The 189,249-nt window shown below is 69.9% G+C and carries 168 protein-coding genes, 2 rRNA genes, 4 pseudogenes and 1 riboswitch (1 of these 175 only partly in view); of the genes and pseudogenes, 80 read left to right on the top strand and 94 right to left on the bottom strand.

Features of this window, described 5'->3' with window-relative positions:
• A pseudogene (locus ACYVAK_RS14255) lies at positions 1 to 74 on the bottom strand (DUF1153 domain-containing protein); the annotation flags it as partial.
• A gap of 56 nt (positions 75 to 130) precedes the next feature.
• Here ACYVAK_RS14255 and ACYVAK_RS14250 point away from each other — a divergent pair.
• Positions 131 to 547, top strand: coding sequence for a phosphotransferase (locus ACYVAK_RS14250; protein ID WP_461062114.1), 417 nt, complete (start codon positions 131 to 133; stop codon positions 545 to 547).
• A 280-nt stretch (positions 548 to 827) separates the two neighbouring features.
• On the opposite strand, the gene ACYVAK_RS14245 is transcribed toward ACYVAK_RS14250, so the two are convergent.
• Positions 828 to 1,784 carry a hypothetical protein gene (locus tag ACYVAK_RS14245; RefSeq protein ID WP_461062112.1) on the bottom strand — a complete coding sequence of 319 codons (957 nt, stop codon included), beginning with the start codon at positions 1,782 to 1,784 and terminating at the stop codon, positions 828 to 830.
• 1,092 nt (positions 1,785 to 2,876) lie between these two features.
• On the opposite strand from ACYVAK_RS14245, the gene ACYVAK_RS14240 reads away from it, so the two are divergent.
• The gene (locus tag ACYVAK_RS14240) at positions 2,877 to 3,830 is read left to right on the top strand and encodes an IS30 family transposase (RefSeq protein WP_461062104.1); all 954 of its coding nucleotides are present in this window, start codon (positions 2,877 to 2,879) and stop codon (positions 3,828 to 3,830) included.
• A 24-nt stretch (positions 3,831 to 3,854) separates the two neighbouring features.
• Here the strand turns inward: ACYVAK_RS14240 and ACYVAK_RS14235 are convergent, their stop codons facing one another.
• The 3 genes from ACYVAK_RS14235 to ACYVAK_RS14225 form a co-directional block, all read right to left on the bottom strand.
• Positions 3,855 to 4,070, bottom strand: coding sequence for a hypothetical protein (locus tag ACYVAK_RS14235; protein WP_461062110.1), 216 nt, complete (start codon positions 4,068 to 4,070; stop codon positions 3,855 to 3,857).
• Between the two features lie 83 nt (positions 4,071 to 4,153).
• Positions 4,154 to 4,558 carry a FosX/FosE/FosI family fosfomycin resistance hydrolase gene (fosX, locus tag ACYVAK_RS14230; RefSeq protein ID WP_461062108.1) on the bottom strand — a complete coding sequence of 135 codons (405 nt, stop codon included), beginning with the start codon at positions 4,556 to 4,558 and terminating at the stop codon, positions 4,154 to 4,156.
• 78 nt (positions 4,559 to 4,636) lie between these two features.
• Positions 4,637 to 4,984 carry a hypothetical protein gene (locus ACYVAK_RS14225; protein WP_461062106.1) on the bottom strand — a complete coding sequence of 116 codons (348 nt, stop codon included), beginning with the start codon at positions 4,982 to 4,984 and terminating at the stop codon, positions 4,637 to 4,639.
• 561 nt (positions 4,985 to 5,545) lie between these two features.
• On the opposite strand from ACYVAK_RS14225, the gene ACYVAK_RS14220 reads away from it, so the two are divergent.
• Positions 5,546 to 6,499, top strand: coding sequence for an IS30 family transposase (locus ACYVAK_RS14220; RefSeq protein ID WP_461062104.1), 954 nt, complete (start codon positions 5,546 to 5,548; stop codon positions 6,497 to 6,499).
• Between the two features lie 24 nt (positions 6,500 to 6,523).
• Here ACYVAK_RS14220 and ACYVAK_RS14215 read toward each other — a convergent pair whose 3' ends face one another.
• Complete coding sequence (locus ACYVAK_RS14215; RefSeq protein ID WP_461062102.1) at positions 6,524 to 7,228, bottom strand: ankyrin repeat domain-containing protein; 705 nt, start codon at positions 7,226 to 7,228, stop codon at positions 6,524 to 6,526.
• A gap of 222 nt (positions 7,229 to 7,450) precedes the next feature.
• Here ACYVAK_RS14215 and ACYVAK_RS14210 point away from each other — a divergent pair, with 222 nt between their 5' ends.
• The 4 genes from ACYVAK_RS14210 to hemE all read left to right on the top strand — a co-directional run bounded on the left by ACYVAK_RS14210 (position 7,451) and on the right by hemE (position 10,798).
• Entirely contained in the window at positions 7,451 to 8,473 is a 1,023-nt protein-coding gene (locus ACYVAK_RS14210; RefSeq protein WP_461062100.1) for an integron integrase, read from the top strand.
• A gap of 177 nt (positions 8,474 to 8,650) precedes the next feature.
• Entirely contained in the window at positions 8,651 to 9,355 is a 705-nt protein-coding gene (locus tag ACYVAK_RS14205; protein ID WP_461062098.1) for a substrate-binding periplasmic protein, read from the top strand.
• 56 nt (positions 9,356 to 9,411) lie between these two features.
• Positions 9,412 to 9,666, top strand: a complete 255-nt coding sequence (locus tag ACYVAK_RS14200) for a WGR domain-containing protein (protein WP_297867457.1) — start codon at positions 9,412 to 9,414, stop codon at positions 9,664 to 9,666.
• A 70-nt stretch (positions 9,667 to 9,736) separates the two neighbouring features.
• Positions 9,737 to 10,798 (top strand): uroporphyrinogen decarboxylase, encoded by a 1,062-nt coding sequence (gene hemE / locus ACYVAK_RS14195; RefSeq protein WP_461062160.1) that lies wholly within the window; start codon positions 9,737 to 9,739, stop codon positions 10,796 to 10,798.
• A gap of 16 nt (positions 10,799 to 10,814) precedes the next feature.
• On the opposite strand, the gene ACYVAK_RS14190 is transcribed toward hemE, so the two are convergent.
• Complete coding sequence (locus ACYVAK_RS14190; RefSeq protein ID WP_461062096.1) at positions 10,815 to 14,441, bottom strand: hybrid sensor histidine kinase/response regulator; 3,627 nt, start codon at positions 14,439 to 14,441, stop codon at positions 10,815 to 10,817.
• Between the two features lie 110 nt (positions 14,442 to 14,551).
• Between ACYVAK_RS14190 and ACYVAK_RS14185 the strand changes: the two genes are divergently transcribed.
• From ACYVAK_RS14185 to ACYVAK_RS14175, 3 genes are all read left to right on the top strand, one after another.
• Entirely contained in the window at positions 14,552 to 15,220 is a 669-nt protein-coding gene (locus ACYVAK_RS14185) for a YceI family protein (protein ID WP_461062094.1), read from the top strand.
• Entirely contained in the window at positions 15,198 to 15,755 is a 558-nt protein-coding gene (locus tag ACYVAK_RS14180; protein WP_461062092.1) for a cytochrome b, read from the top strand. Before ACYVAK_RS14185 ends, ACYVAK_RS14180 begins: the two co-directional genes overlap by 23 nt.
• Before the next feature lie 68 nt (positions 15,756 to 15,823).
• Entirely contained in the window at positions 15,824 to 16,384 is a 561-nt protein-coding gene (locus ACYVAK_RS14175; RefSeq protein ID WP_461062090.1) for a YceI family protein, read from the top strand.
• Position 16,385: 1 nt separating this feature from the next.
• Here ACYVAK_RS14175 and ACYVAK_RS14170 read toward each other — a convergent pair whose 3' ends face one another.
• Positions 16,386 to 16,613, bottom strand: coding sequence for a glutaredoxin family protein (locus ACYVAK_RS14170; RefSeq protein WP_461062088.1), 228 nt, complete (start codon positions 16,611 to 16,613; stop codon positions 16,386 to 16,388).
• A 48-nt stretch (positions 16,614 to 16,661) separates the two neighbouring features.
• Between ACYVAK_RS14170 and ACYVAK_RS14165 the strand changes: the two genes are divergently transcribed.
• A complete protein-coding gene (locus ACYVAK_RS14165; protein ID WP_461062086.1) occupies positions 16,662 to 18,044 on the top strand; it encodes an L-serine ammonia-lyase in 1,383 nt (460 codons plus the stop codon).
• Positions 18,045 to 18,138: 94 nt separating this feature from the next.
• Positions 18,139 to 19,506 carry an alkaline phosphatase gene (locus tag ACYVAK_RS14160; RefSeq protein ID WP_461062084.1) on the top strand — a complete coding sequence of 456 codons (1,368 nt, stop codon included), beginning with the start codon at positions 18,139 to 18,141 and terminating at the stop codon, positions 19,504 to 19,506.
• A 124-nt stretch (positions 19,507 to 19,630) separates the two neighbouring features.
• Here the strand turns inward: ACYVAK_RS14160 and ACYVAK_RS14155 are convergent, their stop codons facing one another.
• A complete protein-coding gene (locus ACYVAK_RS14155; protein ID WP_461062082.1) occupies positions 19,631 to 21,913 on the bottom strand; it encodes a TonB-dependent receptor plug domain-containing protein in 2,283 nt (760 codons plus the stop codon).
• 158 nt (positions 21,914 to 22,071) lie between these two features.
• Between ACYVAK_RS14155 and ACYVAK_RS14150 the strand changes: the two genes are divergently transcribed.
• The 5 genes from ACYVAK_RS14150 to ACYVAK_RS14130 all read left to right on the top strand — a co-directional run bounded on the left by ACYVAK_RS14150 (position 22,072) and on the right by ACYVAK_RS14130 (position 28,968).
• Positions 22,072 to 24,315 carry a putative bifunctional diguanylate cyclase/phosphodiesterase gene (locus ACYVAK_RS14150; RefSeq protein ID WP_461062080.1) on the top strand — a complete coding sequence of 748 codons (2,244 nt, stop codon included), beginning with the start codon at positions 22,072 to 22,074 and terminating at the stop codon, positions 24,313 to 24,315.
• A gap of 57 nt (positions 24,316 to 24,372) precedes the next feature.
• On the top strand, positions 24,373 to 25,500 hold the full coding sequence (locus ACYVAK_RS14145) for a phytase (RefSeq protein ID WP_461062078.1): 1,128 nt from the start codon (positions 24,373 to 24,375) through the stop codon (positions 25,498 to 25,500).
• Positions 25,500 to 26,294 (top strand): M23 family metallopeptidase, encoded by a 795-nt coding sequence (locus ACYVAK_RS14140; protein WP_461062076.1) that lies wholly within the window; start codon positions 25,500 to 25,502, stop codon positions 26,292 to 26,294. Before ACYVAK_RS14145 ends, ACYVAK_RS14140 begins: the two co-directional genes overlap by 1 nt.
• 99 nt (positions 26,295 to 26,393) lie before the next feature.
• The gene (locus ACYVAK_RS14135; protein WP_461062074.1) at positions 26,394 to 27,995 is read left to right on the top strand and encodes a peptide chain release factor 3; all 1,602 of its coding nucleotides are present in this window, start codon (positions 26,394 to 26,396) and stop codon (positions 27,993 to 27,995) included.
• 7 nt (positions 27,996 to 28,002) lie between these two features.
• On the top strand, positions 28,003 to 28,968 hold the full coding sequence (locus ACYVAK_RS14130; protein ID WP_461062072.1) for an alpha/beta fold hydrolase: 966 nt from the start codon (positions 28,003 to 28,005) through the stop codon (positions 28,966 to 28,968).
• A gap of 18 nt (positions 28,969 to 28,986) precedes the next feature.
• On the opposite strand, the gene ACYVAK_RS14125 is transcribed toward ACYVAK_RS14130, so the two are convergent.
• From ACYVAK_RS14125 to ACYVAK_RS14110, 4 genes are all read right to left on the bottom strand, one after another.
• Complete coding sequence (locus ACYVAK_RS14125; RefSeq protein WP_461062070.1) at positions 28,987 to 29,313, bottom strand: hypothetical protein; 327 nt, start codon at positions 29,311 to 29,313, stop codon at positions 28,987 to 28,989.
• 64 nt (positions 29,314 to 29,377) lie between these two features.
• Positions 29,378 to 30,388, bottom strand: coding sequence for an isoaspartyl peptidase/L-asparaginase family protein (locus ACYVAK_RS14120; RefSeq protein ID WP_461062068.1), 1,011 nt, complete (start codon positions 30,386 to 30,388; stop codon positions 29,378 to 29,380).
• 50 nt (positions 30,389 to 30,438) lie between these two features.
• Positions 30,439 to 31,746 (bottom strand): sensor histidine kinase, encoded by a 1,308-nt coding sequence (locus ACYVAK_RS14115; RefSeq protein WP_461062066.1) that lies wholly within the window; start codon positions 31,744 to 31,746, stop codon positions 30,439 to 30,441.
• Positions 31,747 to 31,769: 23 nt separating this feature from the next.
• Complete coding sequence (locus ACYVAK_RS14110; RefSeq protein WP_461062064.1) at positions 31,770 to 32,483, bottom strand: response regulator transcription factor; 714 nt, start codon at positions 32,481 to 32,483, stop codon at positions 31,770 to 31,772.
• A gap of 142 nt (positions 32,484 to 32,625) precedes the next feature.
• Here ACYVAK_RS14110 and ACYVAK_RS14105 point away from each other — a divergent pair, with 142 nt between their 5' ends.
• On the top strand, positions 32,626 to 32,964 hold the full coding sequence (locus ACYVAK_RS14105) for a DMT family protein (protein WP_461062062.1): 339 nt from the start codon (positions 32,626 to 32,628) through the stop codon (positions 32,962 to 32,964).
• Positions 32,965 to 32,973: 9 nt separating this feature from the next.
• Here the strand turns inward: ACYVAK_RS14105 and ACYVAK_RS14100 are convergent, their stop codons facing one another.
• Together ACYVAK_RS14100 and ACYVAK_RS14095 are read right to left on the bottom strand one after the other, a co-directional pair.
• Positions 32,974 to 34,335 carry an MATE family efflux transporter gene (locus ACYVAK_RS14100; RefSeq protein WP_461062060.1) on the bottom strand — a complete coding sequence of 454 codons (1,362 nt, stop codon included), beginning with the start codon at positions 34,333 to 34,335 and terminating at the stop codon, positions 32,974 to 32,976.
• Positions 34,332 to 35,030, bottom strand: a complete 699-nt coding sequence (locus tag ACYVAK_RS14095; protein ID WP_461062058.1) for an SDR family NAD(P)-dependent oxidoreductase — start codon at positions 35,028 to 35,030, stop codon at positions 34,332 to 34,334. The genes ACYVAK_RS14100 and ACYVAK_RS14095 overlap by 4 nt, the downstream gene beginning before the upstream one ends.
• A 59-nt stretch (positions 35,031 to 35,089) precedes the next feature.
• On the opposite strand from ACYVAK_RS14095, the gene ACYVAK_RS14090 reads away from it, so the two are divergent.
• Positions 35,090 to 35,671 carry a TetR/AcrR family transcriptional regulator gene (locus tag ACYVAK_RS14090; RefSeq protein ID WP_461062056.1) on the top strand — a complete coding sequence of 194 codons (582 nt, stop codon included), beginning with the start codon at positions 35,090 to 35,092 and terminating at the stop codon, positions 35,669 to 35,671.
• Between the two features lie 7 nt (positions 35,672 to 35,678).
• Here ACYVAK_RS14090 and ACYVAK_RS14085 read toward each other — a convergent pair whose 3' ends face one another.
• From ACYVAK_RS14085 to nudE, 4 genes are all read right to left on the bottom strand, one after another.
• Entirely contained in the window at positions 35,679 to 35,996 is a 318-nt protein-coding gene (locus ACYVAK_RS14085) for an Mpo1-like protein (protein ID WP_461062054.1), read from the bottom strand.
• 148 nt (positions 35,997 to 36,144) lie between these two features.
• Positions 36,145 to 36,981: a nucleoside triphosphate pyrophosphohydrolase gene (mazG, locus tag ACYVAK_RS14080; protein ID WP_461062052.1), complete on the bottom strand. Its 837-nt coding sequence runs from the start codon at positions 36,979 to 36,981 to the stop codon at positions 36,145 to 36,147.
• Positions 36,974 to 37,822 (bottom strand): 3'(2'),5'-bisphosphate nucleotidase CysQ, encoded by an 849-nt coding sequence (cysQ, locus tag ACYVAK_RS14075; protein WP_461062050.1) that lies wholly within the window; start codon positions 37,820 to 37,822, stop codon positions 36,974 to 36,976. The genes mazG and cysQ overlap by 8 nt, the downstream gene beginning before the upstream one ends.
• A complete protein-coding gene (gene nudE / locus ACYVAK_RS14070; RefSeq protein ID WP_461062048.1) occupies positions 37,819 to 38,376 on the bottom strand; it encodes an ADP compounds hydrolase NudE in 558 nt (185 codons plus the stop codon). The genes cysQ and nudE overlap by 4 nt, the downstream gene beginning before the upstream one ends.
• A gap of 51 nt (positions 38,377 to 38,427) precedes the next feature.
• On the opposite strand from nudE, the gene ACYVAK_RS14065 reads away from it, so the two are divergent.
• Both ACYVAK_RS14065 and ACYVAK_RS14060 read left to right on the top strand, forming a co-directional pair.
• Positions 38,428 to 39,837, top strand: coding sequence for an adenosylmethionine--8-amino-7-oxononanoate transaminase (locus ACYVAK_RS14065; protein ID WP_461062046.1), 1,410 nt, complete (start codon positions 38,428 to 38,430; stop codon positions 39,835 to 39,837).
• Positions 39,828 to 40,565, top strand: a complete 738-nt coding sequence (locus tag ACYVAK_RS14060) for a 16S rRNA (uracil(1498)-N(3))-methyltransferase (RefSeq protein ID WP_461062044.1) — start codon at positions 39,828 to 39,830, stop codon at positions 40,563 to 40,565. The genes ACYVAK_RS14065 and ACYVAK_RS14060 overlap by 10 nt, the downstream gene beginning before the upstream one ends.
• 36 nt (positions 40,566 to 40,601) lie before the next feature.
• Here the strand turns inward: ACYVAK_RS14060 and ACYVAK_RS14055 are convergent, their stop codons facing one another.
• Entirely contained in the window at positions 40,602 to 41,741 is a 1,140-nt protein-coding gene (locus tag ACYVAK_RS14055) for a 5-(carboxyamino)imidazole ribonucleotide synthase (RefSeq protein ID WP_461062042.1), read from the bottom strand.
• The gene (gene purE, locus ACYVAK_RS14050; protein ID WP_461062040.1) at positions 41,738 to 42,253 is read right to left on the bottom strand and encodes a 5-(carboxyamino)imidazole ribonucleotide mutase; all 516 of its coding nucleotides are present in this window, start codon (positions 42,251 to 42,253) and stop codon (positions 41,738 to 41,740) included. The genes ACYVAK_RS14055 and purE overlap by 4 nt, the downstream gene beginning before the upstream one ends.
• Before the next feature lie 66 nt (positions 42,254 to 42,319).
• Between purE and ACYVAK_RS14045 the strand changes: the two genes are divergently transcribed.
• Positions 42,320 to 42,589 carry a Trm112 family protein gene (locus tag ACYVAK_RS14045; protein WP_461062038.1) on the top strand — a complete coding sequence of 90 codons (270 nt, stop codon included), beginning with the start codon at positions 42,320 to 42,322 and terminating at the stop codon, positions 42,587 to 42,589.
• A complete protein-coding gene (nadC, locus tag ACYVAK_RS14040; RefSeq protein ID WP_461062036.1) occupies positions 42,589 to 43,452 on the top strand; it encodes a carboxylating nicotinate-nucleotide diphosphorylase in 864 nt (287 codons plus the stop codon). Before ACYVAK_RS14045 ends, nadC begins: the two co-directional genes overlap by 1 nt.
• On the opposite strand, the gene ACYVAK_RS14035 is transcribed toward nadC, so the two are convergent.
• Positions 43,424 to 44,197: an FHA domain-containing protein gene (locus tag ACYVAK_RS14035; protein WP_461062034.1), complete on the bottom strand. Its 774-nt coding sequence runs from the start codon at positions 44,195 to 44,197 to the stop codon at positions 43,424 to 43,426. The genes nadC and ACYVAK_RS14035 overlap by 29 nt on opposite strands.
• A 187-nt stretch (positions 44,198 to 44,384) precedes the next feature.
• Here ACYVAK_RS14035 and ACYVAK_RS14030 point away from each other — a divergent pair, with 187 nt between their 5' ends.
• On the top strand, positions 44,385 to 44,723 hold the full coding sequence (locus ACYVAK_RS14030; protein WP_461062032.1) for a DUF3301 domain-containing protein: 339 nt from the start codon (positions 44,385 to 44,387) through the stop codon (positions 44,721 to 44,723).
• A gap of 24 nt (positions 44,724 to 44,747) precedes the next feature.
• Here the strand turns inward: ACYVAK_RS14030 and ACYVAK_RS14025 are convergent, their stop codons facing one another.
• From ACYVAK_RS14025 to ACYVAK_RS14000, 6 genes are all read right to left on the bottom strand, one after another.
• Positions 44,748 to 45,149, bottom strand: a complete 402-nt coding sequence (locus ACYVAK_RS14025) for a ClpXP protease specificity-enhancing factor (RefSeq protein ID WP_461062030.1) — start codon at positions 45,147 to 45,149, stop codon at positions 44,748 to 44,750.
• Between the two features lie 23 nt (positions 45,150 to 45,172).
• Positions 45,173 to 45,811, bottom strand: a complete 639-nt coding sequence (locus ACYVAK_RS14020) for a glutathione S-transferase N-terminal domain-containing protein (RefSeq protein ID WP_461062028.1) — start codon at positions 45,809 to 45,811, stop codon at positions 45,173 to 45,175.
• A 164-nt stretch (positions 45,812 to 45,975) separates the two neighbouring features.
• The gene (locus ACYVAK_RS14015) at positions 45,976 to 46,698 is read right to left on the bottom strand and encodes a cytochrome c1 (protein WP_461062026.1); all 723 of its coding nucleotides are present in this window, start codon (positions 46,696 to 46,698) and stop codon (positions 45,976 to 45,978) included.
• Positions 46,691 to 47,938 (bottom strand): cytochrome b, encoded by a 1,248-nt coding sequence (locus ACYVAK_RS14010; RefSeq protein ID WP_461062024.1) that lies wholly within the window; start codon positions 47,936 to 47,938, stop codon positions 46,691 to 46,693. The genes ACYVAK_RS14015 and ACYVAK_RS14010 overlap by 8 nt, the downstream gene beginning before the upstream one ends.
• Complete coding sequence (petA, locus tag ACYVAK_RS14005; protein ID WP_461062022.1) at positions 47,938 to 48,549, bottom strand: ubiquinol-cytochrome c reductase iron-sulfur subunit; 612 nt, start codon at positions 48,547 to 48,549, stop codon at positions 47,938 to 47,940. Before petA ends, ACYVAK_RS14010 begins: the two co-directional genes overlap by 1 nt.
• Positions 48,550 to 48,658: 109 nt before the next feature.
• On the bottom strand, positions 48,659 to 49,639 hold the full coding sequence (locus tag ACYVAK_RS14000; RefSeq protein WP_461062020.1) for a lytic transglycosylase domain-containing protein: 981 nt from the start codon (positions 49,637 to 49,639) through the stop codon (positions 48,659 to 48,661).
• Here ACYVAK_RS14000 and miaB point away from each other — a divergent pair.
• From miaB to corA, 7 genes are all read left to right on the top strand, one after another.
• Positions 49,609 to 51,069, top strand: coding sequence for a tRNA (N6-isopentenyl adenosine(37)-C2)-methylthiotransferase MiaB (gene miaB / locus ACYVAK_RS13995; protein ID WP_461062018.1), 1,461 nt, complete (start codon positions 49,609 to 49,611; stop codon positions 51,067 to 51,069). The genes ACYVAK_RS14000 and miaB overlap by 31 nt on opposite strands.
• Entirely contained in the window at positions 51,069 to 52,052 is a 984-nt protein-coding gene (locus tag ACYVAK_RS13990; RefSeq protein ID WP_461062016.1) for a PhoH family protein, read from the top strand. The genes miaB and ACYVAK_RS13990 overlap by 1 nt, the downstream gene beginning before the upstream one ends.
• Positions 52,049 to 52,720: an HAD family hydrolase gene (locus ACYVAK_RS13985; RefSeq protein WP_461062014.1), complete on the top strand. Its 672-nt coding sequence runs from the start codon at positions 52,049 to 52,051 to the stop codon at positions 52,718 to 52,720. Before ACYVAK_RS13990 ends, ACYVAK_RS13985 begins: the two co-directional genes overlap by 4 nt.
• Positions 52,721 to 52,734: 14 nt before the next feature.
• Positions 52,735 to 53,196 carry an rRNA maturation RNase YbeY gene (gene ybeY / locus ACYVAK_RS13980; RefSeq protein ID WP_461062012.1) on the top strand — a complete coding sequence of 154 codons (462 nt, stop codon included), beginning with the start codon at positions 52,735 to 52,737 and terminating at the stop codon, positions 53,194 to 53,196.
• Between the two features lie 100 nt (positions 53,197 to 53,296).
• Entirely contained in the window at positions 53,297 to 54,151 is an 855-nt protein-coding gene (locus tag ACYVAK_RS13975; RefSeq protein WP_461062010.1) for an HlyC/CorC family transporter, read from the top strand.
• Positions 54,135 to 55,379, top strand: coding sequence for a lipoprotein N-acyltransferase Lnb domain-containing protein (locus tag ACYVAK_RS13970; protein WP_461062008.1), 1,245 nt, complete (start codon positions 54,135 to 54,137; stop codon positions 55,377 to 55,379). Before ACYVAK_RS13975 ends, ACYVAK_RS13970 begins: the two co-directional genes overlap by 17 nt.
• A gap of 7 nt (positions 55,380 to 55,386) precedes the next feature.
• A complete protein-coding gene (gene corA, locus ACYVAK_RS13965) occupies positions 55,387 to 56,400 on the top strand; it encodes a magnesium/cobalt transporter CorA (RefSeq protein ID WP_461062006.1) in 1,014 nt (337 codons plus the stop codon).
• Positions 56,401 to 56,431: 31 nt separating this feature from the next.
• Here corA and sufT read toward each other — a convergent pair whose 3' ends face one another.
• Complete coding sequence (gene sufT / locus ACYVAK_RS13960; RefSeq protein WP_461062004.1) at positions 56,432 to 56,983, bottom strand: putative Fe-S cluster assembly protein SufT; 552 nt, start codon at positions 56,981 to 56,983, stop codon at positions 56,432 to 56,434.
• 133 nt (positions 56,984 to 57,116) lie between these two features.
• Between sufT and ACYVAK_RS13955 the strand changes: the two genes are divergently transcribed.
• Positions 57,117 to 57,548: a hypothetical protein gene (locus ACYVAK_RS13955; protein ID WP_461062002.1), complete on the top strand. Its 432-nt coding sequence runs from the start codon at positions 57,117 to 57,119 to the stop codon at positions 57,546 to 57,548.
• Here ACYVAK_RS13955 and ACYVAK_RS13950 read toward each other — a convergent pair.
• The 3 genes from ACYVAK_RS13950 to ACYVAK_RS13940 are packed head-to-tail and all read right to left on the bottom strand — an operon-like array spanning position 57,545 to position 59,684.
• Complete coding sequence (locus tag ACYVAK_RS13950; protein WP_461062000.1) at positions 57,545 to 57,943, bottom strand: STAS/SEC14 domain-containing protein; 399 nt, start codon at positions 57,941 to 57,943, stop codon at positions 57,545 to 57,547. The genes ACYVAK_RS13955 and ACYVAK_RS13950 overlap by 4 nt on opposite strands.
• The gene (locus tag ACYVAK_RS13945) at positions 57,943 to 59,397 is read right to left on the bottom strand and encodes an NAD(P)(+) transhydrogenase (Re/Si-specific) subunit beta (RefSeq protein ID WP_461061998.1); all 1,455 of its coding nucleotides are present in this window, start codon (positions 59,395 to 59,397) and stop codon (positions 57,943 to 57,945) included. The genes ACYVAK_RS13950 and ACYVAK_RS13945 overlap by 1 nt, the downstream gene beginning before the upstream one ends.
• The gene (locus ACYVAK_RS13940) at positions 59,397 to 59,684 is read right to left on the bottom strand and encodes an NAD(P) transhydrogenase subunit alpha part 2 (protein WP_297867085.1); all 288 of its coding nucleotides are present in this window, start codon (positions 59,682 to 59,684) and stop codon (positions 59,397 to 59,399) included. The genes ACYVAK_RS13945 and ACYVAK_RS13940 overlap by 1 nt, the downstream gene beginning before the upstream one ends.
• A 147-nt stretch (positions 59,685 to 59,831) precedes the next feature.
• Here ACYVAK_RS13940 and ACYVAK_RS13935 point away from each other — a divergent pair, with 147 nt between their 5' ends.
• From ACYVAK_RS13935 to ACYVAK_RS13920, 4 genes are read left to right on the top strand one after another with little or no spacing between them, the layout of a single operon-like run.
• Positions 59,832 to 60,173 (top strand): hypothetical protein, encoded by a 342-nt coding sequence (locus tag ACYVAK_RS13935; protein WP_461061996.1) that lies wholly within the window; start codon positions 59,832 to 59,834, stop codon positions 60,171 to 60,173.
• Positions 60,174 to 60,215: 42 nt separating this feature from the next.
• Entirely contained in the window at positions 60,216 to 60,788 is a 573-nt protein-coding gene (locus ACYVAK_RS13930) for an RNA polymerase sigma factor (protein ID WP_461061994.1), read from the top strand.
• Complete coding sequence (locus tag ACYVAK_RS13925) at positions 60,785 to 61,198, top strand: hypothetical protein (protein WP_461061992.1); 414 nt, start codon at positions 60,785 to 60,787, stop codon at positions 61,196 to 61,198. The genes ACYVAK_RS13930 and ACYVAK_RS13925 overlap by 4 nt, the downstream gene beginning before the upstream one ends.
• Positions 61,195 to 61,638, top strand: a complete 444-nt coding sequence (locus tag ACYVAK_RS13920; RefSeq protein ID WP_461061990.1) for a DUF3106 domain-containing protein — start codon at positions 61,195 to 61,197, stop codon at positions 61,636 to 61,638. The genes ACYVAK_RS13925 and ACYVAK_RS13920 overlap by 4 nt, the downstream gene beginning before the upstream one ends.
• 19 nt (positions 61,639 to 61,657) lie before the next feature.
• Here the strand turns inward: ACYVAK_RS13920 and ACYVAK_RS13915 are convergent, their stop codons facing one another.
• Both ACYVAK_RS13915 and ACYVAK_RS13910 read right to left on the bottom strand, forming a co-directional pair.
• Entirely contained in the window at positions 61,658 to 62,755 is a 1,098-nt protein-coding gene (locus tag ACYVAK_RS13915) for an NAD(P) transhydrogenase subunit alpha (protein WP_461061988.1), read from the bottom strand.
• 59 nt (positions 62,756 to 62,814) lie between these two features.
• The gene (locus ACYVAK_RS13910) at positions 62,815 to 65,043 is read right to left on the bottom strand and encodes a DUF1631 family protein (protein ID WP_461061986.1); all 2,229 of its coding nucleotides are present in this window, start codon (positions 65,041 to 65,043) and stop codon (positions 62,815 to 62,817) included.
• A gap of 124 nt (positions 65,044 to 65,167) precedes the next feature.
• Here ACYVAK_RS13910 and ACYVAK_RS13905 point away from each other — a divergent pair, with 124 nt between their 5' ends.
• Genes ACYVAK_RS13905 through ACYVAK_RS13895 form a run of 3 tightly spaced genes read left to right on the top strand, consistent with a single transcriptional unit; the run spans position 65,168 to position 67,195 of the window.
• The gene (locus ACYVAK_RS13905; protein WP_461061984.1) at positions 65,168 to 65,734 is read left to right on the top strand and encodes a nitroreductase family protein; all 567 of its coding nucleotides are present in this window, start codon (positions 65,168 to 65,170) and stop codon (positions 65,732 to 65,734) included.
• The gene (locus ACYVAK_RS13900) at positions 65,722 to 66,630 is read left to right on the top strand and encodes a 5'-3' exonuclease (RefSeq protein ID WP_461061982.1); all 909 of its coding nucleotides are present in this window, start codon (positions 65,722 to 65,724) and stop codon (positions 66,628 to 66,630) included. Before ACYVAK_RS13905 ends, ACYVAK_RS13900 begins: the two co-directional genes overlap by 13 nt.
• Positions 66,631 to 66,640: 10 nt before the next feature.
• Positions 66,641 to 67,195 (top strand): NUDIX hydrolase, encoded by a 555-nt coding sequence (locus tag ACYVAK_RS13895; RefSeq protein WP_461061980.1) that lies wholly within the window; start codon positions 66,641 to 66,643, stop codon positions 67,193 to 67,195.
• 18 nt (positions 67,196 to 67,213) lie between these two features.
• On the opposite strand, the gene pip is transcribed toward ACYVAK_RS13895, so the two are convergent.
• A complete protein-coding gene (gene pip / locus ACYVAK_RS13890) occupies positions 67,214 to 68,155 on the bottom strand; it encodes a prolyl aminopeptidase (protein WP_461061978.1) in 942 nt (313 codons plus the stop codon).
• A gap of 92 nt (positions 68,156 to 68,247) precedes the next feature.
• Here pip and ACYVAK_RS13885 point away from each other — a divergent pair, with 92 nt between their 5' ends.
• From ACYVAK_RS13885 to dxs, 3 genes are all read left to right on the top strand, one after another.
• Positions 68,248 to 68,904: an HNH endonuclease gene (locus tag ACYVAK_RS13885; RefSeq protein WP_461061976.1), complete on the top strand. Its 657-nt coding sequence runs from the start codon at positions 68,248 to 68,250 to the stop codon at positions 68,902 to 68,904.
• A gap of 127 nt (positions 68,905 to 69,031) precedes the next feature.
• A complete protein-coding gene (locus ACYVAK_RS13880; RefSeq protein ID WP_461061974.1) occupies positions 69,032 to 69,907 on the top strand; it encodes a hypothetical protein in 876 nt (291 codons plus the stop codon).
• 137 nt (positions 69,908 to 70,044) lie between these two features.
• Entirely contained in the window at positions 70,045 to 71,946 is a 1,902-nt protein-coding gene (dxs, locus tag ACYVAK_RS13875; protein WP_461061972.1) for a 1-deoxy-D-xylulose-5-phosphate synthase, read from the top strand.
• A 19-nt stretch (positions 71,947 to 71,965) separates the two neighbouring features.
• On the opposite strand, the gene ACYVAK_RS13870 is transcribed toward dxs, so the two are convergent.
• On the bottom strand, positions 71,966 to 73,189 hold the full coding sequence (locus tag ACYVAK_RS13870) for a cation:proton antiporter (RefSeq protein WP_461061970.1): 1,224 nt from the start codon (positions 73,187 to 73,189) through the stop codon (positions 71,966 to 71,968).
• Between the two features lie 169 nt (positions 73,190 to 73,358).
• Between ACYVAK_RS13870 and ACYVAK_RS13865 the strand changes: the two genes are divergently transcribed.
• The 5 genes from ACYVAK_RS13865 to chrA all read left to right on the top strand — a co-directional run bounded on the left by ACYVAK_RS13865 (position 73,359) and on the right by chrA (position 79,256).
• On the top strand, positions 73,359 to 74,606 hold the full coding sequence (locus tag ACYVAK_RS13865) for an efflux RND transporter periplasmic adaptor subunit (RefSeq protein WP_461061968.1): 1,248 nt from the start codon (positions 73,359 to 73,361) through the stop codon (positions 74,604 to 74,606).
• Positions 74,607 to 74,635: 29 nt separating this feature from the next.
• Entirely contained in the window at positions 74,636 to 75,322 is a 687-nt protein-coding gene (locus tag ACYVAK_RS13860; protein WP_461062158.1) for an ABC transporter ATP-binding protein, read from the top strand.
• Positions 75,323 to 75,335: 13 nt separating this feature from the next.
• The gene (locus ACYVAK_RS13855) at positions 75,336 to 76,598 is read left to right on the top strand and encodes an ABC transporter permease (RefSeq protein ID WP_461061966.1); all 1,263 of its coding nucleotides are present in this window, start codon (positions 75,336 to 75,338) and stop codon (positions 76,596 to 76,598) included.
• On the top strand, positions 76,595 to 77,773 hold the full coding sequence (locus tag ACYVAK_RS13850) for an ABC transporter permease (protein ID WP_461061964.1): 1,179 nt from the start codon (positions 76,595 to 76,597) through the stop codon (positions 77,771 to 77,773). Before ACYVAK_RS13855 ends, ACYVAK_RS13850 begins: the two co-directional genes overlap by 4 nt.
• Before the next feature lie 268 nt (positions 77,774 to 78,041).
• The gene (gene chrA, locus ACYVAK_RS13845) at positions 78,042 to 79,256 is read left to right on the top strand and encodes a chromate efflux transporter (protein ID WP_461061962.1); all 1,215 of its coding nucleotides are present in this window, start codon (positions 78,042 to 78,044) and stop codon (positions 79,254 to 79,256) included.
• A 132-nt stretch (positions 79,257 to 79,388) separates the two neighbouring features.
• On the opposite strand, the gene yedA is transcribed toward chrA, so the two are convergent.
• From yedA to ACYVAK_RS13820, 5 genes are all read right to left on the bottom strand, one after another.
• Complete coding sequence (gene yedA / locus ACYVAK_RS13840) at positions 79,389 to 80,270, bottom strand: drug/metabolite exporter YedA (RefSeq protein WP_461061959.1); 882 nt, start codon at positions 80,268 to 80,270, stop codon at positions 79,389 to 79,391.
• Positions 80,271 to 80,289: 19 nt separating this feature from the next.
• A complete protein-coding gene (locus ACYVAK_RS13835) occupies positions 80,290 to 82,473 on the bottom strand; it encodes a carboxy terminal-processing peptidase (protein ID WP_461061957.1) in 2,184 nt (727 codons plus the stop codon).
• Positions 82,474 to 82,542: 69 nt separating this feature from the next.
• The gene (gene lipA / locus ACYVAK_RS13830) at positions 82,543 to 83,538 is read right to left on the bottom strand and encodes a lipoyl synthase (protein ID WP_461061955.1); all 996 of its coding nucleotides are present in this window, start codon (positions 83,536 to 83,538) and stop codon (positions 82,543 to 82,545) included.
• A 16-nt stretch (positions 83,539 to 83,554) separates the two neighbouring features.
• Positions 83,555 to 84,232 carry a lipoyl(octanoyl) transferase LipB gene (lipB, locus tag ACYVAK_RS13825; protein ID WP_461061953.1) on the bottom strand — a complete coding sequence of 226 codons (678 nt, stop codon included), beginning with the start codon at positions 84,230 to 84,232 and terminating at the stop codon, positions 83,555 to 83,557.
• A complete protein-coding gene (locus ACYVAK_RS13820) occupies positions 84,220 to 84,492 on the bottom strand; it encodes a YbeD family protein (protein WP_461061951.1) in 273 nt (90 codons plus the stop codon). Before ACYVAK_RS13820 ends, lipB begins: the two co-directional genes overlap by 13 nt.
• A gap of 470 nt (positions 84,493 to 84,962) precedes the next feature.
• On the opposite strand from ACYVAK_RS13820, the pseudogene ACYVAK_RS13815 reads away from it, so the two are divergent.
• Positions 84,963 to 86,048, top strand: a pseudogene (locus ACYVAK_RS13815) (methyl-accepting chemotaxis protein); the annotation flags it as partial.
• A gap of 28 nt (positions 86,049 to 86,076) precedes the next feature.
• Here the strand turns inward: ACYVAK_RS13815 and ACYVAK_RS13810 are convergent.
• From ACYVAK_RS13810 to ACYVAK_RS13775, 8 genes are all read right to left on the bottom strand, one after another.
• Entirely contained in the window at positions 86,077 to 87,324 is a 1,248-nt protein-coding gene (locus tag ACYVAK_RS13810) for a D-alanyl-D-alanine carboxypeptidase family protein (protein WP_461061949.1), read from the bottom strand.
• A gap of 113 nt (positions 87,325 to 87,437) precedes the next feature.
• Positions 87,438 to 88,484 carry a septal ring lytic transglycosylase RlpA family protein gene (locus tag ACYVAK_RS13805; protein WP_461061947.1) on the bottom strand — a complete coding sequence of 349 codons (1,047 nt, stop codon included), beginning with the start codon at positions 88,482 to 88,484 and terminating at the stop codon, positions 87,438 to 87,440.
• A complete protein-coding gene (gene mltB, locus ACYVAK_RS13800) occupies positions 88,484 to 89,485 on the bottom strand; it encodes a lytic murein transglycosylase B (protein WP_461061945.1) in 1,002 nt (333 codons plus the stop codon). The genes ACYVAK_RS13805 and mltB overlap by 1 nt, the downstream gene beginning before the upstream one ends.
• Positions 89,486 to 89,655: 170 nt before the next feature.
• On the bottom strand, positions 89,656 to 90,762 hold the full coding sequence (gene rodA, locus ACYVAK_RS13795) for a rod shape-determining protein RodA (protein WP_461061943.1): 1,107 nt from the start codon (positions 90,760 to 90,762) through the stop codon (positions 89,656 to 89,658).
• Positions 90,759 to 92,708: a penicillin-binding protein 2 gene (mrdA, locus tag ACYVAK_RS13790; protein WP_461061941.1), complete on the bottom strand. Its 1,950-nt coding sequence runs from the start codon at positions 92,706 to 92,708 to the stop codon at positions 90,759 to 90,761. The genes rodA and mrdA overlap by 4 nt, the downstream gene beginning before the upstream one ends.
• The gene (gene mreD / locus ACYVAK_RS13785) at positions 92,705 to 93,199 is read right to left on the bottom strand and encodes a rod shape-determining protein MreD (RefSeq protein WP_461061939.1); all 495 of its coding nucleotides are present in this window, start codon (positions 93,197 to 93,199) and stop codon (positions 92,705 to 92,707) included. Before mreD ends, mrdA begins: the two co-directional genes overlap by 4 nt.
• Positions 93,196 to 94,179: a rod shape-determining protein MreC gene (gene mreC, locus ACYVAK_RS13780; protein ID WP_461061937.1), complete on the bottom strand. Its 984-nt coding sequence runs from the start codon at positions 94,177 to 94,179 to the stop codon at positions 93,196 to 93,198. Before mreC ends, mreD begins: the two co-directional genes overlap by 4 nt.
• Positions 94,180 to 94,210: 31 nt before the next feature.
• Positions 94,211 to 95,257, bottom strand: a complete 1,047-nt coding sequence (locus ACYVAK_RS13775; RefSeq protein ID WP_461061935.1) for a rod shape-determining protein — start codon at positions 95,255 to 95,257, stop codon at positions 94,211 to 94,213.
• A 175-nt stretch (positions 95,258 to 95,432) separates the two neighbouring features.
• Here ACYVAK_RS13775 and ACYVAK_RS13770 point away from each other — a divergent pair, with 175 nt between their 5' ends.
• Together ACYVAK_RS13770 and ACYVAK_RS13765 are read left to right on the top strand one after the other, a co-directional pair.
• A complete protein-coding gene (locus ACYVAK_RS13770; RefSeq protein ID WP_461061933.1) occupies positions 95,433 to 96,368 on the top strand; it encodes a carbohydrate kinase family protein in 936 nt (311 codons plus the stop codon).
• A 267-nt stretch (positions 96,369 to 96,635) separates the two neighbouring features.
• Positions 96,636 to 99,542, top strand: coding sequence for a TonB-dependent receptor plug domain-containing protein (locus tag ACYVAK_RS13765; RefSeq protein WP_461061931.1), 2,907 nt, complete (start codon positions 96,636 to 96,638; stop codon positions 99,540 to 99,542).
• A gap of 63 nt (positions 99,543 to 99,605) precedes the next feature.
• Here ACYVAK_RS13765 and ACYVAK_RS13760 read toward each other — a convergent pair whose 3' ends face one another.
• The gene (locus tag ACYVAK_RS13760) at positions 99,606 to 101,477 is read right to left on the bottom strand and encodes a tetratricopeptide repeat-containing sulfotransferase family protein (RefSeq protein WP_461061929.1); all 1,872 of its coding nucleotides are present in this window, start codon (positions 101,475 to 101,477) and stop codon (positions 99,606 to 99,608) included.
• A gap of 57 nt (positions 101,478 to 101,534) precedes the next feature.
• Between ACYVAK_RS13760 and ACYVAK_RS13755 the strand changes: the two genes are divergently transcribed.
• Together ACYVAK_RS13755 and ACYVAK_RS13750 are read left to right on the top strand one after the other, a co-directional pair.
• Positions 101,535 to 102,116: a 2OG-Fe(II) oxygenase family protein gene (locus tag ACYVAK_RS13755; RefSeq protein WP_461061927.1), complete on the top strand. Its 582-nt coding sequence runs from the start codon at positions 101,535 to 101,537 to the stop codon at positions 102,114 to 102,116.
• 14 nt (positions 102,117 to 102,130) lie between these two features.
• Positions 102,131 to 104,041, top strand: a complete 1,911-nt coding sequence (locus ACYVAK_RS13750; protein ID WP_461061925.1) for an aspartyl/asparaginyl beta-hydroxylase domain-containing protein — start codon at positions 102,131 to 102,133, stop codon at positions 104,039 to 104,041.
• A 17-nt stretch (positions 104,042 to 104,058) separates the two neighbouring features.
• On the opposite strand, the gene ACYVAK_RS13745 is transcribed toward ACYVAK_RS13750, so the two are convergent.
• From ACYVAK_RS13745 to ACYVAK_RS13710, 8 genes are all read right to left on the bottom strand, one after another.
• Positions 104,059 to 104,799, bottom strand: coding sequence for a pseudouridine synthase (locus tag ACYVAK_RS13745; RefSeq protein WP_461062156.1), 741 nt, complete (start codon positions 104,797 to 104,799; stop codon positions 104,059 to 104,061).
• An 11-nt stretch (positions 104,800 to 104,810) separates the two neighbouring features.
• On the bottom strand, positions 104,811 to 105,860 hold the full coding sequence (locus ACYVAK_RS13740; RefSeq protein WP_461061922.1) for a class I SAM-dependent methyltransferase: 1,050 nt from the start codon (positions 105,858 to 105,860) through the stop codon (positions 104,811 to 104,813).
• Between the two features lie 20 nt (positions 105,861 to 105,880).
• Positions 105,881 to 107,029, bottom strand: coding sequence for a GGDEF domain-containing protein (locus tag ACYVAK_RS13735; protein WP_461061920.1), 1,149 nt, complete (start codon positions 107,027 to 107,029; stop codon positions 105,881 to 105,883).
• 24 nt (positions 107,030 to 107,053) lie between these two features.
• Positions 107,054 to 109,738: a pyruvate dehydrogenase (acetyl-transferring), homodimeric type gene (aceE, locus tag ACYVAK_RS13730; RefSeq protein ID WP_461061918.1), complete on the bottom strand. Its 2,685-nt coding sequence runs from the start codon at positions 109,736 to 109,738 to the stop codon at positions 107,054 to 107,056.
• Between the two features lie 95 nt (positions 109,739 to 109,833).
• Entirely contained in the window at positions 109,834 to 110,256 is a 423-nt protein-coding gene (locus tag ACYVAK_RS13725; protein WP_461061916.1) for a universal stress protein, read from the bottom strand.
• Positions 110,257 to 110,397: 141 nt separating this feature from the next.
• Positions 110,398 to 111,372, bottom strand: a complete 975-nt coding sequence (locus ACYVAK_RS13720; protein ID WP_461061914.1) for a glycosyltransferase — start codon at positions 111,370 to 111,372, stop codon at positions 110,398 to 110,400.
• A 46-nt stretch (positions 111,373 to 111,418) separates the two neighbouring features.
• Positions 111,419 to 113,698, bottom strand: a complete 2,280-nt coding sequence (locus tag ACYVAK_RS13715) for an NADP-dependent malic enzyme (protein WP_461061912.1) — start codon at positions 113,696 to 113,698, stop codon at positions 111,419 to 111,421.
• A 255-nt stretch (positions 113,699 to 113,953) separates the two neighbouring features.
• Positions 113,954 to 115,261 (bottom strand): flavohemoglobin expression-modulating QEGLA motif protein, encoded by a 1,308-nt coding sequence (locus ACYVAK_RS13710; protein WP_461061910.1) that lies wholly within the window; start codon positions 115,259 to 115,261, stop codon positions 113,954 to 113,956.
• Positions 115,262 to 115,349: 88 nt separating this feature from the next.
• Between ACYVAK_RS13710 and ACYVAK_RS13705 the strand changes: the two genes are divergently transcribed.
• The 3 genes from ACYVAK_RS13705 to ACYVAK_RS13695 all read left to right on the top strand — a co-directional run bounded on the left by ACYVAK_RS13705 (position 115,350) and on the right by ACYVAK_RS13695 (position 120,859).
• Complete coding sequence (locus ACYVAK_RS13705; protein ID WP_461061908.1) at positions 115,350 to 117,677, top strand: SpoIIE family protein phosphatase; 2,328 nt, start codon at positions 115,350 to 115,352, stop codon at positions 117,675 to 117,677.
• A complete protein-coding gene (locus tag ACYVAK_RS13700; protein WP_461061906.1) occupies positions 117,674 to 118,060 on the top strand; it encodes an STAS domain-containing protein in 387 nt (128 codons plus the stop codon). The genes ACYVAK_RS13705 and ACYVAK_RS13700 overlap by 4 nt, the downstream gene beginning before the upstream one ends.
• Positions 118,061 to 118,252: 192 nt before the next feature.
• Positions 118,253 to 120,859 (top strand): TonB-dependent receptor plug domain-containing protein, encoded by a 2,607-nt coding sequence (locus ACYVAK_RS13695; protein ID WP_461061904.1) that lies wholly within the window; start codon positions 118,253 to 118,255, stop codon positions 120,857 to 120,859.
• A gap of 13 nt (positions 120,860 to 120,872) precedes the next feature.
• Here ACYVAK_RS13695 and ACYVAK_RS13690 read toward each other — a convergent pair whose 3' ends face one another.
• Positions 120,873 to 122,474 carry an FAD-binding domain-containing protein gene (locus ACYVAK_RS13690; protein WP_461061903.1) on the bottom strand — a complete coding sequence of 534 codons (1,602 nt, stop codon included), beginning with the start codon at positions 122,472 to 122,474 and terminating at the stop codon, positions 120,873 to 120,875.
• Positions 122,475 to 122,590: 116 nt separating this feature from the next.
• On the opposite strand from ACYVAK_RS13690, the gene ACYVAK_RS13685 reads away from it, so the two are divergent.
• The 7 genes from ACYVAK_RS13685 to ACYVAK_RS13655 all read left to right on the top strand — a co-directional run bounded on the left by ACYVAK_RS13685 (position 122,591) and on the right by ACYVAK_RS13655 (position 132,868).
• Positions 122,591 to 123,241: a YceH family protein gene (locus ACYVAK_RS13685; protein WP_461061901.1), complete on the top strand. Its 651-nt coding sequence runs from the start codon at positions 122,591 to 122,593 to the stop codon at positions 123,239 to 123,241.
• Positions 123,242 to 123,245: 4 nt separating this feature from the next.
• Positions 123,246 to 123,491 (top strand): DUF1289 domain-containing protein, encoded by a 246-nt coding sequence (locus ACYVAK_RS13680; RefSeq protein WP_461061899.1) that lies wholly within the window; start codon positions 123,246 to 123,248, stop codon positions 123,489 to 123,491.
• A gap of 79 nt (positions 123,492 to 123,570) precedes the next feature.
• On the top strand, positions 123,571 to 126,870 hold the full coding sequence (locus tag ACYVAK_RS13675; protein WP_461061897.1) for an amidohydrolase family protein: 3,300 nt from the start codon (positions 123,571 to 123,573) through the stop codon (positions 126,868 to 126,870).
• A gap of 48 nt (positions 126,871 to 126,918) precedes the next feature.
• A complete protein-coding gene (locus tag ACYVAK_RS13670; RefSeq protein ID WP_461061895.1) occupies positions 126,919 to 127,737 on the top strand; it encodes a substrate-binding periplasmic protein in 819 nt (272 codons plus the stop codon).
• Entirely contained in the window at positions 127,734 to 128,567 is an 834-nt protein-coding gene (locus ACYVAK_RS13665) for a substrate-binding periplasmic protein (protein WP_461061893.1), read from the top strand. The genes ACYVAK_RS13670 and ACYVAK_RS13665 overlap by 4 nt, the downstream gene beginning before the upstream one ends.
• 98 nt (positions 128,568 to 128,665) lie before the next feature.
• Positions 128,666 to 131,083 carry a Tex family protein gene (locus ACYVAK_RS13660; protein WP_461061891.1) on the top strand — a complete coding sequence of 806 codons (2,418 nt, stop codon included), beginning with the start codon at positions 128,666 to 128,668 and terminating at the stop codon, positions 131,081 to 131,083.
• A gap of 69 nt (positions 131,084 to 131,152) precedes the next feature.
• Positions 131,153 to 132,868, top strand: coding sequence for a diguanylate cyclase (locus ACYVAK_RS13655; RefSeq protein ID WP_461061889.1), 1,716 nt, complete (start codon positions 131,153 to 131,155; stop codon positions 132,866 to 132,868).
• Between the two features lie 42 nt (positions 132,869 to 132,910).
• On the opposite strand, the gene ACYVAK_RS13650 is transcribed toward ACYVAK_RS13655, so the two are convergent.
• Positions 132,911 to 134,233 (bottom strand): sialidase family protein, encoded by a 1,323-nt coding sequence (locus tag ACYVAK_RS13650; RefSeq protein ID WP_461061887.1) that lies wholly within the window; start codon positions 134,231 to 134,233, stop codon positions 132,911 to 132,913.
• Positions 134,215 to 136,338, bottom strand: coding sequence for a TonB-dependent receptor (locus tag ACYVAK_RS13645; RefSeq protein ID WP_461061885.1), 2,124 nt, complete (start codon positions 136,336 to 136,338; stop codon positions 134,215 to 134,217). Before ACYVAK_RS13645 ends, ACYVAK_RS13650 begins: the two co-directional genes overlap by 19 nt.
• A 174-nt stretch (positions 136,339 to 136,512) precedes the next feature.
• Here ACYVAK_RS13645 and ACYVAK_RS13640 point away from each other — a divergent pair, with 174 nt between their 5' ends.
• Positions 136,513 to 136,647 carry a hypothetical protein gene (locus ACYVAK_RS13640; protein ID WP_461061883.1) on the top strand — a complete coding sequence of 45 codons (135 nt, stop codon included), beginning with the start codon at positions 136,513 to 136,515 and terminating at the stop codon, positions 136,645 to 136,647.
• 27 nt (positions 136,648 to 136,674) lie between these two features.
• Here ACYVAK_RS13640 and ACYVAK_RS13635 read toward each other — a convergent pair whose 3' ends face one another.
• From ACYVAK_RS13635 to ACYVAK_RS13585, 11 genes are all read right to left on the bottom strand, one after another.
• Positions 136,675 to 137,682: a ribonucleotide-diphosphate reductase subunit beta gene (locus ACYVAK_RS13635; RefSeq protein WP_461061881.1), complete on the bottom strand. Its 1,008-nt coding sequence runs from the start codon at positions 137,680 to 137,682 to the stop codon at positions 136,675 to 136,677.
• 8 nt (positions 137,683 to 137,690) lie between these two features.
• Positions 137,691 to 140,108, bottom strand: coding sequence for a ribonucleoside-diphosphate reductase subunit alpha (locus tag ACYVAK_RS13630; protein ID WP_461061879.1), 2,418 nt, complete (start codon positions 140,106 to 140,108; stop codon positions 137,691 to 137,693).
• Between the two features lie 71 nt (positions 140,109 to 140,179).
• A riboswitch (cobalamin riboswitch) is annotated at positions 140,180 to 140,388 on the bottom strand.
• Positions 140,389 to 140,444: 56 nt separating this feature from the next.
• A complete protein-coding gene (locus ACYVAK_RS13625; protein ID WP_461061877.1) occupies positions 140,445 to 141,482 on the bottom strand; it encodes a PepSY-associated TM helix domain-containing protein in 1,038 nt (345 codons plus the stop codon).
• A 37-nt stretch (positions 141,483 to 141,519) separates the two neighbouring features.
• Positions 141,520 to 143,868: a TonB-dependent receptor gene (locus ACYVAK_RS13620; protein WP_461061875.1), complete on the bottom strand. Its 2,349-nt coding sequence runs from the start codon at positions 143,866 to 143,868 to the stop codon at positions 141,520 to 141,522.
• Positions 143,869 to 144,116: 248 nt separating this feature from the next.
• The gene (locus tag ACYVAK_RS13615) at positions 144,117 to 144,257 is read right to left on the bottom strand and encodes a hypothetical protein (protein WP_461061873.1); all 141 of its coding nucleotides are present in this window, start codon (positions 144,255 to 144,257) and stop codon (positions 144,117 to 144,119) included.
• Positions 144,258 to 144,360: 103 nt separating this feature from the next.
• Complete coding sequence (locus tag ACYVAK_RS13610; RefSeq protein ID WP_461061871.1) at positions 144,361 to 144,882, bottom strand: hypothetical protein; 522 nt, start codon at positions 144,880 to 144,882, stop codon at positions 144,361 to 144,363.
• Between the two features lie 46 nt (positions 144,883 to 144,928).
• On the bottom strand, positions 144,929 to 145,777 hold the full coding sequence (locus ACYVAK_RS13605; protein ID WP_461061869.1) for a class I SAM-dependent methyltransferase: 849 nt from the start codon (positions 145,775 to 145,777) through the stop codon (positions 144,929 to 144,931).
• 74 nt (positions 145,778 to 145,851) lie between these two features.
• On the bottom strand, positions 145,852 to 146,847 hold the full coding sequence (locus tag ACYVAK_RS13600; RefSeq protein ID WP_461061867.1) for an alpha/beta fold hydrolase: 996 nt from the start codon (positions 146,845 to 146,847) through the stop codon (positions 145,852 to 145,854).
• Positions 146,848 to 146,896: 49 nt separating this feature from the next.
• Entirely contained in the window at positions 146,897 to 147,727 is an 831-nt protein-coding gene (locus ACYVAK_RS13595; protein ID WP_461061865.1) for a ZIP family metal transporter, read from the bottom strand.
• Entirely contained in the window at positions 147,724 to 148,341 is a 618-nt protein-coding gene (locus ACYVAK_RS13590) for a DUF1826 domain-containing protein (RefSeq protein WP_461061863.1), read from the bottom strand. The genes ACYVAK_RS13595 and ACYVAK_RS13590 overlap by 4 nt, the downstream gene beginning before the upstream one ends.
• The gene (locus tag ACYVAK_RS13585) at positions 148,331 to 148,537 is read right to left on the bottom strand and encodes a hypothetical protein (RefSeq protein ID WP_461061861.1); all 207 of its coding nucleotides are present in this window, start codon (positions 148,535 to 148,537) and stop codon (positions 148,331 to 148,333) included. Before ACYVAK_RS13585 ends, ACYVAK_RS13590 begins: the two co-directional genes overlap by 11 nt.
• A 79-nt stretch (positions 148,538 to 148,616) precedes the next feature.
• Between ACYVAK_RS13585 and ACYVAK_RS13580 the strand changes: the two genes are divergently transcribed.
• The 5 genes and pseudogenes from ACYVAK_RS13580 (at position 148,617) to ACYVAK_RS13560 (ending at position 155,492) form a co-directional block, all read left to right on the top strand.
• Entirely contained in the window at positions 148,617 to 149,891 is a 1,275-nt protein-coding gene (locus tag ACYVAK_RS13580; RefSeq protein WP_461061859.1) for a GTP-binding protein, read from the top strand.
• A 69-nt stretch (positions 149,892 to 149,960) separates the two neighbouring features.
• A complete protein-coding gene (locus tag ACYVAK_RS13575; protein WP_461061857.1) occupies positions 149,961 to 151,967 on the top strand; it encodes a TonB-dependent receptor in 2,007 nt (668 codons plus the stop codon).
• 95 nt (positions 151,968 to 152,062) lie between these two features.
• Positions 152,063 to 152,719 (top strand): annotated as a pseudogene (locus tag ACYVAK_RS13570) (ATP-binding cassette domain-containing protein); the annotation flags it as partial.
• A complete protein-coding gene (locus tag ACYVAK_RS13565; RefSeq protein WP_461061855.1) occupies positions 152,716 to 154,140 on the top strand; it encodes an ABC transporter permease in 1,425 nt (474 codons plus the stop codon). The pseudogene ACYVAK_RS13570 and the gene ACYVAK_RS13565, both read left to right, overlap by 4 nt.
• Positions 154,137 to 155,492, top strand: a complete 1,356-nt coding sequence (locus tag ACYVAK_RS13560; RefSeq protein ID WP_461061853.1) for a DUF3526 domain-containing protein — start codon at positions 154,137 to 154,139, stop codon at positions 155,490 to 155,492. Before ACYVAK_RS13565 ends, ACYVAK_RS13560 begins: the two co-directional genes overlap by 4 nt.
• On the opposite strand, the gene ACYVAK_RS13555 is transcribed toward ACYVAK_RS13560, so the two are convergent.
• Genes ACYVAK_RS13555 through ACYVAK_RS13530 form a run of 6 tightly spaced genes read right to left on the bottom strand, consistent with a single transcriptional unit; the run spans position 155,400 to position 159,837 of the window.
• Positions 155,400 to 155,828 carry a hypothetical protein gene (locus ACYVAK_RS13555; RefSeq protein ID WP_461061851.1) on the bottom strand — a complete coding sequence of 143 codons (429 nt, stop codon included), beginning with the start codon at positions 155,826 to 155,828 and terminating at the stop codon, positions 155,400 to 155,402. The two genes, ACYVAK_RS13560 and ACYVAK_RS13555, sit on opposite strands and share 93 nt — an antisense overlap.
• Before the next feature lie 12 nt (positions 155,829 to 155,840).
• Positions 155,841 to 156,647 (bottom strand): substrate-binding periplasmic protein, encoded by an 807-nt coding sequence (locus ACYVAK_RS13550; protein ID WP_461061849.1) that lies wholly within the window; start codon positions 156,645 to 156,647, stop codon positions 155,841 to 155,843.
• A 4-nt stretch (positions 156,648 to 156,651) separates the two neighbouring features.
• Entirely contained in the window at positions 156,652 to 157,206 is a 555-nt protein-coding gene (locus ACYVAK_RS13545; RefSeq protein WP_461061847.1) for a DUF3299 domain-containing protein, read from the bottom strand.
• Positions 157,207 to 157,223: 17 nt separating this feature from the next.
• Positions 157,224 to 158,486, bottom strand: coding sequence for an ABC transporter permease (locus tag ACYVAK_RS13540; protein WP_461061845.1), 1,263 nt, complete (start codon positions 158,484 to 158,486; stop codon positions 157,224 to 157,226).
• Positions 158,483 to 159,199, bottom strand: a complete 717-nt coding sequence (locus ACYVAK_RS13535) for an ABC transporter ATP-binding protein (RefSeq protein WP_461061843.1) — start codon at positions 159,197 to 159,199, stop codon at positions 158,483 to 158,485. The genes ACYVAK_RS13540 and ACYVAK_RS13535 overlap by 4 nt, the downstream gene beginning before the upstream one ends.
• Positions 159,196 to 159,837, bottom strand: coding sequence for a ZrgA family zinc uptake protein (locus tag ACYVAK_RS13530; RefSeq protein ID WP_461061841.1), 642 nt, complete (start codon positions 159,835 to 159,837; stop codon positions 159,196 to 159,198). Before ACYVAK_RS13530 ends, ACYVAK_RS13535 begins: the two co-directional genes overlap by 4 nt.
• 31 nt (positions 159,838 to 159,868) lie before the next feature.
• Between ACYVAK_RS13530 and ACYVAK_RS13525 the strand changes: the two genes are divergently transcribed.
• Positions 159,869 to 160,732, top strand: a complete 864-nt coding sequence (locus tag ACYVAK_RS13525) for a DMT family transporter (RefSeq protein WP_461061839.1) — start codon at positions 159,869 to 159,871, stop codon at positions 160,730 to 160,732.
• A 3-nt stretch (positions 160,733 to 160,735) separates the two neighbouring features.
• Here the strand turns inward: ACYVAK_RS13525 and ACYVAK_RS13520 are convergent, their stop codons facing one another.
• Positions 160,736 to 162,358: a GGDEF domain-containing protein gene (locus ACYVAK_RS13520; RefSeq protein WP_461061837.1), complete on the bottom strand. Its 1,623-nt coding sequence runs from the start codon at positions 162,356 to 162,358 to the stop codon at positions 160,736 to 160,738.
• A gap of 19 nt (positions 162,359 to 162,377) precedes the next feature.
• Positions 162,378 to 165,131, bottom strand: coding sequence for a phosphoenolpyruvate carboxylase (gene ppc, locus ACYVAK_RS13515; protein ID WP_461061835.1), 2,754 nt, complete (start codon positions 165,129 to 165,131; stop codon positions 162,378 to 162,380).
• 201 nt (positions 165,132 to 165,332) lie between these two features.
• On the opposite strand from ppc, the gene ACYVAK_RS13510 reads away from it, so the two are divergent.
• Entirely contained in the window at positions 165,333 to 167,462 is a 2,130-nt protein-coding gene (locus ACYVAK_RS13510; protein ID WP_461062154.1) for a M3 family metallopeptidase, read from the top strand.
• A 66-nt stretch (positions 167,463 to 167,528) separates the two neighbouring features.
• Here the strand turns inward: ACYVAK_RS13510 and ACYVAK_RS13505 are convergent, their stop codons facing one another.
• From ACYVAK_RS13505 to yihA, 4 genes are all read right to left on the bottom strand, one after another.
• A complete protein-coding gene (locus ACYVAK_RS13505) occupies positions 167,529 to 167,873 on the bottom strand; it encodes a hypothetical protein (RefSeq protein ID WP_461061833.1) in 345 nt (114 codons plus the stop codon).
• Positions 167,874 to 167,968: 95 nt separating this feature from the next.
• Entirely contained in the window at positions 167,969 to 168,646 is a 678-nt protein-coding gene (locus ACYVAK_RS13500; RefSeq protein WP_461061831.1) for a UPF0149 family protein, read from the bottom strand.
• Positions 168,647 to 168,711: 65 nt separating this feature from the next.
• Positions 168,712 to 170,076, bottom strand: coding sequence for a glutamate--cysteine ligase (locus ACYVAK_RS13495; RefSeq protein ID WP_461061829.1), 1,365 nt, complete (start codon positions 170,074 to 170,076; stop codon positions 168,712 to 168,714).
• 66 nt (positions 170,077 to 170,142) lie between these two features.
• Positions 170,143 to 170,745, bottom strand: a complete 603-nt coding sequence (gene yihA, locus ACYVAK_RS13490; protein ID WP_461061827.1) for a ribosome biogenesis GTP-binding protein YihA/YsxC — start codon at positions 170,743 to 170,745, stop codon at positions 170,143 to 170,145.
• A 201-nt stretch (positions 170,746 to 170,946) separates the two neighbouring features.
• Here yihA and ACYVAK_RS13485 point away from each other — a divergent pair, with 201 nt between their 5' ends.
• From ACYVAK_RS13485 to ACYVAK_RS13475, 3 genes are all read left to right on the top strand, one after another.
• The gene (locus tag ACYVAK_RS13485) at positions 170,947 to 171,774 is read left to right on the top strand and encodes a c-type cytochrome (RefSeq protein WP_461061825.1); all 828 of its coding nucleotides are present in this window, start codon (positions 170,947 to 170,949) and stop codon (positions 171,772 to 171,774) included.
• A gap of 92 nt (positions 171,775 to 171,866) precedes the next feature.
• Positions 171,867 to 172,559 carry a thiol:disulfide interchange protein DsbA/DsbL gene (locus ACYVAK_RS13480; RefSeq protein ID WP_461061823.1) on the top strand — a complete coding sequence of 231 codons (693 nt, stop codon included), beginning with the start codon at positions 171,867 to 171,869 and terminating at the stop codon, positions 172,557 to 172,559.
• 16 nt (positions 172,560 to 172,575) lie between these two features.
• Positions 172,576 to 173,310 (top strand): endonuclease/exonuclease/phosphatase family protein, encoded by a 735-nt coding sequence (locus ACYVAK_RS13475; protein ID WP_461062152.1) that lies wholly within the window; start codon positions 172,576 to 172,578, stop codon positions 173,308 to 173,310.
• Positions 173,311 to 173,322: 12 nt separating this feature from the next.
• Here ACYVAK_RS13475 and ACYVAK_RS13470 read toward each other — a convergent pair whose 3' ends face one another.
• Positions 173,323 to 174,162 (bottom strand): sulfite exporter TauE/SafE family protein, encoded by an 840-nt coding sequence (locus tag ACYVAK_RS13470; protein WP_461061821.1) that lies wholly within the window; start codon positions 174,160 to 174,162, stop codon positions 173,323 to 173,325.
• A 29-nt stretch (positions 174,163 to 174,191) separates the two neighbouring features.
• Between ACYVAK_RS13470 and ACYVAK_RS13465 the strand changes: the two genes are divergently transcribed.
• The 3 genes from ACYVAK_RS13465 to ACYVAK_RS13455 are packed head-to-tail and all read left to right on the top strand — an operon-like array spanning position 174,192 to position 178,381.
• Positions 174,192 to 176,171, top strand: coding sequence for a lytic transglycosylase domain-containing protein (locus tag ACYVAK_RS13465; protein WP_461061819.1), 1,980 nt, complete (start codon positions 174,192 to 174,194; stop codon positions 176,169 to 176,171).
• A 10-nt stretch (positions 176,172 to 176,181) separates the two neighbouring features.
• Positions 176,182 to 177,117 (top strand): complex I NDUFA9 subunit family protein, encoded by a 936-nt coding sequence (locus ACYVAK_RS13460; RefSeq protein ID WP_461061817.1) that lies wholly within the window; start codon positions 176,182 to 176,184, stop codon positions 177,115 to 177,117.
• Positions 177,089 to 178,381, top strand: a complete 1,293-nt coding sequence (locus tag ACYVAK_RS13455) for a multifunctional CCA addition/repair protein (protein ID WP_461061816.1) — start codon at positions 177,089 to 177,091, stop codon at positions 178,379 to 178,381. The genes ACYVAK_RS13460 and ACYVAK_RS13455 overlap by 29 nt, the downstream gene beginning before the upstream one ends.
• Here the strand turns inward: ACYVAK_RS13455 and ACYVAK_RS13450 are convergent.
• The 7 genes from ACYVAK_RS13450 to tsaD form a co-directional block, all read right to left on the bottom strand.
• Complete coding sequence (locus tag ACYVAK_RS13450; protein WP_461061814.1) at positions 178,341 to 178,733, bottom strand: VanZ family protein; 393 nt, start codon at positions 178,731 to 178,733, stop codon at positions 178,341 to 178,343. The two genes, ACYVAK_RS13455 and ACYVAK_RS13450, sit on opposite strands and share 41 nt — an antisense overlap.
• Positions 178,734 to 178,744: 11 nt before the next feature.
• Entirely contained in the window at positions 178,745 to 179,929 is a 1,185-nt protein-coding gene (locus tag ACYVAK_RS13445; RefSeq protein ID WP_461061812.1) for a class I SAM-dependent methyltransferase, read from the bottom strand.
• A gap of 74 nt (positions 179,930 to 180,003) precedes the next feature.
• Positions 180,004 to 180,495: a 6-pyruvoyl trahydropterin synthase family protein gene (locus tag ACYVAK_RS13440; protein WP_461061810.1), complete on the bottom strand. Its 492-nt coding sequence runs from the start codon at positions 180,493 to 180,495 to the stop codon at positions 180,004 to 180,006.
• Positions 180,492 to 181,178, bottom strand: coding sequence for an SDR family oxidoreductase (locus ACYVAK_RS13435; protein ID WP_461061808.1), 687 nt, complete (start codon positions 181,176 to 181,178; stop codon positions 180,492 to 180,494). The genes ACYVAK_RS13440 and ACYVAK_RS13435 overlap by 4 nt, the downstream gene beginning before the upstream one ends.
• 17 nt (positions 181,179 to 181,195) lie before the next feature.
• The gene (locus ACYVAK_RS13430; RefSeq protein ID WP_461061806.1) at positions 181,196 to 181,942 is read right to left on the bottom strand and encodes a hypothetical protein; all 747 of its coding nucleotides are present in this window, start codon (positions 181,940 to 181,942) and stop codon (positions 181,196 to 181,198) included.
• The gene (gene folB / locus ACYVAK_RS13425) at positions 181,935 to 182,294 is read right to left on the bottom strand and encodes a dihydroneopterin aldolase (RefSeq protein ID WP_461061804.1); all 360 of its coding nucleotides are present in this window, start codon (positions 182,292 to 182,294) and stop codon (positions 181,935 to 181,937) included. Before folB ends, ACYVAK_RS13430 begins: the two co-directional genes overlap by 8 nt.
• Before the next feature lie 22 nt (positions 182,295 to 182,316).
• Positions 182,317 to 183,381, bottom strand: coding sequence for a tRNA (adenosine(37)-N6)-threonylcarbamoyltransferase complex transferase subunit TsaD (gene tsaD / locus ACYVAK_RS13420; protein ID WP_461061802.1), 1,065 nt, complete (start codon positions 183,379 to 183,381; stop codon positions 182,317 to 182,319).
• A gap of 158 nt (positions 183,382 to 183,539) precedes the next feature.
• On the opposite strand from tsaD, the gene rpsU reads away from it, so the two are divergent.
• From rpsU to ACYVAK_RS13400, 4 genes and pseudogenes are all read left to right on the top strand, one after another.
• Positions 183,540 to 183,755, top strand: coding sequence for a 30S ribosomal protein S21 (rpsU, locus tag ACYVAK_RS13415; protein WP_294066543.1), 216 nt, complete (start codon positions 183,540 to 183,542; stop codon positions 183,753 to 183,755).
• A gap of 76 nt (positions 183,756 to 183,831) precedes the next feature.
• Positions 183,832 to 184,281, top strand: a complete 450-nt coding sequence (locus ACYVAK_RS13410; RefSeq protein ID WP_461061800.1) for a GatB/YqeY domain-containing protein — start codon at positions 183,832 to 183,834, stop codon at positions 184,279 to 184,281.
• 89 nt (positions 184,282 to 184,370) lie between these two features.
• Positions 184,371 to 185,645: pseudogene (dnaG, locus tag ACYVAK_RS13405) on the top strand (DNA primase); the annotation flags it as partial.
• Between the two features lie 63 nt (positions 185,646 to 185,708).
• On the top strand, positions 185,709 to 186,305 hold the full coding sequence (locus ACYVAK_RS13400; protein WP_461062150.1) for a hypothetical protein: 597 nt from the start codon (positions 185,709 to 185,711) through the stop codon (positions 186,303 to 186,305).
• Positions 186,306 to 186,469: 164 nt separating this feature from the next.
• Here ACYVAK_RS13400 and rrf read toward each other — a convergent pair.
• Both rrf and ACYVAK_RS13390 read right to left on the bottom strand, forming a co-directional pair.
• Positions 186,470 to 186,582: ribosomal RNA gene (gene rrf, locus ACYVAK_RS13395) — 5S ribosomal RNA — on the bottom strand.
• Positions 186,583 to 186,704: 122 nt separating this feature from the next.
• A 23S ribosomal RNA gene (locus ACYVAK_RS13390) occupies positions 186,705 to 189,249 on the bottom strand; it runs 306 nt beyond the window's last position.

The following is a 189,249-nucleotide window of genomic DNA, read 5'->3' as shown; positions in this document are numbered from 1 at the left end:
ATGATCTCCAGCACCAAGGCCGACTTCCGCCGGGCCGTCCAACGCTTGATCTCTTCGTCCATCACGACACTCATCGGTCTCTCCTCAGGAAAGTAACACCTGAGCACGAATTCGCTGGGTCGTTACACTCGTGCACGGCGATTTCCGCATCGACAACCTGATGTGGGCGAAGGACGCGCCGCGCGTGCGCGCGGTGATGGACTGGGAGCTCGCCACGCTGGGCCACCCGCTGGCCGACCTCGGCTATTTCTGCATGGCCCTGCGCCTGCCGCGCAATCCCGCCCTGCCCGGCCTTGCCGGCATGGATCGCGGCGCGCTCGGCATTCCCTCCGAGCGCGAGCTGCTGGCGCGCTACGCGGAGAAATCGGCGCGCACGATCCCCGAGGACTGGGGCTTCGTGCTGGCCTTCAGCTTCTTCCGCCTCGCTGCCATTGCGCAGGGCGTCGCCAAGCGCGCCGAGCAGGGCAACGCCAGCAGCGAACAGGCGCAGCAGGCCGGGCAGATGGTCGAAATGCTCGCCGTCTCAGGGATGAAGGCGCTGGGCTGAGGCTCAGTCGCCGCACCTGCTTAAGGGGGTGGGTCACCTCAGCGGTCGGTCGCGAGATGGTTGGCAGCGCAGGCGGGATGGAACCGAACTCGCGGCCCAAAGGGCCTAACGCTGGAGCTAAGCGGCCACATCAATCGCGAAGCGATTGATTGGTCCGCTTGAGCGAGTAGTTAGGCGAATTTGCCGGACTACGTCCCGTCAAGCAAGGCTCAGCACGCAAGGTCCGGACATGATGCTTCGGCCCATTAAGCGGCAGCGCCCATCGCGCGAAGCACTTGCCCTATGTGCAATGGAAATCCTTCGGATACAACTCCGTATCGATGTCCGTGGGCATACCCGACCACGCGGCCAAGCGGCACAGCGCGGTGCCCCACAGGTCAATACTGCTCACCTGACCGATCTTCCCGTAACCCCAGAGATCAAGAACATCGTTCTTCTTGCTCCGGCCACGCTTCCGGAAGTCTGCTTCGCACACGGCCAACTGGCCTTTGAAGCCCGCGACATCACCATTGGCGATCAAGGGTGCCAACGGGTAGTAGACGCGAAAATCGTTCGCCATGTGCTTTTCGCTGAGGCCATCGAAATCAGACCACAGCACCCGATCGCGCTCGCCGCGCAGCAGGCGCAACCAATGCAACACCATGATGCGCCACGCTACGCCGTCCTTCGGCGGCTGACGGATCAGGAAGACACTCTCATCCCGCGCGAGCTCGGCGAGTGCCATCGCGTGTGTGCGATCACCCGAGAGCAGCAGAACGCAAAGCGGAAAGGCCAAGGAATGATAGGGGTCGATCGGGAGCGGCAGCGGGTCCCGCGGCGCAGGATCATCGGGCCCTCGATGGATCGAAGCCACGCAGTCCGGCTTGGCCAACTCAAACATCCGCAGCAACAGCGGCCAACAACGCTCTTGCCAATAACGGAGATGCCCGAGTGCAGCGGCATGATCACCATGCAAGCGAAAAATTGCTTGAGCCACGTGGAGGCAATTGCGAGCCACACTTCCCGTTTCGAGGTCGTAATCGGCCCAGTACCCACGAGTCTCCCACAGACGAATCAACTCCGGCAGGGGCGGCCTAAGCTGCAAATCATAAAGAATTTCCAGCCTGCCATTAGTCATTCGAAGCGCTTCGTTCTGAAGCTCAACAGAATTCTCGACTTTGCTCATTGCTAACGCATCACCATAAAGACCTTCGCAGACGCACATCCTGAGGCAATACGGTTCGCTGGACTCAATCACGACCAAACTATAGCCCGCAACAGGTCCCTTCCAGCCTGCGAGGCCGCATCTCTTTCTACGCCTAACGCGTGAGCTAAGCGGCAGCTCCAATCGCGTAGCGATTGGACTGTCCGCTTGAGCGAATAGTTAGGCGGAATGTGCCGGAGCGAGGCGCCTCAGGCAACCCGGATGGCGGTTCTTGGTGCCCGCGCCTGCCTGGATCTGACACCGGGTACTTTGCGGCCCGTCGGACTTGCGACGCGGAGCAACACAGCGCGGGCGGGCCGGATGTCTCGCTGCGAGAAGTCTCGGCTTGCTGAGACCGGACTCGCCTCAGACCACCTTAGAAGCAACCGCCTAACGCGTGAGCTAAGCGGCCACATCAATCGCGAAGCGATTGATTGGTCCGCTTGAGCGAGTAGTTAGGCGCAATTTGCCCGGAGCGCGGACTTGAAGCAACCCGGAAGGTGGAGGCTCTTGGTTGGCGCCCGCGCCCGCCCGGAACTGCTCCCGACTACTCAGCGATGGTTCCTGAGTGCGACGTGCTGCTGACCGGCGCGGGCGAGCGGGAAGTCTGGCTGCGAGTTGTCTCGCACTTGCCGAAACAAACCTCGCCTCAGACCACGTTAGAACCAAGCGCCTAACGCGTGAGCTAAGCGGCAGCTCCAATCGCGTAGCGATTGGACTGTCCGCTTGAGCGAATAGTTAGGCCAGAACGCTACAGCCTGACCTACGGAGCGACAACCCCTGCCTCGGTCTTGCCGAGATCAACCTCGCCGGATGCCAGGCTGATGCATGCGAGAAGGCTCGTGCCTGCGCCCTCGAGAGACCCGACCGAGGAACAGCGCGGCGCTTGGCGGCTGCCAGAGCGCCGCTTGCCTCAGCGGTCGGTCGCGTGATGCTTGGCAGCGCAGGCGGGATGGAACCCAGCCTGCGGCCCAACGGGCCTAACGCTGGAGCTAAGCGGCCACATCAATCGCGAAGCGATTGATTGGTCCGCTTGAGCGAATTGTTAGCCACCGCGGATTCACATACTAAGTGCAACACCCGGAGCCCGAAGGGGGTGAGCGGTGATACTGACCGCGACCTCATCCGGCAAGAGGGGTTGCAACCATGACGTATCACCAGCTCACCCAAGACGAACGATACCTGATCGCCCGCGGCGTGGCCGCAGGCCACAGCCAGCGCGAGCTCGCCCGGCTACTCGGCCGTGCCGCCAGCACCATCTCCCGAGAGATCCGCCGCAACGCCACCACCCACGACAACCGCTACCGGGCCGAGAAGGCCCACAGCTATGCGGTGGCACGACGACGACGATGCCGGCGAGGGCCACGCTTTGCCGAAGCCATCCATCGCCTCGTCGAAGCGGCACTGAGACGGCGCTGGAGCCCCGACCAGATCGTTGGCTTCTACCGCGCCCAGGGCCTGACCATGCCCAGCATCGAAACCATCTACCGGCGTCTTCGCGAGGACAAACGCCGCCGAGGCCCGCTACATCGATTCACCCGCATCCTCGCCAAGATGGGACGCAAGCGATACCGCTCCAGACCCGCGCGGGGCGTGCTTCTCGGCAAGCCCCACATCACCGAACGGCCAGTCGAAGCCGAAGCCCGTGAAGCCATCGGGCACTGGGAAGGCGACACAGTGATGGGCCACACCACCAAGCACTGCCTCCTCACTCTGGTCGAACGCAGCACTGGATACGCCGTGATCAAGGCCTTGCCCGCTCGAACCATGACCGACACCCGTAGAGCGGTACAGCGAGCCGTGACCAGCCAACGCAACGCCTTCAAGAGCATCACCTTCGACAACGGCACCGAGTTCCATGACTACGAACGGCTTCAGGACGCGACCGGAGTGCGCTGCTACTTCGCCACGCCTTACCACTCGTGGGAGCGCGGCTCCAACGAAAACCTCAACGGGCTGATCCGGCAGTACCTGCCCAAGCGCATGTGCCTCAAGGACATCACTCAGAAAGACTGCGATCGCATCGCCAAGGCGCTCAACACCAGACCAAGAAAGCGCTATGGCTACAAAACACCCGAACAGATGTTGTTCGGTCCGTAGGGGTGTTGCACTTGCTAGTTGAATCTAAGCGCTCACGCCAGCCGCCAAATGCCACGCCAAGCCGCCAAGACCCACAACCAAGCCGGCGCTGTAGAGCAACGCACCAACAGGCTTGAGGGACTCGGCGGCACGCCATGGGGGTGTCTGTGTCCAGAACGAGATTCCAGGTTTTCGAAACAACAGCCAACTGATCGAGAAAACCGCCACACCGAAGAAAACCAGGTAGGTGGACAAATGCACGGAACTCTCCATGAGCGCCTAACGCTGGAGCTAAGCGGCCACATCAATCGCGAAGCGATTGATTGGTCCGCTTGAGCGAAATGTTAGCGCTCACCGGCGTACCTAGTGAGGCGCTCCTGAAGTGTGCCGGAATGCAGCTCAAAGAGGTGGTTGTCAAAGTCGTAGACATACAAAGACTCCCCCTCACCCGGCACGCGAGAACGCGACGGAAGAACCTCGGCCCCGATGCGTTCAAGTCTCTCGCGATACTGCGAGAGGTCCTCTTGTTGAACGCGGAAGGCCACGTGCTGGTAGCTGCGCTCAGCCGGAGGCATCCCCTCCATGGCCGCGACCCAGACACCGCCAAGTACAAAGAACTTCTCCCGCGAGAGAGAGAAGTTCTTGCCGTTGCTGTCATAAACCTCGACAGCACCCAGACCGTCACACATGAACCTTGCCATGCGATCTAGGTCTCTAACGAGGAATGTCAGGTGACTGATACCGTCCATGAGCGCTAACGCTGGAGCTAAGCGGCAGCATCAATCGCGTAGCGATTGATCTGTCCGCTTGAGCGAATAGTTAGGAGGCTATTGGCCACCACACGGCACCGCACGAATAGCGGCGAGCTTGATGCCGCGCAGGTAGGCCACATTGCTTCCGACCGTCGAGTCGGTGACGGTGCCACTCACCGTCGCGACTGTGCAAGTCTTGTTTAGGTTGTTCTCGATAACGGCACGGCTGATACCAGCGTCCTCAGCCAGAACCAGCATCGCTTCTGGACAAGCCGGGTCGGTCAGCCAACGACCATGGGTCGTAAGGGTGACTCGTGCCTCGACCGTCGCAGTACCAGAAAAGCCTGAGCCAACAAAGCGGCAGATTCTCTCAGGCGATGAACTGCCCACTAACGCCGTGGTCGCGAGAACTGCGAGAAGCACACCGCCTCCTAACGCGTGAGCTAAGCGGCAGCATCAATCGCGTAGCGATTGATCTGTCCGCTTGAGCGAGTAGTTAGGCCGTACCGACGCATGGAGCACCCGGCCCAGACCAGACGATCGTACGAAACTCGCCAGCGATCAAGCCGCGCTCTCGAAGCTGCTCCAATACCGCAGCCGGATGCCAGCCAGGGCCAGCTGCAAGAAATGGGATCGAGAGGTCGCGAACGCGCGAGAGAAGTGCTACAAGCTCGCTCTCGCTGCTATACGCGACGAAGCATGAATCCTCTGAACCATCAGTCCGCATGACGCAAAGAGCGCCGCGTTGCTCGGAAGTAAGCGACTCAAACGTCACACGCTCGGGAAAGATGGCGGATACGAAGGGCTGCATAAGTGGCCTAACGCTGGAGCTAAGCGGCCACATCAATCGCGAAGCGATTGATTGGTCCGCTTGAGCGAGTTGTTAGGGCCCGCGGATTCACATACTAAGTGCAACACCCGGAGCCCGAAGGGGGTGAGCGGTGATACTGACCGCGACCTCATCCGGCAAGAGGGGTTGCAACCATGACGTATCACCAGCTCACCCAAGACGAACGATACCTGATCGCCCGCGGCGTGGCCGCAGGCCACAGCCAGCGCGAGCTCGCCCGGCTACTCGGCCGTGCCGCCAGCACCATCTCCCGAGAGATCCGCCGCAACGCCACCACCCACGACAACCGCTACCGGGCCGAGAAGGCCCACAGCTATGCGGTGGCACGACGACGACGATGCCGGCGAGGGCCACGCTTTGCCGAAGCCATCCATCGCCTCGTCGAAGCGGCACTGAGACGGCGCTGGAGCCCCGACCAGATCGTTGGCTTCTACCGCGCCCAGGGCCTGACCATGCCCAGCATCGAAACCATCTACCGGCGTCTTCGCGAGGACAAACGCCGCCGAGGCCCGCTACATCGATTCACCCGCATCCTCGCCAAGATGGGACGCAAGCGATACCGCTCCAGACCCGCGCGGGGCGTGCTTCTCGGCAAGCCCCACATCACCGAACGGCCAGTCGAAGCCGAAGCCCGTGAAGCCATCGGGCACTGGGAAGGCGACACAGTGATGGGCCACACCACCAAGCACTGCCTCCTCACTCTGGTCGAACGCAGCACTGGATACGCCGTGATCAAGGCCTTGCCCGCTCGAACCATGACCGACACCCGTAGAGCGGTACAGCGAGCCGTGACCAGCCAACGCAACGCCTTCAAGAGCATCACCTTCGACAACGGCACCGAGTTCCATGACTACGAACGGCTTCAGGACGCGACCGGAGTGCGCTGCTACTTCGCCACGCCTTACCACTCGTGGGAGCGCGGCTCCAACGAAAACCTCAACGGGCTGATCCGGCAGTACCTGCCCAAGCGCATGTGCCTCAAGGACATCACTCAGAAAGACTGCGATCGCATCGCCAAGGCGCTCAACACCAGACCAAGAAAGCGCTATGGCTACAAAACACCCGAACAGATGTTGTTCGGTCCGTAGGGGTGTTGCACTTGCTAGTTGAATCTAAGGCGCATTCTTGCCGAAGTAATCTCGGAACTCAGCAGCGGCTGTCGTTGCAATTGACAGAATTTGTTGAGTCTTCTCATCAAACTCACGCTGGCGATCCGAACTCCTCTTGCGTGCAGCAATGTGAGTTAACGCTGCCCGCTGCGCCTCCGCTAGTACCGAGTTGAGCGAGTCGGGATTCCCCCTGCAGTTCCAAGCAGCGACCACCCCTGCTTTTCTCGGCGTCCCCCAAAGGAAGGCACTACCGATCGCATCGAGGTCCATCTTCACCTTCTTCTTGCTCTTGTAGGGATAAGCGATTTTGCTGTCGATACCTGCCTTTAAGAGCAACAGGACAATCTCAGTCTGATCTGCCTTCTGCCAATGGCTAACAGCCCAAAAGAGAGGATTCGTTGCGGAGCGAGACACATCTAACTTGGCGCCTCGACTAAGCAGGAAAGAAACAATTTGCTCATGCCCGAGCGCTGCCCAGCAAATTGGAGCTGCACCGGCTTGGTTGTCCCCAAGGTTGATGTCACAGCCGGCGTCAACCAGCGTTCTTACAGAAGTAAGGCTGCCAGTAAAGGCTGCATACCTTAGCCAGGTTGAGCCGCCAATCCAGGCGAATGCATTGAGCTGATCTGGATTCTCCCTGAGTAGGCGGCGAATAGAATCCGCATCCTCGCGTTTGATTGCATCAGCAATCTGCACTCGCACGTCCATGCAATTGCCTCCTTATCGTGATGCGCCGGGCGCTGGGGCGGTGCCGGCGCCCTAACTACTTGTGTACCCCAATGGGGGGTGTAGCAGAAGCCTGAAGGGCCGCTGCAGTTCGGTCAACGGCCGAAATCCTACGCTGCATCAACACGATATCCGATGGTTGAGGGTGTGCTGTCCCGCCACCCTTGTGCCCACAGCGACGGAATGCGCGGTGGGAATACCGGGATGAAAAAATCGGGCGACGGGACGGGAGTGCTAAAGGACCCTCGGGAAGTGGCGCTTAGTGCGGCGACGCCGAGGGAGGTAATCGACGCGGTTCGCCTCATGTTGCGGACGAAGCACTACAGCATTCGGACCGAGCATGCGTATCTGGGGTGGATCCGCCGGTACATGGCGGAGAACGGGCGGAGGCACCCTAAAGAATTGGACGGGCGGGCGATGGGGGCGTTCCTCACCCGCCTGGCGGTGGAGGGCCACGTCTCGGCTAGCACGCAGTCGCAGGCGCTCTCGGCCTTGCTCTTCCTGTACCGCGAACTTCTCGGGGTATCGCCGGAATGGCTCGACGACGTGGTGCGCGCCAAACGCAGCCTCCACGTGCCGGTGGTGCTCTCGCGCGGGGAAGTGGTGCGCCTGCTCTCGCGGATGCAGGGCCGCGAGTGGCTGATGGCCTCGCTGCTCTATGGCTCGGGCCTTCGCCTGATGGAGGTCATCCGTTTGCGGTTGAAGGATGTCGACTTCGAGCGCTGGGAGATCACGGTGCGCTCGGGCAAGGGCAACAAGGATCGCCACACGATGCTGCCGTCGAAGTTGGCCGAGCCGTTGCGCCGGCAGATGGAGGATGCCCGCGTCGAGCATGCGCGGGATCTCGAGGCCGGCTTCGGTTCGGTGTGGTTGCCGAACGCCCTGGCGCGCAAGTACCCGAACGCGGGCGAGGACTGGGTGTGGCAGTACGTGTTCCCGGCGTCGCGGCGTTCGAAGGACCCGCTGACCGGGATCGAGCGCCGCCACCACCTGGACGAGAAGGTGCTGCAGGCGGCGGTGAAGCGCGCCCGCGTCGAGGCCGGCATCCCGAAGCCGGTGACCTGCCACACGCTGCGGCACAGTTTCGCCACCCACCTGCTGGAGTCCGGCGCCGACATCCGCACGGTGCAGGAGCTGCTCGGCCATCGCGACGTGAAGACCACCCAGATCTACACGCACGTGCTGAACCGGGGCGCCGGCGCCATGCTGAGCCCGCTGGATCGCTGATTTTCCCGATGCCCCTGCAGCCGCGATGACGGGAGACTGCGAAGGCTCACCAACGTCGAGGACGACGGCCGCGGCATGCCCTCCCCTGCCTGCTCCTGCCCACCCCGCCCGCACCGGCCGGAGGCCGTGCCTTCGTCGGGCGGTGTTTGGCGGTCCGTCGGCCTGGTCCTGGCCCTGATGCCGGGCCTGGCCGCTGGCGCGGCCCCGTCCTCGCCGCCCAACGCGGTCGTCCGCGTGGCTGGCGGACAAGACTCCGCGACGCAGGCCGTCGCGACGTCGATCCTGATCGAGGCGTATGCGCGGGCCGGGCTGGTCCTCCGGGTCGACCGCCTGCCCGCCCCGCGCGCTGCGCAGCGCTTGGAGGCTGGGCTGCTGGACGGCGAAGTCGCAAGGGTGCCGGCCTACTTCGACCAGCACCCCGACCTGGTGCCGGTCGGGCCGCCACTGATGCAGGTGCCCCAAGTGGCCTTCGTGCGCTCAGGCAGCGGCATCCGCGTGAACACGCTCGACGACCTCCGGGGACTGCGGGTGGGCGTGGTGCGCGGGCTGCTGCAATCCGAACGCTTGGTGGCGGGCCTCGACCGCGTCACACGGGTGACGAGTGGCCACCAGCTCTACCAGATGCTCGCCGCCGGGCGACTCGACGTGGTGGTGGATGCGCCGATGAACCAGGCCATGCACGTCGGGGAATGGCGCCTCACCGGCATCGTGGCGCAAGCGACGCTGTCGGACGCGCCGGTGTACCACGGCCTGCATCGGCGGAGGGCGGCCATCGCGCCACGGGTGGCGGCAGCGCTCGAGGCCATGCGGGCATCGGGGGAACTGGCGGCATGGACGAGCCGGCCGGCCGTCGTACCGGAGGTCCGGCTGGCCAAGCGCTGAGCGGATGGCGGATCGGCCGGCCGGCGACGGCGCGCCTCCCTTACAATGCGCGCCCTATGCGCCTCTACCTGCAACAGCGCCCGACCGCCGGCGAAGCCCCGAAGTACGTCCAGCTCACGCTCGAGCAGGACCTGTTCGGCGGCTGGTTCCTTGTCCGCGAGAGCGGCACCACCGGCGCCCGACCGACCGTGAAGCGCGAGCAGTACCTTGCCCGGGATACCGCCCTCGCCGCCTTCGAATCCGCCCGCGACGCCCAGCTGAAGCGCGGCTTCCAGGTGATGTTCGCGCAGGGCGCGGACGCGCCCCGTTGACCCCGCGGCGCCCGCGCGCCGCCCTGCCGCCCGGAGGGCGACCGTGACCACCCCGCTGAAGAACGACCCGCTGCAGAACGACACCTTCCTGCGCGCGCTGCGCCGCGAGCCGGTGCCGCACACGCCCGTCTGGCTGATGCGCCAGGCCGGCCGCTACCTGCCGGAATACCGCGCCACCCGCGCGAAAGCCGGCAGCTTCCTCGCCATGGCGAAGAACCCGGAGCTGGCCTGCGAGGTGACCCTGCAGCCGCTGGAGCGCTTCCCGCTCGACGCGGCCATCCTGTTCTCCGACATCCTCACCGTGCCGGACGCGATGGGCCTCGGCCTGTACTTCGCCGACGGCGAGGGCCCGAAGTTCGAGCGCACCGTGCGCTCGATGGCCGATGTGGAGGCGCTGGGCACGCCGGACATGGAAACCGAGCTGCGCTACGTGATGGACGCCGTGCGCGTCATCCGCCGCGAGCTGCGCGGCCGCGTGCCGCTGATCGGCTTCTCCGGCAGCCCGTGGACGCTCGCCTGCTACATGGTGGAAGGCGGCGGGTCCGACAACTTCGCGCGCATCAAGGCGATGGCCTTGAACGAGCCGGCGACGCTGCACGCGCTGCTGCGCAAGGTGACCGACGCCGTCATCGCCTACCTCGACGCGCAGCGTCTCGCCGGCGCGCAGGCGATGCAGGTGTTCGACACCTGGGGCGGCGTGATGGCGCCGCACCTGTACCGCGAGTTCTCCCTGCCGTATCTCGTTGAAATCGCACAGAGGCTGCCGCGCGGTGAAGGCGCGAACCACGCGCCGCTGATCCTGTTCGGCAAGGGCAATGGGCCCTACCTCGAGGAGCTGGCGACCTCGGGCGCGGAAGCGCTGGGCGTGGACTGGACCGTGTCGCTCGGCGACGCGCGCCGCCGCACCGGCGGCAAGGTCGCGCTGCAGGGCAACCTCGACCCGGTGACGCTGTACGCCACGCCGGAAGGCATCGCCCGCGAAGCGGCGCGCGCCCTCGACGATTACGCCGCCGCAAACGGCGGCTCGCGCGACGGCCACGTGTTCAACCTCGGCCACGGCATGTCGCCCGACATGTCGCCGGAGCACGTCGCGGCCCTCGTGGCCGCGGTGCATTCGCACTCGCGGCGCTGATCGCGGCAGGCCCGGCTCAGCCGGCGTCGTCGACGCCGCGTTCGCCGCGCGGGCGGGCGCGCCGGTCGCCTTCGACCGACGCGGCGGCCCGGCGGGTGGCCGTGCCGATGCCCGCCAGCGCCTCGGCCAGCATCGCGCCGGTCACCGGCTTGCGCAGGTAGCCCTCCATGCCCGAGGCGCGGGCGCGTCGCTCGGAAACGGCGTCGGCCCGCGCGGTGACGGCGATCAGCGGTAGCGTCCAGCCGTTCTGGCGGATCAACGTCGCCAACTCGAAGCCGTCGACGGCCGGGAGGTCGAGGTCGAGCAGGCCGACATCGATGCGCTCCGTCTTCAGCAGCGTGAGGGCGTTCAGCGCCTGGGTGGCGTGGTGGACGCGGTGGCCCTGCGCGCCGAGCAGCCCGAGCATCACTTCGGCCACCACCGGATCGTCCTCGACCAGCAGCAGGTCGAGGCCGGGGCGCAGGGCCATGGTCTCGCCGGCGGCCGGCCGGACCGCGGCCTCGACCGGCACAAGCGCGGTCTCGGCGACCAGCGGCAGGCGCACGCTGAAGCAGCTGCCCTCGCCCTTCGCGCTGCGCAGCGTGAGCTCGCCGCCCATCGCGCGGGCGAGCTCGCGGCTGATGGCAAGGCCGAGGCCGGTGCCGCCGAAGCGCCGCTGGGTGTGCTCGCCTTCGGCCTGTTCGAAGCGCTGGAACAAGCGGCGCTGCTGCGCCTCGTCGAGGCCGATGCCGGTGTCTTCGACGTCGAACTGGACGCCGCCGCCCGGCAGCGGCCGCAGGGTCAGCGTGACGCGGCCGCGCTCGGTGAACTTGATGGCGTTGCCGCCGAGGTTGAGCAGGATCTGCCGCAGCCGGGCTTCGTCGCCGCGCACGCGCGGCGGCAGGCCCGGCGCAAGCTGCACGGTGAGCTCGAGGCCCTTGGCCTGCGCGTTCGGGCGCAGCAGCTGGCCCACGTCGGTGGCCAGCGAGGCGAGGTCGAAGGCCTCGTCCTGCAGCAGCAGGCGGCCGGCCTCGATGCGGGCGAGGTCGAGCGTGTCGTTGACGAGGCGAAGAAGGTGCTGGCCAGCGCGCATCACTGTTTCAGCCCGCTGGCGCTGCGGTTCCGGCAGCGGGTCCTTCAGCATCAGCTCGGTCATGCCCAGCACGCCGGTGAGCGGCGTGCGCAGTTCGTGCCCGAGGTCGGCAAGGAACGCGGTCTTCGCTTCCGAAGCCTGCTGCTCGAGCCGCCGCGCCTCCCGCAGGCCGCGCGCGGCGGCCTGGGCCTGCACGCGACGCCGGTACAGCGCCGCCGCCGCGCCCACGATAGCGAGGCTCGCCAAGGCGTAAAGCGCCCACGCCCACCACGTGCGCCACCAGGGCGGCATCACCTCGAAGGTGACCGTCATCGGAGCCGACCAGCGACCGTCCGCACCGGCGGCGACGACATCGAGCGTGTAACGCCCGGGCGATTGACGCGGCAGCAGGCGTTCACCGCTGGCGCCGACGTCGACCCAGTCCGGATCGTAGCCGTTGAGGCGGAACCGGTAGCGGTGCGCGGCGGGGTCGGCGAACGACATCAGCCGCGCCACGACGCGGAGGTCGCGATCGTCCGGCTGCAGCGTCACGACGGCGCCGGGCTGGGCCGCGGCGACGGCGTCGAGCTCGAACAGGTCCTCGGCACGCCGCACGCTGATCGACTCCAGGACCATCGGCGCCACCCGGGCGTCCGGCTCCACCTTCATCGGGTCGAAGAGAACGGCACCGCCGACCGTGCCGGCGATGATCACGCCGTCGGCGAGCACGCGCGGCGGACGGAGGCCGAACTCGCTCTCGCCAAGCCCGTCGCCGGGACCGAAGCGGCGGATGCCGCGGGTTTCGGGATCGAAGCGCAACAGGCCGCGCACGGTGAACAGCCACAGCCGGCCGGCCGCATCGCGGGCGAGGCCGCCGGCCTCGGCGCTCGGCAAGCCGTCATTGCCTGAGTCGACTTGGTCGACCTTCACCCAGTCGCCCGCCTCGCGACGCCAGCGCTGCAGCAGGCCGGGTCGATACACCCACACATCCCTCGCGTCGACGAACGCGAGGCCCTGCACGGGCCCGCCCTCGGCATCGAGCTGCAGCGCAAAGCGCGTGCCGTCCCAACGCAGCAGGCCTTGGGCGTTGGCCACCCACAAGGCGCCGTCAGGACCGAGCGTGACCGCCTCGATGTCGAAGGTCTCAAGCCCGTGACCGCTGTCCGGGGCGACGGTGAGCGTGACGTGGCCGTCCGCGTCGCGGCGCTGCAGCCCGCCGCCGTAGCCGGCGACCCACAACCCGCCGTCGGGCAGCGGCACGAGGAAATCGATCGCGCCGCGCGGAGGGGCGTCCGGGTCGCCCGGCCCCCAGCGTCGCCAAGTGCCATCGGCACCGCGCCGCGACAGGCGTCCGCTGGCCGCCCCCACCCACAGCGCGCCGCCGGCGGTGCGGGCCAGCGAATACAGCCGCACGTTGCCGAGTTCCCCCGACGCGATGGCATTGCGTTCGATGCGTTGGCGCGAGGGGTCGAGGCGATCGAGGCGCCCCTCCTCGCCGCCGATCAGCACGCTGCCGTCGGGGCCCTCGGCGAATCCACCGGCCTGGCGCATCGACAGCCGAAGGCTCGGATCACTCTGGCGGGTCAGCGTGGCGAAGCTGCGCCAATTGCCCGACAGCCAGACCAGGCCGAACTCCGCATCGCCGAACCAAAGCCCGCCCTGGCGATCGACGAGCATCTGCTGGTAATCGCCTTCGGCCGCCTCGGGGGCGAGGAAGCGCCGCAAACCCGCGCCGCTCTCGTAGAACAGGCCGCGCACCGTGTAGACCCATCGTCCGCCACGGCCATCGCGCTGCACACCGTGAACGCGGGTGCCCGCCAGTTCGGCGTCCCACGGCGATGGCGCGATGCGCCCCTCCGGGCCACGTCGCCACAACCGGCTGCGGGCGCCGATCCACAGCGTGCCATCGGGCTCCACCGAAAGGCTGGTGACGGCATCGCCGTCAAGGCCGCGCACCGACACCGGCTCGGCGCGTCCATCCACCCACTGCGCAAGGCCCGTGGCCGTACCGATGAACAGGCGGCCGTCGGCGGTGGTCGCGAGGCTCACCACGAGGGCATCCGCCTCGCCACTGCCGGCCCGAACCGGGCCGTGCGCATGCACGCGCCCCTGCGGGTCGCGCTGGAACAGCCCATCCCCGAAGGTGCCGAACCACAGCGAGCCGTCGGGGGTCTCGGCGATCGCCCAGACATCGGCGGCGGCCAGGCCGGACGCCTGCTCCGGCGGCAAGGGCCGCACGTCGCGGCGCAGGGTGTCGATCACGCCGACGCCGCTTTTGCCGAAGCTGAGCCACACCCGGTCGTCGCGATCGATGTGGAGCGCGTTGACGAGGTTGTCGGGCATGCCGCCGACAATGCCGGGGTTGTGCCGCCACACCCGCATCGACAGCCCGTCGAAGCGAGCCACGCCGTCGTCGGTCGCGATCCACAGGTAGCCGGCACGGTCCTGCGCGAGCGCGTTGATCCGGCTGGAAGGCAGGCCCTGCTCGACGCCGATGCGGCGGAACTGCGGGGTTTCCGGGATACGCGCCATGGCCGCAAGCGCGACCAAGGACCCGACGAGTCCCACGAACAGTCCCAGCGTGCGGCGCATCGATCGCTTCCCTTCCGAATCGCCGTGACGGCGGTGGCGGGCCATGCTCGCAACGCAGCATTGCGCCCGCAAGGGACGCCACGGCCGGAGGGATGCCTAGAATGCCGGCGATGACCATGCCCCCAGCCCCCACCGCAACGCGGTCCATCGCCACTTGGCTGCTGGCGCTCGGGCTGCTCGTGGGTTCGGCCGCCGCCGCGGCACCGCCCGAATGGCGACTCGATCCGACCCATTCGCGGGTCGTCTTCGACGTCGACCACGCGGGGTTTTCCTACAGCTTGGCCACCCTCTCGGCGCCGACCGGGCGACTGCGCTACGACCCGGAAGACTGGGAGAGCGCGGAGGCGACGATCGAACTGGCGGTGGACCGCCTCGACTTCGGCGACGCCGACTGGAACCGCACGATGCTGGGGCGGCGCTGGTTCCACGCCGAGGACTTCCCGACCATCACCTTCCGATCCACCCGAGTGGAGCCGATCGATGCGCGACATGCGCGCGTGCACGGCGAGCTGACCGTCCGCGGCACGACGGCGCCCGTCGTTCTGGACGTGCACCGCAACGGCCTGCGCCGGCACCCGCTGACGCTGCGCCGCACCGTCGGCTTCTCGGCCACCGCCGAACTCGACCGCCGCGCCTTCGGGCTCGACGGCTCGCCTTCCCTCATCGGCTCGACGGTGCGCGTGCGCATCGAAGTCGAAGCCGTGCGCACGCGTCCGGCCCCTGCCGACGCGCCCACCGAACCGCCGGAGAACGACGATGCCGATCCGCAACACGACTGAGCGCTGGGGCCACCTGAGCATCGCCCTGCACTGGATCACCGTGGCCCTGATCCTCTCGCTGGTGACCGTGGGCTTCGTGATGGAAGACCTGCCGAACACGCCGTTCAAGCGCGACGTCTACCTGCTGCACAAGAGCTTCGGCCTGACGGTGCTGGCGCTGACCGCGCTACGGCTGGGTTGGCGCTTGGTGCAGCCGACGCCGGCCCTGCCGGAGGGCATGCCCGCCTGGCAGCGCTGGGCCGCGCACGGCGGGCATCTCGGCCTGTACGGCCTGATGATCGCCATCCCGGCCAGCGGCTGGGCCTACAACTGGGCCTCGAACTTCGCCACGCCCTACTTCGGCTGGACGCTGATGGAACGCGCCGGCGCCGTGGACCGCGAGCTGAAGGCCATCGCCGGCGTGGTGCACGAATGGGGCGTGTACGCGCTGCTGGCCCTGCTGGTGGCGCACGCCGGCGCGGCCTTCTACCACCACTACCAGTTGAAAGACGCGGTGCTGCGGCGCATGGCGCCGTGGCTGAAGCCGGCCGCCTGATCACGCCGGCCTCGCGCGTCGCTTCCCACCCTGCGTCTGCCCCTCCCCATCCCGTGACGATCCCCGCCATGCGCTTCCTCCTCGCCCTGACGCTCGCCCTCGCCGCGCCGCTCGCCCTCGCCACCTCGCCGCCCGGGCCGGTGCGCTACAGCCATGCCGCCGGATCCAGCCTCGGCTTCAGTTCGAGCTACGACGGCGAAGCCTTCGACGGCCGCTTCGGCCAATTCACGACCGACATCGCCTTCGACCCGGCCAACGGGTCCGGCCGCTTCGACGTCGTGATCCAACTCGCGTCGGCGGGCACGGAGAACGACGAGCGTGACGAGACCCTGCTCGGCGCCGACTTCTTCAACGCCACGGCCATGCCGCAGGCGCGTTACCAGGCCACGGCGTTCCGCAAGCTCGCGGACGGCCGCTTCGTGGCCGACGGCACGCTGACCCTGCGCGGCATCAGCCAACCGGTGCCGCTGACCTTCCGCTGGACGCCCGGCGCGACGCCGACGCTCGAAGGCACGGCCACGGTGAAGCGCTTGGCGTTCGGGGTGGGTACGGGCGATTGGGACGACACCGAGGTGATGCCGGATGCCGTAACGGTGACGACGAAACTGGTGCTGCGGCCGAAGGGCTGACTCAGGCGCCGAGGAAGCGCTCGACGGCCACGACGTCAAAGGGCCACGCGAGCTCGGCGCCACCGTCCTCATCGCGCAGCACCGGCACGCGCGCGCCGTAGCGCGCTTCGAGGGCGGCGTCGCCATCGATCCACACGCTCTCGAAGTCGGGCGCGCCGGCCTGGGCGAGCACGTCCAATGCGGCATCGCACAAATGGCAGTCGTCGCGCTGGTACAGGGCGAGTTTCATGGCCGTTAGACTAGGCGCCCCTCCTGAACCGTCGCCGTCCACGCGCCCATGGCCGTCAGCCTCTTCGACATCTTCAAAATCGGCATCGGGCCGTCCTCCTCGCACACCGTGGGGCCGATGCGCGCCGCGGCGCGCTTCCTCGAACGCTGGCTGCAAGCGCCGGGCCAACTCGGCGAGGTCGCCCGCGTCCGTGCGGAACTGTACGGCTCGCTGGCCCTGACCGGCCGCGGCCACGGCACCGACAAGGCCGTGCTGATGGGCTTCGAGGGCCACTGGCCCGACCGCATCGACCCGGACGTGATCCCCGGCAGCCTCGAGCGCATCCGTGGCAGCAAGCGCATCCGCCTGATGGGCACGCACGAGATCGCCTTCGACGAGAAGCGCGACCTGGTGTTCAACAAGCGCGAGAAGCTGCCGTACCACACCAACGGCATGCGCTTCACCGCCTTCGACGCCGAGGGCACGGTGATCGCCACCCGCGACTACTACTCGGTGGGCGGTGGCTTCGTCGTCAACACCGATGAGGCGGCGGAAGACCGCATCGTCGCCGACACCACCGAGCTGCCGCATCCGTTCCACTCCGGCGACGAGCTGCTGGCGCGCTGCAAGGAGAGCGGGCTCTCGATCGCGCAGCTGATGTTCGAGAACGAAAAAGTGTGGCGCCCCGAGGCCGAGATCCGCGAGGGCCTCGACCGGATCTGGGAGGCCATGCGCGCCTGCGTCGCCCGCGGCATCCGCGAGGAGGGCGTGCTGCCCGGCGGGCTGAAGGTGGGCCGCCGCGCCCCGACGATGGCGCAGGAGCTGCAGAGCCGACCGGAGGCCGCGCTGCGGGACCCGCTGACCATCCTCGACTGGGTGAACCTGTACGCACTCGCGGTGAACGAGGAGAACGCCGCCGGTGGCCGCGTGGTGACGGCGCCGACCAATGGCGCGGCCGGCATCATCCCGGCGGTGGGCCATTACTACGAGCGCTTCTGCCCGCAGGCGAGCCGGCAGGGCATCCACGACTACCTGCTCACCGCCGCCGCCGTCGGCATCCTGTACAAGGAAAACGCGTCGATCAGCGGCGCGGAAGTGGGCTGCCAGGGCGAGGTGGGCGTGGCCTGCTCGATGGCCGCCGCCGGCCTCACGGCGGCACTGGGCGGCACGCCGGCGCAAGTGGAGAACGCCGCCGAGATCGGGATGGAACACAACCTCGGCCTCACCTGCGACCCGATCGGCGGCCTGGTGCAGATCCCCTGCATCGAGCGAAACGCGATGGGCGCGGTGAAGGCGATCAACGCCCAGCGCATGGCCGCGCGCGGCGACGGCAGCCACAAGGTCTCGCTCGACAAGGTCATCAAGACCATGCGCGACACTGGCCGCGACATGCAGGACAAGTACAAGGAAACCAGCCGCGGCGGGCTGGCGGTGAACGTCATCGAGTGCTGAGGCGGGCTTTCGCGAGGGAACGGCGGGCCGACTGACCCGCAACGGTCATGGAACCGACATATCGTCGGTCGTTTCCTCACCGGAGTCCGCCCCGATGGCTTCCCGCCAGATCCGCCCTGCCTTTCCCCGCCGTCTCGTCCTCGGCGCGGCCCTCGCGACCGTCCTCGCCGGCTGCCAGCCCGCCGCCGAGCCCGCGCCCGTCGTCACGCCGGATCCGGCACTCGACGCCGCCGCCGCTGCCCCGCGCAGCGCGATCTTCCTGCACCCGGACGGCATGGGTGCGAACACCTGGATGGCGACCCGCCTGATGCATGTCGGCCCCGACGGCCGCCTCGCCTGGGACCAGCTGCCGAAGGTGGCGATCTACGTGGGCCCGACCCGCGATGCGGTGAACCAGAGCTCGAACGCCGGTGGCACCACGCACGCTTACGGCGTGCGCGCCACGCTCGACAGCTACGGCGCCATCGACGGCACGACGCCCATCGCCGCCTCGGGCAAGGCGCAGAGCCTCATGGTGGAAGCCAAGGCCGCGGGCAAGAAAATCGCGATCCTCAATTCCTCGTCGCTGACCGAGCCGGGCACCGGCACGTTCCTCGCCTCGGTGGCCAACCGCGACGACGAGGCCGAGATCGCCAGCCAGATCCTCGCCGCCGGCCCCGACATCGCGCTCGGGGGCGGCGAAATGTTCTTTCTGCCGAAGGGCGTGCAGGGCGTGCACGGCGAAGGCGTCCGCGACGACGGCCGCAACCTCGTCGAGGAGGCCAGGGCCGCCGGCTACGCCGTGGTGTTCACCCGGGACGAGCTGATGGCGCTGCCGCCCGACGCGACGAAAGTGCTCGGGCTGTTCGCCGCCGAGGAGACCTTCAACGAAGCCGACGAAGCCGGGCTGGCCGCCGCGGGCCTGCCGCCCTTCCAGCCGCAGGCGCCGCGCTTCGACGAGATGCTGGCCTTCATCCTGCCGCGCGTGAAGGACCATCCGCAGGGCTACTTCATCGTCGGCAACGAGGAAGCCACCGACAACCTCTCGGGCGAGAACAACGTGCCGGCCACGCTCGAAGCGGCCATGGGCGCGGACCGCGCCATCGCGCTGGCGCTGGCGGAGGCGAAGGCCAACCCGGCGCTCACCGTGGTCGTCGCGTCGGACTCCGACAACGGCGGCATGAACGCCACCAGCGACGATCTGGACGACCCGGAAGACCTGCCGCGCCCGCTGCCCTCCCGCACGCCCAGCGGCTCGCTGCTCGACAGCGACAACGGCCAGCCCTTCCTGACGCCGGCCGACGCCAACGGCAACCGCATCCCGTTCTACATCACCTGGGCCAGCGATTCGGACAGCGCCGGCGGCACGGTGGCGCGCGGCATCGGGCCGGGGGCGGCGAAGATCGAAGGCACCATCGACGCCACCCGGGTCTACACGGCGCTCTACCTCGGGCTGTTCGACACCGACCTCGACGTGAAGTAAGGCCTCGAGCGATCCGCCGTACCTCACGGGGCGGATCGATAAAGCGAAAGGGCCGCAGCGATGCGGCCCTTTCCCGTTGGCGACTGAACCGGCCGGGACGGCAGGCCGCCCCGGCCTTCGCGGATCAGAACTGGTAGCGCACGATCAACTGCACCGCGCGGCCGCCCGTTTCGGTTTCCAGCTCGTACTCGTCGTAGTCGCGGTCGATCTGCGATTCGATCGTCGTGAACTTGTCGAACACCTCGTCCTTGCTCTGGTCGAGCAGGTTGATGCCCGTCAGGCGCACCGCCCAGGCCTTGCCGAAACGCTTCTCGATGAAGGCCTCGAGGTCGCCGTCGTAGCTCGTGATGACTTCCTCGCCGACGATGCGGCTCGGGGCATCACCCTGCTTGCGGAAGGTCACGCCGAACGAGGCCTCCAGCGACGGCAGCTCCTGGATGAAGCCGACGTTGTAGACGTAGTTGGACTGGTTGTTGAAGCGGCGCGTGCCGAAAAGGTCTGAAATCTCGCTGTCCAGCCAGCTGTAGTTGAGGAACACGCCGGTGTTGTCGAGTCCGATCGCCGAGAGCGGCGTCGACAGATCGAACTCCGCGCCCCAGACCTGGCCGTCGCCGGTGTTGCGCGGCTGCAGCACGAAGGTACCCTCGCCCTCGCTGCCCTCGTCGCCGGTGTTGGCCAGTTCGACGAGGTCGGTGATGTCGCGGTAGAACAGGTTCACGCCGACGATGCCGCGCTCGCCGAGGCGGCGCTCGAAGCCGACGTCGAGTCCCCAGGCCGACTCGGGGTCGAGCCGCGGGTTGCCGAGCACGTCGTTGTCGCCTGCCTCGGCCTCCAGCAGGGCCGGCGAGATCGCATTGAAATCCGGGCGGCGCACGGTGCGGGCGATCGAGGCGGTGACGCGGTTGGCGTCGTCGAGGTTCCAGCGCAGGTGGGCCGAAGGCAGCAGGAAGCCGTAGTCGGTGTCGGTGCGGGCGTCGACGGCGGCCACCGTGCGGTCGTTGACCTCGGTGTCGGTCTGCTCATAGCGCAGGCCGGCTTCCCACTCGAGCGTGTCGGCGGCGCCGCTGAGCTTCACGAAGGGCTCGAGGCGCGTTTCCTCGATGGTGCTCAGACCGCCCGGCGCCGGCGCGAACGGCTGCGTCGGACCCGGGATGGGCGGGCTCACGCCCGGCGCATTCGGGATGGTGACGCGGTAGCGGGTCGCGTTGAGGATCCGGGTCTCGCGCTCCTTCAGCGTTGCTTGCACGCCGAATTTCAGCGTGCCGAAACCCGCCTCGCGCTCGTGAACCACCTCGCCGGTGGTGTCGGTGTCCTCGATCAGCAGGTCGGTGAGGTCACGCGTGAAGCGGTCGGCCTCCGGGAACGGGTTGCTGTCGCGCAGGTATTCGGTTTCGTTCTCGAACTCGAACTGGTCGTCGGCGATGCCGGCGCGATCGACGCGGATCTCGGTCTCGCCGCCCGCCATGGCCCACTTCAGGCCGGCGCCGAGCGTGTAGTTGTCGGTCTGGATGTCGAGGTCGTTCTCGTTGACCGTGAGCAGGTTGGCGGTGTTCTCGATGCCGCCGCGGTACTCGATGGAGTCCTCGACCTGCAGGCGGTCGGTGCGCACGAACATGCCCGAGAGGTGCAGCTCGCCGGTCTCGCCCACCCCAACGCGGTAGTCGGCGTTGAAGGCGTAGTCCTTGCCCGAGCGTACGTCGGTCTGCACCTCGGTGTTGTCGAGTGTGCCGCCCGGCGCGTCGAATCGCTGGCTGAATTTGTCCTTCGGGTTGCGGCGGCCCTGCACGTTGGCGCCGACCAGCAGGTTGCCGCCCAGCGCCTCGCCGCCCCAGAACGCGCCGACGGTCGGTTCGAACTCATCGTCGTTGAACCGCGTCGCGCCCGCGCGCACGTAGCCGCCGTCGATCGAGTAGCCGTCGCGCAGCACGATGTTCAGCGCGCCGGCGACGGCGTCGCCGCTGCGGTCGGCCGAGGCGGAACGCACGATCTCGATGCGCTCGACGATCTCGGCCGGGATGCGGTCGACGAAGAAGGCGCGGTCGAGGCCGGCGCCGGGCACGCGCTTGCCGTTGATCAGGATCTGCGTGTAGCCCGAATCGAGGCCGCGCAGGCGCACGCCGTCGTACTCCAGCACGTCGGAGACGAAGGTGACCGACGGCACGCGCTTCAGCATGTCGCCGACCGTCAGCGGCTCGAAGCGCTGGAAGTAGGCGAGGTCGTAGCTGAGGACCGGAGCGGTGGCGTCGGTGCGGTCGCGGTAGATGATCTCGCCGACCACCTCGATGCGGTCGAGCTGCGCGGGCGCCGGGGCGGCCGCGGCGACGGCGGCCTGCGAGAGCGCGACCGGGGCCGCGAAGGCGGAGGCAAGGGCGATGGCGATGGCCGTCGTCAGGGGTTGGCGGGTCATGGAGCGTCCTGCGTTGGAAAAACGTTATTCCGAGGCCGCGCCGTTGCAGCCCGATGACGATCCGGCGACAGCAGGAAGACACCCGTATTGACGACATGGGGGCACGCATCCGGCGTAATGCCGACTTAGGATGGGAGGACGTCGTCCATGACCGCCCCATGACCGCCACGCTCCGCCCCTGGATGCTCGTGCTCGGCTTCATCGCCCTCTACTGGGCCGGCGGCGTGTTGGGCAACACCCTGGTCGTGGGCGAGGACTCCGTGGTCCTGCTCTGGGCCCCCGGCGTCCTGGCCTTCGTGTTCCTGCTCCACCAAGGGCGTCGCTGGTGGCCCGTCGTCGCCGTCGCCGACGTGGTGTTCTCGCTGACCGGCACGGCGGTGCCGCCGGTCTTCATCGTGTTCACGGTGGTCGCCAACACCGCGGGGGCACTGGCGGCCGTGACCGTGGCCCGGCACCTCGGCCTGCGCCCCGGCATGGGCCTGAACCTCACACGCCTGTGGCAGATCGCTCTGTCCGGCGCCACGCTGGGGGTCGCCAGCGCCGCGCCCGGCGTCGCGGGGTTGGTCGCCGCCGGGTTCACGACCTTGGACCACACGCCCGGTGCATTCGCGAAATGGGCCGTCGCCAACCTGTTCAGCGTGATGGTGCTGGGCCCGTCGCTGTCGTTGCTCTGGCCGGGCGGCGAGGCGGCGCGGGAGAACGACGCACCGTCGCACCGCCTGCGCATCGAACACCTTGCTTGGAGCATCGCGCTCGCCATCGCCCTCGGACTCGTGGCCACCACCGATGCGCACCGGACATTGAACGCGCCCGCCATCCTGGCCCTGCCAACCCTGGTGATGCTCTGGGGCGCCTTGCGGGTCTCGCCCCGCTTCGTCGCGCTCGGCACCCTGGTCAGCGGCATCGGCCTGGCGATGATCGCGACGACGACGGGCGGGGCGCTGGAGCGCCCCGTCACGGTGCTGGACGCGCTATTGCTGCTGGCCCTGCTCATCACCCTGACGCTCGCGCCGCTGATCCTGATGGCGGCCATGGGCGAAGCGCGCCGGATCGGCCGGGAGGCGCTCGAGCACGCGCGGACCGACGAGCTCACGGGGCTCGCGAACCGGCAAGGCCTGGCGCACCGGGTCCCGGAAACGCTGGCGCACCGGCCGGACGGCTCGCCACTGCTCCTGGCCCTCGTGGACATCGACAACTTCAAGCTGGTGAACGATGCCGGCGGCACGGCGGCGGGCGACGCCTTCCTGCGCGGCATCGCCGGCCTCCTGCGGGCGCTTCTGCCCACCGGCAGCCTGATCGGGCGGCTCGCCGGCGACCAGTTCGTCGTCCTGCTGGACGACCGTGCCCCCGACGACATTGCCGTGAAGCTTGAGCACGTGCTGGCCGCAGTGCGCGACTACCGCCAGGCCAGCGGCAACAACCTCGTGTCGGCATCGGCCAGCATCGGTGCGATCCGGTTCCGATGCGGGCAGGCGGACTACGCCGAGCTGCTGCGGCTGGCCGACGCGGCCTGCGCCACGGCGAAGGATCAGGGCGGCAACCGGCTGCGGCTCACGGCTTTCGATGCCGCCGCGGCGGCGGTGGCGCAGCACACGGCAGCCCTGCGCTGGGCCGTCAGGCTGGATACCGCGCTGCACGAGGGGCACTTCCGGCTCTACTGCCAGAGCATCGCCGGCCTGCAGGGCATCGATCATGGCGGCAGGCACCTCGAGATCCTGCTGCGCATGGTCGACCCGGACACCGGCGAGGTGATGCCGCCCGGGCCCGTGGTGGCCGCTGCCGAGAAGTTCCACATGGGTCCCCGGCTGGATCGCCATGTGATGGACCTTGCCCTCGGCTGGTTCGAGCGGAACCCGCAGGCGCTGGCGCAAGTCGACACCTGCGCCATCAACCTGTGCGCCGCCTCGGTGAACGACCCGGGCTTCCCCGACTTCCTGCGTGAGCGTTTCGCGTGCAGCAGCGTGCCGCCGGGCAAGGTGTGCCTCGAAATCACCGAGACCTCGGCGGTGCGCGACCTCGACGATGCGCAGCAGTTCATCGCTGCCGCACGGGGATTGGGGTTGCGGCTGGCGCTCGACGACTTCGGCGCCGGCTTCTGTTCGTTCGCGTACCTGCGCCGGCTGGACGTCGACTTCTTCAAGATCGACGGCGGCTTCATCCGCGACCTCGAGTCGTCCGCGCTGTCGCTGGCGATCGTCCGTTCCATCGCCGAAATCGCGCGCAGCATCGACAAGCGGACCATCGCGGAGTTCGTCGAGGACGACGCCATCCGCGAGCGCCTGGCCCAGCTGGGCGTCGATTTCGGCCAGGGCTACGCCATCGACCGGCCGCAACCCATCGAGCAGTTTTTCCTTCGCCCCGCCGCCCTGCGACGCCACGCGTTCCGCCTCGCCGCGCAGTGATGCAGTGCGGAATCGCGGTCCTGCCGTCTATGCTTCGCGCTCGTCACGGAGTCCGCCATGCCCCTGCCTTCGCCCCTCCGCCCGGCCCTCGCGCTGGGACTCGCCGCCCTGCTGCTCCCCGGCTGCGCCCTGTGGCGGGACGCGAAGGAGCCGGACGAGCGCGCCAGCGACGAGCCCCGCCTCGCCGGTGCCGGCATCGAGCACGCCGTGGTGGCCGAGGCCTTCATCACCCCCGCCAACCCTCCGGACGAGGTCGATTCGCCCACCGCGTGGCTGACGCCCGAGGGCGGCCGCTGGTTGATCAGCACCGGCAAGGAAACCCATCAACTGCTCGTGCATGACGGCGAAACCGGAGCGCTGCTGCGGCGCGTCGGGGAAAAAGGCCCGGCGCCCGGCCAGTTCAACCGTCCGAACGGCGTGTTCGCGTGGGGGGATCGCCTGTTCGTGGTCGAACGCGACAACCGGCGCGTGCAGGTGCTCTCGCTGCCGGGCTTCACCCCGCTCGCCACCTTCGGCGAGGCCGAGCTGCGTTCCCCCTATGGCCTGTGGCTGCATGAGCCCGAGGGTGGCCGGATCGAGCTGTGGGTCACCGACAGCTTCATGGAGGGGGAGGATTTCGACCTCGTGCCGCCGCTCGAGGCGCTTGCCGCGCGCATCAAGCGCTACAGCGTGCTGATCGAGGACGAGGCCGTTTCGGCGCGTTTCGACGGCGCTTCCGGCGACACCTCCGAGGCGGGCGCGCTCCGCGTCGTGGAATCCATCGCCGGCGACGTGCCCAACGGCCGCCTGCTGGTCGCCGAAGAGGACGTGGCCACGGGCACCGGCTACCGCGTCTACGGCCTGGACGGCCGCTATGGGGGGCGCGATGTCGGCGTCGGCACGTTCGGTGCGCAGGCCGAAGGCATCGCTTTGTGGGCCTGCCCGGACGGCAGCGGGTACTGGATCGCCGCCGACCAGTTCCGTGACACCACGCTGTTCCATGTCCATGACCGCCAGACCCTCGAAGCCCGCGGCCGCTTCGCCGGGCGCGACACCGGCATGACCGACGGCGTGTGGCTGTCGCAGGCGGCCAGTGCGCGCTTCCCGGCCGGCGTGTTCTACGCCTCGAACCGCGATGAATCGCTGAGTGCCTTCGATTGGCGCGCCATCGCCTCGGCCCTCGGCCTGCGCGAACGCTGCGACTGATGCGCGGTCGGACATCGCTGCTCGCCCTGCTGCTGGGCATGCAGGCGGCCCCGGCATTGCCGGCCGCCGCGCCGGCAGACCGCATGGCCTTGGCCGAACTCTCCGTTGAACGACGTCCCGACGGCAGCCGGCAAGCGCTCGTGCGCAACCGCCTCGCCGGGCCCATCCACGTGCGCGTGCATGACGTCGCAGCCCCGCGCGAGATCATCGAGGCCACGCTCGGCCCCGGGGAGACCCGTGCGCTGGGCCGCTTTGATGGCGAAGCCCCCCCCGATCTGCGCCTTTCGGCCCAACCGGGCGCGCCGCAGCTGCTGCCGCCGATCCAACGCGGGGCGTATGCGTTCCCGCTGCCCGCGGGCGTCCGCTGGCAGCTCACGCAGGGCTTTGGCGGGCGGCAAAGCCACCGCGATGGCGCCAATTTCCATGCCCTGGATTTCGCCGCGACCGAGGGCACGCCGGTGCTCGCGGCGCGCGCGGGCACCGTGATGCAGGTGGTCGACACCTTCACCGAGGGCGGCATGGACGACGCCCTGAAGGAGCGCATGAACCTCGTGCGCGTGCTGCACGCCGATGGCGCGATGGGGCTTTACGCCCACATCGCGACGGGCAGCGCCCGGGTTCAATCCGGCGAGGCCGTGCAGCCGGGCCAGGTCCTTGCCGCGGTCGGCAGCGTGGGCTGGAGCAGTGCGCCGCACCTGCACTTCAGCGTGCAGGTGAACGACGGGCGCGAACTGCTCTCCGTGCCGTTCCGGATGGCCGGGCCGGACGGACGCCTGCTGCCCACGGGCGAGTGAACCCGGCCTCGGGCCCGCACCGGGGGCCCCGGGCACGACGCGTATAATCGGCGGCCTCCCCGCTTCCCGAGCCGCCGGCCTGATCCCGGCGCGGCCCGCATGTCCCAGCAGAGCACCGAAACCCGGCGTCGCCGGACCTTCGCCATCATTTCCCACCCCGACGCCGGCAAGACCACGCTGACGGAGAAGCTGCTGCTGTTCGGCGGCGCGATCCAGATGGCCGGCTCGGTGAAGGGCCGCAAGGCCGCGCGCCACGCGACCTCCGACTGGATGGCGCTCGAGAAGGAGCGCGGCATCTCGGTCACGTCGTCGGTGATGCAGTTCCCCTACGAGGGGAAGATCGTCAACCTGCTCGACACGCCGGGCCACGCCGACTTCGGCGAGGACACTTACCGCGTACTCACCGCGGTCGACTCGGCCCTGATGGTCATCGACTGCGCCAAGGGCGTCGAGGAACGGACGATCAAGCTGATGGAGGTGTGCCGCATGCGCGACACGCCGATCATGAGCTTCATCAACAAGCTCGACCGCGAGGGCAAGGAGCCCATCGAGCTGCTGGATGAAGTGGAGACCGTGCTCGGGATCCAGTGCGCGCCGATCACCTGGCCGATCGGCATGGGCCAGCGCCTGAAGGGCGTGGTGCACCTCGTCGACAACGAAGTGCATCTGTTCGAACCGGGCAAGAACTTCACCCGCCAGGATTCCACCATCCTGAAGCTCGACGATCCGGAGCTGGAGCGTCGGCTCGGCGCGCCGGCGTTGGCCGAGCTGCGCGACGAGCTCGAGCTCGTGCAGGGCGCCTCGAACCCCTTCGACAAGCAGGCCTACCTCGACGGCAAGCAGACGCCGGTGTTCTTCGGCTCGGCGGTCAACAACTTCGGCGTTCAGCTGCTGCTCGACTTCTTCGTCGAGCACGCGCCCTCCCCGAAGACGCGCGCCACCACCACCCGCGCCGTCGAGCCGGAGGAGGAGAAGCTCACCGGCTTCGTCTTCAAGATCCAGGCCAACATGGACCCGCAGCACCGCGACCGCGTGGCCTTCATGCGCATCTGCTCGGGCCACTTCACCGCCGGCATGAAGGTGTTCCATCCGCGCACGGGCAAGGAGCTCAAGCTGGCCAACGCGCTGACCTTCATGGCCTCGGACCGCGAGATCGCCGCCGAGGCCTGGCCGGGCGACGTCATCGGCATCCACAACCACGGCACCATCTCGATCGGCGACAGCTTCAGCGAGGGCGAAGCGATCAGCTTCACCGGCATCCCCAACTTCGCGCCCGAGCTGTTCCGCCGCGCCCGCCTGCGCGATCCGCTGAAGCTCAAGCAGCTGCAGAAGGGCCTGGCCCAGCTTTCGGAGGAGGGCGCCACGCAGTTCTTCCGCCCGCTGATGAGCAACGACCTGATCCTTGGCGCGGTGGGCATGCTGCAGTTCGACGTGGTGGCCTACCGCCTGAAGGACGAGTACGGCGTCGACGCCAGCTTCGAGCCGGTGCAGGTGCAGACGGCCCGCTGGGTCTACGCACCGGACGACAAGACGCTGGAGGCCTTCCGCGAGAAGAACGCCATGAACCTCGGCGTCGACGCGGCCGGCCACCTCGTCTACCTCGCCCCGTCGCGGGTGAACCTGCAGCTGGCGCAGGAGCGCGCGAAGGACGTGCGCTTCGAGGCCACGCGCGAGCACGCCGCCTCGGTGGCGGTGGACTGAGCGGCACGTGTCGGACCCCGCGACCCGCCCGCGCCCCGCGCCGGCCTTCTTCGAACTGCGCGACTGGCGCGAGGGCGGCGAGTGCGTCTCCACGCCGCTCGGCCGCCTGTTCGTGCGCCGGCAGGTGGAGCCGCGCCTGCCGGTGCTGCTGCTGATCCACGGCTTCCCGTCGGCGAGCTGGGACTGGGCGCCGCTCTGGGAGCCGCTGTCCCAGCACTTCTCGCTGCTCGCGATCGACCTGCTGGGCTTCGGGGATTCCGCCAAGCCGCACGGCCACCGCTACACCATCGCCGAGCAGGCCGAACTGTGCGAGTGGTTGCTGCGCCGCGAGGGGGCCTGGGACTACCACGTGCTCGCGCACGACTACGGCGATACCGTGGCGCAGGAATTGCTGGCCCGGCAGCTCGACAAGCGCAAACCGCGGCCGGCGATGCGTTCGGTGGTCTTCCTCAACGGCGGCCTCTTCCCCGAGATGCACCGTCCGCGGCCGATGCAGCGCCTGCTCGCCCTGCCCGGCCTCGGCCCGCTGATCGCACGCGCCAGCAGCAAGGCGCGCTTCGCCGCCAACCTGAAGGCGATCTTCGGGAAGCAGACGCCGCCGGACCCGCGCATTGTCGACGGGCTGTGGACCCTGCTGCGCCATGACGACGGCCACCTGGCCCTGCCGCGCCTGCTGCGCTACATGAGCGAACGCAAGAGGCAGCGCGCGCGCTGGGTGGGGGCGATGGAGCGCGTGGCCATGCCGATGGCGCTCATCAACGGCAGCGCCGACCCGGTTTCCGGCGCGCACGCCGCGGCGCGATGGCGCGAACTGCTGGGCGACGACGACCTGCACGAACTGCCGGGCATCGGTCACTACCCGCAGCTCGAGGCCCCGGACGCGGTGCTGCACGCAGCGCTGGTGTTCTGGACGCGGCACCGGCTTCTGGGGCCGGTGGATCCGCGCCCGAGCGTGTCGATCACGACGCGCTGAGGGCGCGTCGCGCGGCGCTCAGTCCGCGCCGGCGATGTCCACGTAGCCGCGCTCGATCGCGCGCTCCAACGCACTGAACGCCGCCTTGGCCTCCTCGAAGGCCTCGCGCCGCGCGCGCAGCGCGGTGTATTCGACGGCATCGTTGCCCTGCGCCGCCGAAAGGGCCGCCTTCAGGTAGTCGGCGCGGAGCTCCGCGACGCGCGTGGCGAAGGCGACGAAACTGGCCTTGTCCAAGCGCGGGATGTGGGCCTGGATGATCTCGCGGTTGGCATCGCTGATCGCGTGCTCCACGTCCTGCAGGAACTTCTGCTGCTTGCGGATGCGGGTGCTTTCCTCGTCGAACATGGCGGTCCTCCGGTCGGCCGTAGGGCAAGCGTAGCGCCGGCCGAGCCCCGGCGCGTGCCTTGGGTCACGGTTCGCGGAACACCGCGGTGCCGCGCGAGCCGTCGGGCTTCACCCAGCCGCGGTACATGCCGCTGGTGTTGAAGGGCATGACGATGGTGCCGCGGGCGTCGAGCCCGATGGCGCCGCCGTCGCCGCCCAAGGCCGGGATGACGCGGTTGATCACGTCCTCGGCCGCGGCTTCGATGGGGTCGCCGCGCAGGGCCACCCGCGCACAAATGTCGTGTGCGGCGACGGTGCGCAGGTAGAACTCGCCCCAGCCGGTGGCGCTGATGCCGCACTGGTCGTTGGCGTACGTGCCGGCGCCGATCACCGGCGCGTCACCGATGCGCCCCCAGCGCTTGTTGGTCATACCGCCCGTGGACGTGGCCACGGCGATGTGGCCGTTCGCGTCCAGGGCCACGGCTCCCACGGTGCCGACGTAGGCACCGGGCGGCTGGGGCAGGTGCTCCCCCGCGGCCTGGCGCTGCTCACGCTCCTTCGCGGCCTCGAGCTGCTGGCGACGGCGCTCGGTGTCGAACCAGCGGTTCTCCACCCGCTCGAGCTCGGGGCGCGTGTCGGCGAAGGCCTCCGCGCCGTCCGCGGCAAGGAACACGTGCGGCGAATGCGTCATGACCGCGCGCGCCAGCAGCACCGGATGGCGGACCGTGCGCACGCCCGCGACCGCGCCCGCGCGACGGGTGTGGCCTTCCATGATCGCGGCGTCGAGCTCGTGCGTGCCGTCGGCCGTGAACACCGCGCCCTTGCCGGCGTTGAACCAGGGCGAGTCCTCCAGCACCTGCACGGCGGCGGTCACCGCGTCGAGCGCGGTGCCGCCGCGCTTCAGCACGGCATCGCCCGCATCCAACGCCCGATCGAGGTCGGCGCGCAGCGCGGTCTCGTCGGCCTCGGACAGCTGGTCGCGGGTGATCACCCCCGCACCGCCATGGATCACCAGCGCCGTGGGCGCCGAAGGCGTCGCGGCGAACGTGCCGGCGGCGACGGCCATCGACAGGAACAGGGCGGACCAACGGCGCATCGGGCACTCCGGCGAAGTTCGGAGTGCCGACTGTAGGGCGTCCGCGCCGATCAATCGAGCCGGGGCGCCTCGGCTTGCGGGAAACTCACCGTCGCCACCGTGCCCTTCGCCGATTCGCTGGCGAGATGCACCGGCCAGCCGAAGCGACTGGACAGGCGCTGCACGATCGACAGGCCGATGCCCTGCCCGCCGACGCGCGCGGTATCGGCGCGCCAGAACGGCTCGAACACGCGCTCCAGCTGCTCGGCCGACATGCCGATGCCGGTGTCCTCGATGCGGATCTCGCCGAAGCGCACGCGGATGCGCACATGGCCGCTGTCGGTGTAATAGCAGGCGTTGCGCACGAGGTTGCTGATCAGCACGCTCACCACGCGGCGCGGCGCGACCAGCTTGAAATCGGCCTCGAGGTCGAGCTCTAGCGTGACCGGCTTGTTGGCCACCAGCGGGCGCGCCTTTTCCAGTTCGTCCTCGACGATCTCGGAGGCCAGCAGGGGCTCCGGCGGCAAGCCGGTGTCGCCGTCGCGGGCGAGGATCAGGAAGGCTTCGATCAGCGTCTCCATGTCGCGCACCGCGCCCTGGATGCGGTTCAGGGCCTTCTGCTGCCGCGGCGAGCAGATCGGGTCGGTCTGCATCATCTCGCTGGCCATGCGGATTACGGCCAGCGGCGTGCGCAGCTCGTGCGACGCGTCGCGGGTGAAGTTGCGCTCGCGATGGACCAGCTCCTCGATGCGCATGCCGAAGTCGTGCAGCGAGGACGCCAGCACCAGGCTTTCGCCCTCGACGTCCACCGGCAGGTTCTCGGGCTTGAGCGCACTCACCTCCGGGTGCTTCGGGTCCCAGCGCTGCACCTGCGAGGCCAGCCAGATCACCGGCGACACCGCGCGCTTCGAGGCCCGGTAGGTCGTCCATGCGATCACGTAGACGACGATCAGCACCAGCGCGAGCGGCACCACCCCGAACCAGAACGCCAGTGCGTCCACTTGCTCCTGCTTGAAGAGCAGGTACAGGGTGCGCCCCTCATGCTGTTCGACCAGCACCAGGGCACCACCCTGCGAGCGCGGCAGGCTGTGGTAGCCCTCTGGCAGCGCATGGAGAGCGTCCGGGAGATCGGCCCTCGATCCGCCGGCATCGACGACGAAGCCGGTCATGTTGAACGTGTCCGGCACCGCCGCGGCCGGATTGGCCTCGCTGCGCTTCCAGAAGTGCGAGGCCTCCTCGGTGAGAGCACGCTGGATCAGCAGGTGCTTGAGCACCGCCGAGGCGCCGTACACGCCGAGGACCGCCGCGAAGCTGATCGCGGCGGCCTGCAGGATGAAGGCGATCCAGATTTTTCGGCGGAGGCCGGTGGTGTCGGTCATGCGCAATCCGTGCCCGCTGCCGCTCAGGCGGCGGGTGCGGTGTCGAGGTCGGCGATACGGTAGCCGGCCGTCTGCACCGTGTGCAGCAGCTGCTTGTCGAACGGCCGGTCGATGGCCTTGCGCAGGTTGTAGAGGTGGCTGCGCAGCGTGTCGGAATCCGGCAGGCCGTCGCCCCAGATCTCGCGCTCGATGTCGCGGCGGGTCACCACGCGGGGCGACTCGCGCATCAGGATGGTGAGCAGGCGCAGGCCGATCGGCGAGAGCTGGATCTCCTTGCCGCCGCGGGTCACGCGCAGCGAAGCGGTGTCGAGCACGAGGTCGGCCACCTTCAGCACTTCGGCGCTCACCTGACGGCGGTCGCGACGGATCAGGGCGCGCAGGCGCGCCTCGAGCTCCTGGATGGCGAAAGGCTTGACGAGGTAGTCGTCGGCGCCGGCGTCGAGGCCGATCACCTTGTCCTGCAGCGTGTCGCGCGCGGTGAGCATCAGCACCGGGGTGCTCTTCTTCGCCTCGTTGCGCAGCTTGCGGCACAGCTCGATGCCGTCCATGCGGGGCAGCATAAGGTCGAGGACGATGACGTCGTAGCTGTTGTCGACGGCAAGGCGGAAGCCGTCATGGCCGTCGCCGGCGTAGTCGACGCCGAAGCCTCGGGCTTCGAGGTACTCGCCCATCATCTCGGAGAGGTTGCGGTTGTCCTCGACGACGAGGATCAGTCCGGCGGGGTCGTCACGGCGCATGGCGGGCTCCTTCAGGGATGTGAAGATTGCGTATTCAGCTTTGTGAATTCACGCCGCCATTGGGCACCCGTGCGGGTGAGACGGGTGTGAACGGGACGAGGGCGGCACACTGGCCGCCCCGTCTGCCCGCCCGGATCCCCCGATGTGGACCCACCTCGCCCCCGTCCTGCTGCTGCTGGCCTCGAACGTGTTCATGACGATCGCCTGGTACGGGCATCTGAAGTTCAAGACCACCCCACTAATGACGGTGATCCTCGTCAGCTGGGGCATCGCCTTCGTCGAGTACTGCCTGCAGGTGCCGGCCAACCGGATGGGCCACCAGGTCTACTCGGCCGCGCAGCTGAAGGGGATCCAGGAAATCCTGACCCTCTCCGTGTTCGCCGCCTTCTCGATCAGCTACCTCGGCGAGGCGATCAAGTGGAACCACATCGCCGCCTTCGTGCTGATCGTCGTAGCGGCCTTCCTGCTGTTCCTCGAGTGAGGACGCGGATCAGCCAGCCACGGTGTCGCCGGGCGCCGGCGGCGACCCGGCACGGCTGAGCCGGATGAATCGCCACGCAAGCGCGACGGCGGCGAGCGCCAAGCCCACGCCGAAACCCGCCCAGACGCCAGGCGCGCCAAGCTCGAACCCGAAGCCGAAGAGCGCCGACAGTGGCAGTGCGATCAACCAGTAGGCCACCAGCGACACGCGGGTCGGGAAATCGTTGTCGAGCATCCCGCGCAGCGCCCCGAGGCTCACCGACTGCACGCCGTCCATCAGCTGGGTGAAGCCGAACACGAAGAAGATCGCCGCCGCCGCGGCGATGACGGCCGGGTCGTCGACGAACAAGCCGCCGATCCACGCGCCGGCGAACAGGAACAGCAGGGCGAAGCCGCCCATCCAGCCGGTCACCACCAGCAGGCCGGCCTGCCCGATCGCGGCGACGCGCGGCCACTCGCCGGCACCGATCACCTGCGCGATGCGGATGGTGACGGCACCCGCCACGCCGAGCGGCAGCATGTACAGCGTGCTGCCCACCGACAGCGCGATCTGGTTGCCGGCCAGCGCGACCGCGCCGAAGAGGCCGATCAGCACGCCGGCCACGGCCACCGCGGCCCCTTCGAGGAACAGCTGCACCGTCATCGGACGGCCCTCGTTCCACTGCCGCGCGAGCTCCGCGCGCTCGAACCGCCGCGCCCCCCACCACGCGCGCAGCGACGGCAGATGGCGCACCACGACCCACCCCACCATCGCACCGATCGCCTGTGCCGAGAGGCTGGCGATGCCCGCGCCGGTCAGGCCGAGTCGCGGAAAACCCCAATGACCGTAGATCAGCAACCAGTTGAAGACCACGTTGAGCAGGGCCGGAAAGACCGTGACCGCCACGCTCAGCCACGGCCGTCCTGCCGCGTCGAGCAGGTTCTTCACCACCATCGCGTGGGTGAAGGCGAGCATGGAGGCACTGAGGCACAGCCAGTACGGGCCAATCACGGCCAGCACCTCGTCCGGCTGCCCCGCATACGGCAGCACGAACAGGCCCGCGGCCATCAGCAGCGCGCCCGCCCCGCCGCCAACGGTGGCCAACAGGGCGCCGTGACGGGCGATGTGGCCGATGCCCTCGAGCTCGCCGCTGCCGAAGCAGCGGCCGGCGAACAGGCCGACCGGCCCGGCGAATCCGTAGAGCCCGGCGTAGAAGATGATCGCCACCGACGTGGTCAGCGAGACCGCGGCCAGCGGCGTGGCGCCCAGCGGCCCCAGCATCGCGGTGTCGACCAGGGTCACGCCGGTCGAAGCGACCAAGCCGGCCACCAGCGGCGCGGCGAGCGCCGCGAGCGGCCCGATCTCGGCGAGGGCCCGGCGCACGGCGCTCATGCGCGGGCCGCCGGCTGCTGCTGCGCTAGCACGAGGCGCGCGGGCACCGTGTCGCGCGAGAGGGCCAGCACGTAGTCGATGGTGCGGCAGACATCGGCGAGCGGGATCGCGCGCTGCGCGCCGAAGCGTCCGTCCGCGATGTCCGCTTCCACCTCGTCCGTGGAGACGTTGGCCGGATCGATCACCGTGACGCCGATACCGAAGCGCGCGAGGGACGCCTCCATCGCCCGCGCGGCGCCGTGGAGGCCGGCCTTCGACGCGGCGTTGGCGACCTCCGGGTAGGCCCCGGGCGGGTCGAGCCAGGCGCCGAGCAGCACCACGCGCGGCGACGGCGCGCCCGACAGGGCCGGGGCGAGGGCTTGTGCGAGGAGGATCGGCGCCACGAGGTTGATGCCGATCACCGCGCGAGTCTCGGCACGCGGGGAGGCCATGAAGTCGTAGTCGGCGGTGAAGGCCCCCTGCTCCCAGCTGCCGCCGAGGTACAGCAGGGCGTCGAGCGGCGCGCCACCGACCGCACGGACGACCGCCTCGATGCCCGCATCCTCCAGCAGGTCGGCCGGCACCCACTCGCCCGCCACCGCCGGCCCCCGCGAGACGGCCAGCACCCGGTGGCCCTGCCCTTGGAGGTGGGCCGCCACCGCCGCACCGATGCCCCGGCTGCCGCCCACCACCACGATCGTTTTCGTTCGCTCCACGACGACGCTCTCCGACTAACATACACATCGTATGCAATTACATGCATGGTGTATGTGAAATGAGCCGGAACGCCGACCGCATCGCCCGGACCACCCGGGCCCTGCTCGACTCCGCCCGCCGCAGCTTCGCCACGCAGGGTTACGCGGCGACCTCGATGGAGGCGCTGTGCGCCGAAGTCGGCCTGACCCGCGGGGCGCTGTACCACCACTTCGGCGGCAAGGAAGGGCTGCTGGAGGCCGTGGTCCGGGAAATCGACGCCGAGACGAACGCCCGTCTCGATGCGGCCTATGAGGCGGGGCCGGGCGGCTGGGCCGGCTTCCGCGACTGCTGCCAGGCCTACCTCGACCTCGCCCTGGAGCCGGAGTACCAGCGGGTGATGCTGCGCGACGCGCCGGCCGTGCTCGGGCAGCGCCATCGCGACATCGATGCCGCGGGCTCGCTGCAGCCGATCATCGATGGCCTGGCCGAGCGGATGGACGAAGGCGCCCTGCGCCGCACCGACCCCGAGGCCCTGGCGCGGATGCTCAACGGCGGCATGATCGACGCCGCGCTGTGGATCGCGGCGCACGACGACCCGCCGCTGGCGCGCGAGAAGGCGCGCGAGGTGCTCGACCGGCTGCTGGACGGCCTGCAGGCCTGAGCCGCGCTCAGAACGGGATCTTCCCCGTGACCACGTCCTTGAACATCACCCAGTCGCCCATCAGCGAATAGACCGGATGCTTGAACGTGGCCGGCTTGTTGTGCTCGAAGAAGAAGTGCCCTACCCACGCGAAGCCGTAGCCGCAGACGGGCACGGCGAACAACCACCACGGCGAGAGCACCCGCGCCAGCACGAGGCCGACCAGCACGAGCACACCGGTCGAGCCGATCACGTGCAGGCGCCGCGAGGTGCGGTTGCTGTGCTCGCCGAGGTAGAACGGATAGAACTCGCGGAAGCTGGCGAAACCGGTCGTGGGCGTGGTCATGTCGGATCGAGGCGTGGGGCGGAGCGCGGCGCCGCCTGGGGCGGAAAGATGCCGAGGCTAAGGGTGGCGCGTCGAGACGGCATGAATCAGCGCACGGCGTCGCCGTTCGGCCATGGTGCGCGGCAGCAGGGGCCGTCGCGGTCCGCGCTCACCCGCCGCGCTCGATGCGCTTCGCCTCGTTCCACAGGGCGCTCTGCTCGTCCAGCGACAGCGCACTGAACTCGCCGCCCTGCGCACGCGCCAGCGCTTCCATCTGGCGGAAGCGGCGCTCGTACTTGGCATTCGCGCGGCGCAGCGCCGTACCCGGATCGACCTTGGCCTTGCGGGCGAGGTTCATCGCCACGAACAGCAGGTCGCCGATCTCGTCCTCCAGGGCATCCTGGCGTTCGGGCGAGGCCGGCATGGCCAGCGCCTCGCGGACTTCCTCGAGCTCTTCCTCGAGCTTGGCGATCACCGGCGTGGCGTCCGGCCAGTCGTAGCCGACGTTGGCGCCGCGCTTCTGCAATTTGAGCGCGCGCTGCCATTCCGGCAGGGCCCTGGGCACGTCGTCAAGCGCCGAGGGCGGCGCGTCGGAATCGCGGCGTTTCGCTGCGCGCTCCGCCGCTTTCATTTTTTCCCAGGCCGCGGTCTGCGCATCGGCATCCTCGACGGAGGCGTCGCCGAACACGTGCGGATGGCGACGGATCATCTTGTCGTTGATGGCGGCGACGACATCGGCGAACGCGAAAGCCCCCTGCTCGTTCGCCATCTGCGCATGGAAGACCACCTGCAGCAGGAGGTCGCCGAGTTCGTCCTTCAAGTCGCCGAGGTCGCCGCGGTCGATGGCTTCCGCCACCTCGTAGGCTTCCTCGATCGTGTACGTGGCGATGCTGGCGAAATCCTGCTTCACGTCCCACGGGCAGCCGCGCTCGGGGTCGCGCAGCCGCGCCATCACCGCCAGCAGGGTCTCGATGCGCTCGCGCGGCTGGGCGGTCGGGTCACTCAAGCCAGGTCCTCCACGGCAGGCCGGCGTCGGCCATCGCGATGAAATCGCCGTTCAGCAGAATGTCGCGCTGGTTGTAGCGCAGCGCCCGGCCGTCGAGGTCGCGCACGGCACCCCCAACCGCCTCCACCAGGCACTGGCCGGCGGCGGTGTCCCATTCGGACGTCGGGCCGAAGCGCGGGTACAGGTCGAGCCGGCCTTCGGCCAGCAGGCCGAACTTCAGCGCCGAGCCCATCGGCACGCGTTCCGCCTCCGGCAGCCGCTCCAGCAGCGCCGCGGTGCGCGGGTCGAGGTGCGAGCGGCTGGCGGCGACGCGGAGGCCCACGCCGGAGGTCGTCTCTGGCGACGGCAGGCGCGTGGCCAGCGCGATGTCAGGGCCGCCCACCTCGCGACGCCAGGCGCCGTGGCCCGCCAGCGCCGACCACGTCACGCCGGTGACCGGGGCATGCACGAGGCCGAGCACCGGCACGCCGTGCTCGACGAGGGCGATGCAGACGCAGAACTCGCCGTTCCTCTTGACGAACTCGCGCGTGCCGTCGAGCGGATCGACCAGCCACAGCCGCGGCCAAGCGCGGCGCTCGGCCACCGGGATCGTCGCGGACTCCTCCGACAGCACCGGGATGTCCGGCGTCAGCGTTTCGAGGCCGGCGACCAGCAGGCGATGCGAGGCGAGGTCCGCCTCGGTCAGTGGCGAGCGATCGTCCTTGGCTTCGACGACGAACTCGCGCGCGTAGACGGCCATGATCGCGCGGCCCGCGGCTTCGGCCAGCGCGATGGCGGGCTCACGCAACGGGGCGTAGCGCACCGCGACGTCCGCGGCTTCCGCCCCGGCCACCGGACTCACGGCGTGGGCCTGCCGTGCGCCAGCCACTCGCGCACGAGGAACAGTGCGGCGATCGAACGCCCTTCCGAGAACTCCTCGCGCAACATCAGCTCGTGCAGGCGGTCGAGGCGCCAGGGCACCACCTCCAGCGGCTCCGGCTCGTCGCCCTCGAGCTTGTCGGGGAACAGGCCTTCGGCGACCACCAGCTGGATCTCGTGGCTCATGTAGGTCGGCGCGAGCGTGATCGACTTCAGGTGGGTGAGCCGCTCCGCGCCGAAACCGATCTCCTCGCGCATCTCGCGGGCGGCGGCCTCGAGGCCGCTCTCACCGGCGTCGATCTTGCCCTTCGGCAGCCCGAGCTCGTAGCGATGCGTGCCGGCGCCGTACTCACGGATCAACAGCACCGTCTCGGGGTCCGGCAGCGCGGCGATCATCACGGCACCATGGCCCTTCGATTTCAGGCGGTCGAAGCGCCGGCGCTCGCCGTTGCTGAACTCGAGGTCGACCTTCTCCAGCCGGTAGGCACCGACATCGACCTCCTCGCGCCCGTGGATGGTCGGCAGGGGGCGGCTCATGGCCGGCCTCGCGCATGGACAGACCGGCGGCGGCTCACCATCATTCGCGGCATGACGCAGAACATTTCCATCGCGCCGATGCTAGCAGAGGGCGATGTCGAGGCCTTCCTCACCCGCGACCTCGCCGTCGTCTGGCACCCCTGCACGCAGATGCGCGAGCACCGCGGCGAGCTGCCCCTGCTGCCGATCCGCCGCGGCCGCGGGGCCTGGCTGGAGGGCCTGGACGGGCGGCGTTACCTCGACGGCATTTCGAGCTGGTGGACCAACCTGTTCGGCCACGCGCACCCGCACATCGCCGCCGCCATCGGCGCGCAGGCGGCCGAACTGGAGCACGTGATCTACGCCGGCTTCGCCCACGAGCCCGGCCTGCGGCTGGCCGAACGGCTGGTGGCCCTGGCCCCACGAAGCGCGACGCATGCGCCCCTGTCCCGCGTGTTCTACGGCGAGAACGGCAGCGCGGCGATCGAGATCGCGCTGAAGATGAGCTTCCACGCCCACCAGAACCGCGGTGACGGCGCCCGCACGCGCTTCGTCGCGCTGCAGAACGGCTACCACGGCGAGACGCTGGGGGCGCTGGCGATGAGCGACATCCCGCTCTACCGCCGCATCTACGCGCCCCTGCTGCTGGAGCCGGTGTTCGCCCCCTCGCCCGACGCGTATCTCGCCGAACCGGGCGAATCGGCCGAGGCCTGCGCGCGCCGCGCGGCGGCGGCCCTTGGCGCCCTGTTCGAGCGCGATGGCGCGACCATCAGCGCGCTGGTGCTGGAACCGCTGGTGCAGTGCGCGGGCGGCATGCGCATGCACCACCCGGCCTACCTCGCCGAAGCGCGGCGGCTGTGCGACGCCCACGGCATCCACCTGATCGCCGACGAGATCGCCGTGGGCTTCGGCCGCACCGGCACGCTGTTCGCCTGCGAGCAGGCCGGCGTCACGCCGGATTTCCTCTGCCTGTCGAAGGGCCTGTCGGGCGGCGCGCTGCCGCTCTCGGCGGTGCTCACGAACGAGGCCGTGTACGAGGCCTTCTGGAGCGAAGACCGCACCCGCGCCTTCCTGCATTCGCACAGCTTCGCCGGCAACCCGGTGGCCTGTGCCGCGGCGAACGCCACGCTCGACCTGTTCGAGACCACCGATGCCATCGCCGCCAACCGAGGCACCGCCGCGACGCTCGCCGCCACCGCCGCGCGCTTCGCCGACCATCCGAACGTCGGCGACCTGCGCCAGACCGGCATGATCCTCGCCTTCGAACTGGTCGAGGACCGCGCCACGCGACGCGAGCACGCCGACCACCCGCGGAAGCGCACGCTGGCCGCCTACCGTGCCGGGCTCGAGGCCGGCGCCGTGCTGCGCCCGCTGGGCAACGTGCTGTACTGGATGCCGCCCTACGGCATCGACGAGGAGGCCATCGCCGTGCTCGACCGCGCCACCGCCGCGGCCATCGAGGCTTTCGTCCGATGCGCGTGATCCGCTGCCATGTCGAGGCCCCGCTTTCGGCCGGCGCGGTGATCCGCCTGCCCGAGGAGAAGAGCCTGCACCTGCTGCGCGTGCTGCGCCTGCGCGAGGGCGATGCCGTCACCCTGTTCAACGGCGACGGCCACGACTACGCCGCACGCATCACCGGCACCGAGAAGAAGGCCGTCGAAGTCACCGTCGATTCGGCGGAGACGCGCGGCAACGAGTCGCCGCTGGCCATCACCCTGCTCCAGGGCGTGGCGCGCGGCGACAAGATGGACCTGATCCTGCAGAAGGCCACCGAACTCGGCGTTCAGGCCATCCAGCCGGTGATGACCGAGCGCACCGAGGTGAAGCTCGACGCCGATCGCGCCGAGCGCCGCATCGCGCACTGGCGCGGCGTGGTCGCCGCGGCCTGCGAGCAGAGCGGCCGCGCGCGCGTGCCGTCCGTCGCCGAGCCGCGCGCACTGCACGAGGCCTTGGCCGAGCTGCCGGCCGACGCCCGCAGGCTCATCCTCGACCCGCACCAGGGCCGCGCGCTGAAAGCGCTCGACGTCGATACCACCCGGCCGGTGGTGCTGGTGATCGGCCCGGAAGGCGGCCTCGGCGAACGCGACCATCGGCTGCTGGTGAAGGCCGGCTTCGAGGGCGTGCAGCTCGGGCCGCGCGTGCTGCGCACCGAGACGGCCGGGCTGGCCGTGCTGGCGGCCCTGCAAGCGTTGTACGGCGACTGGGCTTGAGCCCGACGGGCTCAGCCGGGCGATGGGGCCTGAGGCTCAGCCCAGGCGCGCGATCACGCCGCTGAATTCCCCGCGACGCGACAACGCAACGACCGCGGTGTCCAGCTCGCTCCGAAGGGTCGCGCGATCATCGGCCCGCAGCGTCGCATGGCCGACCTTGCGGCCCTCGCGCGAGGTCTTGCCGTAGTCGTGCCAGTGGCCCGCAGCGCTGCGCAGCACCGGCGCGGCCTCCGGCATGGCGCCGACCCAGTTCAACATCACGCTGTGGCCCACGGCGGCCGTGCTGCCCAAGGGCAGCCCGAGCACGGCGCGCAAGTGGTTCTCGAACTGCGAGGTCTCCGCGCCTTCGATGGTCCAGTGTCCGGAGTTGTGCACGCGGGGCGCCATCTCGTTGGCCAGCAGCTGCCCGTCACGCACGAAGAGCTCCAGCGCAAACACGCCGACGTAGTCGAGCGCCTCGGCCACCCGCTGGGCATACGCCACGGCCTGCGGCTCGAGCGCGGCGCCGTCGGCACAGGGCGCCATCGAGGCCGAGAGGATCCCGTCGCGGTGCCAGTTCTCGGTCAGCGGCCAGGCGCGGAATTCGCCGTCGCGGCCGCGCACGGCCACCACCGACACCTCGCGCTCGAAAGGCACGAAGGCTTCGAGGATCAGGCCCACCTTCGGCGCCTGGGCGCCGAGGGCGGCCCAGGCCGCGTCGAGGTCCACCGGCGTCTTCAGGCGGAACTGGCCCTTGCCGTCGTAGCCGAGCCGACGCGTCTTCAGGATGCAGGGCAGACCGATGCGGGCCACGGCCTCGTCCAGTCCCGCGCGCGTGTCGACGGCGGCGAAGGCCGGTGTGCCGATGCCGAGCTCGTTGAACAGGGTCTTCTCGGCGAGGCGGTCCTGGGCGATGCGCAGGGCGCGCGGCGCCGGGAACACCGGGATGCGCGCCGCCAACCACTCGGCGCTTTCGGCCGGCACGTTCTCGAAATCGAAGGTCGCGACGTCGACACGCGAGGCGAACTCGGCCAGCGCCGTCTCGTCGCGCCAGTCGCCGACCACCATCGGCACGAACTGGCCGGCGCAGGCGTCGGCGCTGGTGTCCATCGCGAGGAAGCGCAGGCCCAGCGGCGCGCCGGCCAGCGCCATCATGCGCGCCAGCTGCCCGCCGCCGAGGATGCCGACGGTGGTCATGCGCGCGGGTCCGGCTTGGCCAGCACGGCGTCCGTCTGCTCGCGGCGGAAGCGCTCCAACGCGGAGGCGACATCGGCGTGGTCATGCGCGAGCATCGCGGCGGCGAACAGCGCGGCGTTGGCCGCCCCGGCCTGGCCGATGGCGAACGTGGCGACCGGAACGCCCGCCGGCATCTGCACGATCGACAGCAGCGAATCGAGGCCGTTCAGCGCCTTGCTCTGCACAGGCACGCCCAGCACGGGCACCGCGGTCTTGGCGGCCAGCATGCCCGGCAGGTGGGCGGCGCCGCCCGCGCCGGCGATGATCGCGCGCAGGCCACGCGCCGCGGCCGTCTCGGCGTACTGGAACAGCAGGTCCGGCGTGCGATGCGCGCTGACCACGCGCACCTCGTGCGGCACGCCTATGCGCGTCAGGCGATCGGCGGCGTGCTGCATCGTGTCCCAGTCGGACGTCGAGCCCATCACGATGCCCACCTTCACGGCGGTTTCCCCCAGACCTGCACCCGTCGCCATGGCGAGCCTCTCCGGCAAAACCGTATTCTAGACGGATCTTCCGTCAGGCCCAGCGCCCCGCCGCCCATGGACCGCAAGCTCCTCGATCTCCTGGTCTGCCCGGCCACCCACCAGCCGCTGCACCGCCTCGATGCCGCCCAGCGCGACGCCCTCAACGCCGCCATCGGCCGCGGCGAGCTGCGTCGCGGGGACGGCCGCACCGAGACCCGCCCCCTCGCCGACGCGCTGGCCAGCCGCGACGGCAAGCAGGTCTACCGCATCGACGACGGCATCCCGGTGCTGCTGGTCGAAGAGTCGTTGCAGGCCGCCGGTCTCGACGGGCTCGCGGCGCGCTGATGGCGCGCGATCTCGCACCGCCCCCGCCCGAGGCCGTCGAGGCCGCGGTGCGGGCCGCCCTCGCCGAAGACCTCGGCGACGGCGACGCAACGGCGGCACTCCTCGATGACGCACCGGCGGTCGCGCACGTGGTCTGCAAGGAATCCGCCGTGATTGCCGGGGGGCCTTGGTTCGAGGCCTGCTTCCGCGCCCTCGATCCCGCCATCCGCATCCGCTGGCACGTCAGCGAAGGGCAGCGCGTCGAACCCGGCACGGTGCTGTGCACCCTGGAGGGCCGCTCTCGCGCCCTCGTCAGCGCGGAGCGCAGCGCGTTGAACTTCCTGCAGACGCTCTCGGGCACAGCCACCACCACGGCGTCCTACGCGGCGGCGCTCTCCGGCACGCAGACGCGCGTGCTCGACACCCGCAAGACCTTGCCCGGCCTTCGGCTCGCGCAGAAGTACGCGGTGCGCGCCGGCGGCGGCGTGAACCACCGCATCGGGTTGTTCGATGCGGTGATGCTGAAGGAAAACCACATTGCGGCGGCAGGTTCCATCGCGGCGGCCGCGGCACGGGCGCGCGCCCTGCACCCGTCATTGCCGCTGATCATCGAGGTCGAATCGCTGGACGAGCTCGACCAGGCGCTGGCCACCGGCTGCACCCGCATCCTGATCGATGATTTCGACGACGCGATGATGCGCGAGGCCGTGCGCCGCGCCGCAGGCCGCATCCCGCTGGAGGTCTCCGGCAGCGTCTCGCTCGAGCGGCTGCCGGCCATCGCCGCAACCGGCGTCGACTACGTGTCGGTCGGGGCGCTCACGAAGCACGTGCGCGCCGTCGATCTGTCGCTGAGGCTCAGCGCGCCAGCATCAGCCAGGCGATAAGCGCGAAGGACGCGACGATCACCCCTACGGCGATCGCCTTCGTGAGGCCCGAGTTGCCCGCGGATGCCGCCGGTTCCGCCGACACCGCCCCCTTTTGCTGGACCTGCTGGATCTCCAGTCCCGGAGCCACGAGGATCAGCCGCACCTGGTCGAGTCGCAGTTCGTCGCCCGGGCTCAAGTGGCCCACCTGGACCCGCTTGTTGTTGATGAACGTCCCGTTCGACGAGCCCAGGTCCTCGACCTCCAAGCCCGACGGGCCCGGTTTCACCATGGCGTGGCGCCGGGAGATCTCCTCCACCGGAATCGCGATGTCGCACTCCGCCGAGCGGCCGATGGTCATCGGCCCGGTCACGCCGAACATTTTTCCGAAGGTGTTTCCGGAAACACCGCGCAACACGAACTTCGGCGCAGCCGCGCGAACGCGCGTCGCGCCGCTGTCGCCGTCGGCGGCCATGGCCTGCGCCGCGGCGACGACCGACGGCGGCAACGGCGAACTTCCGGCCACCGTCTTGGGCGACTCGTTGGCGACGAACTTCGCGACGACGCCGCCGAAACCGATCTGGTCGCCCGTACGCAGGGCCATCAGGGCTTTCACCGGTTTGCCGTTGACGAATACGGGGCCGGCACCTTCCGGCAGCTGGAGGTTGGCGCCCGTGCTGGTGATATGGACCTCGAGGTGTCGCGGCTCGATGCCCGGCGCGTTGATCACCACGACGCCATCGGGATCGCTGCCGATGCGGTTCACGCCCGATGCCAGCAGGGCCGTTGCGTGCTCACCGTTTGGAAAAACCAGCTTCATCCTTTTCCCCCGTGCTTGGCGGTGACCGTGAAGGCACGGTCGCGGCCGACAGTGTGCGCGAGGGGCGAGGGCTTCGTCATCCTCCCCGGGGCGCGCCCTTGCGTCGCCGCCTGACGGCCGCCACATTGCGAGGATGGATATCCTCAGCGTCAGCGTCCTCCTCATCACCGCCGGCTTGGCTTGGAACTGGTGGTCCGACCGCCGGGCCGCCGACGTGGCCACCCGCGTGGCCCAAAGGGCCTGCGAGCAGGCCGGCGTGATCTGGCTGGACCAGAACGTCCAGCGCGTGCGCAAGCGCCTCGCGCGAAACGACGACGGGCGCCTCGGCTGGCAGCGGGACTTCGACTTCGAGTTCTCGTCCAGCGGCCAGGAGCGCCAACTGGGCCGCGTCAGCCTGCTTGGCGAGCGCGTGGTGGGTCTGATCGGCCCGGAACGGGCCCCGCTGGTCTACGTCGGGCCGGGCGGGGTGTAGGCGTCTGCCGCGACCGCGCTCCGGTTACTTGATGATCCGCAGGTGGCCGCCGCGCTTGGGCGGCTCGGGCGCCGGGCTGGGATCATCGGCCGCATCCTGCGGTGGCGCCACCTCGCCCTCATCGGGAGGCAAGCCCATGCCCTGGCCGGTTTCCTGGGCATAGACGGCGAGCACCGCCGACACCGGAACGACCACGGTATGGCTGACGCCGCCGAAGCGCGCCATGAAGCTGACCTCGCGGTTGCCCAGTTGCAGGTGCGCCACGGCGCGCGCCGCGACATTCAGCACGACCCTCCCGTCCTTCACCGCCGACGGCGGCACCTGCAGGCCCTCATGCTGCGCGTCGACGAGCAGGTAGGGCGTCATGCCGTTGTCGACGATCCACGCATGCATCGCCCGCAGCAAATAGGGACGATTCGAGGTCATTAGGGCCGGCGTTCCGCCTTCGCTCATGCGGGGATCTCTCGCAGGGCCTTCTCTTCCGGCGTCAGGCTGCGGATGAAGCCGGGATTCCGGAAGATGCGCTGGCCGTAGTCATCGATCGGCTTGGCTTCCTTAGGAAGCACGATGCCGAGCGACGGCAGGCGCCAGATGATCGGCGCCATCGCGCAGTCCGCAAGGCTCATTTCCGGATTCAGGAAGAACTTCGACGCCTTGAACAGCGGCAGGGCCGCGAGCACGAGGTCGCGCAGCTGCTTGCGCGCGTTGTCGGCTTGGGCCTTGCTGCCGGCCTGCTGGGCGGCCTGGACGTGCGGCACCCATTCGTGCTCGAGGCGCAGCATGGCGAGGCGGAGCCTTGCGCGCGAGAGCGGATCGATCGGCATCAGGGGCGGATGCGGATAGCGCTCGTCGAGGTACTCCGTCACCACCGACGCCGAATACAGCACCAGCTCGCGCTCCACGAGCGTCGGCACGGAGTGGTAGGGATTCAGGTCGATCAGATCCTCCGGCGGGTTCGCCGGATCGACCGGGACCAGGTCGTAATTGACCCCCTTCGCGGCCAGCACCAGGCGGACGCGGTGGCAGAGGACGCAATCCCTTGCGGAGAACAGGGTCAAGGTGTTGCGCAAACGCGGGCTTGCAGCCATCGGCACTTCCCTTCGACGCGGCCCTCGACCCTTCGCCGACGGCCCAACAATCCCTAACGTGCCGTAAATGGGCCGCGAACCGCAAGGGCCATAGCCCCCTTGAACGGCGAAGGCCGCCCGGGGGCGGCCTTCGCGGCGCAGAACAGACCTCGCGGACCGCAGGATCAGTGCACGTCCTTCCAGTACTCCTGCTTGAGCAGGTAGGCCAGGAAGGTGAACAACGAGAGGAACAGGATGACCCAAACGCCCAGGCTCTCGCGCTGGAGGCGCGCTGGCTCGCCGACGTAGGTCAGGAACGCCGAGATGTCGAGGATGGCGCGGTCGTACTCGGCAGCGGAAAGGCGTCCGCGCTCGTGCTCCTGGATCACGAAGCCGTCCTCGGTCTTGCGCTGCATGCCCTGCAGTTCCCAGAGGACATTGGGCATGCTGGCGCCCGAGAGGACGGTATTGTTCCAGCCCATGGGACGGGTTTCGTCCACGTAGAAGGACTTCAGGAAGGTGTAGATCCAGTCCTCCTGGCCGATCTTGCCGCGGGCCGTGGTGGACAGGTCCGGCGGGGCCTTGCCGAACCACGCCTGACCGTCGCCCTTCGCCATGCCGGTCTTCATCACGTCGCCGATCTTGGCATCGCCCTTGATCAGGAACTGCTCGACCTGCTCGGGAGTGAGCTCGAGGTCCTCCGCCAAACGCGAGTAGCGCATGTACTGCAGCGAGTGGCAGGCGGCGCAGTAGTTCATGAACAAGCCGGCGCCGCGCTGCAACGAAGCCTTGTCCTGAAGGTCGATCTGCGCGTTGTCGAGGCTCACCTTGCCGGCGCCCGACGCGAGGGCCGGGGCCAGCAGCAACGCCGCCGCGGCGAGGAAGGCGGAAATGCGCGTCTTAAGCATGCGAGGTCACCCGCTCCGGAACCGGCTTGGTTTTGTCGAGGGAGGTCCAGATCGGCATCGTGATGAAGAAGCCGAAGTAGAAGATCGTGCAGATGCGCGCCACCAGCGTCTGCAGCTCGGAGCCCGACTGCAGGCCCAGCCAGCCCAGCACCACAAAGCAGATGCAGAACAGCGTGATCATCGTCTTGCTGACCCAGCCGCGGTAGCGGATGGAGCGGACGTTGCTGCGATCCAACCACGGCAGCAGGAAGAAGATCAGTGTCGCTGCACCCATCACGATGACGCCAAGCAGCTTGCCGGGGACGGCGCGCAGCATCGCGTAGTAGGGGGTGAAGTACCACACCGGCTTGATGTGCTCGGGGGTGACCAGCGGGTTGGCCTCGTTGAAGTTGTCGAACTCCAGGAAGAGGTCGCCGAAGGTCGGGGCGAAGAAGATGATGAAGCTGGCGATGATCAGGAACACACCGGCGCCCACGAGGTCCTTCACCGTGTAGTACGGGTGGAAGGGGATGCCGTCGAGCGGCTTGCCGGTGGCCTTGTCCTTCACCTTCTTGATGTCGACGCCGTCCGGGTTGTTGGAGCCGACCTCGTGCAGGGCGCCGAGGTGCAGCACGACCAGCAGCAGGATGACCAGCGGCAGGGCGATGACGTGAAGGGCGAAGAAGCGGTTCAGCGTCGAATCGGAGACGAGGAAATCGCCGCGGATGAACTCGGTGAGGTCACCGCCGATCACCGGGATCGCCGAGAACAGGTTGATGATCACCTGCGCGCCCCAGTAGGACATCTGGCCCCACGGCAGCACGTAACCCAGGAAGGCTTCGGCCATCAGCGTGAGGAAGATCAGCATGCCGAGCACCCAGACCAGCTCGCGCGGCTTCTGGTACGACCCGTAGATCAGGGCCCGGAACATGTGCAGGTAGACGACGACGAAGAACAGCGAGGCGCCGGTGCTGTGCATGTAGCGGATCAGCCAGCCCCACTCGACGTCGCGCATGATGTACTCGACCGACGCGAAGGCTTCCGTCGCGCTGGGCTTGTAGTGCATCGTCAGGAAGATGCCGGTGACGATCTGGTTGACCAGCACCAGCAGCGCCAGCGAACCGAAGAAGTACCAGAAATTGAAGTTCTTCGGAGCGTAGTACTCCGACATGTGCTTCTTGTAGAAGGGGATCAGGCCGGGCGTGCGCTGGTTGAACCAGTCCACGGCGCCGCTGACGGCATTCTCGATCTTGGCGTTCATCAGGCTGCCTCCTCCGGAGCGACGCCGACCACGATACGGTTGGCATCGGTCTTCGCGAAGTGATAGGGCGGCACCTCGAGGTTCGACGGCGCGGGAACGCCGGAGAACACGCGGCCGGCCAGGTCGAAGCGCGAGTTGTGGCAGGGGCAGTAGAAGCCGCCCTTCCATTCGCTGTCGAAAGCCTGGGGCTGCAGCTCGGGCACGAACAGCGGCGAGCAGCCGAGGTGGGTGCAGATGCCGACCAGCACGCCGATCTCGGGCTTGATGGCCCGCGTCTCGTTTTTCGCGAAGGCCGGGGTCTGGTCGGCATTGTCCGACTTCGGATCGGCCAGACGGTCATCCAGCGTGGGCAGGGCGCTCAGCTGCTCGCCGTTGCGCTTGAAGATCCAGACCGGCTTGCCTCGCCATTGGACCGTCATGCGGGCACCCGGCTCCAGATCGAGCTTGCTGATGTCCACCTCGACCGGCGCGCCGGCACCCTGCGCGCGGGCGCTGGGCTTCCAGGTGCTGAGGAAGGCGTAGCCGCCGGCGGCTGCGCCTGCGGCACCGACCACGGCGGTGGTCGCGGTCAGGAACCGACGACGCCCGTTGTTGACCCCTTCGTTGGCCATTCGGCTCTCCGAACTTCGCTGTACGTGAGGATGCGCAGGGCCAGAGCGGCCCGTCGCAGCAGGGCGGAAGTGTAGCCGAACGCCCGTTTGCCTAACAACGCCAGAACGTCTACGGGGCGCCCGCGGACGACATCGAAAGGGCGACCGACCCGCCGGCGCCAAGCGCCTCGCGGTAGCGCGCGTGAAGGGTGGCCACGCGGCCGACGTAGCGCTGGGTTTCGTCGAAGGGCGGCACCCCGCCGTAGCGGTCCACGTTGCCTTCACCCGCGTTGTAACCAGCGGCGGCGAGGGTGATGTTGTCGTCAAAACGGTCGAGCAACCAGGCAAGGTACTGCACGCCCCCCGCGATGTTTTGCGCCGGGTCGAACGGATCGGCCACGTTGAAGCGGTCGGCCGTTGCCGGGATGAGCTGCATCAGGCCTTGCGCACCCTTGTGGGAGACCGCGTTGGGATTGAAAGCCGACTCCGCATGGACGATGGCCCTCACCAGGGCTTCATCGACACCGAAGCGCGCCGCGGCGGCACGAATCTCGGCCGCATAGGCCGCGGTGTTCAGCCGGACGTTGGAGAAATCGACGCCCGGCAGCGATCCGCAGGCGTAACAGGTCTCGACATAGGTGAAAAGGGTGCGCACGGCGGCGCCGGCGTTCCGGGGACGGACGTTGGTGTAATGCGTCACCCCGTCCTTCGTATACGTGTAGACGGCGCCCCGGGTGACCCGCGCCCCACGGGCCGCAGGCGCCGGTGCCGCACCCGGGCCTGTCTGGAACGCCACGCGGCGGGTGGACGCCGCTGGCGCCGGGACGGAAGGTGCGTCCTCCACGGCGGCGGCGGGCGAAGCGGCGGCCGCAGGCGCCGAGCGCCCGGTGATCGCCGGGCGCGGGTCCGGCCGGTAGCTGGCTGCCACGGTGCAGGCCATTCCCGACTGGCGACGACTGCCGTAATGGGAGATGCCATCCGGACCAACGCAGCGGTAGAGCGTTCCGGCCCACGCCGCCGGAGCCCCGCCCGGGCCGAGGACCAGCGCAAGAGCGAGCCATCCGGCGAGGGCGGCGGGAAATGACGGTACGGGGGCGCGACGGCGACGCATGCGCGCAGTGTCCCCCTGCCCCGCCCGGCTGCCAAGCCCCGGGCGTACAATCCGCGCCCCATCCACCGGAACGGAGTAAGCACCGTATGCCCGGCAAGCTCTTCATCAAGACCCACGGCTGCCAGATGAACGAGTACGACTCGACCAAGATGGTCGACGTGCTCGCCGCCGAACACGGCCTCGAACTGACCGAGAACGAGGCGGAAGCCGACGTCATCCTGGTCAACACCTGCTCGATCCGCGAGAAGGCGCAGGAAAAGGTGTTCTCCCAGCTCGGCCGCTGGAGGGAGCTGAAGAAGGCCAACCCGAACCTCGTGATCGGCGTCGGTGGCTGCGTGGCCTCGCAGGAAGGCGAGGCCATCATCAAGCGCGCGCCCTTCGTCGACGTGGTGTTCGGCCCGCAGACCCTGCACCGCCTGCCGGAGCTCATCGACGCCAAGCGCGAGACCGGCAAGCCGCAGGTGGACATCTCGTTCCCGGAGATCGAGAAGTTCGACAAGCTGCCCGAACCGCGCGCCGACGGCCCGACCGCCTTCGTCTCGATCATGGAAGGCTGCAGCAAGTACTGCGCCTTCTGCGTGGTGCCCTATACCCGCGGCGAGGAAGTGAGCCGGCCCTTCGAGGACGTGCTGGTGGAAGTGGCCCAGCTCGCCGACCAGGGCGTGCGCGAGGTCACCCTGCTCGGCCAGAACGTCAACGCCTACCGCGGCGCGACCGAGGACGGCGGCACCGCCGACCTCGCCGACCTGATCCGCGCCATCGCGGAGTTCGAGGGCATCGGCCGCATCCGCTTCACCACCTCGCACCCGATGGAGTTCACCGATTCGCTGGTGGAGGCCTACCGCGACGTTCGCAAGCTGGCGTCCTTCCTGCACCTGCCGGTGCAGGCCGGATCGGACCGCATCCTCACGGCGATGAAGCGCAACCACACCGTGCTGGAGTTCAAGGCCAAGATCCGCAAGCTGCGCGAGGCGCGGCCGGACATCTGCATCAGTTCGGACTTCATCGTCGGCTTCCCCGGCGAGACCGATCGCGACTTCGAGCAGACGATGAAGCTGATCGAGGACATCGGCTTCGACCAGAGCTTCTCGTTCATCTACAGCAAGCGCCCGGGCACGCCGGCGGCCAACCTGCCGGACGACACGAGCCCGGAAGTGAAGAGCGCGCGCCTCACCCGCCTGCAGGAAACGATCACCGCGAACGCGCGGCGCATCTCGCAGGCCATGGTGGGCACCGTGCAGACCGTGCTGGTGGAAGGCCCGTCGAAGAAGAACCCGAATGAAGTCACGGGCCGCACCGAGAACATGCGCTTCGTGAACTTCGCCGGCCCGCAGCGCCTGGTCGGCCAGTTCGTCGAGGTCGAGATCACCGAAGCGCTGAGCAACTCGCTGCGCGGCCGCATCGTCACGCGCGAGACGGTGGCCGCCTGATGGCCGACGCTGCCGCGCCGCGCGACTTCACGCTGGAACCGGCGGACGGCGAGCGGCTGGCCAACCTCGCCGGCCCGCTCGACGCCCACCTGCGGCAGATCGAACTGCGCTTGGGCGTGCAGATTGCCAACCGCGGGGGCGTGTTCCGCGTGACGGGGCCGGAGAAAGCCACCACCGTCGCCGAGCGCCTGCTGCGCCAGCTCTGGGCGGATACCGAGACCGACGTGCTGACGCCGGAGGCCATCCACCTGCGCCTTGGCGCAGACGACGAGACGGCGCAAGAGCGTGACCTCGGCTTCGCCCCGCAGGACGTGGCCATCAAGGTCAAGCGCGGCACCATCCGCGGCCGCGGCGCCAACCAGGCGGCCTACCTGCACGCCATCGCCACGCACGACATCAACTTCGGCATCGGCCCCGCCGGCACCGGCAAGACCTACCTCGCCGTGGCCAGCGCGGTCGAGGCGCTCAACGAAGCCCGCATCCAGCGCATCCTGCTGGTGCGCCCGGCGGTGGAGGCCGGCGAGAAGCTCGGCTTCCTGCCCGGCGACCTTTCGCAGAAGGTGGACCCCTACCTGCGACCGCTGTACGACGCGCTCTACGAGATGCTCGGCGTCGAGAAGGTGGCCAAGCTGATGGAACGCAACGTCATCGAGGTGGCACCGCTGGCCTACATGCGCGGCCGCACGCTCAACGATGCGTTCGTGATCCTCGACGAGGCGCAGAACACCACGGTCGAGCAGATGAAGATGTTCCTGACCCGCATCGGCTTCGGCACGACCGCAGTGGTCACGGGCGACCTCTCGCAGATCGACCTGCCCAAGCACCAGAAGAGCGGCCTGCGCGACGCGGTCGAGGTGCTGAAGGGCGTCGACGGCATCAGCTTCAGTGTCTTCGAGGCCAAGGACGTGGTGCGCCACCCGCTGGTGGCCAAGATCGTCCGCGCCTACGACCGCCGCGACGCCGAGGACAGCGGCCCGCGATGAGCAGCGGCCGTGGCGACGTGATCGTGTACGACTTCGACGGCACCCTCGTCGAAGGCGACATCGGTGCGGCCTTCATCCGGCACCTGCTGCAGGGCTGGCGGCGAGCGCTGCTGCTGCCTTTCGCGCCGCTCGGGTTCGCCCTGATGCGCTTCGAGGCGACGCGCCGCGCCGGGGTCTCGATCTTCCTGTTCTTCGGCGCCCTGGGGCGCCGCATCGACCTCCTCGAGGCCATGGCCGAGCGCTTCGCCGAAACGCAGCCGATGCGCCCGCGCGAACGCGAACTCGCGTGGGTGCGCGCGGACGTCCGCGACGGGCATCGGGTGGTCGTGGCGACGGGCGCGTTCGAGCCGCTGGCGCGGGTCGCGCTGCGGCGACTGGGCGTGTATCCCGGCGTCACCCTGGTCGCCTCGCGACTGCGGCCGCGCTGGGGCAGCGCCGGCGTGGCGCGCCACTGCACGGGCGAAGCCAAACTGCGAGCCCTCGCCGAGGAGGGCTTTCCGCCCCCCTACGTGCGCGCCGTCTCCGATGCCGCGATCGACCTGCCCCTGCTGCTCGCCGCCCGCGAGGCCGTCCTGGTGAACGCCTCCGACCGCAGCCGCCGCCTCGCCCGGCAGGCGATCGGATCGCGCCTGGTCGATGCCGACCTGCCCGCGTTGCCCCTGTCCTGACGCCCGAGACTGCCATGCCCGCCACCACCGTCCACGTCAGCTATGGCCTCCCGCGCAGGGGCCTGCCCGCCGCCGCCAGCGTCCGCCGCTGGGTCGAGGCCGCGCTGGCCGGCCAGCGCCGGGCCATCGAGCTGGCGGTGCGCTATGTCGATTCCGACGAGGGCCGCGCGCTGAACCGCGACTACCGCGGCAAGGACTACGCCACCAACGTGCTGAGCTTTCCGGTCGAATTGCCGCCGGGCGTGCGCTCGCCGCTGCTGGGCGACCTCGTGATATGCGCCCCGGTCGTCGCGCTGGAGGCCCTCGGCCAGGACAAGCCGCTCGCCCACCACCACGCCCATCTCGTGGTGCACGGCGTGCTGCACCTGCTCGGCATGGACCACGAATGCTCCGAGGCCGAGGCCGAGGCCATGGAAGCCCGCGAACGCACCATCCTCCGCCGCCTCGGCATTCCCGACCCCTACGCCGAGCGCTGAGGACGACGCCGAGGTTGCAGGACCCTGCACCGGGCCCATCACGACCATCGGCTACACTCGGCCGTCCGTGCCCCCCGTCGGGGGCAGATACTGAAAACGAATGTCCGAGGACGACTCTAGTCCCCTGCCCGAGAAGCGCTCCTGGCTCGAACGCCTGTCGCACGCCTTCTCGGGTGAACCCGAAACCCGTGAGGACCTGCTGGAGATCCTCCGCGACGCCCGCAGCAACCGGCTGATCGAGGGCGACACGCTGAGCATGCTGGAAGGCGCGCTCAGCGTTTCGACGATGACCGTGGCGGACGTGATGGTGCCCCGCGCCCAGATGGTCTCGCTCCCCGCCGAGGGAAAGCTGCTCGACCTGATGAAGCACGTCGTCGAGAGCGGCCACTCCCGCTTCCCGGTGCACGGCGAGGACCGCGACGAGATCCTCGGGATCCTGCTCGCCAAGGACCTGCTGCGCGGCATCGTCGCCGACAACGCCGTGCAGGACGTGCGCGAGCTGCTGCGCCCCGCCCTGCTGATCCCGGACAGCAAGCGCCTGAACGTGCTGCTGCGCGAGTTCCGCGCCTCGCGCAACCACATGGCCATCGTGGTGGATGAACATGGCGGCGTGGCCGGCCTGATCACCATCGAGGACGTGCTCGAGGAGATCGTCGGCGAGATCGACGACGAGCACGACGATGCGGCCGACGCCTCCACCAGCATCGCCGCCGAGTCCGACGGCCAGTTCGTGGTCGAGGCGCTGACGCCGATCGACGAGTTCAACGAGCGCTTCGGCGCCGAGTTCCCGGACGACGAGTTCGACACCATCGGCGGCCTGGTCGTCGCTGGCATCGGCCACCTGCCGGAGCCGGGCGAGGCCTTCGAAAGCGGCCGCTTCCACTTCACCGTGGTGGATGCCGACCAGCGCCGCGTGCACAGCCTGCGCGTGAGGCTCCATGACGCCGGCCGCTGAGGCCGGCGACCCGGCCCCGGCGCGCGCCGGGCGCTGGGTGGCGCATGGCCTCGTGAGGTGGGCCCTCGTCGTGGTGCTGGCCCTGTTCGCCGGGGCCGCCCTCGGCGCACCGCGTGTCGGCGTGCTGACCATGGCGCCCGGCGAGGTGTTCTTCGAGCGCTTCGGCCACAACGCCATCGTCATCGACCGGCAGGACGGCCGCGAACCCACCAGCTACAACTTCGGCTACTTCGACCCGGGCGAGCCGGATTTCCTCGCCCGCTTCGTCGCCGGGACCATGCGCTACCGCCTTGTCGCCCTGCCGCTCGAAGCCGACCTCGCGCAATATCGCGCGAGCGGCCGGGGCGTCTCGGTGCAGTGGCTTGACCTGGACGCCGCCGAGGCCGCGGCGTTGGCGGCGATGCTCGAGGTGAACGCGCGCGCCGAGAACGCCGTCTACGACTACCGCTACTTCACCGACAACTGCTCGACGCGCGTGCGCGATGCGCTGGATGCGGCGCTCGGCGGCTTGCTGAAACGCACGCTCACCGCCAGCTCCGAAGGCAACACGCACCGCAGCGAAGCCGTCCGCCTGGCGTCGCCCGCGGCGTGGATGGGCACCGGCTTCCACCTTGGCCTCGCGGCGAAGGCCGACCGTCCACTGTCGCGCTGGGACGAAGCCTTCATCCCGATGCGCCTCGCCGACAGCCTGCGCACGCTGAAGCGCGCCGACGGCCGCGCGATCGTCGCTTCGGAGGCCGAACTGCTGCCTCACCGGCTGGCGCCCGAGCCGGCGGAGATGCCGCGCCTCGGCTTCGAAGCAACGCTCGCGGGAGCCGCCCTTGCCTTCGCCCTGCTGTGGCTGGGCCGCCGCGCGCCGCGCGCCGTGGCCGCGCTGGCAGGCGGTTTCTGGCTGGTCGCCGGTCTGGCCGGCACGACGATGCTCTTCCTGTGGTTCGGCAGCGGCCACGATTTCGCCTGGGGCAACGAGAACCTGTTCCTGCTCCCGCCACTGGCCCTGGCCCTGCTGCCGGGCGCCTTCAGGGCGATGCGTGGCCGGCCGCCGGGCCGGCTGTTCGGCGTGGTGATCGTGCTGGTGCTGGCGCTGGCCGCCGCCGGCGCTTTCCTCAAGCTGATGCCCTTCATGAAGCAAGCCAACGTCGAGTGGGTGGTGCTCCTGCTTCCGCTGCACTGGGCGCTGGCCCGGCATTTCCGCCGGCTTGCCGCCACGACAACCCCGGATCGATGATGCGGGCATGAGCCCGGTCATCCCGACGCACCCCGCCGCACGTACCGACATGGTGCGCGCCTGCATCCATTACCGCGACGGCAGGAAGGTTGCGGAACTCGCGCTCGATGCCATCTCGGACGTGCTGGGCGTGGACGACGGCAGCTTCGTCTGGGTCGGTCTCTACGAACCCGACGCCGACCTGCTGCACAAGCTGCAGGCGGAGTTCGGGCTGCACCCTCTCGCCGTCGAGGACGCCCTGAAGGCGCACCAGCGCCCGAAGATCGAGCCCTACGGCGATGCCCTGTTCATCGTGATGCACACGGCGCAGTCGGCGGCCAACTGTGCCATCGGCGTCGGCGAGACCCACGTGTTCTTCGGGCCCCGCTACCTGATCACCGTGCGCCACGGCGCGTCCCTGCCCTATGCCGCGGCGCGCGAGCGCGCCGAGCAGAACCCGGAGCTGTTCCGCCTCGGTCCGGGCTACGGGCTGTACGCGGTGCTCGACTACGCGGTCGACAACTACTTCCCGATCGTCGAGCAGTACCGCCGGGAGCTGGAGACGATCGAAGCCGACATCTTCGACAAGCAGTTCAATCGCGACACGATCCGCCGGCTCTACGACCTCAAGCGCGATCTCACCACGCTGCGCCTTGCGGTGTCGCCGCTGAACGACGTGCTGGCCCAGCTCACGCGCTTCTACCCGCACCTCGTCCGCGACGAGCTGCAGGTGTACTTCCGCGACGTGCAGGACCACGTGGCCCGCGTGGCCGAGGCCACCGACACCATGCGCGAGATGCTCACCGCGGCGATGTCGGTGAACCTGTCGCTGGTCGCGGCCGAACAGGGGGAGGTGGTGAAGCGCCTCGCCGGCTGGGCCGCCCTGCTGGCCGTACCCACGCTGGTCGCGAGCTGGTACGGCATGAACTTCGATTTCATGCCGGAGACGAAGGCGCGCTTCGGTTACCCGATCCTCGTCGGCGGCCTCGTCGTGACGGTGCTGGCGCTCTATCGCGTGCTGAAGAAATCGCGCTGGCTGTAGGCGGCGGTCGGCGCCCGTTGGCGCCTGCGCGTCACAGCATCCCGGTTTCGAGCTTGGCGGCTTCCGACATCATCGACTGGTTCCACGGCGGGTCGAACACCAGCTCGACGTCGGCCTCGGCCACCGTGGGGATGCGCTCGACCTTGCTGCGCACGTCGTCGACGAGGATGTCGCCCATGCCGCAGGCCGGCGCCGTCAGGGTCATGCGCACGTCGACCTTGCGAGCACCATCGTCGCGACGGCCGAGCTCCACCGTATAGACAAGACCGAGTTCGACGATGTTGACCGGGATCTCCGGGTCGAAGCAGGTGCGCAGCTGCTCCCACACCAGCTTCTCCACCTCGTCGTCGCCGGCGTCCTCGGAGAGCGCGAGGGCTTCGGGGGCCTCCTTGCCGATCGCGTCGGCATCCTCGCCCGCGATGCGGAACAGGTTGCCTTCGACGAAGACGGTGAACGAGCCGCCGAGCGCCTGCGTGATGTAGCCGACGCTGCCCGCCGGCAGGGTGACGCGCTCGCCCTGCGGCACCAGCACGGCGGCGCAGTCGCGGGAGAAGCTGACGGGTTCGCTGGAGCGGCTGTACATCGGCGGGAATCAGGACCAAATCGGGGCTGATTCTACCGGGCCGGCGGGAATCGGCGCGAGGGCGTCGCGAAGACACGGCGCCGTCGCCTCCCTGCGGCTACCCTGCGCGGCTCCGATCCGCTGGCCCATCCGCTTGAACACCGCCGTCCACCGTTCGCCCCGACGCCCCGCGACACGCCATGCCTGGGCAGGCCTCGTCCTCGCACTGGCCCTGCCGCTCGTGGTGGCGCTATGGGGCGCGGTGGCGCTCTGGCTGGGCGCCCCCGCTGCGTGGATGGCGGTGATCGTGGCGGCAGACGCCAGCCTGTTGCTGTCCCTGCTGCGCACCCCGCCGGGTGCCGCGCGCACGGCGTGGGCGCTCGGATTCCTCGTGCTGACCGCGGCGGCGAGCCTGTGGATGATGGCCGCCGGCGTGATCGGGCCCTCGTTCGGCCTGCTGCCCTGGGAATCAGCCCTGCGCCTGGGGCCCGTGCTTTTCGGGGTGATCGCCGGCCCTTGGGCCACCCCCGCCAACGTCGCGTGGCTGGCTGCTGCGGTCGCCTTGACACTGTGGTGGAACCGCTAGGCCCCGACCCCCAGCCAAGCGAGGGCATCGTCCTCGTCGTCGAAGTAAGCCATGTCGAACCCGACGCCGACGGCACCGTGGGCGAGGAAATCGTGGTCACTCGAGGCCTGCGGCACGGTCAGCACGGCGATACGCATGGGCAGGTCCGTCAGCCCGGCGGCCTGCGCCTCGCGCACGATCTCGCGGTAGACCAGCAGGCTGTCGAGGCCCGCGGCCATCCATCCCCCCATGCGGCGCTCATCGACCAGCAAACGCCCCGCCCCGAGGCGGTGGGCCTCGGCGAGGATCGCAAGGCAATGTGCCTTGAGCTGCGGCGGATCGGGGGCGCCGGTGCGCTCGACGCGCAACACCGGCACTTCGGCGACGATGCGGAACTCGAGCGTGCCGTGACGCATCAGTGCCCGCCGCCGTCCAACTCCTTCATGCCGGCGATGAGCTTGGCGATCGCCCCGCTGGCGTCACCGTAGAGCATGCGCGCGTTGTCGGCGTAGAACAGCGCGTTCTCGATGCCGGCGAAGCCGGTGCCCTTGCCGCGCTTGACCACGATGACGTTGCGCGAATGCGACACGTCGAGGATCGGCATGCCGTAGATCGGCGAGGCGGGGTCGGTCTTGGCGACCGGGTTCACCACGTCGTTGGCGCCGATCACCAGCGCCACGTCGGTGATCGGGAACTCGGGGTTGATGTCGTCCATGTCGGCGATGATGTCGTAGGGCACGCCGGCCTCGGCGAGCAACACGTTCATGTGGCCCGGCATGCGGCCCGCGACCGGGTGGATGGCGAACTTCACCTGCACGCCGCGCTTCTGCAGCGCCTGCGTCAGTTCCCACACCTTGTGCTGGGCCTGGGCGACGGCCATGCCGTAGCCCGGCACGATCACCACGCGTTCGGCGTAGGCCATCATCGCCGCGACGTCGCTGGCCTCGATGGGCTTCTGCGAACCGCTGATCGCCTGCGCTTCGCCGGTGGCGCCGAAGCTGCCGAACAGCACGCTGCCGAGCGAACGGTTCATCGCCTTCGCCATCAGCTGAGTGAGCAGCATGCCGGCTGCGCCGACCACCATGCCGGCGATCATCAGCGCCTCGTTCTGCAGCACGTAGCCCTCGAAGGCCACGGCGAGACCGGTGAGCGCGTTGTACAGCGAGATCACCACCGGCATGTCGGCGCCGCCGATCGGCAGCGTCATCGCCACGCCCACGATCAGCGCCAGCGCGAAGAAGATCGCGATGACGAGGATCGCCGGCGACGGCTGCAGCACCAGCAGCACGCCGCTCAGCACCGCACCGGCCGTCAGCGCCGCATTGACGAGTTTCTGCGCCGGGAAGGTGTAACGCTTGTCCATGCGGCCGTCGAGCTTGGCCCAGGCGATCACCGAGCCGGAGAACGAGATCGCACCGATCAGCGCACCGACGACGGCGAGCACCGTCATCGTCGGGCTCATGCACGCGTGGTCGGCCATCGCCGTGGCGTCGCAGCTGCCGGTGTGGCTCGAGGCACTCACCAGCGCCGCGGCGCCGATGGCCGCCGCCGAGCCGCCGCCCATGCCGTTGAAGATCGCGACCATCTGCGGCATGTCGGTGAGCGGCACGCGCTTGCCCCAGACCCAGAACACCGCGCTCAGCACCAGGGCCAGCACCATCAGGCCGAGGTTGATCGGGTCGATGCCGTGCGAGCCCCAGGTGGTGGGCGCGACGAAGGTGACCAGCGTCGCCAGCACCATGCCGACGCCGGCCCACTGGATGCCGCGCCGCGCCGTCACCGGCGAGGACATGCGCTTCAGGCCGACGATGAACAGCACCGCGGCGATGAAGTAGCTGGCCTTGGCCAGCAGGTCGAGGAGGTTGTCCATCACGCGCCTCCCTTGCTCGACTTGAACATCTCGAGCATGCGCTCGGTCACCACGTAACCGCCGACCGCGTTGCCGGCGCCCAGCAGCACGGCGAGGAAGCCGATCACCCGCTCGGTGGTGGTGTCGGCGTGGGCCAGCGCGACCATCGCGCCGACGACGACGATGCCGTGGACGAAGTTCGATCCCGACATCAGCGGCGTGTGCAGGATCACCGGCACCCGCGAGATGATTTCGTGGCCGCAGAACGCGGCCAGCATGACGATGTACAGCGCGACGAACCCGTCCATCCGTTTCCCCATGTGGCGAGCCCGATGGGCCCTTGTCCCCGGCCCCATCTTAACCACGGGATGAACGTCGCCCGCGACCCGTCAACGCGCGCGGTGGGCATGGCGTTATGGCGGGCACGGCAACCGCCGTAATCCCGGAGCCCCGCCATGCGCCACCCTGCCCTCTCCCGCCGCAGCGCCTCGCTCGCCCTCGCTGCCGCCGTGCTCTTCGGTGCCTCAGCCGCCTCCGCCCACGCGACCGGCCCCATCGCCGACCGCTGGACGGCCCGCGGCGACGGCATCGATGCCCGCCTCGATGCCCGTGGCGAGCGGATCGACCGACGCCTCGACCACCGCGCCGACGTCGCGGCTTCGAACGGCCATCGTCTTCGTGCGGAACGTCTGGACGCGCGCGGCGACCGCATCGAGAACCGGCTCGACCACCGCGGCGACCGGCTCGAGCGGCGTGCCGATCGGATCGGCCAACGCCGCCAGGACCGTGGCGGCTGATCCCCGGGTCAACCGAATCCGGACCGCTGCGTTATCGTCCCGATGGATGGCCACGGACCCGCACGCCCCTTGAGCCCGAACGCGGCCCCGCCGGAAATGGCGCTCGACGGCTTCCTCGCCAGCGTCGAGCGGCGCGCCTTCCGGATGGCCGAGCTCGCGCTCGGGCACCGGGAGGACGCGCTCGATGCCGTGCAGGACGCGATGATCGCTTTCCTCGGCTACCGCGACCGCCCGCAGTCCGAGTGGCCGGCGCTGTTTTTCAGCGTGCTGCGCAGCCGGATCACCGACCGGCACCGCCGCAACACCGTGCGACGCCGGGTGCTCGCCGTGTTCGGCGTGCGCGACGAGGAGGACGCCGAGGACCCGATGGACCGATTGGCGGACAGTGCCCCCGGGCCCGCCGAGGCCGACGAGCGCCAGAGGGCTTGGAAGGCTCTGGGTGTCGCCTTGCGAGCCTTGCCCCGGCGCCAGCGCGAGGCCTTCCTGCTGCGCGAGCTGCAGGGCCTGTCCGGCGCCGAAACGGCCGCCGCGATGGGCTGTACCGAAGGCTCGGTGAAAACCCACCTGTTCCGCGCGCAGGCCGCGCTGCGGACCCAACTGGACGATTGGCGATGACCGCCCCGAAGAACGACCCCATCCGACGCGCCCGCAACCTGTTCGAGGCGCGGGTCGAGGCGCTGGACGGCCCCACGGCAACGGCGCTGCGCGCCCGACGACGCGAGGCACTGGCGGGCGATGCATCGCGCCGCCGGGATGCCCCCGGGTGGTTGCCGGCCAGCGGCATCGCCACGGCGACGCTGGCCGTGGTGCTGTGGTTGCCGCGCCCCGAGGGACCGGCACCCGCCCCCCCCGCGCCGGCGGCTTCGGAAGCCGAAGCGGCCCGCTTCGCCGATGCCGCCCTGATGGAACTCGAGGACGATGCCGAGTTCTACGCCTGGCTGGCGACCGTGCCCGATGACGCGGCCCGTCCCGAAGACGCCACGTCCCTGCCCGACACCCTGCCGAACGAAGGATTCACGCCATGACCCGGACCCTCGCCCTGACCGTCCTTCTCCTGGCCACGGGCTCCGTGGCCATGGCCTCGCCGGAAGCGCCCGCCGCACGCCCATGGGAATCGCTCTCCGACGCCGACCGGGCGGCGCTGATCGAGCCGATGCGAGAGCGCTGGGAACGCGCGACGCCCGAGCAACAGCAGCGCTACCTCGACCGTGCCCGCTTCTGGGCCAGCCTCAGCCCCGAGCAGAAGCGCCTTGCACGGGCCGGTGCCGAACGCTGGCGGCAGAGCGACGCCGACCAGCGCGGCCGGCTTCGCGAGGTCTGGCAGCGGTTCCAGTCGCTGCCGCCGGCGGAGCGCGACGCCGCACGTCGCACCTGGGAGTCACTGAGCCCGCCGCAGCGTCGCGCCTGGCTGGACGCCGGCGGCCCCGGCGTCGTACCGCCCCCCACCGGCGATCCGCCGCGCTAACGGCGCGCCATCGCACCGATCAGGCCGTCGCCGCGGCCTCGGCGCGCACCCAGCAGCTCTTCTCGATCAGCTCGTCGTTCCAGTCGAGCGCGATCGCGCCGTCCTTCAGGAACAGGCTGACGAAGTTCAACAGGTTGCGGGCGTACATCTCGCTGGCGTGGACGGCGCCGCTGCTGGGGAGGTTCAGCGGGCCGGCGATGGTCACGCCGCCGTGCTGCACGTTCTCGCCCGGGGTCGTCAGCTCGCAGTTGCCGCCGGTCTCGGCGGCCAGGTCGACCACCACACTGCCGGGCTTCATGCCGGCCACCATGCCCGCGGTGATGATCTTCGGAGCGGCGCGGCCCGGCACGGCGGCCGTGCAGACCACGACATCGATGGACCTGAGGTGGTCGGCGAGTCGCTGCTGCTGCAGCGCGCGCTCCTCGGCGCTCAGCTCGCGCGCGTAGCCACCGCTGCCGGCCGCGGACACGCCGAGATCGAGGAACTTGCCGCCCAGCGACTCGATCTGCTCGCGCGTCTCGGGGCGGACGTCGAAGCCTTCCACCTGGGCACCGAGCCGGCGCGCCGTGGCGATGGCCTGCAGGCCGGCCACGCCGGCGCCAACGACCAGCACCTTCGACGGACGGATCGTGCCGGCCGCGGTGCTGAGCATCGGGAAGAAGCGCGGCGCGAGCTGGGCGCCGAGCAGCACGGCCTTGTACCCGGCCATGCCGGCCTGCGAGCTCAGCACGTCCATGGCCTGCGCGCGCGTGGTGCGCGGCAACTTCTCCATGGCGAAGGCGGTGGCGCCGCGCGAGGCCAAGGCGGCCTCGCGGTCGCCGGGGGCATGTGCCGCGAGCATGCCGACAACGACGGCGCCCGGCTTGAGCTTCGCGAGGGTCGCGGCATCGGGCGACTGCACGCAGAGCAGCAGGTCGGCATCGGCCAAGGCCGCTTCGCCATCCGCGCCCCCGGCCGCGTCGTACGCGGCGTCGGGGAAACCTGCATGGGCCCCGGCACCGCGCGCGACGCGCACATCGGCGCCCAGCGACGCGAGCTTCTTGGCCGTTTCGGGGGTGATCGCGACGCGGCGTTCGCCGGCGGCGGCTTCCTTCAGGCAGACCACGGTGACCGGCATCGACGCGTCCTCGGATGGGGAAGCCCGATGCTAGCCCACGGTTCCCGCGCTGTCCTGCCTCAGGCGATGTCCTGCTTCAAGCGACCGACCATCCGCTGCAGGGCATCCTCGAAGGCGCCGCCCTGGGTATCGCGGAGCTGCAGCTTGCCGAGCTTCTTCAATGCCCCAAGCTCCTCGATCGAGGCGACCAGCATGCGGACGCCGCGACGGTTGACGAACATCAGCCGGTTCGAGATCGGAGAGATCCACGCGAGTTTGGCCGGCGCCAGCTTCTCGTCCTCGCCCGCCAAGCTGATCCAATCCCCGACCTTGAGATCGCGGAGCTGGGCAAGATCGTCCGGGTCGATCTCCGGCACGGCATCGGTGCCGCCCACGATCTTCAGGCGCGGCTGGGCGGGCACCGGCGGCGGCTCGGGCGCGACGCGAAGCACGGCCGCGGCCTGCTGTGCGGCCACGGCATCACCACGGCGCTGGGCCTCGACGCCGTCGGCGATGGCCTTGATGACGCCGTCCGCCGCCTCGCCCTGCACGCCGGAGCTGCCCAGGACGACGACCAGATCGGCGCTCAAGCCCTGCATCGCCGTGGGAATGCTCACGCCCGCCGCCTTGCCCCCCGGCAGCAAGTCGAGCAGCTTGTCCGCCAGCGACAGGGCGGCCGACCACGCGACGGATTCGGTGCCCTCGCGGAGCGCGACCAGGGACAGATGGTGCGACCAGCTGCGCGCGAGGAATTCGCGCAGGGCGGCCGGCACCTTCCTGCCGTCGACGCGGTTCGCTACTTCACCACCGGCCTGTATGCGGGCGTGCTCCAGGCGCTCCTGCCCGCGCTGCGCCTCGGCGGCGCGCTTCTCGGCGAGCTCGACGCGCTTCTGGTGCTGTTCGAGGAAGCCGCGCAGTTCGGACTCGAGGGTCTCGAAGATGGCGACGTCTTCGTTGAAGTCGCCGACGAGGGTGTCGACCACCTGTTCGGCCTTGCCGAGCATCTCGCGCTCGTGCGCGCTCTGGCCGCCGTTGCCCTCGCAGGCCTCGGTGACCGCGTTGAGCAGCCGGCGCGCCGGGTGGGTGCGATACATGAACATCTGGCGGTCCAGCAAAGCCACCTTGACGTAGGGCACGACGAGGCGGCTCACTAGGTTGCGCGCGCGCTGCTCGAAATCGTGCTCATCGAAGAGGACGTCGAACAGCATGCCGACGAGGTCGACCGCGTCCTCCTCATCCGGACTGATGCGCACCTGGTCCGGCGACAGACCGATGCGGCGGGCACTTTCCAGCAAGTCGCGCTTCAGCAGGACCGACAGCGAGGCTTCGTGGCGCTCCATCGTCTCCAGTACGGAGGGCGGCACCTCGGTTTGCATCAGCGACAACACCGAAAGCATCTCGGTGGTCTGAAGCGCGCGGCGCTCGGGCAAACCGTAGCCCGCAGGGCCGGCGGGCGCCGCGCCGGCATGCTGCGGGCGGAGCGCACGGAGCATCTCGCGCAACAGCGCGAAGACATTGGCGTCGTCCGGCGACGCCGGAGCGCCATGGCCGGGGCTCGGCGCGTGGCCGCCGACATCGTGCTCGGCGGAGGCCGGGGAAGCGCCCGCTCCCGCCGGCGACGGAGCGGCGCCGGGACGCGGCGGCGACGCGGCAGGACGCACCGGCGACCCGGGGCCAATGCCCTGGCGGGGCACGAGCCCGGCGGCGACGAAACGCTGCATCAACGGCTCGAGGATGTCGTTGAAGCGGGCCAACAGCTCGCGCTCGTAGTACTTGTAAAGCACCACCTGCAGCATGTTGGGCAGCTCGATGTCCCTGACCGCGCGGTGCAACGCGTGGCCGAAGTTCAGCGGGCTGAGCGGGTTCTGGCGGGGCGCAAGCGACTCGACGCCCATGATCCTGGCGAGCGCCCGGGCCAGCGCGTCCAGCGACGGGCCATGGGCGCGCTGCAAGGCCTCGACGATAAGGTCGGAGGCCAGCTGCTGCTCGAGCTCCTGCTCATCGACCAGGCTGAGGCGCAGGCCATCGACGCCGGCCTGCTTCGGCTCGATGAGCTCGTCGAACAACGCCTCGTACTGGCGCGCGAACTGCCGTTCGATCGTGGCCCGCGTGCTTCGAAGGGTGTTCATGGCCTCGAGGCGCGGCGAGCGCGCGAACGGGTCGGCCCCCTCGCCTTCCTTCTGGGCGAGATCGAACATCCAATCGTCCGCCTTGCCGAGCACGGCCACCACGAGCGACGACAGCTGCTCCACCACCGAACGGCGGGTGTAGCGCAGCAGTTCATCGTACGTGGGCGGTCGGGAACTCACGGGGTTCATGAACAGGCGTGGGACGGGGGTCGATTGACGAGCATAGTGGGCGCGTTGACACATGCAAACCGTGACGGGTCTGGCAGTTGGCTGCGACCGGACAGCGCGCCGTTACAATCCGCCCATGAATCTTCTCTCCGTCTTGATGCAGCGCCGTTCGGTGCCCAGTCGCCAACTCGATGCCCCTGGCCCCGATGCCGACCAGCTCCACGCGATGCTGGAGGCGGCCATGAGGGTCCCCGACCACGGCAAGCTGGCGCCCTGGCGGTTCCTGGCCATTCGCGGCGATGCACGCCATGCGCTCGGCGAGCGCCTCGCCGCCCGCGCCAAGGCGCTCGACCCCGACGCCCCCCGGGCCGCCGTCGACAAGGACCGCGAGCGCTTCAGCTTCGCGCCCCTCATCGTCGCCGTCATCGCCACGCCGGTGGAGGGCCACAAGGTGCCGGTCGTGGAGCAACTGATGTCCGGCGGCGCCGTCTGCTTCGCGCTGCTGCAGGCCGCACAAGGCCTCGGCTTCGGCGCCCAGTGGCTCACCGGCTGGGCCGCCTATGACCGCGAGATCCTCCAGGGGCTTGGGCTGGCGCCGCACGAACAGTTGCTCGGCTTCATCCACATCGGGACCGCGAAAGGCGAGGCCCCGGAACGCCTGCGCCCGACGCTGGAGGCGAAACTGGCGGAATGGACGCCGTGACGGCGAACGCGGTCCATCTCGTCGATTCGAGCCTCTACGTCTTCCGAGCCTGGCACGGCACGCCCATCGAGGCGAACGACGAGGACGGCTGGCCGGTCAACGCCGTGCACGGCTTCGCGCGTTTCCTCTGCGAGCTGATCGAGCGCACTCGCGCGGAGCGCCTGGCCCTCGCCTTCGACGAAGCGCTGGATTCCTGCTTCCGGAACGCGATCTACCCGGCCTACAAGGCGCACCGCGACCCGGCGCCCGAGGAGCTGAAGCGCCAGTTCGGGCACTGCAAGGCGCTCGGCGAGGCGATGGGCCTGCCGGTGCTCGCACACGTCGAATACGAAGCCGACGACCTGATCGGCAGCGCGGCCGCACAGGCGCGACGCGACGGACACGCCGTGGTGATCGTGTCGGCCGACAAGGACATGGCCCAGTTGCTCGATGAAGGCGACTGGCAGTGGGATTTCGCCCGCAACGAGCGCTGGGACTGCGCCGGCGTGAAGCCGCGCTACGGCATCCACGCCCACCAGGTGGCGGACTACCTCGGCCTCACCGGCGACGCCAGCGACAACATCCCGGGCGTGCCGGGCATCGGCCCGAAGACCGCGGCCACCCTGCTGGGCGTGTACGGTTCGATGGACACGCTGCTGGCCAAGCTCGACGAGGTGCCGCTGCTCAAGCTGCGCGGTGCCGCCCAGCACGCGGCGCGACTCCGCGAACACCGCGAGTCGGCGCTACTGTCGCGCCAACTCGCCACCATCGTCCGCGATGCCCCGCTGCCCGGCGATTTCGACGCCGCGCGCCGCCGCCCGCCGGACAACGACGCGATCGACCGATTGTGCGAGCGCCTGCGCATCGGCCCGATGACCCGGCGTCGCCTGCAGGACGCCGCCAGGATGCCGACTTGAAGGGAACGCGATGAACCCGAAGCACGAAGGCGAGGCGCAAGTCGCCTGGGAAGGCCGCTGGCTGCGCATCCGCACGCGCGGCAGTTGGGAGTACGTCGAGCGCACGCACGCCGAGGGCAAGGCGGTGATCATCGTCGCCGTCACCCCGGAGCGGAAGCTGCTGTTCGTGGAGCAGTTCCGCGTGCCGCTGCAGCAGCGCACCATCGAGATGCCCGCCGGCCTCGTCGGCGACAACCTCGGCGAGGACACGCTGGAATCCGCCGCGGCCCGCGAGCTGCTGGAGGAAACCGGCTGGCAGGCCAGCCACGTCGAAGTGTTGATGGAAGGCCCGACCAGCTCCGGCATGAGCACCGAAATCATCGCCTTCTGCCGCGCCACCGGGCTCACCCGCGTGCACGCCGGCGGCGGCGACGAGACCGAGGACATCACCGTGCACGAGGTGCCGGTCGACGAAGCGGCGCGATGGCTCACCGCGAAGATGGCCGAGGGCTACGCCATGGACCCGAAGCTGTGGGCCGGGCTGTGGTTCGTCGAACGCGACCCGGACGGCAGCTGCGCCGGCTGATCCGGCGCGGACCACGCTTCAGCGATACGCGTTCGTCGCATCCACCAGCAGGCTGGCGATCTCCGGCTCGAAGGCCGAATGCCCCGAGGTCGGCGCGATGTGCAGCTGTGCCTCCGGCCACGCCGCCTTGAGGTCCCACGCGTTCTGCACCGGGCAGACCACGTCGTAGCGGCCGTGCACGATGGTGCCGGGAATGTGGCGGATGCGATGGGCATCGCGCAGCAGCTGGTCGTCGTGCTCGAAGAAGCCACCGTTGACGAAGTAGTGCGCCTCGATGCGGGCGAAGGCCAGCGCGAAGGCCTCCTCCTCGTGGCCGGACATGAAGTCCGGGTCCTGGCGCAGGAAGCTCGTCGCGGCCTCCCAGACACTCCAGCGGCGGGCGGCGGCGAGGCGCACCGCCGGGTCTTCGTGCGTCAGGCGACGGTGGTAGGCCGAGATGAGGTCGCCGCGCTCGACCGCCGGGATGCCGTCGAGATACTGCTGCCAGGCATCGGGGAACAGGCGCGAGGCGCCCTCCTGGTAGAACCACTCGAGCTCCCAGCGGCGCAGCATGAAGATGCCGCGGAGCACGAGTTCGGTGACGCGGTCGGGGTGCGCCTGCGCATAGGCCAGCGCGAGGGTCGAGCCCCAGCTGCCGCCGAACACCTGCCAGCGCTCGATGCCGAGGTGGGTTCGGAGCTTCTCGATGTCCGCGACCAGCGCCTGCGTGGTGTTGTCGACCAGGTCGGCATGCGGCGTGGACCGGCCTGCGCCGCGCTGGTCGAACAGCACGATGCGGTAGTGATCGGGATCGTGGAAGCGGCGCATCTTCGGGCCGCAGCCGGCCCCTGGGCCGCCGTGCAGCAGCACGACCGGCTTGCCGTTCGGGTTGCCACACTGTTCGAAATACAGCCGGTGGCGGCGATCGACCTGCAGCGTGCCGGTGTCGAACGGTTCGATGTCGGGGTACAGGGCGGCCATGCGTCACTCCAATCCGGTTGAGCAAGGATACGAGCCCAGGCCCCGGCCGCGCGCGCTTGAACTGTCACGCTAGGCAGGTATGCTCGGGGCGAATGGAGCCCGCCACGCCGCATCAGGCTGTTGCGCTGGCCAGGGTCGAGAGCACCCCGGCAGGGGGGACTGCCCCCCAGCGTTTCCCGGCCGGCCCCGCCCCGCGCCTCCTCGGCCTCGATGCCCACGGCCGCATCCTGAACTGGATGACCTGGCAGGACGCCGCGTGCCTCTACGCCCGCGGCGCGGTGGCGTGGACGCTCGGCGAGCCCTGCCTGAAGGTGCGCGGCGGCGTGAACCGCTGGACCGGGCGGCAGAGCGTGCTCGACATCGCCCCGATCATCGCCGCCAAGGGCCATGCCAGCGCCCGCGTGCCCGAACCCACCCCGGCACTGACGAACGCCGCGCTGTTCGCGCGCGACCAGTGGATCTGCCTGTACTGCGGCGGGGACGGTCGCAAGCTGGCGCTGACGCGCGACCACGTCGTCCCGAGCTCGAAAGGCGGCAAGGACGTCTGGGAGAACGTCGTGGCCGCCTGCATCCACTGCAATTCGAAGAAGGGCGGGCGCACGCCGCAGCAAGCGGGCATGCCGCTGCTGGCCGTCCCGTTCCGGCCAAGCTGGGTGGAGCACCTGATCCTTTCGAACCGGCACATCCTGGCCGACCAGATGGCCTTCCTGACGGCACATCTCCCGAAGCGGGCACGGCCACAGGGCTGAGGGAAGGCCGCGGGCGGCAAGCCTCGTGACGCGGTGCACAGCCTGACATCCGGACACCACGGGCTGTTTGACCCGCAAGTGGGGCATTCCGATACTCGGGCGTCCCCGCATCGACGCCCCGTCCACCATGCCCCGACTGAGTTTTTCAGGCTTCGATCGCGCCGACGAGGCAAGGGCCCGCGAGGTGTTCGAGGGGCTGCGCCTCGCGGACTGGACGCTGACGGACGAAGCCACGGCGGACGCCGTCCTCATCGATCTCGATTCGATGTACGGGCAGATGGCATGGATGAAGGGGCTCGATGGCAGCAAGGTGTCCATCGGCCTTACCCGCGCCGCACGCGCCGACACCACCTACCGGATCGACGCACCGCTGGGCGGGGATGCCCTGCGCGACGTGCTGGTCGCCATCGGCGGGGGCGCCGCGATCGCGCAGGCCAGCCCCGCGCCGCTGCCGGCCCGCATCCTGCCGTCCAGCCCCTCCCAAACCACCCGCGACGTCGCCGCCGTCGCCATTCCCCCATCCGAGAGCCGACTGGCGGCACGGATCGCCCGCGCCACCGGGCCATTCGCTGTGCGATTCGGCGGGCTCCCGCGCGTGGTCGTCGATCCGGCCTCCCAGCAGTTCGCCCCTGGAAAATCCCTGAAGGCCCTGATCGACTACGGCCAGGCCGAGCTTCCGGCCGATGCGATCGAACCGCTCGACGCCGCGGGGGAGGCCCTGCGCGACGCGGGCGATCCCCAGCCACTGTCGCGCCTGCTCTGGCTGCTGGCCTTGGGCGGCGGGGCAGGCCAGCTGCAGGACCACGCCCCCGGGACCCGCTTCCAACTCGGGAAATGGCCGCAGGTGGAGCGGGAGTTCCCGAAGCACTTCCGCATCGCCACGGTGATGCTGAAAGCCCCCGCCACGATCGCCGAGATCGCCGCTGCTGCCGGCGCGAGCGAGGCCGAGGTCGCGGACTACGTGAATGCCGCCCTCGCCGTGGGCCACGCCACCGTCCCCTGACCTGACCCCGCGGGAGGCCGCGCTCGCCGGACCGCCCCCACGTCGCCATGACGGGGCTGAACCCCGCCACCGCTTCGGCTTGCCCCCTTCCCCCCGCGGGCGGACAATTCGCGACCGAATTGTTGCCGACGCCCGCGATGGACCCCCAGCGCTACCCGCGCCTCTCCCGCATCACCCTGCCCGCCGACCTGCGCCAGTTCCCGGAGTCGGAACTGCCTGCCGTCGCCGACGAGCTGCGGGCCTATCTCATTGAATCGGTCGGCCAGAGCGGCGGCCACTTCGGCGCCGGCCTCGGGGTCATCGAGCTCACCGTGGCCCTGCATTGGCTCTACGACACGCCCAACGACCGCCTGGTCTGGGACGTCGGCCACCAGACCTACCCGCACAAGATCCTCACCGGCCGCGGCGATCGCATCACCACGGTGAAGAAGAAGGGCGGCGTCGCGCCCTTCCCGAAGCGCAGCGAGAGCGACTACGACACCTTCGGTGTCGGCCACAGCAGCACCAGCATCTCGGCGGCGCTCGGCATGGCCACCGCCCTGCATCGCGCCGGTGATGCGCGCAAGGTCGTCGCGGTGATCGGCGACGGCGCGATGACGGCCGGCATGGCCTACGAGGCCCTGAACCACGCCGGCGGCATGGACCCGGAACCCGACGTCCTCGTCATCCTCAATGACAACCGGATGTCGATCTCCGAGAACGTCGGTGGGTTGACGAAGATGTTGGCGAAGCTGATGTCGTCGAACACGCTGAACGCGGTGCGCGAGGGCGGCAAGAAGATCCTCGGCGACAAGCGCAAGAGCCCGGCGGCGCGCTTCATGAAACGCTGGGAGGAGCACGCCAAGGGCATGTTCGTGCCCTCGACGCTGTTCGAGGAAATGGGCTTCCACTACACCGGCCCGATCGACGGCCACGACCTGCCGGCGATGCTGCAGGCGATGAAGCTGCTGAAGGGCAAGAAAGGCCCTCAGCTGCTCCACGTCATCACCACCAAGGGCAAGGGCTACGGGCTCGCGGAGGGCGACCAGATCGGCTATCACGCCGTCTCCCCCTTCGACCCGGACCTCGGCGTCGTGAGCAAGGGCGGCGCGAAGAAGCCGACCTACACCGACGTCTTCAGCGACTGGCTCTGCGACGCCGCGGCCGCCGAGCCGAAGCTGCTCGGCATCACCCCGGCGATGCGCGAGGGCTCGGGCCTGGTGCGTTTCAGCAAGGAATTCCCCGAGCGCTATTTCGACGTCGCGATCGCCGAGCAGCATGCGGTGACGCTCGCCGCCGGCATGGCCTGCGAGGGCGCGAAGCCGGTGGTCGCGATCTACTCCACCTTCCTGCAGCGCGGCTACGACCAGCTGGTGCACGACGTCGCCACGCAGAAGCTCGACGTGCTGTTCGCCATCGACCGCGGCGGCGTCGTCGGCCCGGACGGCGCCACGCACGCCGGCAACCTCGACCTCTCCTTCCTGCGCTGCGTGCCGCACATGGTGGTGATGGCCCCGGCCGACGAGGCCGAATGCCGCGCCATGCTCACGACCGGCCTGCGCCACGAGGGCCCGGCCGCGGTGCGCTACCCCCGCGGCACCGGCCCCGGCGTGGCCGTGCCCACCACCCTCGACGTGCTGCCGATCGGCAAGGCCGAGGTGCGCCGCCGCGGCAAGGGCGTCGCCCTGCTCGCCTTCGGCGCGCTGCTGCCGGCCGCTGAGCAGGTGGGCGCCGAGCTCGGCCTCACGGTGGTGAACATGCGCTTCGTGAAGCCGCTCGATCGCGAGCTGCTGCTCGAGCTCGCCGCCACGCACGACGGATTTGTCACTCTCGAGGACAACGTGGTGATGGGCGGCGCCGGCTCGGCGGTGCTGGAGCTGTTCGCGCAGGAGGGCGTGATGAAGCCCACCCTGCTGCTCGGCCTGCCCGACCGCTTCCAGGACCATGCCGCGCGCGAGGAGCTGCTGGCCGAGGCCGGCCTCGACGCCGCCTCCGTCCGGACCGCCGTACTCACGCGCTGGCCGTCTTTGGCCACGCCGGAGCTGAAAGCGGCGGGTTGAGCCCCGCGAGTCCGCAGGCTCAGTGGCCGGCGGCCTTCATCGCGTCAGGAATGCCCGAGGCACCGTAGCGCCGGCGCACCATCGGAATGGTGAGCATCGTGCTGGCCACCGCCATGAGCAGCAGCGCGGTGAAGGCGTCGGCGGAGATGACGCCTTTGTCGAGCAGGATGGTCGCGAAGATGATCTCGATCAGCGCCTTGGTCTGCAGCAGCCAGCCGATCAGGTAGGCCTCGCCGGGCTTCCATCCAAGGATACGCCCCGCGAGCGTGATGCCGATCCGCTTGCCGAGCACCGAGGCCACCAGCAGCACGGCCGCAGCGATGAACACGGCGCTGCCGCCCGCGTCCCACTCGGTGCGCAGGCCGGTGCTGAGGAAGAACACCGGCATCATGAAGACCAGCACGGTGTTGCGGACGAGGTCGAAGCGTTCCTCGGCGAACCAGTGGCGGTCGATGATGACGCCCGCGAGGAAGGCACCGACCATGAAGTGCAGGCCCGCGGCATCGGAGCCCAGCGCGCAGGCCAACAGCCACATCAGGCCCAGCGCCCAACGGTCGAACTCGCCGACGCGCGCGAGACCGCGGCGGACGAAGGGCGCGAGTACGGCGAAAGCCGCGAGAAAACCGACCTGGTGCAGCAGGCGGTCGCCATCGACGAGGATCAGCGCGAGCACGATCCAGATCGCGATGTCGTCGAGACTGGCGTAACGCAGCACCCGCTGGCCGAGCGGCGTGCGCAGGATGCCGAGCTTCTCCATGAAGAGCATGAGGATGGGCAGCGCGGTGACGGCCGCGCCCATGCCGAGCGCGGCGACGAACTGCAGCTCGTTGGCGTTCGGCCCGATCAGGCCGGGCATCCACTGCAACAGCGCCCAAGCCGCGGCGGCACCGACCAGCAGGGGCATGGCGAGTGCGAACCCGGCGGTGACCGTCGTCTCGCGGCGACCGGCCCAGGCCGAACGCAAATCGAGCTCGATGCCCGCCAGCCACAGGAAGATGATCACCGCCCACCAGGCGAGGCCGTTGAGGTTGGCCACCACCGTGGGCTGGAACAGCTGCTGGTGGACCTCGGGGAAGACGGTGCCGGCCACGCCTGGCCCAAGCAGGATGCCGGCGACGATCTGCACCACCACGAGGGGGGCGATGTCCTCGGTCCGCGCCAGCCGCCACACGAGCCACGGCAGGGCGAAGATGCCGAGCATCACGATCAGGTAGGCGGTCTTGGGGTGGATCAGCTCGGCCATGGGGCGATGCGTGGTCTCGGGGAGGCGCCATCCTAGGGCATGGCCATGGCCCCGGGCGGGGGTGGCGCGCCAGCGACTGACTTTCGTCAGTGACGCCGCCCTCGCGGCCTTGGCACAGTGCCTTCATGCCCGGCGCCGCATGCTGCGCGCGCTTTGACCTGGAGCCCCCATGAGCCGTCCGGAAGACCACCTGCGCGACCTGCGCATCGACCGCCGCCCCGGCGCCGCGCGCCCGGCGTCCCGCCGCAAATGGTTCGTCCTCGGCGGGGTCGCCGCCGTCGTCGCCGTTGGCGGCGTGCTGATGTCCGGCCGCCCCACGCCGGTCGACACCAGCGTCGCGCGCGGCGCGGCCGAGGCTGGCCCGCCCACCCTGCTCGACGCCTCGGGCTTCGTCACCGCCCGGCGCATCGCCACGGTGTCGTCGAAGGTCACCGGCCGCGTCGCCGAAGTGCTGATCGAGGAAGGCATGAAGGTCGAGGAAGGGCAGCTGCTGGCCCGCCTCGACCCCACCGACGCCGCGGCGCAGCTTGAACTCGCGGGCGCCCAGCTGGCCTCCAGCGAGTCGCAGCTCGCCGAAGCCCGCACCCAGCTCGCGCTGGCCGAGACCACGCTGAAGCGCCAGCAGGAGCTGATCGGCCGCCAGCTGGTCGCGCAGTCGGCGTTCGACCAGGCCAAGGCCGACCGCGATGCCCGCGCCGCGCGCCTGGCCAGCCTCGAGAAGGCCGTCGAGGTCGCCCGCGACCAGCGCGCGCTGACCGCCATCGGCGTCGACAACACCGAGATCCGCGCGCCCTTCGCCGGCGTGATCGTGGCCAAGGCCGCGCAGCCGGGCGAGATGATTTCGCCGGTGTCGGCGGGCGGCGGCTTCACCCGCACCGGCATCGGCACGCTGGTGGACATGGACTCGCTGGAAGTGAACGTCGACGTCAACGAGGCCTTCATCGGCCGCGTGCAGCCCGCCATGCCCGTCAACGCCGTGCTCAACGCCTACCCGGACTGGACCATCCCGGGCAGCGTCATCGCCATCGTACCCACCGCCGACCGCACCAAGGCCACGGTGAAGGTGCGCATCGCGCTCGACAGCAAGGACCCGCGCATCGTCCCCGACATGGGCGTGCGCGTGAGCTTCCTGGCCCCCGTCGATGCCGACGCGCCGAAGCCCACCGGCGCCTTCGTGCCGGAAGCCGCCATCGTGCAGCCCGCGCCGGCCGCCGAGGGCGAGGAGCCCGCGCGCCCCGCCGTGTTCGTCGTCGAAGACGGCATCGCCCAGCGCGTCGAGGTCACGCTGGGCGAGGAAGCCAATGCCGAACGCCACGTCACCGCCGGCCTGAGTGGCGGCGAAACGGTGATCGTCGCGCCGCCGAAGGGTCTCGCCGACGGTGCGCGCGTGGTGGTCAACGCCGCCGCCGGCCGCTGAGCGACCGCCCCGCCATGAGCACGCCATCGATGTTCCCGCTGGTCGAGATCCGCGACCTCACCAAGACCTACGTGCGCGGCAAACAGCGCGTCGAGGTGCTGCACGGCATCCAGCTCGACATCCCCGAGGGCGATTTCGTTGCGCTGATGGGGCCGTCGGGTTCGGGCAAGACCACCCTGCTGAACCTCATCGGCGGCATTGATTCACCGACCTCGGGCGTGCTGAAGGTGGGCGGCCAGCGCATCGACGACTACGGCGCCGACGAACTCGCGAAGTGGCGCGCCGAAACGGTGGGCTTCATCTTCCAGAGCTACAACCTGATGCCGGTGCTCAGCGCCCAGAAGAACGTCGAGCTGCCCCTGCTGCTCACCGACATGGGCGCCGCCGAGCGCGCCAAGCGCGCGCGCATCGCGCTGGACCTCGTGGGCATCGGCGAACGCGCCGGCCACAAGCCCAACGAACTTTCCGGCGGCCAGCAGCAGCGGGTGGCCATCGCCCGCGCCTTGGTCAGCGACCCCACCCTGCTGATCTGCGACGAGCCCACCGGCGACCTCGACCGGAAAACCGCCGACGAAGTGCTGCGCCTGCTGCAGCGCCTGAATTCGGAGTTCGGCAAGACCATCATCATGGTCACGCACGACCCGAAGGCCGCCGAGTACGCCAAGCGCACGGTGCACCTCGACAAGGGCGCCCTGGTGCAGGAGGCCGCGCACTGAGCGCGGACGACCCATGCTGAAGTACGTCGGCCTCGTGCTCTCGGGCCTCACCCGCAAGAAGCTGCGCACCACGCTGACCTTCCTGTCGCTGCTGGCGGCCTTCACCCTGCTCGGGCTGCTGCAGGCGGTGAACTCGCTGTTCTCCGGGGCCGCCGACTTCCTGGGTGCCAACCGGCTGATCACGCAGGCCAGCACCAGCTTCACCCAGCCGCTGCCGATGCGCCTGATGCCGCAGATCGAGTCGGTGCCGGGCGTGCGCGCGGTCTCGCACTCGCAGTTCTTCGGTGGCCAGTACGGCGACGCGCGCAGCTTCTTCCCGCAGTTCGCGGTGAACCCGCGGCGCCTGCGCGAGACCTACCCCGAGTGGGTGATGGAAGAGGACGCGTGGCGGAACTTCACCTCGACGCAGGACGGCGCGATCGCCGGACGCCTGCTCGCGGAACAGAACGGCTGGAAGGTGGGCGACATCATCCCGCTCAACAGCTTCATCTGGACCAGGGCCGACGGCTCGCGGCTCTGGGAGTGGCGCCTCGTCGGCATCTTCGACGGCAAGGACGAGGAGTGGCAGAAGCGCGCCAGCCTGATGTACCTGAACTACGGCCAGTTCGACGAGGGCCGCAACCCGGGCGCGCGCGGCCTCGCCGGCGTCTTCATCGTGCAGGTCGACGACCCGGCCGACAGCGAACGCATCGCCAGCACCATCGACGCCAAGTTCGCGAACTCGTCCGAGGAAACCAAGACGCAGAGCGAGCAGGAGTTCCAGCTCGGCTTCATCCGCCAGCTGGGCGACATCGGCCTGATCGTCAACCTGATCACCGGCGCGGTGTTCTTCTCCATCCTGTTCCTTACCGGCGTGGCCATGTCGCAGGCGGTGCGCGAGCGCATCCCGGAACTCGCGGTGCTGAAGTGCCTCGGTTTCACCGACCGGAAGGTGATGTGGCTGGTGCTGGCCGAGAGCTTCGCGCTCTGCCTGCTCGGCGCCTTGGCGGGCATGGTCACCGCCAGCCTCGTGATGAAGGGCCTGCCACCGGAGTTCCCGATCGCCGCCGATGGCTTCGTCTGGGCCGTGGCCGGCGCCAGCGTGCTGGTACTCACCGTGCTTGTCGGCCTGCCGCCCGCGCTGACGGCGCAACGCCTGAAGATCGTCGATGCCCTCGCCGGCCGCGCCGGTGATTCCCCGCTCGAACTCGCGCTGCGCAAGGCCATCGAATGGCCGGCCCTGGCTTGGCGCTGGGTGATGGGCCGGCCGCTGCGTCCGGCGGAGAACGACGCATGAGCACGTGGACGCAGGTACGCGAGATCACCCTGATGAACCTGCGCTCGATCCCCGAGCGCCTTGGGCCGTCGCTGGTGATCGTGGTCGGCATCGCCGGCGTGGTCGGCGTGCTCGTGGCCCTGCTCTCGATGTCGTCCGGCCTCAACGAAACGCTGGGCAGCGGCGGCCGCACCGACCAGGTGGTGATCACCCGCGGCGGCAGCAACGGCGAGCTGGCGAGCTTCCTCGCCATCGGCTCGGCCACGCTGATCAAGCAGGACCCCGGGATCGCCCGCGCCGACGACGGCACGCCGCTGGCCAGCGGCGAGCTGATCGTCATCACCGAGGTGCCCCGCCCCGGCCAGCGCACCGGCGCCAACGTCACCCTGCGCGGCGTCGAGCCGGTGGGGCTCTCGCTGCGCGACGGCTTCCGCATCACCCGTGGCCGGCTGTTCCGTCCCGGCGTGCAGGAGCTCGTGGTCGGCGCCGGGGCCGCGGCGCAGTTCACCGGCCTCGAGGTCGGGCGCACGCTGCGCTTCCGTGGGTCGACCTGGACCGTGGTGGGCCACTTCGAAAGCGGCGGCCAATACGACAGCGAACTGTGGAGCGACATCGGCACCGTGCAGAGCGCCTGGCGGCGCAGCGGCGTGTCGTCGATCCTCGCCCAGCTCAAGACGCCGACGGCGCTGCCCGCGATGGCCGCGCGCCTCAAGGAGGACCCGCAGCTCGACGTCGAAGCCAAGACGCAGCTCGACTTCTACCAGGGCCAGAGCGGCCAGCTCACGGCGACGATCGGCATCCTCGCCGGCATCGTCGCCCTGATCATGGCTTTCGGCGCCACGTTCGGCGCGCTCAACACGATGTACTCCGCCGTCTCCGCCCGCACCCGCGAGATCGGCACGCTCCGCGCACTCGGCTTCGGCGCCTCGCCGGTGGTCGCCTCGGTAATGGCGGAAGCCCTGCTGCTCAGCACCTCCGGCGGTGCGCTGGGCGCGCTGTTCGCCTACCTTGCGTTCAACGGCTACGCCGTGAGCACGCTCGGCGGCGGGTTCACGCAGGTGGCGTTCCAGTTCGCCGTGACCCCGCAGCTCGTCGCGATCGGGCTGGGGCTGGCGGTGGGCATCGGCTTCATCGGCGGGCTCGCCCCGGCGATCCGTGCGGCGCGCATCCCGGTGACGTCGGCGCTGCGGGAGTAAGCGTGGTTTGCTGCAGGCGCTGGGCACCGAAGTCGCTTGGAATCCGATCCGGATCGCATGGCATTGCGAACGGCGTTTCGGCCACAGAGGCCGTGCCCGCTTCCGACCCATGGCCAACATCGTCCGGCAGAGGCCTGTGACTCCGTCCAGCAGAGCTCGAATCGCCTCATGTCGGAACCGGCAAAAGCCTTATCGCCAGAAGCACCATGGAGATTCGCCTGCCCTACGATGGAGCAGGGACTGAGTCAGCCGCCCGCACGGAGGCCGCATGAGTGAAGGTCCATCAACGCAGGTTTGGAGCACGGGTCCTGCCAGTGAGGTCTTCCGCGTTTTCCTCCGCCTTGGACTGACATCGTTCGGGGGGCCCGTCGCTCACCTCGCCTACTTCAAGGAGGAGTTCGTCGCACGTCGCCGTTGGCTCGACGAAGCGCAATTCGCCCAGCTGCTTGCGATTTGCCAGTTCCTCCCCGGCCCTGCGAGCAGCCAGATGGGGTTTGCCATCGGCTTGTTCCGGAGCGGATGGACAGGGGCGCTGTTGGCCTTTGTCGGCTTCACCTTGCCCCCGGCGGTATTGATGGTGGGATTCGCCCTCTCGGAGACGCATCTCGACGGCGACATGGGACGCTCCGCCATTCATGGGCTCAAGCTCGTGGCCGTCGTCGTGGTGGCCCATGCCCTGTTCGGCATGGCGAGGCAGTGCGTCCCCGACCTTCGCCGAGCGGTGATTGCCTTGGGCGCTTTCGCGCTGATTACGCTGTCCGGCCAGGCCTGGGGACAGCTGGTGGCGATTGTGGCGGGAGCGGTGCTTAGCCTGTGGCTGTGTCGGCGAGTCGATACGCCCGCGACCACCGTCTTTCCTGTCCGCTACGGACGACGTGGCGGATTTGTCTTTCTGGCGCTGTTCGTCATCGGCCTCGCCTCGGCTTTGGCCATGCCCGATGGCGGCGCCCCCACGATGATCCAAGTCGCGGGAGCGTTCTATCGGGCGGGCGCCCTCGTTTTCGGCGGCGGGCACGTGGTGCTGCCGTTGCTGGAGCAGGCCGTTGTCGATACCGGTTGGGTAGCGCAGGATCGCTTCGTGACCGCCTACGGTGTGGCCCAATCGGTACCCGGCCCGATGTTTTCGCTCGCCGCCTTCCTGGGGGCAGACATCCCGATGGGCCTACCCTTTGCGGCCGGGGCTGTTGTAGCCGTGATGGGCGTCTTCATGCCGGGCTTTCTTCTGCTGCTAGCCGTTTTCCCGATCTGGACGAGCCTGATGCGCCACCCGTCCGCGCCCCGAACCATGGCCGGCATCAACGCAGCCGTCGTCGGGCTGCTGTTCGCCGCTTTCCTCGATCCGATCTTGGTCCAAGGCATGGCGACTCCGATGGACGGTGTCATTGCTGCCGTAGGCTTGGCGATGATGATTTCGCTACGTCTGTCGGCTATTTGGATCGTCATCGGGTGCGTCGGAGCGTCCATGGGCACTTCGCTGCTTTGACGCGGTACGGCGCGGTCCTACCGGCGGCGACGGGAGGCGCGGACTGGCCGCGAACTCTCGCAGCGCGCTCGCAACGCGCCAGCCTCGTTGCGCTCTTGAGGCGCAAGCCCGAAGCGCAGCTCCGGCATGCGCCTACCCCCGCTTCGGCGCCCGCGTCACCAGCACGACGCTCGCCAGGATGACCGCCATGGCGATCCACGTATCCGCGTCGAAGCGCTCGTACAGCACGACGGTGCCCAGCAGCACGGCGATGGCCGGGTTCACGTAGGCATAGGACGTGGCCAGCGCCGGACGCACGTGGTGCAGCAACCACACGTAGGCGGTGAAGCCCACGATCGAGCCGAACAGCGCGAGGTAGACGAGGGCCAGCGTCGACTCCAGTGGCGGCGCGCCGGCGAATCGCTCGCCCAGCAGGAGGGAGGCGATGGCCATCCACACGCCGCCGCAGAGCATCTGGCCCGCGGCGCTCATGAAGGGCGACGGCAGGTCCTGGTCGCGGCTCCACACCGAGCCCCATGCCCAGGACAGGGGCGCCACGATGAGACAGGCCATGCCGAGCCATGACCCGCGCAGCTCGCTGCCGAGGTTCAACAGCGCGACGCCGCCAAGGCCCACGACGATCCCCGTCCACTCCAGTGCGCCGAGCTTGCGGCCGCGCAGGGTGGAGAACACGGCGACGAACAGCGGCATCGAGGCCACGGCGATCGCGGCGAGGCCGCTGCTCACTTCCGTCTGCGCGAGGTTCACCAGCCCGTTGGCGAAGAGCACCATGAAGACGCCCATGGCCGCGAGGTTGCGCCACTGCGCGCGGGTGGGCGGGACCACGCCGCGCCAGCGCAATACGGCATAGAACAGCGCCCCGGCGGCGAGCATGCGGATCGCGCCCATCGCAAAGGGCGGGTAGCCCTGCACCCCGATGGCGATGGCGAGGTAGGTCGAACCCCAGACGAGATACACCGCCGCGAGCGCGGCGGCGACGGCAAGGCGAGGAGGCGAGGCGGCGCTCAACGGCACCGCGGTCCGACGGGAACGCTCACTCCGCCCAACGGGTGGCTTGGCCCGACGCCGGCAGGACGCGGGCGGTCAGGCGTTCGTCGGCGGCGAGCAGGTCCAGCGCGTCGGCCAGCACGTGGGCCGACTCGCGCAGCAGCGGGTCGATGTGGTTTTCCGCCGCCTCCTCGTCGGCCACCTGTTCGGCCACGTCGCGCTCGTCGGCCTGCAGGCCGTCGTCGGCGCGGCTCGGCAGGCTGTCGTCGAGGCCCAGGCGCTTGCGCTCCGCGGCGCGGGCCAAACGCTTGGCCTCGGCCGCCTCGCGCTCGGCGCGGCGGGTGGCCTCGTTCAACGAGATCGTGCCCTCCTCGCGCTCCCTGCGGAACTCGGCCACGTCCTCGCGCCACCAGCCGAACTCGACGTCCTTGGCGACGCGGGCCTCGTGGCGCTGCGCCAAAGGCAGCAGCATCGGTGCGAAATTGCCATAGGTGCGGTGCGTGGCGGGCTGGATTCGACTGGCCGGCAGCGCGTTGTCATAGCTGCTCTCGCCGAACTCGCTGGCATCCAGCGTGACGGGGAAGGCGAGGTCGGGCACGACGCCGTTGAACTGCGTGGTGCCGCCATTGATGCGGAAGAATTGGGCGACGGTGAGCTTCAGCTGGCCGAAGCGCGGCTGGCGGGCACTCTGGAAACGGTCGAGGTCGATGAGGTTCTGCACCGTCCCCTTGCCGAAGGTCGTCTCGCCGATGACCAGGCCGCGGCCGTAATCCTGGATGGCGGCGGCGAAGATCTCGGAGGCCGAGGCGGAGCTGCGGTCGACCAGCACGGCGAGCGGGCCATCCCAGGCCACGCCGGCGACGTCATCGCTCTCGATGCTGACGCGCCCCCCCGCCTCGCGCACTTGCACGACGGGGCCGGTGTCGACGAACAGGCCGGTGAGCTCGACGGCCTCCGTGAGCGACCCTCCACCGTTCCCGCGCAGGTCGACGACCACGCCGTCGACCTTCTCGGCCTTCAGCTCGGCGAGCAGCTTGGCGACGTCCGTGGTGGCGGAGCGCGCGTCGGCGTCGCCGCGGCGCTTGGCCTCGAAATCGGCATAGAACGTCGGCAGGCGGATGACCCCGATGCGCTTGCCGTCCGCCTCGATCATCTGGCGGCGCGCGGCCTGCTCTTCCAGCTTCACGCGGTCGCGGACGATCTCGACGATGCGGTGCGCGCCGTCGATGCCGTTGGCGGCCGGGATGGTGTCGAGACGCACCGTGGTGCCCTTGGCGCCGCGAACGAGCTGCACGACGTCATCGATGCGCCAGCCCATCACGTCGACCATCGGACCGTTGCCCTGCGCCACCGCGACGATGCGGTCACCCACGGCGAGCTGGCCGGTCTTCGCGGCCGGACCGCCCGGCACCAGCGTGCGCACCACCACGTAATCGTCCTGCGACTGCAGCACCGCGCCGATGCCCTCGAGCGAAAGGCGCATCGACATGTTGAAGTTCTCGGCGCTGCGCGGGCTCATGTAGCCCGTGTGCGGGTCGATCGACTCCGTGTAGGCGTTCATGAAGGTCTCGAACGCGTCCTCGGGCTTCAGCTGGTTCACCCGCGTCGCCATCTGCGCGTAGCGCTTGTCCAAGGTGCGGCGGATCTCGTCCGGTGCGCGTCCCGCCAGTTTCAGGCGCAGCCAATCGTTCTTGACGTACTTCTCCCACAGCGAATCGAGCTCGGCGCTGCTGGCGGCCCAAGGCGCGTCCTCGCGCTCGTAGCGCCAGACCTCGTCGGTGCTGAAGTCGAACTCGCCCTGCAGGCGCGCGCGCGCGAAGGCCACGCGCTCGGAGACGCGCAGCATGTAGCGGGTGTAGAGGTCGAAGGCCGGCTGCAGGCTCTGGCCCTTGATGGCGTCATCGAAGCGCCGCTCGTTCTTCTGGAAGGCGTCGATATCGGTCTGGGTGAAGAACAGCTTCTGCCCGTCGAGGCTGTCGAGGTAGCGGTTGAAGATGGCGCTGCTGAGCGCGTCGTCGAGCGGCTTGGGCGCATAGGCGTAGCGGCTGTCGGACAGCACGCCGTACACCATGCGTGCGGCGCCCTGCTGGTCGACGGTCGGACGGAAGGCCGGGGTCGCCGGGGCGGCAGGGGCCGCGGCGCTGCCGGAAGCGGCCGGCGGCGACAGCGCGGCGCCGGCGAGGGCCAGCGGCAGCGCAAGGGCGAGGATGAGGGGCAGCGGCTTCAGCATGGGATGTGGTCCGTCCGTTCGATGCAGCATGCCGCGATGGGGCGGCCGGTCAATGTGCCGGACGTCGCGTCAGGCGATGACGCCCGCCTCGGCCGCCGAACGGTCGGCGTGGTAGGACGAGCGCACCATCGGCCCGGAGGCGACGTGGCTGAAGCCCAGACCGTAGCCGAAGGCCTCGAGTTCCTTGAACTCATCGGGCGTCCAGTAGCGCATCACCGGATGGTGGTGCGGCGTGGGCTGCAGGTACTGCCCGATCGTGATCATGTCGACGTCGTGGTCGCGCAAATGGCGCAGGCATTCCTTCACCTGCTCCATGCTCTCGCCGAGGCCGAGCATGATGCCGCTCTTGGTCGGCACGGACGGGTGCTGGGCCTTGAAGCGCTGCAGCAGCTGAAGCGACCAGTCGTAGTCGGCGCCCGGGCGCACGTTCGCGTACAGCGGGCGCACCGTCTCGAGGTTGTGGTTGAAGACGTCCGGCGGGGCCGTGGCGAGGATCTCGAGCGCGCGGTCCATGCGGCCCTTGCCGCGGAAATCCGGCGTGAGGATCTCGATCTTCAGCTCGGGCGACAGCGCGCGTGCCTCGCGGATGCAGTCGGCGAAATGCTGGGCGCCGCCATCGCGCAGGTCATCGCGGTCCACCGAGGTGATCACCACGTACTTCAGGCGCATGTCGGCGATCGTCTGAGCCAGCTTCCGCGGCTCCGAAGCGTCCGGCGGCTTCGGGCGGCCGTGGGCGACGTCGCAGAAGCTGCAGCGCCGCGTGCAGACCTCGCCGAGGATCATGAAGGTCGCGGTGCCGTGGCTGAAGCACTCGTGGATGTTCGGGCAGCTCGCCTCTTCGCAGACCGTCACCAGCGCGTTCTCGCGAAGCTTCGACTTCAGCTGCTGCACGGCGTTGCCGGCGGGGATGCGCACGCGGATCCAGCTCGGCTTGCGCAGCTTCGGCGCATCCTCGAACTGGACCGGGCTCTTGCCGATCTTGTCGCCGCCGAGCTGCTTCTTGCCCGCCTCGAGCGCGTCGGGCGTCAGCACGGTGAGCGGGATGGTCTTGGTCGGCGTGGACATGGTTCGGGTCGCGTCGTCAGGGCTGGGCGGGCGCCGCGCCGAGGTCCGGCGGGTCGTCGCGCCACTCGGCGGCAAGGCCGAGCTGTCGGCAGAGGTGGGGCACCAGCACGTCGGCCACAAGGCGCAGCTCACCGGGGCCACCGCAGTCTAGCAGCGTGGTCACGGGCTGCCCGGCGTAACCGCAGGGATTGATGCGCTGGAAGGGCTCGAGGTCCATCGCGATGTTGAAGGCGAGGCCGTGGAAGCTGCATCCACGCCGCACGCGCAAGCCGAGCGCCGCGATCTTGGCGCCGTCGGCCGTGTAGACGCCCGGCGCGCCCTCCTTGCGGAAGGCGCCGATGCCGTAGGCGGCACAGGTGTCGATGATCGCCTGCTCGATGCGGTCGACCAGGGCCTTCACGCCGATGCCGAGCCGGCGCAGGTCGACCAGCGGATAGGCCACCAACTGGCCGGGGCCGTGGTAGGTCACCTGCCCGCCGCGGTCCACGGGGATGACCGGGATGTCACCGGCGGCAAGCACGTGCTCGGGCTTGCCCGCCTGCCCGAGCGTGAAGACCGGCTCGTGCTCGACCAGCCAGAGTTCGTCGACCGTGTCGGCACCGCGCCCGTCGGTGAGCGCCTGCATGGCGCGCCACACCGGCGCGTAGGCCTGCCGGCCCAGCCTGCGGACGTATACCGGCCTCAGAGCGTCCACTTCACCGCCGGGTGGGCCCGCAGGGCGCGGTGGGCGGCGTCGTAGTCGTCGCGCGAGCGGGCCATGAAGCTGACGGCGACCGACACATAGGCGCCCTTGGACGAGGCGCGCGTGCGCAGGCTGTCCGGCTCGACGGCAAGGCCGAGGTCACGGAGGGTCGCCGGCACGAGCTCGGGAAGGCCGGCGTCGGCCGCCCCCATGGCGGTGATCTCGAACACGCCGGGGAACTGGAAACCGCGGGATTCAGGGGTGTCGTTCATGGCGTCGATTATCGTCCCCCGCGGTGTGCGGCGGGAAGCCGAGCAGGCCGCACGGGGGCATGGCAGCATCGCGTGGACTCGCCACCGCCCGAGGATCACCAATGGACCCGAGCTCCCCGACCGACGCCGCGACATCGCCCGACGCGGTCGCACTCGCACAGGTGGCTGCCCGGCTGGCCGGCTGTCGGCTCGTCGTCCCCGACCTCGGCGAGGGCCTCGATCCCGGCACCGCCGGGCGCTTGGCGGCCGGCTTCGGCAACCTCGGGGAAGCGATCCGGCAAGCCTCGGCCATGGCCTTGGGCATCGCCGACCTGCTGCCGAGGATCGCCGCCGACAGCGATGCCCTGTCCGAACAGTCGCGCCAGCAGGCCGAGGCCGTGGATGCGGTGCTGGCCGGCACACATGCCCTTCGGGGCGCGTTGAATGCCGCGACCGATGCCTTGCACGGCGCCCGCCGCAACGCCGAGGAGGCCGACCGCGGGGCCGCCGAGGGCCATGCCCAGTCCGAGCAGCTGGCCGAGGCGATGCGCGAAGCACAGGGGCGCGCGAAGCGCATCCACCGGGTGATCGAGGTGATCGACCTCGTCGCTTTCCAGACCCACATCCTCTCGATCAACGCGGCCGTCGAAGCGGCGCACGCCGGCGAGCGCGGCAAGGGATTCGCGGTGGTGGCAGCGGAGGTGCGCACCCTGGCCGACCGCGCGGCGCAGGCGGCCAAGGAGGCGCGCGCCATGGTCGCGGAGGCCGAGCGGGCGCTGGCCACCGGCGGGCAGCGGGCGCAGGAGACGGGCGATCGGCTGAAGGCGCTCGGTGCGCTGGTGGCACGGGCGGGCGCCGGCATGGCCGAGGTCGCCAGCCGTGTCGACGCCCAGGACGCCGCACTCGCGGCGATGGAGGGCACGCTGGCCGACGTCGCGTCGATCAGTCGTGACAACGTCGGGCACGCGGAGCACGTCGCCCAGCTGGCGGCGGACGCGCGCGGCCGCACCGACATGCTTTCCGACTGCGTGCGCCTGTTCGAACTCCCGGCCGACCCGCTTTCCCATCCTCGGCATGCGCGGGTGCAGGCGCTCACCGCCGCGGCGGCCGCCGAGGTCGGCGCGGCCCTCGCCAGGGCCTTGAGCGAGGGCAGGCTGACCCGCGAAGCCCTGTTCTCGACGGCGTACGTCCCCATCCCCGACACCGACCCGACGAAGTTCAGCACGCCGTTCGATGCGGTCTGCGACGCCCTGCTGCCCGACATCCAGGAACCTGTGGCCGCGGCGGAGCCATGGATCGTCTTCGCGATCAGCGCCAATCGCGACGGCTACGTGCCCACGCACAACCTGCGCTTCAGCCAACCGCTCACCGGCGATCGCGCGCGGGATCTCGCCGGCAACCGCACCAAGCGCCTGTTCGGCGACCGCGTCGGCCGCACCGTCGGCCAGCACGAGGACCCTTGGAAGCTGCAGGTCTACCGCCGCGACACCGGCGAGATCGTGTTCGACATGAGCGTCCCGATCCTCGTCGACGGCTCGCACTGGGGCGGCTTCCGGATCGGCTACGCCCTCGGCTGAGGCCCGACCCGCCGCGACCGGACGCCGATCACTCGGCGTTCCACCACATCAGGAACTCGTCGTACATGCGGCCGAAGAAGCCGGCTTCGGCGACAGGCTTCAGCGCCACCAGCGGCGCCGAAGCCACTTCCTTGCCGTCGAGCATGACGCGCACCGTGCCGATGGCCTGGCCCTGGGCGAGCGGCGCGACGATCTGCTTCGGCACGTCGATCTGCGGCTTGAGGTCGCCGTAGCGGCCGCGCGGCAGCGTGACCAGCACCGGCTGCGTCACGCCGAGTTCGACCGTCCCTTGCTCGCCCTTGAACAGCGGCTGGGTGGCCAGCGGGGCGCTGCCGCCAAACAGCGCGTGCGTCTCGTAGAAGCGGAAGCCCCAGTTGAGCAGGGCGAGGTTGTCGCCTTCGCGGATGCGGAACGCATCGGTGCGCGAGTCGGTCTGGATGCCCATCACGACCGAAATCAGGCGCATGTCGCCGCGCTTGGCCGAGGCCGCGAGGTTGTAGCCGGCGTTGCGGGTGTGGCCGGTCTTGATGCCATCGACGCTCGGGTCCTTCCACAGCAGGCCGTTGCGGTTGTGCTGGGTGATGCCGTTCCAGGTGAATTCCTTCAGCGAATGCAGCGCATAGGCCTCGGGGAAGTCGCGGATCATCGCGCGGGCCAGCAGGGCCATGTCGCGCGCCGTCACCACCTGCCCCTCCGCGTCGAGGCCATGGGCGTTGACGAAGCGGCTGTTGGTCATGCCGATCTTCGCGGCGTAGCTGTTCATCAGGTCGGCGAAGGCCTCCTGCGTGCCGGCCACGTGCTCCGCCATCGCGATCGAGGCGTCGTTGCCGCTTTGCACGACCATGCCGGTCAGCACGGCATCGAGCGGCGCACGGGTGTTCACGTCGAAGCCGGAGTAGCTGCCCGCCGTGCCCGCGCCCCCCTCGCGCCAGGCGCGCTCGGAGATCAGCACCTGGTCGTCCTTCCTGATGCGACCCGCGGCCAATTCCGAGGCGACGACGTAGGCCGTCATCACCTTGGTCATCGATGCGGGCGCGCGCGGGGTGTCGATGTTCTGGCCGGCCAGCACCTGCCCGCTGGTGGCATCCATCAGGATCCAGGCCGCGCCCTGCGAGGCCGGCGCCGGCGGGATCGCCACCGGGACGGCGGCCGGGGCCGGCAGGCTCGGCCGCGGCACGGCGACCGGCTGTGGCACGGGTTGCGGCGTGGGCGTCTGGGCGACGGCGAACGTGGCGGCGACGATCAGGGGAAGCGCGATCAGGGACGGGCGACGCATGGGACGACGGGACTCCGGGGTGCGGGGAGCGCGGTGGCCGCGCTTGGAAAAGGAGGAAGGTTAAGGCGCGGCGGCTGAATCGCAGGCCGGGGTGCGGCGCAGGAGCAGCCGTTTCAGGGCTCCGCGCTGAAGAGCCGCGGGGTCGCCAGGCCGCTGTCGAGGATGCGGGCGGCCAGCGCCTGCGCCGCCTCCACGGCCTGGGCCGGGAATCGCACGCGCCAGACGCTGCGCTCACCGACGATGGCGTGGTCCAGTTCGGCGCCATCGACGCCCGCTTCCGCGAGGCGTTCAACGAGGCGCTCGGCATTCATGCGATCGCCGAAGCTGCCCACCTGCACGACCTGCGGCCCCGTGCCCGCCGGAGCGGGCGCGGCCGGACGCTCCGCGGCCGGGGGCACCGGCCCCCGCCAGCGGTTCGCGGGCACGGGCGCCGTGGGACGCGACGGCGCGGCGGACGCCGGCGGGACGGCATCGGCCAGCAGGGTGTCGTCGGGCCCCATCAACGCGCGCACCTCGACGCGGGCGGTGCCAGCCTGCTTCATGTCGAGGCGGGTCGCCGCAGCGTAGGACAGATCGATGATGCGGCCGGCGTGGAACGGCCCTCGATCGTTCACCCGAACCACGACGCTGCGGCCGTTGTCGAGGTTGGTGACGCGCACGTAGGTCGGCAGCGGCAGCGTCTTGTGCGCGGCCGTGAAGGCGCACATGTCGTACCGCTCGCGGCTGGAGGTGTGGCGCCCGTGGAACTTGTAGCCGTACCAGCTGGCGATGCCGCGCTCCTCGTAGCCTTCCGCCGAGTCCATCACCCGGTAGGTGCGGCCCAGCACGCTGTAGGTCTCTCGGTTGCCATAGCGCGATTTCGGCTCGCGGCGCGGGACCGGCTCGGGGATGTTCGACACGTCGATGGCCACGGGCGGCGGGCGGTCGGCCACGCCGGGCGCGTAGAGGCCACCCGCGGTGTAGAGGGACTCGTCGTGCTCGCGCATCGGCACGCAGTTCGGCGCCGGCGGAAGGGCGTCGACGCTGGCCGCGCCGCCATCGGGCAGCGGTCGCACGCGGCTGCCCGCCTCCCCGGCGAAAGGATCGGGCCTCGGCTTCGGCGCGCTGCCGCAGGCCGCGAGCAGCAGCGAGGCCATGACGAGCGCAGCGACGCGCGGCATCACGGCGCGACGTCGCCCGTGATGATCTCGTCGGCGAGCTGGTGCACCGCCAAGGCGTACATCGGCGAGCGGTTGTAGCGGGTGATCACGTAGAAGTTGCGGAATCCGAGCCAGTGCTCGGTGCCCTCCGCCCCTTCCAGCGTCACCAGCGTGGCCGGCGCGTCATGGCCCGCAGCCTCGGCCGGGCGGAAGCCCTTCTCGCCCAGTTCGGCGAGGTCGTAGCGCGGCTCGAGGTCGGGCGGCACGAACGCCGCCCCCTCGTTGGCCTTGGCACGCGCGACGACGGGGCGGCCCTTCTCCCACCCGTGCGCGACGAAATAGTTGGCGATCGACGCGAATACGTCGGGCAGCGAGCCGAACAGGTCGCGCTTGCCGTCGCCATCGCCGTCCTTCGCGTACGCGCGGTAGCTGGACGGCATGAACTGGCCCCAGCCCATCGCGCCGGCGTAGCTGCCCTTCTGCGCCGGGATGTCGATGCCCTCCTCGCGGGCCAGCAGCAGCGACTGCGCCAGCTCGTCGCGGAAGAACGCACCGCGCATGGCCTCGCGCTCCGGGTTGCCGAGCTTCGGGTAGTGGAAGCCCAGCGTGTACAGCGCGTCCAGCACGTCGAAGCTGCCGGTGATGCGGCCGTAGGCGGTCTCGACGCCGATGATGGCGACGATGTACTGCTTCGGCACGCCGGTCTCGTCCTCGACCTTCTGTAGCGCCTCGCGGTGCTCGGCGAGGAAACGGCGGCCACCGGCGACGCGGGCGTCGGTGATGAAGATCGGGCGGTAGTCCTTCCACGGCTTCACGCGCTCCGCGGGCCGCGACATCGCATTGACGATGCTCTGCTGGTAAGTGGCCTTGGCCAGCCAGCCTTCGATCTCGGCCTCGGAAAGCCCGTACTTGGCGGTGGCTTCGGCGATGAAGGCGGCCTTGGCCGCGGGGTCGGTTTCGGCGGCCGAGGCCGGGAGGACGAGGGCCGCGAAAAGCGCGGCGGACAGCGGGGCGAAACGCATCGGGATCAGGCCGGGGCATCCGCGCGACGACGGTCGCGCTGTGCCGCGGAATTTACCATGCAGCCCCATGGGGAATGTGCGAGGAAAGCCCGCGACACCTCGGCCATCTCGCGAGTTGCTTGCACGCCCATGCCTCGCAGGGCGGCAGGCGCTCGCCGAGCACTCCCGCCTCACCCACCCCAAGTCCGCCGATGCGCACCGGCCGCCATCACCATCCCGAACCCCGCGAGCAGCGATACCGCCGACGTGCCGCCATAGCTCAGCAACGGCATCGGCACGCCGACCACGGGCAGGAAGCCCGCCACCATGCCGGCGTTCACGATCACGTAGACCGAGAAGGTCAGCGCCAAGGCCCCGGCGAGGAGGCGCCCATAGGTGTCGCGCGCCTGCGAGGCCAGCCACAACGAGCGGGCGACAACGAAGAGATACAGCGCCAGCAGGAGCAGCACGCCGAACCAGCCGAACTCCTCGGCGTACACCGAGAACACGAAATCGGTCGTGTGTTCGGGCAGGAAATCGAGGTGGGCCTGGGTGCCCTGCCCCCAGCCTTTGCCCGTTGCACCGCCGGAGCCGATGGCGATCTTCGACTGGATGATGTTCCAGCCCTCGCCGAGCGGGTCCGATTCGGGGTCGAGGAACGTGAAGACGCGGGCTTTCTGGTAGGGCATCAGGAACTGCCAGCCCACCGGCATCGCGGCCAAGCCCAAGGCCGCGAACAGCCCGATGCGCCACCAGGCGATGCCGGCAAGGAACACGGCGAACACCCCGGAGGCGCCGACCAGCAGGCCGGTGCCGAAGTCGGGCTGGAGAACGGTGAGACCCACCGGCAGGCCGATGATGGCGGCGGTGATGCCCAGCGTGCGCCACTGCGGGGGCAGGACCGCCTGGTGCAGGAACCAGGCCACCATCATCGGCACGCTGAGCTTGAGCAGCTCGCCAGGCTGCAGGTAGAACACCTTCAGGTCGATCCACAGGTTCGCGCTGCGGCCGGTGCCGACGACGAACACCAGGCCCAGCAGCACGAGGCTCGCGAGGTAGGCCAGCGGCGTCCATTGCCGCAGCGTGGACGGCGCGACACGCGACAGGGCCACCAGGGCGCCGAGACCAACGGCGAAACGCGCGGCCTGCTTCAACACCGCGTCGAGGTCGCCGCCGGCGCTGGCCTGAACGACGAGGCTGATGGCCATGATGGCGCACAACCCGAGCAGCAGCGGCAGATCCAACTTGTCGAGCCAACGCCAGGCGAAAGCACTGGTGGCGCGCAGGAGCAGGTTCATCCGCGAGGCTCCGTGGTGGGCACCGGGATCACGACCGGCCCGTCGGGCGCCGATGCGGGCGCCGAGGTGGGAGCCTCGGCCCGGACGGCCGGCGGTGGCCCCATCCATGCATCGAAGATGCGCCGGGCGACCGGCGCCGCCGCGGTGGAACCGGACCCGCCATGTTCGACGACGAGGGCCAGCGCGATGGTCGGTGCGTCGGCGGGCGCGTAGCCGACGAACAGGGCCTGGTGGCGCAGGTGGTAGGGCAGCTTCGCCGGATCGAGGCGCTCGGTGCCTTGTCGGCTCACGCGCTGCGCCGTGCCGGTCTTTCCGGCCATCAGGTAGTGCGCCCCGGCCGCCGCGCGCGCCGCCGTCCCGGTCGGGCCGTGCATCGTGGCGACGAGCCCCTCGCGCACGGCGGCGAGATGGGCCGGATCATCCACCACCGGCAGGGCCGGCGGCTGCGGTTCGGGCCTGCGGGGCGCACCGAAACCGGCCTGCGTGGCGCGGACGAGGTGGGGGCGCCGAAGCTGGCCGTCCCCGGCCAGCACGGCCGTGCCTTGGGCGAGCTGCAGCGGCGTGGTCACCCAGTAGCCCTGCCCGATGCCGGCGATCACCGTTTCGCCGGGAAACCACGCCTGCCGGAAGCGCCGCTGCTTCCAGGCACGACTCGGCAGCACGCCCGCGACTTCGCCGGTGAGGTCGATGCCGGTGGGCTTGCCGAAGCCCATGCGGTCGAAATCGGCGCTGATGCGGTCGATGCCCAGCTTCATCGCGAGGTCGAAATAGTAGGTGTTCACCGACTGCGCCAGCGACTCGCGCAGGTTCACCGCGCCATGGCCGCCGGGGCGCCAATCACGGTACTCGCGCGCCTGGCCCGGCAACCGGTAGGCACCGGTGGAGAACACGGTGGTCTCGGGGGTGATCAGGCCTTCTTCCAGTCCCGCCAGCGCCATGAAGGGCTTCAGCGTCGAGCCGGGCGGGAAGCCGCCCAGCACGTTGCGGTTGAACAGCGGCCGGGCCACGTCCTCGTTGAGCCGCCGGTAGTCGTTGAAGGAGATGCCGCCGACGAACAGGTTGGGGTCGTAGCTCGGCAGGCTGACCATGGCGAGGATCTCGCCGGTCGTCGGGTCGATCGCCACGGCAGCGCCGTGCTGGCCCTGGAAGGCCTCGACCATGGCCTTCTGCAGGGCGATGTCGATGCTCAGGTGCAGGTCGGCGCCAGGCTTGGCGTCATGCCGTCGCAGAACGCGCAACGGACGGTTCTCGACGTTGGTCTCGACCTCCTGGTAGCCGACGTCGCCGCGCAGCCGGCTCTCGTAGAAGCGCTCGAGGCCGGTCTTGCCGATGTGCGGCAGCGCCGCGAAGCGCGACTCCCCGCGCGCTTCCATCGCATCGATGTCGTCCTGGTCGATGCGCCCGACGTAGCCGACGATATGCGCCGTGAGCTCGCCAAACGGATAGCGCCGCGTCAGGTAGGGCACGACCTCGACGCCGGGGAAACGGTGGCGGTCGACCGCGAGCCGCGCGATCTCCTCCTCCGACAGGCGGAGCTTCAACGCGATCGGCTTGAAGCGCCGCGACCCCTTGCGGGCGTTATCGAAACGGCGCAGCTCGTCGTCCGACAAGGCCACGCGCTCGCGCAGCGCCGCCAGCAGCTGCGGCATGTCCTCGACCCGCTCCGGGACGATGTCGAGCCGGTACGCCGGGGCGTTGTCGGCCAGCAGCACGCCGTTGCGGTCATAGACGAGGCCGCGCGCCGGCACGATCGGATCGAGCCGGATGCGGTTCTCCTCCGAGCGCGTGGCGTACTCCTCGTGCTTCTGGATCTGCAGATGGCCGTAGCCCAGCGCCAGGGCGCCCAAGGCCGCGGCGACGCCGAGCGCCGCCAACAAGGCGCGGCGGCGGAACTGCTCACCTTCGGCCGCGGCGTTGCGGACCGGCCGGGCGCGCCACCGCCTCATCGGCTGCCGGCCCGCTCGCGGTGCCGCAGGCGCAGCGCATCCAGCAGCAGGAAGCCCCAAGGCCACACCACCAGCGCGACCAGCGGCGCCAGCGCAGCCCCCCAGCCCGGCAGGCCCGCGCCAGCGATCAGGCGGATCGACGTCATCAGGGCAAGGTCGTTCAACAGCAGCAGGCCCACGGCCGCCGACTGCTGCCACAGCGGGAAGAACCGCAGTTGCGCACGGAAACGCTGGACGAGGAACACCAGCACCGCCATGCGCAACGCCTGCTCGCCGAGCAGCGTTCCGGCGACCACGTCGGCCAGCAGGCCAACGCTCCAGGCCAGCGCCATGCCGCCGCGGCCCGGCGACTCCAGCGCCCAATACACCAGGACCAGCGCCATCAGGTTCGGACGCAGGCCGTCGAACGGTGCGGGCAGCGGCAGCACGAGGAACAGCAGGGCGAAAGCGAGGCTGCCGAGACGCAACCAGACGGGCGCGTCGCGATTCATGCGCGCGGCTCCGGAGCCCTTGCCAGCGCCGGGCCCGCCGGTGGCGTCGCCAGGGTCACGGGCGCCTTGGCCGGTGCGTCTGGCGCGCCGGGCTCGGGGTCGCGATAACCGGGGGGGATGGGCGGCCCGACCTCGATGTCGATCTCGCCGCGCATCACCAGCAGCACTTCAAGGCCGCGGTCGAGCTGGGCCGCCGGTGCCACGTCAGCCACCAGGAACAGCCGGGTGTCGTCCGGACCGACCGCACGCACCGTACCGACGGCGAAACCGGCAGGGAATCGGCCACCGATACCCGAGGTGACGAGGAGGTCGCCCTCGCGGATATCGGCGGACTGCGGGATGTTGGGTACGCGGAGGGTGTCGCTCTGGCCCGTCCCAACGGCAACGAGCCGCAGGCCGGTGCGGACGACCTGCACCGGGACCGAATGGCTGGCATCCGTGAGCAGCAGGGCCGTGGCCCCGTGCTCGGAGACCTGCACGACCTGCCCCAGCATGCCGCCGGCATCGATCACCGCTTGCCCGACCTCGACCCCTTCGGCGCTGCCGCGGTCGAGCCGCACGCGCTGGCGCCACGGGTCGAGATCGACGTCGATGATGCCGGCCATCTGCACGGCCAGCCGGAAATCGCCCTTGCCTCCGAGCAGGGCCCGAAGGCGCTGGTTCTCGCGCGCCACCGCCTGCAAGCGGGCGAGCTGGGCGTCGCGAAGCTGCAATTCACGGCGGAGGGTGATGGTCTCGTCGGCCAGCACCTGCTGGCGGCTCAGCGCGGTGTCGGCCCAGCGCCACAGCGCGGCCGGTAAGGCGGCAAGGCGCCAGACCGGCTCGGCCGCGGTGGACAGGACGGCGCGAACCTTCGGCGACAGGTCGCCGCGATGGTCGGCGACCATCAGCGCGGCGGAAAGCGTGATGCAGGCCAGCAGCGGCAGCGTGCCGGCGGCCGTCTCCGAGAGCTTCGGCGCTGGCGATCCGGCGTGGATCACGGGTGACGGGCGGTCGTCGGCGTACCGGGGTTCACTCCGGCGAGAAGAACTCGTTGCCGGTCATGTCGACCAGCTCGAGCGCACGGCCGCCACCGCGGGCGACGCAGGTCAGCGGATCGTCGGCCACATGCACCGAGAGGCCGGTCTCTTCGGAGAGCAGTTTGTCGAGGTCCTTCAGCAGGGCGCCGCCGCCGGTCAGCACGATGCCGCGCTCGGCCACGTCGGCGCAAAGCTCCGGCGGGGTCTGCTCCAGCGCCTGCTTCACCGCGGTGACGATGCCGGACAGCGGCTCGTGCAGCGCTTCGAGCACCTCGGCCGAGGTGATGGTGATGTTGCGCGGCACGCCCTCGGCGAGGTTGCGGCCCGAGACTTCCATCGACCGGGCCTCCTTCTGCGGGTAGGCGCAGCCGATCTCGAGCTTGATGCGCTCGGCCGTGGCTTCGCCGATGAGGGTGCCGTGGTTGCGGCGCACGTAGTTGATGATGCCCTCGTCGAACCGATCGCCGCCGATGCGCACCGACTGGGCGTAGACGATGCCGTTGAGCGAGATCACCGCCACCTCGGTCGTGCCGCCGCCGACGTCGATCACCATCGAACCCGCGGCCTCGCCCACCGGGATGCCGGCGCCAATCGCGGCGGCCATGGGCTCTTCGATCAGGAACACGTCGCGGGCGCCGGCCTCGAGCGCCGACTCCTTGATGGCGCGGCGCTCGACCTGGGTCGAGCCGCAGGGCACGCAGATCAGCACGCGCGGGCTGGGGCGCAGCAGGCGGCTGGTGTGCACCTTCTTGATGAAATGCTTGAGCATCTCCTCGGTGTAGGTGAAGTCGGCGATCACGCCGTCCTTCATCGGCCGGATGGTCATGATGTTGCCCGGCGTGCGGCCGAGCATGCGCTTCGCCTCGGCCCCGACCGCGGCGACCGACTTCGCGGAACCGACCCCGCGGTCCTGGCGGACGGCGACGACCGACGGCTCGTTGAGAACGATGCCCTGTCCGCGGACGTAGATCAGGGTGTTGGCCGTGCCGAGGTCGATCGACAGGTCGTTGGAGAACAGACCGCGGAGCTTCTTGAACATCGGGGATCGGGCCGGAAATTCGCTGGAAACAAGCGGCCAAGGGTAGCAACCGCCCGCCCCGGCCCACAAGGAAAAAGCCCGTTAATGCGGGTATCCTTCGCGACCCGCCCGGACGCCCCGGGCCCCGCGCCCCGCCCACCGGCCGGGGACCGACCGTTCCCGAGGACCGACCCCGATGAGTGCTGCCCTGATCTGCGGCTCGCTGGCCTACGACACCATCATGGTGTTCCAGGACCAGTTCAAGAACCACATCCTCCCGGACAAGGTGCACATCCTCAACGTGTCCTTCCTTGTGCCGCGGATGCGCCGCGAGTTCGGCGGCTGCGCCGGCAACATCGCCTACAACCTGCACCTGCTGGGCGGCAAGCCGCTGCCGATGGCCACGGTGGGCGCCGACTTCGGCCCCTACCGCCAGCATTTCGGCGAGCTCGGCATCCCCCTGACCCACGTCAAGGAGATCGCCGACCTCTACACGGCGCAGGCCTTCATCACCACCGACCTCGACGACAACCAGATCACCGCCTTCCACCCGGGCGCGATGATGCGGTCCTACGAGAACCACGTCCGGGACGTCCCCGGCGTCGGCTTCGGCATCGTCGGCCCGGACGGCTACGAGGCCATGCTGCAGAACTGCACCGAGTTCGCCGAGTGCGGCATCCCCTTCATCTTCGACCCGGGCCAGGCCATGCCGCTGTACAACGGCGACGAGCTGCGCCGGATGATCGACCAGGCCACCTACGTGACGGTCAACGACTACGAGTCGAGCCTGCTGCAGGAGCGCACCGGGTGGTCGGCCCAGGACATCGCCAAGAAGGTGAAGGCCTACTTCATCACCCGCGGCCCGAAGGGCTCCGAGGTGCACACCCCGGACGGCATGATCCACATCCCCTCGGCCACCGCCATGCGGGTGGTCGACCCCACCGGCTGCGGCGACGCCTACCGTGCGGGCCTGATCTTCGGCTTCATGAACGGGCTGGACCTGGCCACCACCGGCCGCATCGCCAGCCTGATGGGCGCTCTGAAGATCGAGCACCTGGGCCCGCAGAACCAGCGTTTCGATTACGCCGAGTTCGCCGAACAGTTCCGCCAGCAGTTCGGCTACGCGCTCTGACGGGCCGCGCGGACGGCCGGCACGCCCGCGCGTGCCCCCCCCGCGGCCCCGGGACTCCCCACGCCCCCCCCTTTCGAAATCAAAGGCTTGCAGGCCTGCGGCCATGCGCGCAGCGGCTCTCGCGCCAAGGCACTGGACTTGAAGTGAAGGAAGTATTAAACGTTGTCGCTGGTCACACGGCCTGCACAGCGTCTGACCGGGCGTCGACGCGGCAGCGTCTCGTCAGCCAGCCTTTCTTCATGATCGACCAGCAAGGACTACAACCCCATGACGCAACGTAACCCGCTCGCCGCGAGCGTCCAGCGCGCGTTGGTGCTCGGCATCGCCGGCACCGCCGCCATCGGCGCCCCGACCTTCGCGCAGACCGCCCCCGCCGGCGAAGAAGCCCAGACCCTCGACGCGATCGTCGTCACCGGCAGCCGCATCCGCCGCGTCGACACCGAAACCGCGACCCCGGTCTTCACGATCGACGCCGCCGCCATCGACCGCACCGGCGCGGCGACGATCGGCGACTTCCTCCAGGACATCCCCGCCATCTCGGGCGCGGCCACCAACCCGTCCGTGAACAACGGCGGCGGCACCGGCGCGGCCACCGTCTCGCTGCGCGGCCTGGGTGACGAGCGCACGCTGACGCTGCTCAACGGCCGCCGGATGGTCTACAACGACATCAACTCGATCCCGATGGCCGCCATCGCGCGCGTCGAGGTCATGAAGGGCGGCGCCGCGGCCATCTACGGCACCGACGCCATCGGCGGCGTCGTCAACTTCATCCTGAAGCGTGACTTCGACGGCGGCGAGCTGTCGGTCGGCTACGGCCAGTCCAGCGAGGGCGACGCCGAGCGCACCACCGGCAACGTGACCTACGGCTGGTCGGGGGAGCGCGGCAACGTGCTCCTCAACCTCAACTACAACGACCAGCGCGAAGTGCTGGCCGCCGACCGCGAGTACTCGCGCAACGCGCTCACCCTCTACTCGGGCACGGTCACCGTCGGCGGCTCGAGCCGTTCGGACGTGGGTCGTTACGTCGTTCCGCGCGCCAACGCCGCCGCCAACGGCATCAACTGCCCGGGCACCGGCGCCACCGTCGCCCTCGCGCGCTCGGCCGGCCGTCCCGGCACCCAGTGGTCGGACTTCCGCTGCTTCAACAACGCCACCGACCTGTTCAACTACCAGGCCGTGGGCAACCTGCAGCTGACGCCGCAGGAGCGCGCGGGCGCCTTCTTCTCGGGCCGCTTCAACATCAATGACAACGTCACGGCCTATGCCGAGATGTACAACCAGAGCACCCGCGCCTACGGCCAGATCGCCCCGCTGCCGTTCGACGCCCGCCCGGGCCAGGACGAAGTCACGATCTCGCCGGACAGCGTGTTCTGGCCGTTCGCCGGCCTGACCACCGGCCTCGTGAACAACGACCTGCGCCTGCGCCTGTCGGCCATCGGCAACCGCCGCTTCTCCTTCAACACGGACGTGACGCAGATCTCGACCGGCTTCGAAGGCGCGATCGGCGACAGCTCGTGGTCGTACGACGTCGGCATGACCTACGGCAAGCTCGAGCAGAGCGGCCTGTCGACCGGCTACCTGTTCACCCCGGCACTGGCCAGCGCCCTCGGCCCGTCCTTCCGCGACGCCAGCGGTGCGCTGCGCTGCGGCACCCCGGCGGCCCCGATCGCCAACTGCACCCCGGTCAACTTCTTCGGCGACCTGTCCTCGGCCGCCGACCAGGCCGCGCTGGCGCGCATCTCCTCGCCGTCGATCAACACGACCGACGCGACGCTGAAGAACTTCTACGCCAACACCTCGGGCGACCTGTTCGAACTCCCGGCCGGCATGGTCGGCGGCGCGTTCGGCGTCGAGTACCGCGAGGAATCCTCGGCGTTCGAGCCGAGCTTCCTGGCGGTCGTCGACCCCACCAACTACACCTGTCTGATCTCGTCGGAGGCCTGCACCACGCGCGCCGTCGGCGAGTTCGACGTGACGGAAATCTACGGCGAAGTGCTCTTCCCGCTGCTCGCCGATGCCCCGCTGGCCCAGAGCCTGAACGCCATCGCCGGCGCCCGCTGGTCGGATTACTCGACCTTCGGCAGCACGACCAACTGGAAGGTCGGCCTGGAGTGGCGTCCGATGGACGGCCTGCTCGTCCGCGGCACCGTCGACAAGGTGTTCCGCGCCCCGACGATCAACGACCTGTTCCAGGGTGATTCGGCCTCGTCTGACAGCTTCTCCGACCCCTGCAACCGCTGGCGCGGCGCGCCGGTCGGCAGCCCGCAGCGCCTCGCCTGCGCGAACGTCCCGACCGACGGCACGTTCAACCAGACCGACACGCAGCTCTCGGCGATCAAGGGCGGCAACGCGGCCCTGCAGCCGGAAGAAGGCAAGGTGTTCACCTACGGCGTGATCTACGACCCGAGCTGGCTGGAGGGTGCGTCGGTCTCGGTCGACCTGTGGCGCGTCTACCTGAACGACACGATCGGCACGGTCGGTACGCAGACGATCCTCAACAACTGCTTCAACAACGGGCAGTTCTGCAACCTGTTCTCGCGCAACGCGTCGGGTGAGATCCTCCGCCTGTTCGACCGCAACGCCAACGTCGGCCGCACCGACACGAAGGGCGTGGACTTCGGCCTGAAGTACCGCCTCGAGGACACCGCGTTCGGCAGCTTCCAGGTCTCGCTCGACACGACCTACACCGCGCAGTTCGACGTCAAGACGATCGTGCTCGGCCAGGTGGTCGCCCAGCAGTACCTCGCCGGCACCTTCCTGTCCTCGGCCAACGGCGGCCTCGGCAACTACAGCCGCGTCCGTTCGCTGGGCTCGCTGGGCTGGTCGATGGGCGACTGGGACGCGCAGTGGACCTCGCGCTACGTGAGCGGCTTCAGCGTCGGCGCGGTGTTCCCGAACACCCGCACCAACGTCTGCGCCGACCTTGGTCTCGCCATCGTCGCCGGCGGCACGCCGGGCTGCCAGTTCGACCGCGGTTCGCAGACCTACCACAACCTGCAGGTCGGCTATAACCTCGAGTCGTGGAACACGAAGTTCCAGATCGGCGTCGACAACGTGTTCGACAAGCAGCCGCCGATCATCTACCAGAACAACTCGCTCAACGGTAATACCGACGAGCGCACGTTCGACACCGTGGGCCGCTACTACTGGGCGACGGCGACCGTGAAGTTCTGATCGACGATCAGCCGGAGTGAATGAAAACCGCGCGGGGCGACCCGCGCGGTTTTTCTTTGCGCGTCAGTCGAGCGAATAGCCGAAGCGTTCCGCCCAGGGGGCGAGCAGGTCGAGCGTCTCGGCGTCGAACCAGGGCCGCCACGCCTGCCAGCGACCGACCGCACGGCGGTTCACCGGCTGCACGACCTGGGTGTAGCTCGGGGTGCTGATGACGCCGCGCGACTTGGCCCGCTCGGTGAAACCGAGCAGTTCGTCGCGCCAGTCGAGGCCGAGGAAGCCGAACAGCCGGCGGCCTTCCGCCGCCACGTCGGCCACGAGGTCCTCGTAGCGCAGCACGTGCGTCGGCACGCCGATCGCGTCGCGGAAGTCGAAATACGTGCGGAACACCCGGTCGTACATGCGCGCCGTGGTCTTCAGCGTCTCGAAGGTCACCGCGAAGGCCGGCGCGCGGAAGTTCTGCATCCAGCACGAGACGACGACGTCGCAGGGGTGGCGGAGCGCCAAAACGGCCCGCGCGTCGGGGAAGAGCGCTGCCACCAGCGGCAGGCGCACCAGGTACAGGGGGTTCTTGTCGACCGGACGCCGGCCGCCGAGGTCGGGCCGCTGGCGCTGCACGTCGGCGAAGTACCGCGCGCGGAAGTCGCGGCGGCGCTCGGCCGGCAGGTCGACGAGGGCGCCGGGGTAACCCCCGGGCAACGCGTTCATGCGCGTCACGAGGCGCTGCAGGAAGGGCTGCTCGTCGAAGGAGGCGAGACCGGGGTGCGCGTCCAGCAACTGCTCGAGGAGCGTCGTCCCCGAGCGTGGAAAACCGACGACGAACAGCGGATCCCGGTGGCCGTCGTCGGCTCCCTCGCGGACGCCGGTCTGGAACGGCGGCACCGGACGATCCAACGCGGCGAGGAGGCCGTCCTCGCGCATCAGGTTCGGATGCGCCGCGTTGACGTGGGCGAGGCGCTCCGCATGCCCCTGCGAAAAAGCCGAGAAGGCCGCCGCGTGGTCGCGCATCTCCGCGCAGGCCTTGCCGAGTTCGAAGCGGAGGTTGGTGCGCAGGGCGGGATCGCGCGGCGGATCGGCGAGTACGGCTTCGAACAGCGCGCGCGCGGCCTCCGGGCGGCCGCGTCGTGCCGCCAGCCGCGCGTCGAGCTGCGCCAACGCGCTGGCCACCGCCGGCGCCGCGCCCGCGCGCGCCGCGTCCACCCTCGCGCGCACCGCGTCCGCCTCATCCAGCCGGTTGTGGCGCTCATGGCAGGTCGAAAGCCCGATCAGTGCGCCAGGATGCCCCGGGTCCTCCCCCAGCAGGGCTTCGAAGGCGCGCTGCGCATCGGCGTAGTTCGCAAGGTTGAGCTGGATTTCCGCGGCCTCGACGCGGAGGTCGAACGGCAGGGCCGGCGACCGCAAGGCCGCAAGGGTCGCCGCCGCCTGGTCGGTCTCATCCATCGCGAACAGAACGCGGGCGCGGAAAAGCAGGAATTCGGGATCGAGCGCCTCGAGCGCCAGCGCCCGCTCGATGCAGGTCAAGGCCGGCAGCGGCCGGCCGTTCGCCAGCTCCGCGCGCGCCAAGGCGTAGAAGAGCGCGGAACCGCGGTCGCCGCGCTGGAAAGCCTGCTGCAGCGGCGGCAGCGCCTCGGCCTCTCGGCCGAGTTCGCACAGCGCGTTGCCGAGGTTCGTCCAATGCTCGGGGACCTCGGGCTGGCGCGCCACGAGGACCTCGAACAGCGGCAGGGCCTCCGCGGCACGGCGCTGGCCGGCGAGCGACAGGGCGAGCACCACCACGGCATCGACGGGCGCCGCCATCGGGTCGCGCGTGCCCGCGAGGGCGAGGACCTGGCGGGCCTCGGCTTCGGCGGCGGCGGCATTCCCCTGCCCGAGCGCGGCGAAGGCGGCCCGGAGCGCCGCCTGCACATCACCCGTCTCGTTGGTCCGGCCTGTGGCCATCCGGGCTCCTTGTCTATGATTCGCCTGCGGCGGCGCGCCGCATCGTAAAGGATTCCCGTGACACCGGCTCCCGATCCGCGCGACCGCCTGTCGCGCTTCGTGCAGGTCTTCGACGACGCCCTGCCCCTGCCCGTCTGCCAGCAGCTGGTGCAGGGTTTCGAGGCCCTCGGCGAGCAGCAGGTGGCGAATGGCCGCCACCGTCGCGATTGGCTGGCGGGCAGCGCGTGGACCGAGCTCGACATCGGACCGCTGGCGGACGCGGCCTTCCGCGAGTCCCTGCTCTCGGGCATCCACCATTTCCTCGCGCGCTACAACGCCGCGATCGACCTGACGCTTCCCGTGCCGGCCACGACCAAGACCAGCGAGTGGATCCTGAAGCGCTACCGGAACGACGGCGACGAGCGCTTCCAGCCGCATTTCGATTCGGTGGGGCCGGTCTCGAACCGGTACCTCGTGTTCCTCTGGTACTTGAACGACGTGGCCTCGGGTGGCGAAACCGCCTTCGTCGATCTCGACCTCGCCGTGACGCCGAAAGCCGGACGCCTGCTGGTCTTCCCGCCGTACTGGATGTTCCAGCACGAAGGCCGGCCGCCGATCAGCGGCGACAAGTACATTCTTTCCACCTACCTGTTGTTCTGAAGGCCGCCATCGCGATGAGCCACTCCACCCTCGCCGCGTTGGCGCGTGCCGTCTACGAGCTGTCCGGCGACCTGCGCGCGCTCGGCCCCGAGGCAGACGCCGCGCTTGGCGGCGAAGGCGCCGCCGACGCCCGCGTGCGCGAGCTCCTCGCTCGCGTGCATGACCTGCGCGGGCAACTCACGGCGACGCGGTCGTCCTGGCTCGGCGCACAGCGCGATCGCCTCGGCCTCGATCCCGGGGCGCGCGGCCTCAAGCTGCACATCGGCTGCGGAGCCCATGCGCTGCCCGGCTGGGTGAACCTCGACGTGCATCCGGCGCCGCTGTGCTGGAACGTGCACTGGGGCCTCCCATTCGCCGACGGAGCGGCCAGCCATGTGTTCGTCTCGCACCTGTTCGAGCACCTGTTCTTCCCGCACGACGCGATGGCCTTCCTCGGCGAACTGAAGCGCGTGCTCGCGCCGGGCGGCCGAGTGCGCCTGGTCGTGCCCGACGTGGCCCAGCTGATCGACGCCTACCAGCGTGGCGACCGGGAGTTCTTCGCGAAACGTGCCGCGCATTGGGCGAACGCCCGCGGCGACGGCCCGCTTCTCGCGCAGTTCCTCAACTACGCCGGCGCAGGCCCGGATCCGGGCTACCTCTTCGAAGCGCACAAATTCGGCTACGACTTCGAGACCCTCGCCCACCTGCTTCGTGAAGCCGGCTTCGATGGCGTGGTGCGCAGCGGGTACATGGCCAGCGCCGATCCCGAACTCCGGCTCGACGACCAGAGCGCCGTGGCCGGCGCCACGCACGGCGATGGCCACTACTCGCTGTTCGTCGAGGCCGTCGCGCCACCGGTCGTCGGCACGCCGCTGCCGACGGCGGCGCACGAGGCGCGCCGGCGCGGCGTGGTGCTGATGGCAGAGCGCCGCATGGAGGAGGCCGAGGCCGCATTCCGCGAGGCCATCCGCCTCGACGCGGGCATGCCTGCGGCGCACCTGAAGCTCGGCCGGCTGCTCGAATCGACCGGCCGGGCCGGCGAATCCGTCGGCGCCTACTTCCGGGCACTCACGATCGCGCAGGGCCGCGGCCTCTGGCTGGACGAGGCGAGCACGCCACCCGGTCTCCGCGCCGACGTGCTGCATGCGATGGCCGTGGTGCGGGAACGGCGGGTGCCCGTGCTGATGGGCCTGATCGAACCACTCGAAGCCCGCTTCGGGCGCGAGGCGATGGCGCGTGTGCGTGCGGGCCTCGCCCACCACCTCGGCGCCGAGTCGCACCCGCCGCGGGACGCGCGGCAGGCACCGCGCTTCCTCCATGTCCCCGGGTTGCCGGCCACGCCATGGCTCGACACCGCGCTTTTCCCATGGCTGCCCGCCCTCGAGGCCGCCTTCCCGGCGATGCGCGAGGAGGCCTTGGCGGTGCTGCGGGCCCGCGATGGCGTGCGGCCGTTCCTGCAGGCGCCGGAGGGCGTCTCGCTGGACCCCTACCTCGGTGGCGACGGTGCCCGTTGGGACGCCTTCTTCTTCTATCGGGACGGCGAACGCCACGCCGACGCCGCTCGCCAGGCCCCGTCGACGGCCGCGGCGCTCGAGACCCTGCCGCTGGTGCGTATCCGCGAGCATGCCCCCGAGATCTGTTTCTCGATCCTCGCGCCCGGCACCCACATCAAGCCGCACCACGGCGTCACCAACACGCGAGTGGTGGTGCACCTACCCCTGGTGGTGCCGGAAGGATGCACGCTGACGGTGGGCGGCGACGAACGCCACTGGCGCGAAGGCGAAGCCTGGGCCTTCGACGACACCTTCCTGCACGAGGCGCGCAACGACAGCGGGCAGACGCGCGTGATCCTGCTGATGGATGCGTGGAACCCGCACCTGAGCGAGGCGGAGCGCATCGCCGTGACCACCATCGTCGAGGGCATCGGCGACTTCAACCGGGGCTGAGCGTCCCCGTCCAACGCTCAAGCGCCCAGCAGGGCGCGCTCCGCCGGAGACACCATCCGCCACTCGCCAGCACGGAGGCCCAAGGCGTCGAGGCGCAGCCCGCCGATCGCCTCGCGCCGGAGGCTGACGACGGCATTGCCGGTGGCGGCGAACATCCGCCGCACCTGGTGGTAGCGGCCTTCGTGCAGGGTGAGCCGCGCCTCGCGCGGGCCCAGCACCTCGAACTCCGCCGGGAGCAGCGGCTTGTGCTCACCCTCCAGCAGCAACGTGCCCGCCGCGAACAGCACGGCTTCGTTGCCGCGCAGATCTTCCGCCAACGTCGCGCGGTACACCTTCGGCTGGTGGTGCTTCGGGCTGGTGAGGCGATGCAGCAACTGGCCGTCGTCGGTGAAGAGCAACAGGCCCGAGGTGTCCTTGTCGAGCCGGCCGACCGGCGAGACGATCGGGTCGCGCGCCTTCCAGCGCGGCGGGAGCAGGTCATAGACGAGTCGGCCGGGATCCTTCGTCGAGCAGGTGACGCCGACCGGCTTGTGAAGCACGGCCAGCAGGCCCGGGGGCGCATCGAGTGCCCCGCCGTCGAAGCGGATCGCCGCATGCGGCAGTCGATGGCCGCCGCGCGCGGGCGCGCCCTCGCCCACCTCGTCGTCCACGTAAAGCGCTTCGCCTCCCGCATCGGTGATGCGGCCTTCGGCGACCAGTGCCTCGACTTCGCGCCGCGTACCGTATCCGAGCGCCTGCAGGTACTGGCGTAGCTTCACCGCTTTGCCGCTCATGGTCGGGGCTCCCACGCTCGGTAGACCTTGAACCCCGCCTGCTCCGCGAGAAGTTCGCCACGCCCGAAGACCTCGCGCAGGGCCTCCTCGTAGGGGAGGTGGCGATTGGCGACCATCAGGAACTGGCCGTCGCGCTTCAACCCGCGCGCCGCGGCGGCGATGAACGCGCGGCCGAGCGCCGGCACCCCGCGGCTGCCGACATGGAACGGGGGATTGCTGAGCACCGCATCGAATCGACCGGGCACGCCGCCGGCCACGTCCTGCCAGTGGAAGCGCACCGGTACCCGGGCACCGGCGAGGTTGCGACGAGCAAGGTCCAGCGCGCGATGCTCTGCTTCGAACAGGTCGACCGACTGCACCGCCGCGCTGCGTTCCACCACGGCCATCGACAGCAGCCCGGTCCCCGCACCGAGATCAGCGACGGCGCCGCGAAGCGTTGCCGGCAAGTGCTCGATGAGCAGGCGCGAACCGGCGTCGAGCCGCCCTTCGTTGAACACGCCGGGACGCTGCCAAAGGCCGGAAGCCGCGTCCCGGCGGGGCGCGTCGGCTTCGATCCAGCGCGCAACCAGGCGCTGCGTCGCTTCCGGCAGTACCGGTGGCCGTGGCGCCGTCCAGAACGCCCGGCCATGCGCCTTGCTTCGGTGCCCCGCCAAGGGCTGAAGCGCGGCAAGGTCCTTCTCCGCACTGCGCGCACCTTCGTCGTTCAGTGCCACCCCCGCCACGAGACCACCGACAACCACGTCCCGCAGCGCGCGGGCAAGCAGGGCACGCCCCAGCTCGCGGGAGCGTGGCAGCAGCACGATGACGGCCTCGGGCGCAGCCGCCTCGAGCGGCGCGAGGCCATCGGCGACGACGATGCCCTCGGCACGCAACGCATCGTGCCAAGGCTTGAACCCCTGCTCACCCGACCAGACAAGGCCCGGCGGCGCGCCCAAGGCCATGCCGGGCAAGGCGTGGAGGACGTGGACCGTGGCGGCGGACGACAGGTGGGCGACGAGGTCCGGAAGCGCCGCGCGCAGCACGGCTTGGGGTGAAGGTTGGGCCATGGCGCCAGTGTATCGGCCGCTCAAGCAAGGACGACGCGATTCTTCCCCGACGCCTTTGCTTCGTAGAGCGCCTCGTCGGCGCGACGGTACATCGCGAGGAACTCGACCGGTCCACGGGCGGCGACGAGGCCGATGCTGGCCGTCAGGCCGCCGGTCGCGGATGCGATCCCCGCCAGCTCGGAGGCGACGGCAAGGCGGAGACGCTCCGCGAAACGCTGCGCCCCCTCGGCGTCCGTGAGTGGCATCAACACGACGAATTCTTCGCCGCCGAAACGCGCCACCACGTCCTCGGCACGCGACTCCGACAGCAGGCGTGCACCCACTCGCGCGATCGCATGGTCACCGAGCGCATGGCCGCCGTGCTCGTTGAGGCGTCGGAAGTCATCGAGATCGATCACTGCGAGGGCGACCGGCGCGTCGCGCCGGCCCGAGAGCGCCAACAGGGGGTCGGCGAGTTCGTGGAAGCCGCGGCGATTCAGCAGGCCGCTCAGCGGATCGCGCGATGCGAGGCTGTGCAGATCGCGCCTGACGCGCTCGGTCGCCAGCAGGATGAAGGCGACGGTGATGCAGGTCAGGGCCAGCATCGCGGACACGAGCAGCACGGGAACGACGAAGCCCCCGACGAGGAAGCGCGCGGCATCGGCGCCCTCGAGGAATACCGTCGCGACGCGCCAGCTCTGGACGAGGGCCAGCATCGCGAGGCCCACGGCCATCAGCAGCGGACCGAGGCCTGCCAGGCGGCGATGGGCCCGCAGCAGGGCATGCAGGGCGACGACCAGGCAGGCGACATGCAGCGACGCCAGCAGCGCCACGCGCAGCTCGGCCCATCCGCCGAGGACGGTCGCGCCGGCCGCGACGGCGTAGGTGGCGAGGCCCGCCGCCGCGAACGTCCGGGCACTGCCGGGGAACCCGAAGAAGCGACGCACCGCGATGGGCGTCAGGACCATCGACGGCACCCAGAAGGCGTTCTGCACCAGGATGGCGGCGGACGACGCCGAGAAGCCCGCGGCCAGAAGCCCCGCGGCCACCGCGACGCAGGCCAGCGAGATCGCCCAGGCGCCAAGGCCGCGGGCCTTGTCGGCAAGGCCGATGCGAAGCGAGAGCGCCACGACGGCGAGCAGGCCCTGGACCAGGGCCAGCACGACCAGCAGGGTCGGTTGGTCGAGCATGCGGCGTCCCCCTCGCCGTGGCGGTCAGACCCCGATCGGGTTGGCCTTCTCGGGGTCGATGTTGAAGACCTTGATCGCGCGGGCCACGTCCTTGGCGTTCATCTTGCCTTCGGCCGCGAGCGCGGCGACAGCGGCGTGCGCGATGTAGTAGCGGTCGACCTCGAAGTGACGACGCAGGTTGGCGCGGGTGTCCGAACGGCCGAAGCCGTCGGTGCCGAGCACGGTGTACTTCATCGGCACGAAGGCGCGGATCTGGTCGGCGAACTGGCGCACGTAGTCGGTGGCGGCGATGGCCGGGCCCTGGCGGCCTTCCAGCAGCTCGGTGACGTAGGCCTTGCGCGGCGCCTTCGCTTCCGGGTGCAGGCGGTTCCAGCGCTCGGCGTCGAAGCCGTCGCGGCGCAGCTCGGTGAAGCTCGGGCAGCTCCAGATGTCGGAGGACACGCCGAATTCCTTGTCGAGCAGCTCGGCCGCGGCGATGGCTTCACGCAGGATCGTGCCCGAGCCCATCAGCTGCACGCGCAGCTCGCCCTTCTTCGGCTTGCCGGCGTCCTTGAGCAGGTACATGCCCTTGATGACTCCCTCCGCGGCGCCTTCCGGCATGTCCGGGTGGGTGTAGTTCTCGTTCATCAGGGTCAGGTAGTAATACTCGTCCACCTGCTCCGTCATCATCCGCTGCATGCCGTGCTGCAGCACCACCGCGACCTCGTAGGCGAAGGTCGGGTCGTAGGGTCGGCAGTTCGGGATGTTGCCGGCCAGCAGCTGCGAATGGCCGTCCTCGTGCTGCAGGCCCTCGCCGTTGAGCGTGGTGCGGCCGGCCGTGGCGCCGAGCAGGAAGCCGCGGGCGCGCATGTCGGCGGCCTGCCAGGCCGAATCGCCGATGCGCTGGAAGCCGAACATCGAATAGAAGATGTAGAACGGCAGCATCGGCACGTCGTTGGTGCTGTAGCTGGTGGCGGCGGCCATCCAGCTGGCGAAGCTGCCCGCCTCGTTGATGCCTTCCTGCAGCACCTGGCCGGCGTTGTCCTCGCGGTAGAACATCAGCTGGTCGGCGTCGACCGGCTTGTACTTCTGCCCGTGCGGCGAGTAGATGCCGATCTGGCGGAACAGCCCTTCCATGCCGAAGGTGCGCGCCTCGTCGCAGATGATCGGCACGGTGCGCGGGCCGATCGCCTTGTCGCGCAGGATCACGTTCAGCGCCTGCACGAAGGCCATCGTCGTGCTGATCTCGCGGTCGCCGCTGCTCTTCAGCAGGCGGTCGAACACGGCGAGTTCCGGCGCCGGCAGCGACTCGCTGGCCTTGACGCGGCGCTGCGGCAGCGAGCCGCCCAGCGCCTCGCGGCGCGCCTTCAGGTACTGCACTTCCGGCGCGTCGGGGCCCGGATGGTAGAACGGCACCGAGGGCAACTGCTCGTCGCTCACCGGGATGTTGAAGCGGTCGCGGAAGGCCTTCACCGCCGCGTCGTCCAGCTTTTTCTGCTGGTGGGTGATGTTGATCGACTCACCGGCCTTGCCCATGCCGTAGCCCTTCACCGTCTTGGCGAGGATCACCGTGGGCTGGCCCTTGTGGGCGGTGGCGGCGGCATAGGCCGCGTAGACCTTGTGCGGGTCGTGGCCGCCGCGGTTGAGGCGCCAGATGTCCTCGTCGGACAGCGAGGCGACCATCTGCCTGGTCTCTTCGTACTTGCCGAAGAAATGCTCGCGCGTGTACGCGCCGCCGAAGGCCTTGCAGTTCTGGTACTCGCCGTCGACGGTTTCCATCATCAGCTTCTTGAGCGTGCCATTGGTGTCCTTGGCGAGGAGCGGGTCCCAGTAGCTGCCCCAGACCACCTTCAACGCGTTCCAGCCGGCGCCGCGGAAGACGCCTTCGAGCTCCTGGATGATCTTGCCGTTGCCGCGCACCGGGCCGTCGAGGCGCTGCAGGTTGCAGTTGATGACGAACACGAGGTTGTCGAGTCCCTCGCGGCCGGCCAGCGAGATCGCGCCCAGGCTCTCGGGCTCGTCGCACTCGCCGTCGCCCATGAAGCACCACACCTTGCGGTCGGAGACCGGCATCAGGCCGCGGGCCTCGAGGTACTTCCAGAAGCGCGCCTGGTAGATCGCGGCGATGGGGCCGAGGCCCATCGACACGGTGGGCGTCTGCCAGAAGTCCGGCATCAGCCACGGGTGCGGGTAGCTCGAGATGCCCTTGCCATCGACTTCCATGCGGAAGTGGTCGAGCTGCTCCTCGGTGAGCCGGCCTTCGAGGAAGGCGCGGGCGTAGACGCCCGGCGAGCTGTGGCCCTGGATGAACAGCAGGTCGCCCGGATGCTGGTCGTTCGGCGCGCGCCAGAAGTGGTTGAAGCCCACGTCGTAGAGCGTGGCCGCGGAAGCGAAGCTCGCGATGTGGCCGCCGAGCTCGCCCGGCTTGCGGTTGGCGCGGACCACCATGGCCAGCGCGTTCCAGCGGATCAGCGAGCGCAGCTTCCACTCCATCTGCGCATCGCCCGGCATCTTGGCCTCGAGATGCGCCGGGATGGTGTTGATGTATTCGGTGGTCGGCGCGAAGGGCAGGTGCGCGCCCGCGCGGCGCGTCAGCTCCACCATCCGCTCGAGGAGGTGGTGCGCGCGCTCGGGGCCGTCGGCATCGATCACCGCCTTGATCGACTCCAGCCACTCCTGGGTCTCGGTGGGGTCGATGTCGTTCGCCAACACATCCTGCAGCCAGTTCATGCCTTCCCGCTCCGCGTCGAAACTAGAGCTCGGAGTCTAACAGCCGTCGATGGAGGCCCAGCGCCGCTGCATACGAATACGCCGGCGTATGCGGCTCAGCGGACCACCAGGACGGGGGTCCGGCATGCGGCGAGGACCTTGGAAACGGTCGATCCGAGCAGGAGGCCCGACAGGGCGCCGTGGCCATGGGAGCCCATCACGACGAGATCATGCCCCCCCGCTTCGGCCTCTTCCGCCACGAGGCTGCCGGGATGACCGACCTTCAGCACCTCGCGGGCGCTGCGTCCCGCCGCCGCCAAACGCTCCCGCGCCGCGCGCAAGGCCTCCTCGTGGTCGTGCGCATGCTGGGCCGCCACGATTTCCGCGCCGACCGCCATCGCCGCTCGCGGCGGCAGGGGCGGGGACACGTGGATCAGCGTGAGCACGGCGTGACCGAACATCGCGGGCCGGGCCAGCACATGGTCGAGGGCTTTGGCCCCGAAGGCACTGCCATCAACGGCGATCAGGACATTCAACATGGGGAAGCGTCTCCTCGGACCGGATGAGTCGGCATCATCCTGCCAGCCTCCGGCCCGGCCCGATTTGGCGCGGGTCAATCCGGCCTCCGCCCTCCCGCGCGCCCCGCCCCCCCCCCCCCGCCTCCGCCTCTGCAAACCGGCTCAGAGCCGAAGGAAACGCCGTGGCACCGCCATCTTGAGCAAGCGCTCGAAGGACTTGCGACGCAGGCCCGGATGGCGGAACCCGGCGACGATATGCGGCCACCAGTCACGCTTCCGAGCGAGCAGCATGGCCCGGCGCGCCTCCGACTCGATCCGGTACATCGCCGCGAGGCGCCGCCCCATCTCCCGCCGCTGCGCCGGCACCGCGGCGACGTCGGCGCAGCGCGCCTGGTCTTCGGCGATCTCCGCATACATGCGCAAAGTGCGCTCGTAGCGCTGGCGCTTGGCGTCGGCGCCGCCGCCGTGTGCGAACACCCAACCATGCAGGTTGCCGGCGTGGATCCGGTAGTCGAGCCAGGGCTCGTCGAGGCAATGCACCTCGCCGTACAAGGCGCCGCGCAGGGTGATCATGTTGTCTTCGACCATGCCGTGCAGCGGCGGCAGGTCGTCGAGCAGGAAACGCCGCATCGCCATGGAGGCGCCGAGCAGGCAGACGAAACTGCCGCGCTCGAGCAGCCACCGCTGGTCGGCACGCCGGAAGCCTGGGTCGCGGGCGCGGCGGGCGATCACCGTCCCTTGGGCATCGATCTCGTCGACCGTCGTACCGACGAGGGCGACATCGGGATGGGTCTCGAAGAAGGCCAGGGCGCGGGCGACGCGGTCCGGATGGGAACGGTCGTCGCCCGCCTGGAAGATCAGGATGTCCCCGGCGGCTTCGGCCGCGACGACGTTGATGTGCGCACACAGGCCGAGGTTGTGCGCGTTCCGACGGACCACGAGGCGGTGCGGCCCGCGGTAGTCGCGGGCGAAGGCCTCCGCGATGGCGAAGCCCTGGTCCGGGGCCGGCGAGGCATCGTCGGAGACGATGATCTCGCAGGGCACGGACTGCGCCACGGCGCTCTCGAGCGACTCGCGGATCGTCGAGCCCATCCGGTAGGCCAGCAGCAGGATCGTCGCCCGCGGTGACGTGCCCACGCCCGTCGCCGACGGTTCCCTGCCCAAGACCATGCCCCGGGGGCGATCAGACCGCGCGTTCCGCGCGGATCAGCGCGTCCACCGCCGCAACGGCCGTCATATTGACGATGCGACGGATCGTGGCCGAGGGCGTCAGCACGTGGGCCGACTTCGAGAGTCCCATCAGGATCGGCCCGAGGCCGACGCCGTCGGTCATCGCACGGGTCAGGTTGTAGGCGGCGTTGGCGGCGTCGATATTCCCGAACACCAGCAGGTTGGCCCGCCCCTTCAGGCGCGACTCCGGGAACACCCGCTCGCGCAGCTCCTCGTTCAACGCGAGGTCGGCGTGCATCTCGCCTTCGACCTCCAGCTTGGGCGCACGCTCGTGCAGGATCGCCAGCGCGTCGCGCAGCTTCTGCGCGCTCGGCGCCTCGGAACTGCCGAAGTTCGAGTGCCCGACGAGCGCCACCTTCGGCGTCACGCCGAACAGGCGCAGGCGGAAGGCCGCCTGCTGGACGCAGTCGGCGATCTGCTCGGCGCTCGGATCGACCTGCACATGGGTGTCGGCGAAGAAGAACACCCCCTTGTCGTTGAGTACGGCCGATAGGGCCGACAGCCCCTTGCTGCCATCATCGAGGCCGAGGACCTCGCGCACGTAGCGCAGCTTGCGTGCGTAGCGACCGACCATGCCGCAAAGCATGGCGTCGGCCTCGCCACGGCGGACCATGAGCGCGGCGATCACGGTGTCGCGGCCACGGACGATGGCCTTGGCCGCCGAGGGCGTGACGCCCTTCCGCTGCATGATCTGGTGGTAGAGCTGCCAGTACTCGTTGAAGCGCGGATCGTCGTCGATGTTGGTGATCTGCACGTCGACGCCCGGGCGGATGCGCAGGCCAAGGCGCTGGATGCGCCGCTCGATCACCGCCGGACGACCGACGAGGATCGGGTGCGCGAGGCCCTCGTCCACCACCGTCTGTACGGCGCGCAGCACGTTCTCCTCTTCGCCCTCGGCATAGACGACGCGCTGGCGGTTGACGCGGGCGCGGTCGAACACCGGCTTCATCATCAGGCCAGTGCGGAACACCCACTGGCTCAGGCGGTCGCGGTACTGGGCGATGTCGACCGGGCGCGTCGCCACGCCGGAGCGCATCGCCGCCTCGGCCACGGCCGGGGCGAGCGAGACCAGCAGGCGGGGATCGAAGGGCCGCGGGATCAGCGACTCAGCGCCGAACTGCACCGGCTCGCCGCCGTAGGCGCTGCCGAGGTCGGTGGCTTCGCGGCGCGCGAGCTCGGCGATCGCGATCACGCAGGCCCGCTTCATCTCCTCGTTGATCGTCGTGGCGCCGACGTCGAGCGCGCCGCGGAAGATGTAGGGGAAGCAGAGCGCGTTGTTGACCTGGTTCGGGTAGTCGCTGCGGCCGGTGGCGATGATCGCATCGGGGCGCACCGCCTTGGCGTCGGCCGGGTGGATCTCGGGGTTCGGATTGGCCAGCGCGAAGATGATCGGGCGCGGCGCCATCGTCGCGACCATCTCGGGCTTGAGCACGCCGCCCGCCGACAGGCCGAGGAAGACGTCGGCGCCGTTGACGATCTCGGCGAGGCTGCGGAACGGTGTCTCGCGGGCGTAGCGCACCGTGCCTTCGTTGAGGTCGGTGCGGCCGGTGTGCAGCACGCCGTCCTTGTCGACGACGAGGATGTTCTCGCGCTTCATCCCCAACGCCACGAGCATGTCGAGGCAGGCGATGCCGGCCGCGCCCGCGCCGCTGACGGCCAGCCGCACTTCGTCGATCGGCTTTCCGACGACGTGCAGGGCGTTGGTGATCGCCGCGCCGACGATGATCGCCGTGCCGTGCTGGTCGTCGTGGAAGACCGGGATGTTCATCCGCTCCCTGAGCTTGCGCTCGACGATGAAGCACTCCGGCGCCTTGATGTCCTCGAGGTTGATGCCGCCGAAGGTGGGCTCCAGCGAGGCGATGATGTCGACCAGCTTGTCCGGATCCTTCTCCGCCACCTCGAGGTCGAAGACGTCGATGCCTGCGAACTTCTGGAACAGCACGCCCTTCCCTTCCATCACCGGCTTGCCGGCCAGCGGGCCGATGTCGCCGAGGCCGAGCACGGCGGTGCCGTTCGAGATGACCGCCACGAGGTTGCCGCGCGCGGTGTAGTCGCTGGCGCTGGCCGGGTCGGCCACGATCGCCTCGCAGGCCGCCGCGACGCCGGGCGAATAGGCCAACGAGAGATCGCGCTGGGTGACCAGCGCCTTGGTCGGCATGACCTTGATCTTCCCGGCGGGCGCCTGGCGGTGGTAATCGAGGGCGGCCTGTTTGAACGCGTCGTGCTCGGACATCAGTGGGGTCTTTCGAAGGCAGGCCGGCATTCTATCCATGCCGTCATGAAGGAAGCGGACGGGGGCGTATGGGGGTGGTCGACCGGGGCGACCTCGCGCGACCCCGCACGCCTGCGACGCGTAATCGCGGGGCCAGCGTCAGCGAGCCAGGGATGGCGAGCGCGCGGCTCGGGGCAGGACAGCCCCGAGTCCGCGAGGAGCGGCACCGCGGTCATGCGAGGCAGGCGCGACCGGCAGCGGCGCGATCAACGCGCCTTAGCGCCCTGCGTCCCGCGGCTCCGACGCCGCCACACCGAACAGCCGCGGCACGGCATCGAGGTTCTCGATGTCGACCTTGTCGAGCCGGATGGTGTTGGCGAACAAGGAAAAGGCGAGGATTCCCGCGAGGCCGTTCGCGCGCTTCGCCCAGGGCGGCAGGTAGTGCGCGGGGGCGATGGCGCCGCTCTCGAACGCCGGGGCGAGGTCGAAGACGTCTTCGAGGGTCATCTTGCCGGCGAACAAACGGTGGGTCAGCGCCAGCTTCTTCTGCCGCAGGCACCAGCGGAAGAAAGTGTGTACGCGCACCAGGCCGGCGAGGTAGACCCCATCCTTGGTGAAGGCCGCACCGCCGGTGACCGGCACACCGCGGAACACCCGGGCCGCCGAGGCGAAGCTTTCCGTCTCGCGCTGGCCGGCGTCGAGGAAGAAGCGGAACACGTCGATGAAGTCCGCGCCGCGCAGCGCCATGTCGATCGCGAGGATGCGCAGGCTGATGCGCTTCATGCGCTCGATGTCGATGTGGCCGGTGATCAGTTCCGCGAAAGTGGCCAGGCCTTCCTGGGTGGCGATGATCCGCGGCGAAGTGCGCGACAGGGAGGCGAAATGCGGCTGCTCGCGGCCGTTCAGCGCCGTCAAGGTGTGCACGAAGGCCTCGTGCTCGCGGAGCTGGTGGATGTCGTACTCGCTGAAGGCCGCCCCGGCGCGCAGGCGGATGCGCGTGGGGCCGGCAGCGGCCTTGGCGATGAGGTCGGCGTCCAGTTCGACGCTGACCTTGCCAGGGCCGAAGAAGCCGTCCATGTCCTGCTGCAGTCGTTCGCGGACGACCGGCGCCTCGACGGCGTCGTCGTCGGTGTCGACGGCGCGCAGCTCGGCATCGAGCTCGTCGGCGATGCGGATGAAGTGCATCGCCGCGTCGAGGCCGGACACGCCCCCCCCGGGCAGCACGTCGCCGGGGCGGCCGAACAGGCGGATGGCATGGTCCGTGACGGCCGCGGTGCCCACCGATTCGAGCAGCAGCGCGGCGGTGTGCCAGCTGTCGGCGGTGCGACGCAGGTAAAGCCCCAGCGGCTCGTGGGGATCGCAGGCCTGGGCGATGGCGCGCAGTTCGGCCCGGACGTCCGCATGGTCCTCGGGCACGAAGTCGGGCTCGGGCAGGCGCTGCACGCCGCGCCGCCAGCGGTCGAGGAACTCGCGCTGGACGCGCTGCTTCCAGCTCACCGCCTGCAGCAGGCGCAGGCGCCGCGTCGCCCGCACCATCCGGGCGTCCAGTTCGGCCAGGCTCTGCAGCGCGGCGCCGTCGGGCATCGGCAGCCCTCCTCGGAAGTGCGACGGTCAGCATACCCCCGGCATCCGCCCCGTTGACCGCCACGCCCGCGCGCCGCAGCCTTGGGCCATGGCCGCCACTGCCCTCGCCCCGACCACCCGTCCGCCCTGGCGCCACAGTCTGAGGACGCGCATCGCCCTGTGGTTCGGGTTTCTGGCCGCGGCCGTCGCCGCCGTTGGCGGCGTCGCCGTCCATTCCGTGGCCGAGCGACGCGCGCTCGAGGACGCCGAAGCCACGGCGTTGCGGGAGCTGCGGCGTGCCTCCGCCGAGTTGCAGGCGCTGCTGCAGGCCGTCGAAGTCAGCGCCGCCACGCTGGCACGCAGCGAGGCGGCCGCCGGCGGCGACGCCGCGCGGCTCCGCACCCTGCTCGACGCGACGGTCCTGAGCGAGCCGAACGCGGCAGGCGGCCTCGTGGCCCTCGCCCCGGGATTCGCGCCTGCGGGCGACACCGCCTGGGCGCGCTACGTCGGCAAGCGGGGCCGCGGCCTCGCGGAGGCCGACCTCGTGGGGCGTGGCCTGGACGTGGCGGCGCAGCCCTGGTTCCGCGACACCGTGTCCGCGGGCAAGGCGCGCTGGTCGGCCCCCTACTTCAATGAAACCGCGGGCGGACGGTGGATGATCACGCTGAACCAGCCCCTGCCCGCGAGCCCGGCGGGCGTGGCGCGCGGCATGGCCAGCCTCGACGTGCCGATCGACCGCTTCAACCAGGCGCTGGCACCGTTCCGCAACGATCCTCGCTTCCGCGCCGCATTGCACAAGGGCACGCTCTGGATCGGCGACTCGGAATGGCTCTCGGTCGGCACGCCGCCGCCCGCTTCCGCCGTGCTCGACGACCAGCGCGCGAGCCTGGAGGGCGGGCCTCCGGGCACCGGCTTGCGCGCACTCGGCCCGGGACTTCGCGGCATCCATGAGCCCCTCGGCGACGGTTGGGGCGTCATGGTGCTGCTTGATGACAACGCGGTGCTTGCTCCGCTGAGGGCGACGGCGTGGCGCTTCCTCGGCGCCACCCTGGTGGTGATCGCCCTTCTGGCGCTGCTCAGCAACGCGCTGGCACGCAGCGTCACCCGGCCGATGGTTCAGCTCGGACGGGCGGCGCAACGACTGGCGCAGAGCGGCTTCGAGATGCCGACCGCGCTGCTGGTCCGCAAGGACGAGGTCGGCCAACTCGCCCGCGTGCTGGACGGCGCCGATTCCGCGCTGCGCCAGCAGATGGCGCACTCGCAGCGGATGGCCCAGGAACAACAGAAGCTGGACAGCGAGCTGCGTCTCGCGCACGACCTCCAGCAGTCGATGCTGCCGCCGTCGACCGCGGTCGACGTGCACGAGGGCCATCTCGACATCCACGCGGTCCTGAAGCCGGCCAAGAGCGTGGGGGGCGACTTCTACGCCTTCCACCCGCGGGAGGACGGCATGCTGTGGTTCGGCATCGGCGACATCAGCGACAAGGGCGTACCGGCCGCGCTGTTCATGGCACGCACGGTGGCGGTGCTGGAAGCCACCGCGCGCAACACCGATTCCCCGGCCCTGATGCTGGCCCGCGCCGCGCCGCGGCTCGCCGAGGGCAACGAGAGCTGCATGTTCGCCACGGCGCTGTGCGGGCTGGTCGACCCGCACACGGGGATGTTCGAGCTGGCGAGTTCCGGCCATGAACTGCCTTTCATCGTCCGCTCCGACGGACGCATCGAGCTTTTCGAAATGGAAACCGGCGCGCCGCTCGGCATCGATCCCGACGCCTATGGCGAGGGCTATGCCGGGATGCTCGCGCCGGGCGACGTGCTGTTCTGCTTCACCGACGGGGTCACCGAGGCACGCAGCCGCTCCGGCGAGCTCTTCGGCGAGGCGCGCCTCCGCGAGGCGCTGAAGCCCGGCCGCGGCGCGGCGCAGGTGGTGGCCGACGTGGTCGCCGCGGTCGAAGCCTTCGCCGCCGGGGCCGAGCCCGCGGACGACATCACGGTGCTCGCGGTGGGCCTCGTGGCCCCCGAGAGGCCCGCCAGCGATCCGCTGCATTTCTCCATCTGGCCCTCGGGCCTGCGTGCGATGAACCGCGCCATCGACGAATGCCTCGGCAGCCATGGCATCGATGCCGAAGGGCAATCGGACGTCCGCCTGGTGCTGGAGGAGCTCGTGGCCAACGCCATCGACCATGGCGGTGCGGTGGAGTGCACGGTCGACCTGTCGTTCACCGAACGCACGATGACGCTCAGGATCGTCGATGACGGCGCGCCCTTCAACCCGCTCGACGGCCCGGACCTCGAGCTCGACGCCGACGACCTCGACCGGCCGATCGGCGGCCTCGGCCTGCACCTGATCAAGACCATGAGCCTCGACGCGGTCTACGCGCGCGAGGACGACCGCAACCGACTCACCCTCGTCCTGCCAAGGAACCCGACCCAATGAGCGACGATCTGCGCATCTCCATCGAAGGCAGCGGCCCGAAGCGCACCTGCCGGCTGGCCGGCCATCTCGACACCCACACCTACCAGCGCGCCGACGCCGAGCTGGAGCCCATCCTCGCCGACCCTTCGATCAACCTGCTGGTGCTCGACCTCTCCGACCTCGAGTACATCAGCTCGGCCGGCTTGCGCACCGTCTTCCGTGCCCGCAAGGGCCTCGGCAGCCGGGGCGGCAAGGTGCTGGTGGCCAACCCGCAGCCGCAGATCCGCAAGGTCTTCGACCTGGTGAAGGCCGTCCCCTTCTCGGAGATCTTCAGTTCGACCGCCGAGGCCGACGCCTACCTCGACGCCATGCAGAAGCGCGTGCTCTCCGGCGACGACGACTGAGGCGCGGGCGGGCCGGGGGTCCGGCGGGCCGCGGCGACGGCGTGTGCAGGGCGTGATGGCGACGCGGTTTCGGCACCAGAGGACTTGCCGGAAGCCGGAGCCCCGCGCATCTTCCGTCGTGGAACTTCCATATTCGCTATGGGAATCCCGCACCGTCTTGCCGCGCCGAACCGCCAGCCCAAGGATGTCGCCATGAACCGACCCGCCCTGCTCGCCATCGCCATCGCCGCGGCCCTGTCCGCCGGCGCCACCCACGCCCAGTCGAACGCCACCGCCGACACCGAGGCCGCCGACGACACCCAGACCCTCGACGCCATCGTCGTCACCGGCACGCGCGTCGCCGGGCGCTCGCGCAACGACACCGCCGCCCCGGTCGACGCCATCGGCGTCCAGCAGCTTGAACGCACCGGCTCGCCGGAGATCAACCAGGCGCTTTCCGTCGCCCTGCCCTCGTTCAACTTCCCGCGGCCGGGCCTCACCGACGGCACCGACACCGTGCGTCCGGCGCAGTTGCGCGGCCTGGCGCCCGACCAGACGCTCGTGCTCGTCAACAGCAAGCGCCGCCATTCCGCCGCGCTGGTCAACGTCAACGGCTCGGTGGGTCGCGGCTCCGCGGCCGTGGATCTCAACACCATCCCGACGGCCGCCGTGCGCACCGTCGAAGTGCTGCGCGACGGCGCCTCGGCACAGTACGGCTCGGACGCCATCGCCGGCGTCATCAACGTGCTGCTGCGCGAGGACGACAGCGGCGGCGGCGTGACCGTCAGCTATGGCCGACGGGAAAGCGAGTACACCACCCCGGTGACGCCTTTCAGCATCATTGCCGCCCCCACCAGCGCGGGCGGCGTGGGCGGCGTCCAGGCCGGCGCCCCGGCGACGCCCAACTGGGCGCAGCCGACCGAAGTGACGCGCGACGTTTCCGACGGCGAGACGACCACGATCTCGGCCTGGAAGGGGCTGTCGCTCGGCGGCGCGGGATTCCTGACGATCTCCGCGGAGTTCAAGGACCAGGAACGCACGGAGCGCGGCGGCTACGACAACCGCCAGCAGTACGCCCTGGTCAACGGCGCGTTCGACCCGCGCGAAGCGACGTTCAACCGCTTCAACGCGTGGTACGGCGAACCGGAGCTGGAGCAGAAAACGCTGTTCGCCAATGCCGGCATCGACTTCGAGAGCGGCGCCCGCCTCTACGGCTGGGCGAGCTGGCAGGACCGCGACGCCCGCTCGGCGGGCTTCTACCGCTCCGCCCGCGACGCCCGCAACATCACGGCGATCTATCCCGACGGCTTCCTGCCGATCATCGCCCCCACGGTCATCGACAGCAGCGTGGCCGGCGGTGTGAAGTGGAACTGGGGCGAGTGGTCGATGGACACGTCGCTCGTCTGGGGTCGCAACGAGATGGACTTCACCATCGAGAACACGCTGAACCGCTCCATCGGCCCCAGCAGCCAGCGCAGCTTCCAGGCGGGCGGGTACGACTACACGCAGACGACCTTCAATTTCGGCGGCACGCGCAGCTTTGCGCTCGACGCCTTCGCTTCCGACCTCTACCTCAGCGCGGGCCTCGAGGCCCGCGAAGAGACCTACCGCATCTTCGCCGGGGAGCCCAACTCCTACATCAATGGCGGCGTGCTGTTGAACGGCGCGCCGACCGCCTCGGGCGCGCAGGTCTTCCCCGGATTCCGCCCTGCGAACGAGGTGGACGAGTCGCGCGAAGCCATCGGCCTCTACGTCGACCTCGAAGCCAACCTGACCGAGAAGCTGCTGGGTTCGGTGGCGATCCGCGGCGAGGACTACTCCGATTTCGGCAGCAACCTCAGCGGCAAGCTGGCGATGCGCTACGACTTCAACGAAACCTTCGCGCTGCGTGGCTCGCTGCAGAACGGCTTCCGCGCGCCGTCGCCGCAGCAGCAGTTCTTCACCGCCACGTCGACCAACTTCATCAACGGCGTCCCCTTCGAGATCACCACCTTCCCGGCCACGAGCCCGGTGGCGGCGGCCCTCGGCGCGCGTCCGCTGGAGGCCGAGGACTCGATCAACCTGTCGCTTGGCGCGGTGATCAACGTCGGTGAAGCCACGCTGACGATCGACGCGTATCGCATCGACATCGAGAACCGCATCGTGCTGTCCGAGAACATCGGCACCGGCACGTCGGCCACTGACGTTGCCGTCCGCAACTTCCTGACCGCGCAGGGCTTCGTCGGCATCGGCGGCGGCCGCTTCTTCATCAACGGGGTCGACACCGAAACCACCGGCGTGGACGTGGTGTTCACCGCCCCCTTCGAGACGGCGTCGGCCGGGCGCTTCGACCTGACCCTGCTGGCCAACTGGAACAACACCGACGTCACGCGCCTGCCGACCACCAGCGTGCTGTCTTCGTTCAACCCGGCACCGGTGCTTTTCGGGCGGGTGAACGTCCTGACGTTCGAGGAAGGCTCGCCGAAGGACAAGTTCGGCGCCAATGTGAATTGGTCGCTCGACCGCTTCGGCGCGACGCTGCGGGCGACCCGCTACGGCGAGGTGCTCGCGCCCGGGACGACGGCGGCCACCGACTTCCGCCTGAGCCCCGAGGTGGTGGTCGACCTGGAAGGGCGCGTGCGGCTGTGGGAAGGGACGGAACTGGCGATCGGTGCCGAGAACCTCACCGACCGCTACCCGGACCCGTTCCCCGTCGCCCTGCCGGCGAATGGCTCGAACGCGCGCTCGTTGAACACCACCGGCAACACGCCGTACTCCAACTACGCGCCGTTCGGCCGCTCGGGCCGCTTCGTCTATGCCCGCCTGAGCTACAACTTCTAAGCCCCGGCCGGTTTCAGCCGAACAGATCGCCCTGCGTCGCCCCGTGCGGCGCGGGGCTTTCCTCGGCCCGCGGACCGGCCCTGCGTCCGTCGAGGCGCGGTCGCACCTGCTTCATCCGGCTGCCGTGCTTCGCCAGCACGGCCCGTGCGCCTTCCCGCATACCCTCGGCTCGGCGCCACCATGCGGTGAGCTTGGCTTTCGCCTCGCGGGCGGCCTGCTCATGGTCGCGGACCGGTTGGGGGTAATCGCGGCCAAGCACCACGCCATGCTTCGCGAGCTGCGCCGGTGGCAGCCGCCAAGGCAGGTGGATCCACGGCGCCGGCAGTGCCGCGAGCTCGGGCACCCAGCGCCGCACGAACGCGCCCCCGGGGTCCTGGTCGAGGCCCTGCTTCACCGGGTTGTAGATGCGCGGGATGTTGATCCCGGTGACACCGCTCTGCATCTGCACCTGCGGCCAGTGGATGCCGGGCTCGTAGTCGGTGAACCGCCGCGCGAGGTGAAGCCCCGTCTCTCGCCAGTGCAGCCACAGGTGGTAACTCGCCACGGCCACCAGCATCGCGCGCATGCGGAAGTTGATCCAGCCGGTGGCGGCCAGCATGCGCTGGCAGGCGTCCACGAACGGCCAGCCGGTGGTTCCGGTGCGCCAGGCCTCGAAGGCGTTGGCGTTGAAGTCGCCCTCGCGCAGACCGTCGAAGCCGCGGTGCGTGTTGCGGAATTCGATGGCGGGTTCGCTCTCGAGCTTCTGCATGAAGTGGCCCTGCCAATGCAGGCGGGATTCGAAGCTCTGCAGCGCCCGCGCCGGCGTGCCGCGCCCGGCCCACTGCGCCGCACGCGAGGCGGCGACGGCCTCGCGGATCGACAGCGTGCCGGCGGCGAAGTGCACGGACAGCCGCGAGCACACCTTCGGCGCGCTCAGTGGGCTGCTCATGCCACGCGAGTAGGTCGCCCCCCGCCCGTCGACGAAGCTGCCGAGCAGGCGCAGCGCCGAGGCCCGTCCGCCGGGCTGGCGGCCCGGGCAGGGGTCGTCGGGCAGGCCGAGGTCGCGGGCGTCGGGAAGGGCGTCGCAGCGCGAATCGGCGAGGCGACTGCCGGCCTCCCCGCACGACGTTCCCCCGTCTTCGACGCCTGGACGGAGCGCGATTGGCGCCGGCAGCGGCGTCTCCCCGTTGTGTCCTTCCCAGTGCCGCGCCCAGCCGTCGCGGCGCCGCAATCGGCGGACCGTGCTGCCGTTCGGGTGCTCGACGAAGGGGATGCCGGCGTCGCGCAACCACGCGCCGACGCGGCGGTCGCGAGCGAAGGTCCAGCCGTTGCCGGTTTCCTCGTGCGCATGCACTTCGGCGACGCCGAAGACGCCGTGCAGCGCGGCGAACGTCTCGACCACGTCGCCGCGCAGCACTCGCAACGGCGCGCCAAGCGCGGCGAGCTCGGCGCGCAGTTCGTGCAGCGACTCGCGGACCACCGCCCACTGCCGCGCGCTGGCGTCGTCCTGCTGCCAGAGCGCAGGCTCGACGATGTACACCGGAAGCACCGGGCGGCCGCTGGCTGCGGCGGCGAGTAGCGGCGCGTGGTCGGCGGCGCGCAGGTCGCGCTTGAACCAGACGAGGGCATGGGGCATGGCGGCATGCTGCCCAACGTCCGCTGCAGCGCGGGTGAAACCGCCGAGGGGTGGTGCGCTCGGCTAGTCTGGCAGCCCCTGATTCCCGCGCGGCCTGTCGCCGCAAGGCCCTTGCAATGACCGATGCCCCTACCCTCCTGCTCGACGCTACCGAAGCCCGCGTGCTCGGCTGCCTCGTCGAGAAGGAAACCACCACGCCCGAGCAGTACCCGCTCACCGAGAACGCGGCCCTTCAGGCGGCCAACCAGAAGACCAGCCGCGAACCGGTGATGGCGCTGGAAACCGGCGAGGTGGCCCGCGCGCTGCGCGGCCTCGAGGCGAAAGGCCTCGCGCGCCGGGTCGACGGCGCCCGCGCCCTGCGCTTCGAGCACACCGCGGCGCGCACGTTGGAGCTCACGCGCGGACAGCTCGTGGCACTGGCCCTGCTGGCGCTTCGGGGCCCGCAGACCGCGGCGGAATTGCTGTCGCGCAGCGAGCGCATGCACCGTTACACGGACGCCGACGACCTCGCGCACGCGCTGGATCGTCTCGCGGCGCGGGGCTTCGCGGTCGCGCTGCCGCGCGCGCCAGGCCAGCGCGAGGGGCGCTGGGCGCACCTGCTTTGCGGCCCGGTGGACCTCGACGCCATCCCCCGCGTTTCCGCCGCATCGGCGGCCCGCGGGCCGTCCACCCGCGACGACGAGACCGTGCTCGCGCGCATCGAGGCGCTCGAAGCCCGCATCGCCACGCTGGAGGCGCGGCTCGGCACGGGAACGCCCGGGGACTGAGGCCGTGTCGCCCGCCCGACCGCCGAAGGCGCTCCTTCCGCGACGCCCCGAGGGCGACGCGCCGACGCTGGCGTCGCCGTGCATCCGCCAGTGCTGCCTCGACGACGCCGACGAGTGCCTCGGCTGCGGCCGGACCCTCGACGAAATCAAGGCCTGGCACGCCGCGGGCGCAGAAGGGCGGGAGGCGATCCTGCGCGCCGCCGCCGTCCGACGCCTGGCACGCGCACGGCGCCTGTCTGGCGGCCTCTGAGCGGACCCTGCGCTTCGGCACAGGGCGCGGCACCGTCGCTGCGGTTACGCTCGGCCCCTCGCCACAGGGGAAACCACGCATGCGCCACGCCCGCCTTGCCGTCGCCACGGCCCTCGCTCTTGCCGCTTTTTCCACCACGGCCGCCGAGGCGCCGAAGTGGGACGTCAACGGCGAACACGGTCCCACGAAAACGGTGCGCTTCACGACCGACGAAGGCACCTGGCTCGACCTCGACGTCGCGCCCGATGGCCAGACGATGGTGTTCTCGATGCTCGGCGACCTCTACCGCCTGCCGATCACCGGCGGCCGCGCCACGCGCCTCACGTCCGGGCCGGCCTGGGACATCCAGCCGCGCTTCTCGCCGGACGGCTCGGAGATCGCCTACACCTCCGACCGCGACGGCGGCAACAACCTCTGGCGCATGCGCGCCGACGGCAGTGGCGCCACGCAGGTCACGAAGGAGCGCTTCCGCCTGCTCAACAACCCGGCGTGGACGCCCGACGGCCAGTACCTGATCGGCCGCAAGCACTTCACCGGCCAGCGCTCGCTGGGCGCCGGCGAACTCTGGCTCTACCACCGCGACGGCGGCGACGGCCTGCAGCTGACGAGGCAGAAGAACGACCAGCAGGACCTCGGCGAACCCGCCGTGTCGCCGGACGGCCGCTACGTGTACTTCTCGGAGGACGTCAGCCCCGGCCCCTCGTTCGAGTACAACAAGAACCCCCATGGCTTGATCTACGCGATCAAGCGCCTCGACCGCGAAACCGGCCGGATCGAGACGCTGGTGAGCAGCCCCGGCGGCGCGGTGCGTCCGCAGCCCTCGCCGGACGGCAAGACGCTCGCCTTCGTGAAGCGCGTGCGCGAGAAGTCCGTGCTTCACCTGATGGACCTCGATTCCGGCCAGGTGCGCCCGCTGTGGGACGGCCTCGAGCGCGACCAGCAGGAAGGCTGGGCGATCTTCGGGCCCTACGCGAACTTCGACTGGACGCCGGACGGTGCGGCCCTGGTCGTCTGGGGCCGTGACGGCAAGTTCTGGCGCGTCGATGCCGCCAGCGGCGAAGCGACGAACATCCCGTTCAGCGCCGAGGTCGAACAGCGCGTCACCGAGGCCCCGCGCCAGCAGAAGCGCCTGCCCGATGGCACGTTCACCCCGCGGATGGTCCGCGACGTCGCCACCTCGACCGACGGGCGCCGCGTGGCCTTCCACGCCGTCGGCCGCCTGTGGCTCCGCGAAGGCAATGGCACGCCTCGCGCGCTCACCGGCCGCGACGACCGCTTCGAGTACCAGCCGGCCTTCTCGCCGGACGGCGGCAAGCTGCTGTTCACCACGTGGAACGACGAGGCGCGTGGCCAGGTCGTCGAGCGCGACCTCGCCAGCGGCACCGAGCGCGTGCTGACGACCGTGCGCGGCGTGTACTACGGCCCGCGCTACTCGCCGGACGGCCGACAGGTCGTGTTCGTGCGCGATCGCGGCAACTCGGTGATCGGCAGCGCGTGGGGCCGCGACGCCGGGGTGTACGTGGTGCCGGCCGCAGGCGGGGAACCCCGAAAACTGGCGGACGACGGCCGCGAACCGCAGTTCAACGACGATGGCACGCGCGTGCTGTTCCTGACCGGCGGCGGGCTGTCGAAGAAGCTGGTTTCCGTGGGCCTGCACGGCGAGGACCGCCGCGATGTGCTCGACCTCAAGTACGTCGACGCGGTCAGCGTGTCACCGGATGGCCGGCGCGTCGCCTTCACCGAGCTCTTCAACGCCTACGTGGCGCCGCTGCCGCAAACCGGCGCGGCCGTGGCCCTGTCGAAGGACACCAAGGCGGTGCCGGTCACCGCGCTGTCGACCGATGTCGGCGCCTACCTGCACTGGTCGGACGCCGACACCCTGCACTGGCTGGTCGGCGAGCGCTACGTCAGCCGCGACGTGGCGGCCTCCAGGGACGACGGCGGCCGGGCGCTCGGCTTGCGCGTGCCGGTCGACACGCCCACCGACGTCGTCGCCATCACCGGCGGACGCGTGGTGACGATGCGCAACGCGCAGCGCGAGCAGGAAGTGATCGAGGACGGCGTGGTCGTGCTGCGCGGCGACCGCATCGTCGCCGTCGGCCGTGCCGGCGAGGTCGCCATCCCGCAGGGCGCGCGCGTCGTCGATGCGGCAGGCAAGACCGTGCTGCCCGGCTACATCGACGTCCATGCGCACGCGAGCCATTTCTTCAGCGGCGTGATCCCGCAGGCGAACTGGAGCTACGCGGCCAACCTCGCCTTCGGCGTGACCACGATGTTCGATCCCTCGGCCAACACCGAGACGGTGTTCTCGCAGGCCGAGCTGGTGGAAGCCGGCCGGCTGCTCGGCCCGCGCGTGTTCTCGACCGGTACCATCCTTTACGGCGCCGACGGCGACTTCAAGGCCGTGGTGAACTCGATCGACGACGCCCGCGCCCACCTGCGCCGCCTGCGCGCCAACGGCGTCTTCGCGGTGAAGAGCTACAACCAGCCGCGCCGCGACCAGCGCCAACAGATCAACCAGGCCGCCCGCGAGCTCGGGATGATGACCGTCGAGGAAGGCGGCAGCACCCTGCAGCACAACCTCACGATGATCGTCGACGGCAGCAGCAACATCGAGCACAACCTGCCGGTGGCGCCGCTGCGCCGCGACGTCGTCGAACTGTGGCGCCAGACCGACGTGCGCAATACGCCGACGCTCAACGTGAGCTTCGGCGGCCTCTCCGGCGAGTACTGGTGGTACGCGCGCGACAACGTCTGGCAGAACGAACGCCTGCTGCGCTTCTTCCCGCGCGAGACGCTGGAAGCCCGCGCCATCCGGCGCGAGACCGGCCCGGACTGGGACTACTGGCACATCACCGTCGCCGAGTCGCTGAAGACCCTCCGCGATGCCGGCGTTCGCGTGCACGTCGGTGGCCACGGCCAGCTGCAAGGCCTCGGCTCGCACTGGGAAATGTGGTCGCTGGCGCAGGGCGGCTTCACGAACTTCGAGGCGCTGCGTGCCTTCACCATCGACGGCGCCGACCACCTCGGCTACAGCGCCGACCTCGGCTCGATCGAAGCCGGGAAGAAGGCGGACCTCGTGATCGTCGACGGCAATCCGCTCGAGACCCTGGCAGACAGCGCGAGGACCACGCACGTGATCATCAACGGCCGCCTGTTCGACGCCACCACCCTGGCCGAGATCGGCGGTCGCGAGGCCCCGGCCCCGACCTTCTACTGGCAACGCCAAGGGAACGGCCTGATGCGCGGCGCCGAGTGGGGTCCCACCGCCCCCTGCCACTGCCCGAAGAGCCATCGCGCACCGATGCCCTGGGAGTACGGCGGGTCGTGGGCCGGCCGATCGAACCCCAGCCGGGTGGAGGACGCTGGCGCGAATTGACACGCTGCCTCGACCCATCGGGCGACGGATTTCGCTAGGCTCGGCCGCATGCGACGACTGCTGCTGATCCTCGCGATGCTCCCGGGCGTGGTCGCGCCCCGCCCGGCCCTGCCCGAGGCCGGAGCCTTGCCGGGCCGGCCGCCGGACGTCCTCGTGCTGTGTTTCGAGGACAGCGACGTCCTGCCTTGGCGCAGTCGGGACAAGGTGGGGCTCAACTTCACCATGCTGGACGCGGTCGCGGCCCGCACGGGCGTGCGCTTCGAGTACCAAGGGCGCCCTTGGCGGCGCTGCCACGACGACCTGCGCGCCGGCCGCGTGGACGGCACCTTCGGCATGAGCGTCACCACGGAACGGCTCGGCTTCGCCGCCTTCCCTGGCGGCGATAACCCGGATGCCGGGCAGCGCATGTTCGAGGGCGGCTACGTCTTGGTGCGGCGGCGGGGGGCCCGCGTCGACGTCGATGGCACCCGCATCACCGGGCTGACCGGCCCGATCGGCGCCGAAGCGGCCACCTCGATCGCCCAGGAGCTGCGTCTCGAGGGCTACGCGGTGGACGACGCCGCGCCAAGCCCGCAGGCCTTGCTGCGCAAGCTCGCCGCGGGACGCATCGCCGCCGCGGCCGTGGGCACCGACCAGATGCACCAGCTCCGCCGACAGCGACCGGCATGGCTCCTCGAACTGGAAGAGGCGCCTCGGCCGCTGCGGCACAAGCCCTACTTCCTCGCACTTTCCAAGCCTTTCGTCGCCCGGCATCCGGAGCTCGCGGCGCGCCTCTGGCAGGCCGTCGCCGAGGTGCGCCAGAGCGAGGCGTACCGGGCCGCACTCGCCCGCGCACGGGGCCGGGCGGTGAACGGAGGCGCGCCATGAGGCGTCCGGGCAAGCCGCTCGCCGCGCTCCTCCTTCTGGCGATGGGTCTTGGTGCCGGTGGGACGATGGCCGATCCATCGGTTCGCGCCCGCGCCTCGGAGCCGGCGACGCTCGACTTCTGTTTCGAGGAAACCCCGGCCGTCCCGTGGCGGACGCGGCAGAAACAGGGCCTCTACTTCGAACTGCTCGACGAAGTGGCGCGGCGCCTCGGGTTGCGCTTCAACTACCACCCGCAGCCGTGGACCTACTGCATCGCCGAGGTCGCGGCTGGACGCAAGCACGGCGCCTTCGCGGTGGCTTTCTCGCCGGAACGCGTCCGGGTGTTCGCTTTCCCGCCCGGCGCACCCGCGCACGAGGCCGACGTCCTGCGGCAGGACGACATCGTGCTGATCCGACGACGCGGCACCGCGGTCGACGTGGTCGATGGTCGGCTGGTCGGAGCGACGCGCCCCATCGGCGTGCTGCCGGGCTATGCCATCGGGGACGACCTGCGACGCGCGGGCTGGGAGGTCGAGGCGACCTCGCGGGACCATCTCGTCCAGCTGTCGCGCCTCGCCAACGGGGACCTCGACGCCATCGCCCTCAGCGCGTTCCGCTGGGCGCAGCTCCAGGCCGCCGGCGGCGTCGCCCTGGAGGCGCTGGAGGCGCTGCGGGAGCCCATCCTCGACAAGCGCTACTACCTTGGGTTGTCACACGCTTTCGTCGCCGGGAACCCCGATCTCGCGCAGCGCCTCTGGTCGACGACGCGGGATGTCCGCAATGGCGAGGTCTTCCAGCAGCGCGAAGCGGCGGCAGTCGCCGAGGCCCTTTCACCGCGCGCGACGCCCTAGGGCTTCCGGCCTGACACAGCGCGGCTCGTTCCGCCAGCCTGTCCGACGCCGGCGGCCGGGGGGACAATCGACGGCCGTACCACCGTTGCCGAGTCCCGATGTCCGCTCCTGCTGCACCCGCCCCTGAAGCCGCCGGCCTCGCCGCGCCCGTCCGTCCCGCCGCCGCGATCGCGGCCACCATCGCCCAGCGCATCGCCGCCGAGATCGCCGCCCAGCCGGCGCAGGTGAAGGCGGCCGTCGAGCTGCTCGACGAGGGCGCGACCGTGCCCTTCATCGCCCGCTACCGCAAGGAAGTGACCGGCGGCCTCGACGATACCCAGCTGCGCAACCTCGAACAGCAGCTGGGCTACCTGCGCGAGATGGAAGAGCGCCGCGACGCGATCCTCGCCTCCATCGCCGAGCAGGGGAAGCTGACGAAGCCGCTGCTCGATGACGTGCTCGCCGCCGACAGCAAGTCGCGCCTCGAAGACCTCTACCTGCCCTACAAGCCCAAGCGCCGCACCAAGGCGCAGATCGCCCGCGAGGCCGGCCTGGAACCGCTGGCCGACGCGATCCTCGCCGACCCGACGGTCGCCCCCGAGGAACGCGCCGCCGCCTTCGTCGATGCGGACAAGGGCGTGGCCGATGCCGCCGCCGCGCTTGACGGGGCCCGCGCCATCCTGATCGAGCGCATCGGCGAGAACGCCGCGCTGGTCGGCGAGCTGCGCGAGTGGCTGCAGGCCAAGGGCGTGCTGCGCTCGAAGGTGATGCCGGGCAAGGAGACCGAAGGCGCGAAGTACCGCGACTACTTCGAGCACGTCGAACCGATCGCCACGATTCCCTCGCACCGCATGCTGGCCCTGCTGCGCGGCCGCCGCGAGGAGATCCTCGGCGTCGACCTCGAACCCACCGCCGACCTCGAGGCCGGCCACGCCTATGCGGAAGGCCGCGTCGCGCTGGCCGCCGGCGTCAGCCCGAAGGGCCGCCCCGCCGATGCCTGGTTGCTCACCACCTGCCGCCTCGCCTGGCGCGCCCGGCTGCTGATGCACCTGTCCGTCGACCTGGTGAGCGCCGCGCGCGAGAAGGCCGAGGCCGAGGCCATCGCCGTGTTCGGCGACAACCTCAAGGACCTGCTGCTCGCGGCCCCTGCGGGCATGCGCCCGGTGCTCGGCCTCGACCCCGGCCTGCGCACCGGCGTGAAGGTGGCCGTGGTCGATGCCACCGGCAAGCTGGTCGCCACCGACACGATCTACCCGCACGAGCCGAAGCGGCAGTGGGATTCCTCCATCGCCCGCCTCAAGCAGCTCTGCGCCGCGCATGCGGTCGAGCTCATCGCCATCGGCAACGGCACGGCCAGCCGCGAGACCGACAAGCTGGCCGGCGAGCTGATGGCCAAGCACCCCGAGCTGAAACTCACCAAGATCGTCGTCAGCGAGGCGGGCGCCTCGGTGTATTCCGCCTCTGAACTCGCCGCCCGCGAGTTCCCCGACCTCGATGTCAGCCTGCGTGGCGCCGTCTCCATCGCCCGCCGCCTGCAGGACCCGCTGGCCGAGCTGGTGAAGATCGAGCCCAAGGCCATCGGCGTGGGCCAGTACCAGCACGACGTGAACCAGTTCGCGATGGCGCGCGCGCTCGACGCCCGCGTCGAGGACTGCGTGAACGCCGTCGGCGTCTACGTCAACACCGCCTCGGCGCCGCTGCTGGCGCGCGTGTCGGGCCTGAGCACGACCGTCGCCGAGAACATCGTCCGCTACCGCGACGAGCACGGCGCGTTCCGCTCGCGCCGCGACCTGCTGAAGGTGCCGCGCCTCGGCGAGAAGACCTTCGAGCAGTGCGCGGGCTTCCTGCGCATCGCCGGCGGCGACGAGCCGCTCGACGCCTCGGCCGTGCACCCCGAGGCCTACCCGGTGGTGGAGAAGATCGTGAAGGCCTGCGGCCGCCCCATCGGCCAGCTGATCGGCGACGCGGCCAGCCTGCGCGGCCTGAAGCTCGAGCAGTTCACCGACGAGCGCTTCGGCCTGCCGACGGTGAAGGACATCGTCAAGGAACTGGAGAAGCCCGGCCGCGACCCGCGCCCGGAGTTCAAGGCCGCGCGCTTCGCCGACGGCATCGAGGACCTGAAGGACCTGCGACCCGGCATGGTGCTGGAAGGCGTGGTCACCAATGTCGCGGCCTTCGGTGCCTTCGTCGACATCGGCGTGCACCAGGACGGCCTGGTCCACATCAGCGCGCTGTCCGACAAGTTCGTGAAGGACCCGCGCGAGGTCGTGAAGGTCGGCGACGTCGTGAAAGTAAAGGTGCTGGAGGTCGACGTGGCGCGGAAGCGCATCGCCCTCACCCGCCGCCTCGACGACGTGCCGGGCGAGGCCCGGGGCGGAAAGCGCGAGGAGCGGCCGGCCCCGAACCCGCGGGGCGACCGGGACGCCAGGGGGCCTCGTCCGGACAACGGGCGCCCGGGCGGCCGGGGCACCCCGGGCACCGGTCCCGCCCCGGCCAACAGCGCCATGGCGGACGCACTCAGGGCACTGAAGCGCTGATCGAGGGTCGTTCCGACAGGAATTGACCGCGGGCGGCTTGTCGGGCGCCCCCGCTTCCGCACAATGGGGGTGACGGCCTACCCACGGGACACGCTCATCGCCAAGGCGCGCGCACTGCTGTTCTGGCTGCTGCTGTCCGTGTCACTCCCGGCGGCGGCCGGCCCTTGGTGGCTTTTCGGACCGGCCGCGGACAACGCCGGAGCCGAGCTGGTGGTCTACGAGGCCAGCGAACGCTCGTCTTGGCCGAACACGCAGGCGCAGATCCATTGGTGGTCCACCGGGCAGCAGCGGCTGCGCGGCGTCGACTTCCAAGGCGGCACCTTCTGGCTTCGCCATCGCTTCCGAAGCAGCAGCGACGGTGGCCGGTATGTGGTGATGCCGGGGAACACGTTCTTCCACACCGCCGAGGTCCGGGTGTATGGCCCGGACACGGTGCAGGGTGGCGTGGTGGGCATCGGGCGGGACTCGCCCTTCGTGATGCACCAAGGCGTGACCGTCGACCTGCGGCCGGACACCGACTACGACGTGCTCGTGCGGATGGAGACACCGCTGTTCACCTCGCGTCCGCGCGTCGACCTGTACCGGGACGGTGCCTTCACGCAGCGGGTCCGCAACGAGACCCTGCTGTTCGGCGTGGCGCTGGGCGGATTGCTCGCGCTGGGCATCTACAACCTGCTGATCGGCGCATGGACCCGATCTTCGGCCTACGTCTACTACGGCGGGCAGTCGCTCGCCCTCGTGGCGGGCTGGGCCTTCTATTTCGGACTGCCCTACCAGTGGTTCGGCTGGCAGGACCCCACCATCAACTACGCGGTGTTCTTCATCGCCCTGACGGCCCTGCATGCGGGGTTCTGCCGGAGTTTCCTGCAACTGTCGAGGCTGAACCCGAGGCTCGCCCATGTCGCCGATGGCCTGATGGTGCTTTCCGCCATCGGCCTGCTGGGCGCCCTCACGATGCCGAACACCGCGCACCTCTGGGCCACCGTGCTGGTCGGCCTGGCGATCGCCTTCGCGGTGGGCTCCAGCCTCTGGGCGCTGCTGAACGGCGTCACGCAGGCGCGCTTCATGCTGGTGGGCTACCTCGCGATCCTGGTCCCCGGGGTGATCATCCTGCCCGCCAACCTCGGGATGATGGACGACCTCATCGACAACGCCGACTTGCTGGTGCTGATCGGCAACGCCGTCGAGGCGATGCTGCTCGCGGTGGCCCTGGCGGACAGGGTGAAGTCGGTCGAAGCCTCCCGCGAGAGCTTCCGCGTCGGCATGCAGGCGGCGCTGCGCCAGGCCAGCACCGACCCGCTCACGGGCCTGCAGAACCGCTATGCGTTCAACCTGCGTTTCGAGGCGATCCTCGACGCCGACAAGGCCCTGCTGGCCAACGGCCTCCTCGTCGCGATGATCGACCTCGACGGCCTGAAGGCGATCAACGACCAGGAAGGCCACGCGCAGGGCGACGCCCTGCTGTGCGCCGTCGCGCGCGCACTGCGCGAGATTTCGACGCCCGGCGCGGAGGTCTACCGCCTCGGCGGCGACGAATACGCGGTGCTGGTGCTGGCCGGCGACGAGCTGTCGGGCCAGCGGCTTGCCCGCGAGTTGCAACGCGTCGAGTCGGACGTGCGGGCGATGGGCTTCGCCCAGGCCGGCCTCAGCTTCGGCATCGCGACCTCGGACCGCGCCCCCCTGACCAGCCGCCACCTCGCCCAGTTGCTCGAGCTGGCCGACCAGCGCATGTACGAGAACAAGGCCGTACGCAAGGCGCAGCGCCCCAATCACCGCTCCGCCTAGTCCGACGCACCGCCCGTGACGCGACGACGACGGGCTTGGCGATCAGCGGGTGATCCGCCGCACCTGCACGGTGCCGACGCGGGCCTCCGGACCCTCGCTGCCCTTGGGTTCCGTCCACACCAGCACGGCCACGTCGCCGAGGCTGGCGAGGCGAGGCATGCCGGTGCCCCGGCCCGGCGGCAGCAGCGCCACGTCCTGCACCGCCGCCGGCGCCAGCGACGGGGACAGGGTGGCGATCCGGAGGGCCTGCGCGCCGCCCGCACCGGCCCCGAGCCAGGTCGCGAGCCAGCGGTCCCCGCGCCAAGGCGCGAGGTCGGGGCGGCCCAGCACCGCCTCGCCGGATTCGAGGGCGGTCGCCGGATCGGCCGCGCCGACGAGCGCGCCCTTCACCGTCAGCGTGGCGCCGGCCATGGTGGGCCACAGCGCGGCCACCCGATCACCGGAGGCCGCGAGCGCCGGCCCGTTCACCGGGCAGGCGGCGATCTGCCACCCGTCCGTGCGCACCGCCGCGCCCGGCGTCCAGCGCCCGTCGCGGTAGTCGGCGGCATAGACGTCGCGGATCTCGTCCTCGCTGCGGTCGCGGTAGACCAGCGCGGCGCCCTCGCCGCGACCCACGAGGTCGGTCGGGCAGCAGGAGCACACCCGCGCATCGACCTCCTGCGCATGGCGAAGGACGAAATCACGGCCGATCTCCGCGGAACGCAAGCTCATCGGACCTTCCGCATGCGCATGGCCGCCGCTCGACGCGCCCTGGCCGGTGCCGTGCGCGTCGTGCCCACCAGCCGGCGCCGGCGCCAGCGTGTTCCGGCCGTCCAGCCAGGCCAGCAGCATCCGGTCGCCGCCCATCGGCACCATCGAGACGAAGCCGTGCTCGGTGGGTGTGCGGTCGTCGTGCGGCGTGATCGGCGCGCTCCATGAGCGGCCTTCGTCCTCGGAGCGCACGAGGCGGATGTCGTAGGCGTAGGTGGAGGGGCCGCTCTTCTGCAGGTACCAGGTCCACCAGTCGCCGTTGTCGGCGATGGCGACCGACGGGAAATCGGCCCAGTTGACGAACCAGTCGCAGCCGCGGGCCACGTCGCGCGGGGTGCCGAGCGCGCCGTCGCGGCCCAGCGTGGCCGTGCGCAACGTGGCGCAGCCGTCCGCATCGCGCTCCTGCCAGCTCAGCACGAAGCGCTGACGGGCCGGATCGGCGACCACGTTCGGCTGCGCCGCCGGCCGCTCGAGCGCCAGCGGCACGGGGCTGATCGACAGCGGTGCGTCGGCCTCGGGGGCCGACACGGACGGCGAGGCACCGCAGCCGGCGAGCCCGCCCAGCGCGAGCAGCACCGCGACGGGCGCCGCGCGATTCAGAAGCGACGCTGCCACACCACCTCGACCCACCGCGGCTCTCCGATCAGCACCTGGTTGCCGGCATTGTAGGCGGTGGTGGCGTAGGCCTTGTCGGCCACGTTGCGCACGCGCAGGCCCACGTCGCCCCAGCCCGTGCGCCAGTTCGCGTTGAGGTCCAGCGTGGCGTAGCCGGCGAGCCACTGCGTGTTGGCGGTATTCGCGGGGCGGCGGCCCACGGCGCGCAGGCCGGCGGCCAGGCTGAAGGCGTCCGTCGCCTGCCAGCGCAGCCACGTGGTGGCGAGGCGTTCCGGCACGTTCACCGGCACGTTGCCACGGCGGCTGACGAGGGCCGTGCCCACGCGCTCGTCGAAGCGGCCGAAGGCGGCATCGAGCACCGCGGCGCTGCCTTCCAGCGTCCAGGCCTCGGCGAGCGGCAGCCGCACCGACACTTCGGCGCCGCGGGCGCCCTGCGCGCCGATCTGCTGGAACAGGTTCGGATCGGCCGGGTCGCGCGACAGGATGTTGGTGCGCTCGATGTCGTAGAGCGCCAGCGTCCAGTCACCGCGGCCGAGGCGCTGCTTCCATCCGAGCTCCCACTGGCGGGCGTCGGTGAGGTCGAAGCGCGCATTGGCGAGGCCCAGGGTGGTGATCTGCGCCGGCGGCTCCGAGCCGCTGGCCCAGCTGGCATAGACCATGCCGTCCGCGCCCAGCGCGCGGGTCACGCCGAGGCGCGCGCCGTTGCTGACGTAGCGGCGGTCGAAGCGCACGCCGGAGACGACGTTCAGCGATTCGACCTCGGTGCGGTCGTGGCGCCAGCCGCTGATCACGCGCCAGCCGTCGGCCACGTCGAGGCGGCTCTCCAGCCAGCCGGCGCGCTGTTCGATGTCGGTGGCGGTGCGCGGCAGGAAGGGATCGAGGCTGACGAAACTGCCGCGGCTCGACGGGAACAGCGGCACCGTGTCGGTGAAGCGGAACGGGCTGTTGCTGGCGCGATCGTGGTCGTTGCGGTCGGCCTGCACGCCGAACACGATCTGGTGCGGCAGGCCGAGCAGCGTGTGCGTCCACGTGCCCTCGGCCAGCGCCCCGCGCAGCGCCTGGTCATGCTGGGTGGCGAGGTAGTCCGCCCGGCGCACCGTGGCGGTGGCGGGCTGGTAGGTGTAGGCCTCGGTGTTGCGCCAGCGACGCAGCTCATCGTTGTGGAAGGCCACGACGCGGCCGCGGAAGGCGCTGGAGGGCGTCCACTCCAGACGGGCGCGCGTCCAGCGGGCATCCATGTCGAGGACGTCGTCGACGATGTTGAAGTTGGCCTCGCGCAGGCGCTCGTCGAAGCGGCCGTCCACCAGCGGCGTACCGAAGTAGCCCTCCGCATCGTCGCGCCAGCGGTCGATGGCGACGCTGGCCAGCAGGGTCTCGCCCAGCGGCACGGCCACCTCGGCCGTCACGTGGCGGAACAGGAACGACGTGTCGTTCGCATAACCGTAGGAACCGCGCTCGTCCGAGGCCTGGTAGGTCGCATCGACGCGGTAGCGGACCGCACCGTCGCCGATGGCCCCACCGTGGCCGGCGCCGAGCGTCCACGTGCCGTAGCGGCCGAAGCCGGCATAGGCGCGCGTGCCCGCGACGCCGTCAGCGCGCTGCGGCACGAGGTTGATGGCGCCACCCACCGCGCCCTGCCCCGCCGACAGGCCCGCCGGCCCGCGCAGCACTTCCACCTGCGCGTAGTTCAGCGTGCTGCGCGGCGCGATCTGCCAGCCGGGATAGCGGATGCCGTCGAACATCACCGGGCTGTTGAACACGCCGGCGAAACCACGGCCGCTGACGTTGATCGTGCCGAAGCTGTAATAGCCCACCACGCCGGGCGCGTTGTCGAGCGCTTCGACCGTCGTGCTCTCGAGGCGCTGGCGCAGCGCGTCCTGGTCGATCACGTCGACCGAGGCCGGCGTCTCGCCCACCGCGAGGTCGAGGCGCGACCCTGCCTTGGCGCGCCGCTCAAGGCGAGTCGGGGCGGCGGCGGTGACCTCGACGGTGTCGAGTCGCGTGGCGTCTTGCGACGTCGACGGGGACGAGGCCGGCGCGGGCGCGGCATGCGCCGTCACGGCGGCCAGGGCGAGGGAGATGGCAAGGGGGAGAGGAGCGCGCATGGAGGGCATCGGGACGGAAACGAGGCCGCGCATGATGGCGAAGCCCACGGGCGGAGGGGATGCGTCCATTTGTCGCAGGCGCGCGGCCGACGCCCCTCGGTCACATGGCCGGGATGTGCCGAAGCGGAGAGTAGGCGGCCCCGCCCCCGCACACCCCGCCCCATGCTTTGGCCCTTGCTCGCCTTCACCGCCCTGATCGTCGTCGCGTGGATCGCCGCGCTGGTGTGGCTGTCGCGCGGCTTCCGGCGGGGATGGCTGCTGCGGGACGAGGCGCCACCGACGCCGCCGAGGCGCGATCTCAAACTTTGAGCGTTGCGAGTTCGGCGGCGGCCTCCCTCAGAACGCTTCGTCGAAGGCCACTTCGCCCTCCACGCCGACCTGGTAGGCGCTGACCCGCCGCTCGAAGAAGTTGGTCAGCTCCTGCACGTCCTGAAGGTCCATGAAGGGGAACGGATTCCGCGCCCCGGTCTTGGCCTTGAGGCCGAGCTGCACGCGGCGCTGGTCGGCGACGTAGTCGAGGTACTCGCGCATGTCCTTCAGCGACAGCCCGGCCATGCCGCCGGCCAGCACGTCCTCGGCGAAGGCCAGTTCGACCGCCACGGCCTCGTCGAGCATGCGGTCGACGTCGGCGGCCCACTCGGCGTCGCAGAGGGCCGGCTCCTCCTCGCGCGCCGTGCGGAGCACCTCCATGGCGAAGGCCATGTGCGCGCTCTCGTCGCGGAACACCCAATTGGTGCCCGAAGCGAGCCCGTGCAGCAGGCCACGCGAACGCAGGTAGTACACGTAGGCGAAGGCGGCGAAGAAGAACAGGCCTTCGATGCAGGCCGCGAAGCAGGCGAGGTTGAGCAGGAAGCGCCGGCGGTCGGCCGGCGTATCCAAGCGGTCCAGCGACTGGATCGAATCGATCCAGCGGAAACAGAACGCGGCCTTGGCCTGGATGCTGGGGATGTTCTCCACCGCGGCGAAGGCCTTCGCCCGCTCCGCCGGGTCGGGCAGGTAGGCGTCGAGCAGCGTCAGGTAGAACTGCACGTGCAGCGCCTCCTCGTAGAGCTGGCGCGACAGGTACATGCGCGCCTCCGGCGCGTTGATGTGCTTGTAGAGGTTCAACACGAGGTTGTTCGCCACGATCGAATCGCCGGTGGCGAAGAAGGCCACGAGGCGCTGGATCAGGTGGCGCTCCGCGGCCCCAAGCTTGGTGGCGAGGTCCTGCACGTCGGGCGCGAAGTCGACCTCTTCCACCGTCCACGTGTTGCGGATGGCGTCGCGGTACATCGCGAAGAACTGCGGGTAGCGCATCGGCCGCAGGGTCAGGTCGAAGCCGGGGTCGAGGAGTTTCGGGCTCATGGCGGCGCTCACTGGCAGGCCTCGCAGCTTCCGGGGTTCTCGAGCGAGCACACGACGGCCGCGGTGTCGTCGGGCGCGGTGGCGGCACTGGCGGCGACCGTGGTCTTGGCGATCTTCGTGGCCGGGCGCGAGCGCAGGTAGTAGGTGGTCTTCAGGCCCTGCTTCCACGCGTACATGTACATCGAGCTCAGCGCGCCGATGCTCGGGCTCTCCATGAACAGGTTCAGCGAGGCGCTCTGGTCGATGTACGGGCCGCGCGCGGCCTGCAGATCGACCAGCGCGCGCATCGGCAGCTCCCACGCGGTGCGGTAGATGCGCCGCAGGGTGTCGGGGATCTCGTGGATGCCGGCGATCGAGCCTTCCGCCTGCTTGATGCGGTCGCGCACGTCCGCCGTCCACAGGCCGAGGCGCTTCAGTTCCTCGACGAGGTGGCGGTTCACCTGCAGGAAGTCGCCGGACAGGGTCTCGCGCTTGAACAGGTTGCTGACCTGCGGCTCGATGCACTCGTAGCAGCCGGCGATCGAAGCGATCGTCGCCGTCGGCGCGATGGCGACCAGCAGCGAGTTGCGCAGGCCGTGGCGGGCGATCCGCGCCTTCAAGGCCTCCCAGCGCGGCTCATCCAGCGGCGTCACGCCCCAGAGGTCGAACTGCAGGCGGCCGTCGGCCGCATGCGTGTCGGCGAAGGCCGGATGCGCGCCCTGCGCTTCGGCGAGCTCGCAGCTGGCCGACAGCGCATGGAAGTAGATCTCGGCGCTGATCCGCGTCGAGAGCGCCTTCGCCTCCGCGCTGTCGAAGGGCAGGCGCAGGGCGAAGAACACGTCCTGCAGGCCCATCAGGCCGAGGCCGACCGGGCGCCAGCGCGCGTTCGAGGCCGCGGCCTCGGGGATCGGGTAGAAGTTGAGGTCGATGACGCGGTCGAGCTGACGCACCGCGGCGCGCACGGTTTCGCCCAAGCGCTCGAAGTCGACGCCATCCTCGCCGAGGTGCTGGGCGAGGTTGATCGAGCCGAGGTTGCACACCGCGGTGTGCTGCGCGGACGTCACCTCGAGGATCTCGGTGCACAGGTTCGACAGGTGCACCACGTGGCCGGCGCGCGCCGCCTGGTTGCAGGTGGCGTTGGCGCGGTCCTTGAAGTTCATCCAGCCGTTCCCGGTCTGGGCCAGCGTGCGCATCATCCGCGCGTAGAGGTCGCGGGCCCGCACCTGCTTGCGCGCGAGGCCGCGGGCTTCCGCGCCCTGGTAGGCGAGTTCGAAGTCCGCACCGTGCAGGTCGGCGAGCTCGAGCACGTCGCTGGGGTTGAACAGCGACCAGTGCAGGTCGGCCTCGACGCGGCGCATGAACAGGTCCGGCACCCAGTGCGCGAGGTTGAGGTTGTGCGTGCGCCGGGCCTCGTCGCCGGTGTTGTCGCGGAGCTCGAGGAACTCCTCGATGTCGGCGTGCCAGGTCTCGAGGTAGACGCAGGCCGCACCCTTGCGCTTCCCGCCCTGGTTCACCGCCGCGACGGAAGCATCCAGCGTCTTCAGCCAGGCGACGATGCCGTTCGAGAGGCCGTTGGTGCCTCGGATCAGCGCACCGCGCGAGCGGATGCGCGTGAACGACAGGCCGATGCCACCGGCGAACTTCGACAGCCGCGCGACGTCGGCATACGCCTTGTAGATGCCTTCCAGCGAGTCCTCCGGCGAGTCGAGCAGGAAGCAGCTCGACAGCTGCTCGTGGCGCGTGCCGCTGTTGAACAGCGTGGGCGAGCTGGGCAGGTACTCCAGCCGCGCCATGCGGCCATACAGCTCGATCGCATCGGCCACGCCCGTCGCCAGCGCCGAGGCGATGCGCAGGAAGAACTGCTGCGGCGTCTCGATGACGAGCCGCGTTTCCGGATGGCGAAGCAGATAGCGGTCGTAGACCGTGCGCAGACCGAAGTAGTCGAAGCGGGCATCGTTCGCGCGGTCGAGCGCGTCGTTCAGCTTCCGCGCGTTCGCCTGCACGAAGCCGAGCAGGCGCTCGTTGACGAGGCCGAGCTCGGCGCCGCGCTGCACGCTCTGCGAGAAGGCGTGGATGCCCTGCCCGCCCACTTCCTTCTCGATGACGGCGGCGAGCAGGCGCGCCGCGAGGCGCCCGTACTCGGGCTCCTCGGCCGTCAGTAGCGCCGCCGTGCGGATCGACAGCTCGTCGAGCTCGCGGGTGCTGGCGCCGTCGTAGAGGCCCGAGATCGTGCGGGTGGCCACGCGCATCGGGTCGACGGCATGGAGCCCCTCCGCGCAGCGCTGGATGGCGCGGACGATCTTGCTGAGATCGACGGGTTCGCGGCGACCGTCGCGCTTGGTGACGGTCATCGCCGGGGCGTGGTGCGGCGGGCGAAGGTCGAAGGTGTCGGCGGCGCGCAGGCGCTCGCCATCGACGGCGGTCGCCGTCGCGGTGGAGGTACTCATCGGTGGTTCTCCGTGGTGGAGCACGGGCCGCCCTCCCTCCCTCGGGGATGACGAGCAGCACCGCGCGTTGTGCATCGCGCGGTGGGCCGGCAGGTCTTCGGGCTCGCGGACACGGACGGGGCCACCGTCCACCTACTGGCCGTCGCTTCCCGGGCGATGAGTCCCCCAGTGCATTGACGGCGGTCGTTTCCACATACCGCTGCGGGGCAGCCCCGGAATCGCACCGGGTTCCCTTTTCATCCCGGGCGCGAACCCGAGAACCGACGACCCCAGCCTATGGGGGTCATCGGGATCCGTCAACACAAGATATTGGGGCAAGCAGGCGGGGCGATCGTGTCACCGCGTTCCCGCGTACACCGTCGCCACCGGCAGCATCACCAGTCCGACGACGACCATGGCGAGCGACACCCAGCGCCATCCGCCCATGCCGTTCCAGGAGGCGCGCGATCCGCCTTTCCAATCCAGCCTCTCCTTGGCGCGATCGGCCAAGCGGATCGCGTAGATGGCGCAACCGGACACGGCAAGGAACGTCAGCGCGAGGCCGAACAGGAACCACGGGATCTTCGTCCAACAGCCGCCGAAAGTGCCGAAGTGCAGCGGGTCGGCCAACTCGCTGATGCGCTGGTGCACGTTCAGGGCGCGCGCGTCGGCGCACAGCAGACCCTCGCCGCTCGCGGGGCCCACCCACGCGGCGGTGGCGCGCGGCCGCACCAGCCACGCGCTGCGTTGGCCCTGGAACACCAGTGCACCGGAGCGCTGAGCCGGGAATACGATCATCTCGATCTCAAGGCCGGGGTCGGCACAACGCACGGCAGCGAGGCTCGCGGCAAGCGTCTGGCCCGCGTGGCGCGACCGCGCGCAGGCATCGCCGCCCTCGCCTGCCACGGGGACATCCACCGATGGCATCGCTGGCGCCTCGCCGCCAAGGCTCTCGACGAGGTACCAGACGCTCGTCACCGCGATCAGCAGCAGGAACCACCGGCTCCAGACGCCCAGCAGCCGATGCAGGTCGCCCCACAGGGTGCGCGGTTTCGCGATGCGCACCGGCTTGAAGAACCCGCGCCACCACCCCTTGTAGACGACGAAGGACGTGACGACGCTGACCAGCATCAGCAGCGCCAGGGCCGAGACCAGGGGCACGCCGACCTTGGTGGGCAGGTTAAGGTGCCGATGCACGTTGCGAAGCACGCGCTGCGCCCCCCCACCACACGCCCTCGCCCTGCACGGCGCCGGTGTTGGGCGAACGTGCAGGAACCCGAGCCGGCCGTCGTCGAACTCCACCATCAGCCGCGCGGCAAAGGCACCCGCAGCGGGCTCGTCGATCGACAGGATCTGCTTCGTGCGCGGGCAGGCCGCAGCGCGGCTATGTTGCAAATGCTTCTGGCTTGCGAAAACAGCCTTGCACCACCCGTCAGAACCTCACCTTCACCTCGCCCTGAACGCTGCGCGGCGGGAAGATGTGCGGATTCGTCGCGGCCGTGTAGAAGTCGCCGTCGGTGAGGTTGTCGACGCCCAGCGCCAGCATCACCTTCGGTGTCATCTGGAACGCCACGCGCGTGTCGACGATCAGGAAGTCGCTGCTGGCGCCCCAGACGTCGCGCCGCACTTCGCTGTTGTCGAGCGTGGCGAACTGCGTGCCGCTGTAGCGCGCGCCCAGCGTCAGGCTGAGCCGGTCGCTGGCGCGCCACGTGGCCTGCAGCGAGGCACGCCAGTCCGGCACGCCGGGCTGGCGCTTGCCGACGCTCGCCGGGTTGTTGGCGTTGGCGACGATGCGCGAGTCGGCATAAGTGACGCTGCCGGCGACGTCCAGACCCCGCAAGCCCACGTCGACGAGGTCGACGGCCACTTCGACGCCGTTCGTCCGCACGCGGTCGATGTTCTGGATGTTGGTGACGAGCGTGGCGACGTTGAGCTGCGAGAACAGGGCATCGTCGACCACGTCGCGGAACAGGCTGGCACGGAGCATCCCGTTGCCGAGCTGGCGCTCGACGCTGAGCTCCTGCGCATCGATGCGCTCCGGCGTCAGGTTCGGGTCGTTGTTGATCAGCACGCCGACGCTCGTCAGTCCGCCCTGGAACAGCTCGCTGACGGTGGGGAACCGGTAGGCGCGGGCGACCGCGCCGCGCACCGCCCAGTCGTCGTTGATCGCGTAGCGCAGCGCGCCCTTCGGCGAGAAGAATTCGTCCTCCCGCTCGCCGAAAGCGACTGTTCGCGTCGCGTTCGACAGCCGGCCGTCACTGGCCCGCCACTGCTCGAAGCGACCTCCCAGCGTCAGCTCCAGATCGGGCTGCAGCATCATCGCGTTCTGTGCGAACAACGCGCGGGTCGTCGTGGTGCCGGCGAAGGTGTCGATGCGCGTCGTGCCGTCGGCGCGGAGCCAGTCCGCGGTGTTGCGCGTCTCGGCGTCGAGCCCGTAGCGCGCCTGCTGCACGCCGAAGCTCAGGCGATGCCGCCCGCCGTCAGGACGCCACGTGGCCTTGGCATCCAGCGTGCGCCAGCCGCTGTTGTCGTCCACCACCGTGCCCACGCCGCCCAGCGCCGCACCCGGAAAGGCCGTGCCGGGACGCCCGCGACGGTCCTCGCGATAGTCGTAGTCGGTCGCATTGACTTGCCAGCGCCAGTCGCCGCCGTCGCCGCCGACCAGCGAGACGCCCTGCATCAGGTGCTCCATGTCGAACTTGTTGTTGCGGAACAGCGAGGCCGGCAGCGCGTAGCGGAACCCGCCGACGTTGACATTGCCGCTGAACACCGGAGTGCCGTTGGCGTCGCGCAGGTAGGTCTCGACGCCGGTCAGGTCGTCATCGAGGAACAGCCCAGCCTGGTAGGTGGCCACAAGGTTCGGCGCGAAGGCGTACTCCACCTTCAGCCGCGCGCTTTGCATCACCTTCTCGTGCAGGCCGCTGGCGCTGCCGAAGATCGCGCGCGGCGCGCCGTTCGGGCCGACGTCGAACACCGCGCCGGAGACCGGGATGTCCGTCGGGCCGGCCGGCGTGGTCGACAGCGGCCGGTTGGCGAAGCCTTGGGGCGCGGCGGAGATGTCGGAGCGCGCGTAATTGAGCCGCCAGCTCAGGCGGTCGTGCCGGTCGCCCACCGCCAACTCGACGAGGTTGCTGGTGTGCGACGTGTCCGACGCGTACAGATCGAAAGACTGGTGCGAAACGGCGGTCTTGGCCGAGGCCTCGAAGCGCTCCGGCATACGCGTCTCGATCTTGATGACCGCGCCCGCGGAATTCCCCGGATACTCGGCCGAGAACGGGCCGTACGCGACGCTGATGCGTTCGATCTCGTCGGGCGAGACCATTCCCCAGCGCGGCGCGAAATCGGCGCTGTTGCCCAGCAGGTTCGACAGCGGCAGGCCGTCGACGAAGACCAGCGAACGGGCCGACACATTCGCGCCCGCGCTGCGCGTCGACAGGTTGGACGAACGGTCCCCGAGGTAGCGGTTGCGTACCGCGATGCTGGGCACGTACTTCAGCACGTCGTGGGAATTGAAGGCGTTGTTGCGGCGCTCGATCGTCTGGCGGTCGAGCGTCACGATGGTGTTCGGCATGTTCGCGTCGAAGGGCTTCGCGTCCGCCTCGACGCGCACCGCGGGCAGCGTTCCGGCATCGTCGTCGTTCGACGCGGCGACCACCGGCGCCGGGGACGGCGAGGCAAGAACGGGCGCGGCAGCAAGCAGCAGGCCGGTGCCGAGCAGGGTGCGGATGGCGAACGACAGGGCGTTCGGCGACGGCGGGGTCGTCGAATGGAATGCGGTCATGGAGGGCTCTGAACAAACCGAAGGGCGCCAGCCCAGCCGGGCTGCATATGCGAATCATACGCATCCGCGTACGCAATGAATCGTGAAGATGGCTTTACGGCTCCACCCGCACCGTCCGCCCCAACGTACTCCGGCGCATCTCCGGGCCTGCCCTCTGGATGCCTCGACATTCCAACGAGACCTCGCGGAGGGCAGCGTCGCCGCTATCCCCGGCGCACGTCAGAGCGCTCACGCCACCATCGGCTCGTTCACCACCGATAGCCGGCCTCGATTCCGACCACTCGCAGGCGCCCGACCACCGCATAGGCGGTGCCGTCCGCCCCGAAGGCGACGTTCTGGTGCGCCGTCGAAGTGAACACCCGCTCGCCGGTAACGTTGTCGAGGAACATCTCGCCGAGAGCGCCGCGTCAACAGCGAAACCGGAGGCGTCATGCCGCATCGACAGCCCGGCCACGCGCTTCTGCTCGCGGGTCCGCTTGGGGGCATCGTCGATCATCTGGTAGGGTCGGACGGCCCGGCCGCCGTTGAACATGTCGCGGTAGCGGGCGTCGTACACCGCACGGTTGATCGGCAGGAATCCTGGTCGTACAGGGCGGGGGCGTCGAGCTTGTTCCACGACAGCACCGCATTGACCTCGGTCACCTCGGTGGGCGTCCAGCGCAGATTGGCCTGCGCCAGCGATTCCTCCAACGCGCCTGGCTCGTTGATTGAAGACGCGATGTTTCGGACGAAGCGTTCGGCATCGTCGCACGACACCGTCACCGAGTCGGCGAGCACGCCGGGGCGCAGCGCGCTCGAGGCCGTCGCGCGCGCGCCGAAGCCCAGCGCGTTACGGAAATCGATGGCCGTGTCTTCGAGCGTGGCGGTGACGATGACGATGACGATGACGATGACGGCGTCAAGCGTCTCCGCGGTGGCGGGATTGTTGGCGGAGGGCGGCGGCGTCTGGGCAGCGGCGGCGGATGCGCAGTTCGCAGCGATGGCAACAGCCAGCACGTGACGGATCGAGGACATGGGCATTGCAGCGAAGAGGAACGGCGTCATCTCGTAACGACTGCGTTCACACCGACAGCGTCCATCCCGCCACGCCCACCGTCACCGCGCAGGGCATCAGATCGGCGAGCGCGGGCACGCGCTGCACCACCCCGAAAAGTCGTCCCTGCACGCCCCGCATCGGTCCGAATGGCGCAAGCACGGCACGCCCACTGCGCGGCATCCACTCCGCCAATACCGCTGGCAGCGTCGAAGCCGGAATGCCCCACGGCATCGGCGGGGCCACGTAGTGCCGCGTTAGACGGAATCCACCGAGGGTCTTTCGCGAGAACCACGGCGGGATCGCGTCGAACATCAGGACGTAGTCGCGGAAATGCCGGTCAATGGCGCCAAGCAGGCGCTGCACGATTTCCGGCGGCAGGTACATCAGCAAGCCTTGTGCGGAGATGAACACCGGCGCCGAGGCGTCGACGCTATCCATCCAGCGTGGGTCGGTGGCACTGATGGCGAGATGCCGGACCCGGCCGCCCGCCGGCAGGAAGCGCTCGCGCAGCGCCATCGCTTCGGGAAGGTCGATCGCCAGCCAGCGCACGTGACCGTTGTCGCAGCGTCGCACCTGCGTTTCCAACCCGCAGGCCAATTCGACGACTTGCCCGGACGGATGGCGGGCCAGCCAGTCCTTCAGTGCGCGATCGAACATCGCCGAGCGCAGGGCGTGCGACCCGTCCGCGCGGCCAAAGTGGCGCTCGTAGTCGAAGTCGATGGCATTGCGGATGGCGACGGCATCGGCATCGCCAAGTCGCGCGTCGGGGCGCGCGGCTTCGCTGGCGCGGTTGTGCAGTGTCCAGAGGAGCGTGAGACCAAGACCGCCGAGGCCGTCGACGAGCGGAGCGACCGGAGGTGGACGTGCGTTCATGAGTTCGACCACACCGCAACAAGTCGGACATCACCGTACCCAACCCGATCAAGAAATGCAACTGCGACTCATTGCTATTTATTTCTTTCCAGGAAAGCGGCGACGACGCCCACCGTGCGCGCAGGATCCTCCTCCTGCGGCACGTGGCCGAGGTCGTCGAACACCACGAACTCGCTGCCCGGGATGGCGGCATGGAAGCGCTCGCCGGCGGCGAGTGGAATGAGCCGGTCGCGCGCGCCCCAGAGGATCAGCGTGGGCTGGTTGATCTCCGACACCGGCTGCGTGCTGGCGGGCTCGCGACGGCCGCCGAAGCGCGCCATCAGCGCGGCGCGGTTGCCCTCGCGGGTGGCGAGATCGAAGTAGCGGTCGACGAGTTCGGGCGTCACCTTCGACGGGTCGCCGTAGACATTGCGCAGGCTCGATTCGATCACCGGGCGCGGCAGCACGCGCTCCAACAGCGGGGCCGCCCACGACATCCGCGCGAGGCGGAAACCGATCGGCACCGAGCGCGGTGCGGTGGCGGCCGTCGCCGCCGCATCGGGGGCCGGCGCACCAGAGGCATCGACCAGCACGAGGCCGACGACGCGCTCCGGATGCGCCAGCGCGGCCTGCCAGGCGATGCCGCCACCGTAAGAGTTGCCGCCCACCACCACGCGCTCGACGCCGAGGTGATCGAGCACGGCGATCAGCACCTCGACCTGGCGCTTCATCGAATAGTCGTGGCCCGGGTCCGGGCCGGTGAGGCCGAAGCCCGGCAGGTCGTAGCGGATCACGCGGCGCGTCGGCGCGAGCGCGTCGGTCCAGCCCTGCCACGTGTGCAGCGAATCGCCGGTGCCGTGCAGCAGCACGATCGGCACCGGGTCCTCGCGCGGGCCTTCGTCGCGCAGGTGCAGCGGCAGCCCGAGGATCGGCGCGATGCGCGAAGGTGGCGCGCCCCATCGGGCCATCAGGGCGTCGGCGGGCTGGTCGGGGGCCCAGGCCGAGGCCACGAAGCCCCCCGCGGTGACCACCGCCACGAGCGCGAGCCATGCGAGTCCTTTGAACAGTCGGCGCAGCCAGCGACGCAGCATCGTCAACCTCGGCAAGGGGGTGTCGTTCACACTCTAGCGAGGGCCACCCTCAGCCGCGCGGCCAAGGCGCGAAGCTGCGCGGCGTCTCGGCTGGCGCGTCGAGGCCATGCACGTGGCCGTGGTCGAGACCGGCGTGCGTTTCGGCCACGGCAAGCCCGGCCATCGCGCCGACGCCCAAGGCGACGGGCAAGGCGCGCACGCGCCACCAGCGTCCGCCACGCGCGGGATGGCGCCGCAGCCCCGGCGCCAGCGCGAACAGCGCGAGGTAGAGGAAGCCTCCGGCCGCGACGGGCGCCAACCACTGCAGGGCCGGTTCGGCCGCCGGCCCGGCCAGCAGGCCGGCCAGCGCCCCGACGAAGACGCTGGCCGCGCTGCCCAGGTTGGCCTGCGCCGCCTCGCGCGGGCTGAATCCGGCATCGACGAGGATCGCGTAGTCGCCCAACTCCTGAGGAAGCTCGTGGGCGAGGATCGCGACGACGGTCGCGATGCCCAGCACTGGCGAGGTCGCGAAGGCCAAGGCGATCAACAGCCCGTCACCGAGGTTGTGTACCGCGTCGCCACCGAGCGACAGCGCCGCCGTTCCGCTGGAACGATGCCCGCGAGGCAGCAGCCGACGCAGGGTCGCGAACAGCCCGAAGCCCGCGCCGGCCAGCAGCAGCGTCGGCGCCATGCCGAGGGCATCGATGGCATGCGGCAGCAGATGCAGCAGCGCGTCCCCGGCCAGCACGCCGATGGCCAAGGCGATCAGGGGCGGGATCCAACGGCGCCGCCGCGCGGCACTGCGCAGCAGCAGGGGTCCCACCAGGGCCATCGACGCCACCAGCGCGCAGGCGAGCAGCGTCGCGCCCCACCAACCCCATCCCTCGAGCCCGACGCTCATCCGTCGATCGCCACCAGCAGGCGTGGCCCGGCGGGATCGCGCGGGGGCGAGCGGTGGAACTGGGCGGGGCCGCCGCCGAGCGTCCCGCGCATCAGCACGACCCAGCCCGGCTCGCAGCGCCACACCGCGTCCGGATCGAGCACGTGGTCGTTGCTGCCGTCGGCCGGGCGATGTGCATCGATGGCCGACGCGGGCAGGCACTCCGTTCCCGGGCCCGCGTAGGTGCAAAGCAGCCGGAAGGCGACGTGGTCGGCATGGAATCGCCGGCACCCGTCATCGACCAGGCGTTCGACGCGCAGCTGTCGCGACACGCCCGGCCGGAGCAACGCGTGCAAGGCCACCAGCTGCCGAACGTCGCGCGCCAATGCCGGCGAAAACGGCGTGCCCCACGCCTGGACGGCGTCGAGGACCGCCGCATCGGCTCGACCGTCGTCGACCGGGACCACGAGGCGCACCGCGGGTCCGAACCGGAGCGCCTGCGCTTCGGCCTGCACGTCCGCGGCGAGCGCGCGGCGCCAACAGGCCGCGGCGAGCGGCTCCTGGCCGGGGCGCCGCAGCACCGCCGCGCTGTCGCCGAAGGCGACCTCTGGCCTGCGCGCGCCGTCAGCCGGCATCGCGCGCGGCCCGGTCGAACCAGTCCAGCACGCGGGCATGGTGCTCGCTGCCGTAATGACGGACGAACTGCTGGGTGTGGTGCGAGGCCGGATCGCGAAGGTCGGCGAGCCGCGCGGCAATGAACGCAGGCGTCAGGGGCAGGCCGCAGTCCTGCTCGATGCAGCGGCGCCAGTCGGCGTAGGTGGTCGGGATCATGGCGGTCTCAAGGCATCACGAAGGGGGACAGGCCCGGCGGAAGTGCTAGGATGTAACTTTATAACATCCTATCTGCGCCATGGACCCCCGCCTCCCCGTCACCGTCCTCTCCGGCTTCCTCGGCGCCGGCAAGACCACCCTGCTCAACCACGTGCTGCGCAACCGCGAGGGCAAGCGCGTCGCCGTGATCGTCAACGACATGAGCGAGGTGAACATCGACGCCCAACTCGTCCGCGACGGCGGCGCCGAGCTCTCCCGCACGGAAGAAAAGCTGGTCGAGTTCAGCAACGGCTGCATCTGCTGCACGCTGCGCGACGACCTCCGCGACGAGGTGAAGCGCCTCGCGGCCGAGAACCGCTTCGACTACCTGCTGATCGAATCCACGGGCATCGGCGAGCCGATGCCGGTCGCGGCCACCTTCGCGGTGCGCGACGAGAACGGCTTCTCGCTGGCCGACGTGGCCCGCCTCGACACGATGGTGACCGTGGTCGACGCCGAGACCTTCACCCGCGACTTCTGCTCGCCGGACCGCCTCGCCGACCGCGGCATGGTGGCCGGCCCCGACGACCAGCGCGGGCTGGTCAACCTGCTGGCCGAACAAGTCGAGTTCGCCGACGTCATCCTCGTCAACAAGACCGACCGCGCCGGTGCCGAGACGACGCAGCAGGTCAAGCAGGTGATCCGTGCCCTGAACCGCGATGCCGAGATCCTCGAGACCACGCATTCGGCCGTCGCGCTGGACCGCGTGCTCGGCACCGGCCGCTTCGACTTCGTGAAGGCGCAGCTGGCGCCCGGCTGGATGAAGGAGCTGCGCGGGGAGCACACGCCGGAGACCGAGGAATACGGCATCACCAGCTTCGTGTACCGCGCGCGCCGGCCGTTCCACCCACAGCGCTTCTTCCGCCTGATCAACGAAGGCCTCGGCGGCGTGATCCGCAGCAAGGGCTTCTTCTGGCTGGCGACACGGATGGACTGGGTGGGCGAGCTCTCCACCGTCGGCGGCGCGACCCAGCATGAAGCCGCCGGCTTCTGGTTCGCGGCGCGCGACCGCGTCGACCAGCGCCGCGTCGGTGAGCGCCTGCGCACCGGCGAACGCGTCACGGCCCCGCTGCCGGAAGCGCACCTCGTCCACGACGCCAACGAATACGCCGCGATGAAGAAGCTCTGGGATCCCGCCTGGGGCGACCGCCGCCAGGAACTCGCCGTGATCGGCGTCGGGCTCGACGAACAGCGCGTGCGCGAGGAACTCGATGCCTGCCTGCTCACCGACCGCGAGATGCGCCTCGGCCCTGCCGGTTGGCAGGGCCTGCCCGACCCCTTCCCGCGCTGGCGGATGGGCGGCGCGGAGGACTGAGCGCACGGCGCGCGCGTCCTCCTTCCTCGATCTGTTTCGCCTCTCCCTTTTTCTTTCCCGTCACCCACCATGCCCACGCCCATCCGCACCCGCCTCGCTGCCGCGCTCGCCCTCGCCGTGTCGTCGACCGCCGTCGCCAATCCCGCCGACGAGGCCCGCCGCCTCGACACGGTCATCGTGATCGGTGAAGCCACGGAGACGCCCGAGCTCGACGTCCAAGGCTCGCTCGACGTCATCACCCGCAGCGAGATCGGCTACGAGAACGTCAACGACACCAGCGCGCTGTTCAACAAGATCCCCGGCCTGTACATCGCCCGCTACAACCAGGGCCTGGTGAACTCGGACATCGCCCTCCGCGGCTTCTCCGGCGACGGCGAGACCCCGCACGTGAAGCTGCTGGTCGACGGCGTGCCGATGAACCTGCACAACGGCTTCGGCGAGATGGACCAGCTGTTCCCGACGGGCATCGAGTCGATCACCGTGTTCAAGGGCACCAGTGATCCCACGGTGGGCCTGCTGGCCATCGCCGGCAACGTCCGAATCCAGACCCGCGAGGACGTGGCGCGCGAACTGCGCCTCTCCTACGGCAGCTACGACGCGCGCGAACTGCAGGCCTATGCCGGCTTCGAAGACGGCCCCGTGACCCACAGCTACACCCTCGGCTGGCGGCAGACGGCGGGTTACCGCGAGCGCATGGACCTCGACAAGCGCGCCTTCGGCGGCCGCTGGTCGCTGGCCATCAATGACGACACCACGCTGCGCGCCATCGTCCGCACGGCGAGCTACGACGGCGACTCGCCGGGTTACCTCACGCGGGCCGAGTCGCGGAGCAACCCGCGGCAGTCGGCCAGCTACGCCGACCAGGACGGCGGCGACAAGCACGTGGAGCACGGCAGCCTGCATTTCGACCAGCGCATCAACGACGTGCTGGGCTGGTCGGCGAAGGCCTACCTCAACCACTTCGAGCGCGAGCGCTGGGTGCGCTTCTCCGCCGCACAGACGCTGCAGAACCGCTTCGACGACCAGGACCAGCAGGGCCTGCTCGTCTCGGCGCGCTGGGCCATCGACCCGAACTGGACGCTGGACGGCGGGATGGACGCCGAAACGCAGGACGTGATCGAGCAGCGCTTTGGCACGATCGGCCAGAGGCGCGTCCGCGACACTGCGGCGGTGCTGCGCAACCGCGACTTCACCTTCCGCCACTGGGGCGCGTGGACGCGGCTCGGCTTCCGCGACGACGACCGCTGGGGCGCGAACCTCGCGCTGCGCGCCGACCGCATCGGCGGCGATTACCTGCAGTTCAACGCGGCGGGCGTGCCCTCGGCGCGCGACATCCTCGACTTCGGCACGATCGTGCAGCCGAAGCTCAACGCCTTCGTGGCCTTGGGCGGGGACGCCCAGCTGTTCGCCAACGCCGGCCGAAGCTTCCAGCACCCGCTGTTTGCCGACGCGTTCACCGCCGGCAACCGCCAGGCGCGCGATGTGTCGATCAACGACGGCTGGGAGATCGGCGGCACCTGGCAGCCGGCCACGGGCGCGCAGCTTCGCCTGTCGTACTGGGAGCAGACCGCGAAGGACGAATTCGTGGTCGTGGACGGCACGGCGCAGAACGTCGGCGAAACATCGCGCAAGGGCTGGGACTTCGCAGCCGACTGGCGCATCAACGAGCGCTGGACGCTGTGGGGCAACCTCACCACCGTCGACAGCGCCATCGTGCGCCCGGCCTCGAACCGCCGCGCCTTCATCGGCAACGAGCTGCGCGGCATTCCGGACCGCACCGCGTCGCTGGGCCTGAGCCTGCGTGCCACCGACACGCTGACGGCGCGCCTGCACCTCGACCACCAGGGCGACTATTTCGTCAACGAAGCCAATCTTGGCGGCCAGTACGGCGGGTTCACCCTGCTGCATGCGAGCGTCGAACAGCGCTTCGGCTGGGGTGTCCTCGCGTTGCAGGTCAACAACCTGACCGACCGCTTCCACGAGTACGTGTTCGACTTCAGCGAGGACGGCAGCAACACCATCCATTCGCCGGGCGACGGTCGCAACGCCACGCTGTCGGCCACGATCGAGTTCTGACCATGGCCGTGATCGACCTAGCGCCCCGCCCGCCGGCGCTCGAGGTGCGAGGCCTGGTGGCTCGCTACGGCGAGACGCCCGTCCTGGACGACGTCTCCCTGCGCTTGCATGCCGGCGAACTGCTGGCCGTGCTGGGCGGCAACGGGGCGGGCAAGTCGACCTTGCTGAAGGTGCTGCTCGGCCTGCTGCCGCCGCGCTCGGGCCAGGTGCGCGTGTTTGGCGTGGACCCCTCGGTCGATCCGCGGGCGGCGCGCGCCATGCTCGCCTACGTGCCTGAGAACGTCGCGGTGTACCCGCACCTCGATGGCTTGGAGAACCTCCGCTACCTGCTGGGGCTGGCCGGGCGCCGCCCCGACGACGCGGCGCTGGCCCTCGCGCTGCGCGAAGTGGACCTGCCCGAAGCCGCGTGGCGCCGGCGCGCGGCGGACTATTCGAAAGGCATGCGCCAGAAACTGCTGATCGCGCTGGCCCTGCTGCGCGAGGCTCCCCTGCTGTTGCTCGACGAACCGGCGTCGGGGCTCGATCCCGACGCCACCGACCAGCTCGCCGCCCTGCTCTCGCGGCTGCGCGATGCCGGGCGCGCGATCCTGATGGTCAGCCACGATCTCGAAGCGACCAGCGCCATCGCCGACCGCTACGTCTTCCTCGCGAAAGGGCGGGTGCTGCGCGAGGGCGACGACCTCGCCACCCTTGGGGCGGACGCCGCCGCACTGCGCGGCCTCTACGCCCGCCGCGCGGACCTCGCCCCATGAGCGCGCTGCAGCGCATGGCCTCGATCGCCAGGAACGAGCTGCGCCGGCTGCTCCGTGAGCGCCTGGCACGCTCGCTGGGCCTTCTCGGCGCCAGCCTCCTGCTGCTGTCGCTGGGGCTCGGCGCGGCACGCGAAGGGCAGACCACCGAGCGGCAGGCCGACTACGCCGCGCGCGCGGATCGCGACTGGCACACCCAACCCGACCGCCATCCGCATCGCGTCGTGCATGCCGGCGACTTCGTGTTCAAGTCGCCGGGGCCGCTGGCGCGCATCGACTGGGGCATCGAATCGCAGGTCGGGCGCAGCGTCTTCCTCGAGGGCCACCGTCAGAACACGGCGAACTTCAGCGACGCGGCGCTGTCCGGCGGGCTGCTGCGCCTGGGCGACCTGTCGCCCTCGCTCGCGGTGCAGCAGTGGCTGCCGCTGCTCGTGCTCCTCGCGGGCGCGGCATCGCTCGCCGGTGAGCGGGCGAGTGGCGTGCTGGCCACCAGCCTGATCGGCGGGGCGCGGGGCCACGAGGTGCTGCTCGGCAAGACCGCGGCGCTTTGGGCGTTCGGCCTGTTGATGGCCGCACCGGTGTTCGGCGCGCTGCTGTGGGCCGTGGTGACGCAACCGTCGCAGGCCGCGCGTGCCGCGGGCCTCGGCGCCAGCTTCGCCACTGTCCTGGCGCTGGCCGCCATGGGCACGACGCTCCTTTCCTGCCTCGCACGCAGCGCGCTCGGCGCCCTGCTGGCCGGCGTCGTCACGTGGTTCGCGCTGGTGGCCGTCGCGCCGCGCGCGGTCGCGAGCTGGGCCGAGCTCAGCGTGCCTGCACCGACGCAGGCCGAGGTCGAGCAGCGCGTCGCCGTGGTGCTCGCGGAAGTCGGCGACGCGCACGATCCCGACAGCACACACTTCGCCGCGTTCCGGCAGCGCGTGCTGGAGGACTACGGCGTGTCGCGCGTCGAGGAGCTTCCGGTGAACTTCGGCGGCCTGGTGATGCTCGAGGGCGAACGCCTCACGACAGCGGCCATCGGCGCGGAGGTCGATCGCCAGCGCGACGCTTGGCAGGCCCAGCTGGACCTCGCCTCGGCCTTCGGCTGGGTCTTCCCGACGCTGGCGATCCGCCACGCGGCACAGGCTTTCGCCGGCACCGACCTCGCCCACCACCGCGACTTCCTCGACCAGGCCGAGCGCCGTCGTTTCGCCACGGTGCAGGCCCTGAACGAGCTGCATGCCACCCGGATCGCCGCCCTGAATGATCGCGAGCAGAAGCTCGACGCGTCGCACTGGGCCGATATCCCACGGAGCGACATCGCGCTGCCCGCGCTGCGGAAAACCGCGCCGGATCTGGCCATCACCCTCGCACCCGCCGGGCTGTGGCTCGTGGCCGGGTGCCTGGTGCTTGGCGGGCTCGGCCGGCGCTTGGAGCGGCACGCATGAGCCTCGCCATGGAATTCCGGCTGCTGCTGCGATCGCCGCTACTCATCGCCGCGACCGTCGCCGCAACGCTGGTGACCACGCTGGCGCTACTCGCTGGCATCGCGCAGGTGCGCCATCTCGACGCCACGATGCGCGACGCCCTGGCTTTCGATGCACAGGCTCTGGCCGATGCACGGTCGAAAGCGGCATCGATGCCGCTCGACGCGGGGATGTTCGGCTACGGGATGCGCTTCGCCGTTCCGCATCCGGCGGCCCCCGGCGCCTGGTTCAACCTCGGGGACACGCTGGCGCAGTCGCCCGTTCAGCGACTGCGGCTGCTGGGGTTGCAAGGCCAGGTGCACGATGGAACCGGTGGCAACCCCGCCGCGCGCGCCGCTGGCGCCTTCGACGCCGCTTTCGTGGTGGCGGTGCTGCTGCCCCTGCTCGCCGTAGCCGTGTTCGCCCCCCTCGCGGCGGAAGAGCGCGAGGCGCGACGCGACGCCCTGCTAGCGGCCTTGGTCGCCAGGCCACGGACGTTCTGGGCGAGGCGAATCGCGGCGCGCGGGACCCTCGTGCTGATGCCGGTGCTCGGCCCCATCGCCATCGCCTTGATCGCGATGGGCGCCCCCCCATCCTTCGGCATCGGCGTGCTCGGCGGCACCACCCTCTATGCCCTCGGTTGGATCGGCATCTGTGCCAGCCTCGCGCTGCGCTTGGGCGGCAGCAGCGATGCCGTGGCGGCACGCCTGTTCACACTATGGGCGCTGGCGGCGCTGGTGCTGCCGGCCTTCGGCGGCCTGGTCCTCGATCGCATCGCTCCCCCGGTTCCCGGCAGCGCCATCGCATTGGCCCATCGCGATTCGGTGAATGGCGCCTGGGACCGACCCAAGTCCGAGACCTTCGAAGCCTTCTTCGCACACCATCCCGAGTGGCGCGGCACGCCCCCGGTGACCGGGCGGTTCCACTGGAAGTGGTACTTCGCCTTCCATCTGGTCGCCGACCGCCGCGTGGAGCCCCTGCTTGCCGAGGCCGCCGCTGCCAAACGCGATCGCCAGCGCAGCCGCGACGCGCTCGGTTGGGTGCTGCCGACGGTCGCCCTGCAGAACCTCTTCGACGGGCTCAGCGACCAGGGCATCGAAGGCGACGCCGCACGCCAGCGGGCGGCACGCGACTTCCACGATCGCCTGCGCATCGCCTTCTATCCGTTCGTGTTCGAGGAGCGGCTGATCGGAGCGTCGGACCTCGCGGCCCTGCCGGCGCCCGCGCCAAGCGTGCGCGAACTACGGCACCGGCCCGCCGCCTGGGGGGCGCTGGGCATCTTCGCGCTGCTTGGGCTCGGCGCCCTGTGGCGCCCTGCGCGACGCGTCGGCTGAGCGCGGCACCCACGCGGCTGGCGCTTCCGATGCGCCTGGCGCCTTCGGCTTCGCCTTTGCCCATGCGACGAAGCTGCGGCGCGGCGGCGCTGCGCCAGGGCCTTCCACTGCGGCGGGCAGCGGTGGCGATGCCTCCGCGGGGAACGCCTCGTCCTGCAGGCCGTTGAGACTCTGGTAGCGGTGCGCCCCGGCGAACAGCGCCGACAGCGGCCCGTAGCCATGGGAAAGACCATCCAGCTCGCAGGCCGCGGCAGGGATGGCGGCGGCGACCATCGTCGCAAGGCACAGCGGTCGGGCCCAGCGGGCCAGCGGACGATCAGAATGCGCAATGGTCATGGCGTGCTCTCCTCAGAGGCCTGCGCCCTGCTGCCGGGCGATCTCGTGGCGGATGATCGGGGTGTCGCGCTGGCGCACGGCCTCGTCCCAGAGCTGTTCGACGAACACCGGCTCGCGCTTCGCGAACGACGAGGAGAACACGAGGAAGTACCCGCGCGGCTGCATCACGGTCGGGGCGGCCTCGACACCGTCGAGGACGCCAGGCCGGCCGCGCAGCGCAGCGTACTGCGGTTCGGCGACAAGCACGCCTCCAAGACGGCCGCTGCGCAGCTTGGCCAGCATGGCCGTGACGTCAGGGTGGTTTTCGTCGGTCTGCGCGCCGCCATCCCGGGCGAAGGTGGCGGAACTGTGGCCCCGCTCGACGCCGACGGGACCGGTGAGATGCACGAAGCGCCGGCCGTCGGTGTCGGCCGCATCGCCCCGGCGCCGCAGCAACCGATAGCCTTGGGCGAACAGGCGGCGCGATTCGTCTGGCTCGCCACGGGCGTCCCTGGGGTAGACGAGATCCACGGCGCGCTCCGGCGTGAAGCTTGCACCGAGGATGGCGTCGACATCGCCGCGCGAAGCAAGGACGAGGCAACGCATCCACGGCAGCGGTCGCAGCTCGAAACGCCACGACGGGATGGCGCGCGCAACCGCGCGCATCAGCTGGAGCGAGAAGTGGCCGCCATCCGGTGGCCCGAGCTGGTCGTTGTAGCAGATGTGTACGGCGCGGGGGCCGCCCGCCCCCGCAGGCTCGGCGGGCGCCGCGCTGCAGGCACCGGCGATGCCGCCGACGACGAGGGCGAGCACCGCGGCGATGCGGCCCTCCGATGCCACCGGATTATTCCTCGATCAGTTCGAGGCGATCGAGCTCCATCGCGTAGGCCGAGGTGGCCATCGCATTCTCGACCAGCGAGGCGCGCACGGTGCCGTGCACCCAGTAGGCGTCCCAGAGGTTGCCAAGCTCGATGGGGTTCTCGGGCTTGATGTAGATCAACTGGTTCGGCGGCGGCGGCGGCACGTGGACGCAGGCGCCAAAGTACGGCACGAGGAACATCTCGGTGACGCGCTGCTGGTCGTCGAAGGCGATCGGCACGAGATAGCCCGGCACCTTGCCCTTCACGCCATCCATCGCCGCGACGGTCTTGGTGCTGCTCATCACCTGCGGCATCTGCATCTGGCCCTCGTGGTCGATCTCGGGCATTTCCTCCAGCGCCTTCAGGTCTTCCGGCGGCAGCAGCTCGAGCCAGTCGATCTCGCGGACGTCGCTCCTCGGCAGCCCGTCGGTAGACGGACGGGCGCCGATCGCGGGCTCCTGCGCGGCGACAGGGACGGGCGAAAGGAGTGCGGCGGAAAGCACCGCGGCGGCAAAACACCGGAACACACGGATCGACATCGAGAACACCTCGGCAGTCAGCGGTCGACGGCCACGCCGTCCTGCAGGGAGCGCAGGTAGGCCAGGGCCGCGGGGAACAGGCCGAGAAGGATACCGCTCCCCCAGATCCCGCCGAGCACAGCGGCTTCACGGATCGACGGAAGGCCCGGGGACAGGAAGACCCCGAAGCGGGCCTCCAGCCAAGGCCCCAGCAGCCACAGGGCCCCTTCCAGAAGGATCACGCCCAGGGCCAGCCCGGCCCCCGTCAGCAGGGCCGCCTCGGCCAGCAGCAGGCCGAACACGTGGCGCGGCCCGGCGCCGACGGCGCGCAGCAAGGCCATCTCCCGCCGCCGCTCGTTGAGCGTGGCGAGGATCGTGGTGAGCAGCACCATCAGGGCGGCCAGCACGGCGGCACCAGCGGCCACCAGCAGGGCACGCTCGACGCCCCCCATCAGCGCCCACAGTTGGGTCAGGGCCACGCCCGGCAGGATCGCCGTCAGCGGCTCGGCGCGGTACTCGTTGACCACGCGCTGCACCTGGAAGGTGGCCGTCCGCGATTCCAACCCGACGAAGGCGGCGGTGATGGTCTTGGGCCGCAGTCGCTCCATCGGGATCGCCGTGGCGTCGACCGGTGCGCGGCCGATCGGCATGCCGCCGCGCCAATTCAGGTGGATGGCCTCGATGGCCTCCAGCGAGACGAACACGCCCTGGTCGATGGCCGTGCCGGTGCGGGCCAGCACGCCGACGACGGTGAACGGCTGGTCGTCGTGCTGCTGCGTGGCGACGCGCGCCGTGCCGTGCGCGAGGACGATCGGCGTTCCGGGGGCGTAGCCCAGCGTGTCGGCCACGTCGGCGCCGATCACCGCGTCGTGCAGGGCTTCGAATGGCCGCCCTTCGCGGAACGCCAGGCCGCGCTGCTCGCCGAAACCCATGCGGACGAAGTACTCGCCCGTGGTACCGACCACGCGATAGCCGCGATGCGAATCACCGAGGCTGATCGGCACGGTCCAGGCCACCGGCGGCAAGGCCTTCAGCTTCTCGTAGGTGTCCCATTGCAGGTTCGCGGTGGGCTCGCCAAGGCGGAACACCGAATAGAGCAGCAGCTGCACCGGGTGCGCGCGGGCACCGACGATCAGGTCGGTGCCGGCGACGGAGCGCAGGAAGGCGTCCCGCGCTTCATGACGGATGCGTTCGATGCCGAGGAGCAGGAGCACCGACAGGCCGAGCGTCATCACGGTGAGCAACACCGTGGCGCGGCGGTTCTTGAGGCTGGCCCAAGCCAGTCCGACGAGGCCCCTCATGCGACGGCCTCCGGAGCGTCGACGCCGGCGGCGGTGAGCTCGCCCAGGGCCTGCTGGCGGGGGAAGCGCGAGGCCAAGCCCAGGTCGTGGCTGACGAAGAGCAGCGCGGTGCCCGCGGCGTCGCATTCGGCGAACAGAAGGTCGATGAACTGGTCGCGGTTGCGGGTGTCCAGCGCCGAGGTCGGCTCATCGCAGAGCACGAGGCTGGGGCCGCCGATCAGCGCGCGCGCCGCCGCGACGCGCTGCTGCTGGCCGACGGACAGCTCGATGACACGGCGCGAGGCCTGCGCCGCCTGGCCCAAGCCCAGGGCCGCGAGGTAGTGCCGCGCGGCCGCGTCGAGGCTGCCGAAGCGCTGCAGCGCCCGCTCGCGGCGACGCGTCGAGAAGCGGCAAGGCAGCGTCACGTTGTCGATCATCGACAGGAAGGGCAAGAGATTGAACTGCTGGAACACGATGCCGAGGTGGTCGGCACGCAGGCGGTCACGGGCCGGGCCGGAGCGCGTCGCCACGTCCTCGCCGGCCACGCGAACGACGCCGTCCTGCGGCAGCAACGTGCCGGCGACCAGGTTCAGCAGGGTGCTCTTGCCGGTGCCGCTGGGACCGTGCAGGAAGACGCGCTCCCCGGCCTCGAGGGAGAGGGAGGGCACCGCGAGGGTCCATGCGCTGCCGGGCCACGCGAAGCGCAGCCCTTCGATGCGGAGAACCTCGCTCATTGCGCCAGCGTCAAGCGGTTGGCCGAGGCCGTGAGCGTCTCCTCGCGTGCGCCATTGGCGTCCAACAATTGGACGGTCGCGGACTGCAGCGAGGGGAAGGCCGCGAACAAGCCGGTCTCGATCGCGCGAAGCGCCGCCGGTGCCGCACAACGGAACCGATAGCGCGCCGTCCAGTCCGCATGCGCGCCGTGATCGTGATCGTGATCGTGGTCGTGATCGTGATCGTGGTCGTGGTCGCGCGCGCCGCTGGTGCCCGGCACTTCAAGCACCGGACCCTCGGCGACGCAGCCCGCGGCGACGTTGAACCGCCAAAGGCGCGCGTGGTCGAGCATCGCCTTCCGTGCCGCCGCGACCCGTGACTCCTCCTCGGGCGTCTCCGCCGCGCGCTCGAAGCCGACGAGGTCATGTGCCGTGGCCCGAAGGTGGATTTCGACCTGCCCCCCGTCAAGGGCCACGTCGATGAAGGCCTGGCCATGCACATGGGCGTGCTGGGCTTGCGCATCGCCGGACGACGGGAAGGCGAGCGCCGCGAGCAGCGCGAGACAAAGCGGACGGGCGGTCATGGCAGGCTCCGGAGAGAAGGGGGTTACACAATAACGTTCCCACTTCAGCAGCAGATGAATCCGCACCGCTGCCATACTCCGCGCCCTCTCGAATCCCGGCCGCCCCGTGAGCACCCGCGACCTTGCCCTGCTCGTCCTGCTCGCCGGCCTCTGGGGCAGCTCTTTTCTGTTCATGCGGATCGCCGGGCCGGAGCTGGGTGCGGCACCGCTGGCCTGGATGCGCGTGACCGTCGCCGCCACGTTCCTCGGGATACTGCTGGCCGTGCGGCGGGAACCGGCACCGCTGGCCGGGCGCTGGAAGGCGATGACGCTGATGGCGTTCACCAACACGGCGGCACCGTTCCTGCTGCTCACCTGGGCCACCATCCACCTCAGCGCCGGTTACGGCGCCCTGCTGAACGCCACGACGCCGCTGTGGGGTGCCGTGATCGGCACCCTGTTCTTCGGGCTCGCCGCCGGGCGCCAGCTGTGGGCGGGACTCGCCCTCGGCTTCGTCGGCGTCGGCGTGCTGGTGGCGGGCAAATTGAACGATATCGGCAGTGCGGCCCTGCTGCCGATCCTCGCCGGCCTCGCCGCGACGGCCTGCTACGGCCACGCGGCGCACTACGCGCGCACCGGCTTCCACGGCGTCACGCCGCTGGGGCTCGCCTTCGGCAGCCAGCTCCTCGCCAGCCTGTGGCTGCTCGGCCCGGCCCTGGCCGAATGGCCCGCGGCATTCCCATCGTGGCAGGCGTTGGCCTGCGTCGCCTTCCTGGGCGTGGCCTGCACCGGGATCGCCTACCTCATCTACTTCGGGCTGATCGCCCGCATCGGCTCGACCAAGGCGACGATGGTCACCTACATCGCGCCGGTGTTCGGCGTGGCCTGGGGCGCGCTGTTGCTGGAGGAAGCGATCACGCCGGCCATGCTCGCCGGCGGTGCAGTGATCCTCGCCGGTGTCGCGGTGGCGGGACGGGCCCGCCGGGCCTGATCCTCAGCACTGATCGCGTTCGACGCGATTCCGACCGCCCTGTTTGGCCCGGTACATCGCGGCATCGGCCCGCGCCACCAGATCGGCGGCGCCGGCCGGACGCCGCGTACTCCCCGGCTCAAGGCTGGCCACACCGAAGCTGGCCGTGAGGGACAGTGGCCCCGCGGTGGTCTGGACGGGTACCGCCGCGATAGCCTCCCGCAGCCGTTCGGCGATCACGCTGGCCTGCACGCCATCGGCGCCCGGCAGCACGACGACGAACTCCTCGCCGCCATGGCGCGCCGCGACGTCGCCGCCACGCAGCGGGTCCGACAGGCGGCGCGCCGCCTCGACCAGCACCTCGTCGCCCACCGCATGGCCCCAGGTGTCGTTGACGGCCTTGAATCGGTCGATGTCGACGAACAGCACCGACAGCGGGCGCCCTTGCGCGCGTGCCTCGTCGATGCGCCGCGGCAGCACCTCGGCCAAGGCGCGGCGATTGGGGAGGCCGGTGAGCGCATCGCGTTCGGCCAAGGCCTGCATGCGGTCGCGCTGGCGCCGCAGGGCGCCAAGGCGCTGCGACATCGCCACGGTCATCGTGATGGCGAACCATGCGCCAGCCAACAGCAGCGCCTCGCCACGCCACGCCCGCAAGGCGTCGTCGTAGAGCGGCCCGACCACCGCGAGCGGCGGCACCATGGCGATCAGTACCGCGAGCGCGCCGCGCGAGCCCCGATGGAGCAGGACCACCATCAGGGGCAGCAGGGCCACGAACATCGCGGCGGCGATGCCGCGCAGCGCGGGATAGACGAACTCGCGGCCCGGTGGCCAGAGGAACCAGGCCAGCACCGCCGCCACGGCGAGGCCTCCGGCCAACGCGTGGGTGATCGCCAGCCGGGGAAAGACGCGCTCCGCCCGCGAATGGGTCAGCGCTACCGACCAGACACCAGCCAGCGCCAGCGGCGGCAGGACGAGGATGGCCACCTGCAGCCCCTCCGGCGATTCGATCCAGGGCCGCGGCCAAGCCGCGAGCCCGGTGCGCAGACCGATCCAAAGCGAATAGGCGGCGATGGTGGCCGAGAAAACAAGCGAGGCGCGATCGCGGACATTGGCGAACAGAAGCAGCGAGGAAAGCAGCATCGCCGCGAGGATGGCGAAGCCGCCGACGCGGATGGCGAAGCGCAGCGTGTCCTCGCGCTGCACCGCCGCCGGGTCGCCGTAGCGCAGGGTCATGGCCCATCCGAGCCAGCGGTTGGACGGCGCGGTGACGAGGATCGGCTCGCGCGAGCCCGGCGCCGGGCTGAACTGCGCACCGGGGCCGGAACGCAGCCGGGCGTCGGTGCTGCGGCTGTCGAAGGACAGGCCGCAGCGCCGCTCGTCGCCGCGCTGGAACGTCACGAGCCCCGGCGGCGCATCGAGCACCAGCACCGCCTGGCCCCACGACGGCCAGCCCTCCGCCGGGGCCTCGATCCGGACCTGCTGGGCGTCCGCGGACAGCGGCCCATCGCAATCCAAGCTGACGCCGAAGGGGCGACCCTGGAGACGCTCGACGGCGACGGCGCTCGCCGCCCCGGGCACCACCCACGCCAGCCAGACCAGGAGCGTGGCGACCAGATGGACGGCGGTGGGGCGTTTCGGGTTCGGCATCCGGTCCGGCCGGCAGGGCTCAGCCCGTATTCTGCACCCCGGCGGCGATGCCGTTCACCGTGGCGGCCAAGGCGCGGAACCGGGCGTCGTCCGGGCGGCCCGCGGCGCGCCAATCGCGCAGCAGTTCGACCTGCAGCAGGCTGATGGGGTCGACGTAGGGATTCCGCAGGCGGATCGAGCGCGCCAGCCGGGCGTCGCCGGCCAGCAAGGCGGCGCCTCGCAGCATCTCGACGCCCTGCACCGTGCGTTCGAACTCGGCGCCGATGTCGGCGAAGTAGCGCGCGTGGCGCTCGCCGGCGAGCTGCGAGTAGGCTTCGAAGATGCCCAGCTCGGTCTTGGCGAGGATCATCTCGAGGTCGTCGAGCACGGTGTCGAAGAAGGGCCAGTCGCGGGCCATTTCCACAAGCGCGGCGTCGCCGAAGCGCTCGCGTGCCGACTGCAGGGCACTGCCCACGCCATACCAAGCCGTGAGGTTGCTGCGGTTCTGGCTCCAGCCGAACACCCAGGGGATGGCGCGCAGGCCATCGAGCCCCGCGCCGCGCTTGCTCGGCCGCGAGCCGATGTTGAGCCGCTCGATCACATCGATCGGGGTCGCCTCGCGGAAGTAGTCGACGAAATCGGCGCGCTCGTAGACGAGTTCTCGGTAGGCGTTGCGCGACACGTCGGCGAGGTGGTCGGCGATCTCGCGCCATGCGGCCTCGCGCGGCTCCGGCGCCCGCGGCGCCAGCGTGGCGCGCAGCACGGCGGCGGTCGCCTGCTCGAGGTTGCGCAGGGCCAGCGCGCGCAACCCGTACTTGCGATGGATCACCTCGCCCTGCTCGGTGAGGCGCAGCACGCCGCCGACGGAACCACGCGGGCCGGCGATGACGGCGCGCTCGGTGCGCGTGCCACCGCGCGAGACGGAGCCGCCGCGGCCGTGGAAGAAGCGCAGCTTCACGCCGAACTCGGCCGCCACGTCGCCCAGGCGCACCTGCGCCCGCTGCAATGCCCAACGCGCGGCCATCAGGCCGCCGTCCTTGGCGCTGTCGCTGTAGCCGAGCATCACCCACTGCAAGTCGCCGCGCGCCTTCAGGTGGGCGCGCCAGCGCGGGTCGGCGAGCAGGTCGCGGAGGGTGTCCGGCGCGGCCGCGAGGTCGTCCACGGTCTCGAACAGCGGCGCCACGTCGAGCGGCACGCGGCCGAGCGCGTCCACCAGCCCGGACCAGCGCGCCAGCGCGAGCACGGCCAGCGCGTCCTCGGCGCTTCGGCTCATGCTGACGATGTACAGGCCGAAGGCACTGGCGCCGTAGCGCGACCGGCCCTCGATGACCGCGCGGAACACCTGGCGCATGCGCAGCGCGGCCGGCGCGTCCTTCGGCAGGGCGCGGGCGGGCAGCGCCTGGCCGGGCTCGACCACCGGCAACGCTTCGTCAAGCGCGGCGTGCAGGCGATCGACGCGGACAGCGCGGTCGCGTTCGACGAAGGACGGCTCGCCCAGCCATTCGCCGATGGCCTGCCGGTGCACGTCGGCATGCTGGCGGAGATCCAGCGCCGCGAGGTGGAAGCCGAAGGCCGCCACGCGACGGCGCACGCGGCGCAGCGCGAACACCCCGGCGTGTTCGCCGCGGCTGCCGAGCAGGCTGTCCTCGACCAGGGCGAGGTCGGCGTCGAGCGAGGCGGCATCCGGGTAGCCCGTCAACCGGTCCTCGCGCGTCGCCGTCAGGCGCGCCTGCACGAGGCCGAGGAACGCGCGGTAGGGCGTGTCCTCGTACTGCAGGGCCTGCGGCCAGCGCGCCGCGTATTCCTCCAGCTTGGCCTCGAAGCCGGCGCTGAAGGCCACGCGGGTGCGCGACTGCGTCAGCATCGCCTTCAGGTGCTCGATGTCGCCGATGTAGGCCGCCAGCACGCGCTGGCGCTGCTGGTGCTGGGTGGTGGCGATGGTCTCGGCGCCCACCGCCGGGTTGCCGTCCATGTCGCCGCCCACCCAGGTGGCGAAGCGCAGCAGGGCGGGCAATTCCGGCACCTGGCCGTACACGGATTCGAAGGCGACCTCGAAGGCCTCGAAGAACACCGGGAGCACGCGGTAGAGCGGATCGCCGAGGTAGTAGCCCACCTGCGCCGACTCGTCGGCCACCGTGGGCTTGTGCGGCGCCGCGCTCTCGGTCTGCCAGCCGGCGGTGAGCGCGGTGCGGATCACCTCGCGGTCGGCGCGGGCCTCGGCCGGCGTCCGCGTGCCATCGATGTCGGCGATGAGGGCCTGGGCGATCACGGCCTCCTTGTCGAGCAGGGCGCGGCGCACGGCCTCGGTCGGGTGCGCCGTGAGCACCGGCTCGATGCGCAGCGCCGGCAGCAAGGCCAGCACCTCGTCCATGCCGATGCCCTCGTCCTTCAGGCGCTGCAGCGCGTCCTGCAGCCCGCCGGGCTGGGCGCCGCCCCCGTGGCGCTGGTAGTCGCGGCGGCGGCGGATGCGGTGCACGCGCTCGGCGAGGTTCACGGCCGAGAAGTACAGGGCGAACGCGCGCACAAGGTCGGCGTGCTGCTCCGGCGGCAATGCCCCGAGCTGGGCCTGCAGGTCGGCCAGCGGCGCACCGTCCTCGCGACGGCGGATGGCCGCCCGGCGCACGCACTCGACCCGCTCAAGGAAGCCTTCCCCCCCCTGGTCGGCGAGGATCTCGCCCACCAGGCTGCCCAAGCGACCCACGTCCTCGCGCAAGCGCGCGTCGGTGGCGGGGAAATCGATATCGCGGAGACGGGCCGCCGCAGGGGTGGGGAGGGGGGAACCAGGAGTGTCCATGCCTTGAATCTACCGCGTGAAGGCCGCGCGTGGCGGCGTGAATACGTGTGCAGCGGCCCCGGCGACATCGCGACGCGGAATGACGTCAGGCATGACCATCGGGCTACGGGCCACGAACGCCTTGACGGTATCCTCACAACCCCTCTCCGCTGCACCGAGCCCGTACCCGTGAAGACCCGTCTTGCCCCGAGCCGACTCGCCATGATCGTCGCCGCCGCACTCGCCGCCACCGCCTGCAACAAGCCCACGGAGGCGCCAGCCGCCGACACGGCGCCGGCCGAGGCCGCCGCCGTCAACACCGGCAACCCGTTCTTCCAGCCCAGCGCCCTGCAGGACCAGGCCCCGGACTTCACGCAGATCAAGGACGAGCACTTCGCTCCGGCCTTCGAGGAGGGCATGAAGCAGCACGCGGCCGAGATCCGGGCCATCGCCGACAACGCGGAGCCGGCCACTTTCGAGAACACCATCGTCGCGATGGAGAAGAGCGGCGCCACCCTGATGCGCGTGGCCAGCGTGTTCTTCAGCCTGGCGTCCTCGAACACCAACGAGACGATCCAGGCCGTGCAGTCCGACATGGCGCCGAAGCTGGCCGCGCACGAGGACGGCATCTACCTCGACCCGGCGCTGTTCGCCCGCGTGAAGTCGCTGTACGACGCCCGCGACACGCTCGGCCTCGACGCCGAGTCGGCCCGCCTGCTGGAGCGCAGCTACCAGGCCTTCGTGCGCGCCGGTGCGCAGCTCGATGACGCCGGCAAGGCCCGCCTGCGCGAGATCAACGGCCGCGAGAGCAGCCTGACCACCGAGTTCAGCAACAAGCTGCTGGCCGCCACCAACGCGAATGCGGTCGTGGTCGACAGCGTCGACCAGCTGAAGGGCTTCTCGGAAGGCGACGTCGCCGCCGCCGCCGAAGCGGCGAAGGCGCGCAAGCTCGAGGGCAAGTGGGTCATCACCCTGCAGAACACCACCCGCCAGCCGGCCCTCGTGAGCCTGCAGGACCGCGCCCTGCGCGAGCGCGTCTGGCGCGCCTCGGCCGAGCGCGGCGCGCAGGCCGACGTCGACACCCGTCCGATCGTCCTCGAACTGGCGAAGCTGCGCGCCGAGAAGGCCGCGCTGCTCGGCTACCCGACCTGGGCGGCCTACGTGCTGGACGACCAGATGGCGAAGACGCCGGACGCGGCCTACAAGATCCTGACCGACCTCGTGCCGAAGGTCGTCGCCAACGCCCAGGCCGAGGAAGCCGACATCGCCAAGCTGATGGCCGCCGACGGCATCGACGGCGCCGTCCAGCCCTGGGACTGGGAGTACTACGCCGAGAAGGTCCGCGCCGAGCGCTACGCCCTCGACAACGCGCAGGTGAAGCCCTACTTCGAGCTCGACCGCGTGTTCAACGACGGCATGGTGTTCGCGATGGGCCAGCTGTTCGGCATCACGCTGAAGGCGCGCCCGGACCTGCCGGTCTACCACCCCGACGTGAAGGCCTACGAGGTCTTCGACGCCGACGGCACCTCGGTGGGGCTGTTCTACGCCGACTACTACGCCCGCGAGAGCAAGCGCGGCGGCGCCTGGATGAGCGCGTTCGTCTCCCAGAGCGAACTGCTGAACCAGAAGCCGGTGGTGGTGAACGTCATGAACATCGCCAAGCCGGCCGACGGCCAGCCGACCCTGCTGTCCTTCGACGAGGTCAGCACCCTGTTCCACGAGTTCGGCCACGCCCTGCACGGCTTGTTCTCGAAGGCGAAGTACCCGAGCCTGTCCGGCACGGCCGTCTCGCGTGACTTCGTTGAATTCCCCTCGCAGTTCCAGGAAGACTGGGCGCTCGACCCGAAGGTGCTGGCCAACTACGCCAAGCACTACGAGACCGGCGAGCCGATCCCGGCCGAGCTGATGGAGAAGGTGCTGGCCGCGCGCGGCTTCAACCAGGGCTTCGACTCGCTCGAGTACATCGCCTCGGCCCTGCTCGACCTCGACTGGCACACGCTGACCGCCGACCAGGTCCCGACCGACGTCGAGGCCTTCGAGAAGGCCGCGCTGGAGCGCCACGGTGTGGCGATGAACGCCATCCCGCCGCGCTACAAGAGCACCTACTTCGCCCACACCTTCGCGGGCGGCTACTCGGCCGGCTACTACGCCTACCTGTGGGCCGAAGTGCTGGCCGCCGATGCCTTCGCCGTGATGGGCGAGCGCGGCGGCCTCACGCGCGAGAACGGCGATGCGTTCCGCAAGGAGATCCTGTCGGTGGGCAACACGCGCGACACGATGGAAAGCTACCGCGCCTACGCCGGGCGTGATCCGCAGGTCGACGGCCTGCTGAAGCGTCGCGGGCTGCAGTAAGCCGCAACGCTCCCGCTGCAGACACGAAGGCCCGCGCATGCGGGCCTTCGTGCTTCCGGGCCTCGCTCAGGCCGCGGCGAGGACACCATGGTGGTCGCAATGCCCCCCATGCGGATGGTGCAAGTGACCGTCGACAAGGTAGTCGACATGGTCGCCATGCGGCACGGCCTCATGGCCGCAGCCGGGGCCATGCACATGGTCGGCGGCATGCCCGCTGCAGGCATGGCCTCCGGTGCAGGCCGCGGGGTTCTGCGCATCGATGCCGATCGCATGCTCATCGACGTGGTCGCCGTGCACATGGTGCAGGTGGCCGTCGTGCAGGTAGTCCACGTGGCCGTCGTGCTTGACCGCCGTGTGGCCGCAGCCCGGGCCGTGGACGTGGGGATGGTTCGCGTGGGTGGTGCAGGCCATGGCCGTCGCTCCTTGGGGATTCCCGGGCCACGCTAGCGACGAAACGCCGCGGACAAAATCACAGCGATGGGATGTTATTTCCTAACGGCACGGCCTCAGCCCTTGCCGTGGCAGGCCTTGTACTTCTTCCCCGAACCGCAGGCGCAAGGGTCGTTGCGCCCCGGGGTCGCATCCCTGCGGACGGGCTGCTTCGGCGTCTTGCGCTCAAGCCCGCCCGCATAGAGGTCGTGCAGCACGGCCGGCAGCTGGCCGACGATCGCCAGGCGGCCCTCGTGACCCGGCTCTTCAATTTCCTCGCCACCGGACAGCGACTGGATCAGGTCGAGGGCTTCCGTGACCCACTCGTCCTTCGCTTCCCACTCGCCCCACTCGAACTCGTGGAAACCCACCGCCTCGAGGAAACCGTCGGCCCATTCGGCGCCGACCGGGATGTCGTCCGCCGGCGGCGCTTCGCCATCCTCGGGCACCCAGATGAAGGGCATGTCCTGGTCGGTGAAGTCCTCCTCGCCCAGCTTCACGCGGCGCTCGACGGCGGCCTTCAGGTGCAGGATGGGGGCGTAGTGCTCGTCGCGGTCGCGCGCGCCTTCCCACCGCGGCTCCTTGCCCCACACGCGCGGCATCCAGTCGGCCTGCGCGATCGGTTCGGGCGACACCGCCACGCCGGACAGGAAGCCGTCCAGCTGCTCGAGGCTCATGCCGCCGAAGGGGATGGCGCGCTTCTCCAGCATTTGCGCCAGGGATTCGGCATCGGCATCGGTGAACACGTTCGACATGGCGGCAGGGCAATACGGCGACGGGGCGACAGTATGCGCCACCGCCCCTCGAACGCGCCGCCCGCTCAGTACGCGAACTCCTTGAAGAGCGGATCGACGCTGCCCTGCCACTCGCCATGGAACAGTTCCAACTTCCGCTCCGCCGCGGTCTGGTTGGCCAGCGCCATCTCGATCAGCGGCTCGAGGTACACCGCTTCGCTCGCGCCGCTGCGGTTCAGTCGCGCGCGGCGCTTCAGCCCGGCCTCGCTGATCCTCAGCGATTCCAACGCCAGCTCGCGCATCGTTGCCGAGCGGAAGGGTAGCTTGAAGCCGTGGCGCGGCACGCCGTCGCGCAATGCGTGGCGCTCCTCCAGCGTGAAATCCTTCACCAGGTCCCAGGCGGCCTCGAGCGCCGCGGCGTCGTACAGCAGGCCGACCCAGTAGGCGGAGAGCGCGCAGATGCGGTTCCACGGGCCGCCGTCGGCGCCGCGCATCTCCAGGTACTTCTTCAACCGCACCTCGGGGAAGGCGGTGGTGAGGTGGTCGCTGAAATCGCGCATCGTCGGCCGCTCGCCGGGCAGCACGTCGAGCCGGCCGTCCATGAAGGCGCGGAAGCTCTTGCCCGAGGCGTCGATGTAGGTGCCGTCGCGGTAGACGAAGTACATCGGCACGTCGAGCAGGTAGTCGACGTAGCGCTCGAAGGAAAAGCCGTCCTCGAACACGAAATCGAGCAGGCCGGTGCGGTCCGGGTCGGTGTCGGTCCAGACGTTGCTGCGGAAGCTCATGAAACCGTTCGGCTTGCCTTCCGTGAACGGCGAATCGGCGAACAACGCCGTGGCCACCGGCTGCAGCGCCAGCGAGACGCGGAACTTCTTCACCATGTCCGCCTCGCTCGAGAAATCGAGGTTGGTCTGGATGGTGCAGGTGCGCGTCATCATGTCGAGGCCGAGCGAACCGACCTTCGGCATGTACTCGCGCATGATCCTGTAGCGGCCCTTGGGCATCCACGGCATGTCCTCGCGACGCCACTTGGGCTGGAAGCCCATGCCAAGAAAGCCAAGCCGCAGCGGATCGGCCGCGGCCTTCACCTCGTAGAGGTGCTGGGCCGTCTCGCGGCAGGTGTCGTGGATGGTCTCGAGCGGCGCGCCGGAGAGTTCCAGCTGCCCGGCCGGCTCCAGCGTCACCGAGGCCTTGTCCTGCACCAGGGCGATCAGGTGGCCGTTCTCCTCCACCCGCTGCCAGCCGAACCTGGCGATGCCCTCGAGAACCGCGCGGATGCCGCGCTCGCCCTCGTAGGGGATCGGCTTCAGGTCCTCGTGGCGGAAGCCGAACTTCTCGTGCTCGGTGCCGATGCGCCATTCCGGGGACGGCTTGCTGCCCGAGGCGAGGTACTCGATGAGCTGCGCACGGCCCTCGATCGGCGTGGTCTTCTCGGCGCTGGGTCCGGACATTCGCGAAACCTTGGATGGGCGTTCGATGACGATGGGGGCAGGGCGTGAAGACCGCAAGGCGGCCCCTCACTCGGCCTTCGCGAGCCCCAGCCAGCCGCTCACGACCGCCCGCGCCTCCTCGACGCCCAGCTTGTCGGGCGACGAGAACAGTTGCGCCGAGGCCACGCCCCCCAGTTCCTTGCGCACCTTGGCCAGCGTCTGCGACTGCGCGCCGCGAGAGAGTTTGTCGGCCTTCGTGAGCAGCACATGGCAATGCAGGTTGCGGCGGAAGGCGAAATCCACCATCTGGCGGTCGTAATCCTTGAGCGGGTGACGGCTGTCCATGACCACCACGAGGCCTGCCAGCGACCGCCGGCTCTGGAAATAGCCCTCGATGAAGGCCTTCCAATGCTCGCGCAGGTGGAGGGGCACCTCGGCGTAGCCATACCCGGGCAGGTCGACCAGATAGCGCTCCGGCCGCACTTGGAAGTACACGAGCTGCTGGGTGCGTCCCGGCGTCTTCGAGGTGCGGGCCAGGCCGTTGCGCTGGCAGATCGCGTTCAGGGCGCTGGACTTCCCGGCGTTCGATCGCCCAGCGAACGCCACCTCGGCGCCGGTGTCGGCCGGCAACTGCTCGGGCAGGTGCGCCGCCTTGAGGTACTCGGCGGTCTGCAGGTGGTTCGTGGCCATCGGGGGTCCTTTCGCATCCGGGCGCAGAGTGTGGGGGTTCACGGGCCACCCCGGAAGCCCGCGTGGCGCCGGCCGGCGTCCGTGGCCCCCGGATCTTCGTTGACCCACCGCCGAGCCGGCTGGGATAATCCGACGTCCTGCCGCGGCCTCGCCGCCGCGGCCCAGTTCCGTCTCACTTGCCTTGAACACCGGAGTGTCCGCATGACGCTGAAGCGCATCCTTGCCGTTGGAGCCGCCGTGGGTACGGCGCTCGCCCTGGCCGGCGTCGCGATCGCCCAGTCGACCGAAGTCCCGGCGGCCGCACCCGCCGCGGCGGAAGCGCCGGCGGCCGATGTCACGCCCACCGCGGAAGCCCCTGTCGCGGTCGCCACCGAGCTGCCGGCCGACGGTCCTGCCATGCCGGGCGACGCCACGGCCGGCGAGGCCAAGGCTGCGTCCTGCGCGGCTTGCCATGGCGCCGACGGCAATGCCGCGGACCCTCAGTACCCGAACCTGGCCGGCCAGCACGAGCACTACATCGCCCGCCAGCTGGCGCTCTTCAAGAGTGGCGAACGTGACAACGCCATCATGCTGGGCTTCGCGGCCACGTTGTCCTCGCAGGACATGCGCGACATCGGCGCCTACTTCGCCAAGCAGACGCCGCGTCCGGGCGTCGCTGACGAGTCGCTCATCGCGGAAGGCCCGAACGCCGGCCGCAAGTTCTACGAGGTCGGCCAGAGGCTTTACCGCTCCGGCGATGCCGCCCGTGGCATCCCGTCCTGCGCCGCCTGCCATGGCCCGGCCGGCGCCGGCGTCCCCGGCCCGAGCTGGCCTGCGCTGCACGCGCAGCACGCGCAGTACACCGCGCTGCAGCTCCGCGCTTTCCGCGACGGGATGGTCTGGGGCAAGGACGGCAACGCGAACGCCATCATGGCGGCCGTGGCCCGCAACCTGACCGACGAAGAGATCGACTCGCTGGCCAGCTACCTGCAGGGCCTGCATGACGTCCGCGACGCCGCCCCGGCCGACGCGACGGCCGCCGCCCGCTGAACGGCGGCGGGAACTTTCCTCCCGCCCCGCGATCCGAACCTGCGAGCCGGCGGCCTACCGCCGGCTTTTCATTTCCGACCCGAGGATTCCCGATGCTCCGCTCGCTCGCCCTGCTTGCCGCCCTTGTCGTTCCCGGTCTCAGCGTCGCCCAGGCCGCAGGCGGCGCCCCGCGCCTCGGCATCGACTACGAAGTGATCTCGCCCGCGCAGCCGACCTTCGGCCCCCCCGGCAAGATCGAAGTGGCGGAGGTCTTCAGCTATCACTGCCCGGCCTGTGCCGACTTCAACCCGTACTTCGAGCGCTGGAAGGCGAATGCCCCCGCCGACGTCCGGGTCACCTACGTGCATGCGGCCTTCGGCGGCGCCATCGACAACCTCGCCCGCGGCTTCTATGCCGCCGAGACGCTGGGGGCCACCGAGCGCACGCATACGCCGTTCTTCCGTGCGTTCCACGTCGACCGCAAGATCACGACCGGCAGTCCTGAAGAAGTCGCCGACGTCTACGCCAGCCTCGGGCTCGACCGCAAGCAGGTGCTCGACACGATGAACAGCTTCGGCGTCACGTCGCGGGTCAACCGCTCGAAGCAGTTCGCCCAGCGCACCGGTGCGAACTCCACGCCCACCGTCATCGTCGCGGGCAAGTACCGCCTCAACGCGACCCGCGAGGGCGGATGGGAAGGCCTGCTGCGCACGATCGACTACCTCGTCGCCCGCGAGCGCGCCTCGGCGCCGGCCCGCCCGGCCGCCGCGCCTGCCGCCGCGCCGAAGCCCGCCCCGGCCCGCTGAGCCCACGACGCTGCGCCTGCTGAGCGCCAACATCCAGGCCGGCCACAGCACCCGCGCCTACCGCGACTACGTGGTGCGGGGCTGGGGCCACGTCCTGCCGAACGGCAAGCAGCGCAACCTCGACGCCTTGGCGGCGCTGGCGCGTCCGTTCGACATCGTCGGGCTGCAGGAGAGCGACCCCGGCAGCCTGCGCTCCGGGTTCACCAACCAGACCCAAGCCCTCGCCGAACGCGGGGGCTTTCCTTACTGGAGCCACCAACCGAATCGCCGCGTCGGCCGCATCGCCAGCAGCGCCAACGGACTCCTCGCGCGGCTCGCGCCCAAAGCCGTGTTCGACTACGCCCTCCCCGGCCGACTGGGCGGCCGCGGCGTGATGCTCGCCCGCTTCGGCGAAGGTCGGGCGGCGTGGGCACTGGCGGTCACGCACCTGTCGCTCGGGGTGCAGTCGCGACGGCAGCAGCTTGATTTCCTCGGCGAGCTGCTCGCCGACGAAGCACGTCTCGTGCTGATGGGCGACTTCAACTGCCCGGCCACTTCGCGCGAATTCGAGGGTCTTTACCGGCGCACCGCCCTGGTGCCCCCGCCGGAGCGGATCGCCACGTTCCCCAGCTGGGGGCCGACGCGTTCGCTCGACCACGTTTTCACGGCAGGATTCCGCGTCGCCGACTACGAAGCGATCCCCGCCGCGGGATCGGACCATCTGGCCGTGGCCGTCACGCTGGAACCGATCGCCAACGCGTCGCCGGACTAGGCCAAAGCGGGGTCATGGCCACAGGAGCGCCGCGCCCACCGCGGCCAACGCGATGGCGAACACCCGCGCCAACGCCACGCCGCTGAGGCGATGCGCCAGTCGCACGCCGTATGGCGCCGCGATCCAAGCGCCCACGCCGATGCCCAAGGCCGCCGGCACGTGCACGTGGCCGATCATCCCGAACGCGGTCGTCGCACCGGGGCCGGGTGCCGACGGGGAACCGGTCGACGGGGCGAGCGCGTAGGTCGCCGCACCGGCCAGCGCGATCACGATGCCGCAAGCCGACGACGTGCCCACGGCGCGCACGGTTTCCACCCCGCGCGACACCAGCAGCGGCACCGTCAGGCTTCCACCGCCAATACCCACGACCGCGGAGACGGCGCCGATGATGCCGCCGGCCGCGCCCAACCAGGGGCCGCGGGGCACGGGCGCCACCAGCGCGGGCGCCGTCGCGGAAGGCGTTACCCGCTGCGGCCACGCCATGCGCATCGCCATCAGCAGGCAGAACACGCCGACCAGCATGGCAAGGGTTGCGCCATCGACGCCCACCGCCCAGACGCCGCCAGCCACGCCGCCGAGCGCGAGGCCGGGCGTGAGCCAAGCCACTGTCGGCCACATCACGCTGCCGCGCTTCCGATGGGCATTGGTGGAGGCGCCGGCCGTGACGATGATCGAGGCCAGGGACGTGGCCAAGGCGACATGCATCACGCTCGATCCGGGGACACCGAACAAGGGCATCAACGCGGCCAACGCCGCCACCAGAACAATGCCGCCGCCGATGCCGAGCAGGCCGGCGAGCACGCCGGCCACCACGCCGAGCAGGGGAAACGCGAGCCAGGTGAACTCAGGCATCACGCAGGGGCTCCGTTACACTGCCGGGCATGCGAAACCTCTTCATTTCCTTCGCCGTCATCGGCGGCATTGTCGCGGCAAGCGCGGCGCAGGGCGAGTCACCCACCGTACGGCGCGCCGAGGTGCGCGCCGCGTTCGAGGCCGCCGACCGCGGGCAGCTCACGCGCGCAGACGTCGCTCGCCTGCAATCGCATCCGCTTTCCGGCTGGCTGGACGTGCTTGTGCTCGAGCGCGACCTGCCCGGCATCAGCAGTGAAAGACTCGAGGGCCTGCTCCAGGACCTCGGCCCCCAGCCCGCGGCCACACGGCTTCGCCACGCATGGCTTCGCCGCGCCGCCGCCGACGGGCGCTGGGCCGATTTCCTCTTGCATGACCGGCCGGGCGGTGACGTCACCCTGCAGTGCTACTCGCTGCAGGCGAAACTCGCCACCAATGCCGTCGATGCGACCTGGATCCAGGCCGCCACCGGACTGTGGCTCAGCGCCGATTCGCAACCCGGCGCCTGCGATCCGGTGTTCACCGCCCTCGCCCAGCGGGGCGAGCTTACGCCCGCCCTGCGCTGGCAACGCATCGAGCTCGCCGCACGCGCCGGCAACACCGGGTTGATGCGCGCCGCGGCGCGCAACCTGCCCGAGACCGAACTGGGCCTGATCCGCGACTACGCCGCGTTCATCGACGCCCCACACGCCCGCGCCGCGCAGTGGCCGAAAGACGCCCGAAGCCGCGCGATGGCGGAGATCGGCCTGACGCGCCTCGCGCGCCGCGATCCGGGGGCCGCCGAGCGCTCCCTCGCATCGCACGCGGCGCTGCTTCCCGAGAACAGCCGGGAGCACGGCGCGGTGCGCGCGGCGATCGCGCTCTGGACCGCCGCGAACTACGGCGCGGAAGCGGCACGCCGGCTCGCCGCCGTGCCGGATGCCGCCTTCGACGAGGCCCTGCATGGCTGGGCCGTGCGCGAAGCGCTCGCGCGTGGTGACCGTGTCGCGGCACTGAAAGCCATCGAGCGCATGCCGGCGGCGCTACGGGGTACCGCGCAATGGCAGTACTTCGAGGCACGCCTGCGCGAAGACCTCGGGGATCCCGCGGCGGCCCGGCCGCTTTTCGCCGCAGCCGCCAGGAGTCCGACCTTCCACGGCTTCCTCGCCGCCGATCGCGCCGGCACGCCCTACGCACTCTGCCCGCGCGACCCGTCCAACGACGCACGCATCGGCCGCGACGTCGAACGCAACGCGGCCTTGGTGCGTGCGATCGAGCTGTTCCGCATCAAGCGCCCGGCGCTGGCCGCGTTGGAGTGGCAGGCGGCGGTATCCGGCATGGACGACACTCGGCGCGTGCTGGCCGTGCAGAAGGCGATGCGGGCCCGCTGGTACGATCGCGCCCTGTTCGGCATGCCGGCGAACCCGCAGGCGCTGCAGTACTACTCGCTGCGCTTCCCGCTCCACCACGAGGCGCTGATCCGCCGCGAGGCGCGGAAGCACGGCCTCGAGCCCTCGCTGGTCGCCGCGCTCACCCGCGCCGAGAGCGCCTTCATGCCGGAAGCGCGCTCGCCGGCGAATGCGCGGGGCCTGATGCAGCTGCTGCCGTCCACGGCCGAGGGCGTGTCACGCCGTCTCGGCCTGCCGTACCACGGCGCGGACAGCCTGTTCCGCCCGGAAGTGAACGTACCGCTGGGCACGGCCTATCTCGCCCAGCGCATCGGCGACAACGGCGGCCTCGCCTACCGCGCGATCGCCGCCTACAACGCCGGGCAGGGCGCGGTGCAGCGCTGGATGACGGCGAGGCCCTCGCTTCCGGCCGACTACTGGATCGAGACGATCCCGTTCCGGGAGACCCGCGAGTACGTGCCGAGAGTACTGGCCTTCAGCGTCATCTACGACTGGCGGCTCGACGGGCGGACACGTTCGCTGACCGATCGCCTGGAAGGGCGCGACGACCACCATCCACGGCAGTTCGCCTGCGCCACCCCGCACGACGCTGCCGTGTCCTCGGCCGCGCCCACCGCCCGCTGAAGGAGCGACCATGAAGATCACCCTGCTCGGCGCCACCGGTTTCGTCGGCCGAGTCCTCCTCGCCCGCCTCGCCCAGGAAGGCCACCAGCTCACCGTGCTGTCGCGGAATCCGCACGCGCACCTCGTGCGCCTCCTGCCGCCCGGCACGCGTGTCGTCACAGGCGATGTCTACGATCCCGAATTGTTGAAAGCGACGTTCGCCGGCACCGACGCGGTCATCAACCTCGTCGGCATCCTCAACGAGGCGGGCGACAACGGCCGCGGGTTCCACCGCGCCCATGTGGCGCTGACCAAGCTCGTCATTGCCGCCTGCCAGCTGGCGGGAGTCCAGCGCCTGCTGCAGATGAGCTCGCTCAACGCCGGCCGCGGCGACAGCTTCTACTTGAAGACCCGAGGCGAGGCGGAGGCCGCGGTGAAGGCCAGCGGCCTCGATTGGACGATCTTCGAACCCTCGGTGATCTTCGGCATCGGCGACGGCTTCTTCTGCCGCTTCGCCGAGCTGCTGAAGCTCAGCCCCGTCCTGCCGCTGGCGAAAGCCGGCACGCGCTTCGCCCCGGTGTATGTCGGCGACGTGGTCGAGGCCATGCGCCGCGCCCTGCACTCGCGCGCGACGGTCGGGCAGGTCTACGAGCTCTACGGTGCCGACGTGATGGCGCTCGGCGAGCTCGTGCGCTTGACGGCGAAGCAGCTGGGCCTGAAGCGCGTGGTCGTGCCGCTGCCCGATGCGCTGGCCCGCCTGCAGGCCTTCGCTTTCGACTTCGTGCCGGGCAAGCCGTTCTCCTCCGACAACTACCGCTCGCTGAAGCTCGACTCGGTCGGCGCCATCGACGGCCTGCACCAGCTCGGCATCACCCCGACGCGCATCGGCCAGCAGCTCGCGACGATCCTGGGTTCCCCCGCGGAAAAGCAGCCGCGCTATGACCGCTACCGCAGCACTGCCCGCTGACGCCCACGTCTACCTCGTCGGAGGCGCCGTACGCGACGCCCTGCTGGGTCGTGCGCCCGGCGATCGCGACTGGGTCGTGGTCGGCACCGACGTGGATTCGATGCGCGCGGGGGGCTTCCGCGCGGTCGGCGCGGACTTTCCCGTCTTCCTCCATCCGGATACCGGCGAGGAATACGCCCTGGCCCGAACCGAACGGAAGTCCGGGCGCGGCTACACCGGCTTCGTCGTGCATGCCGACCGCTCGGTGACGCTCGAGGACGACCTGCGGCGCCGCGACTTCACCATCAATGCGATGGCCCAGGCGGCGGACGGCGCGCTCGTCGATCCGCTCGATGGCCACGCCGACCTCGAGGCCCGCGTGCTGCGCCACTGCAGCCCGGCCTTCGCCGAGGATCCGCTCCGCGTGCTGCGCGCCGCCCGCTTCATGGCGCGCTTCGCCCCACTCGGCTTCCGCGTCCACGACGACACGCTCGCCCTGATGCGCGGCATGGTCGAGGCCGACGAGCTCGCCCACCTCGTGCCCGAGCGCGTCTGGCAGGAGCTGAAGCGCGCGCTCGGCGAAGCCCAACCCTCCGCCTTCCTGCAGACGCTGCGCACCTGCGGCGCGCTGGCCGTCGTGCTGCCCGAGGTGGACGCCCTGTACGGCGTGCCGCAGCGCGCCGAGTACCACCCGGAAGTGGACACCGGCGTGCATGTCGAGATGGTGGTCGACATGGCGGCGAGGCTGGCGCCGGGCGAGGCCGCCATCGGCTTCGCCGCGCTCACGCACGACCTTGGCAAGGCGCTGACGCCGGCCGACGTGCTGCCCCGCCATCCGATGCACGAACACGCGGGCCTGAAGCCCCTCGCCGCGCTGTGCGCGCGCCTCAAGGTGCCGAACGCCGAGACCCAGCTCGCCACCGACGCCTGCCGCGAGCACCTCAACGTGCACCGTTTCGACGAACTTCGCGACGCGACGGTGTACGAGCTGATCGAGCGCTGCGGCGGCCTGCGCCAGGGCTCGCGCATCGACGCGCTCGCGTCCGTGTGCGAAGCCGACAAGCGCGGCCGACTTGGCCATGCCGAATCCGACTACCCGCAGGGCCGGGCACTGCGCGCCTGCCGCGATGCCGCCCTCGCCCTGCAGGCCAAGGACGTCATGCGCGACGGCCTGGCGGGTCCGGCCATCGGCGAGGCCTTGAAAAAGGCCCGCATCGCCGCGATCGGCGCGGCACGGCGGGCCCTCAGCGGCGGAGCCGTGCCTCCAGCCACGCCGGCAGGCTGATCCATAAACCGAGCGCGGTGCCGAGGCCCACGCCCAGTGCGTTGGCCAACATGTCCAAGGCGTCGCGCTGCCGGTCCACGGTGAGCGCGCCCTGCGCCCATTCCATCGCCGCGCCGAGCACCAGCAGCGACAGCAGGGCCGCGCGACGACCCGGTGTCGTCGCGAAGCAGCCCATCGCCCACCACGCCAAGGCGGCGTAGGCCAGCGCGTGGTTCAGTTTGTCGGCATGGGGAAACAGCGGCGCCGCGCCTGGCACGGGTGGGCCGAGCGACAGCAGAAGGCACAGCGCCCAGCCGACGGCCCAGAGTCCGATCCAAGCCCCGCGCCAACGCAGCGCGATGCGATCGCCCATCGTCGCCCCGCTCACAGCCGCCTCGACAGTTCGCCGAAAGCGAATGCCGCCGAGAGGTCGACGTCGCGGGTGAAGCCCATCACCTGGAAGCGCTCACCCATCTCGCCCGGCATCGTCAGCTTGCGGATCTCATTGGTGCGGCGGTAACGCTCGCGATCGTCGACCAAGGCCTCGGCCTCGGCGATGCGCTGGGGCAAGCCATTGGCGATGAGGAAGCTCGACTGGCTGCAATAGCCGGCGAAATCGAAACCGGCATTCGTGCCGGCTTCGGCCAACGCGGTGAAATCGACGAAGGCGGTGATGTCCTGCAGCCCCGGCAGGAAGAACGGATCACCGTGCGCGCGATGGCGGTAATGGCAGACCAGCGTGCCGTCGCTACGCTCCGGCAGGTAGAACTCGCGGCGCGGGTAGCCGTAGTCGACGAACAGCATGGCCCCGTGTTTCAGCAAGCCGCCGATGGCCTGTATCCAGTACGGAAGCTGGGGCAGCACCTCGGAGCGGTAACCGTCCGGCAGCGGCGCTCCCAGCGTGCGTTCGACGTGGCGCACCGATGCGCGCACCAAGGCATCGGCGGGCTGGTCCACGCGGATGAATTCGCCCTTCGCATCGAGACTGACGAACTCCTCGTACACCTCGCCCCCGCGGATCGCGAAACGCGTGGTCGGCAGCGCATCCAGAACTTCGTTGGCGAACAGCACGCCGGCCCATTCGCCCTCCGGCGGCCCGTCCAGCCAGTCGCAACGCGCGAACACCGCCGGTGGCAGATGCTCCCGCAGCCGCTGCTGCTGGCGCTGCCGGAGATCGGCGCTGGGTTCGAGGATGGCGTAACGCTCGGGCAACACGCCGAGGCGCTCCGCATGCTGCAGGAAGGCGATGGCGAACGCGCCACTACCCCCGCCGAGCTCGAGGAATCCAGGATGCGGCAAGCCACGCAGAATGGGCGATACCGCCTCGCAGACGCATTCCGCGAACACGTTGCCGAGCTCGGGCGAGGTGATGAAATCGCCGGCTTCGCCGAACTTGCTCGCCCCGGCGCTGTAATAGCCGAGTCCCGGCGCGTACAAGGCCAGCTCCATGAAGCGGGCGAAGGAGATCGTTCCGCGCTCGTGGCGAATGGCCGCCTGCAGGAGCGCGGCGAGGCGGGCACTGTGGGCCCTCGCCTCGATGCTGGGTTCGGGAAGGCCGAAAGTGCTCATGCGTCATCCGGAGGACGGTGGGGCGGGGCGGCAACGCCGCCCGGGAAGGCAGGCGGCATCCACGGAAGGAGGATTCAGCCGGAGACCGTCACCCATTGTCCATCACCGGAGCCGATGCCGACCTCGCACCGCGATGGAAGCTCGACCCCCGACTCGGCGAGCGTCCGGAGCACGTCGGATCGGACCACCTCGGCGAGGGCCTCGCCGGTGATGTTCTCGACGGGCAACACGATGACGTCGCCGGCGGGGAAAACGAACCGCGAGGGGCCGATCGTGGCTTCGATGGCCCCGTCGGCTTCTGCGATGCGCAGGTAGCGCGATGCCGACGGCAGCAAGAGATACTCGTCGAGACCGGCACAGACCTTGCGCAGGGCCCGCTTCAGCAGGCCGTAGTCGACCGCCATGCCGTCGCCGCGAACGACGTAGGTCGCGACCATGCGGACCCGGTAGTTGTGGCCGTGGAGGCGCTCCCGGGAACCGTCCGGGAAGATGGTGAAATGCGCGGCGGAGAACTTGATGTCCTCCTTGCTGATCTCGATCTGGACTTCGCGTTCGACGGGGTTCAACCGATGTCTCCCTGCATGGGCCGCATGATGACTTCCTCGAGGACGGCCGATCGGCTCAAGCGATGGGCCAGCACCGCGACCTCGGCGACGTCCGATGGCGCCATGAACCGCGCGGCCGGAAGATCCACCCCCGCCCACGAGTCGGTGAGCGTGGCACCCGGGAGGATCGCGACGACAGCGATGTTCTTGGGCTTGAGCTCCTCCCGGAGGCTGCGCGACATACCCAAGAGCCCGTGCTTGGCGACCGAGTAGGCGAACCCGCTCGGATAGCCCTTGATCGATGCCACGCTGGCGATATTGATGATCGTCGCATGGGACGAAGCCTCAAGATGGGGCATCGCGGCCTTGGTGAGCATGAAGGCCGATCGCAGGTTGGCGTCCATGGCCGACACGAACCGCGAGGTGTCGCTTTCCGCCAACGTGCACGGATCGAAGAACCCGGCGTTGTTGACGAGGACGTCGATGCCACCGAAGCGTTCCGCCCCCCACTCCACGAAGCCGAGGCAGTCCGACTCGACGGTCACGTCCGCGCGGAACCCCGACAGCCCGGGCGTTGTCGCCAGGGCTCCCTGCAGCGCCCGCTCTCCCCGGGCGCAGATCCCCACATGGCTGGTGTTCGCGAGGAAGGCCCTCGCGATCGCCAAGCCGATCCCTTTCGACCCGCCACTGATGAGAACGTTCATGGGGTTCTATCCTCGTTCTAGAGCGGCCGTGGCCACTGGTCGCCGACGACGAGCGACACGTTGTTCCGCATCGCCGACCGGAGCACGGATTGCGTCATCATCGCGATGTCCTGGGCGACGAAGAGCTGTTTCTCCGGGCTCTTCAGGAAGCCCTCGCCGTCGATCGTCCACGTCGTCCAGATCGACGTGACGTCTCGGCCGCCAGGCTTCACGGGTTGGTACTTCACCCTCGTCCAACCCACGCTACGCGCGCCGGCGAAGGTCGGTGCAAAAGCATTCCTGAGCTCCTGGGTGAGTGGTGAATCCGCCCAGAAGATGACGATCACGCGATTGACGTTCAGGCCGACCCAGCAGCGGAGCACGGGGGCCTGCGCTCCGGCCTCCCCGTCCAGTGCGATTTCATACTGCGCGCCGAAGATGTCGCGGATACCGGCCGGTGGCGCGACACGCACCTTCAAGTCGCCTTCAGCGGTGATCTTCCGCAGATAGCGGGGGAGATGGTCCAGCAGCCATCGCCGGGTCTTGTCACGAAGCGTGGCGACACTGACGTCGGCCTCGGCGAAGAAAAGCACGAGGGCGAACAACAGTCCGGTCGCCGCCATCTGGAGGATGGACATGCAGACCAGGAACCAGTCGCGGAAGCCGGTGTTGCCCACGTTCGCCAGGACCAACCATGCCGACCCGACGAACAGGACGAGCAGGATGCCAACCAGCAGCAGGCGCACCCAGGGCGGCAGGCTGATGAGGTTCTTCGAATCAACCATGGTCTCTCGCCCTGTGGACGACGATCCCGACGGCCGCTGCCGGCGACGAAGGGATCCGCTTCCGGGCCGTCACCGAGACGGAATGGACGGGCAACTCCCGGAGCACATGTTCGGCGATGGCACCCGCGCAGGCCTCCAGCAGCCGGTACTTCCCCTCGATCGCGGTACGGCGGGCGATCTCGATCACCGTCGTGTAGTCGACCGCGTCCTCGATGGCGTCGCTGTCCGCGGGCTTGCGGTTGTCGAAGCCCATCTCGATGTCGAGGACGATCGGCTGCTGGATGCGCCGTTCCCAGTCGTGGATGCCGATCGTGCACTCGATCTCGAGCGCCTCGACGAAAACCTTGTCCATCGGAAGTCCTTGCAAGGAGCGCTCAGCCTGCCAGCGGCGATGGCAAGGCCGCGACAGCGTCGAGGCTGGCCATGTCCCAGCGCGGCTGCACGCGGAACTCGAAGTCGCGCTGCCCAGCCGCGAGCCGGGTCGCGCCGGCGAAGGCGATCATCGCGCCATTGTCGGTGCAGAACTCGAGGCGCGGGAAGCTCACCGCGAGCTTGCGCTTCGCAGCCAGCGCCGCGAGGCGGGCCCGAAGCTGCCGGTTGGCCCCGACGCCGCCGGCGACGACGAGCGCCCTCATGCCCGTTTCGCGCAGGGCACGCTCGCACTTGATGGCCAGCGTCTCGGTCACGGCATCCTCGAAGCCGAGGGCGAGATCGGCCTTGGTCGCGTCGGCGCGGTCCGAGGCCTGCCAGGCCAGCAGCACCTGGGTCTTCAGGCCGCTGAAGCTGAAATCGAGCCCGGGCCGGTCGGTCATGGGCCGCGCGAACTTGAAGCGGCTCTCGCGCCGCCCCTCGGCCTCGGCCGCCGCCCGCCCCTGCAGGGCCAGCGCGGCGAGTTGCGGGCCACCGGGATACGGCAGGCCCAGCATCTTCGCGGTCTTGTCGAAGGCTTCGCCGGCCGCGTCGTCCAAGGTCTCGCCGAGCAGGGTGTAGCGGCCGATGCCCTCCACCGCGACAAGCTGGGTGTGCCCGCCCGAAACGAGCAGGCAGACGAAGGGCGGCGGCGCGGCGCCGGCTTCCAGCAGCGGCGAGAGCAGGTGCCCTTCCATGTGGTGGACGCCCACGCTGGGCACGTCCAGCGCCCAGGCCAACGCGCGGCCGGTCGCGGCCCCGACCAGCAGCGCGCCGATCAGGCCAGGGCCCGCCGTGTAGGCCACGCCGTCCAGATCGGCCACGGCGACCCCGGCCTCGTCGAGGGTCTGGCGTACCAGCGGCAGCAGCTTGCGGACGTGGTCGCGGCTGGCGAGTTCCGGCACCACGCCGCCATATTCGGCATGCAGGGCCACCTGGCTGTAGAGCGCATGCGCCCGCAGGCCGCGTGCCGTGTCGTACACGGCCACGCCGGTTTCGTCGCAGGAGGATTCGAGGCCGAGGACGATCATGGGGTGCGCGGGGCATGGGCGGCCGGCGCGGCGTGCCGGTGGGCAGCGGAGGCCAGTCCTGAACAAGGGGCGGGGCTGACTTGCACGGCCCCGGAAAGCCCGCGTATCATACGCGGCTCACCCGGAGCACCGGGTATTTTGTCGACCCGAGAACCCCTATGCCCAACGTCAAAGTCCGCGAGAACGAGCCGTTCGAGTTCGCGCTCCGTCGTTTCAAGCGCACCTGCGAAAAGGCCGGCGTCCTCGCCGAGACGCGCAAGCGCGAGTTCTATGAAAAGCCGACGCAGGAGCGCAAGCGCAAGGCCGCTGCCGCCGTGAAGCGTCAGCTGCGCCGCTCGTCGCGCGACGTCACCAAGCGCCAGCGCCTCTACTGAGCGCGGCGCCTGCCGCAAGAAGCCGGCCCGCCTCAGGCGTCGCCGGCTTTTTGTTTTTCCAGCCCCGGAGAATCCCATGTCCCTCAAGCAGCAGCTCACCGACGACATGAAGACCGCGATGAAGGCCGGCGAGAAGGATCGCCTCGCCACCATCCGCCTCATCAATGCCGCCCTGAAGCAGAAGGAAGTCGACGAACGCATCACGCTCGATGACGCGGCCGTGCTGGCCGTGCTCGAGAAGATGGTCAAGCAGCGCAAGGACTCGATCAGCCAGTACGAGGGTGCGGGCCGCGAGGACCTCGCCGCCGTCGAGAAGGCCGAGATGGCCATCATCCAGGCTTACCTGCCGGCCCAGCTCTCCGAAGCCGAGATCGATGCCGCCATCCAGTCCGCGATCGCCGAGGCCAATGCCGGCACCGGCCCCGCCGCGATGGGCAAGGTCATGGGCGTGCTGAAGCCGAAGCTCGCCGGCAAGGCCGACATGGGCCTCGTCCCGCAGCGCCTCAAGGCCGCACTGGCCGGCTGAGCCGCGCCGTGCCCCTTGCGGCCACGATGCGCCGCACGGCGGCGCCGGTCATCGCCCTGCGCGCCGGCCCGAAGCCGTAAGCTTCCCCCATGGCCGGCCGCATCCCCGACAGCTTCATCGATGGACTGCTCGCTCGCGTCGATATCGTCGAGCTGATCGGCTCGCGCGTCCCGCTGAAGCGCAAGGGCAAGGAATACACCGCGTGCTGCCCGTTCCACGACGAGCGCACGCCGTCGTTCTACGTCAGCCCGACGAAGCAGTTCTACCACTGCTTCGGGTGCGGCGCGCACGGCACGCCAATCAAGTTCCTGATGGAGTACGACCGCCTCGAGTTCGTCGACGCGGTCGAGGAACTCGCGAAACGGCTCGGCCTCGAAGTGCCGCGCGAAGCCGGCGGCCGCGAGGCGCCGCGCGAGGGCCAGGACCTCTATGCCGCGCTCGATGCCGCGCAGAAGTACTTCCAGCGCGAGCTCGCGAACAGCGAGGTCGCCAAGCGCTACCTCGAGAAGCGCGGGTTGGACGCCGCCACCATCGAGAAGTTCGGCATCGGCTGGGCGCCCGATGGGTGGAACGGCCTGATCGATGCGCTCGGCAAGGGCGATGCCCGTCGCATCGACCTGCTCGACAAAGCCGGACTGCTGTCGAAGAACGACAGCGGCCGCATGTACGACAAGTTCCGTGCCCGCGTGATGTTCCCGATCCACGACCGCCGCGGACGCGTCATCGCGTTCGGCGGACGCGTCATCGAGAAGGACGACGGCCCGAAGTACCTGAACTCCCCGGAGACGGTGCTGTTTCACAAGGGCCGCGAGCTCTACGGCCTGTGGCATGCGCGCCAGGCGCACAGCAAGGTGCCTCGCCTCATCGTGGTCGAAGGCTACATGGACGTCGTCTCGCTCTGGCAGTTCGGCATCACCACCGCCGTCGCCACGCTGGGCACCGCCACGACGCCCGACCATGCGGAGCTTCTGTTCCGCAACGCAGGCGATGTCTATTTCTGCTTCGATGGCGACGCGGCCGGTCGCCGCGCGGCGTGGAAAGCCCTCGAGTCCGTACTCCCGCGCATGACCGACGGTCGCCAGGCGTTTTTCCTGTTCCTGCCGGAGGGCGAAGACCCGGACACCGTCGTCCGCTCCCAGGGCGCGGCCGCCCTCGACGCCGCATTGGCCTCCGCACAGCCCCTGAGCGAGTTCTTCTTCGCCCAGTTGGCCAACGACGTCGATCTTTCCAGCGCCGACGGCAAGTCGCGATTGGCGGAGCGTGCGAAGGCCTACATCGCCCGCATTCCCGACGGCGAATTCCGCGATCGCATGCAGGCGCTGCTCGTGCAGCGGACGGAAGTCGGCTTTCATGCGAGCGCCAAGCTCGCCGACTTCACGCGCGAGCTGGTCGAGCTCGGCAGCCAGATCCAGCGCGACGCGCTCGACATGTCCCAAGGGCGCATGCCGGAAGGCTATCTCGTCAGCGTGCCGCAGCTGAGCAACGAACGCTTCCCGCGGCGGTCGGCAAGCAGCGACGGCGCGTCGCGATTCGATCGCGGGGGCTACGGACGGCGCCCTCGCACGGCGGCCGACCGCATCCTTGCCGAGCTCCCGACGTTGAGTGCGCCACGCCCGGCGGGCGTCGACCATCGACGCAGCTTGGTGCGCACCGCCATCAGCCTGCTGCTCAGCCGCCCCGCACTGGCCGAACACGTGACCGACCTCGACTGGATCGAAACGCTGGAGCAGCCGGGCGTACCGCTGTTTGTGGAACTGGTGAAGCTCGCCAGCCATCGCCCCGGACTCAGCACCGGCGCCTTACTCGAGTCATGCGCCGATCATCCGCAGGTCGAAGCACTGCGGAAGCTCGCCGCACAACCGATGGCTGGCGACGATGCCGGCCTAGAGGCGGACTTCCTGGGCTGCGTGAGGAAGCTGTGCCAACAAGCCATGGCGCAGCGCCTCGAGTGGCTGAAATCCCAGCCGACGCTCGGCGATGACGAGAAGGCTGAGCTCCGCGCGCTGCTGTCGCATCGCCTGTGACGCGGACCCAAAGTAAGCGGCTAAGTTTGCAACCAACAGCAAGACGCGAACGCCGTTTCCGCTGGTGAGCCATCAGCGGCGCCCGTCGACGCAGGTGCTCCATGGCCGTCCGATTTGTGCAAAGAAAAACCCCGCCCTATGAGGGGCGGGGTTTAGGTGTAAGGCCCTGGCGATGACCTACTCTCGCATGCGGATGCACACTACCATCGGCGCGTGCGCGTTTCACTTCCGAGTTCGGGATGGGATCGGGTGGTTCCACGCAGCTATGTTCACCAGGGAGAGGGTGGAGGGTCGCTGTTGCCTGTTGGCTCAAGCGCTCACGCTCTCATAGGGTCTTGTGACGTAACAGTTTGGTTTGACTTGTCTTCTGTGTCGAAGGGCAAGGCAACTTGAGGTTATATGATCAAGCCGCACGGATCATTAGTATCGGTAAGCTCAATGCATTACTGCACTTACACACCCGACCTATCAACGACGTAGTCTTCATCGTTCCTTTAGGGGACTTGTGTCCCGGGAGATCTCATCTTGAGGCGCGCTTCCCGCTTAGATGCTTTCAGCGGTTATCGCTTCCGAACATAGCTACCCGGCAGTGCCACTGGCGTGACAACCGGAACACCAGAGGTTCGTCCACTCCGGTCCTCTCGTACTAGGAGCAGCCCCTCTCAAATCTCCAACGCCCACGACAGATAGGGACCGAACTGTCTCACGACGTTCTGAACCCAGCTCGCGTACCACTTTAAATGGCGAACAGCCATACCCTTGGGACCGACTACAGCCCCAGGATGTGATGAGCCGACATCGAGGTGCCAAACACCGCCGTCGATATGAACTCTTGGGCGGTATCAGCCTGTTATCCCCGGAGTACCTTTTATCCGTTGAGCGATGGCCCTTCCATACAGAACCACCGGATCACTAAGACCTACTTTCGTACCTGCTTGATCCGTCGATCTTGCAGTCAAGCACGCTTCTGCCTTTGCACACATTGCGCGATGTCCGACCGCGCTGAGCGTACCTTCGTGCTCCTCCGTTACTCTTTGGGAGGAGACCGCCCCAGTCAAACTACCCACCATACATGGTCCCCGACCCGGATAACGGGCCCAGGTTAGAACGTCAAGCACATCAGGGTGGTATTTCAAGGATGGCTCCACCGAAGCTGGCGCCTCGGTTTCATAGCCTCCCACCTATCCTACACAGACGAACTCAACGTTCAATGTAAAGCTATAGTAAAGGTTCACGGGGTCTTTCCGTCTTGCCGCGGGAACGCTGCATCTTCACAGCGATTTCAATTTCACTGAGCCTTGGGTGGAGACAGCGCCGCTGTCGTTACGCCATTCGTGCAGGTCGGAACTTACCCGACAAGGAATTTCGCTACCTTAGGACCGTTATAGTTACGGCCGCCGTTTACTGGGGCTTCGATCAAGAGCTTCGCTTGCGCTGACCCCATCACTTAACCTTCCAGCACCGGGCAGGCGTCACACCCTATACGTCCACTTTCGTGTTTGCAGAGTGCTGTGTTTTTGATAAACAGTCGCAGCGGCCTGGTCACTGCGGCCTCCATTGCTGGAGGCGTACCTTCTCCCGAAGTTACGGTACTATTTTGCCTAGTTCCTTCACCCAAGTTCTCTCAAGCGCCTGAGAATTCTCATCCTACCCACCTGTGTCGGTTTACGGTACGGTCTTGCGTGAGCTGAAGCTTAGAGGCTTTTCCTGGAAGCGTGGGATCGGTGACTTCGTCCGATAGGACTCGTCTCGTACTTCGGCCTTAAAGGGCAGCGGATTTGCCTACCGCCCAAGCCTTTGCACTTTCCCCGGGACAACCAACGCCCGGTACACTTACCCTTCTCCGTCCCCCCATCGCACTCACGCGAGGTGCTGGAATATTAACCAGCTTCCCATCGACTACACCTTTCGGTCTCGCCTTAGGGGCCGACTCACCCTGCGCCGATGAACGTTGCGCTAGGAAACCTTGGGCTTTCGGCGTGCGGGCTTTTCACCCGCATTATCGTTACTCATGTCAGCATTCGCACTTCCGATACCTCCAGCAGCCTTCTCAAGCCACCTTCGCAGGCGTACGGAACGCTCCTCTACCGCGCACACAAAGTGTGCACCCCAAGCTTCGGTACATCGCTTAGCCCCGTTAAATCTTCCGCGCAGACCGACTCGACCAGTGAGCTATTACGCTTTCTTTAAAGGATGGCTGCTTCTAAGCCAACCTCCTGGCTGTCTATGCCTTTCCACATCGTTTTCCACTTAGCGATGATTTTGGGACCTTAGCTGTGGGTCTGGGTTGTTTCCCTTTTCACGACGGACGTTAGCACCCGCCGTGTGTCTCCCGCATAGTCTGTCCTGGTATTCGGAGTTTGCCATGGTTTGGTAAGTCACGATGACCCCCTAGCCATAACAGTGCTCTACCCCCAGGAAGATTCGTGCGAGGCGCTACCTAAATAGCTTTCGAGGAGAACCAGCTATCTCCGGGTTCGATTAGCTTTTCACTCCTAGCCACACCTCATCCCCTACTTTTGCAACAGGAGTGGGTTCGGGCCTCCAGTGCGTGTTACCGCACCTTCACCCTGGGCATGGCTAGATCACCCGGTTTCGGGTCTACTTCCTGCGACTATGCGCCCTATTCAGACTCGGTTTCCCTTCGCCTACCCTATACGGTTAAGCTCGCCACAAAAAGTAAGTCGCTGACCCATTATACAAAAGGTACGCAGTCACCCTTGCGGGCTCCTACTGCTTGTACGCATACGGTTTCAGGTTCTATTTCACTCCCCTCTCCGGGGTTCTTTTCGCCTTTCCCTCACGGTACTGGTTCACTATCGGTCAGTCAGGAGTATTTAGCCTTGGAGGATGGTCCCCCCATGTTCAGACAGGGTTTCACGTGCCCCGCCCTACTCAATTTCATCATCGTGGCCCTTTCACATACTGGGCTATCACCGTCTAT

The organism is Silanimonas algicola (assembly GCF_054777375.1).
This window is presented reverse-complemented; position numbering and strand designations above follow the sequence as displayed.

Coding starts and splice junctions, on each gene's coding strand:
- ACYVAK_RS14240 (WP_461062104.1), top strand. CDS start 2,877: ATGACGTATCACCAGCTCACCCAAGACGAACGATACCTGATCGCCCGC.
- fosX (WP_461062108.1), bottom strand. CDS start 4,558: ATGGACGGTATCAGTCACCTGACATTCCTCGTTAGAGACCTAGATCGC.
- ACYVAK_RS14220 (WP_461062104.1), top strand. CDS start 5,546: ATGACGTATCACCAGCTCACCCAAGACGAACGATACCTGATCGCCCGC.
- ACYVAK_RS14215 (WP_461062102.1), bottom strand. CDS start 7,228: ATGGACGTGCGAGTGCAGATTGCTGATGCAATCAAACGCGAGGATGCG.
- ACYVAK_RS14210 (WP_461062100.1), top strand. CDS start 7,451: ATGAAAAAATCGGGCGACGGGACGGGAGTGCTAAAGGACCCTCGGGAA.
- ACYVAK_RS14205 (WP_461062098.1), top strand. CDS start 8,651: ATGCCGGGCCTGGCCGCTGGCGCGGCCCCGTCCTCGCCGCCCAACGCG.
- ACYVAK_RS14200 (WP_297867457.1), top strand. CDS start 9,412: ATGCGCCTCTACCTGCAACAGCGCCCGACCGCCGGCGAAGCCCCGAAG.
- ACYVAK_RS14190 (WP_461062096.1), bottom strand. CDS start 14,441: ATGCGCCGCACGCTGGGACTGTTCGTGGGACTCGTCGGGTCCTTGGTC.
- ACYVAK_RS14185 (WP_461062094.1), top strand. CDS start 14,552: ATGACCATGCCCCCAGCCCCCACCGCAACGCGGTCCATCGCCACTTGG.
- ACYVAK_RS14180 (WP_461062092.1), top strand. CDS start 15,198: ATGCCGATCCGCAACACGACTGAGCGCTGGGGCCACCTGAGCATCGCC.
- ACYVAK_RS14175 (WP_461062090.1), top strand. CDS start 15,824: ATGCGCTTCCTCCTCGCCCTGACGCTCGCCCTCGCCGCGCCGCTCGCC.
- ACYVAK_RS14170 (WP_461062088.1), bottom strand. CDS start 16,613: ATGAAACTCGCCCTGTACCAGCGCGACGACTGCCATTTGTGCGATGCC.
- ACYVAK_RS14165 (WP_461062086.1), top strand. CDS start 16,662: ATGGCCGTCAGCCTCTTCGACATCTTCAAAATCGGCATCGGGCCGTCC.
- ACYVAK_RS14160 (WP_461062084.1), top strand. CDS start 18,139: ATGGCTTCCCGCCAGATCCGCCCTGCCTTTCCCCGCCGTCTCGTCCTC.
- ACYVAK_RS14155 (WP_461062082.1), bottom strand. CDS start 21,913: ATGACCCGCCAACCCCTGACGACGGCCATCGCCATCGCCCTTGCCTCC.
- ACYVAK_RS14150 (WP_461062080.1), top strand. CDS start 22,072: ATGACCGCCACGCTCCGCCCCTGGATGCTCGTGCTCGGCTTCATCGCC.
- ACYVAK_RS14145 (WP_461062078.1), top strand. CDS start 24,373: ATGCCCCTGCCTTCGCCCCTCCGCCCGGCCCTCGCGCTGGGACTCGCC.
- ACYVAK_RS14140 (WP_461062076.1), top strand. CDS start 25,500: ATGCGCGGTCGGACATCGCTGCTCGCCCTGCTGCTGGGCATGCAGGCG.
- ACYVAK_RS14135 (WP_461062074.1), top strand. CDS start 26,394: ATGTCCCAGCAGAGCACCGAAACCCGGCGTCGCCGGACCTTCGCCATC.
- ACYVAK_RS14125 (WP_461062070.1), bottom strand. CDS start 29,313: ATGTTCGACGAGGAAAGCACCCGCATCCGCAAGCAGCAGAAGTTCCTG.
- ACYVAK_RS14120 (WP_461062068.1), bottom strand. CDS start 30,388: ATGCGCCGTTGGTCCGCCCTGTTCCTGTCGATGGCCGTCGCCGCCGGC.
- ACYVAK_RS14115 (WP_461062066.1), bottom strand. CDS start 31,746: ATGACCGACACCACCGGCCTCCGCCGAAAAATCTGGATCGCCTTCATC.
- ACYVAK_RS14110 (WP_461062064.1), bottom strand. CDS start 32,483: ATGCGCCGTGACGACCCCGCCGGACTGATCCTCGTCGTCGAGGACAAC.
- ACYVAK_RS14105 (WP_461062062.1), top strand. CDS start 32,626: ATGTGGACCCACCTCGCCCCCGTCCTGCTGCTGCTGGCCTCGAACGTG.
- ACYVAK_RS14100 (WP_461062060.1), bottom strand. CDS start 34,335: ATGAGCGCCGTGCGCCGGGCCCTCGCCGAGATCGGGCCGCTCGCGGCG.
- ACYVAK_RS14090 (WP_461062056.1), top strand. CDS start 35,090: ATGAGCCGGAACGCCGACCGCATCGCCCGGACCACCCGGGCCCTGCTC.
- ACYVAK_RS14085 (WP_461062054.1), bottom strand. CDS start 35,996: ATGACCACGCCCACGACCGGTTTCGCCAGCTTCCGCGAGTTCTATCCG.
- nudE (WP_461062048.1), bottom strand. CDS start 38,376: ATGAGCCGCCCCCTGCCGACCATCCACGGGCGCGAGGAGGTCGATGTC.
- ACYVAK_RS14065 (WP_461062046.1), top strand. CDS start 38,428: ATGACGCAGAACATTTCCATCGCGCCGATGCTAGCAGAGGGCGATGTC.
- ACYVAK_RS14060 (WP_461062044.1), top strand. CDS start 39,828: ATGCGCGTGATCCGCTGCCATGTCGAGGCCCCGCTTTCGGCCGGCGCG.
- ACYVAK_RS14055 (WP_461062042.1), bottom strand. CDS start 41,741: ATGACCACCGTCGGCATCCTCGGCGGCGGGCAGCTGGCGCGCATGATG.
- purE (WP_461062040.1), bottom strand. CDS start 42,253: ATGGCGACGGGTGCAGGTCTGGGGGAAACCGCCGTGAAGGTGGGCATC.
- ACYVAK_RS14045 (WP_461062038.1), top strand. CDS start 42,320: ATGGACCGCAAGCTCCTCGATCTCCTGGTCTGCCCGGCCACCCACCAG.
- nadC (WP_461062036.1), top strand. CDS start 42,589: ATGGCGCGCGATCTCGCACCGCCCCCGCCCGAGGCCGTCGAGGCCGCG.
- ACYVAK_RS14030 (WP_461062032.1), top strand. CDS start 44,385: ATGGATATCCTCAGCGTCAGCGTCCTCCTCATCACCGCCGGCTTGGCT.
- ACYVAK_RS14025 (WP_461062030.1), bottom strand. CDS start 45,149: ATGACCTCGAATCGTCCCTATTTGCTGCGGGCGATGCATGCGTGGATC.
- ACYVAK_RS14020 (WP_461062028.1), bottom strand. CDS start 45,811: ATGGCTGCAAGCCCGCGTTTGCGCAACACCTTGACCCTGTTCTCCGCA.
- ACYVAK_RS14015 (WP_461062026.1), bottom strand. CDS start 46,698: ATGCTTAAGACGCGCATTTCCGCCTTCCTCGCCGCGGCGGCGTTGCTG.
- ACYVAK_RS14010 (WP_461062024.1), bottom strand. CDS start 47,938: ATGAACGCCAAGATCGAGAATGCCGTCAGCGGCGCCGTGGACTGGTTC.
- petA (WP_461062022.1), bottom strand. CDS start 48,549: ATGGCCAACGAAGGGGTCAACAACGGGCGTCGTCGGTTCCTGACCGCG.
- miaB (WP_461062018.1), top strand. CDS start 49,609: ATGACGGTACGGGGGCGCGACGGCGACGCATGCGCGCAGTGTCCCCCT.
- ACYVAK_RS14000 (WP_461062020.1), bottom strand. CDS start 49,639: ATGCGTCGCCGTCGCGCCCCCGTACCGTCATTTCCCGCCGCCCTCGCC.
- ACYVAK_RS13990 (WP_461062016.1), top strand. CDS start 51,069: ATGGCCGACGCTGCCGCGCCGCGCGACTTCACGCTGGAACCGGCGGAC.
- ACYVAK_RS13985 (WP_461062014.1), top strand. CDS start 52,049: ATGAGCAGCGGCCGTGGCGACGTGATCGTGTACGACTTCGACGGCACC.
- ybeY (WP_461062012.1), top strand. CDS start 52,735: ATGCCCGCCACCACCGTCCACGTCAGCTATGGCCTCCCGCGCAGGGGC.
- ACYVAK_RS13975 (WP_461062010.1), top strand. CDS start 53,297: ATGTCCGAGGACGACTCTAGTCCCCTGCCCGAGAAGCGCTCCTGGCTC.
- ACYVAK_RS13970 (WP_461062008.1), top strand. CDS start 54,135: ATGACGCCGGCCGCTGAGGCCGGCGACCCGGCCCCGGCGCGCGCCGGG.
- corA (WP_461062006.1), top strand. CDS start 55,387: ATGAGCCCGGTCATCCCGACGCACCCCGCCGCACGTACCGACATGGTG.
- sufT (WP_461062004.1), bottom strand. CDS start 56,983: ATGTACAGCCGCTCCAGCGAACCCGTCAGCTTCTCCCGCGACTGCGCC.
- ACYVAK_RS13950 (WP_461062000.1), bottom strand. CDS start 57,943: ATGCGTCACGGCACGCTCGAGTTCCGCATCGTCGCCGAAGTGCCGGTG.
- ACYVAK_RS13945 (WP_461061998.1), bottom strand. CDS start 59,397: ATGGACAACCTCCTCGACCTGCTGGCCAAGGCCAGCTACTTCATCGCC.
- ACYVAK_RS13940 (WP_297867085.1), bottom strand. CDS start 59,684: ATGGACGGGTTCGTCGCGCTGTACATCGTCATGCTGGCCGCGTTCTGC.
- ACYVAK_RS13935 (WP_461061996.1), top strand. CDS start 59,832: ATGCGCCACCCTGCCCTCTCCCGCCGCAGCGCCTCGCTCGCCCTCGCT.
- ACYVAK_RS13930 (WP_461061994.1), top strand. CDS start 60,216: ATGGATGGCCACGGACCCGCACGCCCCTTGAGCCCGAACGCGGCCCCG.
- ACYVAK_RS13925 (WP_461061992.1), top strand. CDS start 60,785: ATGACCGCCCCGAAGAACGACCCCATCCGACGCGCCCGCAACCTGTTC.
- ACYVAK_RS13920 (WP_461061990.1), top strand. CDS start 61,195: ATGACCCGGACCCTCGCCCTGACCGTCCTTCTCCTGGCCACGGGCTCC.
- ACYVAK_RS13915 (WP_461061988.1), bottom strand. CDS start 62,755: ATGCCGGTCACCGTGGTCTGCCTGAAGGAAGCCGCCGCCGGCGAACGC.
- ACYVAK_RS13905 (WP_461061984.1), top strand. CDS start 65,168: ATGAATCTTCTCTCCGTCTTGATGCAGCGCCGTTCGGTGCCCAGTCGC.
- ACYVAK_RS13900 (WP_461061982.1), top strand. CDS start 65,722: ATGGACGCCGTGACGGCGAACGCGGTCCATCTCGTCGATTCGAGCCTC.
- ACYVAK_RS13895 (WP_461061980.1), top strand. CDS start 66,641: ATGAACCCGAAGCACGAAGGCGAGGCGCAAGTCGCCTGGGAAGGCCGC.
- pip (WP_461061978.1), bottom strand. CDS start 68,155: ATGGCCGCCCTGTACCCCGACATCGAACCGTTCGACACCGGCACGCTG.
- ACYVAK_RS13885 (WP_461061976.1), top strand. CDS start 68,248: ATGGAGCCCGCCACGCCGCATCAGGCTGTTGCGCTGGCCAGGGTCGAG.
- ACYVAK_RS13880 (WP_461061974.1), top strand. CDS start 69,032: ATGCCCCGACTGAGTTTTTCAGGCTTCGATCGCGCCGACGAGGCAAGG.
- dxs (WP_461061972.1), top strand. CDS start 70,045: ATGGACCCCCAGCGCTACCCGCGCCTCTCCCGCATCACCCTGCCCGCC.
- ACYVAK_RS13870 (WP_461061970.1), bottom strand. CDS start 73,189: ATGGCCGAGCTGATCCACCCCAAGACCGCCTACCTGATCGTGATGCTC.
- ACYVAK_RS13865 (WP_461061968.1), top strand. CDS start 73,359: ATGAGCCGTCCGGAAGACCACCTGCGCGACCTGCGCATCGACCGCCGC.
- ACYVAK_RS13860 (WP_461062158.1), top strand. CDS start 74,636: ATGTTCCCGCTGGTCGAGATCCGCGACCTCACCAAGACCTACGTGCGC.
- ACYVAK_RS13855 (WP_461061966.1), top strand. CDS start 75,336: ATGCTGAAGTACGTCGGCCTCGTGCTCTCGGGCCTCACCCGCAAGAAG.
- ACYVAK_RS13850 (WP_461061964.1), top strand. CDS start 76,595: ATGAGCACGTGGACGCAGGTACGCGAGATCACCCTGATGAACCTGCGC.
- chrA (WP_461061962.1), top strand. CDS start 78,042: ATGAGTGAAGGTCCATCAACGCAGGTTTGGAGCACGGGTCCTGCCAGT.
- ACYVAK_RS13835 (WP_461061957.1), bottom strand. CDS start 82,473: ATGCTGAAGCCGCTGCCCCTCATCCTCGCCCTTGCGCTGCCGCTGGCC.
- lipA (WP_461061955.1), bottom strand. CDS start 83,538: ATGTCCACGCCGACCAAGACCATCCCGCTCACCGTGCTGACGCCCGAC.
- ACYVAK_RS13820 (WP_461061951.1), bottom strand. CDS start 84,492: ATGAACGACACCCCTGAATCCCGCGGTTTCCAGTTCCCCGGCGTGTTC.
- ACYVAK_RS13810 (WP_461061949.1), bottom strand. CDS start 87,324: ATGCGTCGCCCGTCCCTGATCGCGCTTCCCCTGATCGTCGCCGCCACG.
- ACYVAK_RS13805 (WP_461061947.1), bottom strand. CDS start 88,484: ATGCCGCGCGTCGCTGCGCTCGTCATGGCCTCGCTGCTGCTCGCGGCC.
- mltB (WP_461061945.1), bottom strand. CDS start 89,485: ATGCGTTTCGCCCCGCTGTCCGCCGCGCTTTTCGCGGCCCTCGTCCTC.
- rodA (WP_461061943.1), bottom strand. CDS start 90,762: ATGAACCTGCTCCTGCGCGCCACCAGTGCTTTCGCCTGGCGTTGGCTC.
- mrdA (WP_461061941.1), bottom strand. CDS start 92,708: ATGAGGCGGTGGCGCGCCCGGCCGGTCCGCAACGCCGCGGCCGAAGGT.
- mreD (WP_461061939.1), bottom strand. CDS start 93,199: ATGAATCGCGACGCGCCCGTCTGGTTGCGTCTCGGCAGCCTCGCTTTC.
- ACYVAK_RS13775 (WP_461061935.1), bottom strand. CDS start 95,257: ATGTTCAAGAAGCTCCGCGGTCTGTTCTCCAACGACCTGTCGATCGAC.
- ACYVAK_RS13770 (WP_461061933.1), top strand. CDS start 95,433: ATGAGTGCTGCCCTGATCTGCGGCTCGCTGGCCTACGACACCATCATG.
- ACYVAK_RS13765 (WP_461061931.1), top strand. CDS start 96,636: ATGACGCAACGTAACCCGCTCGCCGCGAGCGTCCAGCGCGCGTTGGTG.
- ACYVAK_RS13760 (WP_461061929.1), bottom strand. CDS start 101,477: ATGGCCACAGGCCGGACCAACGAGACGGGTGATGTGCAGGCGGCGCTC.
- ACYVAK_RS13750 (WP_461061925.1), top strand. CDS start 102,131: ATGAGCCACTCCACCCTCGCCGCGTTGGCGCGTGCCGTCTACGAGCTG.
- ACYVAK_RS13740 (WP_461061922.1), bottom strand. CDS start 105,860: ATGGCCCAACCTTCACCCCAAGCCGTGCTGCGCGCGGCGCTTCCGGAC.
- ACYVAK_RS13735 (WP_461061920.1), bottom strand. CDS start 107,029: ATGCTCGACCAACCGACCCTGCTGGTCGTGCTGGCCCTGGTCCAGGGC.
- aceE (WP_461061918.1), bottom strand. CDS start 109,738: ATGAACTGGCTGCAGGATGTGTTGGCGAACGACATCGACCCCACCGAG.
- ACYVAK_RS13725 (WP_461061916.1), bottom strand. CDS start 110,256: ATGTTGAATGTCCTGATCGCCGTTGATGGCAGTGCCTTCGGGGCCAAA.
- ACYVAK_RS13715 (WP_461061912.1), bottom strand. CDS start 113,698: ATGTCCGAGCACGACGCGTTCAAACAGGCCGCCCTCGATTACCACCGC.
- ACYVAK_RS13710 (WP_461061910.1), bottom strand. CDS start 115,261: ATGCCCGACGGCGCCGCGCTGCAGAGCCTGGCCGAACTGGACGCCCGG.
- ACYVAK_RS13705 (WP_461061908.1), top strand. CDS start 115,350: ATGGCCGCCACTGCCCTCGCCCCGACCACCCGTCCGCCCTGGCGCCAC.
- ACYVAK_RS13700 (WP_461061906.1), top strand. CDS start 117,674: ATGAGCGACGATCTGCGCATCTCCATCGAAGGCAGCGGCCCGAAGCGC.
- ACYVAK_RS13695 (WP_461061904.1), top strand. CDS start 118,253: ATGAACCGACCCGCCCTGCTCGCCATCGCCATCGCCGCGGCCCTGTCC.
- ACYVAK_RS13690 (WP_461061903.1), bottom strand. CDS start 122,474: ATGCCCCATGCCCTCGTCTGGTTCAAGCGCGACCTGCGCGCCGCCGAC.
- ACYVAK_RS13685 (WP_461061901.1), top strand. CDS start 122,591: ATGACCGATGCCCCTACCCTCCTGCTCGACGCTACCGAAGCCCGCGTG.
- ACYVAK_RS13675 (WP_461061897.1), top strand. CDS start 123,571: ATGCGCCACGCCCGCCTTGCCGTCGCCACGGCCCTCGCTCTTGCCGCT.
- ACYVAK_RS13670 (WP_461061895.1), top strand. CDS start 126,919: ATGCGACGACTGCTGCTGATCCTCGCGATGCTCCCGGGCGTGGTCGCG.
- ACYVAK_RS13665 (WP_461061893.1), top strand. CDS start 127,734: ATGAGGCGTCCGGGCAAGCCGCTCGCCGCGCTCCTCCTTCTGGCGATG.
- ACYVAK_RS13660 (WP_461061891.1), top strand. CDS start 128,666: ATGTCCGCTCCTGCTGCACCCGCCCCTGAAGCCGCCGGCCTCGCCGCG.
- ACYVAK_RS13645 (WP_461061885.1), bottom strand. CDS start 136,338: ATGCGCGCTCCTCTCCCCCTTGCCATCTCCCTCGCCCTGGCCGCCGTG.
- ACYVAK_RS13635 (WP_461061881.1), bottom strand. CDS start 137,682: ATGAGCCCGAAACTCCTCGACCCCGGCTTCGACCTGACCCTGCGGCCG.
- ACYVAK_RS13630 (WP_461061879.1), bottom strand. CDS start 140,108: ATGAGTACCTCCACCGCGACGGCGACCGCCGTCGATGGCGAGCGCCTG.
- ACYVAK_RS13620 (WP_461061875.1), bottom strand. CDS start 143,868: ATGACCGCATTCCATTCGACGACCCCGCCGTCGCCGAACGCCCTGTCG.
- ACYVAK_RS13615 (WP_461061873.1), bottom strand. CDS start 144,257: ATGTTCCTCGACAACGTTACCGGCGAGCGGGTGTTCACTTCGACGGCG.
- ACYVAK_RS13610 (WP_461061871.1), bottom strand. CDS start 144,882: ATGTCCTCGATCCGTCACGTGCTGGCTGTTGCCATCGCTGCGAACTGC.
- ACYVAK_RS13605 (WP_461061869.1), bottom strand. CDS start 145,777: ATGAACGCACGTCCACCTCCGGTCGCTCCGCTCGTCGACGGCCTCGGC.
- ACYVAK_RS13600 (WP_461061867.1), bottom strand. CDS start 146,847: ATGCTGCGTCGCTGGCTGCGCCGACTGTTCAAAGGACTCGCATGGCTC.
- ACYVAK_RS13595 (WP_461061865.1), bottom strand. CDS start 147,727: ATGAGCGTCGGGCTCGAGGGATGGGGTTGGTGGGGCGCGACGCTGCTC.
- ACYVAK_RS13590 (WP_461061863.1), bottom strand. CDS start 148,341: ATGCCGGCTGACGGCGCGCGCAGGCCAGAGGTCGCCTTCGGCGACAGC.
- ACYVAK_RS13585 (WP_461061861.1), bottom strand. CDS start 148,537: ATGATCCCGACCACCTACGCCGACTGGCGCCGCTGCATCGAGCAGGAC.
- ACYVAK_RS13580 (WP_461061859.1), top strand. CDS start 148,617: ATGGACCCCCGCCTCCCCGTCACCGTCCTCTCCGGCTTCCTCGGCGCC.
- ACYVAK_RS13575 (WP_461061857.1), top strand. CDS start 149,961: ATGCCCACGCCCATCCGCACCCGCCTCGCTGCCGCGCTCGCCCTCGCC.
- ACYVAK_RS13565 (WP_461061855.1), top strand. CDS start 152,716: ATGAGCGCGCTGCAGCGCATGGCCTCGATCGCCAGGAACGAGCTGCGC.
- ACYVAK_RS13560 (WP_461061853.1), top strand. CDS start 154,137: ATGAGCCTCGCCATGGAATTCCGGCTGCTGCTGCGATCGCCGCTACTC.
- ACYVAK_RS13555 (WP_461061851.1), bottom strand. CDS start 155,828: ATGACCATTGCGCATTCTGATCGTCCGCTGGCCCGCTGGGCCCGACCG.
- ACYVAK_RS13545 (WP_461061847.1), bottom strand. CDS start 157,206: ATGTCGATCCGTGTGTTCCGGTGTTTTGCCGCCGCGGTGCTTTCCGCC.
- ACYVAK_RS13540 (WP_461061845.1), bottom strand. CDS start 158,486: ATGAGGGGCCTCGTCGGACTGGCTTGGGCCAGCCTCAAGAACCGCCGC.
- ACYVAK_RS13535 (WP_461061843.1), bottom strand. CDS start 159,199: ATGAGCGAGGTTCTCCGCATCGAAGGGCTGCGCTTCGCGTGGCCCGGC.
- ACYVAK_RS13530 (WP_461061841.1), bottom strand. CDS start 159,837: ATGGCAGCGGTGCGGATTCATCTGCTGCTGAAGTGGGAACGTTATTGT.
- ACYVAK_RS13520 (WP_461061837.1), bottom strand. CDS start 162,358: ATGCCGAACCCGAAACGCCCCACCGCCGTCCATCTGGTCGCCACGCTC.
- ppc (WP_461061835.1), bottom strand. CDS start 165,131: ATGGACACTCCTGGTTCCCCCCTCCCCACCCCTGCGGCGGCCCGTCTC.
- ACYVAK_RS13510 (WP_461062154.1), top strand. CDS start 165,333: ATGATCGTCGCCGCCGCACTCGCCGCCACCGCCTGCAACAAGCCCACG.
- ACYVAK_RS13505 (WP_461061833.1), bottom strand. CDS start 167,873: ATGGCCTGCACCACCCACGCGAACCATCCCCACGTCCACGGCCCGGGC.
- ACYVAK_RS13500 (WP_461061831.1), bottom strand. CDS start 168,646: ATGTCGAACGTGTTCACCGATGCCGATGCCGAATCCCTGGCGCAAATG.
- ACYVAK_RS13495 (WP_461061829.1), bottom strand. CDS start 170,076: ATGTCCGGACCCAGCGCCGAGAAGACCACGCCGATCGAGGGCCGTGCG.
- yihA (WP_461061827.1), bottom strand. CDS start 170,745: ATGGCCACGAACCACCTGCAGACCGCCGAGTACCTCAAGGCGGCGCAC.
- ACYVAK_RS13485 (WP_461061825.1), top strand. CDS start 170,947: ATGACGCTGAAGCGCATCCTTGCCGTTGGAGCCGCCGTGGGTACGGCG.
- ACYVAK_RS13480 (WP_461061823.1), top strand. CDS start 171,867: ATGCTCCGCTCGCTCGCCCTGCTTGCCGCCCTTGTCGTTCCCGGTCTC.
- ACYVAK_RS13470 (WP_461061821.1), bottom strand. CDS start 174,162: ATGCCTGAGTTCACCTGGCTCGCGTTTCCCCTGCTCGGCGTGGTGGCC.
- ACYVAK_RS13465 (WP_461061819.1), top strand. CDS start 174,192: ATGCGAAACCTCTTCATTTCCTTCGCCGTCATCGGCGGCATTGTCGCG.
- ACYVAK_RS13460 (WP_461061817.1), top strand. CDS start 176,182: ATGAAGATCACCCTGCTCGGCGCCACCGGTTTCGTCGGCCGAGTCCTC.
- ACYVAK_RS13455 (WP_461061816.1), top strand. CDS start 177,089: ATGACCGCTACCGCAGCACTGCCCGCTGACGCCCACGTCTACCTCGTC.
- ACYVAK_RS13450 (WP_461061814.1), bottom strand. CDS start 178,733: ATGGGCGATCGCATCGCGCTGCGTTGGCGCGGGGCTTGGATCGGACTC.
- ACYVAK_RS13445 (WP_461061812.1), bottom strand. CDS start 179,929: ATGAGCACTTTCGGCCTTCCCGAACCCAGCATCGAGGCGAGGGCCCAC.
- ACYVAK_RS13435 (WP_461061808.1), bottom strand. CDS start 181,178: ATGAACGTTCTCATCAGTGGCGGGTCGAAAGGGATCGGCTTGGCGATC.
- ACYVAK_RS13430 (WP_461061806.1), bottom strand. CDS start 181,942: ATGGTTGATTCGAAGAACCTCATCAGCCTGCCGCCCTGGGTGCGCCTG.
- folB (WP_461061804.1), bottom strand. CDS start 182,294: ATGGACAAGGTTTTCGTCGAGGCGCTCGAGATCGAGTGCACGATCGGC.
- tsaD (WP_461061802.1), bottom strand. CDS start 183,381: ATGATCGTCCTCGGCCTCGAATCCTCCTGCGACGAAACCGGCGTGGCC.
- rpsU (WP_294066543.1), top strand. CDS start 183,540: ATGCCCAACGTCAAAGTCCGCGAGAACGAGCCGTTCGAGTTCGCGCTC.
- ACYVAK_RS13410 (WP_461061800.1), top strand. CDS start 183,832: ATGTCCCTCAAGCAGCAGCTCACCGACGACATGAAGACCGCGATGAAG.
- ACYVAK_RS13400 (WP_461062150.1), top strand. CDS start 185,709: ATGTCCCAAGGGCGCATGCCGGAAGGCTATCTCGTCAGCGTGCCGCAG.